We start from the raw sequence: 230,686 nt of genomic DNA, 5'->3' as shown, positions 1-230,686 counted from the left end.
CCAATGCCGCCGATGCACTGGCAATCCTGGCGAACGACGAATTCGCGGTCGACCTCGTGTTCTCCGACGTCATCATGCCCGGCATCAACGGCCTGGAGCTCGCCGGCATCATCCGCGACCGCTATCCCGGCCTGCCGGTGGTGCTGACATCCGGCTACAGCCACGTGCTCGCGGAGAACGCCCATCACGGCTTCGAGCTGATCAAGAAGCCCTATTCGGTGGAGTCGCTGTCGCGCATCCTGCGCAAGGCGATGGCCGAGAAGGCGCCGCTGCCGCGCTGAGTAGGTAGTGCGCGCTTCGCGCGCCCCGGCGCCGGCATCTTCGGCGCGATCATGCCGGTGATCGTCGCGGACCTGATGCGCGGCACCGGCCGCTTCAACATTACTCAGGGCGCCGTGATTACAGCGCAGAGCATTGGCGCGGCGCTGTCGACCGCGCTAGCAGGCCCGGTCGTCGTCCATGGCGGCTACATCGCCGCATTCCTGGCCCTCGGCGCGGCCGCCGCGCTCGCCGTGATCGTATGCTGGCGGCTGCTTCCCGAGACCGGTGGAACGGAGGCCGCGCATCCGGATGCGGCGTCCTCGCCCGCTATCCCCGCCGAATGATTTGCTCTATCGATCCCTGATCATGTCCCTGCAAGATACCTGGCTCGCTTACGCCATCATCATTCCCGCCACCGCCGGCGTCATCATCCGCCCGTTTCGGCTGCCCGAGGCCGTGTGGGCCGTCGCCGGCGCGATCCTGTTGGTCGCGCTCGGCCTGCTGCCTGTCGCTGATGCGCTCACCGGCATCCGCAAGGGCGTCGACGTCTATCTGTTCCTGATCGGCATGATGCTGATTGCCGAGCTGGCCCGCCGCGAGGGCTTGTTCGACTATCTCGCGGCGTATGCCGTGGAGCATGCGCGCGGCTCGCCGCAACTCCTGTTCCTGTTGGTCTATGCGGTCGGCACTCTGGTCACCGTGGTGCTCTCCAACGATGCCACCGCGATCGTGCTGACGCCGGCCGTCTATGCTGCCACGCGCGCCGCCGGCGCTTCGCCGCTGCCCTATCTCTACGTCTGCGCCTTCATCGCCAATGCCGCGAGCTTCGTGCTGCCGATCTCCAATCCGGCCAATCTGGTCGTGTTCGGTGAACGCATGCCGCATCTCACCGAATGGCTGCGCCAGTTCACTTTGCCCTCGATGGCCGCGATCGCCCTGACCTATGTCGCGCTGTGGCTGACCCAGCGCCGCGCGCTTCGTGAGGAAACGCTGCGGACCGATGTCGACAAGCCGCATCTGAGCCGCGAGGGCCGGCTCGCCGCGGTCGGAATCATGGCGATTGCCGCCGTGCTGCTGACCGCCTCGGCGCTCGACGTGCAACTGGGCTTGCCGACCTTCGTCTGTGGCGTGGTCACGGCGGCCGCGATCCTGCTGATCAGCCGGCAGTCGCCATGGCCCACGATCAAAGGCGTGTCCTGGGGCGTGCTGCCGCTGGCCGGCGGCCTGTTCGTGATGGTCGAAGGCCTGAACCGGGCCGGCGCGATCGGCCAGCTCAGCGCCTGGCTGCACCAGGGCGTTACCGGCTCACCGGCTGGCGCCGCCTGGGCCGCGGGCCTGATCACGGCGATCGCCGACAACATCGCCAACAATCTTCCCGTCGGACTGGTCGCCGGCTCGGTGGCGGCCAGCGATCACCTGTCGCATGAGGTCATCCGTGCAATTCTGATCGGCGTCGATCTCGGCCCCAACATCTCGGTGACCGGCTCGCTCGCCACCATCCTGTGGCTGACCGCCCTGCGGCGCGAAAAAATCGAGGTGTCCGCCTGGCAGTTTCTCAAGATCGGACTCGTAGCAACGCCGCCAGCGCTGATCGCGGCGCTGGCCGCAGCGATCTGACATCGATGTGATGGCGGTGGGCACGGTGACGAAGGCGGGAGCCCGCCCTACCTCTCCAGGGCACCGTTGAAGAAGTCGACGAGCCCGAATGGTGCGCTGTCGCCGAGGCAGAGCTTGAGGATTTGATGCGCGCCTGCGGCCGCCGACGAGCTGCGCGGGAATAGCGCTGCTTCGTAGATGGCGAGTGCCGCTTCGATGTCGCCGGGGTGGGCAGCGATCGCCTTGCCGAGCTCGGCGCCGTCGAACATCGCCAGGTTCGCGCCCTCGCCGGCCGGCGGCGCCAGGTGCGCGGCATCACCGAGAAGCGTCACCCCAGGCACACGGTCCCACCGATGGTCGTTCGGAAGCGTGTGGATCATGCGCGGGACCGGCGGGGTTTCGCCGTCGGTGATCAGCGCGGTGAGCGCAGGCGCCCATCCGTCGAACTCGGCCGCAATTCGCGCCGTCGCGGCGGCAGCGTCCATGAAGTCGATGCCGGCGATCCACTCGGCGGAGCGGTTCAGCGCGACGTAGGCGTGAAGAACCTGTCCTGCCTCACGGTGCGCGCAGATCCCCTGTCCCGGAGCGAGCGCGAACAATGCGCCGCCGCCGACTGCTTCGGCCGCCGCGGTGTGCCGCTCGTCGGCGTCATGCAGGTAGGTCTCAACGAACGTCGTGCCGACATATTCTGGCTTGGCGGCCGACAGCAGGGGCCGGACCTTCGACCAGGCGCCGTCGGCGCCGACCAGCAGGCTCGTGACCACGCTCGCCCCGTCCGCGAATCTCAGCTCGTGCCTGTGGTCGCCGAGGCGCACGACGCCGGTCAGCTTCTTGCCCCACTGGATCGTCTCAGCTGGCAGGGACTCGAGAAGAATCCGCCGCAGATCACCCCGCAGCACCTCGGGGCGTCGGCCGTCATCGGGCTGCGCGAGCAGCACCGTGCCATGCCGGTCAAGCACGCGCGACGCCGCGCCGCCCTCATGGATGATCTCACGGAACGCATCGATGAGGCCGGCGTCTGCGAGGGCACGTTGCCCGTCGTGCTCGTGAATATCGAGCTGGCCGCCTTGCGCCCGGGTCTCGGCAGATGGCTCCGCCTCATAGATCGTAGCCGGGATACCGTGGACATGGAGGACGCGTGCGAGCGTAAGGCCGCCGAGGCCCGCGCCGACGATCGTGACGGGTGTCGTCATCATCTGCCTTTCAAATTGACTGGAACGTCGTTCCATGAAAGTTGATTGGAACAACGTTCCAATCATGTCAAGATGATGGTCATGGCGAGCAGAACACAACGGACGGAACGGCGCGCGGATGCGCTCTCGAAGGAGAGAATCGTCGAGGCCGCGATCAAGATCCTCGACACCGAGGGCGAAAGCGCTCTGACCTTCCGCGCGCTCGCAGCTCGCCTGGCGACCGGCAGCGGGGCGATTTATTGGCACGTCGCCAACAAGAGCGATCTGCTCGCAGCGGCCACCGATGACGTCATTGCCCGTGTCATGACCGGCGTCGTGGGCGATGCAGAGCCGCGACAGGCGATCCGTGCCGTTGCCCTCGGGGTGTTCGACGCCATCGACGCCCACCCCTGGGTGGGTGCCCAGCTTTTCCGTGAACCGTGGCGGTCCGCGATGCTGCAGATCGTCGAAAGCGTCGGCGGACGGCTCCAGACGCTCGGTGTCCCCGAAAGCGCCCTGTTCGATTCCGCGTCCGCGCTCTTGAACTACATCCTTGGCGTGGCCGGGCAGAATGCCGCGAACGCCCGCCTCCTCCCGCGCGAGACGGACCGCGCGGCGTTCCTCCGATCGGTCGCCGCACGGTGGACACAGCTCGATCCCGCGGAGTATCCGTTCGTGCATCGGGTGGCGACGGAGCTGCGCGAGCACGACGACCGCGAGCAATTTCTTGCCGGCATCGACCTCATCCTGGCCGGGATCGGGACCATCCGATAGGCAGCGGCTGACTTGCAGCCCACCTGCCTCCTCCGAACGCAAGGAGATGCGCAACCGGCGGGAGAATATCGAGGTCGGCGCCTTGGCAGGCTCCAACCAGGCTCCGAAGGTGCGACTCGTGACGCCGCCGCCAGCGCTGGTGGCACGCTGGCGGCGTTGTGATCACGATCGGCCGATGGTCATGCCGCGGCTTCGTAGTTGACCGCAGTCTCAGCGATCTTGGTCAGCGTCTCGTCGGTCTTCCGCTCTTCGTTCAGCGTCTGGTCGAGCAGCTTGGCGGCCTTCGGCAGGTTGAGCTTGAGCGCCCAGGCCTTCAGGGTACCGTAGCGTGACATCTCATAGTGCTCCACCGCTTGGGCAGCGGCCAACAGACCGGCGTCGAGCGCCTGCGTCCCCTTGTACTCGTCCATGATCTCCTTGCCCTCGTCGATGATGCCCTCGATCGCATCGCACTTCTTGCCACGGGCGGGCTTGCCGATCAGCTCGAAGATCTGCTCGAGCCGCTCGATCTGGCCTTCGGTCTCCTCCTGGTGCTTCTCGAACGCCGCCGCCAGCTTCTCCGACTGCGCCGCCTTGGCCATTTTCGGCAGCGTCTTCAGGATCTGCTTCTCGGCGTAGTAGATGTCCTTGAGGGTATCGAGGAAGAGCTCGTTGAGGTCTTTGTCGGCAGGCATGGTGTGCTCCTGTTGATTGTGAGCCGACAACCAGAAAGCCATACCCTAGTTCCTGCCACCGACGAGCCCGCCGCAAGAAAATCCTGCCCGGAGCGCTGTCGGCGGCCTCCGAGCCTCTTGTAACAAAACTGTCACCCGGCAAAACTACAGCTCTTCCCTGCGGCGAGACGCCGCGATTCCGCCGATTGCCTTCAGGAGTTTTCAATGCGCCGCCCGCTCGTGCTGCTGTGCGCCGGACTGACCTTGCTGTCGTCCGGAGCCGCATTTGCGCAGAACGCCACCCCCCATAACCTCATCCTGTTCATTCCCGACGGCCTGCGTGCGCTCAAGGTGACGCCGGAGACCGCCCCGGCCATGGCCGCCGTCCGCGACAAGGGCGTCAACTTCAAGAATTCGCACTCGCTGTTTCCGACCTTCACGATGGCCAACGGCTCGGCCATGGCGACCGGCCACTATCTCGGCGACACCGGCACGTTCTCGAACACGATCTTCACGGGCTATACCTCGGCGCCGGCCGGCGGCACCGTCGTGCCCTTCATCGAGAACGACGCCGTGCTCGGCGATATCGACGAGCATTTCAACGGCGACTACCTCAACGAGGACACCATCCTGAAGCTCGCCCGCAAGGCCGGCTATTCGACCGCCGCGATCGGCAAAGTCGGCCCGACCTACCTGTTCGACCACACCGGCTGCCCTTGCAAGCCCGGCGCGACCTCCTCGATCGTGATCGACGATTCCACGGGCAACAAGAACGGCGTGCCTGTCACCGACGAGGTCAAGGACGCCATGACCAAGGCCGGCCTGCCGCTGGCGACGCCGTCGCGCGGCGACAACGGAAAGGCGGGCGACGCCAAGACGCCGGGCACGACCTCGGCCAACGTCGCGCAGCAGGCCTACATGGTCGACGTCGCCACCAAGGCGGTGCTGCCGATGTTCAAGGCCCGCAACAAGCCGTTCGTTCTGGTGTTCTGGTCGCGCGACCCGGACGGCAGCCAGCACAATCACGGCGACAGCCTCAACACCATCACGCCGGGCATCAATGGCCCGACGTCGATGGCCGGCATCAGGAATGCAGACGACAATCTGGCGGCGTTGCGCAAGGCGCTCGACGATCTCGGGCTTGCCGCCTCGACCAACATCATGGTCCAGGCCGACCACGGCTTCTCGACCATCTCCAAGGAGAGCAAGACCAGCCCATCGGCCAAGGTCAGCTACGACGACACGCCGAAGGACTTCCTGCCGATGGGCTTCCTGGCGATCGACCTCGCCAAGGCGCTCGACCTGCCGCTGTTCGATCCGAACGACAAGAACGCGGCGGTGCCCGACGGCAAGCACCCGAAGGCCGGCAACGGCGTGCTCGGCAAGGATCCAACCAAGCCCGATCTCGTCGTCGCCACCAATGGCGGCTCCGACCTGATCTATCTGCCCAACAACGACAGGAAGCTCGCCCGCCGCACCGTCAAGGCGCTGCTGGCGCAGGACTACGTCTCCGGCATCTTCGTCGACGACAAGCTTGGCGAGATTCCCGGCACGCTGCCGCTGTCGCGGATCAACCTGCAGGGCAAGGCGGTGACGCCGCATCCGGCGATCGTGGTCAACTTCCGCTCCTATGTCGCGCCGGGCTGCGATCAGCCGAGCAACTGCCAGGTCGAGGTCGCCGACACCGTGCTGCGCCAGGGCCAGGGCATGCACGGCTCGTTCGGCCGCGGCGACACCTACAGCTTCATGGCGGCCATCGGACCCGACTTCAAGGCGGGCTTCGTCGATCCCCTGCCCGTCAGCAATGCCGATGTCGGCATCACCGCGGCGAAGCTGCTCGACCTCAAGGTCGCTCCGAAGGGCAGACTGATCGGCCGCATCATGACCGAGGCGATGCCGAACGGCACCACGCCGAAGGCGACGTCGGACGTCACCAAGTCGGACCCGGCCGCCGGCGGCCTGCGCACCGTGCTGAAGCTGCAGCGCGTCGGCACCCAGCGCTATTTCGACGCCGCCGGCTTCCCCGGCCGCACCGTGGGACTCGACGACGAGGCGCCGAAGAAGACGGCGGCGGCAAAGTAGTCAGTCCGCCGCCTCTACGCGATCAGCAGAGTGCTCCACGAAAGTGGGGCATTTCTGTTTCGACTAGACGTGGTGCCGTAGCCCGGGTGAGCGCAGCGATACCCGGGGAGACCGTTCCCGCATGTCGCTTCGCCGATTGATTCACCGGCCGGGCGGCGCCATCAAGAGCCGTCATGCGATCGCCGCCGGTCAAAAAGAAAAGAGCGCGATGAGATCATCGCGCTCGTCGAGCTCGCGCCGTTGGATGAACGCGACGCGCTTACATGCCGATGTCGATCATCGACGGCAGTTGCGCCAGCGGCAGCACGGTGACGCCGACCAGCGTGGCGACCATCGCCATCAGCGCGCGGTTGCCCTGGCGCTTGCCGCGCATCTGCTTGGCGACCCATTCCAGCGCATCGGTGCGGAGGCCCCGCGCATTGACCGGAGCCCAGCTCTCGATCGCCGTCTCCGGCGACAGCGCCACGCTGCGCGGCGGCACCGGCAGGCCGGAGGCGGCGGCGGCATGATGCGCCACCGCCTTGGCGAGCAGATCCTCGAACCGGCCATCGTCCTTGCGCTCGGTCGCGGCAGCATCGATCGCGAACAGCGCTTCGGCCTCGGCGCGACTAACGGGCACGTCGTTGATCGCGGCAGCGCTCAGAATGCGCGCGCACCAGGCGGCGTCATCGGCATCGAGCACGCGGGAGAAATGCACGCGTCCCGCGGTGGTCGGACCCTCGCCGGTGATCACGCCGTCGCGCACGATGCCGAGCGCGAAAGCAGCGGTCTCACAGGAGGACGGTTCGAGACCATCGATGCCGATGGTTTTTGGTGCAGAGGTAGCCATGTTCTCTTCTCAGTTGCTGTGTTGACCCACCTTGTCGGCCCGCGTCTGAACGAGTGGTTAACGGTTCGAAACGGTGCTGTGGGTTTTTGTATCGGTTGCCGATTTGCCGCAGTGACCTCGATCACGGTTCAAAGCCAAGGGGCGTCAGGGGGCGGCGTGTTGCGACCAACAGATGGCGAAATCTGGGCAACCGGTCGTCTCATGGATGTTTCGCCGCAGCCCGGAAACTCAAAAGAAGTTGTTGGCCGCGTGAGCTTTGGAGCAATTATCTTCTCTTTTCCGTCAGCCAGTTCCCTTCCGCGGCGGCATTTCCTATAGTGTTTAGAAGATTTATTCCCGCCACCTGTACTGAAAGGGACTACCATGGCTCTCCAGATCGGCTCCACTGCCCCGGACTTCGAGGCAGACACCACCGAAGGCAAGATCAAATTCCACGACTGGATCGGCGACAGCTGGGCCCTCTTGTTCTCGCATCCGAAGGATTTCACCCCGGTGTGCACCACCGAGCTCGGCGCGCTGGCGCGGCTGAAGCCGGAGTTCGACAAGCGCGGTGTCAAGCTGATGGGCCTGTCGGTCGACCCGGTGGACAACCACGCCAAATGGTCGGAGGACATCCGCGAGACGCAGGGCGCGGCGCCGAACTATCCGATGATCGGCGACACCGACTACAACGTCTCCAAGCTCTACGACATGCTGCCGGCGGCGATCTCCGGTGATCCGTCCAAGCGCACCGCGGCCGACAATCAGACCGTCCGCAACGTCTTCATCATCGGGCCCGACAAGAAGATCAAGCTGATCCTGGTCTACCCGATGACCACCGGGCGCAACTTCCAGGAAATACTGCGCGTCATCGACTCGCTGCAGCTCACGTCAAAGCACCGCGTCGCCACCCCCGCCGACTGGAAGCAGGGTGAGGACGTCATCATCGCCGGCTCGGTGTCCGACGACGAGGCCAAGACGATCTATCCGAACGGCTGGAAGGCGCCCAAGCCCTATCTGCGCGTGGTGCCGCAGCCGAAGTGACGGCGGCAAACGACGTTTAACGACGTCATCCCGGGACGCCTCGCAGAGGCGGACCCGGGATCTCGATAGACTGGGCTCGAACTCTGAGCGCTTCGGGCCGACGCCACTTCAGCCCCGCGGCGTGACCCAGTCCGCGATCAGCAGGCCGAGCGTCGCCGACACCGCAGTCACGAACACGCCCCAGCTGATGTCGACCGCCACCACCGCCCAGGTCCACTGCTTGAGCATCGCCAGCGACGTCAGCTCGAAGGTCGCGTAGCAGAACAGCCCGAACAGCGCGCCGTAGAGCAAGGTCGAGCGCCATGTCGCGTCGGCCGTCCCGCTGACGAAGATCAGCACGCCCACGACATAGAGCAGATAGAACAGCACCGCCGGCACGGGATGGATCTCGCCCAGCATCTCGCCGACCTGCGACTGGAAGAAGCCCCTGGCGACGATGCTCAGGAACGGGATGTCGAAGCCGAGCAGCACGGCCAGCGTCGCGAAATACAGAACGGCGTACCGGCTCATGCGCGGCTCCTCCCTGGTGGCTCAGCTGCCGATAACGCGGAGCGACGGCAGCCCCCGCCTGGGCCGGGCCAATCAGCCGCGGCGTTTGGCCTTGGCCTTCTTTCCACCCGGCGCCTTCGACCGCGAGGGTCTGTCTGAATACGTCTGTCCGCCGTGGCTGGACTTGTCGCGATGCTGCTTTTTGTTCGCGAACGCCGGCTGTTGGCCGGGTTTCGCCGGCCCCTCGCGATGCGGCTTGGCGCGCGGCTTGGCGTCCCTGCCCCCACGCGGCTCATCGCGCTGCAGCGGATGGTAGGCCGTCTCGTCCGCCTCGCGCCGCGGCGGCCGCTTTTCGGCGCGCGGCCTGTCCGGCGACGCCGGCCCCGAGGGCGCGCCCGCCAGCGGCTCGATCCGGATATTGTCCTCCTTGTCGGGACGACGGATGTTCGCAGTGAAAGCGTCGGCGACGCGCGCGGCGATCTCGAACTCGGTCGTCGTGTCCTGGATCTTGATGGCGCCGATGTCGTGCTTGTCGATGCCGCCGCGGCGGCAGATCATCGGCAGCAGCCAGCGCGCTTCCGCATTCTTCCTGCGTCCGATCGCCGCCCGGAACCAGACGCTCGGCTCGCCCATGCCGTGGCGCGCCGACGGCTTTCCTGTCTTCGTTCGGGGCGCCGATGGCCGCTCCTCGCCGCGCGCCGGCCTGGCGGTGTCGCGACCGCGATCCTCGCGCGCACGGCCACGATCCTGGCCCGGATCGAGAATGTCCTCGGGCGACGGCAGCCGCGCGCGATAGAGCCGCGCCAATGCGGCGGCGATGTCCTCGGCCGACCGCTCCGCCAGCAGCGCCTGCGCGAGCGCCAGATCCTCCGCCGTCGTCTCCTCGGTGAACACCTGGTCGTGGAGCATGCGCTCCTGATCGAGCTTGCGGATCTCGTCCGCCTGCGGCGCCGCGCCCCACGCGGCCTCGATGCCGGCGAGGTTCAGCAGCGTTTCCGCCCGCCGTCGGCGGGCCGGCGGCACCAGCAGCACGCTGACGCCCTTGCGGCCGGCGCGGCCGGTGCGACCCGAGCGATGCTGCATCACCTCGGGATCATTCGGCAGCTCGGCGTGGACGACGAGGTCGAGCTTCGCGAGATCGATGCCGCGTGCTGCGACGTCGGTTGCCACGCACACCCGCGCGCGCCCGTCGCGCAGCGACTGCAGCGCCGTGGTCCGCTCGTTCTGGGTCAGCTCACCCGACAGCGCGACGACGGAAAAGCCGCGCTCCAGCAGCGCCGCCTGCAGATGGCGCACCTTCTCGCGGGTGTTGCAGAACACGATCGCGCTCGGCGACTCGTAGAAGCGCAGCACGTTGACGACCGCGTGCTCGACATCGTCGGCGGCGATGCGGATGGCGCGGTACTCGATGTCGGCATGCCCGCCTTCGTCGCCCTCGACCTCGATCCGGAAGGCGTCGTCCTGATACTGTTTGGCCAGCGCGACGATGCCGCGCGGGAAAGTCGCCGAGAACAGCAGCGTCCGGCGCGTTTCCGGCGTGGTCTCGAGGATGAACTCGAGGTCCTCGCGAAAGCCGAGATTGAGCATCTCGTCGGCCTCGTCGAGCACCACGGCCTTCAGTTCCGAGATATCGAGACGCCCGCGCCGCAGATGATCGCACAGCCGCCCGGGCGTGCCGACGACGATATGGGCCCCGGCCTCCAGCTCGCGCTGCTCGCGGCGCGGATCCATGCCGCCGACGCAGGAGACGACGCGCGCGCCCGCGTGCTGATAAAGCCATGCGAGCTCGCGCTGGACCTGCAAGGCAAGCTCGCGCGTCGGCGCCACGATCAGCGCCAGCGGCGCGGTGGCCCGCTCGAACCGCTCGGCCTCGCCCAGCAGGTTGTTCGCGAGCGCCAGCCCATAGGCCACGGTCTTGCCCGAGCCGGTCTGCGCCGAAACCAGGAGGTCACGGTCGACGGCGTCATGCGCAAGCACGGCGAGCTGTACGGGCGTCGGAGTCTCATAATTGCGCTCGGCCAGAGCGCGGGCGAGCGGCGGATTCGTCGTGGGAAAGGACAAGTGACCGGAAACCTCGTTTCGATCCGGCTGCTTTACGCCATGCCGCGCCGGAACACGAGGGCCGTGAACGGTCAAATCCTGTCCTGCTCAGTGCGCCCAGCCGGGCCGGGCGATACCGATGGTCGACGGCCGCGCGGCCCGGAAGATGCGAGACGCATGGCCACCGCTGCGCCAGATCTCGGCTACTCGTCGCTCCACGGCCAATGCCAGTGACGCCAGCCCCAGTTGCGCGGACCGCTGGCGTCCATGGCCGCCTTCTGCTTGTCATCGAGCGAGTCGTAGAGCGCCTGAAACGCCGGCCGGACGATCTTGATCGCCTGCTGCATCGTGTCGAGGCGCTGCTCCGCCAATGCGAGGCGGTCGGTCGCCTTGACCGGCGGCGTCGCCGGGCAGTCCTTCGTGATCAGCTCCGCCGCCTTGGCCGATGCCGCTTTGAGATCATCGAGCCGCGCCCGCTGCGCGTCGTTCGGCTTGATGGCGGCCTCGATCTGCGACATCCGCCATTCGGCAAATCCGGCCATGCGGGGATTGCAGAGGAAGCCGAAGCCCCGGCCGCCCATCATCCCGGGCCCCATCATCATGCCCGGGCCCCACCCTGGCCCGCCCGCGCCCGGCTGGGCAAAGCCCGGTGCGGCGGTGACGGTGACGATTGCGGCCGCGAAGACCAGCGCGCGTGGATCTAATCGCATAGCAGAACTCCTTGACGTCGTACCAATGAGTTTGCGCAAACTAAGCGAGCGGCGAGATCGCATGCTTGAGCGAGATCAACGAGCCACGGACGAGCCATGGCGAATAGAGGAGATGACAACGATCCGCAGCTATCGCTGGATATGGACGTCGGCGGTCGCATCGGGCTGCGGGACGCTGGCGCATATCGGCCTGATGGAGCTCAAGAGCCGGCTTCACCTATTGCCGCAGTTCGATCCCGCCTCGGCGCTTCTCGACACGCTCTCGCCCCTGTTCGCCCGAGCGATGCACGATGGGGCGCCGCTATGGTTGCTGTCGCAGCTCAACGGAGCCTTCCTGATCGGCCTGCTGTTCGGCCGCTTCTTCCACCGCCTGCCCGGCGGCAGCGGCGTCGCCAAAGGCTTCCTGCTCGGGGTCGCCGGCTGGGTGTTGCTCGGAATCGGTTTGTTTCCCGCCATCGGCCTTGGACCGTTCGCAACGTCGCTCGGGCTGGGCGCCGGCCCGGCGCTGTTTTCGCTGGCGATGGTCGAGGCGTACAGCGTCGTGCTGGGCGCCGTGTATGCGGCCCTGCAGAGACCGGATCCGAAGGCCGAGCTTCGCCGAGTCGGAGAAAGCGATCACGTCTGAGCGCCGCCGTCTCATCTACTTCGAAAAGACCGAAATTTTTCACTTTCGTTTTCTCGTAAACCATGTATGATCCGCGTCGTCCTGCCCCATGCAGAGGGACGTACGCGTCGGCACGAACGTCGGGTGCGGGATGCGGTGGCCGCAGTCATGCCGGACGCGCCTTCGGCGCAGACGACCGGCATGATTGCGGACGCGAAGTCGCAGCGTCCTGACACCCCGATGCTGGTGTTACGTTCGCGACGGCGCTCGAGGCGCCGCGCGGATCATGGTGGCCAACACGCTCGGCGCACCAGGGAGACTGCGTATAAGCGTGAAGACATCGCGCAGGGAATGCCGGTTGATCGGCTTTGCCTGTGGTACCTGCCGCCTGCATTTTTTTTCGCAGGCGGGCCATGGGTGAGGCCTTCACCCGGCATTCCCTGCACCCTCTCGTTTTGCAGAGGGTAAACAGGCCGCAGAACTCGGGCTGCTCATGCCGCGGGAATGCGAACGCACGTCTTCGAGATGCTCCCCACGCGCTCCGATCTCCGCTGTCGTCCCGGACAAGCCACGGCGCGCGTCAGCGCGACGCGGCGCCGATCCGGGACCCATACTCCGCGGCGGATATGATGTGGAGGGTGTCAAACGATCGGCCTGCCCCAAACCGCTCCCTGGGGTTATGGGTGCCGGCTTTCGCCGGGACGACAGCGGAGCATGTGAGCAGCACTGAACGCGGCGTCGTATTCAATGCTGCTAGCAAACAACCGCCCCACGATCAGCAAGGTTGCGCGCCCATCGCACCGCGACCTCAAATCCGCACCGCACCAAACGCAGAGCAGCAAGCTGCATCTCCGCTGGCGCAATGGCATAGGAATTGCTGAACTCGCACATCAATTCGTCGCTTGCGGAGACCATCGAATGCTTGAAGGAGCCGAAGTCCGGCTGGCCGTCGATATCGGAGGCACGTTCACCGATATCGTTCTCGACATCGGCTGTAAGCGCCGAACACGCAAGCTGCTGACGACGCCGACGCAGCCGGAGCAGGCCGTGCTGGACGGCACCCGCCTCATTCTCGCCGATGCGCGTGCGCGAATCTCCGACATCGACGTCTTCATTCACGGCACCACGCTCGCGACCAACGCCATCATCGAACGCCGCGGCGCCAAGACGGCGCTGATCGCCACTGAAGGCTTCCGCGATGTTCTGGATATTGGAACTGAGAGCCGCTACGACCAGTACGACCTCTCGATCGACAAGCCCAAGCCGCTGGTGCCGCGCAGCCTTCGGTTCACGGTGCCGGAGCGCGTCGATGCTCATGGAGATGTCAGGCTGCCGCTCGATGAAGCGGCAGTGCGCGCATTGGCGCCGCAGTTGCGCGCGCTCGATGTCACCAGCGTCGCCATCGCCTTCCTGCACGCCTACGCCAATCCCGCGCACGAGCGCCGTGCCGGCGAGATCCTGGCCGAGGAGATGCCGGGCGTCTCGATCACGCTGTCTTCTGCCGTCTGTCCCGAAATCCGGGAATACGAGCGGACGTCGACCGCGGTCGCCAACGCCTATGTGCAGCCGCTGATGGACAGCTATCTCGCCCGCATGGAGCAGGCGCTGCAAGTCGAGCAGTTCCGCGGCGCGATCTATCTCGTCACGTCGGGCGGCGGCGTCACCTCGATCGCGACCGCGCGGCGCTTCCCGGTGCGCCTCGTGGAATCCGGTCCTGCGGGCGGCGCGATCTTCGCCGGCCAGATCGCAGCTACGCTCGGCGAGCGCAAGGTGCTGTCGTTCGACATGGGCGGCACCACTGCCAAGATCTGCCTGATCGAGAATTTCGAGCCGGAGAGCTCGCGCGTGTTCGAGGTCGATCGCGCCGCGCGCTTCCTCAAAGGCTCCGGCCTGCCGGTGCGCATTCCCGTCATCGAGATGGTCGAGATCGGCGCCGGCGGCGGCTCGATCGCGCGCATCGATGCGATGAAGCGGGTCACCGTGGGCCCCGAGAGCGCCTCCTCCGAGCCGGGACCTGCCTGCTACGGCCGCGGCGGCCAGCGTCCGGCCGTGACCGATTCCGACGTCGCGCTCGGCATGATCGATCCCGACGCATTCGCCGGCGGCACCATCAGGCTCGATCCCGAGCTGTCGAAACAGGCCCTGCTCCGCGACGTCGGCGCGCCGCTCGGCCTCAACGCGGAGACCGCCGCCTACGCCGTGCACGAGGTGGTGTGCGAGAACATGGCGAGCGCGGCCCGCGTCCACGCCGTCGAGCGTGGCGCGGTGATCGGCCATCACACGCTGATCGCGTTCGGCGGTGCTGCGCCGCTACATGCCGCCCGCGTCGCCGAGAAGATCGGCGTCACCAGGGTGATCGTGCCATCCAACGCCGGCGTCGGCTCGGCGGTCGGCTTCCTCGCCGCTCCCATCGCCTATGAGCTGGTGCGCAGCCGCCATGCCCGGCTCGACGGCTTCGATACGGCCCTCGTCTCCGGCCTGCTGCAGGAGATGGCGGACGAGGCCCGCGCGCTGGTCGAGCACGGCGCATCCGGAGCGCCATTGCGCGAACGCCGCGTCGCCTTCATGCGCTATGTCGGCCAGGGTCACGAGATCACGGTCGAGCTACCGAACCGTCCGCTGACCGTGGACGATCTCACCACGCTGCGCGCGACCTTCGAGGCCGGCTACGCCGCATTGTTCGAGCGCGCCATCCCGGGCGCCGCGATCGAGGTGCTGAGCTGGTCGATGCTGGTCACGACCGAGCCGCGCAATCCCACGGCGGTTGCCGAGGTGACGCGCAAGCCCGCAGGGCCAGCCGCCGGCCATCGCAAATTCTTCGACGGCCGCGCCGGGCACTTCGTCGAGATCCCGCTGTATCGCCGCGAGCAGATGGCGCCGGGCGCCGTCATCGCCGGCCCCGCCGTGATCGCCGAGGACGAGACCTCGACCTTCATCTCCAACAGCTTCGATGCGCACATCGACGGTGCCGGCAGCATCGTCATGGAACGGAAGGCGGCCTGAGATGAGCCAGTCACAAGCGACGAGCCTGATCGACCTGCAGATCATGTGGCACCGGCTGATCGCCGTGGTCGAGGAGCAGGCCCAGGTTCTGCTGCGCACCGCCTTCAGCCCGATCGTGCGCGAATGCGGCGACCTCTCCGCCGGCGTGTTCGACCTGAAGGGACGCATGCTGGCGCAGGCCGTCACCGGCACGCCGGGCCACGTCAACTCGATGGCGGAATCGGTGAAGCACTTCATCGCGCACTTCCCGATCCACACGATGAAGCCGGGCGATGCCTACATCACCAACGATCCCTGGATGGGCACCGGCCATCTCAACGATTTCGTCGTCACCACCCCCTGCTTCAAGGACGGCCAGCCGGTCGCTCTGTTCTCCTGCACCAGCCACCTGATGGACATCGGCGGCATCGGCTTCGGCCCTGACGGCACCGACGTGTTCATGGAAGGGCTGTACATCCCGATGCTGAAGCTGATCGACCAGGGCGTCGTCAACGAGACGCTGATGGCGATGATCCGCGCCAACACCCGGCTGCCGGTCGACACCGAGGGCGACACCTATTCGCTCGCCGCCTGCAACGATGTCGGCTGCCAGCGCCTGGTCGAGATGATGCGGGAGTTCGGCATCGCCTCGCTCGATGAGCTCGGCGACTACGTCTGCGACCGCTCGCGCGAGGCGGTGCTGGCCGAGATCGCCAAGCTGCCGAAGGGCACCTGGCGCAACGAGATGGTGGTCGACGGCTATGATGCGCCGGTCACGCTCAAGGCGGCGCTGACGATCTCGGACGACGGCATCCACGTCGACTTCGACGGCACCTCGCCCGCCTCGAAATTCGGCATCAACGTGCCGCTGTCCTACACCACGGCCTACACCGTGTTCGGGCTCGGCTGCGTGGTGGCCTCTGATATTCCCAACAATGCCGGTTCGCTGTCGCCGCTCACGGTCTCGGCGCCGTCGGGCGCGATCCTGAATGCGCCGAAGCCGGCGCCGGTCGCCTCACGCCATGTCATCGGCCAGATGCTGCCCGACGTCGTGTTCGGCTGCCTCAGGCAGATCATCCCGGAGCGCGTGCCGGCCGAGGGCACCTCCTGCCTGTGGAATCTCAACGTGCGCGGCCAGACCCGCTCCGGCGCCGGCGGCAATTACGGGTTCTCGATGGCGGTGACCTCGAACGGCGGCACCGGTGCCCGCTTCGACAAGGACGGGCTGTCGGCGACCGCCTATCCCTCCGGCGTGCGCGGCACGCCGGTCGAGATCGCCGAGACGCAGACGCCGCTGATCTTCTGGCGCAAGGAGCTGCGCCCGGATTCCGGCGGCGCCGGCCGCACCCGCGGCGGCCTCGGCCAGATCATCGAGGTGGGCAGCGGCGTCGACGCGCCGTTCGACATCCTCGCCGCCTTCGACCGCATCGACCACCCGCCGCGCGGCCGCGACGGCGGCCACAACGGCCAGGCCGGCTATGTCGGGCTCAAGTCGGGAAAGAAGCTGCGCGGCAAGGGTTTCCAGACCGTGCCGCCGGACGACCGGCTGGTGGTGCTGACACCCGGCGGTGCCGGCATCGGCGATCCCAGGGAGCGGGCCGCAGAGCTGGTGCGGAGCGATGTCGAGAGCGGGCTGATATCGGCGGACAATGCAGCAAAGCTCTACGGACAGGCGCGGTGAGATCTCATGCCCGCCGGAACATTTATGGCCTCATGGTTCGAGACGCGTCGCAAGGGCGACGCTCCTCACCATGAGGGTTTAGTACCGCGATCGATGCTGCACATTGACCATGAGATAAGTCCTCATGGAGAGGATCAGCATCTTGCCGCGCAACGTACCCTCATCCTGAGGAGCCCGCCGCAGGCGGGCATCTCGAAGGATGGCCGCGAGCATAGTGCTCGCCCAACCTTTTTCGATCTCGTGCAATAGCTCAGCAACGAACCCGGAGACACTCATGATCACGCGACGGACGTTCACGGCAGGTGCAGCGACCCTGCTCGCAGCCAGCCACGTCTCAACGCGGGCACGCGCCGCAACGACGACCTGGGACATGTCGACGGTCTGGCCCGACGGCAACTTCCACACCCAGAATGCGATGGCCTTTGCCGAGGAGGTGAAAAAGCAGACCGGCGGTGCGGTCAACATCACCGTGAAGGCCGGCGGTCAGCTTGGCTTCAAAGGACCAGAGCATCTGCGCGCCGTGCGCGACGGCCTGGTGCCGCTGGCGGACGTGCTCAACATCCAGCAGGTCGGCGACGAGCCGTTCATGGGCGTCGAGAGCATCCCGTTCCTCGCCGGCTCGATGGACGAGCTCAAGGTGCTGCACAAATATGTGCGGCCCGAATATGAGAAGATCGCCGCGCGCAACAACCAGAAGATCCTCTACATCGTGCCGTGGCCGACGCAGTACCTGCACCTCAAGGCCAAGGTTGCCGACGTCGCCGGGCTGAAGAACATCAAGGTCCGCGTGCCCGACAAGAACGCGGTCGACATGCTCAACGCCATCGGCATGGCCGCCGTGATGATTCCCTGGGGCGAGACCATCCCGGCGCTGGCCTCTGGCGCGGTGGCGGGCGTGTCGACCTCGGCAGTCTCGGGCGTCGACGGCAAGTTCTGGGAGTTCCTCAAGTTCATCTATCCGACCAACCATGTGTGGTCGTCGCAGATGCTGAACGTGAACCTGGATTCCTGGAAGGCGCTGACGCCGGAGCAGCAGAAGACGGTTGCCGACATCGCTGCGAAGATGGAGCCCGCCTTCTGGACCAACTCCCTCAAGGCCGACGCCGACAGCCTGAGCCGGCTCAAGGAGGGCGGCATGGAGGTGGTGCCGGTGTCGGACGCGATGATGACGGAGATCCGCACCAAGACGGCGCCGCTGATGGATGCGTTCCTGAAGCGCGTGCCGGCCGCGGAAACGCCGGTGAAGGCCTATCTTGCCGAGATGAAGCGTGGCTGAGGCCCTCGTGGAGCCGTCGCCGGGCGATCAGGCGAGCCTCAATGCAGCGGCGCCTGCGCCGCTGCGAATCCTGCTCGACGTCATCGACCGGCTCGGCCGGCTCGATGGCTGGATCGGCGGCGGCTGCCTGCTGACCTTGACCGGCCTGATGCTGGCGGAGGTGACGACGCGGGCGCTGTCGAACGTGCTGCCGTTCTTTCCGCCGACGATCTCGATCGCCTGGGAGTACTCGTCCTATTTGATGGCGGCCTCGTTCACCTTCGGCGCCGCCATGACGTTGCGGGTCGGCGGCCACATCCGCGTGGTGCTGCTGTTGAAGAACGCGCCGGCGCCGCTGCAGCGCGCGATGGAGGTGCTGGCGGCTGTGGCCGGCTTCGCCTTCATGGCGTTCCTGACCTCGGCCATGACCAAATTCGCGTGGAGCTCGTTTGTCCGCGGGCAGGTCTCGACCTCGAGCGACACGCCGCTGTGGTTTCCGCAAGCCGTCGTCACCTTCGGCATGCTGCTCCTGACCCTGCAATTCCTCGCGCGTGCAATCCAGGCCGCGCTGGGGCTGCCCGTGGAGGATCACCGGATGAAGGCCTCGCCGGTCGAATGAAAACGTCCTCCCTCCGTCATGCCCGGGCTTGTCCCGGGCATCCACGTCCCTCCCCGCCCGCCCCACTCACCGCGGACTCCGTCGCCTCATGACCATCGAAGTCATCGCCCTGTTCGCCATCCTGTTCGCGCTGCTGGCCGGCGGCCTGTGGATCGGGCTGACGCTTGCCTTCACCGCAACCCTGCTGCTGGCGATGTTCCGGTCGATCCCGCTGGACAAGCTGCTTCCGCAATATGCCTGGAACATCCTGACCACCCAGGAGCTGCTGGCGCTGCCGCTGTTCATCCTGATGGGCGAATTGCTGTTCCGCACTCGGCTGTCGCGCTCGCTGTTCCAGGGCCTGGCGCCGTGGGCCGGCCTGCTGCCGGGCCGCCTGCTCCACGTCAACGTCATCGGCTGCACCATCTTCGCCGCGATCTCCGGCTCGTCGGCGGCGACGACGCAGGTGATCGGCCGGATGTCGCTCAACGAGCTGCTGCGCCGCGGCTATTCGCGCGACATCGCGATCGGCTCGCTGGCCGGCGCCGGCACGCTCGGCTTCCTGATCCCGCCGTCGAACATCATGATCATCTATGGCGTGCTCGGCGACGTCTCGATCCTCAAGCTGTTCACCGCCGGCGTGCTGCCGGGGCTGCTGCTGGCCGGCACCTTCATGGGCTGGGTGATGCTGCACACCACGCTGAAGCCTTCGATGGTGCCGAAGGCGGAGGCGCTGCTGTCGCAGGTCCCCTGGGCCGAGCGCTTCGCGGCGCTGAAGGACCTGGCGCCGGCCCTGTTCCTGATCGCTTGCGTGCTCGGCTCGATGTATGGCGGCCTCGCCACGCCGTCGGAGGCCGCCGCCGTCGGCGTGCTTGGCGCGGCGCTGGTCGCCTATTTTCAGGGGTCGATGTCGCAGCAGGTGGTGCGCGACGTGATGATCGGCTCGGTCATCACCTGCTCGATGATCGCGCTGATCGTGCTCGGCGCGTCGATCCTGGGCAATGCCGCGGCCTTCCTCGGCATCCCGCAAGCCGTGGCCGCCTTCGTGAAGGGGCTCGGCCTGTCACCGTTCATGCTGATCGCCGTGCTGATCGTGTTCTACCTGATCCTCGGCTGCTTTCTCGACGGCTTCTCGATGATCGTGATGACGCTCCCGATCGTGCTGCCGATCGTGAAGGGCGCCGGCTTCGACGAGGTCTGGTTCGGGATCTTCCTGGTGCTTGCCGTCGAGATGGCCCAGATCACGCCGCCGGTCGGCTTCAACCTGTTCGTGATTCAGGGACTGACGGAGGACGGTCTCGGCTACATCGCCCGCGTGACCGCCCCCTACCTCGTCATCATGATTGCCTTCGTGTTGCTGCTCACGCTGTTTCCGGGCATCGTGACCATCCTGCCACGATGGCTCTACGGGTGAGCAGCCGTGTCAGGCCGCGCGCATGCCGTCGAGGAACTTCTGCACCTCGGCCTTCAGCCGCAGGCTCTCGCTGGACAGCGCCTGGGCGGACGCGAACATCCGGTTGGAGCTTTCGCCGGTCTCGCCTGCCCCACGCGCCGCGCTGCGGATGTTCTCGACGACCTCTGCGGTGCCGGTCGCGGCCGAGCGGACGCTCTGGGTGATGTTCTGCGTGGCGGCGCGCTGCTGTTCGACGGCGGCCGAGATCGAGGCGGCGATCCCGTTGATGCGCTCGATGGTCGAGCCGATCGCCTTGATGGCGTCGACCGATTCCTGGGTCACGGTCTGCATGTTGGCGATCTGGCTGGAGATCTCCTCCGTCGCCTTGGCGGTCTGCCCGGCCAGGGTCTTGACCTCCTGAGCGACCACCGCGAAGCCGCGGCCGGCATCGCCGGCCCGGGCCGCCTCGATGGTGGCGTTGAGCGCCAGCAGGTTGGTCTGCTCGGCAATCGAGGTGATCAGCTTGACCACGTCACCGATGCGATTGCCGGCGTCGGAGAGCTCCTTGATGCGCTGGTCGGTCGCGGTCGCCTGGTTGACCGCCTCGGCGGCGATGGCGTTGGACTCCTGCACGCGACGGATGATCTCGGCGATCGAGCCGGACAGCTCGTCCGAGGCAGCAGCCGCAGTGCGGACGTGCTCGGAGGCGGTTTCCGAAGCGCCGGCCGAGTGGCCGGACAGGTCGGCGGTGGTCCGCGCGGTCTGGGTGAGCTGGCGCGCCTCGCGCTCGAACTCGCCCGACGAGGTCAGGACGTTCTCGATGATGCCGCCGATGCTGGCCTGGAACGAATCGACGAAACGCTGCAGCTCGGCCTTGCGCTGCTCGACGGCCGCGGCGGCCGCAGCCGTCTGCTCCTCGCGCATCCGGCGCCGCTCGCTCGCGGCACTGCGGAACACGACCAGGCTGCGGGCGATCTCACCGATCTCGTCGCTGCGGTCATCGGACTTGATCGCAACGTCCTCGCGGCCCTCGGCGATGGCGGTGAGCGCGTCGGTCACCGCGGCGAGAGGCTTGGTGACGCGGCGTACCGCCAGCATGGTCAAGCCGAGCACCAGCAGCGCGGCGATCGCAGCGGCGACGACCATGGTCCGCATCGCCTGCGACAGCATGGCGTCGAGCTCGGCCATGGGCACGCCGACATAAAGAATGCCGATCACCTTTCCAGTCGGATTGGTGACGGGAAAATAAGCGGTCATGAACGACTTGCCGAACAGCGTCGCGGGGCCCTTGTAAGCCTCGCCGCGGCGCAGCAGCGCCTGCGCCGGATGATCCGCGGCAAGCTGGGTGCCCACGGCGCGGTCGCCATTCTCCTTCTTCACGTTGGTCGAGCGGCGGACGAACTGGCCGCTGTCATCGACCACGAACAGCGTGGCGCTGCCGCCGACATAGGACACCGCGCGATCGACGATCGCGTGATCCTTGATCTCGGGAATCGCCGTAATCTCGATGCGCGTAACGACGCCGTTCTGCACGCTGACTTTCGCGTCCTTGAACGTTTCGGTGAACGTCAGCGCAAAGGTGCGAAGATTGCCTTCGATGTCGCGCTTGGCGCGGTCGGCGAAGTCAGAGGACAGCGACCAGTACGCTGCGCCGACGACCAGGGCGGTATTCAGGGCGATCACGACAACGGCACCGATCAGCGCCTTGGTGCCGAGCTTCAATTTGACGGACACGTCATAAACCTTCCAGGGGAACTGCAACTGAATCTCAAAGTGCCCGTAGTTCGTTTCAAAGCAGTTATTTTCCGGAACGTAGAATACCGGAACTCTCTATAAAAACGGAAGTAAAGACACCCTGATCATGTCCTCCTCCCCCATCATCGTGTGGTTTCGCGAGAGCCTGCGGCTCTCTGACCACCCCGCGTTGTATGAAGCAGCCAGGTCGGGCACTCGGATCGTTTGTAGTTACGTCCACGATCAGGAAAGCCCTGGGTTGCGTCCGCTCGGCGGCGCGACGCGCTGGTGGCTCGCGCAATCGTTGCGTGCACTCCAGGCCGAACTACATGCGCTCGGCGCCGGGCTCGTGATCCGCCGTGGAGCCGCGGCCGAGGTGCTCTGCGAACTGGCGCGTGAGACCAAGGCCGGCGCGGTGTACTGGAACGATGTCGCGCAGGCCGCCCCCCGCGCCGTGGCTGCCGATGTCGAAGCAGCACTCGCCGAGATCGGCGTCTCTTCACGCGTGTTTCCCGATGACCTTCTGGTCGATCCGGCCGAGTTGCGCGGCAAGGATGGACGCGGGCCGCGCGTGTTCACGCCGTTCTGGAAGCGCGTGCTCGCTCTGGGTGATCCGCCGAAGCCGCTGCCGCGGCCGGCCCGGCTGTCGCACGCCCCCGGCGGCGCGAGCTTGCCGATCGACGAGCTCGCGCTCGAGCCGCTCAAGCCCGACTGGGCCGGCGGCCTGCGCGCGTCATGGCATGCCGGCGAGCGCGCGGCACAGGCGCGCCTCGCCAGCTTTCTCGAAACGGCCGTTCAGACCTATGCCGCCGATCGCGACCGGCCCGACATCGAGGCGACCTCCCGGCTGTCGCCGCATCTGCGCTTCGGCGAGATCAGCCCGCGCCAGGTCTGGCATGCGGCGCGATTTGCCGCCGCCGAGCGTCCGGCTTCCGCCGCCGGCATCGACAAGTTCCTGAGCGAGCTCGGCTGGCGCGAGTTCAGCCGCCACCTGCTCTACAACAATCCCGACCTCGCAACCCGCAACCTGCAGCCGTCATTCGACGCCTTTCCCTGGGCTCAGGATGATGCAGCGCTGCAGGCCTGGCAGCGCGGGCGAACCGGATATCCGATCGTCGACGCCGGCATGCGCGAGCTCTGGCATACCGGGAGCATGCACAACCGCGTCCGTATGGTGGTCGCCTCGCTGCTCGTGAAGCACCTTCTGATCGACTGGCGGCTCGGCGAACAGTGGTTCTGGGACACGCTGGTCGACGCCGACCCGGGCAGCAATCCGGCAAGTTGGCAATGGGTTGCAGGATCGGGCGCCGACGCCGCGCCGTACTTCCGCGTCTTCAATCCCGTGCTGCAGGGCGAGAAGTTCGATTCTCACGGGACCTATGTCCGCCGCTGGGTGCCGGAGCTGGCGCGCCTGCCGGCCGCGCTGGTCCACCAGCCCTGGGCGGCAAAGCCGCTCGAGCTCGCGGAGGCCGGGGTTGCACTCGGCCGCACCTACCCGGCGCCGTTCGTGGATCACAAGCCCGGGCGGGAGCGCGCGCTGGCAGCCTACGCGAGCTTGCGCACAAGTGATTAGTTGGGGTGCGCTTTGACAGCACGGAGAATCCAGCTATCGTCGCAGGGTTTCCAACAAATCGGGGGACCCGATATGGACGACACTCCACTCTCTGATCCGACCGTGACCGAGACCAGCATGCCCGCCGAGGCGCCGAAGGATCCGGTGATCACGACGGCACCTAAGGCCCGGCGAGCGGCCAAGAAGACCGCGAAGAAGACCTCCAAGAAGGCTGCACCCAAGCGGGCCGCCGCCAAGGCCAAGAAGGTCGCGACCAAGAAGTCTGCCAAGAAGACTGTGAAGAAGACCGTGAAGAAGGCGGCCAAGAAAGCTGCGAAGAAGACGGCCAAGAAGGCCACCAAGAAAGCGGCCAAGAAGACGAAGAAGGCCAAGCGCTGATTCTGCTCGGCCCGGCCTGAAGGCAGGCGATCGGCTTGCCCCGGCCGACTCGGCGAAACAATCCAGTGCCCGGTCGTGGGGACAATCTGGCGCTGGATTGTTTCGTGTGGTGTGGTCCGGATGCCGGCCCGGAACCACGATCCGGTGTCCAGGGCATAACGCAGCAAACATGCTGCAACCCGGCGCGACGATCGGAGCCGTCGGAGAGGCCAGCGTCTCGAGGAGGAACGTCGTCCTCACCAGACGTCAGGACAGGGGTCGACGATCTTCCAGAGCTCGATGCCGTTCTTGATCCGCTTCATCTCGGTGGTGAGCCCGCCGTTGCGCCGGATCCAGTCCTTCACCGAATCGGGGTAATAGGACATCAGCTCGGACGTCCCCTCCACGCTGGTGACCTTGATGCCAAACGTGAACGCCTTGTCGTAATAGGCCTGGTGGAAGCCGAGGCTGGCCCTGGGCGTGACGCAGATCCTGTTGAGCGGCACCAAGCCGAAGACGAGCGTACAGGCCGAATTGCAGATGCCGTCGATGATGACGCGCTGATGCGTTTCCCGGATGTGCTTGTACTTGGCCTTGTACTCTTCGATGTAGCCACCATGATCGCGCGTAATGTGCAAATCCGCACGCGCCGGGCTAGCGGCGACCAGCAGGAGCACGACGCTTGGGATCAGGCGATTCATGGATCGGACGGCAAACCCGGTCTTTTCTGGCGCTGTCGCGACAACGCCTCGAGCCCAATGCACGACGGCACTGCCGGACCTTGTCATGGCTCCTTAAGCATGCGGAAAAGGCCAAAATTTTGACGAACTATCGCCTTTTGCGCACCCTTTCCGCCACTTCCGCGTTAGGCTACCGGCCAGACGGCCGGCCTTGACGTCGTTTTCCGGAGAAGAGAAAAGTCATGAGCAAGCTCGCATCCCTCGCCGCCGCCTTGATCGTGTCAACTGCCGCCCTGGTGCCCGCCACGTCCGAGGCACGCAGCCATCATCGGCATCATCGCCACCACTACGGGCTGCCCTACGCCATCAGCTTCCTGCACAATTATGGCCCCGGCCCGCTGCCCGGCACCTTTGCGTTCTATGACGGTCCTTCCACCAACCACTGCTACCAGAGCTCGGCCGCCTATATCGGCCAGGACCGACGCCGGCATCCCTGCTTCTGATGCGATCCGGGGACGCCGAGCCAGCTTCGGCGAACGACCATTCATGCGCGGCGGAGGCTGGCCTTGCCCATCCAAGTCTGGTATCCCGGTGACGCGGGAGATTTGGCCCGCACCGCGCGCTCGTAGCTCAGCTGGATAGAGCATCGGATTTCGATTCCGAGGGTCGGGAGTTCGAATCTCTCCGAGCGCGCCAGGGCTGTCTTCGCAGACCATTGCCCCTTATCGCCGACAATCATCAGAAATCCGAATAAGCGCTGATAAGTCAACACATTAACGCTTCGTTCATCATCGCCCGCCATCGCCGTTCATTGCTGACCATCATTCGCCCTACCGCCCCCTCAGCTGTCCCTCGATTTGAGTTGAGACCCTGAGTTTGATGCGGCGACTGCTCGGCGGCGACACCTGCTCTACGTGGCCAATGAGGGTTATGTTCTCCTGATGCGCAGCCTGCTGGCGGCGCGAACGGGCGGTTACCGAGGGTTCGACCGTCCGGAGGACAGAGCCGAGGTCACCCGGGCTCTTCGTGGCCTTATCGAGCGTATCGTGCTGCGCCCAGCGCCAAGCGTGGCCCAATCGACGCCACGCTTCATGAGGACTAGCGTACCGTGCTGAGCCCGACAACGGCACAAAACGGCGAAAAGGAAGCGTGAACCGAAACTCCCGGACCCCTTTGGCATTAGTGGTCGCGGCGGGCGAGCAACCATCTCAATCGAACCGTCTGCTGAGTGGCTCGGTTATCCAGCTAGCCGCGAATGAGTTCACGCCGCCTAGAGTCCGCGACCTGTGCTCGCGTGGATACAAGTGAGCATTCAGGTGTCTCGACATCGCAGCCAGCTACCGATCGAGCTTCTGCGCAAAATGCACTGCCTGCAAACAACTATCGGCCTTCACGTCTGCGACCCGCTTGATCGTTGTCTCGAGATAGATTGGCGGATTGGCCGAACGAACCCAATCAGTCGCGCCCTCCACGTCGCCAACCTTCTCGAAACCGAGTCGCTGGTAGAGTTGCGCCACGAGTCTGTTCTTCTTGCTCGGCACGTAACGCCCGCGGATCACCTCGCAGCCACGCGCGAGGGCGACGCGCGCGATCTCGTTGGCAATGAACTCTTCCATCGCCCGGCCCAGCACGCGGCAGCTCATGACCCATGTATCAATGACGAGCGCAAGGCCGTCTTGTCGCATCAGCACCACCGAGATCAGGCCATTGTCACCGAAACGATCGCGCAGGGTGAAATGACGGCAGATCCAGTTGCCGTCGGCCTGAAACGCCCTCACCTCGGCTTCGCTGTAGCGCGTGCCGGTCAGATGGAACTGGTTGCTCTTGTTGATCAATTGCGTCGAGCGTGCGAGATACATTCCGTCAGCGCAGCCGACTTCGGCCTCCATCAGCAGGCTCTTCTGGAATTGGGCCTGGTCGGTAAACGATCCCTGAAGTTCGCGACGTTGCGCGTTGGCGCGATAATAGTCGGTGCGCACCGCGTCTTCTTGCGAATAGGCGACCGTCTCGAAATAGCGTTGCCGATGCACGAGCCCGACATATTCCGCGGGATCGTCCGACAATTCGGGGACGGTGACCATCGGCAGATACTGGCGCACCAGGTCACGCTCCACCGGATTATCGTCCACGAACACCATCGAATCGAGGCCTATATTCAAGTTCTCGGCGATCGTGCGGATATTGTCAGCCTTGTTGCTCCAGTTGGCCATGAACTCCGCGACGTCGTCGAGCCTAAGGCGCATATCCGGATGTTGCTCGAACGGCTCCCTTGCATTGGCGACATCGTTCTTGCTACAGACGGCGAGGATGACACCGCGCTGCTTGAGGCTCTTGAAGTAGTTCTGAATTTGGCTGAACGCCTCGCCGGTCGCGCCGTTGCCAAGTTTGATCCCCGCCAGCCCGTCGTCCCCAATCACCCCGCCCCACAACGTGTTATCGAGGTCTAGCACGACGCATTTCTTGGCTTGGCCCTTGATCGCCGCGACCAACCGCGCAAAGGTAAAGCCGACCAGACCCATCGCATCGAACGTCATCGGCTGCTTGGAATGATGCCAGTGCCGATATTCGAACCAACGCGCTTGGCCGTAAAGTGCTGACAGGTGATCATAATCGAAAATGACGACGCCACCCGAGGCGCGGTCGGCGAGCCGGCTGTTGAACTTGCGAATGACCGAGCGCCGGCTCCAGCCGACGGATCCCTCGAAATTGCCGAAAATGTCGATCGCGGGCGTGTCCGCGTTGTTCTGGATGACGAGGGCCGAACAATTCTTACGCACCTCTGCCCAAAGGCCTTCCGCCATGTCTACCTCCGCGGCGACCGCGTCCTCGACGAGGTCGACGGCGCTGCCCGGTGGCATGTCGATCCGCAAATCGCGACCGGTCGTGAAGATCCACACAATCTCCGGCTGAAACGCGTACAGCTCGCCATCTTTGTCAAGAATGGTCGGAACGATGGTATCGAACGGGGCGATGTAGAACTGCGCGGCAAAGCCTTCGCTCGCCAGCCACAAGCGGACCATCTCCGAGACATGATCGACCGTGGCGCTCGACAGAATCGCGATCCTGATCGGCTTCAGGCCGAGCGCATCGCGATCCATCGTGTCGAACACCTTGAGATATTTGCGCAAGGTGACAAAGCTGTCATTTGGATCAATAGCGCTTCGCAAGGTCGCAAAGGCCTCGTGGATATCCCCCCGCCGCGCCTGCGCACAGAAGCTGGCGAAACGGTCGTTCGATCGCGTGCTGTTCATTTCAGATCCGCTCATCGCAAACGTCTGGTCACATGTCCCAGTTCGCCGCCATGTCGCGGTAGCGCTTCCGCGGCAAGCCCGAAACTTGGCAATTCATTGGACCAGTAAGCCGGTTGATCCCAACGCCAAATCTGGCGCCGCTCCCTTAGATCCGGCGCTCCCGCAACGGATCCGCGACCAAGGCCGCTGCACCGTCCGATCCGGTCCTCACGGCCCGAAGACGCTGCTGACGAGTTCGGGGCGGTTGATCACCTGTACCCGTCCCGGCGACCGGTTCTCATGAAGTCGCTTCAGCGAGGCGATGACGTCGTCGTTGTCGCCAAAGTCGCCTGCCAATTGCCTCTTCATGATGGTGTTGATGCCTTCCTGCAATTGCCTGATCTCGCGGAAGTCGTAGCCCTGATCGTACAGATAGGCCATGTACCAGAGGCTGGTGTCGGGATCGACGAAGCAGGCGTTCTTGATCGATTGGAACATTTCGAGCTTGATGCGACCGGCGTCCTCAGAAGACATCGTGTTGTGCTTCCAATTCGCGCCCATACCAGTCAGCCCGAATTCCTCCCGCCTATTGTGAATATCGGTGTGCTCCATGTAATAGAATTCCTTCAGCGAGTAGAACTGGACGCCGCAATTCTCGATGAAGTCCATGTTGTCACGAATGGTCTCATCGGTCTCGCCGGGGAAGCCAAGTACGAAGGCGGATAGCGAGTTGATGTCGTATTTGTTCAACAGCTCGATCCCACGCCGGAAATCGGCGCGCCGCGCCTTCTTGTTCATGTTTTCGAGCACGGTGTCATTGGCGGATTCGACGCCGAGATAGACCCCCTTGCATCCCGAGTCCTTCATCGCGCGTACGATCTCTTCGTCGACATACTGCACACGCAGGAAGGAAAACCACTCGAAATCATACTCCTGGAATATCTTGAGCAGCGCTTTGAAACGGTGCGGCGGCACGTTGAAGGTGTCGTCGATGAAGATGATCCGGTCTATGCCGCCGATGCGCTTCACCGCGTCGAGATGCATTCTGACCTTGTCGCCCGCCAGTGTCTTCCAGCCGCCGGCCGTCGTCGGATAGGAGCAGAAGGCGCAGGAGAACGGACATCCCGACGCCGTCCTGATCTGGACGGTGCGGTTCAGGAACGGCGCGTCCAGCTGGTCCCACAAGGCCGGGCAGTCATCGAGAAGTGGCGTGTTCCATTGCACCGGACCGGCAGAAAAGCTGCCGCGTTCTAAGGTGCAGAGGTTCTTGACCTCGTCAAATCCCCCGCCCTTGCCTCGGGCCAGGAGCAGATCCCGCAGGTCGAACTCCGAATTGAAGGCATGCAGCATGTGCTTGATGCCGTATTTGCGCATCGGCTCCGCCAGATCGGCCGGCGAGCCATTGATGATATAGGAATTCGCGAATGCGCCGCCGACGATGATCTCCATGTCGGGATCGAGCTTTTTGAGCCGTTTGCAGATGCGCCCGATCTCCTTGAAGGTCAGAAAGAAGGTCGATGAGATACCGACGGGGATCTTGCCACCGCTGCTCCGATAGGCCTCCTCGAACAGATCCCAGTCACTATCGATGTTGTTGATGATCTTGGTACGAATCCCGAACGACAGCAGGTAATTCGCAACATGCAGTCCGCTTGCGGATGGGAGGTTCCAGATATTCAGCGACTGCCGGCGGCCGGGATAATCGGACTCAAAATAGTTCGGGCGTCCCGAGATCGCGTTGATGAAATCAAGATGGCCAACGAACTTGCCCTCGTGCCGAACCATTCGTGGGTAGACCAGCGACCGGAACAGATCCAACCGATCGATTGGCAGCGCCGAATACGCGTCGTACTCAACGACGTTCGATTGGCAGATCAATATAAAATCCCAATCCGTCATGATCGGCTCCTGGTAAATCCAACTTGGACCTTGCCCTTGGCAACGCTCATCTGAGTACGCTGGCGAATGACATCAACATTGGCAACGAAGACCTCGGCTGCGCTCGACCATTGCGTAACCGTTGCCTGAATACGGATCGTGTCACCGATATAGAGCGGCTCGATCCATCGAAGATTGATCGATTGCAGGATGCAGTCGAGACCCGGCAGCTGAAGCCCGAACAGCCGTGAGATGAAACCGGCGATCAGCATGCCGTGGACGACACGCGCTTCGAAACCACGCTCCCTGGCCACACCATCGTCCATGTGGATCGGGGACACGTCGCCGGTAAGCGCGGCAAACTGGTCGACATGATGGCGTTCGACGAGCTGTTCGATCTCCGCCGTCAAGCCGACGAAGATATCCTCCGGTCTCAGGCACAGAACCGCGCTCGCGCCGCCGGCAAATTGAGCCATCCCCCGTCCTGTCCATCAGCATTATCAAAGTGCTCGACACTGCTTAGAATGAGGCCGAACACACCCCTAACGTTTGTAAATTACCCGCTTCCGACCAACCGGTCGAGAAGAAACGAACGCCACCTACTCGCAGGGGTCGCATACTGTGGCGCCATCGACACCCGGACAGCCGCCGATGACCGCCCCGCCCCCAATCGCGTTCAGCCAATGCACTCAAAAAGACATAGCCGCCCTACCGCAATTCGAAACGCGAACCGTTCGATCCCGCCCTCTTCCGGTGATAGACGGACCTGCACAGGCAACTAACGTGCCATCTTCTTCTCGAGCAACGCCACCATCGCCGCGACATTCTCGAGATTGCCGATTTCCGAAGCGTTGAGGCGTTGACCGAACTCTTCCTCGACCGCCAGCACCAGCGAGATGTGAGTCACTGAATCCCACTCATCGAGGTCGTCGGCCGTCATCTCGGGGAAGATCTTGATGGTCTCATCGCCGAAGGTCTCGATGAAAACCTTGTTCAAGCGCTCGTAGATTTCAGCCGTCATTTCTGCACTCCGTCCTAAAGGCAATTACTTCACGAAGGTCGATCTGTAGAGATGATAGTGATTGACATAGTCGCTCGCGCGCTTGAGGTCACCCCGCAGACCGGCGATATCCAGCCGCGGCAGCGCGGCATTGAAACCGGCGTTGCCGCTCGCCTCGATCAGGGCGGCAACCATTCCAGCCTCCGATGGATGAGACGTGTCGACGAAGTTTTCGGGATCCTTCGACATGGCAGCACGGCTCAGATCGACGTGGATGATTCCCATCTCGGCGAATCTTCTTTTCATTGTCTCGCTCTCGAAATCGCGCCAAGTGCCCGCGTAGGGTCGATATTCTTCGTTGTGATCCAGGAAATCGACTGTCGGCGCAAAGATTGGAAACTGGATTCCGACCAGCAGGACCCCCTTGGCCTTGGCATCCGCGGCCATTCCCGCCAATTGAGCGAGTTGCTCCTCGTCGGCTTTGGGAGCGCCAGGAATGGCATTAACCAAACCGTTTCTGAAATCAAGCATGACCTGCTTGGCGGTGTCATATTGCGCTAGCTGATAGATCAACGATCCATCCCAACGAAAGCCGGCGCCGGTTCGTGCAGCCGTGACTCCGACCATGGTCAGATCCTCCCGCGGATGCTTCGGATAGCGGCCCGCAAGACACTCCCATACAGCCTCTAAACCGCGACCGCTGGAATCGATCGTCTGACCGATCAAGGAGCCGATGCCTCCGATACGTTCCTCGACACCGTAGCGGAACGTCCCTGCCCGCTTCCCCTCTATCCTCTGGTAGGAATTTGAGAGCTGGAAGTAATCCATCGAGAAGATGACCACGCGGGGATGCGCGACCTCGGTGATCCTGTTGAGGAAGTCGCGCAGCTGCGATACCGTCCAGGCTGTCAGACAGGCGTTGTAGAACTTGTAAGGAATGAACATCGCCGACCGCAGCTGGCTGCAGCGCGAATTTCCGATCGCGATGATTTCAGGCTGCTCGTCGGCAATCCGCTGCAGCTTGAAGGCCGCCCAGTTGCGCGCGTCGGTCGGAAAAAAAACCGCGGGCATGTTGTCCTGTTGCAGGCGAGCAGCGACCGCGGGTGGACGCCCCTCGAGTGTAGCCCACCCCAGATACGCCATCAGCGCGATCTGGATTAGCGCGCACCCCACCACCCAAGCCACGAAACGACGGCCCCGGACCACCGCCGTCCGCTCTTCCAAGTTCGGCGAAACGGACAATTGCATGACTGATCCTGCTGAGCTCATCTGTCGAACAGACATGGCCAATGTTCACTCGGGTCAGAAATGGAAATAGAGCAGCGCGGCGCGATCATTGCTCAGATACGCCAGGGCCGACCAGACAAGCAGGCAGGACACCGAAACCGCCCAGACCGGGGAGAGGGACAACTTGAGCGCCTCGGCCGAAGGAGCGATCTTGGGGTAGCCGCCGCCTTCGAGGACTGGATTGAAACGGGACAGGATTTGGTTGCTGTTCGGCAGCCCCCAGACGATCAAGAAGAGCAGGAGCAGAATGGCTAAGTCGGCGACCGTGAGTGGCATCGTGCCACCTGTGGAGAGAACAGGGTCCGCCAGTTGGGTGGGCCACGCGCCGGTCAGCAGCGTGCCGCCGGTCCACTCGGAGCGTCCCAGCAGCGTACCCAGCATTGCGAACGCCCTACCGGGATTGCTGGCGCGGAAGATTGCCCACCCGGCTGCAACGGAGAAGAAGGTCAGTCCCAGCGCCACCGTAGGCCACCAACTAGTAGCAAGGGCCGCCTTGCGATAGTGCCCGCCGAAGCTTCGCCATGCATGATTCACAACCAATAAGCTGGCATGATACAAGCCAAACATGGCGAACGTCAGATGGTTGCCATGCCAAATTCCCATCAGGAACATCACCAGCGTGGTGGGGTAGGCAATGCGCCAGACGAACTGCTTGGCGGCGCTTGCCTTGGCGCCGATCCGGCGCGCCATGTCCAGGGTGACGGTATTGTAGACGTAGATCGTCAGGAAGCGCGTCAAGGAAACATGCCAGCGCTGCCAGAAATCCACCATGCTGCGCGCCTTGAAAGGCGAGTGGAAGTTGGCTGGCAATTCCACTCCGAGCAACCGCGCGACCCCAATGGCCGCGTCACTGTAGCCCGAAAAGTCGAAATAGACCTGAAATCCATAGGCAATCATGCCGACCCAGGCGCTGGAGGTCGGGATCGGTTGTTTAGCGAGCCACGGGATCATAACCTTATCCGCCACGAGCGCCACCGCCGGCGAGATCACGAGGTTCTTGAACATTCCGATTCCGATCAGCGCCAAGCCGACGGACCAGTCAACGCTGGTCGTGCGGCCAAGCCGATCCTGGCTCGTCAACGCGTCATAGCGGACCAGTGGACCGCACAGAATGCTGGGAAAGAACAAAGCGTAGCTCAGCAAATCCAGCGGAGACTGCGCGATCTTGCCGCCACCGTGAGCGTCCACGAGATATGACACCAGGCGAAAGACGATGAAGGAAAGCCCGATCGGAAAGCCGAGCCCAAGCTCGACAGAATAGGTCGCGCCCAACCCGGCGACGAGCGTGCCGAGATATTTGTAGGCAGCAAGCAGACCAAGATTGAGCGTCAGCCCAAAGACCAAGATTGTCGTCTTACGATGATTTGGCGACAGAACGAACGCTCGCCCCAGTCCCCAATTGATAGCGACGAGACCGAGACAGACTGGCAACCCTTGCGGGTCCAGCTCGTAATAGACAACCGTCGATCCGAGCGCAACGATCGCGCGGCGTGTCTCGAGGCTCCTTGTTAGCCTGAGTGCAATCGCAATCGCCGCGAGAGCTGCAAGAAAAAGGACAAAATAGTCCGAATTGTGCATCGTGCGTTCATTCCCCCCGAGGCGCACTTTACAGTGGCTTATCCTCTAGCCGCCTTGAACGTCGGACACAACTATTCGATGAGGGGCCTTGGGAGGACATAATTCGCTTCTGGGGGCCATAGTCGTGGTCGCTGCCGTTTAGCTTTGCGTTGGATTTATATCGTCGCACGAGTTGCCGGCGCCTCCACTCGTTGCGTGAGTAGGCACATGTCCACAGTTGGGCCTTTTGATCGCCAACGCTTCGCAAGAGAACGGGCGGCCCGATTGAGTTGGCCAATCTACCCCGTCCTGCATACGGCTACCTGACCGCCGTCGATCTCGGGGCCTCGATCGTTATTCAATTCCGCGGATAGAGCTGTAGCTCGATCGTACGGCCGACCTGCTCGATCCGGACACCTGATGCATCGATGGTTTTCACCGTCCAGCCCTGGAACGTGCCTTTTTCATCAACCCAGGAGCCGACTCCGCCACCGGCCTTGCTCAGCAGGTAAGCCTTACTTGCCCGACCCGTTATCATAATACCGCCAACAATGAATCCGGGGTCCGCGGTCACGGCCTGCTGGGGAGGGACAGGAAGAGGCGGTGCGGGGGGAAGCGGAACGAACGGCTCGCGCGACTTGGAGAAGATCGGATGAGCGACGATCTCTGTGTAGGCATCCGTGCGCGGTCGTTCCACATGGCTCGCCATCGAGCGCGGTAGCTCAGCGTTCCACGCAGCACGCTGGGAGCCCACCGTTTCTTCTCCCAATCCCAGTATCACCAATTTCGCTCCGAGCACCAGATTGATCGTGCCCAGGACCGCTAGCACTCCGACCGGCCAAGTTACGCGCCATCTCGCCGGTAGCCTCATTGGATTGCACCATAGACATCGAGCTGCGCCTGAAGCATCGGCTCTTCGGCCGCGCCCTGTCGCAGGGCGGGTCCGCTCTTCAGCGTCGCGCTGAATATGAACAAGTAGGGCTTCGCGCTCTCGACGGCATGGACCACGTGCATCACCGATGGCAACGGCCCCGAAAGATCGACCCGCACCCCACAATACCTGATCCGATCCACCGTCCGGCTGGGCAACGATTGGATGGCGCGGGACTGGGCCCCCGAACTACCCAAGATCGTCTTCAATTTCGTCTGCAGATCGGCCGAGATCACGTTGTCACTGGCGCCGGTCAGAAACTCGCCACTCTGAAACTGCAACTCCGTTTCGGCCGAGAGCGCCTCGACAGCCGATGCCTGCGCCGCGATCGCCCTCAGCCTTCCCAGCAACAGCCGTTGATCCTCCATGCGGGTCTCGCGCTCGGCGAACATCTTATCGATCGGCACGACGATCACCCAAATCGCAAGGCCCAGCGTGGCAAAATTTCCGAGGACGAACAGGCTGCGACGTGCGAGCTGAGCATCGAGCTTAAAAGAGACCTTCATTGTGCCGCCTCCTTGAGTGCGTCAGGCAGCCGAATCTTGACCTGAAGCGAAAAGCGCTCCCGGCCTTCGATTGGATCCATTGCGACCGGTGATGTCAGCGTGGCGTCGATGAAGAATTTCGACCTGTCGAGAATGCTGACGAGGCTAGGCGCTGCAGCGGAGAACCCCGTCAATGCGACCGTCGCGCTGCGGGAGCCGCCCCCCTCGATAAGCCGCAACTCGGTCAGCCAGGAGTGTTTTGGCAGAAGCCGTGTGGTTTCGTCCCAGACGTCGATCAGTCCTGGCGACTCGCTCCGCTGCAGGCGAAGCCGCACCAGCGCTGTTTGCCGCTCCCGCAATTGATCGACCACCGAACGGACGCGCTCTGCGTTCCGGCGCGCGATCGCGATATCGGCCTCTAACCGATCCAGCGCAGTCTGTTGCCGGGCATAGGTCATGCCCGCGAGGCCCGCCCCGAGGAGAATGGTCGTGCAACAGAGCGCCGCGATTGCGATCCGGTACGAATTGCGGACTTCAGCCTTGCGGGCCAGCCGGATCGAAGGTGCCCCTTCATCGTCGCCGAAGACGGCGAACGCGATCTGCTCGACCGGAAGCCCGAGCTCATCGGTGGCCTGCTGCACACGCCCTCGTCGGGTGACCCATTGCCGAACGGCAACGCGGCCGTCTGGAGATGCGCCCGCTACATGGTCAGAATAGATGTCCTGCATCTTGAAGGGCGTCCGGCGCAGCAGATCCTGCGGCACGATGGTATCGATCGAATCGCGGGCTTCAGACGGGAGCACGATGTCGCGGCGAAAGACGTCCTGTTCAGGCAATCGCAAGCCGAGATCGACGTCGCGCCGGTCAAGGCCGTAACGCTTCATGATGGCCTCGATCACAGCCATCACCCCTGCTTCATCCGAAGTCTCCGAGACGTCGATCCCAGATCCTGGATCGATCAGCCGAGCCGTGACACCCGAAGCGCAGCCGTTGACCACGATCCTCGGTCTGCCGCCGGAGGTCAGCGGGGCCGCCATCCGTTGCGGCAGCAGATTGACGAATTCCCCGCACCACCAGCTGACAGCCAACAGCGCCAGCTCGCGCAGACGAGCCGCACGGACCGTCGTTAGCAGCTTTCCCATGTCCCTGCCCTCCAGCATTGCCGCACTCGCTGCCCTCATCCCATACGAGTCGCGCGCAGGACCTCGTCGATCGTAGTTTCGCCGCGCCAGACCTTTCGAACGCCCATCTCGTACATGCTCTGCATCCCCCGCTCGCGGGCCGCGCGTTCGATTGCCGTATCCGCGGCTTTCGCCAGGATCAGACTTTGACATTCGTCATCGACAACCAGCATCTCTGCGATCGTCGAACGGCCGGAGAATCCGACTTGGCCGCAATCCGCACAGCCCTGCGGCTGGCGGACATCTGGCTCACCAAGCGCACGAACCTGCGTAACGGACCGTTCGAAGCTCTCGGCCCAATAGCTCACTTGCGGATGACCACAAGAACAACGCCGGCAGAGCTTGCGCACGAGACGCTGCGCGATCACGCCCTTCAGCGTCGACGCCAGCAGATAGTTCTCGACGCCGATATCGATAAGGCGCGTGATCGCGGATGCGGCGTTGTTGGTATGCAGCGTCGAAAGGACGAGATGCCCCGTCAGGGACGCCTGAATGGCGATGCGTGCCGTTTCGAGATCGCGGATCTCACCGATCATGATGATGTCCGGATCCTGCCTGAGCATCGACCGCAGCGCATGAGGAAACGTCAGCCCGATCTCCGATTGGACCTGCACCTGGTTGATACCAGACATCTGGTACTCGATCGGATCTTCCACCGAGAAGATCTTGCGCTCGGTGTTGTTCAGCGCTTTCAGCGCAGTATACAAAGTCGTCGTCTTGCCGCTGCCGGTCGGCCCCGTGACCAGGATGATGCCGTTGGGTTGTTGCAGGAGCGCATGGAGCGTGGCGATATGCTCGTCTGAGAATCCGAGCTCGGCAAAGTCCAGGCTCACGCGATTGCGGTCGAGCACGCGCAGCACGACGCTTTCGCCGAAAGCGGTCGGAATCGTGGAGACTCGGAAATCGATGTCGATGCCGCGAACCGCGATCTTGATGCGTCCGTCCTGAGGTAGCCGGCGCTCGGCAATGTCGAGCTTCGACATGATTTTCACGCGCGAGGTGATCGCCGGGCGTAGATCCGCTGCGAGCACCTGGACCGAGCGCAACACGCCGTCGATCCGATAGCGGACGAGCACCTGATCGACGTTGGGCTCGATGTGGATGTCCGATGCGCGCGCCTCGACGGCGTTGGCAATGATCTGGTTCACCAAACGGATGATCGGCGCCTCGCTCGCCAGGTCACGCAGCCGCTGAACGTCTGCTTCGTTGGCCTCGACGCCGACGACGACATGCGTAGCGTCGTGGCTCGAACGGATCGGATAGAGCGCGCCGCAGACCTGGTCGAAATCAGCAGCCGTAAACAGGCGCATTTCGACAGAGAGTCCTGTCAGGAATGCGAGCGCCCTGACAGGGTCGTGGTTGAACGGATCCGTCACGCCAAGTATTAGCCGACCGACTGTGCTCTGGAGCGGTAGCACCCGATTGTGGCGCACGAACTCCGCTTCGACCAGCTCGGGTAAGACAGGCTCGATCGGAACTTCGTCTGGACGTACCAGACCGAGAGCCAGGAACTTCGCTAGCGCTGCGACCAGGTCCATCTCCGACACGAGACCGAGCTTGGTCAGCACCGTGTCGAGCCGGTCGCCGGTCGTCTGCGCCGCCCGACCCGCACGATCGAGGCTCATGCGGTCAACGACGTTTTCCGCTAGCAGAAACGCGCCGAACCGTTGCAGTAGCTCGGCCCTGTCGATTTCATGCACGGAGTGCAGGGGCGCAGCGCGCGGCGCGCGAGCACTTTCAGCAGAAGCACCGCTCTGGAGCGTCACGATCATCCTACATCCGTCATTTCGTTTTCCAGCTCAGCACCCAATACGGCTGCCACGGGTTCTCCGTCAGGCGAACCGCGACATCGGCCGAGACCGTGCGCGAGCCGTAAGAGAACTCGGTCCTTATCGCGAAGGCGCGACCGCGCAATACGATCGCGGGATCATCTGCGAACAGCACGGATCTGGCTTCGGCGGTCTCGCGCGCAGCCACAGTCGCCTCGGCGCTCTCTCCGCTCATGTTGGGCAAAGCGCGCAGCACCTCGCGGGGCGCAAGCTGCGGATCGACAAATTTCCGCCCCGAATAGACCGTGAGCGCAGGCGCAATCCGCGCAAAGATCGCGGGCGTCATATCCATGACCAACAGCAGCTCATCGACACTCTGGAACGGACCGTTGCGGGGATGATAAGCGGCGTTGCGCGAGGCATAGTCCCGGTCCTTGGCGCCGTTCAGGTGCTTCAGCGCGGTCGTCGTCCGCCAATCGACGATCTTGTCGGTCAGGCTACTCGCGACCTGTGCGTCCAGCCCTACGGATTGCAGCAGGTTGTTCAGCATGGCCTCGTCGGTCTGGTTGAGGTCGATCCTCCCCAGTTCGTCCTGAACCCTGATGCCGATCAGCGTCCCGTTGAAATCGAGCTTGTAAAGCCTGCCGTCGGCGCGCCAGCGGCGCTCTGCCTTTGGATCGAGCAGCCCGTCGATCGCCGCGTTGACGCCGGCTTCGACGAGCGCATTCAGACCGGCCTGCTCGATGCCGTTATGAGCCAGACTGTACGGCACGCTGCTCGACCATGATAGCGACAGCGACACCACCGTCAGCAGCATGAGTCCCCAGAGAACGGATATGACCGGCATGGCGCTATCCTCCCCGCTACCGCCCGCGACAGCGCATCGTGAGCGCGTCATAGACGCAACTCACATCTGCCTGCACGCGCGGCGCGATCACGAGCTCAGGCCAGGTTTGTCCGTCGCCAGGACGCATGAGGACCCGAAGACGGATAAGAGCCGGGATGTCGGTCTGCTCCTGCCAGCTGGTGCGCCAGCCCGCGTTGTCGGCCCCTGTCCCTCGTCCGGCATAGCTGAACTCCACCCGATCGATATTGGAGACCAGCAGCGTCCGCTCGGAGTCCTGCTTCAACGCCAGTTCGGGGCGTGATTGCAGGACGAGATCGACCCGGTCCAGCTTGCGGTCGGCGAAGAGCTTGAACCGGCTGTGGCCCGCGCCGCCGGCCACAGCCGGCGCGTCGCCGAGAAATTCGAGGCTCTCAGCCTGGCCGTCGAAATCGATCCGGCGCTGTGCGGCATCTTCTCCGAGCATCATCGGATAGAGATTCCCGATCAGCCGCCGCATAACATCCTGGGCCGCAAGCTCGCGCTGGAACGCTTCCGCGCGAGCGCTGCCGCTGAGCCAAGCCTGCAGGCCGAACTTGACGTTGTCGAACAGCAGAACGGCGAGCAGGCTGAACAGCGCGAGCGCGACCAGGACTTCGACCAGGGTGAAGCCTGCGTCACGATCATCCAGTCCTGCGGCTTCCGACGACGTCATCAGCATGGCTCACGGGGACTTGGTGGCTCTGGGTCCGAGACGCAGCGTCGAGAGCGCGAAAGAGCGCGGGTCCTGCCCTTCCAGCCAGCCGACCTGGACGGAGACCTGATACAGTTCGACTGTGCGCACGTCTCCGCCCTGCACCGGACGATAGGGCTGCATCGTGAGGCGCCACTGATAGCCATTCGCCTCCGTGCCGGCGCGCGCCTCGGTGCGCAGCGGAATCACGGGGCCGACCTGTGCCAACACGGATTGCGCCAGCGACACAGCCCCTGCCAGACGTTCGGCCATTCCCGTTCGCAAAAGCCCAGTCGAGAATAGGCTCATCACCAGGGTCAGGCCGAGCGACAGCATGGCGAGCGCAACGATGACCTCCACCAGGGTGAAGCCGGCCTCGCCGTCGTCAACCGCTGATGTCATCGCTGTCCCGATGGACGTCATGGCTGCCAGCTCGTCACATTGGCATTGGTGGAGGTCTCGTCCTCGCGGCCGTCGGGCCCGAGCGAGACGATGTCGTAGGCACCGTGCTGCCCTGGGAATTTGTAGACATAGGGCCGCCCCCACGGATCGTTCGGAACCAAGGTGCCACTGAGATAGGGCCCGTTCCAGGTGGCCGCGGTGGCTGGCTTCTGCACGAGCGCGCCGAGCCCTTCGGCCGAGGTCGGATAGCGGCCATTGTCGAGATGATAGAGATCGAGCGCCGACGACAGGCTGCGGATCTGGATCCGCGCCGTCTTGAGCTTGGAGTCGGAGAGATAGCTCAGCACCCGCGGCCCCACCAAACCCATGATGAGGCCAATGATCGTGATGACGACCAGCATTTCGACCAGGGTGAACCCCGCCTCGCTCTCAGCGCCCCTGCGCGAGCGGGCCTGGCGGAGACCGCGCCACGCCACAACACGCCGCCTCATGACGTCACTCATTGCCTGACATTTCAGCATCAGTGCCTCCCTTCCCCTCAACATGCTGCCGCCGTGCGCACCGTCCCCGTCAGCCACCCGACGCAGAGCCGCACCTCGCGTCCGCCAAGCTCCAGGCTGAGATCGCCGCCGGTCGACGAGCCGTCCGGAAAGAAGCGGAAGCCGCCCACCGCCGGCTCCGATTGCGTGGCGGCCGCATAGGTCAGCTTCGCCTGGATCTGCGGCGCAAACGAGCGCGGCGGGACCACCTCGGAGCCAAACGTGCGGCGGTCGACATCCACGCTGAGTGTCATCACCCGGTTCTGCACGATCGCAGCAGAGCGCGTCGCGCGTAGCGCTGACGCGAGTTCGCCGGTCGCGGCGTCGAGGCTCACAGCGCCGGCGCCGCGCGACAGCAGCGGCACCGCGGCGGCCGCAGCCAGCGCGAGGATGACCAGCACGGCCAGCACCTCGACCAGCGTGAAGCCCGCGCTCGTTCCGTCCTGCCACTCGGTCGTCAGCGCACTCATCGGCCGGCCAGATCGTTGATGCTGAGGACGGCCGTCATGACGGGCATGATCAGCGCGCCGATGATGAGCGCGATGCCGACCGTCATCGCCGGCGTCAGCGCCGCCATGAAGCGATCGACATTCGTCTGGAGCTGCTTCTCTAGCATCTGCGCGACGCGCAGCAGCATGCGGTCGAGCTTGCCCGCCTCCTCGCCGACCGCGATCATCTGCAGCGCGACCGCAGGCAGCGCGACCTCGGTGCGCAGCGCGCGGTGCAGCGCCGTGCCCTGCTGGACCTTCTCGATCGCCTGGTCCATGCCCGCGCGGAGATGGCGGTTGCCGACGACGTCGCTCGCCGATTTCGTGGCGGATATTAGCGGCACGCCGGCCATCAGCATCGTGCCGAGCGTGCGGGCGAATCGCGCGGTGTCCTGCTGCAGCAGAAAGCCGCCGAGCAGCGGCAGCCGCAGCACGAGCCGGTCAAGGCGCCGGCGGCGGCCGGCATCGGCCATGGTGAATGCAACGACGGCGCCGAGGAGCGCAACGGCCGCAAGGCTGCCGACCACGATCTCGAGCCAGTGCTCGTTGAGCGCCAGCATCAGCTGGATGGTCAGCGGCACCGGCTTTCCGCTCTGGGTGAAGATCGGCGCCATCGACGGGATCACGCCGCCGACGATGATTGCCAGCGTGACGAGGCTCAGCACGATCAGCATCGACGGATAGATCAGCGCCGACTGGATGCGCGCGCGGATCTCCGCCCGCCGCTCCAAGAGCTCGGCGAGCTCAGTCATCACCTGCGCCAGCCGGCCGCCGCTCTCGCCAGCGCGCACGACAGCGACATAGTCGGCGGGAAACACAAGCGGCTGCGCCTGCATCGCCTCCGACAATGGGCGGCCATTGAGGACGTCGGCAAGCAGCGCCTCGACCAGGGTGCGCAGCCGCACGGCCGAGGCCTGCGTCTGCACGATGCGCAAGGCATCGTCCATCGGGATGTCGGCGGCGCAGAGCGTGGAGAATTCGCGGGTGAACGCCAGCAGGTCGCGATGGCCCGCGCCGTTGCCGAACGTGATCTCTCGGTTCCACCATGCCGTGCCGGCGCTGTCGGCGGCCTGCATCTGAAACGGCGACAGCCCCTGCGCCCACAGCGCAGCATCCGCGGCCGCAGCCGAGGCAGCCTCGATCGTCCCCTCCGCGAAGGAGCCGTCGGTGCCGTAGGCGCGGTAGCGGAAGCGCGGCATCAGTCGAGGATCCTGCGTCCGGTGTCCTCGACGCGCCGCCGCGCCGGCGGACGGCGATGCGGGCCCTCGATCGCCATGAAGTGGCGGTACTCCTCGGTCACGCTGCGCGCCTCGTCGAGGCTGCGCATCACATGCGGCCGGATCAGGATGATCAGCTCGGTCTTGCCGATGACGTTGTCGCGGCTGCCGGCGAAATTGCCGATGAACGGGATGTCGCCGATGATCGGCAGCTGGCTGCGGCCGGTGGTGCGGCCCTCCTGGATCAGCCCACCCAGCACCAGCGCGTCGTTGTCGTTCACGACCACCGATGTCCTGATCTTGCGCTGCCGGATGGTCGGCGAATCGATGTTCGACGACGTTGTCGGCGCCACGCTCGACACCTCCTGCTCGATGTCGAGCAGCACGCGGCCACTTTCATTGATGCGCGGGATGATCGACAGGATCACGCCGGTGTCCTTGTAGCTCACGGAATTGACAATTGGCGCGCCGGGCGTCAACGTGCCGGTCGCCGACTGCGTCGTAATCGGCACCTGGTCGCCGATCTGCAGCACCGCCGGCCTGTTGTCCATCACGGTCAACGACGGCGAGGACACGATGTTGACGTTGGTGATCTGGTTCAGCGTGTCGATCGTGGCGGCGATGTTGGCCGCGGTCAGCGCGTAGGAAAATCCGGGAAACACCGAGCTGACGGCGCCGGAGGCCGCTTCCGTCAGGGTGAATTTCGAGCTGTGCTTCCGCATGTACCATTGCACGCCGAAGCGCAGCTCGTCGTTGAGCGTGACCTCGGCGATCGTGGCCTCGATCAGCACCTGGTTCGGCATCTGGTCGAGCCGCTCGATCACCTGCAGCACGCGCTTGTAATCGGCATTCGCTGCCTCGATCAGGATCGCGTTCTTGGCCTCGTCGGCGACGATGCGCAACCGCGGCCCATCGGCATCGCTGTCACGGCCCGACGGCGCGGCCGCTGCCGCCGCCGGCGTGACGCTGGGCGCGGACGTGGCCGGCGCCGAGGTCCGCAATCCACCCATCCCGCCGCTGGACGAGCCGAGGCCGCCGGTGAAGCCCGCTGACGATGATCCGGAGAAGCCGCCGCTGGACGCTGCCGGCTGCGACTGCACCGTCGCCTCCTGATAGTTCGGCGCCACCGTGCGCCGCGCGGACGCCGTCTGCGTATCGGTCGGGAACATCGACTGCAGCACGTCGACCAGCTCCTGCGCGCGCCGGTTCTGCACCGCGTAGGTGAAGAGCTGCTTCTCGCTGCCTTGCGCCTGCGCGTCGAGCTTGCGGATCCAGGTCTCGGCGCGGCGCAGATACTGGACCTGCGGCGAGATCACCAGGATCGAGCGCAGCCGCTTGTTGGGCACGAACTGCACCATGCCGGCCATCGGCCCGTCGCGATCGGAGGCGAACACGCTCTTGAGCTCGGTCGCGATGGCGTCCGGCGCCGAGGTCTTGACCGGGATCAACGCGAACGACATGCCCTTCATGGTGTCGACGTCGAACAGCGCAATCGCATCCATCATCGCCGCGATCTCCTGGCGATTGCCCGACAGCGTAATCAGGTTGCGCGCATCGTCGACCCGCACGACGCCGCCCCGCGGCGCGATCGGCTCGACGACCCGCCGGATCTCGGACGCGGAGACATATTTCAGCTGCACCACCTGCAGCCCGCTGCCGACCATCTCGCTCGTATCCGGCACCTCGTCGGTGCGATACGCTGATGAAACCGCTGTCTGGTCGGCGGCCACGATGCGATAGATGCCGCGATTGTTGACAACAGCCGCATTGTTGGCGCGCAGCGCCGCCTGGAACAGATCGATCACCGCCGCCCGCGCCACCGGCTTCGGCGTCTGAATCGTGATCCGCCCCTCGATGCCCGGATCAACCGTGTATTTGACGCCGAGAATGTCGCCCAGCACCGTCTTCGCCGCCTGCGGCGCCGGCACGTTGACGAGGTTGATGGTCACGCCGTCGGCGACATCATCGGAGCCCCGAGACACCGCCCCCGTCGGCGACTCGCCGACGAAGCGCCCGGTGCCCTCGACCATGCTCACCGGCCCACCTTTGTTGTCATCGAGCAGCGGCGAGCCGGACAGCTTGCCCGCACGCGTACTCCCCGCCGGCGTCCGCATGGCGGCCTGCGCCTGACTGGCCGCTCCGGCATCCGCAGCGCTTGTGTTCCAGGCGAACGACGACGTGCCCTCCTCCACCGTCTGGCACGCCGACAGCGCCAGCGCGACGGGAAGCGCAATCAACTGAATTCTGCGAACTCCGCCGCGCAACGCCATCACCCCGACTTCGAGCAGCTCAGCCGCTCAACGACTAACAACTTCAGTCTAAGGGGTTTCGGTCGCGAGGGATAACAAATGCTGTATGTACGGCCGAGTCATGCACACTCTTTGCTGCAACACTTTGCAACGACGCCAGACCGACACAACCATCAATTGCACGGAATGAGCATCGGCTCGCCCCTCGGTTCCGCCCATCACTTTCCTGCCACAAGGGGCGTCCGAACGATCGTCACCCCTTGTGAGACGCTTTAGCCAACTAACTAATTATGTGCACTGTCACCGCAATCCCGATGCAGCAGTTTGGTGCGCCGTCACCGCAGTTCCCATTGATGCGGGCAGCTTAGATCGCCGCCGGATCGCGGAGTTCTTCACCGGGGGCATTCTCAAAAGATTCAGACGCAAAGCAATCAGTCCAGCACTGTCACCGCAATTCTGATAAAACTTGCCCTCAGGCGGCCGGGACAAATTATTGCTTATCCACGCTCGGGGTATTTGGCGCGCTAGATCCCTTTTCGTTTTTCACATCTAAACATCCATAGACCGCAATTTGCGCCTCCTTCGAGATGGACGCTTTGTGAAAGCAATCAGAAAGGTCCGGATCTGGCTTCAATTCCATCCAGCCCCACTTGTATATATCGGAAAGCCTTTGCATGGCAGGTAGCCAACCGCCTCTTGCTGACGCCCGCAACCATCGAAGGCTAAGCACCCGCTGCTCATCGATTGACGCCACCGAAACGAGCCCTGAGGTCAAAAGGATAGAAAGATCAAACGCCGACTTCGCGTCACCCTTCTCGGCAAGCTTCAGCAGCATAATATACACATCGTCGTACCTCTTAGCCCGCGCCGCGGACTCAATAGTCGTTAGGTCTATTTCTTTGCCCGACTCTGCGCAAAGCGCGATAGTCGAGGATAGCAATAACAGAGCGATCCCCGATACAGCTCGACATACCATGGTTCTTCTCTCTTCTCATCGACCGAACGGAAGTACCTTCTGATAATCTTGGAGCGTAGGAGGAGGACTATTTTGCGCGGAGGCCGGAACAGCGTTGAACCCTCGAAGCGAAAAGTAGTCTCTGACGATTTCCGCTTGCTGCTCAATCCCATAAGACCGAAACGCCACGCTCGTATCTAAAGTATACTTATAGGATGGGCTCGAAAAGAGCCATGGACCCGCCAGATCGATACCCTGATAGTACTGCCAAACGTGTGTCATTTCGTGAATAAAAAACCCTTGGAGAAATGCGGTCGAAGCAGAGAAGTCATCGCGATACCATCCCATTTCGGATGGAATATACATGTTTCCGTTCGGCGTCATCGTGACATCATCAGACTGAAAGGGGATCCACTTTCCAAGATGAATTCTGACGTTACCGTAGTCTATCTCATCTCCAAAAATTGATTTCGCAAGATCGATTTCTCCGGGTGTCAGCCCACGGCTTTCTCCGGCCTTTATCGCCGCATTGAAAAGATATCCAAATGCCCCGGTAACAGCTCCGTTCGCGAATTTGCCGCCACCAGCTACCGAAGCAAGTCCGCCGGCAACCGCTGAGACAATCGTCCCCCCTATACGATCACCGATGTTTTCCTGTGGATGCTGAAATACCGAGCTTGTCAACGGCGACAAAGCCGACCCGACTGCACCTGACAAAGCGCCCGACTTACAATCGCCTCCAGATGCTGCCGAAGACGCACAGCCAACCAGAGCATGTCCGGCGACATTTGCGAAGTACTTGTCCGTTCCGAAATTGGGCTGGTGCCCTGTCAGATCACCCACGCCATAGAAGGCCGCAGCGGTGACGCCAGCTATAAGCCCTGCTTTTAGCACCTGCCCCAGATTGCCCCCTGACAGCCCGGTCGCGATCATAGCGCCGCCGGCGGCGGAGGCGACGGCGAGCGACATGCCGGCGAAGCCGAGCCCAGGAAGAGCCCAATTGAGCAGAATTGTCGCGCCTATCTGCAGGATCGACCTGGCGAGGGCGTTGGTCTGGAAGAAGTGCGTGACCGATTTCCAGGCGCCGCTCACCGCCTTGCCGATCGCGTTCCAGAAGCAGCCGAGGAAGCAGTGGCCGGACGGATCCGTGAAGGTCAGCGGGTCGTTGCCGACATAGGAGTAGCGGTTCCAGCCCTGGGTGCTGAACGGGCTCTCCGTCATGCTGTCAGGACTGGTGAAGCGCGCGAGCAGCGGATCGTAGACGCGGCCGTTCATGTGGACGAGGCCGGCAACCGACAGCTCTTCGTGGTCGGTGAAGCCCCGGGTGGTCTGGCTGGTGATGCTGCCGGTGGTGTCGTCGGTGCCGTCGACGTTGCGGCGCTTCCCCCAGGCGTCGTAGCTGAGACGCTCGACCAGCAGGCCGTTCTGGTCCGAGATCGCCGAGATCGAGCCGAGATGATCGGTGTGGAAGTAGCGCGTGGTGACCGTCGTACTGCCGCCCGACGTCTGCGCCACCCGCATGCCGACCCTGGCGTTGCCGACCAGCAGAAAATCGGTCCATTTCTGCGTCACGGTACCGGGGTTCTGCACCTCGGCCGCAACCCCGAACGCGGCGATATAGAGCGTCGTGCCCTCCGGGGTCACCTGCTTGAAGCGTTGGTGGTCGGTGTCGTCGACGAAGGAGATCGTCCGCGCGCCCTGCGTGATGCTCGCCGGCTTGTTGTAGGAGGTGTAGACGATGCTGCGGCCGAGGCCGGAGGTCTGGTTGCCGTTGGCGTCATAGGTGAACGTAGCGCTGATCGTGCCGGAGACGCCGGTCACGGCATGCGGTAGCGGCTGACCGGCCGCAGGATAGGTGTAGGTGCCGACATCCGACTTCGACAGGATGTTGCCGATCGGGCTATACGAGAACGTCTTGACCAGCGGCGTCGTGTCGACATTGGTGGTCGAACTCGTCAGCCGGCTAAGCGCGTCATAGGCGAAGGTCTCGCTGACACTTGTGTTGGCGTCGCTGCGCGAAGTCAGATTGCCGAGGCGGTCATAGCCGAAACTCTGGTTTTGCACGGCATTGTTGACGCCGGTGGCGATGCTGGTCAGGCGGCCCGTGAGCGGGTCGAAGCCTCTGATGGTGCTGAGGCCGTTGCCGGCGGTCTGCTGGGTGATGTGCCCCTCGGCATCCATCGCATAGGCCGCCCAGTACGACTGGCTGGAGGCGTCGTCCTGAAGCTGGTTGGCGAAGCCGAGATTGTTGTAGCCGTAGCGGGCGGTGAAGCCGGAGGGATAGCTGACCTTGGTCAGCCGGCTGTTGGCGTCGTAGACCGCGCCCATCGTATAGGTCGCGCCATCGACCGTGGTCGCGACCTGCAACGGGCGGCCGAGGCTGTCATAGCTGACGCTGCGGGCAAAGCCGTTACCGGAGCCTGAGGTGATGCCGGTCGAGGCCAGCTTACCGATGCCGTTGGCGGCGGTGTCGTAGACCCACACCGAGGTCATGTCCGGCTCGATCCGCTGCACCATGCGGCCCAGAATGTCGTAGCTCAGGCTGACGACCTGCCCCTTGGCGTCGGTCTGCGTCGTCAGCTGCCCTAGCGTGTTGTAGCTGTAGCTCCAGACGCCGAGATCCGGATCGGAGCTCGCGATCTTGCGGCCGCGCAGGTCGTAGGTCGCAGTGACGACGTTGCCGACGGGATCGGTGGTCTGCACCATGTTGCCGACCGCGTCATAGGCGGCGGTCAGCGTCTTGCCCATCGCGTCGGTCACCGACACGACCTGGCTCTGGCTGTTCTTGGTCGTCGTCCGCGTCTGGCCCAGCGGGTTAGTCTCGACCGTGGTCAGGCCGTGATAGGCCATCTGCGACACGCTGCCGTCCGGCTGCGTGGTCGTTACTGCACGTCCCAACGTATCGTAAGTGAAGGTCGTGTAGCGCGGCGTGCCGCCGTTCAGGAAGTATGGCCGGCTGGTCTGCGTCACCCGCCCGAGCGCGTCATAGGTTTTCGTCGCCTGGATGACGCTGCCATCAAAGCCCTGGGTCTGGCGCCCGATCTCGCGCTCGAGCGAATCATAGAACAGCGTCGCCGGAGGCGCGATTACCGTGGTGCCGTCGGCGGCATATGATGTCTCCTGGACCAGGTAGCTCGCGCCCGAGAGGCAGGTGGCTGCGCCGCCGTTGACGCCGCTGCAGAACTGATACAGCCAGCGCGTGATCGTGCCATCGGGCCGCACCTCCTGGATCTTTCGGCCGAACGAATCGTAGCTCCAGGTCGTGGTCAGCCCGTTCGGTCCGGTGTGGCTAGTCGGCTGGCCGAAGCGTGCGTCATATTGAAAGCTCTCGCTCTGCCCCAGCGCGTTGCTGTTGGAGGTCGCGAACTCTCCCCGCGCGTCATAGGTGCTTGAGCTTGAGCGGCTGACGATGTCGGCGCCACTCACGGTCACTGACTGCTTATGCCCGAACGCATCATAGACATAGTCGGTCTGCAGCCGCAGCGCCGGCGTATCCGGCTCCACCACCTCTTGGGTGAGAAGGCCTGAAGCGGCGTCGTAAGCGAACGACGAGGTTCGCGTGATGCTGCTCGCTCCCCATGCCGGACCAGCCAGCGCCAGGGCAACCACCGCCGCGACCTGCGGCAACACAGTTCTGATCGAGATCGTCATGGCGCCAAGCCCCCAAGTCGCCGAATGAAGCTGCTGAGACTGACCGGTCAGCCCCTGACCGGCGCAACGCAGGACACAGTTTCCCCGGTGGCGTGGGCCAACCCACGCCACGAACCTTCGTGATGCCGTGCCGCTATGGCGCGACGCTCGTGACGGAAGCTCTCGTGAGACGGCCGAGATACCAGAGCGACGGGTCGTTGCTGTAGGTGTTGACCGTCGTCTTGCTGTAGCCGTCAGGTGTGGACACGGTGACCCGCGTCGCATTGCCGTAGGCGTCATACTGGTTCGCGGTGGTCACCGTCGGCAGCACCGAACCGTCGAGGTCCGACCCGCTCGCAACGTTCTGGGCCAGCGACACCCGATACGGCGCGCTCGCCGGACTGATCGTCGTCGTGCCGGCTGCGTTGGTGAACTGGTAGGTATTGGTCGACTGCCCCAACGTCTGGCTGCCCAGCGTCCGCACCGTCGACGCGACCATGCCGATATAGGGAAAGTCCTGCCGGAAGGTCGTGACGTCCGAGATCCCGGTCTGCAGATCATTCACCGTCATCTGGCGGAAACCCAACATCCCGCGCCCGGTGATGTCTGCCTTGGCTCCCGCATACGCATACGTCGAGCTGTACGTCCCGCCCACCCCGTTCGACACGTCGACACGCGAGACGACAAATGAGGCAGACTGCAGATCAACGTAAGGATAGGTGGCGGTGGTGTCCTTGGTGTAGACCGCACTGCTCGTGATCGGCTTGTACGTCACCGCCGTCGTCACGCCCAGACCGGTCGTGAAACCGACGATATAGTCGCCCGCTCCTCCGTTGGCCATGACCGAATACACATGCGTCGCGTCAAGCAGAGTAAATCCTGCTTTGCCATCGCCCTTGAAGTCACCGCCAAACAACCAGTAGCTGGCAGTCACCGGCGCGCCGAAGTTCCAACTGTTCGGCATCGGAAGCAAATGGTAGCTGAACGTGGCATCGCCGTTGCTCAGGAATTGATAGATGAACGAGCTGTTGCCGCCAATGAACGCAAAGTCCGATTTTCCATCCGCATTGAAATCACCGGACAGAGGACTGAACAATGCAGCCGGTTGCGTTCCGAAATTCCATCCCACCGAGCTTGGGATTGGAATGGTGATATAGTTGAAAGTCCCATCACCTTTGCTCTGAAATTGATAGAGATAGGTGCCCTGCAGCATCACCCAGTCGGTCTTGCCATCACCATTGAAGTCGCCACTGATGGGCACGAAAGAGTTGTCAGGCGGACTGCCGAAGTTCCAGCCGTTCGAGATCTGCACGGCGCTGTACGCGAACGTGCCATCTCCATTGCCGAAAAACTCGTACAGATAGGCGCCCCCCATCATGATGAAATCGGCTTTCCCATCTCCGTTGAAGTCACCTGAGATCGGCGTATAGTTATCTGAGGGACGATTGCCGAAATTGGTGGGGCCGATGTTTATCGTGTTGCCGCTGAACGTGCCGTCCCCATTGCTGAGGAACTCGTACATGAACTGGCCACTCATCAGCAGAAAATCTGACCTACCGTCGGAATTGAAATCGCCGGCAATCGTTGTGTAGGTCGCCTGCGGAGGAGCACCGAAGTTCCAACCGTTAGGACACGGTGTCGCCACACCCCGGAACGTTCCGTCCCCATTGCTCAGAAAAGTGTACAGAACGCCTCCGCTCAGCATCGCGAATTCGGACTTGCCGTCGCCGTTGAAATCACCAGAAATCAGGGCGTAGCTGGAGAAAGGATCGTTACCGAAATTCCAGCTGTTCGGCGCACTCGAATTGACGAACGTGTAAGTCCCGTCGCCCTTGCTAAGGAAGGCGAAGAGATTCGGCCCATACAGCATCAGGAAGTCAGTCCTTCCGTCGCCATCGAAATCACTATAGATCGGCGTAAACCCGATTGCGCCCTGCAAGACATGGCCTCGGCCGACACCGCTGGTGGTCGAGGATGGCGAGCCGAAATTCGCGCCGTTCGGGACCGCCATCACCGCCGCCGAAAAAGAGTCTCCCCCTCCGCTGGCCCACTGGAACGTCGACGCCGGAAGGCACGATCCGTCACCCCCACAGGCGGCAATGGATGTCACCTCGGAGACGCCGCTCGTCGGACTCTGCTGATATGTGAGCCGGTAGTCGGCGACCAACGTCGCCCCGGCGAAAGTCTTGATATTTGTTAGCCGATCGGAGGTCTGGACCAGCGAACCAGCATGATAGTGCTGAATGACGTCTGATCGCTGGGCATACACAAACGCCACAGAGTTATAGGGCGCCACACCGGCGGAAGCATTGCCGGTATAGACAATCCAACTTGGGACTGATTGCCCCGTCGATGCGTTGGTTACATACGTAACGGAGAAGTAGTTGCCCTTGGTGTCACTGACCTTGTTCACCCCCCAAGCGCGAGCTGTGGCCCTCCCGACCACCTGGACCTGAGAGTCGGCCGTATGACCAAACTCCATGATCTGGCCCGCCTTGGTGCGCACCTCAAACCACGCCGGCCCATTGCCAGCCGCCCCGTGAGAGATAACCTTCGAATAAACGTCGATCTCGGTACGATATTCGGCGCCGTCGCCGCCGTATGAGCCGCTCACTAGAATAAGCCGCTGACCGTCGAGGCAGAACCGATCATTGCCATCGAAATTTACAGTTCCGATGACACCGTCCTGCACCATTGTCCGTGGACAACGACCAACGGAAGGCAGTCCACCGAGAGACCAACCGACACCCATGATGCCGTTGGCCCCGGAGCTACTATAATCGAGCGAGAGCGAGGGCACGACGCCAGCCGTTCCAGGAGGAATGGCAATCGGAATCGAATAGGCTGCCGCGCCACCCTGGTTGACCGAGAAGCTCCCAGGCAGCGACATCCCACCTGCACTACTTAAAGTTGTATTCAACGCACAAAAAATAACGGCAAGACCGACACTTGCAGCCCCTCTTATGCCGCCCCGTGCGAAGCCCCCTCGACAGGCCCGAGTCGAAATAGCCAACATCCCTGCCCCCGCAGCATGTGTAAAGCACTGGACACAGCAAAAGGTATTTGCGTCCGACGATCAATATGCTTCAAAACTTATCCACAACAGGAGAGCGATTAGTTATCAAAGCGCACTCTGAAATTGATTCTTCCATCACGCCTTCCGCTCAATGGAAGAATGACAGCGCGCCCCGACTCCTGTTCCGGTCAGATACTTTTGTGAGGAGCAAGGATCGAAAGCGTACCGCATCAACCGCACTCTTCATGCGGAGGGAAAGCGCGCGCCAATAAGCCGGTAGCGCGCTGCTTCATTTGTCGATGAGCCAGGAGTCCCCCCTCGATCAACGGCAGATCAACTACCTGATGCTGCAGGACGCCGAACCCGCGGGAAGTCCGCCCGGCGGGGTCAGGCCGTTCATAACGAGCACCGCGTAGCTGTCGCAAAGGCTGCCGCGGCCGCCTCCCGGGACATTGAGGAATCCACCCGTGAAGTTTGCGTACCCGCCATGAAGCTCCATGAACTGCAAGGAGGGCGAGACGCCATTCATGTCGATAAATGTGCCCACTGAAAACTTGCTAGAGGAATTGGTAAAGACAAGCTCGCCGATCTGCCCACCGAGAGTTATTCCCGGATTGCTCGCGCCGACAGCTCCGTACTGTGCGATGTTGTATGCGCCGAGGGCATCAGCCATAAAGACGTATCTGAACGCGCCAACACGCACACTGTTGATATCGAGTACACTGAACTGAGCGGCATAAAAAGCGGTATCCGCCCCTGGATTGATGGTGTCCACGGTGAGGCACTGCAATACGCCAATGCCGAGGTCACGAGACTGAATCAACGTTCCACCAGGTGCCCCTGTGTAGCGCAAGACTACGTTCATTTCTGTGGCAGGCACGTTGGAGCAATCGCCCTGCAGAATGTACAACCAGCTTCCAACCGGCGAACCGAAGAAGTTCTGCGTGCTATCGATTGAGTAGTAACCATTACACAACTGTATCGTCGGTTGATTACCTGCCAGGTCAATATTAGCTGCGATGTATCGGATCGCTCCATACGGCGTCGCAAATTCGGTCCCACTACCGCACCCCCCCTGTCCGGCGCGTCCCGTATCGGAGCCGTTCGTGGCGACGTACCACGTATATGAAGTCACCGAGGTACGGGCATCTGCGCTAGCCGGCAGGAACCAAAGAGCAAGAAGACAAGCAAGAAGACGCATCTGAACTCCACCCATGATAGAGATTACCGCTCGGGAGAGCGCCACCGGCCGCAGATGAAATGCAAAAGAAGCACAACTTCACCAAGCAATTACTTAAAGTAGAAAATGAGCCTCAAAGAGAGCGCCTGGGTCGATCCTCCCAGCTCTCTTTGTTGGTCCGCGCGCGACATTGCCCCGACCAGCCTGAGTCGAAGTACGGACCATTCCTGCCCCCGCAGTCTCTGTACATTCCGAAGCATAAACAGACGTCATTCGTATCTGGCGATCAACGAACATTGCAATTTATTCACAACATAAAGATGACAAAGCGGATAACACAACCCTTGATTACGTACTCCAAATTTGACTCCACATTTGCGAGCAGAGACCGTCCACATATTGCACTAATGAATGGAAGCGCCGCGTTTGCACTGGGGCCGATTTTGATCCGCACGAACCTTAACCGGCTTCGTGCGCTATGCGGACGAGTGCAACATCAATGTGCGCTGTCGGAAAAGGGCGAGTTCGACTTGGCGGTCTAGGCGCGGACGAAAAGTCGAGCTTGAGGAGTCTCCGTGCTCACCGCCGGCCGGCCCCGCGTGAACTTGCCCAAGAAAGATCCCGCCGAACATATCGCCTCGATATGCTCGCCACGAGGCCAGTCTGTTCGATCAAGGCGATCGAAGACCTGCCGACGAATGGCGGCCGGTGCCGCACTGTCATTTGTCGCGATCCTATCGATCGGCAACGGAGAAAGGTAGGATCAAAACCCGTCGCTGGCGAACGGCTATTCCACAGCGATTGTTACGGCGGGTCCACCGAGCGCCACGACAAACTATGACAGCGGCCGAACGGCCTGGTTCGGTCTGCACGTGATCGCGATCTCATGGATCGGCGTAGTGCTTTAGATTGATGACGGGCTGTCTCGTAAAGCTGATCGTACGCCCTTGGCCTGCGCTTGCCTCGGGCGGGCCTCCGTCTTTTAGGAGGGGGCCTTTGCATACCACCCCTCCCCTTTGGCAGCTAACTCCTCCAGGAACGATCTGTTCTCGAACGGTCCAGCGGCCTCTCCCAGCCGGTCGCCCAAAGGCTGTCGTCGCGCTCGCAAATGGGTGAGCCAGTGCCGGGAAAAGCCAATTGCAGCCAATTGCGCCGGTTAGAATTTGCACTAGATGGCCGTTCTGCCGCGCAAAGCATGAGATCAGCAAGACTCATCGAACTCGCCGCAGCAGAGGTAGCCCAGCTCAGGTGCGAGCTCGGCGGCTCGACCAGCGCTGACATCGTCGCGTAAGCGATTTGAACCCGGAAATAGTTGCGAGAGCAGACACCGTCCGGTTTCACCCTCGATTTGTCCCTCGGACCTCAGAAATGAGAGAAATTGGCGATATATAAGTATCTTAGCTTTACAATTCGAATCTCTCCGAGCGCGCCAGTCATCACCCGACCCAGCACTCGCCCCTTGAGCCCGTACCACCCGACGCTGCGGGCGGCATGTCCAGATGATCTCCGGCGGCGGCCGCAGTTTCGATGCCGGTACCGCCTTCAGGCGCTCGCGATGTCGTGAGTGAGCCGGCCGACCTGGATCAACGGCTGCGTCGCATCGCCGACGCCACCGAAGACCTTCAGCTCGATCTCGACGCGGGCATGGCCCGACGTCGTTGGCTTGGTCGTCGCCCGCCACGTATCGATCATCTGCGCGAACGGGGCCACGAAGGGCGGCTTCACGCCCGGATCGACCGCTGACGGGGTCGGCGTCAGCAGGTTGATCGGCAGCCGTACGCGCGGGATCGCCGGCTGGCCGGCTACGACCTCGTAGCTGTACATGCCCTGCATCGCGACCTCGTCGCTGGTGCTGCCATTGCCGTCAGCATAGAGTCCCGCGAAGAACTTGGTCAGGCGCGCGTCGAGGTCGCCGGAGGCGCCCGACATCGCGTCGAGCGAGAACGCCGTGTAGTTCAGCTGCGGGACCACCGTGGACGCGAAACGCACCTCGGGCGTCTGGAACAGGAATGCCGGATTGGTGCTGGTGGTCTTGAGATCGGCCAGCGGGAACAGCGCGAGATTGCGCTGCACGAACACCGACGCCCAGGCGCTCTGGTACAGCAGCACATCGAGCGGAGCGATCGACACCGTCCGCGCCGGCAGCCCGCGCGCCTCCGCTTCGCGGAGATAGACCGTCTTGCCGTCGACCTGACGCGTATAGACGTAGGCTATCTCTACACCCGGGGGGAGTTCCGCCGGAGGCACGGCTTGGGGCGTATAGAGCTCGGGCGCGATGATTGCGATCACGGGCGCCGGAAGCGTGGTGGTGCCGTTCGAGATCGTATTGGCCGCCGCATTCCAGCTCGCCGCCACGCCATCGATGGTGATGTTGACGAGATTGGTGCGCGCGTGCCCGTCGCTGGTGCTGTCGAGCGTCGACATAAACTTCACGATCACATGCGCCGGTGCGACCGCCAGCCTTGCAGCCCCGACCGTCTCCCGCGCATAGGCATCCGCGATCTGCCTGGTCTCAAGGGCAAAGGCAGCGGTCGCCTTGCGCGCAGCGGCCAGCGTCGCCGGATCGGGTTCGGCGCCGTCGATGCCGACCAGATACTGGTTGAGGTCGCGCAGGATCGCCGGATAGTTGGTGACGAATTGCGCGAGCGCGGTGAACAGGTCGGGCTCGCCGCTCAACCTGGCCGAGCCGCGCAGCGTCGGCTCGGTCGGCCGGTTGAACTCCATCGTGCAGGACACCGCGTCGGCTGCCGCCTGCTGATAGAGATAGTCGAACGAATAACCCCAGGCGTTCAGCTTCGATGGATCGGTCGTGCCCTCGCCGGTGAGCTGCCGTGCCTGCTGCGCGGAGACCGTCGGCGGCGTCGGCAGATCGCGGTTGACCACGGGAATGTTGGTGACCTGCGTCCCCAGCGGATAGCTGAACGGCCCGTTGACGAAGGCGAGCCATCGCGAATCGACATAGCCGTCGATTCCGGGGACGGTACGCCGCTCGAATTCGAGATGAGTGAGCGAGAGCGTGAGCTCGAGCGGCACATAGGCCTGGTCGACGACGTTCTTGGTGGCGAACACGAAGGCCAGCCGCGGATCGTACCAGGTCTTGCTGGCGGGATCGTAGACCTCGCCGAGCGGAATGCGCGTCGGCGTCAGTGTGAAATTCTGATTGTCCGCGGCGCCCTTGATGCTGCCGCCCGGCTGACCATAGAAGTTCGGCGGACCGGCCGGGTTGCTGTCGCCTCCGCCGGTCACCTCGGTCAATCCGAACACGACGGCCGCACCGGCGCGATAGGCTGCGCCGAGCTGGTTGAGCAGCTGCTGGCGCAGCTTCTCGCTGGCGGCGAATCCGGTTGAAGGATCGCCCGCGCTGGTCGACAGCACCGGCAGCGTCTTCAGGCCGATCGTATCGGCCAGGGATTCCTTGGCCGACAGCACGCTTCCCAGCGAACCGTCCTTGAGCGGATCGGTCACGCCGTCAATCCGGTCGAGGATGAAGGCGTGCGGCGCGTAGTCGGCCGACAGGAACTGATCGATTGCATCCAGCGCGCTCTGGAACCACTGGTTCAGGTCGACGCCGTCGAGATGCAGCGTGTCGGTGTCGCCGCTGTCATAGCGCGTGATCGTCGCATCGCCGCTGGCCAGCGCCTTGGCGATCGGCTTCGGCGCGAAATAGCTCGGTGACGTGCCGAGCTTGAAATGGATGCCCTGCCCTGCCGCCTTGCCGAAGCGCACCGCCCAGAGCTGCTGAGCGCCGTCGGCCGCATCCTCGCCGTCGCGGGACAGCCCCTGCCCGACCTTGAGATACCAGTCGGCAGTGGCGAACACGGCCTCGACCGCTTTGCTGAACACCGTATAGGACACATTGCCGTCGCCATCGGCACGCGGCAGGATCGCCGCGGCCACGCCGCTGCCGCCCTGCAACGCCGCCACCGCCGGATCGACCAGCAGCGGATTGCGGCTGAACGCGAGTGTTACATCCAGCTCGAGGATGTTGCCGGCGGCGATCGCATTGACGTCGACCGGAAGCGACAGGGTCACAGCCGGGGCGGCGGGCACCTGGCCGCGCGTCACGAGCTTCAGATACAGCACGCAGGCGCGCACATAGCCGCGAATGATGTCCGCCTGCGGGTCGCTGAGGTCCACATCGGGCTTGGCCATCAGCGAATTCGATAGCCGCATCGCCACCGCGTTGCCGGAGACGCCCGGCACATGCACGGCGACATCGGCCGAATAGTCCTGATGCAGCTGATAATAGATCCGGGTGTAGAGCGAGAGATCGTCGGCGGCCCGCGCCGCGCCGTCCGGCCCGGCATAGGCGGCGGCGTTGAGGGACAGAACGAGCTTGAACGCGGCACCGGCCGTGCCGTCATAACTGTAGCTGGCGTTGGTATTGATCCAGGACCCCAGCCCGATCAGCTCGTCGCGATACAGCATCGGCACCGCCGCACCGTTGAGCGCGCCGCGGTACCCTTGCGGCGGTGCCTCGAACGGCGTCACCGTGGTGTTGCCGAAGATGTCGCGCCATTGCAGCGCGACCTGCGCCGTGGTGCCGACGCCGAGATAGGGGTTGGCTGCCTTCGGCGGCAGATCCGGATCAGACGGGTCCGGCGCGGCGTTGACCAGCGCGAACTGCGCGCCGATGCCGATCGATTGGCGATAGTCGAAATCGGCGAGGGCAACCTGCGCCAGCCGGTTGCCGCGCGTCCGCGCCGAGCGCGCATGGCTCTCGAACGCGCCGGACTGATCGTCGTCATGGTCCTGAGGACCGAACGGCATGCCTAGCGGAGTAGCCTTGTAGAAGACGTTGCCCGCGAGCCCCGCGGCCAGCGAGGTGTAGAGCTGATACATTGTCTTCTTGGCAAAGTCCGGCGCCGTTGGATCATCCGGCGGCAGGCCGAGATTGTCGCGCGTCAAGGAGAAACCGATGTTCTGCGGCGGCAGCTGGTCGCGAAGCGAGAACAGCTGCGGGTCGAGATCGAGCACGGCATTGACGGGGAACAGTCCGGGCGCTGCGCTGGCGCCACGGGCGATCAGGTCGACATCCAACCCGTAATAGGCGGCCATGCTGGCAAAGCTCATCCCGGGCGCGGCGGAGGAACTGACCTGATAGGTCAGCGGCGGGATGTAGAAGACGGCCGCGAGCGCAACAGCGACTTGCGGATTGAACGCGGCGATGTCCTGGCCGCTGATGGAGTGGATGGCACCGGCAGAGAACAGCCTGGCGAGCTTGTCGAGGGTGGCCTGCGCGTCGATGGACCCGCCGGCACCGCGGACCAGATCCGCGTCGGTCAGTTGGCGTACCGCGCCCACGATCGGCACCAGCGCGCCCGCGGCGAGCGGCTTGGTCGCGTTGACCTCGGCGATCCGCCCGGGCCCAGGGCCGTAGATCGCCGCGAGCGCATCGAGCGTTGCCCCCGCCGCAACCGGCGCCGTCTGGCCGGTCGAGGCGAGCGACACCGTCTGTACCAGATCGCTCTGCGGATCGACGGCGTCGGTCGTCACGAAGGCGTTGACGAAATCGGGAAGCGTGGTGCCGAACGACTCGCTGCCCTGCGTAGCGAACGTCACGACCACCGTCACTATGCCCGAGCCGGAGGAATCGAAGACGGCGGCCGGCAAGCCCTCGCCGCTTTCGACGTTCTCGTAATAGAGATAGTAGCCGCCGCTGCGGACCGTGCTGAGCTCCCACATCAGGCGGATGAACTGCGCCGGGGAGTTGGCAATGCCGCGCGGCGGAGCGTCCTCGGTAGCCAGCGTCAGCCGGAGCGCCGCCGCCGGATTGGTCTCGGTCGAGAGGTTGGTCTGGGTGATGAAGGCGAGGAAGTTGGCGTCCGCAGGCGTCACCAGCATCGGCGCGCCGGGTCCGGACTGGTTGTAGAGCAGGAAGACGGCGGAGGCGAGGCCTTCGCCCAGGGCGTCCATGGCGGTCAGGATGCGCTGCAGTCGCACCGCATCCTCCGAGCTGGGGCCAACCAACTCATAGACGAACGGCAGCGACGGCGCGGACGCCGGACCGCTCGGCAGATCGCCTGCGCCCACGCCCTGCGCGGCCAGCGCCGCCGCGTCGGGCAGACGCTTGATCTGAACGTCGAGCCGCGTGCACCAGGCCCAACGTGCGATGTCGGCATAGTCGGTGCGTCCCGTTGCAGGATTGCTGCGGCCGGTCTGCGGCTGGAATTTCGGCAGCAGCGCGAAGGTCGAACGAAGATCCGGCATGACGGCGCGGATCGACTGCTCCCGCGTGGCGACCAGATTGGTCTGCGCCGGCGGCAGGCTCCACAGCGTCGGCTGCACCTGCGCGCCGGCATCGGCCGCCGCGGCCACGCCGCTGCGGTTCGTCAGGGCCAACAGGCTCGCGACGGAGCCGCTCGACCAGCGCGCGTAGCCGCTGGCGGTAAACGGCCGCGGCTGGCGCTCGGCGAGCGGCAGCGCCGCGAATGTCGGGCTCGGGACGAAATTGCCCGGCCCCCTGGCCCAGCTGACGACCACATCGAGCGCCGCATAGGCCTGGCTCAGATCAACCTCCATGCTGAGGTCGGTGCCGTCGTTCAGCAAGATGAAATCGAGCGGGACGCCGTGGCTCTGAGTCTCGCGTGCGAAGCCGACCTTGTAGCTCGTGGCAGAACTGGGTGTCGGAAACTGCTGGCCGGTGAGCTGATAGACTCCATAGGCCGACTGCGTCCTCGGATAGAGGAACGCATTGGACAGCGTCAATCCGTCCTGGACCGGCAGCCGCAACCCATAGACCAGGAAGCGCGAGACCATGCCGGCGGTCTGCCCGACCTGACCCGTGGCCGCGATGGCCGACCACAGCGCGCCAACCGACAGAGCCTGAAGATTGGCGACCGTGAGCAGGCCGCGCTCCGCCTGCACGGAGAACAGGCCGGCGACGCCGCGATTGGCGTCCGCAACCGCAACGGCGGTGGTCTGGAAGAGGCTCGCCACCGTCGCCAGCGTATCGGATGACGGGCCGGATGTCCCTGCGGTCTTGTAGGCGATCGGCCAGATCGCGAGCGGCAAGGTCGGCTGCAGCAGACCGGCGACGCCGTAGAGCACGCTCTGTGCAGCGAGCGCGTCGATCGAGATCGCGCCGAGTTGCAGCGCGACGTCGTCGAAACTGTCGCCCTGCCGCGTCACATAGATCTGCTCCTGACCCTGGCTGTTGATGAGCAGCAGGACGACGCCGCCCTGCAGCATGTGGCGGGACCGGTTGGCCACGATCAGGCGGTCTGGCGTCGTGGTCCAGCGCGGAGGCGACGCCGCATCGGAATAGCGGCCAGCGATGCCTTGCAGCGTGTCCCCGCTCTGCACCACATATTCGAGGCCGTCGACATGCAGCGACAGCCCGGCCCCCAAGGCATGATCGACGTTGGGCTGCACGATATCGGCAATCGTCAAGGCATTGCCGGCGATCCCGTTCAGCTCATCCAGGATACCACCGACGTTGCTCGTCGGGGTCAGCGGATAGGCATAGCTCTGCAGCGCGTCAGCCGCGGCCTGGAGCAGTTGGCGCGCGATCAGGGTGAAGGTGTCGACGAACACCAGGGCCGCCATCGACTCCGCCGAGCTCGTATCGGTCTCCGCGGCAAGCCGGCGCGTTTCCTTGTTCTGGGCCTCGATGTTCGCGGCGACCTGCGCGAATATCTTGCTGACCGCGGTCGCGTAGCCGGGCGTGGCCGTGGTGTAGGTCTCGAACGCGATCGGCGAGGTCTGGCCACCGGACATGCCGGGGACCTGCAGCTTCAATCCGTCGAACACCGGAAACAGCACCGAACCGGCATCGAGCTTGGTCTTCAGCCCCGACGATTGCGCCGTCGCCGGATTGAAGATGTCGAGCGTGAATCCGTCGGCCAGGAACCGCAGCAGGCCCTTGATCGACAGGAACGGATCGGCCGTGTCGGCGAGACGCGCGACATAGGCCTCGAGCTGGGTGAGCGTCACCGACATGGCCAGCGTCTCGCCGAGCTCGGCCGCATCCCCGCTCTCGTTCCCCAGTGCGTCGATGATCCAGGGGAAGTAGACCTCGGCCAGCACGTCGAAGGACGTCTTGGTGGCGGACGGCGCGCTCGCCGCGGCATCCGGCGCGTCCATTGCGAGCAGGAGCACAAATGCCCCCTGGTTCGAGGCTGCGTCGGTGGCTGCCTCCGGAGCAAGCACGGTGTACTGCGCGCCCGCCATCAGCGACAGCTTCGGCTTGTTGCCATCTGCGGCGGCAAGGCCCATCCGGCGAGCGGTAGCGGGCCCGAGCCGCTTCGGTCGCGGCTTCAAGCTGCGCGCCAGCCGCATGGCCGCGTCCGGTCCGCGTGCGTGGGCCCGCTGCATCAGCAAGGCATCCGCGCGCGCCCCCTGGACCTCCCACGGTGCCGTGCTGGTCTGTCCGATCACGAAGGTCGCGGAGACTTGAGCCGAGAACGACAGGCTGATCGAAATCGAGAACAGGCCGAGGTTGATCTTGACCTTGAGGCTGATCGTCACGCTCGCGCTGGCGATCACTGGAATCTCGCGATAGCTCTCATAGGTGAGCTGGATCGACAGCACGATCTTGACGTTGACCGAGGCCGAAATGATCGCGAAATCGACGCTGCCGTACAGCAGGCCGATGATGCCGACCGTTCCCGACAGCTTGAAATAATAGTCGCTCTGCAGCGCACCGCTGCTGGCGCGCGATGCCAGCGTGCGCGCGGGATTGTAGGGATGCCACGGCGCCACGACGCCTTCGACGATGCCGAACACCGTGAGCGCGAAGCCCGCCTTCAGAGGCCCCTTCTCGAAATTGTAGCCCAGGCCAAGCTGCAGTCCGATGCCGAACTCGATGACGGGATCGAAAGTGCCGAGGTTGGTCTTCGGGATCTTGGTCGATGTCGCATTAGAGAGTTTTCCGATGTAGAAGCCGCCCGCGCCCAGCACCGGCACGCCGTACACGATCACCGAGATCGAGAAGGAGCGGCGGAAATCGAGATTGTACGGGAAGCCGATGTCGATGAAGAAATCGCCGTTGGTGTAGACCTTGATCCCGAGCTGCGGCAGCGTGATCGACACCGCGCCGAAATTGAGGTTGCGGATGATGTCCGGGAAGGTGAAGTCGATCTGGTAGACGCCGATGTCGTCGGTGATCTTCTTGTAGAGGATGTCGACGACGAGATTGGCGAGCCCGCCCATCTTCTCGCCGGCGAGCGCCAGCCGCAGGCCATAGAGATTGGGGTCGTTGAACACCAGCATGGCATCGATCGACCAGGCGCCGGCCACTTTCATCAGGCCGAGATGCCCGGCAATGAGCCAGTTGTTGGACTGGTCGTAATAGGGCAGTCCGGGCGTCCCGCCGTCGTCCGCATTGGGATCGACCGGATTCATCTTGCCCGTCGTGCTGGGGACGGACTGCAGTGCGCAGATCACTTCCTTGGTACTGTTGAAGCTGGAATGGCCGGTGATGCCGATGCGCTGTCCGAGCACCAGCAGGAACAGCTTGAACCATTCCTCGCCCCGGCCGGGCACCGACGGCAGGTTCTGCACGTCCTGCCCCTTGGCGGGATCGAGCAGATTCTTGAATGCCGGATCATCGGCGACGAGCGGGCTCGAGCCCTCGATGGCGAGGGTCACCTTGCCGTCGGTGCCGCGGCGGAAGGTCAGCGCCGTGATGCTGATGAAGCCGAGATTGATCGGGCTCGACAGCTCGTAGCTGGCCGAAAGGCGTTGCGAGAAGCTCTCGCCGCTCTTGAGCGAGACGTTGACACGGAGCGCATCGAGCGAAATCTGGTTGAGCAGGTTCCATGGCGAATCCAGCGTGAAGTAGGGATTGCCGAGCGTACGCACCAGCGCCTGCACCAGCGACCCGATGCTCCAGCCCTTGAGGCTGAAGGTGACCAGCTCCTTGCCGCTCTCCCAATCCGCGCGGAATCCTTCCCACTCGACGAACAGGATGTTGTTGGAGCCCGCCTCCGTCGTCTTGAACTCATAGCCCATCGTGAGCTTGAGGTTGATCGCCGAATAGACCCAGGTTCCCTGCGCGAAGCCGGAGAACTGTTGCTGGGCCGGCTTCTGGCCGTCATAGCTGACGCCGAGCCGCGCCGGATCGATGCCGACGGTCTGATCGCCGAAGGTGAACGTCCAGCTGAAACCGACGGTGATGTCGTAGCTCGTCTTCAGCTCGCCCTGCTCGGCCGGAATGGTCGCGGTGATCGCAAATTCGGAGATGATGAGATCTCCGGGCAGGAAGCTGGGGAATCCATAGGCGCTGCCGGGCGAAAAGAACTGGTTGATCAGTTCCGAGACCTCGAGCGGCTCCTCCAGCGAGGCGGCGAGGTCCCACCGCTTCGGCGTTTCGAACCCGTCATAGGTCACGCTGACCTTGGTGTGCAACGGCCCGACATCGAGGAAGCCTCCGACGCTCGACTTCCATTGCGTCTGCGAGGTGGTCTGCAGCGCGACCACTCGCGAGGTCCGGAGCATCGGCAGCGGCGCCGCGCGCAACAGCGTCGTCGCATTGCCCCCGTCTGGCGTCTGCGTCGGAGTCTGCGCCGCGATTGAGACCGTTCCCTCCCGCACGGCAAGGATCGGCTGGTTGTTGATCTTGAGCAGATTGAGCGTCAGGCTGAAGCCAGCATCGAACTGAAAGCTCTGCGCGCTGTAATCGACCGCGACCGCGATGTCGCCAAGTTCGAAATCGCCGACATTCTCGACGTCGAGCACGACGGCACCGCCGGACAGTGCCGTCAGGAAGTCGCTCAGCTTCGCGGTCCCGACGAAGGACGCGAAGAACTGCTTCGCGGACGTGAACTGGACGGTGAACACGCCGTCGCCCTCGCCGTCCGGCCCCTTGAAGACGCTCGGCGCCAGTACGAACTCGGTCGTGAAGTCGTAGGTCTGCTGCCGCTTCGTGCCGTCGAACGGATAGGCCATCGACCATTGCAGCGCGAAGCTCGTGATTTTGAAGTCCAGCACGCCGGTCGGCGGCAGGATCTGCCAGCTCGTATCCTTCGAGCTGCCGATCTCGATCGAGACCGCCGTGATCGTCGGCGAGCGACCGAGCGTGCCGGCGATCGAGAAGCCGTTGAGACCGACGAAGGCAAGGAACTGCTGCAGCACGTCCGGGGTCGCGGCGAGATAGCCGCCATTGCCGCCCATCACCTCGATCACCGTGGCCGGCGTCAGCGGCGCGCCGCCTTCGACGACCGCGAGCGCCACCGAATAGCTGGTGTCCGCGCCGGGCGTGATCTCGACGTCGAGCTGATAGGAGCCGGTGCTGCCGACGTCGAACTGCGAGGAGATCGCGAGCGTCGGCGCCTGATCGCCGGCATCCGGATCGGCGGGATCGGCCAGCACCAGCACGCCATCGACCTCGTCCGCGCCATCGGGCGCGGGAATGGTCAGAGCCAGGCTCGGATCCTTGACCGTGAACTGCGACGCGAGCTTGAACGTGCCGTCCTGGATCGCGGCCCGCAACTGCCCCGGCGGGAACAGCACGGTCTCGCCGTTGAAGATGCCCATGTTGAGCGCGCCGCTCAGCAGCAGATCGCCGGCCGGCGCGGTGAGGCCAGGAAACAGCAGCAGGAACGGCTTGGCGACATCCGGCAGAGCGACCTTGGCAACGAAATTCTGCACCGCGCCGCCGCTCACGGCACGCCCTGCGGAGTCACCATACGGGTAGGTGCCGGTCGCCGTCGAGAACACGAAGCTGACGTTCTTCAGCGTGCCGAACTGATTGAACGGGAAGCCCCCCATGAAGGCGAAGCTGCTGGTCCAGGTCCAGCTCGACGGCGTCGCCTCGGCCTGCACGATCAGTTGGTCGCCGTCCACGGTGAACACGAGCGTGGCCTTCGCGGCCAGCGGGGTCGCGGCGCCGATGAAGGGGATCGTCGCCGACTGCACCGTGAACGCCGTCCCCTCGACCGGGCCGACGTCGGATTTTGCCACCGTCACCTTGAAGTCGGCCGCGGCCTTGAGGAAAAAGGCCTGGCTCAGCCAAGTGTCGTAGTCGGCGGGAACCTTCACGGCGGGATCGGCGAGGCCTGCCGTCAGGAAGGCGGCATCGAGCGCGAAGGCGGTGTCGCCGGCGGCGGCTTCGACAGCGGCACGGAGATTGTCGATAGCGCTCATCAGCCGGCGCTCCCTCAGATGTCGGCAGAGATGCCGAAGTGATCGCTGGTGTTGCGAACGCGCCCGTAATTGCTCCAGCCGGTCAGATTTCCGGCACCGCCGATCCCCGGATAGTTCGCCGCCGTCGGTGCGCCCGGCCACCCCATCGGCGGCGCGGTGAACTGGTTGGCCAAAGCGATCGCACCGGGGGGAGGATTGTCCGGCGGCGCCATGACCCCGTTCATCGGCGTGCCGGTCACCGTGTTCATGATCGTGGTCTGATAGTTGTGCATGCCGTTGTGCGGCCAGACTAGGATGTTGTCGATCGAGTAGAACGGCGCAACGACGAAGTTGGAGCCGACATAGCCGTAGCCGGGATAAAAGCTCTGCCCCGGGCCGCCGCCGTTGGACCAGAGGAATTTGGAGGCCGCCGTCTTGTCCTTGCCGCGGATATGGGTGGAGAAATAGCCCTTATACTGGTCGAGATTGACAGGAACTCCCACCGCCGTCGGACTGACGAGCAGCGTGTAGGCGCCGGGCCCCCCGGTGAGCGGATTATAGAGGCCCGAGGCCGTGCCGTTGACGGCGAACAGATTGACGTTGAAATCGCCGCCGATCACCCGCGTCTCGTTCACACCCAGGGCGCCGACGATATCGTTGATCGTCGACAGCGTGGTGATGTAGTTCGCCGCCGCGGGATTGTTCGGCGGGGAATGGATGCCGAAGATGGTGAGGTCTCGCTGCACGACGCCGAGATTATCGGTCTCGGTGAACGTTGCCATGAACGGCTCGCGCAATCCGCCAAAGGCAACGGGCGCACCGAGCGTGGTCGTGAAGGCGATGCGCGCGGCGACGACGTCCTCATTGAGGCCGCCATTGTGCTGGGCGCCCGCAGGAATCTGGCGCACGCCGCCAAGCCCCGGCGGCACCAGCATTCCGTTGACGTTCACGGCACCGATAGGCACCACCATGCCATTGTACGGCGCGGCGGCGCCGCCGCCCGGCGGCACCGACAGGCCGCCATGACCGCCGGTCCAGATGTTGGGCCCGGTGAAATAGCGACGGAGGTTGCCTGCAGTGTCGGTGCGGCGATAGAGAATGCCGACCGTTTCGGCGCGCCCGCCGGTCCCGGTGTAGAGCGGCGGCACGGCGTTCCAGCCGCCTGCCACCATCGTGGCGGGGTTGTTGAGCCCGAACTGCACCATGGCGAGTGCATTGATGCCGCCGGTCTGGCTCGCCAGCGCGTTGGGCGCATTGTCGCCGGAGCTCACCTCGATGATGACGATGATGTCCGGCTGCGTGGCCGTCAGCACGGCATTGATCACCGCGCGGCGCTGGATCGCGCTCTGCATGTCGTTGAGGCCGCCATGGCCGCGCTGCCGCTTGATCGACGCGGAAAAGATCTTGTTGACCGAGAAGCTCTCGATATTCCAGAACAGGATCCGCGTCATGATGACGGCTCCTGCAGCTCGGGCTTGCGTGGGGCGAATGCGAGCGACTGCTCGCAACCCGGATTGTCGTCGGCGACATAGGCCGCATACCAGCCGAGGCTGCCGGTGTTGTCGGGATCGCCGAACAGAAAGAACTGGATGTTGGCGGACGGCGGCAGCTTGGCGATGCCGAAAATCTTGATGGCGATATCGTCGATCCGCAGGCAGTAGAACCACTTCGGACCGTCATCAGACAGCTTGCGTCCCGATGCGGTCGGGACCGGCTGGCGCAGGATCGAGATCGCACCGACCGCAACCTTGATGACGCCCTGGATGCTGAACAGGCTGGCGCCGGGCGCCGCGCCCGGCAGGCTCATGCCGATGAAGACCGCATGCTGCGCATCCGAGCCGGTGGTGATCGGTGACCATGCCGCGAGCAGCTGCGACTGGAAGCCGACGCCCGAGGCGAGCGCCCCCGGACCGCCCAGCGTGATGTCATAGACGACGCCGAACCAGGGCCCCTCGAGTTCGGTCAGGTTGAGCTGCGACGTCACCGGCAGGAAGCCGAGATCGGACGGCTTCTGATCGCCGGTCGCGTTGACGAAGCTCTTCAGCTGCAGCGCGAAGCCGCGGAACAGGCTGGTGTCGCGCATCGTCGAGCCGTTGAGATTCCAGGCCAGGTTGCCGGTCGCGACCTCGAACCGCTTGGCGCCAGGCGTCGCCTGCGGATAGGTCATTCCGACGGCGAGACCGGAGAAGGCGAGGCCGACGCCGAGCGCCGCCTCTGGCGTGTCCGGCGGACTGCCGAACGACAGCAGGTCGAGCGTCTCTCCGATGGTGCTCTGAAGCGGCGTGAAATCGAGCCGCCCCCAGACGAGGAAGTTGCTCGCCACCGTGGCGCCCTGGTCCTGGGTGCCGATCGTGTTGAACTGCACACGGTCGAAGGCGACGGCCGGTAGCACGTTCGATGGGCTGGTCAGCACGTTGGTCGTGTTCTGCTCGAAGACATAGGCGCCGCGGCCGCCCTGATCGACATAGCTGCCCTTCAGCACGATTCCCGTGAATGGCTGCGGCTTGCCGCGTGAGTACAGCCGCGACACCGGCGCGCCGAACAGCGCCGCGACCGAGAGCTGGACGTGGCTGTCGAACCGCGTCAGCCTGGCGTTCTCGAACAACGACTGCAGCTGCAGCACGGTGAAGTCGAACTCGCCGCTCATCTGCACCGCCACGGGCACGTCGGGCGCAACGCCGCTCGAGACGTTCACCGCATAGCGCGGATCTTCGTAGTCGATCAGGCCGAACAGGCTCGAGCTGCCCGAGGGCATCGTGATCCGGCCGCTCCGGCCGTCGACCGTGACGCGACTGACGGTGAAGCCGAAATGATGGGCATTGAAGCGCGTGAAGTCGATGCCGGCGGCAAGACCCGCAATCTCCGGCGGCATGTCGCGCTGGCCGAGATCGGCGGCGAGCACGATGACGCCGGTCCAGTTCGGATCCTGGGCAATGCGCGCGAAATTCTCATAGAATGGGCCGGACGCTCCCTTCGAGCGTGCGATGGCGTCCGCAATGTAGTCCTGCAGCCATTGCGAGAGGCCGGTGTAGGACAGCGCGGCGGTGACCGTCGGTGTGCCGGGCAACAGCGAGAACTGCTCCGCGGACGTCCAACGATTGGCATTCGTGACCCGCTCCAGCAACGAGCCGGAGCAGAACTTCATGATCATCACGTTGCGGTAGGCGGTCGCCGACGCGCCGGCGCCGACCGCCGCGGTCATGGTCCAGCCCGCAATGTTGACGGTGTTGGCGAACTGGGCGCCGGTGCCGAACGGCTCCGGATTGACGGCGACCAGAAAGAGCTGGTTGGTCTGCAAGGCGTCCTGCATCGCCTGGGTTGGAGCAGATAGCGCGAATGGCAGGGTATTGCCGTCGCGGTCGAGCGATTGCGCCATGCTGACCTTCAGATAGGCCCCCGTCGCCGGATCGCGCTCGATGATGAAGCCCTGAGGCGTCGTCCCATCGGTGCTGGGGCCATCCGCCAGCGTGCCGTGCAACGCATGAGCCCGCGCCGCCTGCACCCGCGCCGACCACGTCTTGCTGCCATAGCCCGAGATCAGCGACTTGCGGGTTGCGGCCACGATCTGGCTCTCGAACTGGACGAGCGTCGCGCCGTCGAGGCCGCTGCTCGCAGCAGCGCCATAAGGCGCCAGCGGGAACGTCTTGTCGCTGCCCTGGGCGAGCGGCATGAACGGCGGCGCGGATTGGAGTATCTCCGCATTCGCGGCGCCGGCCGCGGCCGCACCGTAGATCGCGCTGCCTTCGGGCTCGGCCAGATAGTCGACGGTCCCGCTGCCGGCGACGATGGTCACCCAGGAGGTCTGGTGGTCGTCGGTCAGGCGCGGCGCAACGGCGCCGCTCGCGGGACGGTTGAGATCCGCCGTCTCGAACGGGAACACCGGCGCGTAGCCTGGTTTCGAGGGGATCGCGTTGAGGCGATCGTTTTGTGTTGCAGGCAGGCTGACGTCGTACGCCTTGAAGCTGAGCGCTTCCGATCCGAACAGTCCGCCCATCAGCTTCGCGACCTGGCCGGCCGCGCTGCCGTCTGCACTGAGCGCATAGTGGCCGGCCAGGCTCAGATAGGCAGTGCCGGTGTCGGTCTTGGCCGATCTCGCGACACTGGTGGCAAAGGCGAAGCCCCCGGCGCCGAGCGCCGGCGCCGTATCTCCGCTGCCAGCCCCGAGCGGTGTCAGTTGCACGACACGCCCGCCGGTCGTGCGGAATTCGCTGGTCAGCGCAAGCGCCCCCTTGATGGCAAAACCGGAACGCAGATAGCCCTGTTCGAGCTGCTCTCGGCTGATCACGCGGTTGGCCGGATCGCCGAGGTCGAAAGCGCCCGCGATCGAAAGCTGCGATGGCAACGCCGCCACCGTCATGGCTGCATACTGCGCAGCTTGCAGCGACGCCGTCGCATTGTTGTTGATGACGTAGCGGACGCCCTGCCCCAAGCCCTGGCTGACGAACGCCTGTTTCGAATCGAGCAGCCCATCAAAGGTCACGCAGCCGGTGTTGGCGCCGCCGAAGGGCACGTAGGCGTAGATGCGATTATTGGAGGCCGGCGCAAGCCGAATGCCGAGCGGGTTGTCGCCCTTGCCCGCGAAGCCGATGAACGGAGGTGAGCTCAGTGCCGAGCCCGACAGGCGCAGCGCCCCACCGTCAATATCGATCCGGCTCTGATCGAGGATGTAGAATTTGGCGTTGCTGGCGAACCAGAGGTTCATGTTGCCCGAGACCTGGTAGACCGGCGGCAGATTGATGAAGGAGACGCCATAGCGCTCGAAGTCGCCAAACACGACCGGATTGGCCGAGGCAAGCCAGACGACGGCGCGATTGCGCGTCGCCTTGCTGATATAGGTCCGTGCACGCTCGGCGAACCCGCCGGGATCCCGATCGAGATCGGCGGGCCGCTGTGTCGCGAACAGATAGCTGCCACCGTACTTCTTCAGCGAGTCATCGTAGTTGATGAACGGTGGCAGCGACGAGCCCGCGCCGAGAAGGTAGCCGGCCCAGCCAACCGAGCCGGCAACCCTGGTCTCGTAGATCGCGGAGGAGTCGACCTGCTCGAACTGCGCTGACGCGGACGCGTCCATGCTCGTATCACCCGATCGGGAAGATGCCGAGCAAGGTGCCCGCCAGTGAATAGAGGGCGCGATCGTCGATGATGTCGCCCTTGATGATGGTCACCGTATATTGCGTCGAGCCCAGCGCCGCATATTGCACCGTGATGCCCGCCTTCCACGTCGTCGCCCCGATCGTGATATCAGCACCGAGGACCGCAGTGATCTGCGACTGCGAGACGATCGGCGTCCAGACCGGGATTCGGCCCTGATACTGGAACGAGACGTAGGTCGTGTTGTTGGTGTCGCCGCTCGGCGTCGTCACCACGTTGCTGTTCGGACTGGTCGGGGTGTTCACCGTCGGCAGCGCCGTGAAGGCCGCGCGCGGATACTCTTCGGTCCGCGTCGCCGCGGGCGCCGCTGACTTGACGGACGAACTGATCGGGAAGATGCCGAGCGTCACGCCCTGGAGCGAGTAGAGCCCACGATCGTCCACGATCTCGCCCGAGATGATGGTCACGGTGTACTGGGTCGATCCCAGCGCCGCATACTGGACCGTGATGCCCTTGCGCCAAGTCGTTGCGCCGATCGTGATGTCGGCCCCCAAGACGACTTGAGGTTGAGCCTGCGAAACCACCGGCGTCCAGACCGGAATGCGGCCCTGATACTCGAAGACGAGCTGCGTCGTGTTGTTGGGATCGCCCGTCGGCGTCGCGACGACATCGGTGTTGGGACTCGTGGGGGTCTTGACGACGGCGGGAGCGGTGAAACGAATACCTTCACGATCAGACATGACTATCTCCTTTTGTAAAACACAGGTCGAAACCTGCAGCACGCAGCTGCTGAGCGCAGCTGAGGCGAGTCGAAAATCAATAAACTACCAATGATCGAAATCTATCAGAGGTTGCATCGTGTAACAGAGTTCGCAGGGGCGGTCAATCGGGCCAGATCACAGTCCTGCCCCCCACGCCCGATAACATTCTGGTGTTTACATTTCACGCGAAGCCGGGCCGGCCCTCAGCGGCTGCCTTGTCTCCGAAGCATTTGCATCGCACGCTTCATCGCTGCGGACCGGGTGAACGAGCCGAGCACGATTCCGGTAAAGCTGCTCTCCTTTCCGGAATCGACGATCGCTCCTGTCATCGTGACCGTGTAGTAGGGACCCATGGGGTTCATGGTCACGGTCAGCCCCTTGCACAGGACAATGCCGGCAACAGCGACATCCTCGGCCAGCGTGACCTTCACCTCGCCAATCGACACGAGCGTCCTCCAGCACGGGATCGTACCGTTGACGAAAAAGGTCACCCAGGTGCTGTCGTTGGTGTCGAACGTTGCGGCCACCTGCGCATTGCAATTCGTCGTCAGCTGGGTGTCGACGGTTTGATCGGTGAGCTGAGATGGCGCAGCGGGCAAGGCGGCTTCCGTCCTCGTTCAAACGCTCAGCGTCATGCAAGATGACCAGCCGGAGGTGACAAATAACTAGCCGCCGTCGGTTTGCGAGTCCATTTGCAATCCGGCCCCTGCAGCAATCCGGCCGGGGCTCCGCATCCCACGCAGGTGCGACCAAGGCCCTGGCCGTAACCTCCCGCTGGCCAAGATTCCCGGCGGGGTTTCGCAACAGGCACGATCCGCTGCAAAAGCTGCTCTTCCCGGATTTCTTCAAACCTACCAGCCTGTTGCCCGCCCCTCCCGCCGATCGCATGCCGCACCGGGAAACGCCTCGCCCCTTGGATGGGACGCCGCCGATGCCAAGGCTGATTTCCCTTTATTTTTCAGCTCGTTGTTGTCGACAGCAATGTGAGACGCCGCCGCGTCGGACGCCGCAAACGGCAGACGCCGGACCGATCGGGCGCAGAGTCATCTCCGGCCTGAACGCCAGATCGTCGCTCGAGCGGGCGGCAATCCCGTCTCCGGCCGGCGTGCGTCGGGTTGCCTCCGGACCCTGCTGTTTCTACAACAGCCGGAGCGCCTCCCAAGTATCAGGACCATCCCTCAAAGTGAACGAGCAACGCTTCATCGGCTCGCTGACCGGCTTACGCTTCGTCGCGGCCGCAACGGTCGCCATCGGCCACGGCGCCCCGTCGTTGGCGCAAGGCCTGCTGCCGGAGCTCATCGCTCAGGTCAGCAGCATCGGAATGACGATGTTCTTCGTGCTGAGCGGATTCGTCCTGTGGCTCAACTATGCCGCGCGCTTCCAGTCGCAACCGTTCGGAAACGCTCTTCGCGAATTTGCCATCGCGCGATTCGCCCGGCTCTACCCGATGTACGCCGTGATTGTGCTCGCGGTCGTCGCATACGTCGTGATCGCGCGAGACCTCTCCGCGCCCTCGCTCGGCTTCATCCTCACGATGACGCAAGCCTGGTTTCCCGTGCAGAACGGCACCATGCTGGTCGCGGTCGTGCCGTCGCTGCAGCACCTCTGGTCCATCAGCGTCGAGCTGTTCTTCTACCTGCTGTTTCCGTTCGTCTGCCTGCTGTTTGCAGGCGTCGCCAGGCTGCCCACGATCATCTGGATCGCGCTTGCGAACATCGTGACTTTCGCGCTGACGATCGCCGCCGCTTTCACCTTTGGCGATGCGTTGTTGCGGGCCGCCGCGCCAAGCCTCACGCAAAACGGGATGCAGTGGCTCACCTACTACTCTCCCTATCTTCACATCGCTCAGTTCCTGGCCGGCTGCCTTGCCGCCATGATCTACAAGAACCGCGCCGATGCCAGCATCGGTGACGGGGAGCGACGCTGCGTGAGGCTCCTGTTCTGGCTTGCGCTGGTGAGCCTCATCTGTGCGCCTGTCCTGCTGTTTCTGCAGCCTCGTCTGCCCGGCTGGTCGTTCGTGATCGAACTTGCCGTACGTCTCATCGAGATCTCGGGATTTTCGATCGTCTTCGTCGCCGCCAGTCGGTACGGCCATGCCGCTTGGCTGTCGTCCAGAGCCCTGATCATTGGTGGCGAATGCAGCTATTCGATCTATCTGCTGCATCCCTTTCTCATTCGGCTTGCGATGATCGGAAAGTCAGATGCTCCCGGCGCTCTCGAGCTCGCACTGCGGCTCGGTCTGTTCGTTGCGATTGCGACGGCGGTGGCCTGGGTCACCTACATGCTCATCGAGGCGCCCTCGCGAACATGGTTACGGAGAGCCTTCCGCACCAGCGCACCGCGCGACGTGATCCATGCGACGCCGGTCTGAGCGCCGTGTCACCGGCCCGTCCGTGCTTCGCGGTGCGCCTCTACCAGCGGCTTATCCGGAGCCTTGTCGTGCCTTGAATCAGGAGCCAGACGAAGCTGCCGCCGCTAACGACAGGGCGCGACGTCCAAGGTGAACAATCGCTGATCCCTCGCGGCAGCCGGCAGCCCGATGCACCCTCCCGCGGCGATGATCAGCCATCGCATATTCACCTACTGACACAGGCCCTCGCCTGTCTGCTCCATTTGAACGCGGTTCCGCATGGCGGCCTTGGCCGAGCGCCCGCAGGGCATTCGTTCCACACCGGCGCTCCCACCTCCCAGCCATTCACGACGCAGCCGCCATTGGGCGCGACGTGGCACCCTGGGCCGCAGGACTCGTTGGCGACCGACCGGCCGCCTCCTGCCGCAAGGCCAGTCAGCAGCACAACCCAAAACATCAGCCTCATCGCTTCTCCATTGGCTCCGAGGCGACGAGCCCCTGCGACCGCGCCCCAGCGGAAACCATGAACGTATCAAACCGTTCCCCCGTTGATTGCAGCCTGCTCGCGCTGAGATCTCGTCGGAGATGGTCGCCGCCAGCCTGTGACGAAACACCGCGCCGCCACCACACTCTAGCCCTACTACGCGCACGACCGCGCCATATCCGTGCACGGAAATGGGAAACCATCGTAGCGAGAAGGTTTTCACCATGTTGGGCGATGATTGCGCAGCCTGGGCGAGCGATAAGCGGAAAAATCACCTCTCCACGCCAATTTGATCGTGGTGAGCCAGCAAGGCGTTGGGGCGCGCGCGCTTAGAAACGTGACGAGCCGAACAACATCAGGAGCCGGCGGCACGAACTGCCGGCCAGCCTTGGATCGTCCGGATGCGCGCCGGACGAGCCCGTGGCGAATGCAGGGAGCGATAGATCGACATGATGGCACGAAAGCTTTCAGTCCGCGAAGTCATTGCCAGATCCTATCCCAGCTGGGACTATGCCATGGCCGACCGGTTGATCGCATGGCTCGATCATTGTGGGTACGAGATCGTGGAGAAGAAGCCGGAGCGCACCGCGGCTCCCGTGACCGACGACGCGCAGCCACACGTGATCAGCGTTTGATGAATTCTGCCCCGTTTCGCCGAGGCGCGGTGAATGATCAGCGCTCCTCAAGCGGCAGCGCTCGGGCGCCGCAGGAACCGCGCATCGCGTTCTGGGGTTCAAGATGACAAGACCAGACGCTCGACGTCTCATCGAGCACCATGAGATCAGGGAAGGATCACCAATGTCTCGCAAGCTCACGCCACGCCAGGTCATCGCACGCTCCTACCCGACCTGGGATTACGCCATGGCCGATCGCCTGATCGCCTGGCTGGATGATTGCGGCTACGAGATCGTCGAAAAAGGAGCCGCGCACCTTGACACAAGTCTGGTGCCTGCTGCGCCGGAATCGACACCGTCGCATGAAAGCACACATTGATCCCGTCGCGGTCGAAACCGCGAACGGGGCCTCCGGGCGCTCATTGGTATGAGAAAGCCGGCCTCAGGCGAGCAGCTGCTTCTCGATTTCGTAGACCGGAAGCTTGACCAGATCCTTGTGGACCTCGCCATGCAGCACCTTTCGTACCGCGTCGGAATAGTCGGCGCGGATGATCCCGAGCGCGCGCGGCGACGCCACCATCGTGACGGCTTTGGTTTCGCCCGACAGGACAGCCTGATGCAGGCGATCAGCAAGCTGCTTGAGAAAGGCGCGCTCAGCCTGATCATGCCAATCCGTCTGATCCACCGAACTCCGAGCATTGCCAAATGACTGCTGCACCGAGCCGGGCGCATCAGTGCCCTGAGCGCTCGTGCGGTCGTTCTCCTGCTCACGGACCTCTTTGGTGTGCAGGTTCGGAAACATGCTGTCACCGACGTTCTCGAGGATCAGTGCCTTGCGGCCGTCGCACACGACGATCCAATCACCGGTTCCGACCTTCAGCTTGTCCATGAGATTACTCCATCATCCGAATTGCAACGAAGAACGTGCTGGGAATCCATCGGGAGACGCCGCCCAGCTATATGCCTTCTTCGAAGTCTTCCAAGGAAAGGCCGAACTCCGAGAGAGCCTCCTCCAGATAGTCGCCAAGCATCGGAGTTTCGATCAGGTACGTCGCGGTGCGATTGTTGTGCGCCTGAGCGGCCTGCGCACGAAGCTCATCCCAATTGTCCAGCGAGCCGTCACCCCGGCCCAGCCACATCAGCGTGACCAGATCGATCTGTTCGTCGACATTGAGGCCCCTGATGAAGCTGACGAGCTCCGACCTGTCCGTGTTCAAACCTCGCCCACCGGTACCGGGCGCCGCGTCGTCATCCGCCAAATCTGCCAGCAATTCGGGTTCGGCCGCTTCCATTTCATGCTTGTGGATCTTGGTCACGACGAAGGCGACCTTCTCCGGCGAGATCGAGAGGGTGGGCGTGGTAGTCGTCATTCAGCGTCTCCTGGGTCCCCGGGCAAACGCTCCCAGGTCCCATGCAAGGGACGCTAGGCGTTCCGGAAGGAGCGCACTTTGCGCAAGATCAAGGCAGCGCGGCGGCGTGAAAAACGGCGCAGCAGCCCACGTCAGTTCGACCGCCCCCGGCGCGCGATTGCACCGGGACTGCTTGGATCGACCAGGGACTGCGGGCAATCGATACTACCAGGTCCAAGCGAAAGGGCCGACATGCGGCTGCTGCGCGACCAGGATCATCGGTCTGCCCAGATGAGCTCTTGCGACCTTTCGCTTCTTCGCCTTGCTCGTGTCGGCAATCCGCGTCGCACGAGGCTTCTCGGCGGCCTTCACGGCCGCAACCTGCGGGTTGGCTTCGACGGCGCTCATCTGCGCGAAGGCGTCGCGGAGACCGTTCTTGGCCACTTCTCCCGCAGGTTCTGCCGGAGGCTGCTCCGCCTTCGCGAGCTTCACCGGAGTTGGCGTGGCGATCGAGGTGTCCATCACGATCCGCTCCGGCCACTTTCGCGTCGACTGAATGCGCACCGGGGGAAGATCCGACGCAGACGACAGGCTTGCAGGCAATGGCACGCTGGGAAGCACGGCATCCGCCAGGACGAGCAGCGCCAGCAGAGTTCCACCGACGAAAAGAAAGTAACGGAGAATGGGCATAATTTACCGCTCCGTCGGCACCTGCGCCGACATCCACCTAACGGAGGATCATGACAGTATGTTCCCGCGTCGAACGCTCGGGTTCAAAGACCGTGGGAGACTAGCGCGACATAATTAGATTTTGGTCGCTGCAACCAGCGCGCATTTGGCCGCGCTGACGTTAACGTTGACGAATCCGACGTGGACCGCCGCGAAGGTCTTGCGGCTGCGCGACCCGACTTGGCCGGGCACGATCCGTCGGCGGTCGGTGACGTGACTGCCGTCGCGCCGGCTGAAGGCGCAGCTGATTTCGACGTCCTTGACTGCGAAACTGTTGGCATTCCGTAGCGTGAAGGTCACCAGCGCCTTCGATCCAAGCCCGCCGCGCCGCCAGGACTGGGAACTGATCCGCAGGCCGGACAGAGCGGCCGGGTCGAGCGCAGCGGATGACACAGGCAGCATCGTCGGCGACAGACTGGCATGCGCGTCCATGACGTTCCGGCCGGAGCCGACGACCGGGGACGAATCGGGGTGCGCATTGGACCCCAGACTGGGCACCACGGACGAGAGCCCATGCGATGGCTCCGTCCCGTCTTCATCTCCTTCATACCGGCCGCTCGGGGAGGCCGATGTGACTTGCGCAAGGCGGAGGTCGGCCATCTCCTCCTCTTCGACCGACATGATCAGCCACCCGACTGCGCCGAACATGATCAGCGCGAGGATCGCCAACCCCGACACGGCGGCTCCCAAAGGGATGGACGCTCCGCCGCTTCGGCGCATGGCCAGCGACGCCGCGGCATCGGGCTTGCGTCCCAGCAAACGAGAGAGACCCGCGCTCATGTCTGCACCATCGGCTGCCCGGCGGGGGCATCTGGAAGCTTCAATCGGCAAACATCGATAGGGTTGCATGCAAAGCCGACAATTGGAGGGCAGGCCCGGATACCGGTCGGGCAGCCGGGCTGGCGCGGCCGGCGACGGGCCGGTAAACATCCGCTCCGCTGCCGACGCCTCAAGGAACGCCGCCGCGCCGCAAGCGGTTCACTCTTTCGAAAGATCTCGACGATGTTGAATGTCACGTGGGACCATATCCATCTGCGCAGCCCTGACCCGGAAGCCACCGCCAACTGGCTTCACGACATTCTCGGCGGCGAGATCGTCCGCAATCCCGGCCGCATCGACGTCAAGCTCGGCGGCGCCAGCGTGTTCATCGCCAAGGTCGAGCCGGGCGACGGAGTGAACGAGCCGCCGGTGCCCCCGCACCAGGGCCTCGATCATTTCGGCCTCACCGTGAAGGACATTGACGCCGCGGCCGCCGAGCTCAAGGCCAAGGGCGTCACCTTCACGACCGAGCCGACCACGATCCGCCCCGGTGTTCGCATCTGCTTCATCCGCGGGCCCCAGGGCATTTCCATCGAGCTCCTGGAGCGCGACAAGAAATACGTCTGAGCGCCGCCCCGCTCGGCTACGTCATGCTGCCCGGCATGAAGCAGCGGATCGAGAGGCCCTGATAGCCGCGCATCGGCCACACCATGGTGCGCCCGACGCGGTTGGGCTCGGTGATGACCGCCTCGTCGGGAACGTCGAGCCATTCCCCCTCGATGCGGACGCGGTAGTGACCGCCCCTGCTCTCCCAGTCGACATCGCTGACGGCGCTGCCGTCGGCATCCGAGCAGCACGGGCCCTTGCCGCTACGCAGGCCGTCGAACCATGCCTTGATCTCCGGCGACGAGTTCGCATACTGGCCGCGATCGCGCGCCAGTGACGGTGGCGCGCAGAGTGCGATCAGCAGCGCCGCACCGCCGACCTGGATGGGCGGCTTCCATGGAGCGACCGCCGGTCGCCTCGAACCCGTGTTGCTGATGTCGGCACGATCAGCTCGATGCGGCTCATGGCCGCGGGACACGATCCATTTGCTCATTTCCATCTGGTCCATCTGGCTCCTGCACCACCCCAGGGTGCACGGATAATGATGCATCAACTGGGCCAGATTTCGATTCGATCTCGGCTTCGTGAGAGTCAATCCGGAGTTTCACGCAGCGGCGCGGCATCCCCGCGCATTGCGGATCTCCCTACTCGGCCGCCTGCTCGAGAGGCGCGACCCGCGGCAGAATGATCTGGACGCGCGTGCCGGCGCCCGGCTCGGAGTCGAGATCAAGCCGGCCGCCGAGCCGGTTGGTCACGATGCTGTAGACGATGTGCAGGCCGAGGCCGGTGCCGCCCTGGTCGCGGCGCGTCGTGAAAAAAGGATCGAAGGCGCGGCGGCGAACGTCGAGCGACATGCCGCAGCCATTGTCGGAAAAGATGATCTCGACATTGTCGCGCCCGGACTCCCGCGCCCTGATTTCGATCACACCGCTCCTGCCGTCCGGAAACGCGTGCGCGACCGCATTGAGGAAGAGATTGGTCAGAACCTGCCCATAAGGCCCGGGGTAGCTGTTCATCACCAGATCGGGCTGGCAATCCACATTCACCGTCAGGTTCTGTCTGCGCACGCCCGGGCGCAGACTCATCACCACCTGCTCGGTGAGATCGGCGAGATCGAAGGTGCGCTTGTCGGAGTAGTTGCGGTCCGCTGCGACCTGCTTGAACGACTGGATCAGCTCGGCCGCGCGATTGAGATTTGCGACGAGCTGCCCAGCAGCACTGCGGCTCATCTCGATGAACTCGTTGAGGCTCGACCGCCGCAGTTCGCCCCGCGTGACCGCCTCGCTGAAGCGCTCGGTCTTGCGCTCGAGCGCGGAAGCGACCGTGAGGCTGATGCCGACGGGGTTGTTGACCTCATGGGCAACGCCGGCGACCATGCGCCCGAGCGCCGCGAGCTTCTCGGCTTCGATCAGCGAGGCCTGGGTCTCGCGCAGGTTCCGGAGCGCCGTCTCGGCGGCCTCCTTGGCCTTGCGCATCTCCAATTCGCTCTTCTTGCGCTCTCCAATGTCGAGCGCCACGGTGACGATCTTGTCGACCTCGCCGTCAGCATCGAGAAGCGGCAGCTTGTTGACCAGCCATTGCCGCATGACGTTGCATGAATCGAGGTATTCCTCCTCGTAGAACCCGAGGCCGGCCTTCGTCGCCAGCACGCGCTTGTCGTTCGAGTCCGTCTTGTTCGCACCGTAGCGCGACATCAGCTCGCCGGTGGTGCGGCCGAGCGCATCCTCGGGCTCGACGTTGAAGATGCCGGCCATGTAGCGGTTCATCAGGACATAGCGTAGCTCGCTATCCTTGACGTTGATCACCGCCGGCACGGTGTCGATGACCTGCTGCAGCAATCGCCGGCCTTCCGCGATCGCGTCCTCGGCGCGCTTCTGATCCGTGATGTCGCGGACCACGCCTTCGTAGCGAATTACCTCGCCGTTCTCATCCCGCACCACCGTGGCGCTGTCCGAAAGCCAGCGGATCTCACCGGTGCGCCGGCGCACCTGGTATTCGAACTCGCGCACCATGCCGTCGCGCCGCATCAGCCGCTGATAGCGTTCGCGCGCCAGGGGATGGACATAGATCGTATCCGCGATGTCGTTGACGCTCTGGATCAGCTCGCTCGCGGATTCGTAGCCCATGATGCGCGCGAGCGCCGGATTGGCATTGAGCACGAGACCACTCGGTGTGGTGACATAGATGCCGTCGATCGAAGCTTCGAACAGCTTGCGATAGCTCTCCTCGGCCAGCCGCTGCTCGGCCAGCGCGCGGACTGCCGCCTCGCGCGCCGCGTCGGCATCCTGCAAAGTCTGCCGAAAGACTTCTGCCGCCCGCGCGATGTCGCCGATCTCGTTCTGAACGTCGGTCTGCGGGATCGACGCCGCTTTTTCGCCCGCCGCCAGCGCCCGGATCGAGCGTGCGATCGAGGCCAGCGGCTTCACCGTGCGGCGCACCACGAACGAGGCAGCAAAGATGCCGATCAGAACGCCCGCCGTGCCGAAGATGATGCTCTGCCATTTCGTCTCCGCCAGCGTGCGGGCGAAGTCGCGCGACAGCACCTTGCCCTGGCTGGCACTCAAGGCGCGCAGCAGCTCCGTGACCCGGCCGATCAGCCGCCCCTCGATGCCCAGCACCTCCTTGTCGAGGCGTGCGATCTCGTCCTCGGTGCCGGCAATGGCGATGATCGCCTCGGCGTAGCGGTCCGCTGCCGCGCGCAGGGCGCTGTCCTCGATCGGCATTGCGCGCATGCTGCGGGCGGCCTGCTCGGCGCCAGCCGGGTCGCGCGCCAGCAACGCCGCGCCGACCTGGTTCTGCACTTGGAACAAGGCCCGCGCCGTGCCGCGATCAGTCAGGCCGGCGATGGCGTCCTCGAAGCTCTCGCGCGCCGCCGGCAAACCCGACAGCAGCTCGGCACGCCGGGCGATCAGCGCGCTGATCCGGTCGATGCCCTCGCGGTAATTGGCGAGCCGCTGGGACACACCATCGATGGTCGCCTGCTGCTCCGGTGCCAGCTGCAGGCGCGTCTTCTTCAGGAGCGCGCTGAGCTCGGTCGCCGCCTCCATGGCACGGTCGGAGCGCGAGCCGGGATCGGTGACGAAATCGCGCGCCGCGAGCCGCAGCTCGTTCATGCGCTGGTCGATCTCCTCGGCGAGATCGCCGACGCCCTGCAGCCGCTGCAACTCGGCAAAGGTCGAATCGATGTGGCGAATGGCGATCACGCTCGCCATGCTGGTCGCGGTGATCACGGCAAGCAGCAGCAAAAAGCTGCCAAAGATCATCCGCCCGATCGTCATCGATCGGAGGCTGCTGCAGGCCGTGTCGAGGTCCGGTAATCTACTCATGGGATCCGATGGTCGGAACCGCACTATATACGAGCCGCCGGGCGGCCAAATGAACATATAGAGAACAATTCTCGTCCGCGCATCATCCGCCGGACGAAAAATAGCCTGTGCGGTTAACCGGCCGCACCGAACTCGAACACCTCCCCATCATAGCCCGCCTCGCGCGGAATGCGCAGCTGGCGACCGCCCTCGGCGGTCTTGGTCATGACCGGCATCACGGTGACGACGTCCATGTTCCGCGCCGCCGCCAGGGCATCGGCCACCGCGGGCTGCTTGCCGAGCCGGATCAGGTTGCGCGTGGTCGGGAACGGCAGCTTGAAGCGGCCATCCTCGCCGCCGGCCAGCGCCTCGCGCGGCGACACCCAGACGGAGTCGGTCGATTCCCGGCCGTCATGGGCGCCGAGCTGGTCCGGCGGCGCCGCCGCCAGAAAGAACCAGGTGTCGAAGCGCTTGGGCATGCCTTCGGGCGTGATCCAATGGGCGTAGGGAACGAGCGCATCGAGCGCGAGCACGAGGCCGTGAGCTTCGAGGACCTGGAAAAAGCTGATCTTGCCCTCGCACAGCGCCAGACGATGCGCAGCCTCGATCTCTCGGGCGGCAGCGGCATCGATCAGCGCGTCCGATCGGCGCAGCCGCGCCAGCAGGATGCCGCTCTCCTCGAACGTTTCGCGCACCCCGGCGATGCGGAAGCCGAGCGCCTCGGCCTCCAGGCCGTCGTCGCCGGCATAGAGCTCCGGCCTGCCGGCGATCTCCTGATCGCCTCTGTCGACGCTGCCGCCAGGAAACACCAGGGCGCCCGAGTTGAACTCGATCTGATGGTGACGCACCATCATGAACACCTCGATTTCGCGTGCGGCTGCGCTGTCGCGCAGCAGCAGCACGGTCGAGGCGGGACGGACGGCGGCGGCGTCAGCCATAGTCACTCCGCGGCGGTGGCACGAGGTTGCAGGTTGGCGCGGGCATCATAGCGCGCCACGCGCGACAAGAGATAGTCGACCTCGGCCTTGGCCGCGGCGCTGATGCCGGACGCCGGCTTGCGCTGGGCGCTGGAGGCAATGGCGCCGCGCTTCTGCAGCACGTATTTGCGCACGGCAAGCCCCGCCCCCGGCTGCTGCTCGTAGCGCACGAGCGGCAGATGCGCGTCGAACAGGTCGTGCGCGGCGTCGCGTTTTCCGGCCTGCGACAGCTTGACGACATCGACCAGCATTTCCGGGAAGGCATAGCCGGTCATGGCGCCGTCGGCGCCGCGCTCCATCTCGAAGTCCAGGAACAGACCGCCATTGCCGCACAGGATCGACAGCGGCCGCAGCGAGCCGTCCTTCTGGAACGCGCGCAGCGTCGAGATCTTCTCCAGGCCCGGCCAGTCCTCATGCTTGAGCATCACGCAGGAGGGGCTTTCCATGACGATCTTGCGGATCACAGCCGGCGTGAACTGGACGCTCAGCGTCAGCGGGTAATCCTGCAGCACCCACGGAATGTCCTCGCCGATGGCCTCCTGGGCCTGCTTGAAATAGCCGGTGATCTGATCATCGGTGCGCAGGCTCGGCGGCGGCGCGATCATCACGCCGGCAGCGCCCGCGTCCATCGAGGCGCGCGCCAGCGCGCGCATGGTGGCAAAACCCGGCGCGGAGACACCGACGATGATCTGCAGGTTCTTGGCTCGCTTGGCAAAGCGCACTGCAACCTGCTCGGATTCAGCCGCATCCAGCTTCGGCGCCTCGCCCATGATGCCCAGCACCGTGATGCCGTCACAGCCGGCCTCGGCATAGAAATCGACCAGACGGTCGATCGAGGCCTCGTCGATGCGACCGTCATCATGGAACGGCGTCGGCGCGATCGCGAAGGTGCCTTTGGCGGCGGCGGTGAGCTTCATCTCGTCTGGTCTCCAATCTCTCTGGCGTCATTCCGGACGCGCCAAGCGCAGGCCCGAAATGACGTCCTGAATACATCAAAACCGCCGTGCGGACTTGGCTATATCGGCCTCCGAAAAGAATATCTCCTCTGCGTGCGCGGCGATGTCCTGGGCGTTCCAAGCCGAGGACGGTGGCTTCCAACCCTCCATCTCCATCATCCGCATCTCACGGACGCCGCGCGCGGCGGACACGCCGAGCACCTTGCCGGTCTGGTCGCCGGACAGACTGCTGACCATGTAGAGCACGGCCGGCGCAATGCCCTCGGGTGTCAACGCCGCGTCCGGGTTCTCCTTGTAGCGCGGCAGGTCCGCGGTCATGCGTGTCAGCGCGCCCGGCGCGAGCGTCCACACCCGGATGTTGTACTTGCGGCCCTCGATCGCCAGCACGTTGGACAGGCCCCAGATACCGCCCTTGGCGGCGCCGTAATTGGACTGGCCGAAATTGCCGATCAGGCCCGAGGTCGAGGAGGTGTTGACGATGACGCCGCCGCCGTTGTCGCGCATCCAGCGGAACACCGGCAAGCTGCAGCAGAAGGTGCCCTTGAGGTGCACCTGGATCACCTTGTCCCAGTCGGCCTCGCTCGACTTGGCGAAGGTCTGGTCGCGCAGGATGCCGGCATTGTTGATGAGGATGTCGGCGCGGCCGAAATGGCGGATGGCGTCGTCGAACACCGACTGCCCACCGGCCATGGTCGAGATGTCGGCGCCGTTGGCGACCGCGCGCCCGCCCTCAGCCTCGATCGCCGCGACCACCTGCTCGGCCATCGACAGGTCGGAGCCGGAGCCGTCACGCGGGCCGCCGCGATCGTTCACGACGACCGCCGCGCCCTCGCGCGCGAACAGTCTTGCGTAGGCCTCGCCGAGACCGCCACCTGCGCCGGTGATCAGCGCCACCTTGCCGTCGAGCAGTCCCATATGTGCCTCCTCCGCTGTCTTCTTTGCTTTCGTTCGTCATGGCCGGGCTTGACCCAGCCATCCATCTTCGGAAGCGGATGGATGCCCGGGTCAAGCCCGGCATGACGACAACGAACTGGTGTGCCTCACATGGCAAGTATCAACCCAGCACCGTCTTGCCGTTCTTGATCACGGTGACGTTGCGCGCCTTGACCCGCGCCTCGAACGAGATCACGTCGCCGTCCTTCCAGAGATCGACCGTCACGGTCTCGCCGGGAAACACCGGCGAGGAGAACCGCGCGGCGTGCTGGCGGAACGCTGACGCATCGTAGTCGGCATAGGTCTGCAGCACGGCGCGGCAGGTGAGACCGTAGGTGCACATGCCGTGCAGGATCGGGCGCGGGAAACCGGCGCGGCGCGCGAATTCGGGGTCCGAATGCAGCGGATTGCGGTCGCCGCACAGGCGGTAGATCAGCGCCTGGTCCGGCCGCGTGGAAATGTCGACGCTGCGATCGGGCGCGCGCGACGGCACCGGATGCGGCTCGGGGATGCCCCCGGACGGGCCGCCGAAGCCGCCGTCGCCCCGGGCGAAACGGGAGGCGACCAGGGTCGCCAACGGCGCGCCGCTCTCGTCGCGCAGGATCGTCTGATGGCGAATGACGGCGCCCTTGTCCTTGCCCTTGTCGGACACCGCGAGCACGGAGGAGTCTGCCGTGATCTTCGCGGCCGTCGCCAGCGGCTGGTGAAAGGTGATGTCGCGCTCGCCGTCGACAACCAGCACCCGGTTGAGCTTCATGTCGCCAGGGCCCGAACCCCACGCGGCGACGGAGGCAAAGGTCGGCACAACCTTCAGCGGCCGCGGCTCGGCGGTGGCCTCGTTGACGAAGGCGAGCCCCCTCTCGTCCATCGGATCGGCGCCCATGCCGATGCCATAGGCGTACAGCATCACCTCGCGATCGCCGTAGGCATATGGCTGCCCGATCGCCTTCATCGCCATCAGCTCATCGTAGTTGATCGGCATGTTGTTGGTGTCCTCCCCGAAACGCGTTCCTTGTAGGGTGGGCAAAGCGAAGCGTGCCCACCGCCTCTTCGTCTGGCAACGGTGGGCACGGCGCTCCGCGCCTTTGCCCACCCTACGCGCTTGTCGTTGCGCGGCGCCCATTGCTGCGCCCTCTCCCCCAAGCGAAGCGGAGCTTCGCAAGGGCGGGAGAGGGCTCCACCGACGTCAGCCTCACACTCACTCGGTCGTCATTGCGAGGAACGCAGCGACGAAGCAATCCAGAGTCTTGGAAATAGCCCTGGATTGCTTCGCTCCGCTCGCAATGACGTCCACCGGCATTGTTGCTCCTCAACTACACCGGCGTGAAGAACGGCAGCGGGGCGCCGTCGGTGGGCTTGAACACCACCTTCACCTTCTGACCAATCTTCAACGCGTCGAAATCGCAGTCGACGAAATTGGTCTGCAGCGATGGGCCTTCCTTCAACGTGACGTAGCCGATCGCGTAAGGGCCGGTCGGCGACTTGCGCATGATCGAGAACGTGTAGATCTCGCCTTCGCCTGCGCTCTGCTCCCACACCGTCTGGTCCGAGAAGCAGAACGGGCAGATCGAGCGCGGAAAATAATGCGCCTCGCCGCAGGCGGTGCAGCGCTTGATCATGAACTTGCCCTCGGCGGCGGCATCCCAGAACGCCTTGGTCTCGGGATTGGTGACGGGGGCCGGCAGCTTCTTCTGATCAGACATCACACGCGCTCCAGAATGCAGGTCGAGGCGGCGTGGCGCACGCCGAGCAGGCCGCCGGTGCCATGGGCGATGGCGAGATCGCAGTTTGGCACCTGCACCTTGGGATGGGCTTCGCCGCGCAGCTGGCGCACGGCCTCGATCACCTTGGTCATGCCGCCGCGGTTGACGGGATGGTTGCTGCAGAGGCCGCCGCCATCGGTGTTGAACGGCAGCTTGCCGACGCCGGAGATGAGATTGCCGTCGGCGACGAACTTGCCGCCCTCGCCCTTCTTGCAGAAGCCGAGATCCTCGAGCTGCATCAGCACGGTGATGGTGAAGCTGTCATAGATCGAGGCGTACTTGATGTCCTTTGGCGTTACGCCCGCTTCCTCGAAGGCGCGCGGGCCGGACCACACGCCGGCGGAATAAGTGAGATCGAGGTCCTTGCCGCCACGCGGCCCCTTCATCGCCTCGCCATGGCCGATCAGGCGCACCAGCGGCTTCTTCAGGCTCCTGGCAATCTCCGGCGTGGTCACGATCAGCGCGCCGCCCCCGTCGGTGACCACGCAGCAATCCATGCGATGCAAGGGATCGGAGATCATCGGCGAGTTGATGACGTCCTCGACGGTGACGACCTCCTTCAGCATCGCGTGCGGATTGTACTGCGCGTGATGCGAGGCCGCGACCTTGATCCAGGCGAGCTGCTCACTCGTGGTGCCGTAGTCGTGCATGTGGCGCATGGCGCACATGCCATAGGCGTTGTGCGTGGTGGCGCCATAGGCCATCTCGAAATCGGCCTCTGCGCCGGCGGCGCGCGGCGGCATCGGGCCGGTGCGCGGCTTGCCGGCCAAGGTGATCAGCGCGATGGAGCATTTGCCGGCGGCGATGGCCTCGGCGGCGTGGCCGACATGAATCAGATAGGAGCAGCCGCCGGTCTCGGTGGAATCGATGTGCCGCACCTTCAGGCCGAGATAGTCGACCATCGGCCAGGCGCCGCCGGGCGCATCGCCGGCGCAGAAATAGCCGTCGACATCCCGCACGCTGAGCCCGGCATCCTCGAGCGCACCCTTGGCGACCTCGGCATGCAGCTGCGCCGTGGATTTGTCCGGTGCATGCCGGGTCGGATGCTCGTAGATCCCGGCAATGTAGGCCTTGCCCTTGATGGTCAATTCCGTCTCCGCTGCTCGTCGTTTCGTCCCGAATGGTTGGAGATTTTCTGGACCGTTGCATGAGGGTTGGCAAGCGTGGAAAATATTCCGCGAGGTGGAGATGAGCCGTGGTCTTGCCCTTCACTCCGCTGTCGTCCCGGGCTTGACCCGGGACCCATACCCACCGGCCAATGTTGTTAAGCGCGATGGTCGACCAGCGTGCGCGACAACTTCTCCCTGTGGATATGGGTCCCGGGTCAAGCCCGGGACGACAGCGGTGATGACGCGCGATCGTGCCCATATCGAACTACGCACGACATCGCATTCCCGCGGCAGACACTGCCCGGGTGATGCTGGTCTCGTTCACCCTCATCACGTCGGAGGGCGCAGGGAAGGCCAGGCGTCGGCTGACGCCTGCGGCCCGCCTGCGAAAAAAATGCAGGCGGCAGGTACCACAGGTGCAGCCGAGAACGCCCGGCCTTCCCTGCGCGACGGTCTTAACGCTTATACGCAGTCTGCCTGGTGCGCCGGGCTTGTTGGCCACCATTCGCGACAATGCTTGCGCATTGCGCGGGACACCAGCATCGGGGTGTCAGCACGCTGCGACTTCACGTCCGCGCCATGCCGTTCGTCGGCGCGTCCGAAGACACGCTGCGGCACAAGCGCGGCCATCGCTCCCCGCCTCGCGTGTCGTGACGATCGCGCGCAACGCCCCTCCGAGTGAGGCGGGATGCGCGCATCAAAACACGATTTCTGAATTTCGTAAAGCAGATTCTGCCCGACGGGCCGTTTGCGCAAGGCACATCTGGGGGGGTCCTGCCTCGAGCCGGCGGGTGCAGAAGCCGGACCGATTGCGCTGGTCGAGCTCGGCCGGACCGCTCGGAGGTCGACCTACACCCCGACCATGCGCGCCAGGGCGGCACAACGGAACGAACCGCGTGACCGGCCGTTGCCCCTGCGCTGCATCATTTCTCGGATCCTCCGGGTGTCGTGCACGCCTTTCCATGAGGGCAGATGATGACCGCAGCCCGGACCACAGCGCGCGCGCTCGCGGCGTCGACGCCCAGCCGCCTGACCAACTCGACACCCTCCCTCCGGCCGCTGGCGCGTCGCAGCCGGTCGCTGGCGAAGACTCATCCATTTCTTCTGGCGGCAGCGGCGGCCACGGCCGTTCTGGCCGTCACAGCACTGATCAATCGCCGCCTCGCCAAGTCTGCCGAGCGGGCCAATCCTCCTGCCGGCCAGTTCATGGACGTCGACGGCGTCCGGCTGCACTATGTCGAGCGCGGCACCGGCGTGCCGCTGGTGCTGCTGCACGGCAACGGCAGCATGATCCAGGACTTCGCCTCCAGCGGCCTGATCGATCTGGCGGCGCAGAACTACCGTGTCATTGCGTTTGACCGGCCGGGCTTCGGCCACAGCGACCGGCCGCGCAACGTCGTGTGGACGCCGATGGCGCAGGCCGGGCTGATCAAGAGCGCGCTCGATCGCCTGGGCGTATCGGAGGCCTTCGTCCTGGGTCATTCCTGGGGCGCATCCGTTGCCGTCGCGCTCGCCCTCGAACATCCGGCCATGGTCAAGGGCATGGTGCTCGCCTCCGGCTATTACTATCCGACCTTCCGGTCCGACGTGGTGGCCGGATCGGCTCCGGCCATTCCCTTGCTGGGCGATATCCTGCGCTACACCATCTCCCCTCTGATCAGCCGGATGATGTGGCCGCTGCTGATGGCCAAGCTGTTCGGCCCACGATCGGTTCCGGCGAAGTTTGCCGGCTTCCCCAAGGAAATGGCGGTTCGCCCGTCGCAGATCCGCGCCTCCGCCGCGGAGGCCGCGCTGATGATTCCCGATGCTTTCCGCTTCAGGAGAGCGTACGGTGAGCTGAAGATGCCGGTCGTGATCGTTGCCGGCGATCAGGATCGCCTGATCGACATCGACGCGCAGTCCAGACGGCTTCATCACGACGTCCGCCAGAGCACCTTCCGCCGCGTGCGCGGCGCTGGGCACATGGTGCATCAGACGGCGACCGACGCCGTCATGTCCTCGATCGACGAAGTCGCCGCGGCTGCCTGAACGGCGGAACGCAGACATGGCTGCCGATGCGGGACACGCGAGGTCAAACCGGGCGGAGCAGCGATGAGGGGATACGATGCCTGCCGATACGATGCCTGCCGAGGAAGCCCGCATGCCGATCTGGCAGGAAAAGCATCTGCGCGCCGCAACCAAGGCGGCCGGCGTCGCCTTGTGGTCATGGAACGTCGACACCGACGCCATCACGATGGACGAGCGCGCCTATGAGCTGTGGGAGGTTTCCAAGACCCACACCAGGATCACATTCGAGGTGCTGTCCCGGAACATTCACCCGGCCGACCTGGAACGGGTGAGATCGGCGTTTTCAGCGACGCGGGCGATCGTCGGCCCGTATGAGATCGATTTTCGCATTCTCGCTGACGGCGAGATCCGCTGGATTTCCGCCCGCGGCCAAGGCGACGACGCCGACATCGCCGATCGGCTGATGTTCGGCATCTTTCTCGACGTGACCCAGCGCAAGCAGGCCGAAGAAGCCAACGAGCTGCTGGCGGGCGAGATGAGCCATCGGGTCAAGAACCTGCTGACGATCGCGACCGCGCTGACGCAGATGACGTCGCGCACGGCGGCGACAAAGGAGGACATGGCCCACGAGCTGGCCAGCCGGCTGATCGCGCTCGGACGTGCCCAGGACCTGATACGTCCACGGCCGGGCGGGACGAACCAAGCAGCCCTGCTCGGCGATCTCGTCTCGGTGCTGCTTGCCCCCTATGACGAGAAAGGCGCCAGCGTCCGCATCCGTGTGTCGGTGCCCAAGATGAATGTCGGAGAACGCTCGAGCACGACATTGGCGCTGGTGATCCACGAGCTCGCGACCAACTCGGCGAAATACGGCTCGCTGTCGGTTTCGAGCGGCACGCTGGACGTGTCATGCAGCGCGCATGACGACGAGGTCGCGATCACGTGGACCGAGCGCGGCGGGCCGCCGAAGTCGGCCGACACCAGCGAAGGCTTCGGCAGCAAGCTGATCCATCGCAGCGTGAACGCCCAGCTCGGCGGCACCATCGCCTTCGACTGGTCCGACGAAGGCCTGGTCGTAACGCTGCGCATGAGCCGGGAGCGGATGACGAATTGAGTGTTCGCCCTCGGGACAGACGTCGTAGGGTGGGCAGAGCGCAGCGTGCCCACCTGACTTGCTAAGGGCGATCCTGTGCAGACAAAATAGCCGCCAGCATCGCAGCAAGTGTTTCTCTGCTTGTGCCCACCCTGGTCTCGAGCTCGAACAGCTCGATTCCATTGCACACTTCGTTCAAGCAGTTTCCCAATGCGATCAGCTCATTGGGCGCTGCAGTGAGCGCAAATCGACCATCTGCCATACGCTCAATCGTCATCACGGCCGCTCCCTGCGGAGGGAGATGGTGGGCACGCTGCGCTTTGCCCACCCTACGAACTTGGCTCGTAGCGCCCTACTCCGCCGCCATCTGTCGCGGGGCTGGCGGCGGATTGGCGAGGTCGGCGGCGAGCTGGGCGTAGCGCGCTTTCGCGTCGTTCACCGCCTTCTCCTTCACGGGACCATAGCCGCGGATGCGATCGGGCAGCGACAGCAGCTCGACGGCAATCTCGACATTGGCGGGCGACAGCAGATTCAGCGCGGTGGCGACGTCCTTCTCGTAACCGGCGATCAGGTCGCGCTCCATCTTGCGCTCGGCGGCATAGCCGAAGACGTCCAGCGGCGTGCCGCGCAGGCCCTTCAGCCTCGCCAGCAGGCGGAACATCTTCATCATGCCCGGCCCAAAGCTGCGCTTCTTCGGCCTCCCTTGCGGATCGAGGCCGGAATTGAGGATGGGCGGCGCCAGGTTGAACGAGACCTTGTAGTCGCCCTCGAACGCGTCATGGAGCTGCTTTTCGAAGCTGCCGTCGGAGAACAACCGCGCCACCTCGTACTCGTCCTTGTAGGCGAGCAGCTTGGCATAATTGATCGCCACTGCGCGCGGCAGCGCCTCGCCGTACCCGCCCTTGTCGGCGGCCTCTCGCACCTGATCGACCAGCTTGCGGTAGCGCTTGGCGAGCCGCGCATTCTGATAGCCGGTGAGCAAGGCCATGCGATGGGCGATGATCTCGTCGAGCGTCATCGCCTCCAGCGACTTCGGCGGCACCGCCTCGTCCTTGCCGGTCATCATGTCGGCGAGCCGCTCCGGGTTGACCACCGCGAGGCGGCCGAGCCGGAACGCCTCGGTGTTCATCTTGATCGCGACGCCGTTGATCGCGATCGCCTTCTCGATCGCCTCCGCCGACAGCGGCAGAAGGCCCTTCTGATAGGCATACCCCATCATCATCATGTTGGTGGCGATGCTGTCGCCGAGCAGCGCCTCGGCCGGCTTGGTGAAATCGAGGAAGCTCGAGTCCTTGTGCAGCGCCGTTTCCAGCAGGCTCGTCACCTTGCGGTTCTGGAAATTGAAGTCGCGGTTGAGGACGAAATCGGCGGTCGGGATCAGATGGCTGTTGATGACGCCATGGGTGCGCGCGCTATCGCACAGCGTGATCGTCTCCTTGGCGCCCGCCACCACCTCGTCGGCGGCGATGACGAGATCGGCCGTGCCGGTGACGATACGCGAGCAGGTCACATCGGCGGTGTTCTCCGACAGGCGCACATGGCTGAGCACCGCGCCGCCCTTCTGCGCGAGGCCGGACATGTCGAGGATCATCGAGGCCTTGCCCTCGATATGGGCGGCCATGCCGAGCAGCGCGCCGATCGTCAGCACGCCGGTGCCGCCGACGCCGCCGACCGCGACGTTGTAGGGCCGCTCCAGCGACGGCTTGGTCAGGGGCTCCGGCATCACGCCGATGTCGCCGAGTTCGGCTGGGGCGCGGCTGCGCGGCTTGCCGCCGTCGATCGTGACGAAGGACGGGCAGAAGCCCTTCACGCAGGAATAGTCCTTGTTGCAGGAGGACTGGTTGATGGCGCGCTTGCGCCCGAGCTCAGTCTCCAGCGGCTCGACCGAGATGCAGTTCGACTGTACCGAGCAGTCGCCGCAGCCCTCGCAGACGGCCGGATTGATGAAGACGCGGCGCTGCGGATCCTCCATCGTGCCGCGCTTGCGGCGGCGGCGCTTCTCGGCGGCGCAGGTCTGCACGAACACGATCGCCGAGGCGCCCTTGGTCTCGCGGAGCGTCTTCATGACGTTCTCGAGCTCGTCGCGATGCGCCAGCTTGACGCCGGGCGCGATGCTGTCGGCCGGATAGGCGTCGGGATTTTCCGAGACCAGATAGATCTCGCGGATGCCCTCGGCATGGAGCTGGAAGGTGATCTGCTGCGGCGACAAATCGCCGTCATGGCGCTGGCCGCCGGTCATCGCAACCGCGTCGTTGTAGAGGATCTTGTAGGTGATATTGGCCTTGGAGGCGATCGACTGGCGGATCGCGAGGCTGCCGGAGTGGAAATAGGTACCGTCGCCGAGATTGGCGAAGATGTGCTTCTCGTCGGTGAACGGTGCGATGCCGACCCAAGGCACGCCCTCGCCGCCCATATGGGTGAAGGTCTCGGTGTTGCGGTTCATCCACAGCGACATGAAGTGGCAGCCGATGCCGGCGAGCGCACGGCTGCCCTCGGGCACCTTGGTCGAGGTGTTGTGCGGGCAGCCCGAGCAGAAATACGGCGTGCGCGCCACCGGCGAGATCAGCTGCATCTGCGAGGCGTCGCGGCCGTTGAACCAGTCGGCCTTGGCGCGCAGCATCGCCTTGATCTCGGGATTGAGGTCGAGGCGGAGAAGACGCTCCGTCAATGAGCTCGCGAGCGAGGCGACGGAAAGCTCGGTGGCAAACGGCAGGAAGCGCTTGTCGTGCTCGTCCATCTTGCCGACGATGCGCGGGCGGACGTCGTCGCGCCAGTTGAACAGCTCCTGCTTGACCTGGTTCTCGACGATCTCGCGGCGCTCCTCGATGATGAAGATCTCCTCGAGGCCGACCGCGAACTGCCGCACGCCTTCCGGCTCCAGCGGCCAGGGCATGCCGATCTTGTAGAGCCGCAAGCCGATCTTGGCCGCGACCTCCTCGGTGATGCCGAGCTCGCGCAGCGCCTGACGGATGTCCTCATAGCTCTTGCCGGACGCCATGATGCCGTAGCGGGCATTCGGTGAGTCCATCGTGATGCGGTTGACCTTGTTGGCGCGGGCAAAGGCGATCGCGGCAAAGCCCTTGTAGTCCTGCAGCCGGCGGTCCTGGTCGAAGCGATCGTCGGGCCAGCGCAGATTGAGACCACCCGGCGGCATCTCGAAATCGGAGGGAATGACGAACGGCGTCATCTCGTCGTTGAGGTTGATCTCGGCGGTGGTCTCCACCGTCTCGGTGATCACCTTCATGCCGACCCAGCAGCCGGAATAGCGCGACATCGCAATGCCGAGCAGGCCCATCTCGATCATCTCGTGGATCGAGGACGGGTAGAGATAGGGCATCAGCGCCGAGATGAAGGCATGGTCGGACTGATGCGGCACGGTGGAGGATTTGGCGCCGTGGTCGTCGCCGGCCAGACACAGCACGCCGCCGTTCTTGGCGGAGCCGGCCGCATTGCCGTGGCGAAACACGTCGCCGCAGCGGTCGACGCCGGGGCCCTTGCCGTACCAGATGCCGACGACGCCGTCATACCTGCCGCCGGGCGACAGTGCGAGCTGCTGCGAACCCCAGATCGCGGTCGCCGCGAGGTCCTCGTTCACGCCGGGCTGGAACTTGATGTTGTACTGCTCGAGATGCTTGCGGGCGGAGAACAGCTGCTGGTCGTAGCCGCCGAGCGGCGAGCCGCGATAGCCGGAGATGAAGCCGGCGGTGTTGAGGCCGGCGGCGCGGTCGCGCCGGATCTGGGCCATCGGCAGCCGCACCAGCGCCTGGATGCCGGTCAGGAAGATGTGGCCGGAGCTTGCGGTGTATTTCTGGTCGAGATTGATCTCGCTCTCGTTGAGTCCCATTCCGCCCTCTTGCCGTGCTTTACCGGGGTGCGCGGCTGCCGCCGGCCGGCGGAAGCGCGCGTTCTGCCAATCATTTATGTCTGCTTTTGAAGAATGCGCATCACAAATCTCGTTTGCGCAGGGCAGCCAACCGAAATCGCAATTTCGTGGCGGGAGCCGGCCGCGGCTTTTGCGGTTTGTGTCGAAAACCCCCGCCGCCGCGAAATGGGATGATGCGTGCCATGGCTTTGGCGGCTCGGCGGACGGTTACTGAAGCGTTGTGGCCGGCGCGATTCCGGCACCAAACGAATTGTGCGATGCGACAAGACCGCCGCCGTTCATCCCCGATCGTCGCCCGCAAATACGAAGCGCGGCATGTTCCATTTGTAGCGGATCGCGAGCAGCCGGAACGACAGTCCGAGCGCGAAGGTCAGCGCCGTCCACCATCCGCTGGCGATGCCGAGCGACAAGCCGGTCGCATAGACCAGGCCCGTGACGAGGGACACGCTGGCGTAGAGCTCGGCGCGAAACAGCAATGGCACGTCATTGCACAGGATGTCGCGCAGCACGCCGCCGGCGCAGCCCGTGATCATCCCGGCGACGATGACGATGCCGATCGGCACGTTCATCTGCCAGGCGATGTCGCAGCCCGTCATCGTGAACACGACGAGGCCGACCGCATCGAGAACGAGGAACGCCATGGTCAGCCTGTGAACCAGGCGCGCCATCGCGATCGTCACGAACGGCGCCAGCACGGTCAGCAGCAGCAAGGACGGCCGCTCGACCCAGGCAAGCGGATAGTGGCCGAGCAGCACGTCGCGCAAGGTGCCGCCGCCGAGCGCGGTGATCGCCCCCAACAAGCAGACGCCCATCCAGTCCATGCTGCGGCGTCCCGCCGCCAGCGCGGCCGTCATCGCCTGCGCCGCCAGCGCCACCCAGGTCAACAGATGCAGCACGCTGTCACCGGGCGGCAGGTTCCACATGAGGTGAACTCCAGAAGTTCCAATAGAACGAGAATCGCAATGCTCGCGAGGAACCTTAGCGCGCCGTGCAACGATACAAATTGGGATTCGCGCAGGTTTCGCGGAACGGCCCGGAGCCGCCCTGGTTGTCAGGTGACAATCACCAGGAGGATGAGATGGCCAACGAACGGCTTCCCAACGAACGTTATCCCGACGGCATGAACCGTCCCGACATGTCCACACGTCCCGACATCACTGGGGCTGGAATGACGGGAACAGATTATGAGCGCACGCCGCCAGTGGACAACCGGCTGCAGCCCAATCTCGAGCCGACGAACGCCTCCAGCTCGACGGGCCGCATCGCGGCCTATGCCCTGGGCATCGCGATCCTGCTCGGCGCGGTGTTCTACGGCCTGAACAACATGTCGATGCGCAACGACCAGGCGAGCACCACACCGGCTTCGCAATCGGCCTCGACCACCAAAGATAACACCTCGACCGGCATGACGACCGGCGCCGCGGGAGATCGCACCACACCGCCGCCGGCGGCCCCGAGCGACAAGCCCAACGCCGTCAAGTAGTCTCGCGGACGGCAATCAGCGGTCTCACTCCTGGGCGGCGGGTGAGCAATCATCCGCCGCCGCTTTTTTGGCGAGTCCTCCAACAAATTACGCGAAGTGTGCGAGGGCCGCCGTGGAACCATAGCAGCGCGAACCGATTGGCTCATTGACACTCTCACCCAGGAGATACGTAATGAAAGCTCTCTCCATAGCTATCGCAGCCGCGGCAAGCACGCTGGCCGTGACCGCCGCTTCGGCGGCACCGATCTCTCCCGCAGCCTCGGCGGTCCCGCAACGCGACATCCAGAACGTCCGGATGGTCTGTAACGAGGAAGGCCGCTGTTGGCGCGAGCGCAGTGAACGCCGCGTCATCATTCAAGGCGAAGATCGCGATTCCTACGCGTACGCTCCGCGCGAGCGCTACATCGAGCGGCGCGGCTATGAAGACCGCGGCGGCATCGGCTTCCGCGCTCCGGGCGTGAGCGTCGGCATCGGGACGGATCGCTACTAAGCGATTTCCGCGAACTCAGACTGAAAAGCCGCGGCAGAGTCCGCGGCTTTTCTACAGGCGGATGAGATCGGGATCTGCGGGAGGCCGGGCGCGCAGCCTGATCTCAACCGAAGATCCTGTTCAGCTCGCCGCCGGGATAGCCGTTGGCCAGTTCGGTGAAGGTGCCCTGCTCGGCCATCTCCTTGGCCGCCCGGATGAAGCCGGCCCAGGCCATCCGCGCCAGCGAACCGCCGACGCTGATGCGGCGCACGCCGAGCTCAGTGGCTTGCCCCAACGACAGGCCGGAAGCGCCGATCAGAAGGTTGACCGGCTTGGGAGCCACGGCTTTCACGACCGCAGTGATCTCCTCGATCGTCTTTATCCCGGGCGCGTAGAGACAATCCGCGCCCGCTTCGGCATAGGCTGTGAGGCGGTCGGTCACGAGCTTGAGGTCGGGCTTGCCCCAGAGAAACGCCTCGCAGCGGCCGGTCAACAGCACGTCGGCGCCGGTCGCATCGATGGCCTGCCGGGCCGCGCGGATACGCGCGATGGCGAGCGCGCGCTCATAGAGCGGATCATCCTTGTCGCCCGTGGAATCCTCGATCGACAGGCCGGCGACGCCGGTCGCGACCGCGCGCGTGACGTTGGCCGCCACACCCTCCGGCGCATCGGCGAAGCCGCCCTCGAAATCGGCATTCACGGGAATGTCGACGGCGGCGCTGAGCGATTTCAAATGGGCGAGCACCTCATCCAGTTCGACCTTGGTGTCCGCCTTGCCAATCGACCACGCGAACCCGGCGCTGGTGGAGGCGATCGCGTTGAAGCCGAGATGCTGCAGCATCTTCGCCGTGCCGATGTCGAACGGGTTCGGCAGCACGAAGCAGCCGGCCTCGTGCAACTTGCGAAAGACCGCGCGCTTGTCCGCCGTGTTGGTCACCGTCATGTCATCCTCCCATGCATCGTCGCGTTGTGTGGCAGCATAGAGCCGCGATCATTGCGCCGCCACGACATTGCGCAAGAATGTTCGCTCTTCGCCCAGAATGAGCTTGTGCTCCTCGGCCAGCGCGAAGTTCGCCCGGCCCTCGGCATCGCCGCGCAAGGTCGCGCGATAGCGCTCGTAAGCCGCGAGACTGTCGAATGAAATCAGGCCGTAGGCGATGTCGTTGGTGCCTTCGTGAGGCATGAAATAGCCGATCAGGTCGCCGCCGCAGCGGGGAATAATCAACAGCCAGCGCTTCGCGTAGGCCTCGAACACGTCGCGCTTGAACGGATCGATGCGATAGCGGATGAAGACGGTGATGGTCATGACAACCTCCGGTGAGTTCTGTATCATCGACACTATCCGCTTGCCGGGCGAGAATGCTTCGTCTAGCATCGAAGTATGAAATCAGGTCCGGACATTGCGATGGTGGCGGCGCTGGTCGGCGATCCCGCCCGCGCCAACATGCTGACTGCGCTGCTCTCGGGCCGTGCGCTGACCGCGACCGAGCTCGCCCAGGAGGCCGGCGTGACGCCGCAGACGGCGAGCTCGCATCTTGCCAAGCTCGAAGGCGGCGGCCTGATCGAGCCGGAGAAGCAGGGTCGTCACCGCTACTACCGGCTCGCCGATCCCGACGTCGCCGACGTGCTGGAGAAGCTGGCCGGCCTCGCCGCGCGCGCCGGCCACATGCGGGTGCGCACCGGACCAAAGGAGCCGGAGCTGCGGCGCGCGCGCATCTGCTACGACCACCTCGCCGGCGATCTCGGCGTGCAGATGCTCGACAGCATGACGCGGCAGAAGCTGGTGCGCCGGCGCAAGCAGGAGATCGTGCTGACCGAGGACGGCGAACACTTCCTGGCGCAGCATCTGCGGATCTCGCCGGAAATGCTGGCGCATCCCCGCCGGCCCGTCTGCAAGGCCTGTCTCGATTGGAGCGCGCGGCGGCATCATCTCGCGGGCACGCTTGGCGCAGCGTTGATGAAGCGCTTCACCGAGCTGAAATGGGCGGCGCGCGATGCCACCCCAGGCAGCCGCGTGGTGAATTTCAGCCGCGCCGGCGAAAAGCATTTCGCGGCGCTGTTCGGTCCGGCCGAAGACTGACGATCACGCGCTCTTTATCGCAGCGCCTTCCTGCCTTGCGGCCAAAACCAACGCGGGGCACGGAACGACCATCTCATTCCCGTCTTTGCTGGAATCTCCATGTCCCGTTTCGCCGGGCGCGACAATCGCCGCGAAAGCGAGCACCGCATCGCAGAGGACAACGCCGCGCGAGCCCTACGGCATCAATCTCGAAGGCTTCCCTACCCCGTACCCGGTCAGCCTGCTGCCTCTGTTCAATGACGGCGAGCAGAACGCGCCGGAGGCCCCACTCGCGACGGAAGCAGCGCTTGTCATGAGGCAGCTGTGCCGACATCACCAGTGGTGACGACGGTGCCAACGGCGGCGCCAGTGCCGATGATGGTGATGCCAGCCCCAATGACGGCGCCGCCAACCCCAATGCCGCCGGCGCCAGCCCCAATGATGGCCGTGACCATGGTGTCCGTGATGATGACCGTGATGCCCCCAGCGAACCTGCTCCGGCGCGAGCCGATCGGCCTCATCCTGCGAACCGACCGCGCGCTCGACGTGCTGATCCCTTGCTGAAGGCGCCGCTTCGTTCAGCGGCAACGGCGAGAGCGGCGCAGCGACCGCATCGGTGGTGCGGAGCACGGCGCCGGCCGCCGCCGCGCAGCCGAGCCCGAATGCCAGCTTGAGGAAATTCCGTCGTTCCATCGCACGCCTCCATGATCCACGAGCCAGAGCATGAAGTGAGTATTCGGCCGATCACCTGAACGTGAGCTGAACTGGCGCATGCCCGCGACACCACCATGGCTCTGCCACCTTCGCCGATCTTGGTGCGCGCCGCCGGCCGATCACTCCTCGACCGCCTGCGCCAGCACGAAGCTCTCACGCGTCCGCGTCACGTACGACGAAGATGGCTGACGGCGTCGAGTTGCCTCCGGTCCGTGTTGGTGTCGTCACGGAGCACGATCAAAAACGCGACCTTGCCGTCGTCTCGATCATCGCCGCGCGATGACGGGAGACTATCAAAATCAACGAGGCCCGGAGTGCCTAGGAGTCCGGGCCTCGTCACCTCGCGACCTCGCGCGAGCGAAGCCGGTCGGTATTCAATAAAATCTAGCGCCTGTTCACACGGATCGCATTGAGCTGGCTCAAAACGTCAGTAGCAGCGCGTGATCGTGACGGAGTGATCGCCGCCGCGGCGGCCCGGTACCGTCACGGTCTGCATCGGACAGCTCGACACATAGGGGCGATCGGACGGCACGACATTCGGCGGATAGCGGTGAACCCAGTCCCACGGGACGTCATACGTATAAGTGTAGCGCACGTCGGCCGATGTGTGCTCGGGGATCTGCTGCGGCACGGGCTCGCCAGGGCCGCCATAGGCGAAAGCGCCGGCGGCCGGCAGATAGGAACGATAGCCGCGGTGGTGACGGACGAAGGGCCGCGCGCCAAGCGCCGGCGGGACGACCTGGCTCGGCCCCGCCTGACCGGCGGCAACGGGCGCAGCCACCGCGGCGCCGGACTGGGCCGACGCGGCCTCGGAGGAGAACATCAGCGCGGCGGCTGCCGCGCAGACGACCAGAACTCTGGAATTCCGATATGCCGATGTTCCGACAGCCATGATACGTGACCCTACTCTTCTGACCCACCAGCGATCGATAAATGCTAGGCCAGCGGCCCAGTTCCCGCAAACCCATCGTTAAAGGTTAGTTAAGCCGTAAGCTTAACGCCAGTGGGCGGAAACGGCGCAGATTGCCGCGCCGCTCCGGCGGCAGCGCGCTGCGGTCGCCGGACTTCGTCAAATACGAAGGCGACACGCCGGTGCACTGCCCTCCCACTTCGTCACTCCCCCTCAGAGCGGCAGATTGTCGTGCTTCTTCGCCGGCATCTCCATCTTCTTGTCGCGGAGCATCGCCAGCGCACGGGCGATGCGGCGGCGGGTGGAGTGCGGCATGATGACGTCGTCGATGTAGCCGCGCTCGGCGGCGATGAACGGCGACAGGAAGCGGTCCTCGTATTCCTTGGTGCGCGCGGCGATCTTCTCCGGGTCCGCCATGTCGGCGCGGAAGATGATCTCGACCGCGCCCTTGGCGCCCATGACCGCGATCTGCGCCGTCGGCCAGGCGTAGTTCATATCGGCGCCGATCTCCTTGGAGGCCATGACGTCGAAGGCGCCGCCATAGGCCTTGCGGGTGATGATCGTGACCAGCGGCACCGTGCACTGCGAATACGCGAACAACAGCTTGGCGCCGTGTTTGATCAGGCCGCCATATTCCTGCGCGGTGCCCGGCAGGAAGCCCGGCACGTCGACGAAGGTGACGATCGGGATGTTGAAGGCGTCGCAGAAGCGGACGAAGCGCGCCGCCTTGCGCGAGGCATCGCTGTCGAGCACGCCCGCCAGCACCATCGGCTGGTTGGCGACGAAGCCGACGGTGCGCCCCGCAATGCGACCGAAGCCGGTGACGATGTTCTTGGCGAAGCCTTCCGCGATCTCGAAGAAGTCTCCCTCGTCGACGACCTTCAGGATCAGCTCCTTCATGTCGTAGGGCTTGTTCGGATTGTCCGGGATCAGCGTGTCGAGCGACATGTCGACGCGCTCGATGTCGTCGAAGCTCGGCCATTCCGGCACGCCGTCGGTGTTGTTCGAGGGCAGGAAGTCAATCAGCCGGCGCATCTGCAGCAAGGTCTCGACGTCGTTGTCGAACGCGCCGTCGGCGATCGAGGAGCGCGTCGCGTGCACCGAGGCGCCGCCGAGCTCTTCCGCGGTCACGACCTCGTTGGTGACGGTCTTCACGACATCTGGGCCGGTCACGAACATGTAGCTCGTGTTCTTCACCATGAAGATGAAGTCGGTCATGGCCGGCGAATAGACGTCGCCGCCGGCGCACGGGCCCATGATGACGGAGATCTGCGGGATCACGCCGGAGGCCAGCACGTTGCGGCGGAACACATAGGAATAGCCCGCGAGCGCCGCGACGCCCTCCTGGATGCGGGCGCCGCCGGCGTCATAGAGGCCGATGATGGGCGCGCGCGCCTTCATCGCCATGTCCTGCAGCTTGGTGATCTTCAGCGCGTGGGTCTCGGACAGCGAGCCGCCGAACACGGTGAAGTCCTTGGCGAACACGAAGGTCTTGCGGCCGTTGACAGTGCCCCAGCCGGTGACGACGCCGTCGCCCGGGACCTTGGTCTTCTCCATCCCGAACTCGGTCGAGCGGTGCTCGACGAACATGTCGAACTCCTCGAAGCTGCCCTTGTCGAGCAGCAGCTCGATCCGCTCGCGGGCCGTCAGCTTGCCGCGGGCATGCTGCGCCTCGATGCGCTTCTCGCCGCCGCCGAGCCGCGCGCCGGCGCGCCGCGTCTCCAAGGTGTCCAGGATGTCCTTCATGCGCGTCCCGCCCATTCCCGATCTCGTGAGTGTTGGCGGCCTTCTAACACGGCTATTTCGGAGGCGAAAAGCGGCTTTCGGACGGGCCGCCCCTCCTCCCACAGTTCGGAATTGGAAGCAGAATCATGGATATGGCCGCTCGACCAAGCCTTGCCGATCCGGCTGACGACGCAGCCCGGGGCGCCGTGCGGGGCGGCGTCCGCCTGCTGTTGCGGCTCGAAGGGCTGGTGCTGGTGGCCGCGGCAATCGCCTTCTACGCCCATCGAGGGGACTCGTGGTGGCTGTTTGCGGCCCTCTTCCTGGGGCCCGACCTCAGCTTTGCCGGCTATCTCGGCGGCTCCCGGATCGGAGCGGCCGTGTACAACGCCGCGCATGCCACGCTGCTGCCGACCGCCCTGCTCGCGGTCGGACTGGCGCTCGGCGTGCCGCTGGCGACCCAGCTCGCCACCATCTGGCTCGCCCATATCGGCGTCGACCGGCTGGTCGGCTACGGCCTGAAATACACCGACGGCTTCGGCTTCACCCATCTTGGCCGGATCGGGCCTGCCGCGCCGCGAGGCTGAACGCCGGATGCAGGGACCTGCCGCGACGGGTAGGATGCCGGCATGATCCGATTCCGAGACATGGCCGGCCTGGACCGGCGCAGCCTGCTGCGCGGCGCACTGCAGGCCGGGCTGGTGACGTTCGGCGCGCCGCTGGCGCGCACGGCGCTCGCCCAGGCTCCGCCGCTGAAATCCAACCCGTTCACGCTCGGCGTCGCCTCCGGCGATCCCAGCCCCGACGGCTTCGTGATCTGGACCCGGCTCGCGCCCGAGCCGCTGCAGCCGCGTGGCGGCATGATCGCGCTGCCGCGCGAGGTGAGCTGGGAGGTCGCGACCGATCCGGCGATGACGACCATCGTGCAATCCGGCATTGCGATCGCCCGCATCGAGCTGGCGCACTCCGTCCATGTCGAGATCGAGGGCCTCGCTCCGGCCCGCGACTATTTCTATCGCTTCCGCCTGCCGGAGGCGGAGAGCCCGATCGGGCGTGCGAGGACCTTTCCCGCCGCCGGCGCCGACGTCGCGCAGATGCGGTTCGCTTCCGCCGGCTGCCAGGAATGGGACCGCGGCTTCTACACGGCGTGGCGTGCGATCGCGCAGGACCATCTCGACTTCGTCTTCCACTATGGCGACTACATCTACGAGAATGCGTACGCCGCCGAGTCCAAGGGCGTGGCGCTGCCGCGCACCATGCCGAAGCATTTCGCCACCTGCTACACGCTGCCGGAGTACCGGCAGCGCTATGCGCTCTACAAGACCGATCCCGACCTGCAGGCCGCGCACGCCGCCTGCCCGTTCCTGCCGAGCTTCGACGATCACGAGGTGATGGACAATTGGGCCGGCGATCGCGACAAGCGCGACACGCCGCCGGAGGCGTTCCTGTTCCGGCGTGCCGCCGCCTTCCAGGCCTGGTACGAGCACATGCCGGTGCGCCGCGCGCAATTGCCGCGCGGACCCGACATCCTCGCTTTTCGCCGCCTCGCCTTTGGCAGGCTCGCCGACATCGCCGTGCTCGACACCAGGCAATACCGCTCGAAGCAGCCCTGCGGCGACGGCATCAAGGCCTGCCCCGAGGCCGACGAGCCGAGCCGCACCATGATGGGCGCGCAGCAGGAGCGGTGGTTCGCCGAGGGTCTGCGCGGCAGCCGCGCAACCTGGCAGGTGCTGGCACAGCAGGTGATGTTCGCCCCGCTCGACTGGCGCTCGTTTCCGTGGCTGCCGTCGTCGGACGTGCCGCTGTGCAGCCTCGACAAATGGGACGGCGCCAGCGCCGCGCGCGACCGCGTCATGCAGATGCTGCGCGAGGCCGGCATCACCAACACCGTCGTGCTGACCGGCGACCTGCACAAGGGCGTCGCGCTCGAGCTGAAGCAGGATTGGCGCGATCCGGCCTCGCCCTGCGTCGGCGTCGAATTCCTGGCGACCTCGATCTCGTCGGACGGCGACGGCTTTGCGCGCTACGACAACGAGCCGACATTGTTCGCCAACAATCCGCATCTGAAGTTCTTCAGCAACCAGCGCGGCTATATCAGGCATGTCGTGACGCCGGCCCGCTGGCAGGCCGACTACCGCGTCGTCGACCGCATCAGCGTCGCTGACGGCACCGTGTCGACCGCGAAATCCTTCGTCACCCTGGCCGGCAAGCCGGGGCTGGCCGACGCCTGAGGCGACGCGCGCGCGGCAAGGCCGCCGCCGCGTCGTGTGGCGATCTGCTCGCTGACAGCAGCCGGTCGTCCTGCCGCGTAGGGTCGAGGTCATGACTGGGGCGCACCGTGCTTGGCGTGATCGCACCCGGAGAGATTTCGCTTGAAGTCGCCGCTTCGAGGCATGACGTCGCGATCCCCGCGGCGGAGTGCGCCCGGGCTTTGCTTGAGTTCGTCCCCTTCCGTGGAAGAAGAGGCGCAAGGAAGGCCGGGAGCCTGCCGCCCCCATGGCCCCCGTGCAGAGAAAATGCACGGGGCAGGAACCACAGGTTCGGCTGGGACTTCCCGGCCCTCCCTGCGCGATGGTTTGAACGGGTTATACGTGATCTCCCCGGGGACCGGCTTGATTGCCCCCGTCGCCAGCGGATCATCCCCACCGACTTGGCCTCAGCACCGGGAGGCCAGGACCACACGATTTCGCCGTCGCATCGCTCCGTTCGTCGGCCCGATCGTGAGACCAGGCTGCAGACCGACACGCCCACCGCATCCCCGGCCCGACGTTCGTGACGATCGCGAAACGTCCCTCTTGGCGGGCCGGGATGCGCGGAAATGTGGAGGTGATTTGCCCGACGGTGCAAGTGATCAGTCCGCGACAAACTGGCACGACGGGCAGTTCGGGCATGGATGATATGCGAGGATTGCCCGTCGGGCAGAGGCCTCCTCTCTGTCCATCGCTTTCTGGACAACTATGACGACGCCTCTCCACGCCATAATCGAATTCGCCAGCAAAGCTGAGCCTGCTGGCCAGCTCGGGCACCTTAAGCTATGGTTGCGTGTGAGGCAGGCGGCTCCTCACATCCTGCCGAAGGGCATCTATGGCTGGCGCCTGGACCGATGAGCAGAACGACGCCATTGTCGCCGATTATTTCGCGATGCTCGCGGATGATGTCGCGGGGAGACCGTACAACAAAGCCGAACGTAACCGTGCCGTGCAGGCATCGACCGGCCGAACACACGGTTCGATCGAGTACAAGAATCGAAATATCAGTGCCGTACTCAAGGGGCTCGGCGAAGAATGGATCGCTGGCTACAGGCCCGCCTTCAATTTTCAGTCCTCACTCGAAGTTGCCGTAGCTCGCTGGCTGGACCGCAACCCGGAATGGCTCGCACGAACGACGCGGGCAGCAGCGATCTCATTAGGATCAGGCTATGGGGAGCCTCCGCCACTGTGGATCGGACCGCCTCCAACACACAGCAACGCGCCTCCCCCTGAAGAGCTCGAACAGATGGTGGTGATTGCCAGAAAATATGATGTGGGGGCACGGGACGCGCGCAATCGCGCGCTCGGCCGCGCCGGTGAAGAACGCGTTCTGGCCCATGAGCGCTCAACTCTGCTGGCCGCAGGCCGGACCGATCTCGCGCGCCAAATTCGATGGGTTTCCGACGTCGATGGCGACGGCGCGGGCTATGACATCAGGAGCTTCGAACCCGACGGTCGAGAACGGCTCATCGAGGTTAAGACGACGAACGGCTGGGAACGCACGCCATTTCACATCACTCGAAATGAGCTCGCGATTGCCGAAGCGTATCGCGACGACTGGCTCCTGGTGCGACTATGGAATTTCGCCCGAGATCCGCGAGCCTTCGAGTTGCGACCTCCCCTCGAAGCGCATGTCTCGTTGATGGCGACGAGCTATCAGGCTAGCTTTCTGTAGCGATCAAATCCCGCAGCGCACCACACGCTGCGTTGTCCACCAGTCTCGCTCTTCGCAGGTCGTGACGCCGTTTGACAGCTCCGTGATCCCTCGTTCTACTTGGTTGCCAAGCCGCAACAAGCGGCGAGCCAGGAGGACGGTCATGGAGCGACATAATAGTGCCGCGCCGTCGGCGCTTGATGCGCCCGCTCGTTTCAGACTTACCGACGCATTGCCTCGAGCCGCTCGACGATCGCTGCGGCTGACGGCAGCGACCGTCGTCACGATCCTGCTGACCGCGGCCGGTCTCAGCCTCTGCAGCCGCGCCCATGCCCAAGGCATCTCCAAGGACACGCCTGCCCGGATCGAGATGTATCCGATCCCCTCGCTCACGCTGTCCGACCGGCAGTTCCTGTCCGGCGACGACAATGGCAAGCCGGTCACGGTCGTGGGCGAGCTGCGCGTCGCGCAAGGCAGCGGCCGGCTGCCGGTCGTGGTGCTGATGCATGGATCGGGCGGCGTCGGCGGCAACATCGCGGCCTGGAGCCGCACCTTCAATGCGATGGGGATCTCGACCTTCGCGATCGACGGCTTCACCGGACGCGGCATCACCGCCACCAGCACCAACCAGGCGCAGCTCGGCCGGCTCAATTTGATCATGGACATCTATCGCTCGCTCGACGTGCTGGCGAAGCATCCGCGCGTCGATCCCGAGCGCATCGTGCTGATGGGATTTTCGCGCGGCGGTCAGGCGGCGCTGTATGCGAGCCTGGAGCGTTTCCACAAGCGCTGGAACAATTCCGGGCTGCAATTTGCCGCCTACATCCCGTTCTATCCGGACTGCTCGACGACCTATGTCGGTGAGACCGATGTGGTGGCGCGGCCGATCCGGATCTTTCACGGCGGACCGGACGACTACAATCCGGTGCGGACCTGCAAGGCCTATGTCGAGCGGCTGAAGGCAGCGGGCCGCGACGTTGCGCTGACCGAATATCCAGACTCGCCACACGGCTTCGACCTCGGCCTGCTCGGCGCCAACATGCTCGCCGTCGCGCCGAAGGCGCAGACCGTGCGCAACTGCCGCATCAAGGAGAGCGACGGCGGGATGCTGATCAATGCCGAGACGCAGCAGCCCTTCACCTATCAGGACGCCTGCGTCGAGCTCGATCCGCATGTCGGCGGCAATCCCGCCACCGCGGAGGCCGCGCGCCAGGCGGTAACGGACTTCCTGCGCACGCTGTTCAAACTGTCGTGAGCAAAAATAGAACGATTTGGATCAATTCTTGAGGTGACAGATCGAACGCATCGGGTGTTCCTGCGTTGTCGCTCACTTTTCGACGATGAAACGGAGCCCGATGATGCGCGCCTCTCGCCTTGCGATCCCCACTTTGCTGACTGCCCTTGTTCTGGCTGGCGCCGCCCATGCCGCGCCGGCCTCGCCGTTCCGGGGGCTGGAAGGCTCCTGGAGCGGCGGCGGCGTACTCAGCATGTCCGACGGCAACCAGGAGCGGCTGCGCTGCCGCGCGGCCTACGACGTCGGCGGCGCCGGCGAGCAGCTCCGTCTCAATATCCGTTGCGCCAGCGACAGCTACAACATCGATCTCTCCAGCGACGTCGCCTATCGCGGCGGCGAGATCTCGGGGCAATGGAGCGAGGCGAGCCACAATGCGTCCGGCACCATCGAGGGCCGCGCCGTCGGCAACCGCATCGAGGCCCAGGCGCGCGGGCAGACGTTTTCGGCCGGGCTGTCGCTGACGACGCAGGGACGCCGGCAGACGGTGTCGATCCGGCCGGCGGGCACGGAGATCACCGGCGTCAATTTGGAGCTGTCGCGGCGGTGACGAGAATGTAGGGTGGGCAAAGGCGCGCAGGAGCGACGCTTGCGTCGCTCCGAGCACCGTGCCCACCGCGCCGGGCAAGACGGTGGGCACGGCGCGCGACGGCGTCATCTACGACTAAGAATGTGCCTCGCGCCTTTGCCCACCCTACTGTCAATCACCTACAGCGCGCCGATGTCCTTCAGGCAGGCCTGCGCCAGCGTCATGCGGTCCGCAACATGGCGCTCCTCGGGGCAATCCATGTTGAGCGCGAACACGGTGGGCTGGTCACCCTTGTCGACCCAGCCAACCATCCAGCCGAGCGCGCCCTGCTCCTTCCCCAGCAGCCCCGACTTGAAATGGATCACGGCCTCGCCGACCTTGGTGGTCGGGATGATGTCGCGGGTCAGATCCTGGCTGCGCTTCGACACCGGCAGCGCGCCGCGCCTGAGGCGATCGATGAAATCGACCTGCTCGACGGGATCGATGCGAAGCGCGCCTGTCAGCCAGAACTGGTCGATGCCGCCGCCGATATCGTGATTGCCGTAGTCGAGCTCCTCGAGATATTTCTGCATGCGCTCAGGACCGATCCGGCGCGCGATCTCCTGATAGACCGGGACGGCGGAGACCGCGATCGCGCTGCGCAAGGTGTGATCCTTGTTCCAGGCCTCGATCGATCTCGTGACGCCATCCCATTTGAACACGTCCTTGTCGGGATCCTCGACGACGCCGGTCTCCAGCGCGATCAGCGAATTGGCGACCTTGAAGGTCGAGGCCGGCAGCTTCGCCTCGCCGGAGCGATCGGTGTCGCTGGCGATGATGAGATAGTCCTCGACCTTGTAGGCCAGGAACGTGCCCTTGGTGCCCTCGTCGGTGAAGCGCTTGACGAGATCGCCACGGACCTCGTTGCGCGGCGGGGCGACATGCGCGAGCGAGCGCGCGGGCAACAGGCTGGCGCCGGCCATCAGGGCAAGCGCATGGCGGCGGCTCATCATGGACATCGCAAGTCTCCGTCGTCGTTCGCCCTCCCTACCACACGGCGGTGACGACCGACGCATGACGGAGATCACAAATGCGGCGCTAGCGCATCGGACGCGACAGATTGAGCACGAACACCAGCACCTCGGCGACGGCCTTGTAGAGCTCCTCCGGGATCTCGTCGCCGAGCTCGACATTGGAGAGCGCGCCGGCGAGCACCTCGTTCTCCTCGATCGGGATGTCGTGCGCCTTGGCGACCTCGATGATCTTGGCGCCGATCGTGCCCTTGCCCTTGGCGACGACGCGCGGGGCGCCCAGGCCCTTGTCATAGTGCAAGGCGACGGCGAGCTGGGTCTTGTTGGCGGCCTTCACCTCGATGCTCATAGCGCGCGATCCAGGAAATGGCCGGCCTTGGGCGGCATCACGGCCGGCGGCGCGCCGTCCTGCACCACGAGATCGCCCGGCGACAGCTCCGCGCGGCTGAGGGCTTGGCTGAGTTCGGAGAGACCGGCGCGCAACCGCGCGGCGGTGACCGGACGCTCGGCCCACATCCGCACGGAGGTGCGCTCGGCGCTGAAGCTGATCATGGCATGCACCGGGCCGGCCGGCTCGACGTCGAGCGAGAAGCGCGCCCGCCAGACGCGCTTGGCCGCGTCCGGCGACTGCGTGCCGCCGTCACGCGAGATCTCGAACTGTGCCATCGCGGTCCCTTGCGGGGTGGCGAAGGGAATCTCGAAATTCCAGCGCGGCAGCGCCGGATCGGTGCGCGCGGTCGAGGCGTCCGGGCGATCCGGCAGCGAGGCGACCTGCAGCAAGGTCTGGCGCGACAGCGCCTGGTCGGTCTCGTCGAGCAGGCGGTGCGCGATCGCCGGCAGCGGCGTGTCCGGGCCGAGCGTCGCCGTCGCCACGGCCTGCGGCATCGGCGCAGCCCCGCGGAACGGCGGCGGCGGCGTGTTGGTGCGCACGACCATTTCGGCGCGGCCATTGGCGTTGCGTCCGGGAACGAGGCCGGCGGCACGCGGAATCTGCTGCTGCGCTTCCTGCAGCACGGCCAGCACCGTGCCGGGCGTGAGCGACTGCGCCTTGGCGCCCGTCAGGGTCTCGATCAGCGCCGAGCCGGTGAAGCCGGCAGACACGGTGTCGGGCCGCCCCATTGCCGTTGCCCAGGGCTGGGGCGGCAGCTCGATCTCGATGTCGGGCACCAGCGAGGGTGCAGCGCTCTGTTGTTGCGCGGCGGCGGCGCGGCCGGCCTCGGACAGCACCGAGGCATAGGAGCCTCCCGGCGACGCCGACGTCGAGGCCGCCATGCCGGGATCGACAGTCTGCAGCACCGTCGCCAGCGTCTGGCGCAGCACGATCAGCGCCGCCTTCAGGTCGGGCGTGCCGGCGCCGGCGGTGCCATTGGCGAGCGAGGATTCCAGAAACAGGCCGGAATGCCGCACCGCGCTCTGCACATCCTCCGCGGTCAGCGCCGGCGATAGCTGGGTCTGCTGCGCCAGCACCTGGGCCACGGCCGCGCGCAACGCCGGCGGAAGATTGGGTGCGTCGACGACGGCCTGGAGATCGGCGAACAATTGGCCCTGGCTGCCCTGGCGGGTCGCCGCCTCCTCGCTGGCGATCGACAATGCGAGCCGCTCCAGCCCGGTCAGCGGATCCGGCGTCGGGGGCAAGGTTGGCGCCAGCCGGCCGGTGACGTCGACGACGGTGGCCGCCGGCGTCGGGGTGCCACTGGTTCCAGTGGCAGCGCTGCCGCCCTGGCCGACGATGGCGAGCTGCAGCCCCTGCGCGGTCTGCGACACTGCGACCTGCACGGTCTGGCCGGCCTGCAGCGGCAGCTCGCTGGCGAGCTCCATCGACAGGTTTCCGATCGCGACCTGGACCAGGTTCTCGGCGAGCACCTGCTGCACCCTGGCGCTGAGCAGCGCACCGGCCTGTAGCGTGGTCGCGGCCTGCGGCGCGGTTCCGGCCGGCGAGCTGCCGACGCCGCGGACGGCGCTCACGGAAGGCGACGGGGTGACACTCTGGACCATGCGCGTACTCGGGTTACGCGCAGAGCCTAGCGGGTGCCCCTAAACCCGGCGTTAACCGGCCTCAGAGCACGGCGTCGACCGCCCGGAGGATGCGGACGGCGGCCTCGTAGTCGATCTGCTTGGCGGCGCGGCGGCTCATCGCCTCCTCGTCGGCCCCCCATTGCGCGACGTTCCAGTCCTCGTCGACATGGGCTGCCGCCCAGACCTGGCCGGGGTCGCGCACCCCATGCACCAGCGCCAGCGCCAGCAGCGCCGAGCCGGTCAGTGTGGTGACGACATGCGCCGCCGCCACCGTCCACGGGCCGGTCGGCAGCGCGCCCCGCGCCGCCTGCACCGCGGCGCCCGGCTGGGTCACATGCATGATGCCCTCGGACAGGATGAAATGCGCGCCCAGACGGTCGCGCGCCCAGTCCAGCACCGGGTCCCAGTGCTCGGCCTCGCGCGCGACCAGCCCCTCGGGATGGCCGGCGCGGTAGAACAACAGGTCGGACTGGAGATATTTGGCGATGTCCTCGCGCACGTCGTCGGTGCGATCGACCACTGACTGCACGACGCTGTTGGCGAACCGCGTCAGCGGCATCGTGGCGGGATCGATGCTGTCGCCCTGGGCCTGCCACTCGGCGGCCACGGCCTCCGCCAGCTCCCCGGCGGGAACGATGACAACGCGCCCCGACGGCGTGCGGATCGGCCGACCGTCAAGGGTCACGTTGAAGCCGCCCTCGGCGGCGGCGGTCCCGGCCTCCTTGTAGAAGCGCTTGCGCAGCGGCGTCCGCATCGCCTGGCGCGCCGATTCCTGCGGATCGAGCGGCGACCGGCCGACGACGTCGTCAAACAGTTCACGCATCAGAATTCCAGCCCTCTCACGGGATGATCACACGGGATCCGTCGTTTTCGCGCTAGATAAGCCCTGTCCGTCCGAAATGCGAGCTGCCGATGCGCGCCCTGCTCTCCGCTCTCGTCCTGCTCGGCGGTGCCGCCCCGGCCGCGGCCGGCTTCCGCACCCCGGAATCGCTGCTCCGCAATGTCTATGCCCATTACGGCCAAGGCGTGCCGGAACTCTCCGCCGGGCTGCCGCGGACGGCCGAGGTCGCCCGGCAGTTCTTCGATCCGAGCCTCGCCAAGGCCTGGACCGCCCCGCGGCGCGAGCCCTACGACTTCCTGGTGCAGAGCCCGCGCTGGAAGCTCGGCCCGGTCGCGATCTCGATCCTGCGCCGGCAGTTCGACAAGACCTATGTCGCCGCCAGCTTCGACAATCAAGGCCGCCGCATCACCCTGAACTTCATCGTCGTCAAGGGACCGGACGGCTGGGTCATCCTGGACGTCGAGACGCCGCACGATTCACTGCGGCTGTTCCTGGAGCAGTTCCGGAACTGAGCGGCTGCGTAGATGCCGCTCACTCCTCCGGCGCGTTCTCGATCGGGTCAAAGCGGTCGTGCTCGAGCCCGAGCAGATTCCACGACTGCAGCATGTGCGGCGGCAGCGGCGCGGTGGCGTCGATGACGCCGCCGCGCGGATGCGGGATGACGATGCGGCGCGCCAGCAGATGCAGCCGGTTCTGCAGGCCGCCGGGCAGCGCCCAGTTCTCGATGTTGAAATATTTGGGATCGCCGACGATGGGGTGGCCGATATGGGCCATGTGCGCGCGCAACTGATGGGTGCGCCCCGTGACCGGCTTCAAGGACACCCAGGCGAGCTTGTTGGCCGAGGCCTCGACCACGGCGTAGTAGGTCACCGCGTGGCTGGCGCCCTCGTCGCCATGCGCGGCGACGCGCATGATGGTATCCTCCTCGCTCTCCTCCTTGGCGAGATAGGTCGAGATGCGGCCCTGCTTCGGCTTTGGCACGCCGGCCACCAGCGCCCAATAGACCTTGCGGGCCGAGCGATGGCGGAACGCGCCGGTCAGATGGGTCGCCGCAAAGCGGGTCTTGGCGATCAGCAGACAGCCCGAGGTCTCGCGGTCGATGCGGTGCACGAGCCGCGGCTTCTGGCCCTTGGCGTCGCGCATCACCTCCAACATCTGGTCGATGTGGCGGGTCATGCCGGAGCCGCCCTGCACCGCAAGCCCCGCGGGCTTGTTGAGGACGAGCACGTCGTCATCCTCATACAAGGTCATCGCCTTCAGGCTTTCGAGCGTCTTGCGCTCGCCCTCGGTGAGGCCGGCGCGCTCCCTGGGCGCATCGAGCTTGAGCGGCGGAATGCGCACGCTCTGGCCCTCCTCCAGGCGATCCTTGGAGTCGGCGCGCTTGCCGTCGACGCGCAGCTCGCCTTTGCGGACGATGCGCTGGATGTGGGAGAACGACAGGCCGGGGAAGCGCGCTTCGAGGAAGCGGTCGACGCGCATGTTGTTCTCGTCGGCGGTGACGACAACGGTCTGCACCTTGGTCGGCAGCACTGGCGTCTCGGGCTCGGGCTTCTTCGGCGGCGGTGCGGCGACCGGCTTGCGCTCGGCCCGCTCGGCGCCAAAGCGCACGGGCTTGCCGGCACTGGCGCGCTTGGCCGGCGGCCGCTCGCGCGACTCGAACGCGTCGCGACGATCCTCGCGCTCGGCGCGCGGGGCGCGGACGCGATCGCCCTTGCCCCGACCAAACTCGCTACGCGGTGCCGCCTCGCGCTCGCCGGCAACACGCTCGCGCCGCGGCCGCTCGCCATCCGGACGCTTGGATGGCTCGCGCTTGGCTGGCGCGCCTGCGCTGCGCGCAGCCTCGGCCTTCGGCCGCTCACCCTTGCGGCGGTCGGCGGGACGGTCGGATTTGCTCTGGGTTCGCTTGATGCGGCGGCTCATGGCAGGTTGCGTATCTCAAAAGCCACTGCCAGTCACGGCGAAATCGGGATAAATCGGCCCGACGAGGCCTTGCCCCGCGAAATCGGACGTGATCGGAGCGAATTGAATGACGCTGACGAAAGTGGCCCTGACCATCGTAGCGACCGCGCTGACGCTGGGTGCCGCGCAAGCTCAACAAAGCCCGATGCCCGACGACATTGCCTGGAAGCTGATCGAGATCGGCCGGGCCATCGACCCGCCGAAGACCGCCGCGATCTACGCGCCGCTGCAGGCCAGGGAACCCTACATCGGCGTCAAGGTTCAGCGCGATGTGAGATACGGCACGGCCGAGCGCAATCTGCTCGACGTCTTCACGCCGGACAGCGCCGCCGCGCCCCGCCCGATCCTGATCTTCGTGCATGGCGGCGCCTTCATCGGCGGCAACAAGCGCACCACGCCGGACGGCCCGTTCTACGACAACATCATGCTATGGGCCACCAAGCACGGCTTCGTCGGCATCAACATCACCTACCGCCTGGCGCCGAAATTCCCCTGGCCCGCCGGCGTCGAGGACGTCGCCAGCGCGGTGCAATGGGTGGCCGCCCACGCCGCCGAGAACGGCGGCGATCCCGCGCGCATCTATCTGATGGGCCATTCGGCCGGCGCGGTGCACGTCGCGACCTATGTGGCGCATCCCGAATTCCACAAGGTCGCCGGTGGCGGCCTTGCGGGCGCGATCATGGCCTCGGGCGTCTACGACCTCACCGCGACGCCGCTCGGCGACCAGGAGATGGCCTATTTCGGCACCGATCCCTCGCGCTTCAAGGAGCGCTCGTCGCTATCAGGCCTGCAGGCCTCGAGCCTGCCGCTGATGATCGCCTCCGTCGAGCTCGACCCGCCGCGCTTCGTCGAGCAGTTCGACCTCCTGAAGCAGGCCGCCTGCAAGCGGCCTGCGGGCTGTGCGCGCGCGGTGATGCTGCCGCAGCATAGTCACATGTCGGAGGTCTACTCCATCAACACCGAGGACGACCGGCTGACGCGGGAGATCGTGGAGTTCGTGCAGAGCGGGAAGTAAGCTAACGTTCTGCTGTCACCGCAACGACGGCAGCTCTCTCAACCTAGGACGCGCCGGGTCGTCGGGCGCGTCCTCCGGCCCTAGCGCTGCGCGTGCAATTGGAGAGACTGCATTTCCGCTGCAGCGCTTGCGTCTATTTTCCGATCACCGATATGCTGACATTCTTTGGAATGTTGATTGGGTCGTTGGACTGGTTGGCAAAGTCCATGTGCCACCAGGTATTATCTATGAAGACGCTGATTACAGGAAGCGCCCCCGACTGTTTAACGGTGATGTTGTTACCGTTGCTCTGGAAGCTTGTTCCGATGCCGGCATTCACAGTATCGATGGTGCCGCCAGAAGACTTGGCAAGATCGAAGACCTCGGTCTCCTTGTCTCCAATGAATTTGATCTGCGAATGCCAGTTTAAGCGGACCGGTCGTGCCGCACTGGGCACAACGCTCAACGAAACTGCGTAGGTGCCAGCCCTCAACCTGTCGCAAGTCCATGAGAACGAATTGCCTCTAGTCACGGGTCCGGGGTCATCGGTCTGCGTAATAACACACCGGTTGGCGAATTTTTGCTCCGGAGGAATCGGAGGCGGCAAAGGCGTCAGAATCAGCGAATCGGAAAAACCGGCGTTTGCATCGTCGTTGAGCGCCAGCATGGAGGACTTGGCCGGTCTGTCGATGACGATAATTTTTTCACCGGCACTCACCGTTCCCGGCAGGGAGGCGTCCTTCGCCGCGGCACCCATCCATTTCACAGGAAGCGGGTTGGGACTTCCGCCAACCACGCCGTAAACTACACGGAACGACAGGTCGGAATCGGTTGCCTTATCGGGAACAATGTACAAGCCTCGACTCTTCTGCCTGATACATTCCTTGTAAGCATCCGCCGCCTCGGCCCCGAGGCCTGTCCAAGAGATGTTGTGGAATTGCTCCTGCGAAAAACTCTCCGTCGTGCTTGTCTTGTAGCGGTCGATACTCTCACGGAACTGGTCGTAATTTGCGCCCACCGGCACTCCGTATATGACAGCAGATGCACCGGCCGATTCCTTGATCTTGTTATAAGCCTCCTTGTCTACGAACGTCGCCATTCGCCAATCGGACTTGGAAGCATCGATTTTGTTGTAGGTAGAGACGATCAGTGCTGCGTTGCACTCCGACAAGGACGCAGCCGCTGCACTTCCAGCACCGAAAATCACAAGGCTTACAGTGGATGCGACCGCTCCCAGCTTGAATATCATGGCTCGCTCCTGCGGGTATGAATTGTAAAAAAAGCTTTCCTAATGAGAGGAAGCTGCCCTTAAAGAATCGCTTTGTCCAGCTCCGAAAATGAGTTGCGACCGGACAGGGTCTCACAACAACTAGGGCTGCTGTCGAACTGCAGTCCCGCCTTCACAACACTCACCGACAACGCACTTGTTGGGCCAACGAGAAAGATGAGCTGGACGCGCGACGCAAAAATCGGTCTCGGGATTTCAAAAGTAGTCGCCAGAGTCGATGAAGGTGTCAAGCGAAGTCCGAGATCGATCCCGACTGCTAAACCGAAGGCCGCATCGCGACCGCTGCACCCAACGGCAGGCTTGCTGCACTGCGCAAGATGGCGGAAGCTAGAAGAAGGGCCGCGGTACCAGTCTGATTTCTTGCTGGACGGTAAAATCAACGTAGTCCGGCGGAGCAACGATCAACGCCTCTGGAACGAGGCACTATTCAACCGCCCCGCTCCTTCCTCAGCTTCGCCCAATAATCCAGCCGCTTCCTGATCTCGCGCTCGAAGCCGCGTTCGGGCGGGTCGTAGAACTGCTGGCGGCCGAGGCTTTCCGGGAAATAGTCCTGCCCGGAGAACGCATCGGGGGCGTCGTGGTCGTACTGGTAGCCGGCGCCGTAGCCTTCGCCCTGCATCAGCTTGGTCGGCGCGTTGAGGATGTGCTTCGGCGGCAGCAGCGAGCCGCCCTCCTTCGCCACCCGCTTGGCGGCGCCGAAGGCCTTGTAGGCGGCGTTGGATTTCGGCGCGGTCGCGACATAGATCACGGCCTGCGCGATCGCGAGCTCGCCCTCGGGCGAGCCCAGGAAATCATAGGCGTCCTTGGCGGCGTTGGCGATGACCAGCGCCTGGGGATCGGCGAGGCCGATGTCCTCCACCGCCATGCGCACGATGCGGCGCGCCAGGAACAGCGGGTCCTCGCCGGCGTCGAGCATGCGTGCGAAATAGTACAGCGCCGCATCCGGATCGGAGCCGCGCACCGCCTTATGCAGCGCCGAGATCAGGTTGTAGTGGCCGTCGGCCGACTTGTCGTAGATCGGCGCCCGGCGCTGCAGGATCTCCTGCAGTTGCACCGCGTTGAAGATCTCGTCCTTGCGCGCCGAGCGCCAGACTTCCTCGGCGAGCGTCAGCGCCGCGCGACCGTCGCCGTCGGCCATGCGGATCAGCACGGCGCGCGCCTCGTCGTCGAGCGGCAGCTTGCGGCCCTCGACCGCTTCGGCGTTGCTGTAGAGCCGCTCGATTGCGGCGGCGTCGAGCGAGTGGAACACCAGCACGCGCGAACGCGACAACAGAGCGGCGTTGAGCTCGAAGGACGGGTTCTCCGTGGTGGCGCCGACCAGCACGACGGTGCCGTCCTCCATTACCGGCAGGAAGGAATCCTGCTGGGCGCGATTGAACCTGTGCACCTCGTCGACGAAGAGAAGCGTTCCTTGCCCGGTCTCGCGGCGGGCGCGCGCGGCGTCGAACACCTTCTTCAGGTCGGCGACGCCGGAGAACACCGCGGAGATCTGCTCGAAATGCAGCTCGGTGGCATCGGCCAACAGCCGCGCCACCGTGGTCTTGCCGGTGCCGGGCGGGCCCCAGAAGATCAGCGAGCCCAGCGTCCGCGTCTCCAGCATGCGCGTCAGCGCGCCGTCGGGGCCGAGGATGTGATCCTGTCCGACGACGTCGGAGAGCTTGTGGGGGCGCAGCCGCTCCGGCAGCGGCCGCGGCGCATCGTGCTCCATCCCCGCCGCGGCGAAGAGGCTCGGGCCTCTGCTTGGGCCTCCCTGCTGGGGACGTTTCGGACTCATCCGCCGAGCGTGACGTTGATCTGCTGGCCGCCGCGCAGCACGGTGATGCGCCAGATGCGGGCGGACTCCCGCGACGCCTTGTCGAGATCGGCGGTCTTGGCGATCTTCTGGTTGTTCACGGCCATGATGACGTCGCCCTTCTGGAAGCCGACATTGGCGGCCGTTGTGCCGTCGCCCGGCTCGAGAATGACGACGCCCTCGGTGTCGGCATCGAGGTGCAGCTCGTCGGCCACCGCCGGCGAGATGTTGGCGACCTTCGCGCCCTGGAACGGCGAGCGGCCGTTGATGACCATCTCGTTGCGCCCGGTGTCCGGTGCGGTCTCCAGCGCGACCGCGACCTTCACCGGCTTGCCGCCGCGCTGCACCTCGATCTGCGCGGAGCCGCCGAGCGGCCGCGTGGCGAAGCGGTAGTCGAAGGCGTTGGGATCATCGACGGTCTGGCCATCGATCGACACGATCAGGTCCGACGACTTGATGCCCGCCTTCGCCGCCGGGCTGTTCGGGACCACCGAGGCGACCAGCGCGCCGGTCGGCGAGCGCAGGCCCAGGCTCTCGGCGATCTCGGGCGTCACCGCCTGCAGCCGCGCGCCGAGCCAGGGGCGCTTCACTGCCTTGCCGCCGCTCTTGGCCGAGGCCACGACGACGCGCACCATGTTCGCAGGAATGGCAAAGCCGATGCCCTGCGAGCCGCCGGATTTGGAGTAGATCGCGGTGTTGATGCCGACCAGACGGCCGTTGATATCGACCAACGCACCGCCGGAATTGCCGGGATTGATCGCGGCATCGGTCTGGATGAAGAACTGATAGTCGGTGATGCCGACCTGCGTGCGCGCCAGCGCCGAGACGATGCCGTGCGTCACGGTCTGGCCGACGCCGAACGGATTGCCGATCGCCAGCACGATATCGCCGACCAGCAGATCGTCGGAATTGGCGAGGTCGAGCGTGACGAACGACTCGCGCGTTCCCTTCAGCTTGAGCACAGCAAGGTCGGTGCGGCTGTCCTTCAGCACGATCTCGGCCTCGAATTCGCGCTTGTCGGACAGCGACACCTTCACCTCGTCGGCGCCCTCGATGACGTGCACGTTGGTGACGACGAGACCCGACTGATCGATCATCACGCCCGAGCCGAGCGAGCGCTGCATCTGCTCCTGCGGTCCGCCCTGCAGGCCGAAGAAGCGGCGGAAGATGGGATCGTCGAGGAAGGGATTGCGGTTCTGCACCACCTTGGCGGCGTAAACGTTGACGACTGCCGGCTGCACCCGCTGCACGATCGGCGCATAGGACAGCCGGAGCTCGGCCTGGGACTGCGGCACGCGCCGGTCCTGGGCCGCGAGCGGAGAGGCGGCCAGCAGGGACAGCAGCAGGACCACGGAAGTGCGAATCAACGTCATGCAAAGAATCCCGGACAATGAGGACTTCGATATAGGCGGAACGGCGGGTGCGGCCAAGCTCAGGCGGTCTGATGCGGCGCTTTGATGGTCTCCGCAACGGGTGCGCAGGACAGCCGTTCCTGGTGCCGCTCGCCCCAGCTTCTGAGAACCTCGATCACCGGCCGCAGGCTCTCGCCGACCTCGGACAGGCTGTATTCGACGCGCGGCGGCACCTCGGCATAGACCTTGCGGACGACCAGCCCGTCGTCCTCGAGCGCCCGCAGCTGCTTGGTCAACATGCGCTGAGTGATGCCGGGCATCAGCCGGCGCAGCTCGCCGAAGCGCTGGCTGCCACCCTGCAGGTGGTAGAGGATCACGCCCTTCCACTTGCCGTCGATCAGGTCGAGCGTGGCTTCGACCGCGCAGCCGGGACGGCGGGTGAAATTCTTCCGTTTCATCGCGTTTTGGCCCAATAGTATCCAAATGGGGACTAGTTCCCCATTTTTACAGTACTTGCTGAAGTGATGCCAGCAGGACAAACAGATCCTATTGCCAAGCCAACCAGGAGGCTGTTCATGAAGGCCGTCGGATACCAGCAGTCGCTGCCCATCACCGAGGACCGCGCGCTGTTCGATTTCGAGACCGCCAAACCCGAGCCGAAGGGACGCGACATCCGCGTCGCCGTGAAAGCGGTCTCGGTCAATCCGGTCGACACCAAGGTGCGCAAGCGCGCCGCACCGCCCGCCGGCGAAACCAAGATCCTGGGCTATGACGCCGCCGGCGTGGTCGAGGCTATCGGCCCGGACGTGAGCCTGTTCAAGCCCGGTGACGAGGTGTTCTACGCCGGCTCGATCCTGCGCCAGGGCACCAATGCCGAATTCCATCTGGTCGACGAGCGCATCGTCGGCCGCAAGCCGAAGAGCCTGTCGTTCGCCGAAGCCGCCGCCCTGCCCCTGACCTCGATCACGGCCTGGGAGCTCTTGTTCGACCGGCTCGGCGCAATCCCCGGCAAGAGCCTCGACGACCGCACTTTGCTGATCACGGGCGCCGCCGGCGGCGTCGGCTCGATCCTGATCCAGCTCGCGCGCCGGCTCACCGGGCTGACCGTGCTCGCCACGGCGACGCGACCGGAGTCGCGCGACTGGTGCCTGAAGCTCGGCGCCCATGCCGTGATCGATCATGGCAAGCCGATGAAAGAGCAGATCGACGCGCTGAAGCTGCCGCCGGTCGCGCTCATCGCGAGCCTCACCCACAGCGACCAGCACTACAAGGCAATCGCCGACTTCATGACGCCGCAGGGCAAGTTCGGCCTGATCGACGATCCCGCCGAGTTCTCGCTCGCCGCCTTCAAGGGCAAGGCGATCTCGATCCACTGGGAATCGATGTTCACGCGCTCCTCGTTCACGACCCCGGACATGATCGCCCAGCACAATCTGCTCAACGACGTGTCCGACCTGATCGACAAGGGCGTGATCCGCACCACCCTTGGCGACAATTACGGCACCATCAACGCGGCCAACCTCAAGCGCGCGCACGCGTTGATCGAGAGCAACACCTCCCGCGGCAAGATCGTGCTGGAGGGATGGAGCTAACTAGCAGGCAACAATGGGCAAAGGCGCACAGGCGGTCTCCTCGCGCGAGATCGCGGGGGCGCCGTGCCCACCATTCCACCGATCGAAAGCATGAGATGGCCAGCAGCCGACGCGCGGTCCGATCAGCGGCCATGAGCGATTGAGACTGGCCGACGGTCCCGTTTCCCCTTAACGAAAGCCGATAGGAACCTCCTCGCGACTGGAACGAACGTCCGTGAGCAGCCTGAAGTCCGCGACCAACCCGCCCGCCGATCACGGCGGGCGCTCCGGATCTCCGCTCGAGGTTCTGCGGATCTTCCTCACGCTCGGCCTGACCTGCTTCGGCGGTCCGATCGCCCATATCGGCTATTTCCGCGACGAGTTCGTCGTCAGGCGGAAGTGGATCGACGAGCATGCCTATGCCGATCTGGTCGGGCTGTGCCAGTTCCTGCCCGGCCCCGCCAGCAGCCAGGTCGGCTTCTCCATCGGGCTGATGCGCGCCGGCTATCTCGGCGCGCTCGCCGCCTGGACCGGCTTCACCCTGCCGTCGGCCGCCATGCTCGTCCTGTTCGCCTATGGTGCGGGCCGATTGAGCGGACCGGTCGGCAGCGGCCTGCTGCACGGGCTGAAGCTGACCGCGGTCGCCATCGTCGCGCAGGCGGTCTGGGGCATGGCGCGCTCGCTCTGTCCCGACCGTGCGCGCGCCTCGATCGCGGTCGCCGCAACGCTCATCATCCTATTCAGCACCGCCTCGCTCGCCCAGATCGGAGCGATCGTTCTCGGCGGACTCGCCGGTCTGTGGCTCTGCCGCGGCGAGGCGGCGCCGTCCGGACACGTCGCGATCCCGGTGTCGCGGACCGTGGGGCTGGTTGCGCTCGCCATGTTCGTCGTCCTGTTGGCGGGACTTCCGCTGCTGCGCGGCGTGACGGGATCGACCGGCATCGCCTTGTTCGATGCCTTCTATCGCTCGGGCGCGCTCGTGTTCGGCGGTGGGCACGTCGTGCTTCCGCTGCTGCGCGAGGCCTTCGTCGGACCTGGCTGGCTGAGCGACGACGCCTTTCTCGCCGGCTACGGCGCCGCGCAGGCCGTACCGGGCCCGCTCTTCACCTTCGCCGCCTATCTCGGCACGTGGTGGCTCCCGAGCCGCACGGGATCATCGGGGCTGCGCTTGGTCTCCTGGGCATCTTCCTGCCTGGCATGCTTGTCCTGCTCGCCGCGCTGCCGTTCTGGGACTCGTTCCGCAAACGCGCCGGCGCCCAGGCCATGATGCGGGGGGTCAACGCTGCGGTGGTCGGTGTGCTGGGAGCGGCCCTGTACGACCCGGTCTGGACAACCACCATCCACAACGCCGCGGATTTTGGCATCGCCCTGATCGGCTTCGTCCTGCTGGTCGCATGGCGCGCGCCGCCGCTCGTCGTGGTCGCGTTCAGCGCCGCTGCCGGCGTCACGGTCGCGCTGGTGTGAGCGGCGCCGCCGTCGCATCACATGGTGGCAAAGCGCCGTGCGCGGCGGCGCCTTGCCACCAGCGAACCGCCGTGCGCGGCTAATTGTGCTTCTTCCAGAATATGCGCGCGCCCTGCACGGATTGCGCGACGTTGATGCGGGCACGCTCGAACGGCGTCACCACGCCGTCCACCTTGGTCTTGTTTTCCAGCTTCTGGACGTGGATCTGACCGCGGACGAGCTGTTGCGCCTCCAGATAGGTCAGCCGTCCGCTCGCGATGCCGTTGTAGATGCGATGTGACTGGTTGTGCTGACGCGCATCAATCAGCGGCGTGCCGCAAGGCTTGCGCCCGATGTCAGCACGAGCAGCAACGCAGAGGCCATGATGGACTTCATTTCACTCTCCTGTGGTTGTCGTCCACTGGCGTGAAGACCTCATTGTTCGCACTTCTCCAGCGAACGGCCGCCAGGATGCGCGCGATCAGCGGTGTCGGCCGTGCCCGCGCCCACACTGCAGCCCCTGTCGGCAGGTGAAGACGAACGCCGTCGCATCGACGGTCCGGCAGAGCCGCATTTCACGCCGCGAGGCGCCTCCGAAAAAAAAACGCGGGTTGCGTGAGCTACCGGTCTTGCAAATCTCACCTTTGGGTGCATGTTCGCCGCGCACTACTTTTGAATGAATCATTTTCAGCAATCATTTGCGACGCATGGCGGCGAGACCTTCGGCCCATCCCAGCGCGCACATCAATGGAGACCGGCCATGAAGACGATTCAGTGGCTCATGCTCACTTTCGCGACGACCATCACCGCAAGCGGCCTTGCCGGCGCCTTCAGCCCGGCCAGCGCCGCCCCTCCACCGCCGGCGAAGAACTGCCCGGCCTTCGGCTGGTCGGAGGGACTGGGTAATTATCTCAAGCCGGACGCCGCCTTCCCCACCTCCGACACCAAGACCATCCCGACGCCGGACTGCAATTTCCATCAATGGTCGTGGGAGGCGTTCGTCTGGGCGACGGCGCTGGTGAAGGATTCGGGCTCCGGCGCCGCCGTCCCGCGGTTCATGACCTTGGCGACGCCCGACGAGTTGCTCGGCAACGCCGAGAATGCCGGCGCACCACGGCCGCGCCCGCTGACGCTGGCGGCCCGTGCCCAGGTCTTCCACGGCACGGCCGGCTTCACCGAAGGCGCCGGCGCCATCGTCGAAGCCGACGGCAACATGCTGGTCGCGCAGAACGGCTATCCCGTCTACGCCTCGGTTCACATGAACCAGAGCTATTTCAGCACGGCGCGCAAGAACCTGATCGCGACCGGTGGCTACCAGAGCCAGCCGGCGGATTCCTCCTTCGCCGTTGGCGATGCGGTGTTCAAGGCGACGTGGCTGCGGCTCGACCCCGGGCAGGCACCGCCTGCGGGCGCCTATACGACCCAGGCGCAGGTGCCGGTGCTGGAGAACAACATCACCCCCGGCCTGATCACGATCCGCCCGGTGCCCGGCAAATTCGTCACCGTGACCGTGGCGCTGATCGGCCTGCACGTGGTCGGCTACACCGAGAACCACCCCGAATTCCTGTGGGGCACGTTCGAGCTGAAGAACAACTCGCCGCAGACGCCGGACAACACCTTTGCGCCATCGGCGAGCCGCTCGGATCCGAAGAGCTACACGCTCTACAAGGGCCGCACGCCGTTCTCACAGGTCAACATCCCGGCTCTGCCCGGCGCCAACCGGCCGCAACTGCGGCTCGATCCGGCGACCCAGAAGCTCACACCGGTGAGCAACGTCGTGCTCGAGAACCAGACCGGCGGCGAGAACCAGCCCAATGGCGTCGGCAACATCTTCGCGATCACGGCGCAAGCCCAGGGCTTTCTCTCCGGCCTGAAAGGCCCGCAATCGACGTTCGCGAACTACGCCCTCGACGGCACGGTCTGGATGCTCCCCAACTCGTATAATCTGAACAGCAACCAGACCAGCGCGGTCGGCTCGGTCAATCTCGCCAACGCCACCGCCGAGACCTTCGTGCAGAACGCCGACAACACGCCGATCAAGAACGTGCTGAATTGCTTCCTGTGCCACAACCCGACGTCCTATTCGTTCCAGACGCCGCCGCCGGCCAAGCTGCCGAACCGGCTGATCGCGCTGAGCCACGTGCTGTCGATCGGCTCACCCTACGAGGTGCCGAACTCGATCTCCGGCCGGCTCCTGATGCGGCCAGATCCGTTCAGGAAGTAGAGCGACGAACCTTGCGCGGCGGCGCCGGCAACGGGGCCGCCGACGGTCATTTCGAACTGATGGCAGATCCCAGGATCTGCCATCAAGCGATTGAACCGACGCCGGTTATCGGCGCGCTCCGAACACTGTGGATGAGCGCGAGGTCAGGACGGCGCGGCAAACCGCTTCGGTCCTTGCGCTGCCTCAGCCTTTGTCTCAGCTCTGGCGACGAAGCCCTTGGCGAGGGCGTGGTAGAGCCCCTCCTCGCAGATGAGACGCGAGGTCGATACCCTTGCCGAGCGCGAGCGGCGTCGTGCCGAAATAGGCGTAGTTGCCCATCAAGGCCAGCGAGGTCAGGCCCGCGGCGATCACGGTGGCGATGACGAGACTCGAGGTCCGCGTCTCGCAGGCGCGGCTCATCTCCTCGATGCCGAACACGATGCCGGCGAGCGGCATGTTGAAGGCGGCCGCGACCCCAGCGGCGGCGCGCCAGCCAGGATCAGGCCGGGCTGGCGGCGCGGCGACAGCCGGCCCAGCGCGAACATGATGGAGGCGCCGACCTGCACCGTCGGACCCTCGCGGCCGACCGAGCCGCCACAGAGCAGTCCGAGCAAGGTCAAAAGCACCTTGCCGATGGCGATGCGGATCGACACCAGCGGGCTGCGCGCTTGTATCCGTCAGGTGCCGTGCGGCGATCGCCTGCGGAATGCCTCTGCCTTGCGCATTGGGGAAGTAGCGCTGGGTCAGATAGACCGACAGCGCGAAGCCGGCGGGCGTCACCACCAGGGACGCGTAGCGCGATTTCGACAGCAGCCAGTTGAAGGCGAGCTGGGCCAAGTCGGCGAGCTCCGCCAGCGCCACCGCCGCGGCGCCTACCACCAGGCCGCCGGCCACGAACAGCACCCGCCGCTGCCACCGCGCCGAGGTCAGCTTGAGCCAACGCTTGCGGCGGGGGGTGATGGTCAGCATGAGCGCAACGGAGTCCGTTCTCTACGCAGGTGCAGCACCCTCGACGAAAATCAGCCGACGGTCCAGCGCCTTCCAGCGCTCGCCCAGAGCTTCGGCGTATTCGGCCGACGCATACCATTCGCGCAGCCGCGCCATCGACGGAAACTCCACGATGATGAGGGTCTTGGCGGGCGGGCCGCCTTCGACCGTCTCGGCGGCCCCGCCCCGGACCAGATAGCGCCCGCCGTATTGCGCGATCGAGCCCGCCGCGCGGGTGCGATAGCGCTCCATCGCCGCGCACCTCGACCTCGGAGATGACGTAAGCCGCCATGGCGGCCTCAGGCGATGGTGTCGAGGATACCGCCTTCGGCGCGCAGCGCGGCGCCGTTGGTGGCGGAGGCCTGCGGCGAGGCGGCGTAGACGACCATGTTGGCGATCTCATCGACGCCGGCGAAGCGCTGCAGCAGCGAGGCCGGCCGGTGCTGCTTGACGAAAGACGAGGCCGCCTCCTCCTCCGACTGCCCGTTCTGGCGGGCGAGATCCTTGACGAAGGTCTCGACGCCTTCCGACATCGTCGGTCCCGGCAGCACCGCATTGACGGTCACGCCGGTGCCGCGGGTCAGTTTGGCGAGGCCGCGGGAGACCGCGAGCTGCGCGGTTTTGGTCATGCCGTAATGGATCATCTCGGTCGGGATGTTCACCGCCGACTCCGAGGAGATGAAGATGATGCGCCCCCAGTTGCGCTTCAGCATGCCCTGCATGTAGGCGCGCGCCAAGCGCACGCCGGACATGACGTTGACCTCGAAGAAGCGGCTCCAGTCCTCGTCGGGAATGTCGAAGAAGTCCTTTGGCTCGAAGATGCCGGCATTGTTGACGAGGATATCGACCTCGGGAAGCGCCGTGACGATGGCGTTGCAGCCTTGGATCTGAGCGACATCGCCGGCGACGCCGCGCAGCTTGGCTGCTGGGACCAGCTGCTTGAGCTTGGCGACCGCCTCATCGACACGGGCTCGGCTGCGACCATTGATGACGACCTCCGCGCCGGACGCGGCAAGCCCCTTGGCGATGGCAAAGCCGATGCCGGCGGTCGAACCGGTGACGAGGGCGGTCTTTCCCGAGAGGTCGATGTGCATGAGCAGCTCTCCGTTGTGCCGAAGGAACGGATGTGGGGCGTCCTCGCGCCAACGCAACGCGCTACATGCAACGCTGATCCCTTCTGATCGATCGTAGCCCGGATGAGCGAAGCGATATCCGGGGCCACACGAGCTGTGCAGGCGAACCCGGATGTCGCTTTGCTCAGCCGGGCTACGGATCCTCAAAATAAAAACGGCGCCCGAAGGCGCCGTTTTGAAACTCGGATCGGAACGACGCTTACGCGGCTTCCGAGGTCTCCTGCACCGGACCGGAGTCCAGGCCCTTGGCATCGACGTCGCGGTCGACGAACTCGATCACGGCCATCGCGGCGTTGTCGCCGTAGCGGAAGCCGGCCTTGATGATGCGGGTGTAGCCGCCGTTGCGGTCCTTGTAGCGCGGCGCCAGGACGTCGAACAGCTTCTTGACCTGGTCGACATCGCGCATCTCCGCGATCGCCTGGCGGCGCAGCGCCAAGCCGCCCTTCTTGCCGAGCGTGACGAGCTTCTCGACGATCGGCCTGAGCTCCTTGGCCTTCGGCAGCGTGGTGACGATCTGCTCGTGCTTGATCAGCGCGGCGCACATGTTGGCGAACATCGCCTTGCGATGCTCGGCGGTGCGGTTGAGCTTCCGATGAACCTTGCCGTGACGCATTGTCTTAGTCCTTCATTTCAATCTGCCGCGACGGTTCGTCGGACATGTTGCTCAGGTGGGCTGCCTGCGTTCGCCCAGAAGTGCGAGTAGCGAATGGCGAGTAGCGAATAGTTCTTCCTATTCGCCACTTCCTACTCGCTATTCGCCACTCCCTATTCGCTCAGTAATGATCTTCGAAGCGCTTGGCCAGCTCGTCGATGTTCTCCGGCGGCCAGCCCGGCACTTCCATGCCGAGATGCAGACCCATCTGGGCCAGCACTTCCTTGATCTCGTTCAGCGACTTGCGGCCGAAGTTCGGGGTGCGCAGCATCTCTGCTTCCGACTTCTGCACGAGGTCGCCGATGTAGACGATGTTGTCGTTCTTCAGGCAGTTCGCCGAACGCACCGACAGCTCGAGCTCGTCCACCTTCTTGAGGAAGGCCGGGTTGAAGGCGAGGTCCGGGATGATCTCCTGGGCGACTTCCTTGCGCGGCTCTTCGAAGTTGACGAAGACGTTGAGCTGGTCCTGCAGGATGCGGGCGGCATAGGCCACCGCATCCTCCGGCGTGATCGCGCCGTTGGTCTCGATCGTCATGGTCAGCTTGTCGTAGTCGAGGATCTGGCCCTCGCGGGTGTTCTCGACCTTGTAGGAGACTTTGCGGACCGGAGAGAACAGGCTGTCGACCGGGATCAGGCCGATCGGCGCGTCCTCGGGGCGGTTGCGATCGGCGGCGACATAGCCCTTGCCGGTCGCGACCGTGAACTCCATGCGGATCTCGGCACCCTCGTCCAGGGTGCAGAGCTGCAGGTCGGGGTTCAGAACGACGATGTCGCCGACGGTCTGGATGTCACCGGCGGTGACCGCGCCCGGGCCCTGCTTCTTCACGACCATCCGCTTCGGGCCTTCGCCCTGCATCTTGATCGAGATGTCCTTGATGTTCAGCACGATGTCGGTCACGTCCTCGCGGACACCGGCGATCGAGGAGAACTCGTGCAGCACGCCGTCGATGTGCACCGACTGCACAGCGGCGCCCTGCAGCGACGACAGCAGGATGCGGCGCAGCGCATTGCCGAGCGTCTGGCCGAAACCGCGCTCCAGCGGCTCGGCAACCACGGTGGCGAAACGGGTCGCGTCGGAGCCCGGCGTGACCTGGAGCTTGTTCGGCCGAATCAATTCTTGCCAATTCTTCTGGATCGTCACTGTTTCACCCATGGGCCAGTCATGGGATCTGACTGACTGGCGTTGGAGAACCGCGCTTCAGATCGCGGCAGTCGAAATGTCTCAAAAGCACGACGAGGCGGACATGCTGTCCGCCTCTTTCAGATTAGACGCGCCGACGCTTGCGCGGACGGCAACCATTGTGCGGGATCGTCGTCACGTCGCGGATCGAGGTGACGGTGAAGCCCGCAGCCTGCAGCGCGCGCAGCGCCGATTCGCGGCCAGAGCCAGGGCCGGCAACCTCGACCTCGAGGGTGCGCATGCCATGTTCCTGGGCCTTCTTGGACACGTCCTCCGCCGCGACCTGCGCGGCATACGGGGTCGACTTGCGCGATCCCTTGAAACCCATCGTACCGGCGGACGACCAGGCAATGGTGTTGCCCTGCGCGTCGGTGATGGTGATGGTGGTGTTGTTGAACGATGAATTCACATGAGCGACGCCGGAGGCGATGTTCTTGCGCTCGCGACGGCGGACACGTGTGGCTTCCTTGGCCATATAAGTACCCTTCTTGAGATCTCAACGCCGCCGTAATGCCAGCGGCTACACCAGAAACGCGAATGGTGAATAGCGAGTAGCGAATAGGGATTTCCCCTACTCGCCATCCGCTATTCGCAACTCGCGAAATTACTTCTTCTTGCCGGCGATCGCCTTGGCCGGCCCCTTGCGCGTGCGCGCATTGGTGTGGGTGCGCTGACCACGCACCGGCAGGCCGCGGCGATGACGCAGGCCGCGATAGCAGCCAAGGTCCATCAGCCGCTTGATGTTGATGCCGGTCTCGCGACGGAGGTCGCCCTCGACGACGTAGTCACGGTCGATGATCTCGCGGATCTGCAGGACTTCCTGGTCGCTCAGTTGGTTGACGCGGCGATCTTCCGCGATCTTCACCTTCTCCACGATCTCACCCGCGATCTTCGGGCCGATGCCATGGATGTACTGGAGCGCGATCAGGACGCGCTTGTTGGTCGGGATGTTGACACCGGCAATACGGGCCACGGACTTCTCTCCTGTCACCGATCCCAGGACGGACCGGCCTTCATTCTCGCTATCTCGGGCAGGTGTCCGCAAACGCGAACAAGACGCCCACCCCTCGATTCGTGGGGCCCGGCATCTCTGGGAAAACCATCCGACTTTGATGCGGGCTTATTAATGGATTCACACGGCGGTCGTCAACCGCCCCTACAAGATTCGATCACCTCGCCGCACGCTTTTTTGCAGCCTTTGCAGAGGTTTTGCGGGTTCCCCTGGTGGCCTTGGCGGCGGGCCTGGCAGCCTTCTTCGAAGCCTTGGAGGCCTTCTTCGGCGTCGTCTTGACTGCCTTTCTTGCGGTCTTGGCGGACTTCTTGACTGCCTTTTTCGCCGGTGCGGCTGCCTTAGGAGCCTTTTTGGCAGCCTTCTTGGCCGATTTTGCCGGCCCCGTCTTGCCCGGTGCCTTGGCGCTGCGCTTGGCCGGGCTCGCCTTCTTGGCCGCCCGGTTACCGCCGGTCTTGCCAACGGCGGCCAGGATCCGACCGATCTCCTCGGTCACCTGCTCGATCGGCATCATGCCGTCGACGGTCGCCAGCATCCGATGGTCGGAATAATAGTGGATCAGGGGTGCGGTCTGGTCGCGGTAGCTGGCCAGGCGCTTGGTGAGGACCTCCGGCGTGTCATCGGCCCGAACAGCTTCGCCGCGCGCGCGGGTCTCGGCGGCCCGGCGCTCGACGCGCTCAAGCAGCACACCTTCATTGACGCGGAGTTCGATCACCGCGTCGAGCTTCATCTGCTTCTGCTTCAACAGCGCATCCAGCGCCTCGGCCTGCGGCACCGTGCGCGGGAAGCCATCGAGGATGAAACCATTGGCCGCGTCGGGCTGCTCGATCCGGTCCGCGATGATGCCGACCACGACCTCGTCCGGGACCAGACCGCCCGCCGCCATGATGTCCTTGGCCTTCAGCCCGATCGGCGTCTGCGCCGCCACCGCGGCGCGCAGCATGTCACCGGTCGACAGCTGGACGATGCCATACTGCTGCACGAGGCGCTGCGCCTGCGTTCCCTTGCCCGAGCCGGGCGGTCCCAGAAGAATGAGTCTCATCGAATTTCGCCCCCCGGCACACGGTGAGCGACCCTCCCGCACACCTTGTTCTTGGCTTTGTGGTTCCCGGGCCGCGATCCGCCGCTATCCGCGGCGGCGCCCCCGCAGCTTCGACTTCCTGATCAGCCCCTCATATTGATGGGCGAGCAGATAACCCTGAACCTGCGCCACGGTATCCATCGTAACGCTGACCACGATCAGAAGCGAAGTGCCACCAAAGTAGAACGGGACGGAAGCGTAGGAAATCAGAATTTCCGGGATCAGACACACGATCGCCAGATAGATGGCGCCGAGCACGGTGATCCGCGACAGCACGTAATCGATATATTCCGCGGTGCGCTCGCCCGGCCTGATGCCGGGGATGAATCCGCCGTGCTTCTTGAGGTTGTCCGCGGTCTCGGTCGGGTTGAACACGATCGCGGTGTAGAAGAAGGCAAAGAACAGGATCAGCGCCAGATACAGCACCAGGAACAGCGGCCGGCCATGACCGAGCTGCGTCGTGATCCACTGGAACCACTCGGGTCCCTTGCCGGCGTTGAAATTGGCGACCGTGGTCGGCAGCAGCAGCAGCGACGAGGCGAAGATCGGCGGGATCACGCCCGAGGTGTTCAGCTTGAGCGGCAGATGCGAGGACTGGCCCTCGAACATCTTGTTGCCGACCTGGCGCTTCGGATACTGGATCAGGAGCCGGCGCTGGGCGCGCTCCACGAACACGATGAAGGCGATCACGGCAACTGCCATCACGATGACAATCAGGATCAGGCCGGTCGACAGCGCGCCCTGACGTCCGAGCTCGAGCATGTTGGCGAGCGCCGAGGGCAGCTCGGCCACGATGCCGGACAGGATGATCAGCGAGATGCCGTTGCCGATGCCGCGCGAGGTGATCTGCTCGCCCAGCCACATCAGGAACATGGTGCCGCCGGTCAGCGTGATCGCAGTGGAGAGGCGGAAGAACAGGCCGGGATCGGCAACGACGTTGCCCGCGCCTTCGAGGCCGACGGCGATGCCGTACGACTGCACCGCGGCGAGAATCACCGTCAGATAGCGGGTGTACTGATTCAGCATCTTGCGGCCAGCCTCACCCTCTTTCTTGAGGGCTTCGAGCTGGGGCGAGACGGTGGTGAGCAACTGAATGATGATCGATGCCGAGATGTACGGCATGATGTTCAGCGCAAAGATCGCCATGCGGTGAATGCCGCCGCCGGCGAACATGTTGAACATGCCGAGAATGCCGCCGGCCTGGGTCCGGAACACCGAGTCCCAGATGTTCGGATCGATGCCTGGCAGCGGAATGTAGGTGCCGAGGCGGTAGACCAGCAGCGCACCGAGGGTGAACCAGATGCGCTTCTTCAGCTCATCGGCCTTCGCGAGCGCGCCGAAATTGAGGTTTGCCGCCAGTTGTTCCGCTGCTGAGGCCATGTCTAGCTTTCTCCCGCCGCCCTTCTTCACCGCATTGGGCCCCGCGAGGGCTCGCAGGGCCGGGCAGACGCCGGATATTATCTGGTGCGCGGGCGCGTTCTGTCCATTGCCCTGCCCTATCCGGCATGCGCCGGAGGCAGGGCAATGACGCAGATGTTACGCAGCCTCGCCTTCGTCCTTGGCTGGCGCCAGGAGCTTGACGGTGCCGCCGGCCTTCTCGACCGCCGCGATCGCCGACTTCGAGGCGCCATGCACCTCGATGTTGATCTTCGCAGTGAGCTCGCCACGGCCGAGCAGACGCACGCCGTCCTTCGGCCGCCGCAGCGCGCCCGACTTCACCAGCGCCTCGGCGTTGATCACGCTGCCGGCGTCGAGCTTCTTGGCGTCGATCGCCTGCTGGATCCGGTCGAGATTGATCTCGACGAAATCGAGCGCGAAGATGTTGTTGAAGCCGCGCTTCGGCAGACGGCGATGCATCGGCATCTGACCGCCTTCGAAGCCCTTGATGCGCACGCCGGAGCGCGCGGTCTGGCCCTTGCCGCCACGGCCCGAGGTCTTGCCCTTGCCGGAGCCGATGCCGCGGCCGACGCGCATGCGCTTCTTACGCGCGCCGGCGTTGTCGGCGATATCGCTGAGCTTCATCGCCCTTCTCCTTACTTCTCGTCGACGATGCGGACGAGATGATGAACCTTGGTGATCATGCCGCGGACCGCCGGCGTATCCGGCAGCTCGGTCACGCGGCCGATCTTGTTGAGCTTCAACCCGATCAGCGTCTCGCGCTGCGAGTGATGCCGGCGGATCGGGCTGCCGATCTGCTCGATCTTGATCGTCTTGGCGCTAGCCATGGTCTTCACTCCGAGTTGCGCCATCCGCAGGACGACGCGCGTTCGTTAGTCGGCTGCTGCCTCGGCATCGCCACCGACGCGGCGGGCCTGCAGAGTCGACACCTTGATGTTGCGGCGCGCGGCAACTGAGCGCGGGCTATCCTGGTGCTTCAGCGCGTTGAAGGTCGCACGCACCATGTTGTACGGGTTCGACGAGCCGATCGACTTCGCCACCACGTCCTGGATGCCGAGCGTCTCGAACACGGCGCGCATCGGTCCGCCGGCGATGATGCCGGTACCGGCCGGAGCCGCACGCAGATAGACGCGACCCGCACCGTGACGACCGAAGATGTCGTGGTGCAGGGTGCGGCCCTCGCGCAGCGCGACGCGGGTCAGGTTGCGCTTGGCGGAGTCGGTCGCCTTGCGGATCGCCTCCGGAACCTCACGTGCCTTGCCGTGGCCGAACCCGACCCGGCCCTTCTGATCGCCGATCACGACGAGCGCCGCAAAGCCGAAGCGCTTACCGCCCTTCACGACCTTCGCGACTCGGTTGATGTGGACGAGCTTGTCGACGAACTCGCTGTCGCGCTCCTCGCGCTCCTTGCGATCGCGACCGCCTCGTTCCCGTTCACCTGCCATGGTGCTATCCAATCTTCTGAGGGGCTCTGACGCCCATATCCATTGATGTTAGAAGCTCAGCCCGCTCTCGCGCGCCGCGTCGGCCAGCGCCTTGACGCGCCCGTGATAGAGATAGCCGCCGCGATCGAACACGACTTCCTTGATCCCCGCCTTCACCGCGCGCTCGGCGAGCAGCTTGCCCACCGCCTTCGCCGCGTCGATGTCGGCACCGGTGTTGCCGGCCGAGCGCATCTCCTTCTCCATCGACGACGCAGAGGCGAGCGTCTCGCCCTTCTGGTCGTCGATGACCTGAGCGTAGATGTGCTTCGACGAGCGGAACACCGACAGACGCGGACGGCCGCCGGCGGAGCGGCGCAGCGACAGCCTCACACGCTGCTTGCGCCGGGCATTCGTAACCTTGGCTCTCGACATGTCCGGCTCCGTTACTTCTTCTTGCCTTCCTTGCGGAAGATGAATTCACCCGCGTACTTCACGCCCTTGCCCTTGTAGGGCTCCGGCGGCCGGTAGGCGCGGATTTCGGCGGCCACCTGGCCGACGCGCTGCGGGTCGATGCCCGTGACCGTGATCTCGGTGGGCTTCGGCACCGCGATCGTGATGCCTTCCGGGATCTGGTAGACGACGTCGTGGCTGTAGCCGAGCGCGAGCTGCAGGTTCTTGCCCTGCATCGCGGCGCGGTAGCCGACGCCGGTGATCTCGAGCTTCTTCTCGAAGCCCTTGGTGACGCCTTCGACCAGATTCGCGATCTGGGCGCGAGCGGTGCCGTACAGCGAACGGGCGCGCTTGGTCTCGGCGCGCGGGGCAACCTTGACCTGGCCGTTCTCGAACTTCACGTCCACGTCGTCATGGACGATGAACTGAAGCTGGCCCTTCGGCCCCTTCATCTTGACGGTCTGTCCATCGACGGAGGCCGTCACACCGGACGGCACCGCCACAGGCTTCTTGCCAATACGTGACATGGCTCAATCCTTCTTAGAACACCGTGAAGAGAACTTCACCGCCGACATTCGCGTCACGCGCGCTATGGTCGGCCATGATTCCCTTCGGTGTCGACAAAACAGAAATTCCGAGCCCGTTGTTCACGCGCGGCAGGTTCTTCACCGAGGTGTAGACGCGGCGGCCGGGCTTGGAGACGCGCTCGATCTCGCGGATCACGGGCTCGCCGTCGAAATATTTCAGCTCGATCTCGATCTCGCTGCGGCCCGACGGATGCTCCAGCGTGGCATAGCCACGGATGTAGCCTTCGGACTTCAGCACCTCGAGCACGCTGGCGCGCATCTTGGAGCCGGGAGTCGAGACCTTCGACTTCGAGCGCATCTGCGCGTTGCGGATGCGGGTGATCAGATCGCTGATGGGATCGTGCGTTGACATGGTGCGACCCTCCTTACCAGCTCGACTTCACGAGGCCCGGGACCAGGCCCTTGGACCCGAGCTCGCGCAGCGCGATGCGGCTCAGCTTGTTCTTGCGATAGTTCGACCGCGGACGGCCGGTCAGCTCGCACCGGTTGCGGATGCGGGTCGCCGACGAATTGCGCGGCATCTCGGCCAGCTTCAGGGTCGCGGCAAAGCGCTCCTCCATCGGCTTGGACTTGTCGGCGATGATCGCCTTCAACCGGGCGCGCTTCGGGGCGGCGTTCTTCGTCATCCGCTTGCGCCGGTTGTTCTTCTCGATTGAACTCTTCTTTGCCATGCTTGGCTCCTGGGTATCCGCGTTTGAGAAGCTGTTCAGCGTCTCACTGCCGGAACGGGAAATTGAATGCGGTCAGAAGGGCACGGGCCTCATCATCGGTCGTCGCGGTGGTGCACACCGTGATGTCCATGCCCCAGCTCTCCCCGGCCTTGTCGAAGTCGATCTCGGGGAAAATGATGTGCTCCTTGATGCCGAGCGAGTAGTTGCCGCGGCCGTCGAAGCTCTTCGGGTTCAGGCCGCGGAAGTCGCGGACGCGCGGCAGCGCGACGTTGATCAGGCGGTCGATGAACTCGTACATCTTGGTCTTGCGCAGCGTGACCTTGCAGCCGATCGGCTGGTTCTCACGCAGCTTGAAGGTCGCAATGGCGACGCGCGAATAGGTCACGACCGCCTTCTGGCCGGCGATCAGCGACAGGTCGGCCGCCGCCGTCTCCGCCTTCTTGCGGTCGTTGACCGCCTCGCCGATGCCCATGTTGAGCACGACCTTGTCGAGCCGCGGCACCTGCATGACGTTGGCGTAGCCGAACTTCTCGGTCAGCTGGCTCTTGATCTGGCGATCATATTCCGTGCGGAGGCGCGGGGTGTAAGCAGTCTCAGCCATCGATCTCAACTCCCGAGCTCTTGGCAACGCGGACCTTCTTGCCGTCCGCCTGAATCTTGAATCCAACGCGCGTCGGCTTGCCGTCCTTACCGACATACGCGACGTTCGACAGGTTGATCGGCGCCTCCTTGGAGATGATGCCGCCTTCCTGGTTCTGGGTCTGCTTCTGGTGACGCTTCACCAGGTTGATACCGCGCACCAGCGCGGTGCCCTCGTCGGGACGCACCTCGAACACCTCGCCGGTGCGACCCTTGTCGCGGCCGGTCAGGACGATCACCTTGTCGCCCTTGCGGATCTTGGCAGCCATCACAGCACCTCCGGCGCGAGCGAAATGATCTTCATGTGGTTCTTGGCGCGCAGCTCGCGCGGCACCGGCCCGAAGATGCGGGTGCCGACCGGCTCCGACTGGTTGTTGATCAGAACGGCCGCGTTGCGGTCGAAGCGGATCACCGAGCCGTCGGCGCGGCGGATGTCCTTGCGGACGCGCACCACGACGGCCTTCATGACGTCGCCCTTCTTCACCTTGCCACGCGGAATGGCTTCCTTGATCGACACCACGATGATGTCGCCGACGGTGGCATAGCGGCGCTTCGAGCCGCCCAGCACCTTGATACACATGACACGGCGTGCGCCGGAATTATCGGCCACGTCGAGGTTGGTCTGCATCTGAATCATTGATGCACCTCGTCCTCTTCATCTGCTGCGCAGGAAAGCTGCGCCTTGTTTGATCCCGAAAGCGAAATGGGCCCTCTTCGACGAGGGCCGCTTCGCGCCTCAGGCGGTTTTCTTGTGCTCGCCCCGGACCACGGTCCAGCGCTTCAGCTTCGAGATCGGCTTGCTCTCCTCGATCCACACCATGTCGCCCGGCTTGAACTCGTTGTTCTCGTCGTGGGCGTGGTAGTTCTTCGAGCGGCGGATGGTCTTCTTGTAGATCGGGTGGGTGAAGCGCCGGTCGACGCGCACGACCACCGTCTTGGCCTGCTTGTCGCTGACGACAACGCCCTGGAGGGTCCGTTTCGGCATGTCGAGCCTCTTACTTCGTCTTGGCGCGCTGCTGCGCGGCGATGGTCTTGATACGGGCGATGTCGCGACGCGCCTCGCGCAGCCGAGCGGTGTTCTCGAGCTGGCCGGTGGCACGCTGGAAGCGCAGGTTGAAACGCTCCTTCTTCAGGTTGACGATCGCATCGTCCATCTGATCGGGGCTCATCGCGCGAATGTCGGCAATCTTCATCTCGGCCATGACCATTACTCCGCAATGCGTTCGACGAAGCGCGTCTTGATCGGCAGCTTGGCGGCCGCCAGCAGCAGCGCCTCGCGCGCGATCTGGGTGCTCACGCCGTCGATCTCGAACATCACCCGGCCCGGCTTGACGCGGGCCACCCACAATTCCGGCGAGCCCTTGCCGGAGCCCATGCGGACCTCGGCCGGCTTCTTCGACACCGGAAGATCCGGGAACACCCGGATCCAGACGCGGCCGGCGCGCTTCATGTGACGGGTCAAGGCACGACGGGCGGCCTCGATCTGGCGCGCGGTGACGCGGTCCGGCTCCATCGCCTTCAGCCCGAACTGGCCGAAGGCCAGCGTCGCGCCCGAGGACGCAACGCCGTGGATACGGCCCTTATGCGCCTTTCGGAACTTGGTCTTCTTTGGTTGCATCATGGCTTTGAGCCCTCAAACCTGTCTTGTCGCGGCTGATCGATCAGGCCGCGTCGCGGCGCGACCGCGGCTGCGAGCTCTCGCCGCCGCCTTCGTTCATCCGCTTGTCCTGTGCCATCGGATCGTGCTCGAGGATCTCGCCCTTGAAGATCCAGACCTTCACGCCGCAGGTGCCGAAAGTGGTGAACGCGGTGGCCACACCGTAGTCGATGTCGGCGCGCAGCGTGTGCAGCGGCACCCGGCCCTCGCGGTACCATTCCATGCGGGCGATTTCCGCACCGCCCAGACGACCCGAGCAGTTGATGCGGATGCCCTCGGCGCCGAGACGCATCGCCGACTGCACGGCGCGCTTCATGGCGCGGCGGAACGCCACGCGGCGCTCGAGCTGCTGCGCGATCGACTCGGCGACCAGGGTCGCATCGAGCTCGGGCTTGCGGATCTCGACGATGTTGATGACGACGTCCGACGAGGTGATGTCGGCGACACGCTTGCGCAGCTTGTCGATGTCGGCGCCCTTCTTGCCGATCACGACGCCCGGACGTGCCGAGTGGATCGTGACGCGGCACTTCTTGTGCGGACGCTCGATCACGATGCGGGCGACGGCCGCCTGCTTGAGCTCCTTGTGCAGGATCTCGCGGATCTTGACGTCTTCATGCAGCAGCTTGCCGTACTCGGCCTTGCCAGCGAACCAGCGCGAATCCCAGGTCCGGTTGATGCCGAGACGCAGACCGATCGGATTGATCTTTTGACCCATCGTATTCTCCCAGCGCCTGCTTTAAGCGCTCGCCTCGACCTGACGGACAATGATCGTCAGCTGCGAAAACGGTTTGAAAACTCGGCCCGAACGGCCACGGCCGCGCGGCGAGAAACGCTTCATCACGATTCCCTTGCCGACGAAAGCCTGCGAAACGACGAGATCGTCGACCTCGAGCTCGTGATTGTTCTCGGCATTGGCGATCGCCGATTCCAGGCACTTCTTGACGTCGACCGCAATCCGCTTGCGCGAGAACTGCAGGTCGGCGAGGGCTGCCGACGCCTTGCGGCCGCGGATCATCTGCGCCACCAGGTTCAGCTTCTGCGGGCTCACCCGAAGCATCCGGGCCACAGCCTTGGCCTCGTTTTCGGGGAGGCTCCGTTCGCGCTTTGGTTTGCTCATCGCTTAATCCTCAAGCCTTCTTGGCTTTCTTATCGCCCGAATGGCCGTGGAAGGTGCGGGTCGGCGAGAACTCGCCGAACTTGTGGCCGACCATCTCTTCGTTGATCGCCACCGGCACGTGCTTCTGGCCGTTGTAGACGCCGAACGTCAGGCCGACAAACTGCGGCAGGATGGTCGAGCGGCGGCTCCAGATCTTGATGACGTCGTGACGGCCGGACGCGCGCGCCGCATCTGCCTTCTTGAGCAGCGACGCCTCGACGAACGGGCCTTTCCAGACTGAACGAACCATGTCCGTCGTTCCTTACTTCTTCCGCTTGTGGCGGCTCAAGAGAATGAATTTGTCGGTCGACTTGTTGGTGCGGGTCTTCTTGCCCTTGGTAGGCTTGCCCCACGGAGTGACCGGGTGACGACCGCCCGAGGTACGGCCTTCGCCGCCGCCGTGCGGATGGTCGATCGGGTTCATCGCGACACCGCGGTTGTGCGGGCGACGACCCATCCAACGCTTGCGGCCGGCCTTGCCGATCGAGGTGTTCATGTGGTCCGGGTTCGACACCGCACCGATGGTGCCGCGGCAACGGCCGTGCACCAGGCGTTGCTCGCCCGAGTTCAGGCGGACGATCACGTAGTCCTGGTCGCGGCCGACGATCTGAGCATACGTGCCGGCCGAACGCGCGAGCTGGCCGCCCTTCCCGATCTTGACCTCGATGTTGTGCACGATCGTGCCGACCGGCATGTTGCCGAGCGGCATGACGTTGCCCGGCTTCACGTCGACATAGTTGCCGGCGACGATGGTGTCGCCGACCGCCAGGCGCTGCGGCGCCAGGATGTAGGCGAGCTCGCCGTCCTGATACTTGACCAGGGCGATGAAGGCGGTGCGGTTCGGATCATACTCCAGCCGCTCGACGGTGGCCGGAACGTCGACCTTGTCGCGCTTGAAGTCGACCGTACGATACGACTGCTTGTGGCCGCCACCGAGGAAGCGAACCGTGATGCGGCCGGTGTTGTTGCGACCGCCGCTCGACTGCTTGCCTTCGGTCAGCGCCTTGACCGGCTTGCCCTTGTAGAGGGCCGAACGATCGACCATCACCAGCTGGCGCTGGCCCGGCGTCGTGGGATTGAATGTCTTCAGTGCCATGGCAGCTCAGCCTTACAGTCCGGTGGTCACGTCGATACGGTGACCCTCTTCGAGGGTCACGATCGCGCGCTTGCTGTCCGATTGCGAACCGAAATTGCCGCGGAACACCTTGGTCTTGCCCTTGCGGACGAGCGTGTTGACGCTCCTGACCTTGACGTCGAACAGCTTCTCGATCGCCTCTTTGATCTGAGGCTTGGTCGCCTTGGCGGCCACCTTGAACAGAACCTTGTTGTGCTCGGAGGCGAACGTCGCCTTCTCGGTCACGACCGGCGCGATGATGATGTCGTAGTGGCGCGGATCAATGGTCTTCATTTGAAGCGCGCCTCCAGCGCATCGATCGCCGCCTTGGTCAGCACGAGCTTCTGACGGCGCAGGATGTCGTAGACGTTGATGCCCTGGATCGGCAGCACGTCCAGGTTCGGGATGTTGCGGGCCGCAGCGGCGAAGCCGTTGTGCAGCTCGGCGCCGTCGATGATCAGCGCGTTGGTCAGGCCGAGACCGGAGAAGTGACCGATCAGCGCCTTGGTCTTCGCCGCCTCGAGGGTGGCGTTCTCCAGCACGACAAGATCACCGTCCTTGGCCTTGGCCGACAGCGCATGCTTCAGCGCCAGCGCACGGACCTTCTTCGGCAGGTCGGTCGCATGCGAGCGCACGACCGGACCGAAGGCGCGGCCGCCGCCACGGAACTGCGGCACGCGGGCCGAGCCGTGACGAGCACCGCCGGTGCCCTTCTGCTTGTACATCTTCTTGCCGGTGCGCCAGATCTCGGCGCGGCCCTTGGCCTTGTGGGTGCCGGCCTGGCGCTTGTTCAGCTGCCACTGAACGCAGCGCTGAATGATGTCGACGCGCGGCTCCAGACCGAAGATGGCGTCGGAGAGCTGGACGGAGCCGGCTTCCTTGCCCTCGAGGGTGGTGACTTTCAGTTCCATTTATGCGCCCTCCTGCACGGCCGGCGCTTCGGCAGCCTGCTCACCCGCGACCTTGAACTTGCCGGGCTTCGGCGCTTCCTTCGGCAGCGGCTTCTTCACGGCGTCGCGCACCGAGATCCAGCCACCCTTGGAGCCGGGCACCGCGCCTTCCACCAGGATCAGGCCACGCTCGACATCCGTCTGCACCACACGCAGGTTCAGCGTGGTGATGCGATCGACACCCATGTGACCGGGCATCTTCTTGTTCTTCCAGGTCTTGCCGGGGTCCTGACGGCCACCGGTCGAACCGATCGAACGGTGCGAGATCGAGACACCGTGCGTGGCGCGCAGACCGCCGAAGTTCCAGCGCTTCATACCGCCGGCGAAGCCCTTACCGACCGAGGTGCCGGTGACGTCGACGAACTGGCCGACGACGAAGTGATCGGCCTGGATCTCGGCGCCGACCGGAATCAGCGAGTCCTCGCTGACACGGAATTCGGCGAGCTTGCGCTTCGGCTCGACCTTGGCGACCGCGAACTGACCGCGCTCGGCCTTCGGCATGTAGACCGTCTTGCGGCTGCCGCTGCCGAGCTGCAGAGCGACGTAGCCGTTCTTCTCGGTGGTGCGGTGACCAACCACCTGGCAATTGCCGAGCTTCAGCACGGTCACGGGGATATGTTCGCCGGTCTCCGTGAAGACCCGCGTCATCCCGACCTTTTGTGCGATCACTCCGGAGCGCATCGGCGTGCATCCTGTTCTTCTCTATGTCCGCGTGAGGTGCGAACGTGAATCCAAAAACTTAGAGCTTGATCTCGACGTCGACACCGGCGGCCAGATCGAGCTTCATCAAAGCGTCGACGGTCTGCGGGGTCGGATCGACGATGTCGAGCAGGCGCTTGTGGGTGCGCATCTCGAACTGCTCGCGGCTCTTCTTGTCGACGTGCGGCGAACGGTTCACGGTGAACTTCTCGATGCGGGTCGGCAGCGGAATGGGTCCGCGAACCTGCGCGCCGGTCCGTTTCGCCGTGTTGACGATCTCGCGCGTCGACGTATCGAGGATACGATGGTCAAACGCCTTGAGACGGATGCGGATATTTTGGCCGTTCATTGCCGTATCTTTCTGTGAGTAGTGAGTGGCGAGTAGCGAACGGCGAATGGATAATCTCCATTCGCCACCCGCCATTCCCTATTCGCTGTTGTTACTCGATGATCGAGGCGACGACGCCGGCGCCGACGGTACGGCCGCCCTCGCGGATGGCGAAGCGCAGCTTCTCCTCCATCGCGATCGGCACGATCAGGTGCACTTCCATCGCGATGTTGTCGCCCGGCATCACCATCTCGGTGCCTTCCGGCAGATGGACGACGCCGGTCACGTCGGTCGTGCGGAAGTAGAACTGCGGACGATAGTTGGTGAAGAACGGCGTGTGACGGCCGCCCTCTTCCTTGGTGAGGATGTAGGCCTCAGCCTTGAACTTGGTGTGCGGCTTGACCGAGCCCGGCTTGCACAGCACCTGGCCGCGCTCGACGTCCTCGCGCTTGGTGCCGCGGAGCAGCGCGCCGATGTTGTCGCCGGCCTGGCCCTGATCGAGCAGCTTGCGGAACATTTCGACGCCGGTGACGGTGGTCTTCTGGGTCGGGCGGATGCCGACGATCTCGATTTCCTCACCGACCTTGATGATGCCGCGCTCGACACGGCCGGTCACCACGGTGCCGCGGCCCGAGATCGAGAACACGTCTTCGACCGGCATCAAGAAGGGCTGGTCGATCGGACGCTCCGGCTGCGGAATGTACTCGTCGACATTGCGCATCAGCTCGAGGATGGCGTCGTGGCCGAGCTTCTTGTCCGAATCTTCGAGAGCGGCGAGCGCCGAGCCCTTGATGATCGGGATCTTGTCGCCCGGGAATTCGTACTTCGACAGCAGCTCGCGGACCTCGAGCTCGACGAGCTCCAGCAGCTCCGGATCGTCGACCATGTCGCACTTGTTGAGGAACACGACCAGCGCCGGCACGCCCACCTGGCGAGCGAGCAGGATGTGCTCACGGGTCTGCGGCATCGGGCCGTCAGCGGCCGACACGACCAGGATCGCGCCGTCCATCTGCGCGGCGCCGGTGATCATGTTCTTCACGTAGTCGGCGTGGCCGGGGCAATCGACGTGCGCGTAGTGACGGTTCTTGGTCTCGTACTCGACGTGCGCGGTCGAGATGGTGATGCCGCGCGCCTTCTCTTCCGGGGCCTTGTCGATCTGGTCGTAGGCAGTGAACGTCGCACCGCCCGTCTCGGCCAGGATCTTGGTGATTGCAGCCGTCAGCGAGGTCTTGCCGTGGTCGACGTGACCGATGGTGCCGATGTTGCAGTGGGGCTTGTTACGTTCAAACTTAGCTTTGGCCATTTGACTCTCCGTTCAGTCGCTCACTTGAGCTCGCGACAATCAGGCAAACTTCTTCTGGACTTCAGCCGACACGTTGGCCGGCGCTTCCGCGTAGTGCGAGAACTGCATCGTGAAGGTCGCGCGGCCCTGGCTCATGGAGCGCAGGTTGTTCACGTAACCGAACATGTTCATGAGCGGCACCATCGCGTTGATGACGTTGGCGTTGCCGCGCATGTCCTGGCCCTGAATCTGGCCACGACGCGAGTTCAGGTCGCCGATGACCGAGCCGGTGTAGTCTTCCGGGGTCACCACCTCGACCTTCATGATCGGCTCGAGCAGAACCGACTTGCCCTTCTGCAGCGCCTCGCGGAAAGCCGCACGAGAGGCGATTTCGAAGGCCAGCGCCGACGAGTCGACATCGTGATACTTGCCGTCGACCAGCGCCACCTTGACGTCGACCACCGGGAAGCCGGCGACAACGCCCGCGCCCAGCACGCTCTCGATGCCCTTCTCGACGCCCGGGATGTATTCCTTCGGAACCGCACCGCCGACGATCTTGGACTCGAACACATAGCCGCCGCCCGGCTCGTTCGGCTCGACCACGAGGCTCACGGCCGCGAACTGGCCGGTACCGCCGGTCTGCTTCTTGTGGGTGTAGTCCACGTTGGCCGGCTTGGTGATACGCTCACGGAACGCCACCTGCGGCGCGCCGATGTTCGCATCGACCTTGTAGGTGCGCTTGAGGATGTCGACCTTGATGTCGAGATGGAGCTCGCCCATCCCCTTCAGGATGGTCTGGCCCGACTCGTGATCGGTCGACACGCGGAAGGACGGATCCTCCGCGGCCAGCTTCGCCAGCGCGACGCCCAGCTTCTCCTGGTCGGCCTTCGACTTCGGCTCGATCGCGATCTCGATGACCGGCTCCGGGAACTCCATCTTTTCCAGGATCACCTGGTTGGACGGATCGCACAGCGTGTCACCGGTGCGGGCTTCCTTGAGGCCTGCAAGAGCGACGATGTCGCCGGCATAGGCTTCCTTGATGTCCTCGCGGTTGTTCGCATGCATCAGCAGCATGCGGCCGATGCGTTCCTTCTTCTCGCGGGTCGAGTTCACGACGCCGGTGCCCGAGGTCAGGACGCCCGAATAGATGCGGCAGAAAGTGATGGTGCCGACGAACGGGTCGTCCATGATCTTGAACGCCAGCAGCGCCAGCGGCTCCTTGTCGTCCGCCTTGCGCACGACCTCGTTGCCCTTGTCGTCGGTGCCCTTGATCGCGGGCACGTCGAGCGGCGACGGCAGATAGTCGACGACGGCGTCGAGCAAGGGCTGCACGCCCTTGTTCTTGAAGGCCGAGCCGCACAGCACCGGATAGAAGGCGCCGGTCAGCACCGCCTTGCGGATCAGGCGTTTCAGGGTCGCCTCGTCCGGCTCGTTGCCGTCCAGGAACGCAGCCAGGGCGTCGTCGTCGAGCTCGACGGCGGCTTCCACCAGCTTCTCGCGATATTCCTTGGCCTGATCGGCGAGATCAGCCGGAATCTCGGCGTAGTCGAACTTCGCGCCAAGCGCCTCGTCGTTCCAGACGATCGCCTTCATCGTCACGAGATCGATGCAGCCCTTGAAGTTGTTCTCCGCGCCGATCGGCAGCTGAATAGCCACCGGCTTCGCGCCCAGGCGATCGACGATGTCGGACAGGCACTTGAAGAAGTCGGCGCCGGTCTTGTCCATCTTGTTCGCGAAGACGATGCGCGGCACCTTGTACTTGTCGCCCTGACGCCAGACGGTCTCGGTCTGCGGCTCGACGCCCTGGTTGGAGTCGAGCACGCAGACGGCGCCGTCGAGCACGCGCAAGCTGCGCTCGACCTCGATGGTGAAGTCGACGTGACCGGGGGTGTCGATGATGTTCAGGCGCTTGCCGTTCCAGAACGCGGTGGTCGCAGCGGAGGTGATCGTGATGCCACGCTCCTGCTCCTGCTCCATCCAGTCCATCGTCGCGGCACCTTCGTGCACTTCGCCGATCTTGTGGCTCTTGCCGGTGTAATAGAGGATGCGCTCGGTCGTGGTCGTCTTACCGGCGTCGATATGCGCCATGATGCCGAAGTTGCGATAGTCTTCGATGGCGTGTTGGCGGGGCATGGGTGTGTTCCCTGATTTCCGTCGGTTTCGCCGTTACCAGCGATAGTGCGAGAAGGCGCGGTTGGCTTCAGCCATCCGGTGCACGTCTTCACGCTTCTTCACGGCGTTGCCCCGGTTATTGGAGGCATCGAGCAGCTCCGCCGAAAGCCGCTCGGTCATCGTCTTCTCGTTGCGGTCGCGCGCGGCCGAGATCAGCCAGCGGATGCCCAGCGCCTGCCGGCGGGTCGAACGAACCTCGACCGGCACCTGGTAGGTCGCGCCGCCGACGCGGCGGGAGCGGACCTCGATGGTCGGCATGACGTTTTCGAGGGCCTGCTCGAACACCGTCAGCGGGCTCTGCTTGGTCTTGGCCTCGATGATGCCGAACGCGCCGTAGACGATACCTTCGGCGACCGACTTCTTGCCGGCGTACATCACCGAGTTCATGAACTTGGTGACAATGATGTTCCCGAACTTCGGATCCGGAAGCACTTCACGCTTTTCGGCTGAATGGCGACGCGACATGTGATCTTGTTCCCGCTTCTCTCGAACGTCTTACTTCGGACGCTTCGCGCCATACTTCGAACGGCGCTGCTTACGGTTCTTGACGCCCTGGGTATCCAGCACGCCGCGGAGGATGTGGTAGCGCACGCCCGGCAAGTCCTTGACGCGGCCGCCGCGGATCATGACCACCGAGTGCTCCTGCAGGTTATGGCCTTCACCCGGGATGTAGCCGATCACCTCGAAGCCGTTGGTCAGGCGCACCTTGGCGACCTTACGAAGCGCCGAGTTCGGCTTCTTCGGGGTCGTGGTGTAGACGCGCGTGCAAACGCCACGCTTCTGCGGCGACTGCTGCAGCGCCGGCACCTTCTTGCGCGACTTCTGCACTTCGCGCGGATTTGCGATCAGCTGGTTGATCGTCGGCATCTTGGCCTTCACCCTTCTCAACGTTCGCACGGAGACCGCGACCGGCTTCCGCAAATTCTGTTCGAGGTTCCCCGCCTCACCGGGCCGTTCGCGCGATCAAAACCCACGCAAAACGAAATCGCGCCAACCGTTCATCGCTGAACGGAAAGCGCTTGACGCCACAGAGGACCGCGATCACCACCAGTCAGCTTGCGCTGGCGGGCGGCCTACCGAGGTCATGCATCCGAAATTGGTCTCAGGAGAACGAGCTCGAGAGATCTAATATCGTTTTGGCATTGCCTAGCTATGATCGACAGCGTTTGAGCGGCATTCGTCGAGGGTGGTGCCCGTCCCACCCTGTTCTGGGTGGTCTGGGTGATCCGTACCGACGCTGGCGAAGCTCACCGCCTGTCGTTGAGTGCCGGCCTTTTATAAGCGGTAAATATCCAAGTCAAGCAAAACGACGCCGCAGGACGCTCAAAGAAGCGCTTCTGGCCGCTGCAGTTTCCGCTCCGACGGTGCCCCCGCGTCCTAAGGTATCTGTAGACCGCAGAGCCCTGCCCGCGCCTGCGCAGTCACCTCTCCAACCCCGGACATATCCAGAGACATTGAAGATAAGGCTTTTTTCGGCTTTGGCCGACAAGGATGGCGCCAAGACGAGGCGCCCGGTGACAGAATATACTGATATTGCGATCATTGGCGGCGGCCTGGCCGGCGCGATCACGGCCGCCATGCTCGGGCGTGCGGGCATCCCGGCGATTCTGGTCGATCCCCATGCGATCTACCCGGCCGACTTTCGAATCGAGAAGATCTCCGGTGCCGGGCAGATCGACCGGTTCCGTCGCACCGGGATCGCCGACAAGGCGTTAACCCAAGCCACCCTGGCCTCGGAGAACTGGATCGCCCGATTCGGCTACGTGCTCGAACGGGCGCCAGTCCAGCAATATGGCATCCCGTACGATACGCTGGTGACGGCCGTGCGTGACGAGATCCGTGGCCCTGTGACGCGAATCGTCGCCAAGGCCGTGGCGATCACGCCAGGCGAGGATCGCCAGTCGGTCGTGCTGTCCAACGGGCAGACGATCTCGGCCCGCCTCGTCGTGCTCGCCAACGGGCTGAACGTTGGGCTGCGGCACATGCTGGGAATCACCCGCAAGATCACCAGCCCCGCGCATTCCGTCTCGATCGGCTTCGACCTGACGCCGGTCGGCCGCGCCGCCTTCCCGTTCCCGGCCATGACCTACTTCCAGGAGCGGGCCAGTGCGCGGGTGCCCTACATCACCCTGTTCCCGATCGGCGAGCGCATGCGGGCGAACCTGTTCGCCTATCGCGAGGTGGATGATCCCTGGCTGCGGGCGATCCGGCGCGCCCCGGTCGAAACGCTGACGACCGCCCTGCCCGGCCTGCGGCGGATCACTGGCGAGTACGCCGTGAGCGGCGAGGTGAAGGTCCGGCCGGCCGATCTGATCACCAACAGCGGATATCGCATGCCCGGCGTGGTGCTCGTCGGCGACGCCTTCTGCACCACCTGCCCCGTCACCGGCACCGGCTCCGACAAGGTGTTCACCGATGTCGAGCGCCTCTGCAACGTCCACATTCCGCGCTGGCTGGCGACTGACGGCATGGGCGAGGCCAAGATCGCGGCCTTCTATGCGGACCCTGTCAAGATGGCCTGCGATGCGTGGTCGCTCGAGAAGGCCTGGAATTTCAGATCCGTCTCGATCGGGACCAGCCCCTATTGGCAGGCGCAGCGCTGGGCACGCTTTGCTGTCTCGCTCGGCCGCGGCACGCGGCAGCGGCTGACGAAGACCATTGCGCCGCTCAACGCTTATTCGTCGTCATCGTCGTCATCATCATCATCATCGTCTTCATCGCTGTCGTCGTCGGCCTGATCGGCCCGACTCGGCTGGTGGCCCTGGTCGTCCCACAGCTTGCGATAGACACCGTTCTTGGCCAAGAGCTCGGCGTGGCTGCCGCGCTCGATCGCCCGGCCGCCGGAGATGACGATGATCTCGTCCATCTCGACCACCGAGGTCAGGCGGTGGGTCGACCAGATCATGGTGCGGCCCTTGGCGACCTTGAGCAGGGTGCGGTTGATTGCGGCTTCCGTGGTCTGGTCGAGCGCCGAGGTCGCCTCGTCGAGCAGCAGCACGGAGGGATTGCGGATGATGGCGCGGGCGATTGCGATGCGCTGGCGCTGGCCGCCGGACAGCGTGTCGCCGCGCTCGCCGACGAGCGTGTCGTATTTCTGCGGCAGGCTCATGATGTAGCGGTGGATCTCGGCCTTCCTGGCCGCCTCCTCCACCTCGGCGTCGGTGGCGCCCTCCTTGCCGAGCCGGATGTTCTCCCGCAGCGACATGTTGAACAGCATGTTCTCCTGGAACACCACGGCCATGCTGCCGCGCAGCGAATCGCGCGTGACCCTGCGGATGTCGACGCCGTCGATGGTGACGCGGCCTTCGTTGGGCACGTAGAGTCGCAGGATCAGGTTGAGCAGCGTGCTCTTGCCCGAGCCCGACGGACCGACGATCGCGATCCGCTTGCCGACGTCGAGCTTGAGGCTCAGATTGTCGAGCACCGGCGTCTCGCTGCCCTCGTACTGGAAGGTCACGCGCTCGAAGGTGATGTCGTGGCTGATGCGGGGCAGATCCGGCGCGCCCGGCCGGTCGGCGCCGCGGGTCGGCTCGTCCAACAGCTCCTGCATGTGCCGGATCGCGGCCGCCGAGGAAATCGACACCGGCACGAAATGCATGACATGGGCGATGTTGTAGGACACCTCCCAGAATGCGCTCTCGAAGGTGACGAAGGTGCCGATCGTGATCTGGCCCTTGGTGGCGAGATAGGCTCCGAGAGCGAGCACGACGAGGTGCAGCAGCAGCACGGAGATCGTGACGGTGCGCTCGACCATGGTCGACAGGAACATCGCATCGGCCATCTTGCGCCGCGCCGCGTCGTTGCGGAAGCTGAACCAGCCGAATACCTTGCGGTGCAGGCTGAAGGCCTTGATGACGGCTTGCGCCGCGATGTTCTCCTGGATCACGCCGAGCAGCGACGCCTCGTTCAGCTTCTGCTCGTAATTGGCCTGAACCGCCTTCGGCGTCAGGATGCGCGGGCCGATCAGGGTGATCGGAAACACCAGCAGCGCGATCGCAGCGAGCTGCCAGTTGAGAAACAGCATCAGAATGATGCCCGCAATCAGCTCGAGGAACGGCAGCACAGCGCTGTTGGCGAAACTCTTCACGACGTTCTCGAACGCCGACATGTCGACCGAGAAGCGCGACAGGATCTCGCCGCGCTTGGTGCGCTGGAAATAGGCGGCCGGCAGGTTCTGCACGTGATCGAACAGACGGGTGCGGACATCCGAGATGACGCAAGCCGCCAGACGCGCATCCCAGCGCTCGTAGAGCACGGCAACGATCGAGGTGAAGATGCCCGCAACGGCCAGCACGCCGAGGATGCGATAGAGCGCCTCGAAATCCTCCTCGCCGAGCGCATCGTCGATCAGGAACTTGAGGCTGAGCGGCATGATGACGTTGAACAGCGTCTCGATCAGGACGCCGATCGACACGAAAGCCAGCATCTTCTTGTATCTGGCGAGCAGCGGCGAGACGAAGCCGTAGATGGTCGCAAGCGCACCGGCGGCCTCGCGGGCCGTGTAGACGACGAGATCCTCGTCGTCGTCATCATCGTCGTCGAGATCGTCGCCCTCGTCCTCGCCGTCCTCATCGTCGTCCTCGTCGGAGGGAGGCGGCGCAGGCTTGCTTGCCTGTGGTGGCTTGGTGGCCTGCGGCGGCTTGGATGCCTGCGGCGGTTTGGCGGCCTGCGACGGCTCGGAGGGCTGCGGCGCTTCAGATGTGTGCTGCGCTTCGGCTGCCAGTGGCGCGTTGGCGGCGAGCGGTGTTTCCGGCGCTTGGGGTGCCTGCGGCGCTTGGGGCGCGGCGGTTCCAGAAAGCCGCTTCGCGATCTCGGCTGCGGCGCCCGCGGCAGCCGCAATTCGCTCGCCGGCAATCCGATCGTCCGCGGCCTGACCGGGCGGCGCCGAGGTCGAATTGGATTTCGAACCTCGTTTCGAGCCTGATTTGGAAGCCGGTCTCGACTCTGACTCTGGTTTCTTGGGCGCCATGCAACCAACCGAAGCAGCGCGGCCGACGAGAGCGCCAGCCTTGCGCGTCAGGCCTTTAACATCTGCACAGCGCCGCGGCCAGCGTCCTCAATCTTCGTCCTCGACCTTGTCGAAGAACGAATACCGCAGGCTGTCGGCGTCGGCGTACCACTGACCGGGCCCCTTGTTGGCCGCGAGCGTCGCAGCCCACACCTCGTCGGTGCAATCGCGGCGGTGCATGGCCAGATCAAACCCGTTGCCGAAGAACAGCTCCGACCACTCCCACCAGGTGCCGAGCTTCTTGACCCCACGCAGCAGGTCGTAGCGGTCGACCAGCGCCGGGGCCATGTCCGAGGTGATCGAGCCGAACACGAGGCCGGTCTTGACGACACGGTTGAGCTCGCGGATCGCGCGCGCAACCTGCTTGTCACCGAGGTGGCAGAGGCTGGTCTCGAACACGAAATCGAACTCACCGGTCTTGAACGGCATGTCGGTGATCGAGCCGAGCTTGTTGTACTTCTTCAGCGCCTTCGGCGTCTTGCCGTGGATGTAGCGGTTGTTCTCTATGCCCCAGGCATCGATGCCGCGCTCGCGGAGCGCTCCCACCAGCTCGCCGCTCGCGGAGCCGGCGACCAGGAGCTTGTAGCCCTTGCCCTTGCCGGCCCGGTTCCAGACGATCTTGATCAGGCTGGTCAGATAGTCCGGATCGGTGAACTGCGACCACGCTTCGCTGTAAGGCCCCTGCCCGCGATAATTGTCGAAATAGTCGCGGTCGATCTTGTCCGACAGCGGCATCTCGGCCTGCGAGCGGGCGCGGCGCAGCCGCATCATCTCGGTCAGGATGATGTCGGTGGCCGCATCTGAGGAATCGAGCAGCCCGTTCAAGGTCGAGTCGAACAGGTAGTCTCCGACCACGACGATACCGGGGTGCTCCTTCGGCTCAGGCCGGTGATTGGTCATGACGTCGCGCACCGGCAGACCGCCGGGCAGCGCGTTGACCGACGACAGCCAGCGATGGATCTTGCCTTCCATGAAGTGCGCGCGCGCATCGCCTAGCGCCGCCGGGAGCGACTTCAGGGCGGCATCGATCAGCTCCTGGTCCGACAGATTGGCGAAGGCGAGCGCATCCGAGCCCGCGATCAGCCAGTTCAGCACGCCGTGCTTGCCGACGTCGTGGCGCGAGCCCTCGTTGTAGATGCAGCAGCCGCCGAACGCCTCCGACATAAACCAGGAGCCCGGAATCTTCTCGCCCCAGAACGGCTCGTCGAACAGGATCGAGACGCGCAGATAATGCGCGGGACGATCGAAATAGGCGATGTGCTTGACCATGGACTGGCGCAGCTTCTCGCCGTCCCAGCCGACCGTCGACAGCCAGGAATGCGGCAGACACACCAACACGAGATCGAACTCGCGCGTCTCCGGCCCCTTGCCGTTCATCATGTTGAGCCGGTAGCGGCCCTGCTCGGTCTTGCCGATGCGGAGCACGCGATGATTGAGTTTGATGTCAGCATCAACCTCCGAGCGAAGGCACTCGATCAGCTGCTCATTGCCGTTCTGGATCGAGTACAGGCCGATATAGTCGTCGATATCCATCACGAAGTTCTTGAGCGCATTGAGGCCGTTGGTGTTGTGGGCCTCGGTCGCGAGGTCGGAGCGCGACATCACCTTGAAGAAGCGCTTGGCCGTGGGATCCTCGACCTCCTCGTCGAGCAGCTCTTCGCAGGTCTTGTAGGCCCAGGGGTGCTCGTTATCGTGGGCGCCGACGCCTTCGTAATATTCGACCGGCGACATTACCTCCGTACAACGCTTGCGGAACGCCTCGACGGCAGCGGCCGTCTTCGGGCCGTACTTGCGGCGCAGCCCGGGCACGTCGTCGAGCAGCTCGCCGTCGAGCTGGACCTGCAGCGCATCCATCGGAATCGTCTGCAGACCGAAATGCTGGATCAGCTCGCGCAGCGGATCAGGGCCGGTCATCGAGTAGTCGTAGATTTCTGCGACACCAGCCTCATACATCGCCGGTGCGGTATCGAACTTGCGCGTCACGATCTTGCCGCCGAGCCGGTCGGATGCCTCGAAGATCGTCACCTTGCAGAGATCGCCGAGTTTGCGCCTCAGGTACCAGGCGCTCATCAGTCCACCCGGACCGCCACCAACAATCGCAAGGTCAAGCATCTAAGTTCCGCCATCTCCGGCTGTCAGCGACGTTGCCGGTCGTCCATATCAGGGGTCCTGCCACCCTCGGGGCTCGATCGGCCATAGCGTACCCGGCCCGCAAAAGATTTGCGCCGGAGCAAATCGGCGCATCGCCACGGGAGTCGACGGAAATCAGCTCAGCGGATCTGATGCTTCCAAGAGCACCTCTGTCCCTGAAGGGAAGATGAACAACGGGGCAGCAGCGCGGCAACAGGAGAAGAAAATGTCAAAAAAAGGCCGGCAACCGCCGGCCTTTTCTACGCGTGATGAACGCACGGCAGACCCCAACACCGTCAGGGTCTGCCGCAATCGTCCGTTTACTCTGCCGGCGGCAGAGCGAGCGGCTGAGGCTCGGGCTGCGCCGGCACGATCGCCGCCTGCTTCTCGCGCTCGTCGAGAATCAGCTTGTCGCGCTTCAAGGCGACTTCGCGGATGCGGGCCATCGAGGCGCCGGTGCCAGCCGGGATCAGACGGCCGACGATGACGTTCTCCTTGAGACCCTCGAGCGGATCGATCTTGCCGTTGACCGCCGCCTCGGTGAGGACGCGGGTGGTCTCCTGGAACGAGGCCGCCGAGAAGAACGACCGGGTCTGCAGGCTCGCCTTGGTGATGCCGAGCAGAACCGGAGTGCCTGTGGCCGGCTTCTTCGCCTCCTCCACGGCCTTCGCGTTGAGCAGGTCGAACTCGATCTTGTCGACCTGTTCGCCCGAGATCATGTCGGTGTCGCCCTGGTCGGCGATCTCCACCTTCTGCAGCATCTGACGGACAATCACCTCGATGTGCTTGTCGTTGATGAGCACGCCCTGCAGCCGGTAGACCTCCTGGATCTCGTTGACCAGATAGGCCGCGAGCTCCTCGATGCCCTTGATCGCCAGGATGTCGTGCGGCGCCGGGTTGCCTTCGACGATGAAGTCACCCTTCTCGACGATGTCGCCATCCTGCAGATGGATGTGCTTGCCCTTCGGGATCAGGTACTCGCGCGGCTCCTCGGTCTTGTCGACCGGCTCGATCGAGATGCGACGCTTGTTCTTGTAGTCGCGACCGAACCGGATGGTGCCGGCGATCTCAGCGATGATCGCGGCATCCTTCGGCTTGCGCGCTTCGAACAGCTCCGCCACCCGCGGCAGACCGCCGGTGATGTCGCGCGTCTTGGCGCTTTCGGTCGAGATACGCGCCAGGATGTCGCCTGGCTTCACCGTCGCACCGACGTCGACAGAAAGAATCGCGTCGACCGACAGCATGTAGCGAGCATCGCCGCCGCGGGCGAGCTTGAGCACCTTGCCGTCCTTGCCCTTGATCACGATCGCCGGACGCAGATCCGCGCCACCGCGCGTTCCACGCCAGTCGATGACCACGCGCTTGGCAATACCGGTGGATTCGTCGAGCGTTTCCGAGATCGACAGACCTTCGGTCAGATCCTCGAACCCGATCGTGCCCTCCGCTTCCGTGAGGATCGGGCGGGTATAGGGATCCCACTCGGCGATGCGCTGGCCGCGCTTGATCATGTCGCCGTCGTCGACGTGCATGCGCGAGCCGTACTGGATACGGTGCGTCGCACGCTCGGTGCCGTCGGGGTCGACGATCGTCACGACCATGTTGCGGACCATCGCGATCAGGTGACCCTCGCTGTTGCGAGCGATCGACTTGTTCCTGATGACCACCTTGCCTTCGAAGTTCGATTCCACGAAGGACTGCTCGTTCAGCTGCGCCGCGCCGCCGATGTGGAAGGTGCGCATCGTCAGCTGGGTGCCGGGCTCACCGATCGACTGCGCGGCGATGACGCCGACAGCCTCGCCATGATTGACCGGCGTGCCGCGCGCCAGATCGCGGCCGTAGCACATCTTGCAGATGCCGTTGACGAGCTCGCAGGTCAGCGCCGAGCGGATCTTCACCTCCTGGACGCCGGCCTGCTGGATGGCGTCGATGTGGCTCTCCTCCATCAGCGTGCCGGCCTTGACCAGCACGGCGTTGGTCGCGGGATCACGCACGTCATCGCAGGGCACGCGGCCCAGGATGCGCGAGCCGAGCGAAGCCACGACCGTGCCGGCATCGACGATGGCGCGCATCTTGATGCCGAGATGGGTGCCGCAATCGTCCTGCGTGATGATGCAGTCCTGCGCGACGTCGACCAGACGACGGGTCAGGTAGCCCGAGTTCGCGGTCTTCAACGCGGTGTCCGCGAGGCCCTTGCGGGCGCCGTGGGTCGAGTTGAAGTACTCGAGAACCGACAGACCTTCCTTGAAGTTCGAGATGATCGGCGTCTCGATGATCTCACCCGACGGCTTGGCCATGAGGCCGCGCATGCCGGCGAGCTGACGCATCTGGGCCGGCGAACCGCGGGCACCGGAATGCGACATCATGTAGATCGAGTTGATGTCGGCATCCGCCCCCGTCGCCGTCTTCTTGGTGACGGAGATTTCCTTCATCATCTCCTTGGCGATCTCTTCGCTGGCCTTCGACCAGGCGTCGACGACCTTGTTGTACTTCTCGCCATGGGTGATCAGACCGTCATTGTACTGCTGCTCGAAATCCTTCGCCAGCGTACGGGTGGTGTCGACGATCTTCCACTTGCCCGCCGGCACGACCATGTCGTCCTTGCCGAACGAGATGCCCGCCTTGAAGGCGTTGTAGAAGCCGAGCGCCATGATGCGATCGCAGAAGATCACCGTCTCCTTCTGGCCGCAGTGACGATAGACCTGATCGATCACGCCCGAGATTTCGCGCTTGGTCATCAGCTTGTTGATGACCTCGAACGTGACGCGCGGATGCTTCGGCAAGAGATTGCCGAGCATGACGCGGCCCGCGGTGGTTTCGATCCAGCGCTTGGCGACCTTGCCGGTCTCATCCATGCCCTCCCAGCGATACTTGATCTTGCTGTGGAGATGGATGGCCTTGGCGTGCAGCGCATGCTCGAGCTCGGCCATGTTGCCGAACGCCATGCCCTGGCCGGGCATGCCTTCGCGCATGATCGAGACGTAGTAGAGACCGAGCACGATGTCCTGCGACGGCACGATGATCGGCTGACCATTGGCCGGATGCAGGATGTTGTTGGTCGACATCATCAGGACGCGCGCTTCCAGCTGCGCTTCGAGCGACAGCGGAACGTGGACGGCCATCTGGTCGCCGTCGAAGTCGGCGTTGAACGCGGAGCACACCAGCGGATGCAGCTGGATCGCCTTGCCCTCGATCAGCACCGGCTCGAACGCCTGGATGCCGAGGCGATGCAGCGTCGGCGCGCGGTTCAACAGCACCGGATGCTCGCGGATGACCTCGTCCAGGATGTCCCAGACCTCGGGGCGCTCCTTCTCGACCAGCTTCTTGGCCTGCTTGACCGTCGTCGACAGGCCCTTGGCATCGAGCCGCGAATAGATGAACGGCTTGAACAGCTCGAGCGCCATCTTCTTCGGCAGGCCGCACTGATGCAGGCGCAGCTCCGGACCGACCACGATGACCGAGCGACCGGAATAGTCGACGCGCTTGCCGAGCAGGTTCTGACGGAAGCGGCCCTGCTTGCCCTTGAGCATGTCGGCGAGCGACTTCAACGGACGCTTGTTGGCGCCGGTGATGACGCGGCCACGGCGGCCGTTGTCGAACAGCGCATCCACCGCTTCCTGAAGCATGCGCTTCTCGTTGCGGATGATGATGTCCGGCGCGCGCAGCTCCATCAGCCGCTTCAAACGGTTGTTGCGATTGATGACGCGGCGGTAGAGGTCGTTGAGGTCGGAGGTCGCGAAGCGGCCACCGTCGAGCGGGACCAGCGGCCGCAGGTCCGGCGGGATCACCGGCACCACGGTCATGATCATCCATTCCGGCTTGTTGCCGGAGTGGCGGAAGGCCTCGACGATCTTCAGACGCTTCGCGAGCTTCTTGTGCTTGATGTCGGAGTCGGTCTCCTGCATCTCCGCACGCAGCGTCTGCTCGAGCTTCTCGAGCTCGAGGCCGCGCAGCAGCTCACGGATGGCCTCGGCGCCGATCATGGCGGTGAAGCTGTCCTGGCCGTATTCGTCCTGCGCCTTGAGGTACTCGTCCTCGGACAAGAGCTGACGGTCCTTGAGCGCGGTCAGACCCGGCTCGAGAACGACGTAGTATTCGAAGTACAGGATCCGCTCGAGATCCTTCAGCGTCATGTCGAGCAGCAGGCCGATGCGCGACGGCAGCGACTTCAGGAACCAGATGTGCGCGACGGGAGCGGCGAGCTCGATATGGCCCATGCGCTCGCGCCGGACGCGCGACAAGGTCACCTCGACCGAGCACTTCTCGCAGATGATGCCCTTGTACTTCATCCGCTTGTACTTGCCGCACAAGCACTCGTAGTCCTTGATCGGCCCGAAGATGCGGGCGCAGAACAGGCCGTCGCGCTCGGGCTTGAAGGTGCGGTAGTTGATCGTTTCCGGCTTCTTGATCTCGCCGTAGGACCAGGACAGAATCTTCTCCGGAGACGCAATCGAGATCCGGATCTGGTCGAAGACCTGAGCCGGCGTCGTCGGATTGAAGAGATTCATAATTTCTTGGTTCATCGTATTCTCCTCGCGGGCCGATCGGGGGTCGGCCGCAAATTCGAAAATCTCTCAACGGGCGCCTTGTCCTGACCCGCGGGGGAAGGCGCCGGCACCCGGCCGTCCGAGACGGCCGGGCCTGACCTCTTGAACTACTCGGCGGCTTCCGACGTCGGCGCCGGTCCGAGCTTGGAGTTGTGCAGGTCGACGTTGAGGCCGAGCGAGCGCATTTCCTTGACCAACACGTTGAACGATTCCGGAATACCGGCCTCGAACGTGTCGTCGCCGCGCACGATCGCCTCGTAGACCTTGGTGCGGCCGGCGACGTCGTCCGACTTCACCGTCAGCATCTCCTGCAGCGTGTAGGCCGCGCCGTAGGCTTCGAGCGCCCACACCTCCATTTCGCCGAAACGCTGGCCGCCGAACTGGGCCTTGCCGCCCAGCGGCTGCTGGGTGACCAGCGAGTACGGGCCGATCGAACGCGCATGGATCTTGTCGTCGACCAGATGGTGCAGCTTCAGCATATAGATGTAGCCGACCGTCACCTTGCGATCGAACGCATCGCCGGTGCGGCCGTCATAGACCGTCGACTGACCGGAGGCGTCGAGGCCGGCGAGCTTCAACATCTCCTCGATGTCGGCCTCCTTGGCGCCGTCGAACACCGGCGTGGCGATCGGCACGCCACGGCTCAGATTGTGACCAAGCTCGATCAACTCGTTGTCGTTGAGCGACTTGATGGTCTCGTCATCGCCGTAGATCCGCTTCAAGGTCTCCTTCAGCGGCTTCACGTCCTGCTTCGACAGGTAGGCATCGACCGTCTGGGCGATGCGCTTGCCGAGGCCGGCGCAGGCCCAGCCAAGATGCGTCTCGAGGATCTGTCCGACGTTCATGCGCGAGGGCACGCCCAGCGGGTTCAGCACGATGTCCGCATGCGTGCCGTCCTCGAGGAACGGCATGTCCTCGATCGGCACGATCTTGGAGACGACGCCCTTGTTGCCGTGACGGCCGGCCATCTTGTCGCCCGGCTGGATCTTGCGCTTCACCGCAACGAAGACCTTGACCATCTTCATCACGCCTGGCGGCAGCTCGTCGCCACGCTGCAGCTTCTCGACCTTGTCGAGGAAGCGCTGTTCCAGCCCCTTCTTCGACTCGTCGTACTGCTTCCGCATGGCCTCGATCTCGGCCATCAGCTTGTCGTTCGGCGACGCGAACAGCCACCACTGCGACTTCGGATACTCGTCGAGCACCGCGCGCGTGATCTTGGTGTCCTTCTTGAAGCCCTTCGGACCGGAGATGCCCTGACGGCCATCCAGCATGTCGGCGAGACGGCTGTAGACGTTGCGGTCCAGGATCGCCTGCTCGTCGTCGCGGTCCTTGGCCAGACGCTCGATCTCTTCCCGCTCGATCGCCAGCGCACGCTCGTCCTTGTCGACGCCGTGCCGGTTGAAGACGCGGACTTCGACGATCGTGCCCTGCACGCCCGGCGGCACCCGCAGCGAGGTGTCGCGCACGTCCGAGGCCTTCTCGCCGAAGATGGCGCGCAGCAGCTTCTCTTCCGGCGTCATCGGGCTCTCGCCCTTCGGCGTGATCTTGCCGACCAGGATGTCGCCGGCGCGCACCTCCGCGCCGATATAGACGATGCCGGCTTCGTCGAGGTTCTTCAGCGCCTCTTCCGACACGTTCGGAATGTCGCGCGTGATTTCCTCCGGACCCAGCTTGGTGTCGCGGGCCATCACCTCGAATTCCTCGATGTGGATCGAGGTGAAGACGTCCTCCTTCACGATCCGCTCGGAGAGCAGGATGGAGTCCTCGAAGTTGTAGCCGTTCCACGGCATGAACGCGACCAGCACGTTGCGGCCGAGCGCGAGCTCACCGAGATCGGTCGACGGACCGTCAGCGATGATGTCGCCCTTCTTGACGATGTCGCCGACCTTCACCAGCGGACGCTGGTTGATGCAGGTCGACTGGTTCGAGCGCTGATACTTCATCAGCCGGTAGATATCGACGCCCGACTTGGTCGGATCGAGATCCTCCGTGGCGCGGATGACGACGCGGGTGGCGTCGATCTGGTCGATCACGCCGGAGCGGCGCGCCGCGATCGCGGCGCCCGAGTCACGGGCCACCACACCTTCCATGCCGGTACCGACGAACGGCGCCTCGGCGCGAACCAGCGGCACGGCCTGGCGCTGCATGTTCGAGCCCATCAGCGCGCGGTTGGCGTCGTCGTTCTCGAGGAACGGGATCAGCGCCGCGGCCACCGAAACGAGCTGCTTCGGCGACACGTCCATGTAGTCGACCTTGTCGGGCGTCATCGGCACGACTTCGCCGGCATGACGGCAGACCACGAGGTCCTCGGTGAAGCGGCCCTTGGCATCGAGCGGCACGTTGGCCTGCGCGACGCGGTAGCGCCCCTCCTCCATGGCCGACAGATACACCACCTCGTCGGTGACCCGGCCATCCTTGACCTTGCGGTACGGCGTCTCGACGAAGCCATACTTGTTGACGCGGGCGAAGGTCGCCAGCGAGTTGATCAGGCCGATGTTCGGACCTTCCGGCGTCTCGATCGGGCAGATGCGGCCGTAATGCGTCGGATGCACGTCGCGCACCTCGAAGCCGGCGCGCTCGCGGGTCAGACCGCCCGGTCCAAGCGCCGACAGGCGGCGCTTGTGGGTGATCTCCGACAGCGGGTTGGTCTGGTCCATGAACTGCGACAGCTGCGACGAGCCGAAGAATTCGCGCACGGCAGCGGCGGCGGGCTTCGCGTTGATCAGGTCCTGCGGCATCACGGTGTCGATGTCGACGCTCGACATGCGCTCCTTGATGGCACGCTCCATGCGCAGCAGGCCGATGCGGTACTGATTCTCCATCAGCTCGCCGACCGAGCGGACGCGGCGGTTGCCGAGATGGTCGATGTCGTCGATCTCGCCCTTGCCGTCACGCAGGTCGACCAGGGTCTTGATGACCGACAGGATGTCTTCCTTACGCAGCGTGCGCTGGGTGTCGGGCGCATCGAGCTCGAGGCGCATGTTCATCTTGACGCGACCGACCGCGGAGAGGTCGTAGCGCTCGGCATCGAAGAACAGCGACTGGAACATCGCCTGCGCCGAATCGAGCGTCGGCGGCTCGCCCGGACGCATCACGCGGTAGATGTCGAACAGCGCATCCTCACGCGTCATGTTCTTGTCGGCCGACAGCGTGTTGCGGATGTAGGGGCCGACATTGACGTGGTCGATGTCGAGCAGCGGCAGGTCCTTGTAGCCCTGCTCGTTCAGCACCTTGAACAGCTTGTCGGTGATCTCCTCGCCGGCCTCGGCGTAGATCTCACCCGTCTTCGGATTGACGAGATCCTCGGCGATGTAGTTGCCGAGCAGCTCCTCGTCCGACATGCGCAGCGCCTTCAGCCCCTTCTCCTGGAGCTGGCGGGCGGCGCGCACGGTGAGCTTCTTGCCGGCCTCGAGCACGACCTTGCCGGTGTCGGCGTCGATCAGGTCGTTCACGGTCGAATAGCCGCGGAACCGGTTGGCGTCGAACGGAACGCGCCAGCCTTCCTTGATGCGCTTGTAGATCAGCTTCTTGTAGAAGGTCGACAGGATCTGCTCGCCGTCGAGGCCGAGCGCGAACATCAGCGACGTCACCGGCAGCTTGCGGCGACGGTCGATGCGCGCGAACACGATGTCCTTGGCGTCGAACTCGATATCGAGCCAGGAGCCGCGATACGGAATGACGCGGGCAGCGAACAGCAGCTTGCCCGACGAATGGGTCTTGCCCTTGTCGTGGTCGAAGAACACGCCCGGCGAACGGTGCATCTGCGAGACGATGACGCGCTCGGTGCCGTTCACGATGAAGGTGCCGTTCATGGTCATGAGCGGAATGTCGCCCATGTACACGTCCTGCTCCTTGATGTCCTTCACCGACTTCGCACCGGTCTCCTCGTCGATATCGAACACGATGAGGCGCAAGGTCACCTTGAGCGGCGCAGCGAAGGTCATGCCGCGCTGGCGGCACTCGTCGACGTCGTATTTCGGCGGCTCGAACTCGTAGCGGACGAATTCCAGCATCGAGGTGCCCGAAAAGTCGGAGATCGGGAACACCGAGCGGAACACCGCCTGCAGGCCCTCATCCGCTCGCCCACCCGTGGGCTCGTCCACCATCAGGAATTGGTCGTAGGACGCCTTCTGAACCTCGATGAGGTTCGGCATCTCCGCGACTTCCTTGATGTGTCCAAAGAACTTGCGAACGCGTTTGCGACCGGTGAATGTCTGCTGCGCCATCGTGGCCTCTCATTTCGTCGCCCGGAGGGGCGAACCTTCCGAAACAGCGGCTGCCACCGCCCCTTCGGGTTGAATTTCGATCCATTTCGAGGATCTGAGGCCCAAAGCCGGAACGGAAACGTCCCAGCTCTGTTCTTCAGACCAGCAAAACGCAAAACGACGCGCGAGGCGCGAGGGCGCACCCGCTCGTCACAACCATCTCGTCACGGACTGCAAAAGCCCGAAATTGCCTATCTCCCAACGGTCTAAAGGCGGAGACGCTACTCCACCGATAACCGGCTTTTCGTGCTGCCGACCCAATATGGGCCGACGATAGCCGAGATTCGAGGGGGAAGCCCCTAAATCTCCACACTTTTCCGTGTTCGGCCCGCAACGGGCGATCCTGTTGCACGCCTTTTGCAGTATCCCGGCCCGACCCGACACCTCTGCAAAAATCTTTTGTCCCGATGATGACCGGGCGATATTACCGCCCGGTCATCATAATCTCTCGAAACCTTCGGACCTGCCTTAGGCCGCCGGAAGGCTCCGCTTGCAATCTTGCGATTACTTGAGGTCGATCTTGGCGCCAGCCTTCTCGAGCTGAGCCTTGATCTTCTCGGCCTCTTCCTTGTTGACGCCTTCCTTGACCGGCTTCGGGGCACCCTCGACCAGGTCCTTGGCTTCCTTCAGGCCCAGGCCGGTGATGGCGCGAACTTCCTTGATGACCTCGATCTTCTTGTCGCCGGCCGAAGCCAGGACAACCGTGAACTCGGTCTTCTCTTCCGCCGGAGCGGCAGCGGCAGCGGCCGGGCCAGCAACCGCGACGGCGGCAGCGGCGGACACGCCCCACTTCTCTTCCAGGAGCTTGGCGAGCTCGGCGGCCTCGAGAACGGTGAGCGAGGACAGGTCGTCGACGATTTTCTGCAAGTCAGCCATTGATCTACTTCCTTAAGATGGTTCGGTTCGAAACCAGGTTTTGAGTGTTTGCGAAGGGCGTCAGGCCGCTTCGCCCTTTGAGGCATGAGCCTGAATGACGCGCGCGACCTTGGCCGCGGGTGCGTTGGCGAGCTGGGCGAGCTTGGTCGCCGGAGCCTGGATCAGGCCGACGAGCTTGCCGCGCAGTTCGTCCAGCGACGGCAGCGAGGCGAGAGCCTTGACGCTGTCGACATTCAGGACGGTTTTACCCATGGAGCCACCGAGGATGACGAACTTTTCGTTCGCCTTGGCGAATTCCATGGCAACCTTGGGCGCCGCGACAGGATCGTTCGAAGTTGCGATCACGGTCGGCCCCTTCAACAGGGGACCGATGCCGACGACGTCCGTGCCTTCAAGAGCAATTTTGGCGAGACGGTTCTTCGAGACCTTCACCGACGCGCCCGCCTGCTTCATCTGCATGCGCAGCTTCTGCATCTGGGCTACGGTGAGGCCGGAATAGTGAGCGACGACCGCGACGCCCGTGGTCTTGAAGACCTCGTGCAGTTCCTCGACCGCCTCTTTCTTTGCCGCTCGTTCCACAGCAAGCTCTCTCCGGTTGGCGGCCTTCGCCCGAAAGCGGGACCGCCGGGTTGCACCCGCCGCCCCACCAAACCTGACCTCCGGACGGAAGAACCCGAGGACACGCAAGGCAAAACGGCGATGAATAGCCTGCCCTTCCGCAAGGCTTTATCGGCCCACGGAGTGTCGAGGTTCGAACCAAACCTGCATGCCACCACGACCAGCGCAGAGGACATGCCGAAATCCGGTCTTCACCCGTCTATGCAGGCCGTATGATTAAGCCATTGAGGAAATTGGACTTCCGCGCCGGCGCCTGCAGTCTCGGACAGGATTCGGAGGGATCGGCGGACCGACCTCCCCTGTGGCATTTCGAGAGCAGAAAGATCCTTCTTTCCTTCCGAGAAATCCAAACGGATATCCTCAAAAGGAATGCTGGCTCCTCTAGACTTTCGGAATGCGCACACGGGCGCGCCAGCAAAAGCCGACCCGCCCGGAAGCCGGTTCTTTAACGGGTGAATGGCGACTTGCCAAGACCCCAAGAGCAAAAATCGCACCAGTTACGTCGGCCAGTCCCGTAGCCCGCATGAGCGTCAGCCAGCGCCCAACGGGCGCAGGCGGAAGCGAGATGCGGGACTCTCGCCAGACCGTCGCGCGGAGAAACCGGCCCCGGAGATCGCTTCCGCCTTCGCCCGAGTGGCTCCGGCGGCGCTCTTCCGGGCTACCCGTCTACCCCTTCGGGCAGGACGCTCCGGCCTCGGCCCAGGCCTTGATCAGCTCGCCGAACTGCTTCTGAGTCCCCGGCGCCGGCGTCCGCCCTGCTCCCGGATTCCAGCCCCAGCCGACCAGTTCGTCCTCAGCCATATGATGAATCAGCTGGGCCATGGTCTTGCCGCCGTTGAGCTTCGGGTCCTTGATCTGGGTGCAGATCTGGCCGAGCGATCGGCCCTGCCAGGCCATCTCGATCGGCGCCAGCTGCCACTTCGGATTGCCGGGCACGCGCGCCGGGTCGAAATTGGCTTCGTGGTGACAGGTCGTGCAGGCGAGCCCGCCGGGCGCGCCCATGCCGGCCTCGCCGCGGACCACCAGCGGCTGGTGCGGAATCATCTTGTCGGTCTGGGTCGGACGATCGCCGGCCGGATGGCAGTTCATGCAGCGCGGCGACTGCAGCACCTTGCCGGCCTCCTCGAACAGCGCCACCGCGCGCTCCTCCCTGTTCTTGATCTTCGCGAAGTCCGCTGCCGGCTTCAGGCCATTGGCCACGCGGGTCGCCTCGGGCGCGGCATAGGCGCGCTGAAGCTCCGGATAGGCCGCGACGGCAACCGCAGCCAGGCAGCCGGCGAGCAACGCCATCGCCCCCGTTCTAACCAGTCTCATGCAGTGTCTCCCGGCCGGATCGGCAATTGCGTGGGGCGCGGCAGGCCGAGCTTCGCCATGGCGTTGGCGACGGCCGGTCCGAGCGGCGGGACGCCGGGCTCGCCTACCCCCGATGGCTTCTCTGTCGACGGCACGATCGCGACCTCGATCTCGGGCATCTCGTGGATGCGCAGCGAGCGGTAGGTATCGAAATTGCCCGACACCGGACGTCCCTCGTCGAGCGGCTGCTGCGCATAGAGGATGTGGCCCAGCGCAAAGCCGATGCCGCCCTCCATCTGGGCGCGGATGATGTCGGGATTGACCGCGACGCCGCAGTCGACAGCGCACCAGACCTTGTGCACGACCGGTCCGTCGGCGCCCATCGACAGCTCGACGACCTGGGCGACGTAGGTGTTGAAGCTCTCGACCACGGCAACGCCGCGGGCGCGGCCCGCCTCGAGCTTGGCGCCCTTCCAGTCCGCGAGCTCGGCGACCGCCTTGAGCACACCGGCGTGACGCGGCTTGTCGGCCATCATCGCCAGTCGCCCCTCCACCGGATCCTGGCCGACGGCTTCGAGCAGCTGATCGACGAACGCCTCGACAGCGTAGCCGGTATGGGTGTGGCCGACCGAGCGCCACCACAGCACGGGCACGCCGACATCGACCTGGTGCAGGTCGCAGCGGAAGTTCGGCACCTGGTACGGGATCTCGTTCGAGCCCTCATAGGCGGTCGCATCGAGACCATTCTTCATGGTCATCGCCTCGAACGGCGAGCCCTTCATGATCGACTGGCCGACGATCGTATCCGACCACGCCACGATCTTGCCGTCGCGAACGACGCCGCGCATGCGATGCAGGCTGAACGGCCGGTAGTAGCCGCCGCGCATGTCGTCCTCGCGGGTCCACACCAGCTTGACCGGACGTCCCGGCCCGATCGCCTTGGCGACCTGCGCCAGCTCCATGGCGACATGGGTCGACTGCTGCGCGCGCCGGCCGAAGCTGCCGCCGGCGAGAATCGTCTTGAGATCGACCTTGGCGATGTCGAGCCCCAGCACCTGCGCGATCACGGCGTGATCAGGCGTCGGAAACTGGCTGCCGTAGCGCGCCGACGCCGTGTCGCCCTTCCAATGGATGAACGCATTGATCGGCTCCATCGGCGCATGGGCCAGATAGGGGAAGACGAACTCGGTCTCGATCAGCTTGCCGCCTTTGGCGATCTCGGCATCGACATCGCCCTCCTGCTTGACCAGCGCGCCCTGCTTCTTCGCACGTGCGCGAAACTCCTCCAGCAATTGCGCCGTGCCGCGCGTCTCCGCCTTGCTGTCGTCCCAGGTGATCTTGAGCAGGTCGCGTGCCGTCTTGGCCGGCCAAAAGCCCTCCGCATAGACGGCGACGCCATTCGGCACCTCCTTGACGTCGACGACGCCAGGCACGGCCTTCGCTGCTGATGCGTCGAAGGAGGCCACCTTGCCGCCGAACCGCGGCGAGCGCGCCACCAGCACGGTCAAGGTCCCCGGATCCTTGATGTCGAGCGTGTACTCGGCCGAGCCGTTCGACTTCGCCACGCTGTCGAGCCGGGTCACGGCGCCTTCCTTGCCGATCAGCTTGAAGGCGGAGGGATCCTTGAGCTGCGGGTTCGCCGGCACCGGCTGTTGCATCGCCTTCGCGGCCAGCGCGCCGAAACCGCTCTGCTTGCCGGAGGGATGTCTAACGATGCCTTTATCGACCGTGATCTCCTCGGCCGGCACCTTCCATTCGTCGGCAGCCGCAGCCACCAGCATCGCGCGCGCGGCGGCGCCGACCTTGCGCATCTGCTCGTAGGAATTGGCGATCGCGCTCGAGCCGCCAGTGCCCTGCACCCCGAACAAGAGATTCTTGTAGAGCACCGGATTCGAGGGCGCATGATCGGCGCGCATCTGCGACCAATCGGCATCGAGCTCCTCGGCCACCAGGGTGGCCATGCCGGTGAACGGGCCCTGTCCGAACTCGATGTGCTTGCAGAGAACGGTGACGGTGTCGTCCTGGCCGATCACCAGAAACGTGTTCGGCGCGATGTTGACGGATTTTGCCGCAGCAGCGTCCTGCGCGTAGGCGACGCCGTTGCGCGCGACATAGGTGGCGAGCACGAACCCAGCGCCGGCTTTCAACAGCGAGCGGCGCGACAAGGTCGCAGCGGCTTCAGATTTCACATGAAGGTTCATGATCAGCCCTCCAGAGTCTTGGCGGCCGAATGAATTGCGGCGCGGATGCGGACATAGCTGGCGCAGCGGCAGATGTTGCCGTTCATTGCGAGATCGATGTCCTGGTCGCTGGGCTTCGGGGTCAGGCTGAGCAGCGCGGCGGCGCTCATCACCTGGCCTGACTGGCAGTAGCCACATTGTGGCACATCATGCGCGGCCCATGCCTTCTGGACGGCAACCGCCTCTTTGCTGGAGAGTCCCTCGATCGTCGTCACCTCGCTCTTCCCGACTGCCGACACCGGCAACGAGCACGAGCGCACGGTCTGGCCGTCGAGATAGACTGTACAGGCCCCGCATTGCGCTACGCCGCAGCCATATTTGGTGCCGGTCAGCCCAACATTGTCGCGAATGGCCCAGAGCAACGGAGTGCCGGGGTCGACATCAACCTGATGCTCCCGCCCATTGATCTTCAAAGTGAACGCCGCCATGGCCCCTCGCTCTATCTGTCGTCCTAACAGCAAGAGTTAGAAGCATTCGAGAATGGTTCGCAATTCACAGAGATGTGCAGTGCGTCAAAATATTTCTGCGCGGGGCGGAACGTTTTGGACGTAGCAGCCCGCATCAGCGTCAGCCACAGCCCGCAAAGGCGAAAGCGACATGGGGGATGGTCCGTCCCGGGTCGTTCCGCTCGCCCGGGCTACGAGCTACTTGACTTGATAAGGCATCATCTCGCCGCCGAAGAACGCTGTGAGATTCGCCACCACGCAGGCCTGCATCGCGACGTGCGACTCCCTGGTGTTGCCGCCGATATGCGGCGTCACCACCACGTTGGGCAGGGAGGTCAGCTCATCCGGCGCATGCGGCTCCGTCTCGAACACGTCGAGACCGGCACCGGCAACGGTACCCTCCTTGAGCGCCGCCACCAGCGCCCGCTCGTCGATGACCGAGCCGCGCGAGATGTTGACGATGTGGCCGTCGGTGCCGAGCTTCTTGAGGAGGTCGGCGTTGACGACGTGGGTGGTCTCGGCGCTGGCGCGGACGGCGATCATCAGCACGGTGCACCATTCGGCGAGCGCATCGAGGCTCGGGAAATATTGATACGGCAGATCGTCATAGCGGGTGCGGTTGAAATAGCCGACCTCAGTCTCGAAGGCGGCTACGCGGCTCGCGATCTTGCGGCCGATCTCGCCCATGCCGTAGACGCCGACCTTGCAGCCGGCGAGACCGGGCGGCGGCTTCATCAGCGGCGATGGTTTTGCGGACGCCCAGCCCCCGTCGCGGACATAGGCGTCTGCCACCGTCAGCCGCCGCGTGGTCGCCAGCATCAACATCACAGCGACGTCTGCGACCGCCGCGGCATTGGCGCCCGGGCTGTGGCCGACGGCGATGTTACGGGCCGCGGCCGCCTTCAGGTCGACGCCGTCGTAACCGGTGCCATAGCAGACGATGGCCCCGAGCGCCGGGAGCCTGTCCATGTCGGCAGCCCCCAGCGGCGTGCCGCCGGCCGTGATCAGCGCCCGGATCCGCGCGACCTCGTCCGCCGGAAACACCTCGTGCGCCGGCTTGCCGCCGCTGTCGAGCAGATCGAACCGATCGGCAAAGCGCTGGGTCAAGGATTTCGGCAGGCGGGAATAGATCAGGACCTTGTCGGGCATGTCGGCCGGTACTCCAAAATGCGAAGGGCGGGATCGATGAACGATCCCGCCCTCCCCAATCTAACCTATGCATGGCCGCTCAGGCGAGCACGGTGCCCGGCTCGACCTTGACGCCCGGGCCCATCGTCGAGGAGACGGCGACGCGCTGGACGTAGGTGCCCTTGGCGCCCGCCGGCTTGGCCTTCACGACCGCATCCGCCAGCGCCTTGATGTTCTCGACCAGCTTGTCCTCGGCGAACGAGGCCTTGCCGACGCCGGCCTGGATGATGCCGGCCTTCTCGACGCGGAACTCGACCGAGCCGCCCTTGGCGCCCTTGACGGCACCGGCGACGTCCATGGTCACGGTGCCGATCTTCGGGTTCGGCATCATGCCGCGCGGACCGAGCACCTTACCGAGACGGCCGACCAGCGGCATCATGTCGGGGGTGGCGATACAGCGGTCGAAGTCGATGTTGCCGTTCTGCACCTTCTCGACCAGGTCCTCCGCGCCGACGACGTCGGCACCGGCGGCCTTGGCTTCGTCGGCCTTGGCGCCGCGGGCGAACACGCCGACGCGGAGCGTACGGCCGGTGCCGTTCGGCAGCATGACGACGCCGCGGACCATCTGGTCGGCATGGCGCGGATCGACGCCGAGGTTGATCGAGACCTCGATGGTCTCGTCGAACTTCGAGACGGCCCGCTCCTTGATCATCTTGATCGCGTCAGCAAGCGGGTAGAGCTTGGTGCGATCGATGCCCTCGCGGGCCTTCTTCAAACGCTTTCCGAGTGCCATGGCGCCTTACCCCGCAACTTCCAGACCCATCGAGCGGGCGGAGCCCTCGACCATCTTCATGGCCGACTCGATCGAGTCGCAATTCAGGTCCTTCATCTTCTTCTCGGCGATATCGCGCACCTGCGCCTTGGTCACCGAGCCGGCCTTGTCACGACCCGGGGCCTTGGAGCCGGACTGGATCTTGGCGGCCTGCTTGAGGAAGTAGGACATCGGCGGGGTCTTCATCTCGAAGGTGAAGGACCGGTCCGCATAAATGGTGATGACCACCGGGATCGGGGTATTCTTCTCTTCCTTCTGGGTCTGCGCGTTGAACGCCTTGCAGAACTCCATGATGTTGAGACCGCGCTGACCCAGCGCGGGGCCGATCGGCGGCGACGGGTTGGCCGCACCGGCCGGAACCTGAAGCTTCAGGTAACCGGTTACTTTCTTTGCCATTATGACTCTCCAATGCGTTCGCGATTCTGCCTGATGCGAACGCAACGCCTTCGGGCGACAAAACCCTCAGGCGAGGTTTGGGACCGTGGTCCGGCGCGCTTGATCCGGCTGGCAAAGCCGGTCACGCCTCCCACGAACGAAATCGCCCCCCGGTTGGGGAGCGAAGGGCGCCCGATACACGAGATCGGACGAAAAGGAAAGCCCGGGACGCCGAGAGACCCGGCAGCCCGGCCCTTAACCGACGATCTTCTCGACCTGGTTGAATTCCAGTTCGACCGGGGTGGCGCGGCCGAAGATCGACACCGCGACCTTGACCCGCGAGCGCGCCTCGTCGATTTCCTCGACCACGCCAGAGAACGAGGCGAACGGGCCGTCGGCGACGCGGACGTTCTCGCCGATCTCGAACGACACCGAGGATTTCGGCCGCTCCACGCCTTCCTGCATCTGGTTCAGGATGCGCATCGCCTCGCCTTCGGAGATCGGCATCGGCTTGTTCTCGGCGCCGAGGAAGCCGGTCACCTTGGGCGTGTTCTTGATCAGGTGGAACGCCTCGTCGGTCAGCTTCATCTTCACCAGCACGTAGCCGGGGAAGAACTTGCGCTCAGCGTCGATCTTGCGGCCGCGGCGCACCTCGGTGACCTTCTCGATCGGCACCAGCACCTGCTCGAACAGGTCCTCGAGATTGCGCTGCTTGGCCTGCTCGCGGATCGACTCCGCGACCTTCTTCTCGAAGTTCGAATAGGCGTGGACGATGTACCAGCGCTTGTCGGAGCTTTGCGTTGCGGTTGCCATCAGTGAATGCCCAGCACGAGGGTGATGAGATAACGGATGATCTGATCGGCGGCGAAGAAGAACACCGAGGCCAGCGCCACCATCACGAACACCATGATCGTGGTGATGGTGACCTCGCGACGGCTCGGCCACGAGACCTTGGCGGTCTCCGAGCGCACTTCCTGCAGGAATTTGAACGGGCTGGTAGCCATCGTCAGGGGTCCGCGTCCGTCATCGGACGATTGAAGAGTTGACTGGGAAAACCGAACAGCCGTCCTTGGCCCACCCTCTTGTCGGAGAGATGAGCCGAATCCACGGGCTCGCTTGTTCGGGGAGTGAAAAGCCGCGCCGGATATCCGCTTTTATCGCGGGCCGGCTGCAGGTTGTCGAGATATCTACTGTCGGGCCGGCCAAAGGTCAAGATATGGGCATGCCGGGCGTCGGCGGCCATACCCGCGTCAGGCCCCCGCCTGGTCCGCCACAACGCGGTTTTTCGCGCAACGGCAGGCCATTTCCGCACCACGGCAGGTTGAGCAGTTGCCGCGACGAAATGCCCGTAGTGGAGCAGCTCCTGCTCTTGCCGGGCCTGCGCCACCCGCTCATTCTCGTCCGCACAAGAACAATCCGGAGGAAACCCATGACCTTTGCCCCGCGCAAGGGACGGACGCGCCTTGCCGCCGTCAGCCTTGCTGCTCTCGGTCTTGCCGCTCTCGCCCTCACCGCCGTCCCTGCCTGTGCCCAGGCCCAAGCCCCGCTCAAGATCGGCGTGCTCAGCGACTTCTCGTCGGTCTATTCGGACATCGGTGGCCAGGGCAATCTCGAGGCCACCAAGCTCGCGGTCGAGGAGTTCGGCGGCAGCATGTTCGGCAAGCCGATCGAGGTGATCAGCGCCGATCCGCAGAACAAGGCCGACATCGCCGCCGCGATCGTGCGCAAATGGTACGAGAACGAGGCCGTCGACATGGTCATCGACATGCCGACCTCGGCCACCGCGCTCGCCGGCATGGAGATGTCGAAGCAGTTCGAGAAGCTGATGATCGTGACGGATGCCGCGAGCTCCGACATCACCGGCAAGTCCTGCTCGCCCTACACCGTACACTGGACCTATGACACCTACGGCAACGCGCACACGGTCGGCAGCGCCATCGTCAAGAACGGCGGCAACACCTGGTTCTTCATCACCGCCGACTATCTGTTCGGCCATTCGATCGAGCGCGACACCGGCGACGTCGTGCGCGCCGCCGGCGGCACGGTGGTCGGCAGCGCCCGCCATCCCCTCAACAACCAGGATTTCTCGTCCTTCCTGCTTCAGGCGCAGGCCTCCAAGGCCAAGATCATCGGCATGGCCAATGGCGGTGGCGACACCATCAACACCATCAAGCAGGCCGCCGAGTTCGGCATCGTCGCCGGCGGCCAGAACCTCGCCGGCATCGTGATGTTCATCTCCGACATCCACAGCCTCGGCCTGAAGCTCGCCCAGGGCCTGATCATCACCGAGGCGTATTACTGGGATCTCAACGACCGCACCCGGGCGTTCGGCAAGAAGTTCTTCGAGCGCATGAAGCGGATGCCGACCATGAACCAGGCGGCGACCTACAGCGCGACCCTGCACTATCTCAACGCGGTCAAGGCAGCAGGCAATCGCGACACCAAGCCGGTGCTCGCCAAGATGCGCGAGACCCCGGTGCGCGACGCCTTCACCGACAACGGCGTCGTCCGCGAGGACGGCCGCATGGTGCACTCGATGTTCCTGTTCGAGGTGAAGAAGCCCGAGGAGTCGAAGGGCCCGTGGGACTATTACAAGGTGCTGGCCGAGGTGCCCGGCGACCAGGTGTTCAGGCCGATGAAGGACGGCAACTGTCCTTATGTGAAGCAATACTGTCCTTATGTGAAGCAATAAGGGGTTGCTGAAATGCATTCGGGGCTCGCGCGTTGCGGGCCCCGGCCTAACCTGTCTCGTCGATTTTTGGCTTAAGTGCTTGATCTCGCTGGCAGGAGTGGAGAGGCTCGAACTCCCAACCCCCGGTTTTGGAGACCGGTGCTCTACCAATTGAGCTACACTCCTAGCGAGCCGGGACAGTGTCGCCGGTTCGCGCGCTTTGAAGCATAGACCTCCCCCCGAATGCAAGGGTGCAATGGGGCAAATCGACTGGTCAGACCACAACTTCCGCGCCAGACTTGATGCAAACCGACAACAGGACTTCAGGGAGAGCCCATGACCCCGCCGACTGCCGCATCCAGCGCGCACCTTTCCGCGCTCCGCTCGCTGACGCCACCGCTGCCGGATGACCGCCCCGAGGCGCTGGGCCTGTCCCAGGCGCGGCTGCAGCGAGCTTCGGATGCGTTCAAGCGCGAGGCCGACAAGGGAACCATCCCCGGCGCCACCCTGCTGGTCGGCCGCCGCGGCCGGATCGGCTGGTTCGACGCCATCGGCCGGCAAGCGCCCGACGCCGACACGCCGATGCGGCCGGATTCGATCTTCCGCATCTTCTCGATGACCAAGCCGATCGTCTCGCTCGGGATCATGATGCTGGTCGAGGACGGCGAGCTGCTGCTGTCCGACCCGGTCGCCAAGTTCATCCCGGAATTCGGCGAGCAGAAAGTGGGCGTCGAGACCGGCGGCAAGCTGGAGCTGGTGCCGATCGCCCAGCCGATGACGGTCCAGGACCTGCTGCGCCACACCTCGGGCCTGGCGTATGAGCACACCGGCACCGGGCCGGTGCACCAGCTCTACCAGCAATCGCGGGTGCGCAGCCGCAAGATCACCAACGCCGAGCACGCGACGATCGTCGCCGGCCTGCCGCTGATCTGCCAGCCCGGCGCCGAGTTCAACTACAGCCGCTCGACCGACATCCTCGGACGCATCATCGAGGTCGTCTCGGGCCAGACGCTCGGCCCCTTCCTCTCCGAGCGCATCCTCGAGCCGCTCGGCATGAAGGAGACCGGCTTCTCCACCGCCGAGGCGAATGCTGGCCGGCTGGCCGAGCCGTTCGCCAAGGACCCGTGGACCGGCGAGACGGTCAACCTGTTCAAGATGACCGAGCAGCCGCTGATGGAATCCGGCGGCGGCGGGCTGGTGGCGACCACGATGGACTACGCCCGCTTCTGCGCGATGCTGCTCAGCAAGGGCAGCCTCGACGGCACCCGGCTGGTCGGCCGCAAGACGCTCGAGCTGATGGCCTCCGACCATCTCGGGCCCCACGTCAAGACCCAGGGCACGCTGCTGTCGCCCGGTCACGGCTTCGGCCTCGGCTTCGCCGTGCGCCGCGAGGCCGGCATCGCGCCATTCCCCGGCTCGCCCGGCACCTTCTTCTGGAGCGGCATCGCCGGCACGTTCTTCTGGATCGATCCGAAGGAGGATCTGTTCTGCGTGTTCATGGCCCAGGCTCCCGGACAGCGCGACTATCTGCGCACGCTGGTGCGCGACGTGGTGTACGCGGCGGTGGAGTGAGGGCGGCGCCCAGCAAATGCTGTCGCCCCGGCGAACGTCCGGACCCATACCGCGTGATCTGTCGAAGGTCATCACTGCCAGTTGCCTGCCTCATGGCGGCCGGTGGTTATGGATCCCGGCGTTCGCCGGGACGACAGTTGAGAGTGTGGCGGCGTCATCGCGCACCACACCCACACCCGTATGCCCCCCTCAACTGATCGTCGCGCCGCCGTCGATCACCATCGTTTGCCCCGTCATGAAGTTACCGGCCGCCGAGCCCAGGAACACCGCAGCACCCGCGATCTCGTCGGGGATGCCGATGCGGAGCAGCGGCGAGCGGGCGGTCGAGGCCTTCAGGTTCTCCGGATTGTCCCACAGCGCTTTGGCGAAATCGGTCTTGATCAGGCCGGGCGCGATGCAGTTCACGCGCACATTGTGCGGGCCGTATTCGCAGGCGAGGTTGCGCGCGAGCTGCATGTCGGCGGCCTTGGAGATCGCGTAGGCACCGAGGAAGGTCGAGCCCTTCAGGCCGCCGATCGAGGAGACGATGATGATCGAGCCGTCCTTGCGCGCGATCATCTGCGGCACGACCATGCTGATCAGCCAGTTGTTGGCGACGATGTTGTTGTCGAGGATCTTGCGGAACTGATCGTCGGAGATGCCGGCGAGCGGCCCGTAATACGGGTTCGACGCGGCGTTGCAGACCAGCACGTCGATCCTGCCGTAGATGCGGTTGGCCTCGTCGACGAGGTTCTGCAGGTTCTCCTTGCTGGAGATGTTGGCGGCGACCGCGGCCGCGGTACCCGCTCCAAATCGCTCATTGAGCTCCTTGGCGACAGCATCGCAGACATCCGCCTTGCGCGAAGAGATCACCACCTTGGCGCCGTGCTCGGCCATGCGTTCGGCAATGGCGAGCCCGATGCCGCGGGTCGATCCGGTGATGACGGCGACCTTGCCGGTCATGTCGAACAGGGTCATTGGGAGTCCTCCTTGGCTTGTTGGAATGTCGTCGGCTCCGACGGCTCATTGTAAGTCCCGTAGCCCGGATGAGCGCAGCGACATCCGGGGTCTCACGTGCTGTCCCGGTGAACCCGCATGTCGCTTCGCTCATCCGGGCTACGGGATGCCTCACGCCAGCTTGCTCGTCGTCAGCTCCGGCCCGGCCGGCTGATGCATCGCCTTGTGCCTTGCATCCGCGATCCACGGCTGCTGATTGACCATTGGCAGGCGCCATGTGCTGGTCTCGCCGGCCACGATGTGGTCGAGCCGGGTCACCGAGCAATTGTCGATGTCGAAGGCCAGCCCCTTCTCGACCAGGCCGCCGAGCGCCAGGCCAACAGCCGCCTTGATGGTGCCGCCATGGCCGACGGCGATGACGTCGCGGCCGGCTTCCGAAACCGTGATGCGCGCAATCGCCGCTGTCACGCGGGTGTACAGATCCATGTAGCTCTCGCCGCCCGGCGCCGGCTCATCGATGTCGGCGAACCAGTGGCTGCCCGCCGGCCGGCTCGCCAGGAACGCGGCGCGGTTCATGCCCTGCCATTGCCCGAGATGCTGCTCGGCAAAAGCGGTCTCCCTGATCATCGCTGCGGGACGCGGGAATCCGGCGGCCCAGATCGCCTCCGCAGTCTGATGCGTGCGCATCAGACTGCTCGCATACCACACCGCGCTGCGCGGCAGGATTTTCGCGACCGCCTCGAACACCTCGCGATCGGAGGTATCGCAGGCGATGTCGGACTGGCCGTAGATGTTGCCGCCGTCGCTGCGCACTGGCGCGTGACGCACCCACCACCAGCGCGTGGTGACGACAGAAGGTTTCGTTCCATCAGCCGACATCGCTCAGACCCTTCCCTCCGCTCGTCTCCCGCTGTACGTGAAGGCCTAGATCGTCTCAAGCCGCTTGGCGATCTCAGCACGTTTGAAACGGCGTTTGAATTCCGTTGCGCGGCACGCAACTGATTACAATTGAAGCAGGAGGAAACATGGGCCGCCTCGAAGGCAAATCCGTCATCATCACCGGCGCCGGCAGCGGCATCGGCCGCGCCGCATCGCTGATGTTCACCAGGGAAGGCGCGCGGCTGATCGCAGTCGATCGCAGCGAAGGCGTCAAGGAGACCGTCGAACTCGTCAAGCAGCAGGGCGGCATCGCGGAGGCCGTGATGGCTGACGCCGGTTCGGAAGCCGACGTGAGCGGCTTCATCGATCGCGCCGTTGCGACCTATGGCAAGCTCGACGTCATCTGGGCCAATGCCGGCATCTCCGGCGGCTTGATCCCGATCGCCGAGCAGACCGTCGAGCACTGGCAGGAGATCCTGCGCATCAACCTGATCGGCCCGTTCCTCGCGGTCAAACACGCGATGCCGCACATGGTGCGGCAGCAGCGCGGCGCCATCGTCTGCACGGCTTCCGTTGCGGGCCTGAAGTCGGGCGCCTCGGGCCATCCCTATGCCGCAAGCAAGGCCGGCGTCATCAGCCTGGTGCAGACCACCGCCTATTCGCTGTCCGGCACCGGCGTGCGCATCAATGCGGTCTGTCCCGGCCTGATCGAGACCGGCATGACCAAGCCGATCTTCGACGGCGCCAAGGAGCGCGGCACCGAAGGCAAGATCGGCCAGCTCAATCCGCTGAAGCGCGCCGGCCAGCCGCACGAGATCGCCGCCATGGGCCTGTTCCTTGCCAGCGACGAGGCGTCGTATGTCAACGGCCAGGCGTTTCCGGTCGACGGCGGCCTCACGGCGTCGATGCCGTATGCGGGGAAACCGATTTAGCCGGGTTGCCGCGCCAAACACCGGTGTCCTCCCGGAGAACGCCGGGACCCATATCCCCTGGCCGGAATGAAGCCCGCAACTGACAGCGACGTCCCTCGCCAGATCACGCGGTATGGGTCCCGGCGTCCGCCGGGACGACAGCTGTTGTTGCCGCGCTACTGCGGCCCGTTCAGCACAGCTGCGCGCAACACACTCCGCTGTCGTTCCCGCGAACGCGGGAACCCATGCCGCGGAATCGCGCGAGCAACGTGGCTGCCGGCTGTCCGTCAGGCGACGTTCCTTTCCGCAGCCGTCATTGCGAGCGCAGCGACGGAGTTCAATCATGATGACCGCGTGCAATCATGCAAAATTCTTCCCGCGACGCCTTCGCGCCCGAGTGATCCCGAATTTCACCGCCCTCTCGCATCGAGGGCGCAGGGAAGGCCAGGCGTCGGCTGACGCCTGCGGCCCGCCTGCGAGAAAAAATGCAGGCGGCAGGTACCACAGGTGCAGCCGGATAACGCCCGGCCTTCCCTGCGCGATGGTCTTCACGCTTATACGCAGTCTGCCTGGTGCGCCGGGCTTGTTGGCCACCATTGCCCGCGCGGCGCGCAAGCGCCGTCGCGAACGTAGCACCAGCATCGGGGTGCCAGCACGCTGCGACTTCACGTCCGCGAACTGCCGTTCGTCCGCGTAGCAAACTACGCTGCGGCATCTCCGCGGCCACCGCCTCCCCGCCTCGCGTGTCGTGACGATCGCGCGCAACGCCCCTCTCGTTGAGGCGGGATGGCGGCAATCAAATCACAAATTCCGAAAAAGCGAAAGTGAAAAATTTAAGCATGGGCCGACGACGGCGCTCATCGCGCTGAAGAACCACACAAACTTTCTTTGTAGGCGCAGCCCTTTCACATCGTCGGATCGCACTCATCATCGCTCCGCCCTGACGTCGCGCATCCGAGTTGCCCGGCGGGCACCGCCGGCGCCTACCTGGGATCATCGATCCGGCGGCAACAGGCTTCGCCGGACAGCCGGCGAGTAGTCGACCGACGTCAGCAGGCGGTCCTCAATCTGGCCGACCATCAGACCATGCTCGGCATGGGTGATGCGCTTGATCTCGGACCATTCCGCATCCGCCATGAAGGCTGCCCACCCCGCTATCTTGGTGGCCTCGTCCGGCCATTCCAGAACGTAGACGAACTCGGTCCGCTCGCCGAACCGGCTCTCCCACATCGCGACGATCTGGAAGCCATGGCGCATGCGCATGATGCGGGCGGCGTGATCGCGAAAACGGGCATGAAACGCCGCCTTGTTGTGCTCGAAGATTTCGTAGATGCGAAGCTGATGGATCATGACGGCTCTCCTTCACGTGGATATGGGCGTTGCACGCCAAGCAGCAAGGCGCGTCACATCATGGTCGCGCGGCGGTCGGCGCCATCGTCGCGGGTACGAAGGCGTAGCCCGGATGAGCGCAAGCGACACCCGGGGTCTCGCGTGCAGCTCGTGTGTCCCCGCATGTCGCTCGCGCTCATGGGGGCTACGGAAAGCGCAACGTCGCCGTGAGCGGCGTTCGGGTTCAAGCGAGGATGTCGCCGCTAGCCGCGTTTTTTCCGGTCGCATCTTCGAACCGGCTGCTCCGAGGCGCCGTCGAACCTCGCAAGCGGACCATTTCGGCTTCGCAAAACCGAAGGATGGATCAGATGTCGAGGATGTCGAAACTGCGGCTGCTCACCACGATCGGGGCCATTGCGGCCGGCGCGGGGGCGACCGGCGCCCATGCACGTCAGCTCAATTTGCCGCCTTGCGAGCTGAGCTCTTGGGGCTCCTGCGGAACCTATGAGCTGCTGCCGCAGCCCTCGCGGCACCGCACCTCCGACACCTCGCCGACCTACATGAAGCAGACCGACCCGCGCTACAGCAGCGCCATGACCGCGGCCGGAGGCGGCGGCGGGGGCGGTGGTGGCGGCGGCGGCCGCTGAGCCCGAAGCTGGTGGGTGGTCGCTGTGTAGCCTGGATGAGCGGTTCGTCCGCCGAAGCCCAACGGGCGAAGGCGGAAGCGACATCCGGAGTCTTCACCGGCAGGAGTGCTGGCCCGCATGTCGCTGCGCTCATGCGGGCTGCCGAACCGCCCGCGCCTTACGCCGCGCCCGCCTTCCGCGCGTAGGCCCAGGCCTGCTTGGTCATCGGCACCATGCGCTTGACCGACTCGATCGCCTTGTCGTTGGCAGCGGTGCCGTCGCGGATGCGGCCGATGATCCCCTGCAAAATGCCGGCGAGCCGGAACAGGTTGTAGGCGAAGTACCAGTTGAGGTCCGGCAGCTTCACGCCGGTGACGCCGCAATAGATCGCGGCCGCCTCCTCCATGGTCGGGATGTTCTTGGCCTTCAGGTCGACGCCGTCGAGGCCCGGCATGATCCACTGCATCAGCAGATAGGTGAAGTCCGCCATGGGATCCCCGAGCGTCGACAGCTCCCAGTCGAGCACCGCGATGACGCGCGGCTCGGTCGCGTGGAAGATCATGTTGTCGAGCCGGTAGTCGCCATGCACGATCGAGACGCGCTGCTGCGCCGGCAAGGTGCGCGGCAGCCATTCGATCAGCTTCTCCATTTCCGGCAGATGCTCGGTCTCGGACGCACGATACTGCTTGGTCCAGCGGTCGACCTGACGGGCAAAATAGTTGCCGGGCTTGCCAAAATCGGCGAGGCCGATTGCGGCGGGATCGTAGGTGTGCAACTTCGCCAGCGTCTCGATCTTGCTCGTGAAGATCGCGCGGCGCTGCGGCGCGTCGACATGCGGCAGGGTCGGATCCCAGAACACCCGGCCTTCCTCCATCGACATGATGTAGAAGGCAGCGCCAATGACGCTGTCGTCGTTGCACAGCGCGTAGGCCTTGGCGACGGGAAAGCCCTGCTTGCCGAGCGCGGCGATGACGCGGAATTCGCGATCGACCGCATGCGCTGACGGCAGGAGCTTGCCGAACGGCTTGCGCCTGAGCACGTAGGAGCGCGCCGGCGTGTTGAGCCGATAGGTCGGATTGGACTGGCCGCCCTTGAACTGCTCGACGGTGAGCGGGCCGGCATAGCCCTCGACATGCTCGGCCATCCACGCCGCGAGCTTGGCTTCGTCGAAGCGGTGCCGCTCCTCGACCGGCTTGGTGCCGGAGAATTCTTCGTCCTTCTTGACGCCGTCGGCCACGACGAACTCCCTTGGGTCATATTGAACGTAGGGTGGGCAAAGCGAAGCGTGCCCACCGCTTTTCTCGGAGACTGGAATGGTGGGCACGCGCCTGCCCGCGCGCTTTCGCGCCCGGGCCGACGCTTTGCCCACCCTACAAGGTCTGCGTCAATGCCGCGGCTCGTTGGCGTACTTCTTCATCTCGAGCCGGGCGATGGCGCGGTTGTGCACCTCGTCCGGGCCGTCGGCAAGACGGAGCGTGCGGATGTTGGCGTAGTCCTTGGCGAGACCCGCATCATCTGACACGCCGGCGCCGCCGAACGCCTGGATGGCGTCGTCGATGATCTTCAGCGCCATGTTGGGGGCAGCGACCTTGATCATCGCGATCTCGCCCTGCGCGGTCTTGTTGCCGACCTTGTCCATCATGTCGGCGGCCTTGAGGCACAGCAGGCGCGTCATCTCGATGTTGGTGCGGGCCTCGCCGATGCGCTGCTCCCACACCGAATGCTCGATGATCTTCTTGCCGAAGGCCTGGCGCGTCATCAGCCGGCGCACCATCTTCTCCAGCGACTCCTCGGCCTTGCCGATGGTGCGCATGCAGTGATGGATGCGGCCCGGACCGAGCCTCCCTTGCGCAATCTCGAAGCCGCGGCCCTCGCCGAGCAGGATGTTCTCTTTGGGCACCCGGACGTTCTCGAGCAGCACCTGGGCGTGGCCATGCGGCGCGTCGTCGAAGCCGAACACCGGCAGCATCTTCTCGACCTTGATGCCGGGTGTGTCGAGCGGCACCAGGATCTGCGACTGCTGCTGATGCTTGGCGGCCGACGGATCGGTCTTGCCCATCAGGATCGCGATCTTGCAGCGGGGATCGCCGACGCCCGACGACCACCATTTGCGGCCGTTGATGACGTAATGATCGCCGTCACGCGTAATGCGGGTTTCGATGTTGGTGGCATCGGACGAGGCCACCGCGGGCTCCGTCATCAGGAAGGCCGAGCGGATCTCGCCGTCCATCAGCGGGCGCAGCCATTTGCGCTTCTGCTCCTTGGAGCCGTAGCGGATGAACACCTCCATGTTGCCGGTGTCCGGCGCCGAGCAGTTGAACACCTCCGAGGCCCAGGAGATGCGGCCCATCTCCTCGGACAGCAGCGCATATTCGAGATTGGTCAGGCCGGCGCCACGGAACTCGTCATCCTCGTGCTCCGACGGCGGCATGAACATGTTCCAGAGGCCTTCGGCTTTCGCCTTGGCCTTGAGGTCCTCCAGGATCGGGATCACCTTCCAGCGATCGCCCTCGGCGTCCTGCTGCTTGTAGATCGGCACCGCCGGGCGGACATGCTTGGTCATGAAGCTGCGCACGCGCTCCAGCCATTCCTGCTGCTTCGCCGACATCGTGAAGTCCATGGGACTCTCCTCAGGGTTTCCTCGAGATTGTTTTGACCGCAGTGTCGGCCCGCCGGATGCATCCGTGCAAGTGTGATCTCGCGCGACACGACCGCGCGAACCGTCGCTGCAGTGCCAAAATGTCGTCTCGCGGAAGCACCGCGATTGACATTCCAGCCGTCTCAAACAATAGTTTCATACAATTGTTTGAAACGCAACTCCCCACCCTGCTTCGTCGTTCGGGAGGACCAGCATGGCGACCGACCAGACCCGGACTGCGATCCTGATCGCCGCCGAGCGGCTCTATGCCGAGCGCGGCTTCTCCGACGTGACCTTGCGCGACATCGTGGCGGAGGCGAACGTCAACCTCGCCGCGGTGAACTATCATTTCGGCTCCAAGGACGAGCTGATCGCCGAACTGTTCGTGACCCGCTCGATCGCGCTCAACCGCGAGCGGCTGCGCGAATTGCGCGCAGCGGAGGATGCCGGCGGCGGCCGCGCCGACATCAGCGACATCCTGCGCGCGCTGGTCGGCCCGATCCTGCGCGGCTGCCTGGGGCCGGAGAACCAGCGTTCGGCGGTGGCGCAATTCATGATCCGCGCCTCGATCGAATCGGTGCCGCCAATCCGCCGCATCAAGAACAAGGAAATCGACCATCTGCGGAAGTTCGCCGCGGCGATGAAGCGCGCTTTGCCCGACAGCTCCGAGGTCGACCTGTTCTGGGGCCTGCATTTTGCGCTGGCGATGGCGCATCACACCATCCGCGAGAGCGAGCGGCTGACCAAGCTCTCCGACGGCCGATGCGACCTCGACGATGTCGAGGATGTGATCGCGCGGGTGGTGCGCGGCGCCGTGCTCGGCTTGACGACGCGCGTACCGGCGGCAAAGTCACAGGCCAAGGTCGCAGCGCGCGAGGCGCGCTAGACCTCGTGCTCCGCTGGATGAGAAGGAAGCTCGCCTGATGACGCAGCGCCTGCGATTGATCATGGCCGTCGCCGCCACGGCGCTCGCGATGGTGACCGCCAGCGAGCCGGTGCTGGCCCGCGGCGCCGCCGCCAGCATCATGAACTCGCCGGGCTATCAGCGCCGCCTGCAGGAATCACGGCAGCAGCTGGGCGCGCCGCCGCGGGCCCCGTTGTTCGAAGCGCCGCACTCCTATTCCCCGTGGAAGGCGAAGCGGCACCGGCATCACCGCCACGCCCACTGATCGTACGCTACACCACGTCCTCTGCTTCAAACTGCAGCCCGGATGAGCGCAGCGACATCCGGGGTCTTCACCGGCGGTAGTGGCGATCCCGCATGTCGCTTTCGTTCATGCGGGCTACGCGGCTACACCACGCCCTGCTGCTTCAACGCCGCGATCTTCGTCTCGTCGTAGCCGAGTTGCGATAGAACGTCCCGGGTGTGCTCACCGAGCAGCGGCGGCGCGCGGTACTCCGTGATCGGCGTGCCCGAGAAGGTGAGCGCATTGCGGATCAGCGACAGCTGCGGCTCGAACGGGTGCTCGACCTTCACCTCCATGCCGCGCGAGCGCACATGCGGATCGGCGAAGACGTGGGCGAAATCGTTGACGGGTCCGCAAGGCACGCCCGCTTTTTCGAGCTCTTCCAGCCAGTGCGCCACCGAGTTCTTCAGGAACAGGCCGGCAAAGATCGCCATGATCTCCTTGCCGTTGACGACGCGGTCGTTGTTCTTGACGAATTTCGGATCGGTGGCGAGCTCCGGCGCCCCTAACACGGCGCAGGTGCGCGCGAATTGCGCATCGTTGCCGACCACCAGCATCAATTCGCCGTCGGTGCAGCGGAACACGCCGGCCGGCATGCCGCCATTGCCCCAGGTGCCGCGGCGCGGCGGCGACTTGCCGTTGACCAGGAAGATCTGGGCGTAGTGCGACAGCGAGGCGATCACGGTGTCGAACAGGCAGACGTCGATGTGCTGGCCGCCGCCGCCATTGACGTCGCGGTGATACAGCGCCGCGAGAATGCCGATCGAGGTATTCATGCCGGTCATGTAATCGACGATCGACGGCCCGACCTTCATCGGCCCCGCCCCCGGCTCGCCGTCCATGTGGCCGGTGACGCTCATCAGCCCGCCCATGGCCTGGAAGATCGCGTCGTAGCCGGCGCGCGGGGCATACGGCCCGGTCTGGCCGAAGCCGGTGACCGAACAATAGATCACGTCCGGGTTGACCGCGCGGATCGCCTCATAGTCGAGGCCGTAGCGCTTGAGATCGCCGACCTTGTAGTTCTCCATGAAGACGTCGCAATCCTTGGCGAGCGCGCGGATGATCTCCTGCCCCTCCGGGCTCGCGATGTTGACGGTCACCGACTTCTTGTTGCGGTTGGCGCAGATGTAAAACGAGTTGTTATTGTTGGCCTTGCCCTCGGGGTCCTTGAGGTAGGGCGGGCCGAAGGCGCGCGCGTCGTCTCCCGTGCCGGGCCGCTCGATCTTGATCACCTCGGCGCCGAGATCGGCCAGCATCTGCGCGGACAGAGGTCCGGCCAGCACGCGCGTCAGATCGAGAATCTTGATGCCAGAAAGCGGCAGGGCCGACATGGAGTTCCTCCGGGAGACTTATTCCTTGTGGCGGATTTGCTCTGCGAGGCACCGCCTGTCACCCGCGGATACACCATTTCGTGCCCCGGAGCACTGCGCTGGCGGCATGCGGCCTTGCCCGGCACAGGATGTCACCCGGATTCGCGAGGCTCACCGAACCGGTAGCACCCATTGGGGAATGCGCCCGCAATCACCGGGGCACGCGCCGACTTTCTTGCTTCGTTTTGTGTGCGACGGGAGTCCAGACACATCCGGACACAGGGAACAAGGAGCCGTTAAGCGTTACAACCACAGCTGGAGACAGGTTTGATGTCTTACCCGGAGCACACCATGACTTCGATCTCTGCCTCCTCGATGAGCGGCTTTTCGCCGCTCGACCTGCTCAAACAGGAGCTCACCAAGGAAGTCTCGGCCGGCAAGGTCAGCTCGACCGACCAGACCGCCTTGTCGTCGGCGCTCGACGACATCGACTCCGCATTGAAGAGCGGCGGCAACAGCTCGTCCTCGTCGTCGACCTCCAGCACGCCGCCCTCGCCCAAGGAGATGCAGTCGAAGATCGACGATCTCATCCAGAGCGAGGTCGACAGCGGCAAGCTCACCTCCGACCAGGCGACCGAATTGAAGAACGTATTCGCCAATGCGTTCTCCGGCGGCGGCGCCGGCGGTCCGCCGCCCGCACCGAGCGACGATGCCAGCAGCGACACCACGTCGAGCACCTCGTCGTCGTCCTCATCGAGCTCATCGTCTCAAGTCGAGGAGCTGTTGAAGAAGCTGCTCGACGCGCTGCAGAGCTCGAACAGCAGCAAGACCTCGTCCTACAGCGCCAGCGGCACCAGCTCGTCGAGCTCGTCCAGCAAGTCGCTGGTGGTCGACTTCTCGGCATGATCCGGCGGTCTCACCATTGTGCCCGCGGTCTATCGCAGCGCTCATGCGGGCTACGTGGAGAAACCGGCGGCGTCACTCCGGCGCATTGAACGTCCGCGCGAAATACACCGGCGCAGCCGTCTTTTTCAGGCGGTAGAGCTGCGCCGGCCGGTTCGGCCCCTTGCGCATCTTGGCGATCGGTTCGATGAGGTCGGCCGACAGCATGCGGGTCCGGAAGGCGCTCTTTTCCAGCGCACGATCCAGCACGACCTCGTAGGTCCGCTGCAGTTCGGGCAAGGTGAATTCCTCGGGCATCAGATAGGCCGGCAGCGAGGTGTACTCGACCTTGTTGCGCAGTCGCTGCACCGCAGCGCGCAGGATCTCCGCATGATCGAAAGCGAGCTTCGGCTTCACGCCGGTCCCGTCAAGCGGAAACCATTGCGCGTCCGCGGCGAGCGCCGTCTCCGCCGCTGACGTCGGGACCAGCGCAAAATACGCGTGGGTCGCCGACCAGCCGCGGGGATCGCGGTTCGCGCTGCCCCAGCTGCCGAGTTGCTCCAGATACGGGCTGACGACGCCGGTCTTCTCGACGAGCTTGCGCCGGGCGCAGGCTTCGAGATCGCGATCCGTGTCGACATCGACGAAGCCGCCCGGCAGCGCGAAAGCGTCCGGGAACGGCTCACCCTCGCCGTGACCGCGGCGCACCAGCAGCACGTGCAGCGCCTCCAGGCGGATCGTGAAGATGACGACGTCGACCGTCGTCAACGGGCGCGGGAAATTAAGCCCGGCCCCGCCTCGCCCGATCTCGCCCGCGCCGCCGCCTGGTTCTTGCCGTCCCGCCATGCCGCCCCCTGACCGCCTTGCCGAATTTTGCCCCTTGACACTAGCACGCTTAGTTGTACTGTCCAACTTACTTAGTTGGCGTAACACACTTACGCCATCAGACGTCAGGAGGCCGCCATGTTCGGCATTCGCTTCATCAAGGCCCAACCCACCACCTACCTCCTCAAATACCGCGCCGGCGCCGTGGTCGAGGAAGGCGCCGGGCTCTCCACCTTCTATTACGGGCCCGCGACCTCGCTGGTCGCGATCCCCATCGGCAGCCGCGACGCCGCCTTCATCTTCCAGCAGATCGCCCGCGACTTTCAGACGCTGACGATCCAGGGCCAGGTCACCTACCGCATCGGTGAGCCGAGGAAGGCAGCGGCGATGCTGAACTTCACCCTCAAGCGCGACGGCAAGACGTACGAGTCGGACGACCCGGAGGAGCTGCCGCAGCGCGTGCTCGGCGCGGTCGAGGTGCTGGCACAGCAGGCGGTCAAGGACATGACCCTGAAGGAGGCACTGCGCGCCTCCGACCGCATTGCCGAGGCGATTACGACCGGACTGAGGCAACGCGCCGACATCGATGCGCTGGGCCTGGAGATCCTCGGCGTCGCCGTGCGCGCGGTGAAGCCGACGCCGGAGACCGCCAAGGCGCTCGAGGCCGAGGCGCGCGAGGCGATTCTGAAGACCGCCGATGAAGCGATCTTCGCGCGGCGCAACTTTGCCGTGGAGCGCGAGCGGGCGATCCGCGAGAGCGAACTCGACACCGAGATTGCCGTCGAGCAGAAGAAGCGCTCGATCCGCGAGACGCAGATGGATGCGGAGGCCAGCGTCGCCGCGAAGAAGAACGAGCTGCGCGAGGCCGGCATGGTCGCCGACATCGGGCTGGAGGCCAAGCGCAAGGACTTCGTCGCGCTGAATGCGTCGAACACCCGCACTTTGGCCGATGCCGAAGCCTATCGCGTCGGCGCGCTGATGAAGATCTTCGAGGGCGTCGACACCCGCGTGATCCAGGCGCTGGCCGCCACCGGCATGCAGCCGGGCCAGTTGATCGCGCAGGCGTTCTCGGGGCTCGCCGAGAAGGCCGAGAAGATCGGGCAGTTGAATGTCTCGCCGGAGCTGCTGAACAGCCTGATGCAGAAGCCCGCGGAGGCCGCCCGTGTCCGGCAATGACCGCAAGGTGGTGCTGGTCACGCGAAGGACGCGGCTCGAGGAGCTGATCGCAAGGTTCCTCACCGCGGACCAGGCCCGCTTCTATGTCGAGCATCTCGGTGCCGACTTCTCCGACTATGAGCGCGAGCACGCGGCCTACCAGGCCGCGCGCTTGACCAGCGTCCAGACGCTGGAACGCTGGGGCCGCTACCAGATCGTCGACCGCAGCTTCCTGCCGAACTTCCTGTTCGGCCCGGCCGACATCGTCGCGGCGCTCGGCCCGGACGGCCTCGTCGCCAACACGATGAAATATCTCGACGGCCAGCCGTTGCTCGGCCTGAACCCGGACGCGGCCCGGCATGACGGCGTGCTGCTGCCGTTCGCGCCGGAGAACCTCGCGAGCCTGCTGCCCGAGGTCGCCGCCGACAAGCGCGCCGCCAAGGCGGTGACCATGGCACGCGCAAGCCTCGCCGACGGCCAGGTGCTGCATGCCGTCAACGACCTCTTCATCGGCGCGCGCACCCATGTCTCGGCCCGTTACGAGATCGCGACGCGCGACGGCCATGAGCGGCAGTCCTCCAGCGGCCTGATCGTGGCAACGGGGCTCGGCTCGACCGCCTGGTTCAAGAGCATCGTCACCGCCGCGCTCGCCATCGCCGGCAGCTTCGGTGGCCGCACGACGGGCGGCGACTACACTCCCCTGCCCTGGGACGCCCGCGCGCTTCGTTTCGCCGTGCGCGAGCCGTTCCCGAGCAAGACCTCGCAGACCTCCCTGGTCTGCGGAGGCCTCAGGGGCGCAGAGACCCTGCGCCTGCGCTCGCTGATGCCGGAGAACGGCGTCATCTTCTCCGACGGCATCGAGGCCGACCATCTCGACTTCAACGCCGGGACCGAGGCGGTAATCGGGATTGCCGAGCGACAGGGGCGGTTGATCGTGTAGTTCGGTCCCGCAGGTCGCGTCGTTGGCAGCGTAACGTGCTCTTGCCGCGTCATTGCGAGCGCAGCGACGCAATCCAGACTTGTCTCTGTGGAAAGATTCTGGATTGCTTTGCTTCGCTCGCAATGACGGAGGAAAGACCAAGCGTCCATCTTCCACATGTCGTCGCTGCGGGCGCGCGGCCGTAGGGTGAGCAAAGCGGCCGCCGAAGGCGGCAGCGTGCCCATCGTGGATCGGCGCGCTCGACGGCGAAGATGGTGCGCACGGCGCAATCCCGATCTGGGTCGTGGACAGAGCACGGCTGCGGCTTTGCCCACCCTACGGCCGTTACGCCCGCGCAAACACCAGCACGCCGTTCGCCGGGATCGTCACCATCGCCGAGCACGGCTGGCTGTGCAGCGCCGGGCCGCCTGCGATCACAGCGCCATTGTTGCCGACCACGCCCGGATTGACCCAATTGTCGTAGACGTCGCTGTTGAACACCTCTTTCCACTGCCCGGCCGCCGGAAAGCCGATGGCGTAGTCGCGCCATGGCGTCTCGCTCAGGCTCACGATCACGACGACGTCGTCGCCCTGGCCATCCCAGCGGTGAAAGGCGAGCACGCGGTTGCCGTCATGGACGTGGACGATGGCGCAGCCTTCGGCGGTCAGCGCCGGATGGGTGCGGCGGATCGCGATCAGTTCGCTGGTAAAGCGCATCGCATCGGCGGTGATCTTGTCCTCGCCGTCAAGCAGCGCCCAACTGATCGTTGTGTCGGGGTTCGGCGTGTCGCTCCATGGTCTGTCCTCGAACAGTTCCTGGCCCATGAACAGCATCGGGATGCCCGGCGCGGTCAGCAACAGGCCCGTGGCGACGCGGCTGCGGCTGCGCGCATACCAGCAGCGGCTGTCGACGGGATCGGCGAGGCGCGGGATGCGCGGCTCGCGGCCGGCATAGACGATGTCGTGGTTCTCGATCGAGTTCACCGCGCGCCAGCGCTTGTCGAGGCTGAGATCGGCGATCGCCGCGGCGATCGGCTGCATCGCAACGGCAGCGCCGGCGCCTCCGGCCGCGCTGGCGATGGCGCCGCGCACAGCAAGGCGCAGGCCGTCGCTCCAGGTCGCGTCGAAGCCGGCGCCACCTTGTGCGATGTCCCTCACCACCCACGGGTTCACCGGCCAATATTCGGCGATCTGGAACGCGTCGGGCTTCTCGGCGCGCAGCGCCTCGGTGAGCTGCTGGCAGGTCGCCCAGCCGCCGAAGCGGTCCATCACGCTGACCTCGTCGAAGCGCAGGCCGTCGGCGTGGTACTCGCGGTACAGCATCACGGCATTGTCGACGAGGTACTGCCGCACGTCGGCGTTCCAATAGGCGAACACCTGGCCGCCGGCCCAGCCCTGGTCGGTGAAGTACAGGCTGCGGTTGGGATCGCCATAGGCCTGACGGTCGAAGAACCAGATGCTGTTCTCGTCAAAACCGCCGCCGGCGTGGTTGTAGACGACGTCGAACAGCACCGCGATGCCATGGACATGACAGACGTCGATCAAGGCGCGCAGTTGGTCGTCGCAATGACGCACGGTGTCGACGCCGGCGTAAGGCGCCGCGCCAGCCGCGACCAGGATCTCATTGGTGCGGGCGACATAGGCGGCGAGATGCGCCTCCTCGGCCTCGCCATAGTCGGTTTCCGGGCTGAACAGGTCGGTGCCGTTATAGCCCATGCTGAACATGGTCGGGAATTCCTGCACCGGCAGCAGCTCGATGGCGTTGATGCCGAGCTTCGCCAGGTGCGGCACGCGCTCGATCACGTCGAAGAAGCAGCCGTCGGGATTGCCCGCCTTCATGTCGAAGGTGCCGACGTGGAGCTGGTAGATCACGAGCTCGCTATAAGGCGGCGGTGTGAACGCGGTGTCGTGCCAGGGAAACGCGTTGGGATTACGCAGCACCGAATGCGATTGCGGGAACGGCGGATCGACGGTCAAGAGCCGCGCATGCGGATCGCGCTTGTAGCCCGAGGTGCCCTCGCCTTCGACGAAGTACATGTAGGCGTCGCCGTCCTTCAGGCCGGGGATGAAGATCGCCCAATGGCCGTTGCCGATCGGCGCCAGGCGGCAGCTCGCGTCCTGCGTCCAGTCGTTGAACGGGCCGGAGACGTAGACCGCCTTGGCATGCGGCGCGAACACGCGGAAGGTAGCGCCGCCGGTCACCAGGGTGCCGCCCATGGGAGCCTGGAGAAGATGCATCTGCCGCAGCGAAATCCTCAATCCTTCGGGGAATGGCGGCAGCGTAACAGGTTCGAGCAGCATATCCATGATGGTCGGCTCTCCCCGGCGCTCAGAACAGCCGCGCGCCATTCGGCACGGGCTTGTCCGGCTGGAACAGCACGACGTTGCCGGCCTCGTCCGGGAAGCCGAGCGTCAGCACCTCGGACATGAACTTGCCGATCTGGCGCGGCGGGAAATTGACGACGCCGGCGACCTGGCGGCCGATCAGGGTGGCTGGATCGTAGAGCGTGGCGATCTGGGCGCTGGAGCGCCTGGTGCCGATGCCGGGCCCGAAATCGATCGTCAGCTTCAGCGACGGTTTGCGCGCCTCCGGATAGGGCTCGGCCGCGACGATGGTGCCGACGCGGATGTCGACGACCAAGAACTGGTCGAAGCTGATCCCTGCTGCCGCCGGCGCTGTGGGATCATGGGCAAGATGCATGGCGGCCTCATCGAACGCATGACCGCGCAGGAAGGCTTGCGGTGCCGACGCGGTCTGGGTCGGAATCTTTAATCGCCATAAGGGCTCCTGACAATGCACCCGCCCGGCGACGGCACGGCATATGGACGATTGGCTGTATTGGTGTGGCAGGCCGGTCGCAGGGTGCGAAGCCTTCAATCGCAGGCTGGGCAAGCGGGGGTGCCGCTGCCCCGCATCGCCGAGCGGGAGGCGCGTGAATCGCCATGGAATGTCGCTATCCGGCGAATCGTCGCGTGCACGCCTTGACCCGCCCTGCAGCATGTCCGCCGCCGAGCGCAATGATTATGACACGTCGCCCGTAATGTCGCAGTTCGGTCGCTTTGCCTCCAGACACAGCACGGAGGCCCAGCCTGGCTGCGACTACTGGACATCATCAGCAAGCTTCGCCGGGCACAACCTGCCCACCGCGCGTTGCCGGCCCCGGCGCTCTTGGGAATGGTCCTGGCCGGCGCTTCTGTCAGGCGAGCTAGGCGGCGCGCCGCCCGCGCGACAGAGTTTCGGATGGAAGCTCACCGAACATGTCGCGATAGTCTCTTGCGAAGTGTCCGAGATTTCCGAAGCCGCAATTGAAGGCGACTGCAGAGACGGAGGTGCGCTGATCTGCCCCCGAGAGCATCTGCTTTGCCCGTCGCAATCGCACCGTTTTCGCAAACGCCATCGGCGAGTATCCGCGGCTCTTCTTGAAAGCAGTATAGAGCGCGCGGATGCTGACGCCTGTCTGTGATGCCAGCGCCTCGATCGTGATGGCGCGGTCCCAAGAGGCCTCGATATACTCTTCGGCCAGCCGGACGATCCGCGGTACGACGTCCTTTTCGGCTCTCTCCAACAGCTCGCTGAAATTGTGGCGGTGAGCCGACAGGAAGGAAACGATGAGAGCCTGCTCCAGTTCGACGAGCACCGTGCGTGGCAGCTCTGTAGCCGCAGCATCCAACTGATGAGCGAGGAACATCGCCAGATCGCGCAAGACCAGAGCGTTCGGCTGCACCGCAGCCGCTATGGGATCAAACTTGAGGACACCGGCTGGCTTTGCACCGAGCAGCGTCGTCAATGTCTGCTCCAACGCCCTCGCGCCTATTCGAAGAATGAGCTGCTCATAACCTGGCTCGAACACAATCCTGTTGGGTTCGCCAGGCGCAACTATGCAGGACTGCCGCTCGGTTATCGCGATCGCCGTGCGATTCAGAATGGTCAAAGCGCTGCCTTTGAGGCCAATTTGCAGGCGCGCGAAGTCGCTCTCCGGGAACTTGACGACCGCCCTCGCCCCGCCATATGCACAAAAGCCCAGGCCGATATTCGTAAGCTGAAGGTAGTTGCCCACCCCCAGGAAGCCATCTGCCTTGGTGACTGCGAAGCCAGTTGCCCCGTAGACCGTACGCAACGCGTGCTCCATCGCCTCCGGATCGTCTGTACGAATGACGGGAGCGCGGCTCAGGAGGCTTACGGATCGGTCCAAGTTCATCGAAGGATGGTATCTCAGGTTTGACCGGACTCAAACCTGGGAAAAACCCGGTCAGCGGCGAGGTGCCGCAGCTCCCTTCATCGCCGATATAGCTTGAGGTTCCAGTTTCTGAGCGACCTTTGCTGCTGCCCCAGCGCTCTTGGGAATGGTCCTGGCCGACGCTTCTATCAGGCGAGCTAGGCGGCGCGCCGCCCGCGCGACAGAGTTTCGGATGGAAGCTCACCGAACATGTCGCGATAGTCTCTTGCGAAGTGTCCGAGATTTCCGAAGCCGCAATTGAAGGCGACTGCAGAGACGGAGGTGCGCTGATCTGGCCCCGAGAGCATCTGTTTTGCCTGTCGCAATCGCACCGTTTTTGCAAACGCCGTCGGCGAGTATCCGCGGCTCTTCTTAAACGCAGCAGAGAGCGCGCGGATGCTGACGCCTGTCTGCGATGCCAGCTCCTCGATCGTGATGGCGCGCCCCCAAGAGGCCTCGATATACTCTTCGGTCAGCCGAACGATCTGCGGCGCAACGTCCTTTTCGGCTCTCTCCAACAGCTCGCTGAAATTGTGGCGGTGAGCCGACAGGAAGGAAACGATGAGCGCCTGCTCCAGTTCGACGAGCACCGTGCGTGGCAGCTCTGCCGCCGTCGCATCCAACTGATGAGCGAGAAACATCGCCAGATCGCGCAAGACCAGAGCGTTCGGCTGCACCGCAGCCGCTATGGGATCAAACTTGAGGACACCGGCTGGCTTTGCACCGAGCAGCGTCGTCAATGTCTGCTCCAACGCCCTCGCGCTTATTCGAAGAATGAGCTGCTCATAACCTGGCTCGAACACAATCTTGTTGGGCTCGCCCGGCGCAACTATGCAGGACTGCCGCTCGGTTACCGCGATCGCCGTGCCATTCAGAATGGTCACAGCGCTGCCTTTGAGGCCGATTTGCAGGCGCGCGAAGTCGCTCTCCGGGAACTCGACGACTGACCTTGCGCCGCCATATGCACAAAAGCCGAGGCCGATGCTCGCAAGCTGAAGGTAGTTGCCCACCCCCTGGAAGCCATCTGCGTTGGAGACTGCGAATCCAGTTGCCCCGTACACCGTACGCAACGCGTGCTCCATCGCCTCCGGATCGTCTGTACGAATGACGGGAGCGCGGCTCAGCAGGCTCACGGATCGGTCGAGGTTCATCGGAGGATCGGTCCCCACTCTTATATGGCTTTTGCCAAAATATTGGAGCGTACGTCTTCCGGGCTGATCCAAGTCAACCTCCGAACACTTTCGTCAGGCGGCAGGCGCCGCAGTTCCATCAGGTTCCCGTTTCTCACATGTTAATTCGAAAGGGTAATTGGCTAGTGATGCAGCTAATTCTGAGCAAAGTTTGCAGAGACTGGACTTGAGAATGACTTCAAAATCGCTGCGCGACGCGCTTCAATCTCGTTGAGATGAACAGGCCGCAGGTCTTCTCTGCGGCCGCAAGAGAGGAGACGAACGTGGCGGCACGGGACCAGTATTTCAGCCCGACGACGTGGAACTCATGAGGTCCGTGCTGGACGAGGCGGTGATCATCCTGCCCACTGACACACCGCCAGTGTCTCACGTTTCCTATGGGACACAGTCCTCATGATTGGCTCTCAAGCTTGAGCGGGCGTCGTTCGCGTGCTGCTCGACGGCTTTGAGGGAATGGGGATCAGGTGATCAAGACAAGCGCCCCCAACCGTCGACGCTGGGCGCTTGAGATACTCGATATTGCGAAGCAGGTCACCGAAGCGATGAACTTATGACCTTGTCACAACGCGAGCCTGGCAACGTCCACACGCCTGTCGATATGAGGCGATATGAAGTGAGTCCTTATCATGCTTATCAAGACGGTCACGTTGCATTCTATTACTTATCTTGTAGGGATTACCAGTTCAGTGGCAGTGCACCAAGTCATCCCCTCGCCGGGCACAGCGATCATCTTCCAGTCTGGCACGACTGCAATACGTTATCAGCAGGTCGCCAATCGCTCGATCAAAAGCGATAAGTTGCCAATCAGGCACGCAAATCGTCAACTCAACGTGCCAGGTTCCAAATTCGGAACCGACTGCAAACCGCCAATTGATGTCCCTGGGCGCTGCTTTGCAGACGCCGAAGGGATCCGCAAGGTCGCGTTGTCCGCTCCCGGCCCCCTTCGTGGCATACCGATTGCTTTGAACCAAATCGGTCCTGATGCGACGGGTCTGGTGTAGTCGTGGTGCAGAAAAAAATGACCGATATTCGAAGCGGCGACCTGTCCAATCAGGCTGTATTGAAATCGCTAAGTAGACTCCGCGCAGCAAAGCTGCGCCTCGATCGGCCGAAGTCGCTCCAATCGACAGAGGCCACCCTGTTGTCGCAGATCGCGCTTTGCGACGTTCTATTGGACGAAATTCAGTCGATCGCTTGCAGCCTAAAGCGGCCGAGGCCGTACCCCGGTGAGCCGACGGCTGGTCGGAACCGGGCACGGCTGTGGTACCGTTCCTCAAACATGGGGTGCAGCGCCGGCACGCGACGCAGCGATGCCGCCTTCCACCGCTGGAGACGGGGCCGCGTGCCGTCGATTGACGAGGCCGGTGCGGCCGATGGGTCCCAGGGTCCCCCACGCGCATCGCGGCCGCTCGCCGCAGAGTCTCGCAGCCTCCCAAAACTCCGCTGTCTTCCCGGCGTACGCAGGGACCCATAACCACGGGGGATTGGTGACATGAGATGGCCCGACGTCCGCAGCCCAACGGCCTTTACGGAGGATAGGTCCCGGGTCGGCGCCCCGCCGCCGCTTCGCGCCGTCGTGGCTTGCTCGGGACGACAACGGAGGTTGGCGGGAGAGCGGAGACGCGGATCAGTCGTCACGTAGCCCGGATGAGCGCAGCGACATCCGGGTTCAACGACACCGCACGTGAGACCCCGCATGTCGCTGGCGCCGACGCGCGTCCCGCGCGCCGGCTATCGCTCATGCGGGCTACGCGCCGCACCCAGACAGATCCGCGCGAGAAACGCACCATCTCTCCTCCGTCATGGCGAGCGCAATGAAGCAATCCAGACTGCCGCCGCGGAACGATTCTGGATTGCTTCGCTGCGCTTGCAACGACGATCGGCCCGACGGTCTCGTGCGTCAAGCTGTCATTCGCACCGGGCCGTGGGCACGTCGCTGCGCGGCTTTCGCCGCGTAGCGCCTACACGACTACAACTACACATTCTCCAGATGGCACGCCACCCACTGGTCCTCGCCCTTCAGACGCAGCTCGGGCGCCTCCACTCGGCAGCGGTCGAATGCGAGCGGGCAGCGGGTGTTGAAGCGGCAGCCCTTGGGCGGGTTGACGGGGCTGGGAACATCGCCCTTGAGAATGATCGGGGTGCGCTCGGCGCCGGGCTCGGGAATTGGGACGGCTGAGAGAAGCGCCCTGGTGTAGGGATGGCCGGGGGACGCGAAGATCTGGCGGCGTGGGGCGAGCTCGACGATGCGGCCGAGATACATCACTGCGACGCGGTGCGTCATGTGCTCGACGATGGCGAGGTCGTGGCTGATGAAGAGGAGCGCGAGGCCGAACTCGCGCTGCAAATCCTGCAGCAGGTTGACGATCTGCGCCTTGACGGAGACGTCGAGCGCCGACACCGCCTCGTCACAAACGATCAGGTCGGGCTTGGCGGCGAGCGCGCGTGCAATGCCGATGCGCTGGCGCTGGCCGCCGGAGAATTCGTGCGGGCGGCGGTTCACGGCGTCGCGCGGCAGCCGGACGATCTCCATCAGCTCGGCAATGCGCGCATCGCGCTCGGCCGCAGTCTTGGCGAGGCCGAAATTGTTGATCGGCTCGGCGAGGATGTCGCGGATGCGCATCCGCGGATTGAGGCTGGAGAACGGATCCTGGAACACGACCTGCACGCGGCGGCGCATCTCGCGCAGGCGGTGCGGGCCGAGATCGTCGATGCGCAGGCCGTCGAGCACGATCTGTCCGGCCGTGATGTCGAACAGCCGCAGGATGGCGCGGCCGACGGTCGACTTGCCGCAGCCGGATTCGCCGACCAGCGACAGGGTCTCGCCGCGCGCGATCTCGAACGACACGCCGTCGACGGCGTGCACCCGGCTCTTGGCTCGGCCGAACAGGCCGCTGCGGATCGGAAAATGCTTCTTGAGGTCGTTGACCTGCAGCAAGGGAGCGCTCATGCGGCGGCCTGCTCCTTGGCGGCGAAGTGACAGGCAGCGATGTGGTGCGGCGCCTTCTGCTCCAGCCCCGGCGCATATTGCCGGCACACATCGGTGGCGAGCGCGCAGCGGCCGGCGAACACGCAGCCCTCGATGCGCTGCTTGAGGTCCGGCACCTGGCCGGGAATCTCCGCGAGCCGCTTGATCTCGCCCGACAGCGAAGAGCCGAGCTTCGGCAGCGCGCCGAGCAGGCCCTGCGTGTAGGGATGGCGGGGGCTTCGGAACAGTTCCCTCACCGGCGCTTCTTCGACCTTGCGGCCCGCATACATCACCATCACCCGCTCGGCGACCTCGGCAACGACGCCGAGATCATGGGTGATCAGGATGATCGCAGCGCCGACGCGCTGCTTCAGTTCCAGCATCAGCTTGAGGATCTGCGCCTGGATGGTCACGTCGAGCGCGGTGGTCGGCTCGTCGGCGATCAGGAGCTTTGGATTGCAGGCGAGCGCCATCGCGATCATCACGCGCTGGCGCATGCCGCCGGAGAGCTGATGCGGATATTCGCGCACGCGCCGTGCCGGCTCGGGGATGCCGACCAGGGTCAGCATCTCCACCGCGCGCGCCTCCGCCTGCGCCTGGTCGAGCCCCTGATGCAGCCGCAAGGTCTCGCCGATCTGGCGGCCAACCGTCAGCACCGGGTTGAGGCTGGTCATCGGCTCCTGGAAGATCATCGAGATGTCGTTGCCGCGAAGCGCGCGCATCTCGCGGTCGGAGAGCGTCAGGATCTCCCTGCCCTCGAGGCGGATGGAGCCGGCGATCTTGCCGGGCGGCTCCGGGATCAGGCGCATCATCGACATCGACGTGACCGACTTGCCGCAGCCGGATTCACCGACGATGGCGAGCGTCTCGCCGGGATTGACGTGGAACGACACGCCGTCGACGGCGCGGTTGATGCCGGTGGGGGTGCGGAAATGAACCTGCAGATTCTCGACCTCGAGCAATGGCATCATTTGAGCTCCCGGCGGTCTCTGACTGCGCTGCTCATGGGTTCTTCGCCATGCGCGGGTCGAGCGCGTCGCGCAGGCCGTCGCCGACTAGGTTCACCGCGAGCACGGTGACCGACAGGAACGCCGCCGGGAAGAACACGATGTAGGGCTTGACCTGCCACAGCGCGCGGCCCTCGGCCATGATGTTGCCCCAGGACGGAATGGTCGGCGGCGTGCCGGCGCCGATGAAGGAGAGGATCGCCTCGGTGATCATGGCGCTGGCGCAGATGTAGGTCGCCTGCACCAGCATCGGCGCGGTCGTGTTCGGCAGGATGTGGCGCAGGATAACCATCGGCGTTCGCGTGCCCGAGGCGACGGCGCCATCGACATAGGGTTGCTCTCGCAAGCTCAAGACGACACCGCGCACGAGCCGCGCGACGCGCGGGATCTCGGCAATGGTGATGGCGAGGATGACGTTGCCGACACTGCCGCGCGTCAGCGCCATCAGCGCCACCGCCAGCAAGATCGGCGGGATCGACATCAGCCCGTCCATGCAGCGCATCAGCACGCCGTCGGCCCAGCGCACGAAGCCGGCGACGAGGCCGATGGTCAGCCCGATCAAGGAGGCGCCAAGCGCCACCGCGAGGCCAACCGTGAGCGAGACACGGGTGCCATAGAGCACGCGGGAATAGATGTCGCGGCCGAGCGCATCGGTGCCGAACCAGAAATCCGCCGACGGCAGCCGCGTTCGCTTGGCCGGCGCGATCGCGGTGGGATCGACGGTGAAGAGGAATGGCGCGAACACGCCGATGATGACGAGCAGCAGCAGCAGCGCGCCGCCGATCGCCACTGTCGGATGGTTGCGCAGGAAGCCGATGGCGCCGCGCCGGATCTTCGGCGCAACCATCAGGTCGGGCAGAACAGGCGCGAGGACGAGGCCCGGCGGCGGCGAAATGGATGTCGTGGCGGTCAATAGCGGATCCTCGGGTCGACCAGGGTGTAGGTGATGTCGATCAGGAGATTGACGAGCACGTAGACGAAGCTAAACAGCAGCACGATGCCCTGGATCACCGGATAGTCACGGCGCAGGATGGCATCGATGGTGAGCCGCCCGAGACCGGGAATGGCGAACACGCTCTCGGTGACGACGGCGCCGCCGATCAGAAGCGCGATGCCGATGCCGACCACGGTGACGATCGGCACCGCGGCATTCTTCAGCGCATGAATGAACAGGATGCCGCCCTGCCCCAGCCCCTTGGCGCGGGCGGTGCGGATATAGTCCTGCTGCAGCACCTCGAGCATGGCGGCGCGGGTGATGCGCGCGATCAACGCGATGTAGACGCAGCCGAGCGCGACCGCGGGCAGGATCAGGTTCTGCAGCCACGGCCAGACACCTTGGGCCAGCGGCGTGTAGCCCTGCACCGGAAGCCAGTCGAACTTCAGCGCGAACACATAGGCCAGGATGTAGCCGACGACGAACACCGGCACCGAGAAGCCGAACACGGCAAAGGCCATGATGATGCGGTCGATCCAGGTCCCTGCCTTCCACGCCGCGATGACGCCGAGCGGCACCGCGACGATGATGGTGAGGACCAAAGTCACCATCATCAGCGACAAGGTCGGCTCGATCCGCTGGGCGATCAGGGCCGACACCGGCAGGTTGGTGAAGATCGAGGTGCCCAGATCGAAGTGCAGCAGACGCCACACCCAACTGCCGAACTGGACCAGGAATGGCTGGTCCAGTCCGAGATTGGCGCGGATGCGCTCGACGTCGGCCGGACTCGCCTGGTCGCCTGCGATGACAACGGCCGGATCGCCCGGCGCGATGTACAGCAGGCTGAAGACGAACAGCGCGACGATCGCCATCACCGGCAGCGTCGACAGGACTCGTCGGAGCGCATAAGCGAGCATGAGACGTCTTTCGCTTTACGCCGTCTTCGACACGCCCCAGAACAGCGGGATCGGCCCCTTGGTCACGCCGGAGACGTTCTTGCGCCACGCGGTGTAGCCGAGGAAGAAGCCGGTCGGCGCGAACACGACGTCGTCGAGCGCGGCCTTGTTGATGCGCGCGGCAACCGCCTTCTCCTCGTCGAGCGACTTGGCGGCGAACCAGTTGGTGATCTCCTTTTCCACGGGCTCGCTGGTCGGCCAGCCGAACCAGGCCTTGTCGCCATTGGCGCGCAGCGCGGTGTAGGCGGCCGGGTTAATGCAGTCGGCGCCTGCGTGCCAGGTGTGGAACATGTGCCAGCCGCCTTGCGAAGGCGGCGTCTTCTGCGCGCGGCGGGCGCCGACGGTGCCCCAATCGGTGGCGACGAAGTCGACGGTCATGCCGAGCTTCTTCAGGAGATCGGCGGTAACGTCGCCGAACGCCTTGGTGATCGGCTGGTCCTGCGCGACGACGCAGGTGATCGGCTCACCCTTATAGCCGGCCTCCTCGAGCAGCTTCTTGGCCGCCGCGAAATCGCGTTTGCCTTTGAGGATGTCGCCGCCCGCCTCGGTATAGAGCGGCGTGCCCGGCGTGAAGAAGCCGGGCAGCGGCTTCCACAGCGCGTTGTCGTCGCCGACCAGCGCGCGCATATAATCTTCCTGGCTCATCGCCATCAGGATCGCCTGGCGCGCCTTCACGTTGTTGAACGGCGCATGCAGGTGGTTCATGCGGAACGAGCCGACATTGCCCAGGGGATCGCCGATGTCGACGCCGATGTTCTTGTTGCCCTTCAGCACCGGCACGAGATCGGTGATCGGGTTCTCCCACCAGTCGACCTCGCCGTTCTGCAACGCGGCGGCCGCGGTCGCGGGATCCGGCATGATCACCCATTCGACGCGATCGACCAGCACCTGCTTGCCGCCGGCGAGCCACACCGGCTTCTCCTGGCGCGGCACGTAGTCGGTGAACTTCTCGAACACGGCCTTGGCGCCCGGCACCCACTCGCCCTTGACGAACTTGAACGGGCCAGAACCGACATATTCCGACATCTGCTTGAACGGGTCGGTCTGCGCAATGCGCTCGGGCATGATGAAGGCGCAGGGCGCATTGCCCTTGCCGAGCGCGAACAGCATCTTCGGATAGGGCTGCTTCAACACCCATTTGAAGGTCTTGTCGTCGACGGCCGTGAGCTCGTTCTGCAGCGCCTTCAGCATCAGCCCCATCGGATCGCGCGCCGACCAGCGCGTGAGGCTGGCGACGACGTCCTTGGCGAGCACCGGCTCGCCGTCGTGGAATTTCAGGCCGGGACGCAGCTTGAAGGTCCAGGTCAGGCCGTCGTCGGACACCTGCTCGGATTCCACCATCTGGCGCTGCGGCACGAACTGGTCGTCGATGCCGTACAGCGTATCCCACACCATCGCGGCCGCGTTGCGCACGACATATTGCGTGCCCCAGATCGGATCGAAATTGGCGAGATTGGCCTGCGGCACGAAACGCAGCGTCCGTGCGGACGCGCCTTGCGCGATCGCCGGCGCCGCGAACCCCGTCAGCGCCAGGCCACTCGCGCCCGCCAATCCCTTCAATACCGTTCTGCGATCCATGTTCTCTCCTGATGCAACTTGCCTGAGTTCAATTGCCGAAATTGTAAGCAAGGCCCATGCCATGCGCGCGAAGGCGATTCATTTGAACGCAAATGAGGCATGAGGCGCAAGGGCGCAGGTGCCGTAGGATGGGCAAAGGCGATGCGATAATCCCTCCACGTCCGAGGTCACCGTGGCGCCGTGCCCACCATCGCGCCGCACACTCCGCCGCAAGACGGTGCACACGGCGCCATTGCGGTCTCACATTTGGAAACAGCACGGCTGCGCCTTTGCCCACCCTACGCAGTGTGCCAGCTGGCCGCATCACGGCTTGCGCACCGGCGAGCCATCCGCCATCAGCCGCTCGCCCTTGCGTTCGACGATCATGCCATAGGCTTGCGGCTGGCGGTGGACGTCGAAATTGAAGATCGTCTGCTTATAGGATCTGCACAAATCGAGGTCACAGCGCGCCAGCGCGATCTCGTCGCCCTTGGTGGCGCAGGCCGCCACGATCTCGCCCGAGGGTGCGATGATGCAGCTGCCGGCGATGTGGTCGATGCCCTCCTCGATGCCGCCCTTGGCGACGCCGATCACCCAGGTGCCGTTCTGATAGGCACCGGACTGCATCACCAGGCGGTTGTGGAACAGCGAAAGGTCGTCATGCTCCGGTGCGGGCGGATTGTGCACCGGCGTGTTGTAGCCGATCAGCACCATCTCGACGCCCTGCAGCCCCATCACGCGATAGGTCTCGGGCCAGCGGCGGTCGTTGCAGATCGCCATGCCGATGACGCCGCCAAAGGCGCTGGCGACGCCGAAACTTTTGCCCGGCTCGAAATACCGCTTTTCCAGATGTTGGAACTTGCGCCACGGCTCGTGCTCGGCATGTCCCGGCAGATGCACCTTGCGGTATTTCGAGACGATCGCGCCGGTCTTGTCGACGAGAATGGCCGTGTTGTAGCGGTGCACGATGTCGTCTTCGACCGTCAGTTCGGCGTAACCCAGGCAGAAGCCGATGCGCAGCTCCTTCGCGAGCGCGAACAAGGCCTGCGTCTCCGGCCCCGGCATCTCGCGCTCGAAATAGAGGTCGATCTCGGCCTGATCGGCCATGTACCAGCGCGGGAAGAACGTCGTCAGCGCCAGCTCGGGATAGACGATCAGGTCGCAGCCATTGGCGTGCGCCTGCCGCATCAACGCCATCAGTCGCGCAACCACCGCGGTGCGTGTTTCATTCTTGGCAATCGGGCCGAGCTGACCAATGGCAACGTTGACGAAGCGCGGCATGTTTCCGTTCCTTATTTCGGAACTAAGTGATCGTTCCGTGGCGCGCAGCTCTTGCACCGATCATGCCACGCCCGCTCAATCGCGCAAGCCCGGCGCGTAGCCGAACGCCACGGCCGGCTCGGCCGCGGTCTCGACCCACACGCTCTTCACCTGCGTGTATTCGTAGAGCGCCTCGACGCCGGAGGAGCGGCCATGGCCGCTGTTGTTGTAGCCGCCGAACGGCGAGGCGACGTTGATGGTCTTGTAGGCGTTGATCCAGAACGTCCCGGCCTTGACCTGTGCTGCGACGCGATGCGCGCGCGCGACATCCCTGGTCCACACCGCGCCCGCGAGGCCGAACTCGCTGTCATTGGCGATCGCGATCACCTCCGCCTCGGTGTCGAAGCGGATCGCGGCGACGACCGGACCGAACACCTCCTTGCGCGCGATGCCCATGGCGTTGGTGACGTTCTTGAGCACGGTCGGCTTGACGAAATATCCGCCGTCCTGCGCCACGCCATTTGCGCCAGCGACGATCTCGGCCCCCTCCGCCGCGCCTTCGCGGATCAACGACAGCACGTGATCATATTGCTTGGCGTTGTTGATCGGACCGATCTCGGTGTCCGCCGACAGCGGATCGCCGCATCTGATCTTCGCCGCGCCTTTCGCGACCAGATCGACGAAGCGGTCATAGACCGCGCCCTGCACCAGCAGCCTGGAGCCGGCGACGCAGCTCTGTCCGGCGCCGCCGAAGATCGCGGCCTGCGCGCCGACGGCGGCGCGTTCGAGATCGGCATCGGCGAACACGATGTTGGCGGACTTGCCGCCGAGCTCGAGCACCGACGGCAACAGCCTGCGCGCCGCAGCCTCGCCGATCAGCCGCCCGGTCGGTACCGAACCGACGAACACGACCTTCCTGACCGCAGGCTGGCCCAGCGCGGCCTGCCCCGTGGTGTGGCCGAAACCCGCGAGCACGTTGACGACGCCCTTCGGCAGGCCCGCGCGTTCGGCGATGCTTGCCAGCGCCAGCGACGTCAGCGGCGTCAGCTCCGACGGCTTGAGCAGCACGGCGTTGCCCATGCTGATGGCGGGCGCGATCTGCCAGCCCGCGGTGAAGATTGGCGCGTTCCACGGCGTGATCTGCAGCACCACGCCCATCGGCTCGCGACGCGTGTAGTTGAGATGGCTCGAAGGCACCGGGATGACGTCGCCGTGGAATTTGTCGGCCCAGCCGGCATAGTACTCGAACATCTCCGCGACCTTGGCGACCTCGCCCCTGGTGTCGCGGATCGGCTTGCCGGCGGACAGTGATTCCAAATGCGCCAGCGGCTCGGCCGCGGCGAGGATCGCCCGTACCACCGCCTGCATCACGCGGCCGCGGCCCGCGGCGGTCAGATTCGCCCACTCCGCCTGCCCCGCCACAGCAGCTGCCGCCGCCTTGGCCGCCACATCGGCGCCGGCATCGGCATAGGTGAACAGCAATCTGCCGGTGGCGGGATCATTCACCGAGACCGTCGCGCCATCGCCGACGATGAGGTCACCGCCGACATGGGAGCCAACGGCCTCCAAGTCAGGCCAGAACGGTAGCGTCGCGGCGCGCAGGCGGGGATCGATGAAATGGGTCATGGCGGCAGGCTCACGGCTTCGCCATCGAACCGAGCTGCAGCTCGACGATGCGGTTGAAATCATCAGTGTCGGCAATGCTGGCGGCGCTGTCCGCCCAGATGCGCGCGGTGTCGGCGGCCATCGGCAGCGACAGTCCGAGCTCACCGATGAGCTGCGCCGCGAGCCTGACGTCCTTGCGCATCAGCTGCATGGTGAAGCCGGAATCGAAGGCGCCGTTGAGAATCCAATTGGGCACGTTGACGAGCGTGACGCCGGAGCGGCCCGAGCCGGCATTCAGACCTTCCAGCAGCCGCTCGGCATCGACGCCCGCCGCATCGGCGATGCGCAGCGCCTCCGCGGCGGTGAGCAGGTGCGCGGCGCAGAGGAGATTGTTGACGATCTTGGCGACGTTGCCGGCGCCGACGCCGCCGACATGGACGCGCTTGGCGCTCATGCGATCCAGCACCGGCATCACACGCGCCAGATCCGCGTCGTCGGCGCCGATCACCATGGTCATCGTGCCGCTCGCCGCGCCCTTCGGTCCGCCGCTGACGGGCGCATCGACGAAGCCCATGCCGCGCGCCTTGAGAAGGGCTGCGAGCCGGCGCGAGGTCTCGGGATGCGAGGTCGAGGTGTCGACGATGACGACGCCGGGCCTGGCCTGCGCGAGGATGCCGCCGGCGCCCTCCACGACATCGGCGACGATGCCGGCGGTCGGCAGCGACAGGATGACGATGTCGGCGGCGGCGATCACGCCGCCAATGCCGTCGGCAATCGCGATGCCCTCGGCCGCCAGCGCCGTTCGCGTCGCGGCGAGCGCGTCATAGCCGGTGACGGCAAAGCCGGCGCCCTTCAGCGTCAGCGCCATGCCGCGCCCCATCTTGCCAAGTCCGATGATGCCGATCGCCGTCACGTGGCCTCCTGCCAGGATTTGCCTCGGCAGCGTAGCCGCACCAATCCGGAGCAGACATCAGCGCCCTCCGCCGCTAGTGTTGCCCTGAGGTCAACAGTTTCCGAAGCCATGTCCGCCCTGCTCGATCACCACCGCCTGCACTATCTGCACGAGGCGATCCGCCTCGGCTCGGTACGCGCCGCCGCGGAAGCGCTCGACGTCAACGCGTCGGTGATCAGCCGGCAGATCGCACTGCTGGAGAAGGAGCTCGGCCTGACCCTGCTCGAGCGGCTCAGCCGCGGCATCCGCGCCACCGAGGCCGGCGCGCTGCTGGTCGAGCGCTTCCGACAATGGCAGGCCGACCAGGCCGACACCGTCGCGAAGTTGCGCGAACTGCAGGGCCTCAAGCGCGGCCATGTCGACATCGTGCTCGGTGAGGGTTTCGTCAGCGACCTGATGTCCGGCCCGCTCGGCCGGTTCTGGCAGCGCCATCCCGACCTCACCATGGCGTTCGATCTCGCCGGCACCAACGAGGTCGTCAATGCCGTTGCCGAGGATCGCCATCACATCGGGCTGGTGTTCAATCCGGGCGCCGATCCCCGCATCCGGATCGCCACCGCGAGCCGGCAGCCGCTGTGCGCGATCATGCCTCCGGATCATGCGCTGGCGCGGCTCGGCCGTCCCTTGCGCCTGCGCGAGCTCGCCGACCACCCGCTCGGACTGATGCATCCGAGCTACGGCACGCGCCAGATCGTGGCGATGGCGGAAGCCGCTGAACGTATCGCTCTGTCGCCGAAGCTGACCACCAGCTCGATCAACGTGCTCCGCCACTTCGTCAAGAGCGGCCTCGGCCTGACGCTCTTGCCCGCCTTCTCGATCGCCGCCGATCTTGCCGACGGCTCACTCGCTGCCGTGCCGGTCGACAACCGCCTGCTGGCCTCGAGCGAAGCCTGCGTCATCACCCGGCGCGGCCGCGAGCTGCCGCATGCCGCCGGTCACCTGCTGCGCTTCCTGAGTGGCCAGATGCGGGCGTTCCGGGTCGGCGGAGCCGCCGGCAAGACCAGGACGCGCGGCGCCGGACGTTGATCCGCGCAGATCACCGCGGATCGTTTTCCGTTGCGCTCGCGCGTGGGTTGCGATTGGATGTTGCAACCTCGGGAATCGACCTCATGCGCAACGTTCTCGCGATCGCGTTCGGCCTGTGGGCGGCGACAGCGGCCCAGGCCGAGACCTGCCAGTTCATCGGCAACCAGATCCTGTGCGACGACGGGAGGTCGGGGCAGCGGATCGGCAACAACACCTATTGGAACGACGGCTCCTCGTCACAGCAGATCGGGCGCTTCACCTACAACAACGACGGCAGCAGCTCGCAGCAGATCGGCAACCACACCTACTACAGCGACGGCACGTCGGCGCATACGATCGGAAACACGACCTATTTCAGCGACGGCAGGACGTGCCGACGGATGGGCAACCGCGTCTCTTGCGACTAGGCGATTCGGCCAATGTGACCGACGCTGCAACGGCTTCTCGGAGCTGGAAATATTTGAAATAAAGGGAATTGAACCCTTGCATCGGGGCACGTCGGCTCCTGTCGACGGTCGTTCAACTGGCGTTTCACGAAGGTAGCCATCATGGAGTTCCGCTTTTCTTCAACGATCGAAGACGAGGCCTCACACGTCCGCTTCCAACTTGGAAATCTCGAATTCTTTCGAACCGAGAAATATGATGTGACCTGGCCAGATGCACTCAAAGCGGAGATCGAGCAAGGTATAGCTCAGTTTTCAGATGAGAGACTGCGCGACGCGATCGTGCGTCACGACTTGCCGGGCGCCAGTTTGGAGCGCGTCGTGCAGTCATGGCGGCGGGTGGAGGATCGATTTGCTTCCGATTTCGTTGCCAAGCTTGCGCGACCGTTGCCAAAGGTCGTGCGCGTCCATGTCACCAAGTTTGGCCCGGGCGGGTCGCACAATGGCGCATCGATGGCGCCGCGGTTGGTCTTAAGCTATCCAGAGATGAAGGGATTCGATTTCAACAGCGTTCTCGTTCATGAGTTCATCGAAGTGTTGCTTTCGACAAGGTACCGCCGCGAAGAAGACAGACTGGGAAAGAGAACCGCTCATGCCATCAAGGAAGCTGTCGTCGACAAGTTCTGCTCCTGCGACAACCTGATACCCGTCGTTGGGAGCTACAGAAAACAAGCGAGCTATTCCCAACTGCCTCCGGATTGGGAAGGTTGGCTACCAGCTAAAGGGCTGACGTGGAGTTCGTAGCGACCAGGCCAAATCTAGTGCGGCGTCATGCTGGCTGGCGTTGACGCAGTGGTGGTGACGGCTAACAAGCAAGAGGTCACAGTTCGGGCCGCCAAACAGTCGACCACCCGACGAATTCACTTCACGACCAAACCTTGACCGAAAATCCGGCGCGATGAATTCTTGCGGCGAGCCGGGTTTCGTTTGTTACCAAAACATCAGACTCGTCCGCAGCCGTTGCAGCTATCAGCGCGTCTTCCGCGTGCTTCGTATTTCCTGCCGTGTGCGCCACGATTGAGGCGTTGACTGCATTGCGGCCCCAACTGCATTCATCCCACTCTGAAACGTCCCAAATTGCGCCGGTTGTCGATACCTTCCCAGCCAGTCCGTATATCTCCAACGAAGCAGCGCACTTCGGCTCTGGAGCCAGCGACAGCTCATCGCGCTGAACGTGGGTGCTAACGAGCGTCAATTGACCGTCCGCGATGCGCTCCGATCACAACCTGATCGGCCGCAACCAGATCATGCACATTACTGTCCAGCATGATTCTCATGGGTCGGTGTTCTATTTGAAAATGAATCGTCAGGTAAAATGGTTGCCACCATACTTGCCACCAAAGAGAACCTACCTTTGGCTAAGTGGCTGAAAATACTGGAGCGGGTGAAGGGAATCGAACCCTCGTATTCAGCTTGGAAGGCTGCTGCTCTACCATTGAGCTACACCCGCATCAGGGCGTTCCCTAACATGGTCCGCGGCGGGTCTCAACCTCTTCGGGGCGGGGTTTCGAAGCGGATGGGTCCCGGATCGGGCCTGATGGAACGGCCCGAAGCGATGGCAGCGCACGACACCGAGACCGCGGCGCGGCACGCCGGCGGCGGCCCGGTTCCGTAATCTGCCCCCTACCCTCGCCGGCCGGACCGTCCTATATTGGCGTGACCATCAACAACGAAAGGAGGTGATCCAGTGTCTTTCACCAAGCGCTGTCACCTCGCTGGGATCGCCCGCTGAGCGGCTCTTCATGAGCGACGTTTGAGGGCGTGATTCGTCAGCGGATTGCGCCATCGCGGCTTGGCAACGGGGCGGTCTCGGCCCTGGACCAGCGAGTTCAAGAACGGAAGCGCGGCGGGTCTCACGGCTCGCCGCGTTTTTTATGGCACCTCCGCCCGTTCCCCGGCGGACGGTGCCGGGGGCGCCGGCTCACTGCGGACGAACCGCCGCGCCAGGAAGCCGCCGAAGCCGAGCATCCAGAAATACTGCACGTACTCCGGTGCAAGCGCTGCGATCACGATGCCCGGCACGAACACGATGACGGGAAAGATCGCGCCGGCGATCTCGGCATGGCGGCCGCTTGGAAGCGCGAGCCACCACAGCGCGGCGTTCAGCGACGCAATGATCGTCAGATGCAGGCCATAGAGGACGGCCACCGCGCTGCTCAGCCTGTAGCCGCCGTAGAGCCCGTTGGTCACCGGCAGCAGCACGATCGACAACAGGAAGAACAGATTCAGGATGACCACGGGCCGGCCCGCGAACGGCTGCCGGGCCAACCGCCGGTGGTGGCTGATCCAGAACACGCCGGCGATGATGAAGCTGAGGACCAGCCCGGCGAGACGGCCGGAATAGGTATGCGCCAGGTCGATCCAGCCGGGCATATGCGCGAAATTGGGCTTCGGCAGGTCGTAGGCGAGAAGCGTCATCGCCACACCGAAGATGGTGTTGGACAGCGATTCCAGCCGGCGCATCTCGAACAGGTGGGACTGAGGCTCTGTCATGTCGAATCGGAAGCGACCGCGGCGGGGAACGGAGATGAAGACTCACGTTCTATAGCAGCTCCGGCGCCGCACCGCCCGACCTCGCTGCCGCCCTTGGGCGGCAGGCTGTCACGTCACTCGCCGCCCTCCAGACCAAACCGGCGATCGAGCGGCAGCCCTCACCGGCACGCATAGATATGGCCATCGAAGCCGCGATAGCTGCGCGTCGCCGGGTTGTAGCTGCGGAACTGGACGCAGGCCGGCACACCCGCTGTGCGCAGCCGGGGCTTGTCCTCCGGATGCAGCCGGGCCGCGGTCGGGGTTGCGGCCGCAGGCCTCGCCATCACGATCATCGGCCGGCTGGCGACCATGCGCGATGTCCTGCCGCCATCCTTGACCGCTGCATCCCTGACGGCGACCACAACGGCCTGCGCCTGGGCCGCCTTGCCGGAGGACGGCTTGCCCGATGAGGCCCTGGCTGGGGATGGCGTCGTCGCGGGCGGATTGGCCGCGGCCGTCTTGGCGGAGGACGGCTTGGCAGAGGACGGCTTGGTCGCTGCTGCCGCCGCCGTCGACGGCGATTTCACGGACGGCTTGGTCAGGGACGGCTTGCCGGCGACTGGCTCTGCTGCGGCGGCCTTCGGAGCCGCATCCTGCTTGTCCGCAACTGCGGCCTGCTTCGGCTCAGCCGAGGCGGCGGATGTCGTCGCAGCCGCCTCCGCAGCCGCGGCAGGCTTGACCTCGGGACCGGCCGAAATGTCGGCGCTGGCAGCTTGGCTCGGAACGGACGGTCCGGGATTGACCGACGCGGTCTTGTCGTCTGCAGGGATCTTGTCCTCGGCAACGGGCGCCTCGGCCGGCTTCTTGATCAGTTTCTTGCATTCCAGCGGGAACACCAGCTCGCCCGACGCCGTCAACCCGATCGGCTCGCATCCGCCGAACGGCCCGCTGTCCTTGCCCTGATCCTTGGCCACCTCGCCTGCGGATGGTGAGGAGCCGCCCGGCTCGGCGCTTCGCGCAAGCGAACCGCCAACTACAATCTGAAATAGAACAACGCCGCACAACAATCCGGCCCGGCCGGCCTTCCGCCCCAATATACGCATGACACGCTCGCTCGACGCATGAACTCCGACAAGGCCATCACGCCATTGAGGCAAGTCTGTGAAGGCACGCCGCGGATTCCCGCTGCGATGTCAATTCGATGGCATTGTGTCCTGTTTGCACGATCAACCGTGCCGCAGGAATCCCTCAATGCGGTTGCAATCGGAGCCTAACAGGGTCGGCCGCGTGCGGCGACCGTTGGGCATTGACGGCCGCCGCCAGATGCGAGCGTCCGGACAGACCCATTGAGCGTAACCGACTATCGTCCCGACATCGACTGCCTGCGCGGCTTCGCAGTGATCTCGGTGATCGCGTTCCACTACGACATCTCGCCGTTTCGCAGCGGCTATGTCGGCGTCGACATCTTCTTCGTCATCTCGGGCTTCCTCATCACGCGGATCATTCATGCGGAGGTGCGGACCGGAATGTTCTCGTTCGCGGCGTTCTACCGGCGCCGTGCCAGGCGCATCCTGCCCGCCGCCCTCGCGATGCTGTGCGTCACCCTGCTCGGCGCCAGCGTGATCCTGTTGCCGCGAGATGCAGTGTCCGTGGCGCACCAAGCGCTGGCCGTCCTCGTCTTCTGCTCCAACATCCTGCTGTGGTCGCAGCAGGGCTATTTCGACGCCGCCGCCATCACCAAGCCGCTGCTGCACACCTGGTCGCTCGGGGTCGAGGAGCAGTACTATCTGCTGTTCCCCACGCTGGCGCTCGCCGCCTTCGCGCTGCGGCGGTCGCTGATGCTTGCGAGCTTCGCCGCGGTCTGCGCGACCTCGTTCCTGCTCTGTGTGATCCAGACCCGGCTGCAACCCGCCGCCGCGTTCTTTTTGTTGCCGGCCCGGGTCTGGGAGCTCGCGCTAGGCGCGCTGCTGGCCGTGGAAGCCCTGCCGGCGCCGCAAAGCCAACGGCTCAGGATTGCGGTGGCAGCACTGGGCTGGATCGCACTCGCCGCCGCCGTCAACCTGTTCTCGCCGCACACGCCCTATCCCGGCACGGCCGCGCTGCTGCCGTGCCTCGGCGCCGCCGCCGTGATCTGGGCCAATCCGACCCCGAGCAAGGCCGTGCTGACCGCGGTCAAACCGATGATCGCGATCGGGCTGTGGTCCTACTCGCTCTATCTCTGGCACTGGCCCGTCGTCTCGCTGGCGACGGCCGTCTGGGGTCCGCCGAGCTCGATCGCGGACAAGATGGCGCTGCTCGGAGCCTGCACCGTGCTGGCGCTGACGAGCTTCTATCTGATCGAGCAGCCGGCGAGGCGCGCGCAGTCGCCGATCGCGGCGCGCGCGCTGGTCGCGAGCGCATCGGTCGTGCTGCTGGCGTCACTCTCGATCATCGGACTTGCCGGCTTTCCCGCCCGCTTCTCGCCGCGGGAGCGGGCGATAGCGGAATTCATCAGCTACGATCATAAGTCCGTCTATGAGAGCGGCACCTGCTTCCTCGATCCGGGCCAGACGTTCGAGGCGCTGCAGCCGTCATGCCTTGCCAAAGGCCCGCGCCCGCGCATCCTGGTGTGGGGCGACAGTCACGCCGCTCACCTCATCCATGGCCTGACGCGAGCCATGCCCCAGGCCTCGCTACTGCGCGCCAGCCTTGCGCAATGCGTCCCTCACGCCGAAGCGGGCCAGTCCGCCGCCTGCACGAATTTCAACCGCCGGCTGCCTCGGCTGGTGCGCGAGCTCACGCCCGACATCGTCGTGCTCTCGGGCAATTGGACGCGCACCGCGACGACGCCGGCCGCACAGGCGAGCCTGCTCGCCACGATCAAGGCGATTGCGGACACCGGCAGCAAGGTGGTGGTGGTCGGGCCGGGCCCGCAATTCGATCGTCCGCTGCCGCATCTGCTGATCGCGGCGAAGCGGTTCGGCGTCGGTACCGACGGGCACATGCTGGATCTGCTCGGCGAGGTCGACGACTTCATGCGCACGCTGCTGACGGACGTGGCGCAGACCGAATACGTTTCGCTGCTCGCGCTGCTGTGTCCGGCAGGAGATTGCGTGCTCCAGACCACCGACGGCGCGCCGCTCGCCTGGGACGATGGTCACCTCACGGCGCAGGGCTCGGAGCTCGCAGGCGCACGGATCGTCGCGGCGTCGCCGGCATTGGCCGCGGCCGCAAGCGCCGCAACCGATAGCGAATAGCGCCACCTAATCGTCCGACAGGAACCTCGCGAACACCGGCGCGGCGCGCTCGCCCATGCGCTGGGCCCCTGCCACGGTGAAATGGCCGGCATCCTGGAACAGCCACACGCCCCCCTCCACGACCGGGCAATCCTGGTCGCAATAGACCTCCGAGGGCCTGAGCAGCGTCACCTTGGCCAACGGCCTGATCGCCTCCGACAGGACGGCATCGATGATGCGGTTGGTCGCCACCGCCTCGCCCTTCGGCACGGCATCGCACGGCTTGGCGGGCGCATGCCAGCGCGGCCCCGGCAGCATGCGTAGCTGATCGAAGGCGCAATTCACCGGACGGACCTGGCCGCCGACGACGAGGAAATGCCGGCCCGGCCGGTCGAGCAGACGGATCGTCTCGGCAAGATGAGCGGCGACCGCGGCGTTGCGGGCCTGCGCTGCCGGCCCATCGCCGAGATCGAGATAATGCTGCCACGCCTGCCCGATCACCACGAAATCGGCCTGCGACTGCCGGATCCGCGGCAGCTCGCTGTCGCGCAACTCTGCGCACACCTGGGCCCGAGGTCCCTCCGCGGTGAGCCCCGCGAGCGTGGGACATCCGCTCATGGTGGAGACGTGCCCGATCATGCCGCGCGCCTTCAGCGTCGCATCGAGCGCGGCGACATATTGCTGGACATAGGAATCGCCGAGCAGCTCGACGCCGCGCGTGCCGTCGAGATCGCCGAACGCGCAGAGACGGCCGAGGGTGCGGCCGCATTTGTTGAGGCCGAAGCCCTGCAGCTGGAACAGCGCGAGCTGGTCGTCCGGCAGCCGCGACACGACGCCGTTGGCGCGGAACGTCACATGGGTGAGCGCGGCACCGACGATGAGCACGGTCGCAAAGCTCGCCACCTGCGCGCCCCTCGGCCACGGCAGCCGCCGCAGCGGCCGCTCGACGATGACGAACATCAGCGTGGTCAGCACCGCCATCAGCGCGAGCTGCGCCGCCAGTCCCGCCGCGGTCTGCGCCGCATCGCCAAAGATGAAACGGACGAAGAAGATCACCGGCCAGTGCACGAGATACAGCGAATAGGAGGCGGCGCCGACGACGCGCACCGGGCGGACCATCACCAGCGATGTCGGCGCGTTGGCCGCAATGATGACGGCTGTGGCGATGCAGGGCAGCAGCGCGGTGACTCCCGCAAGGGACTGATAGCGGCCGATCACGAGGAGGCTGCCGGCCAGGACGACGTCGCCACAGGCGGCGGCGAGCAGGCGTGCGCGCGGCGACGCTGCCAGGCGGGCCTCGAGCGGAATGGCGAGCGCGCCGAGCGCGAATTCGAACACCCGGAACGGCGTCAGGAAGAACACGGCCTCTGGATCGCGCGGCAACCAGAGTGCGGCCGCGGCAAAGGACAACAACCCGATCGCCGCAATGGCACGGAACACATGCCGACGCGTACCGGCCCACATCAGGAGCAGCGGCGCCAGCGCGTAGAATTGGACCTCCGCCGACAGCGACCACAAATGCAGCAGCGGCAACTGATCCGCGCTCGGCGCGAAATAGGCGCTGGCCTCGCGCCAATATTGGATGTTGGCGATCGAGAGCAGCCCGTGGGTCGCCTCCTTGGCGAGCTGGCGCAGGGCTTCCGGCGACAGAAACAGCCAGCCGACCGCGAACGTCGCCGCTGTCGTCGTGACCAGCGCCGGCAGGATGCGCCGCGCCCGCCGCAGATAGAAGTCCGACAGCGAGAAGCGCTGCGCAGCGACGTCGCGCAGGATCTGCCCGGTGATGAGATAGCCGGAGATGACGAAGAAGATGTCGACGCCGGCATAGCCGGCCTCGAAACCCGTGATCTTCAGATGAAAGAGAATGACGATGACGACAGCGATCGCCCGAAGGGCATCGATGTCAGCCCGATGACTGCGTTCCAATGTCGTCCACTCCGCGCATTCCTCGAGGCGGACGAGTTGCGCAGACACGAATGGCAACAGCGGGAAACAGTCATGACGTCATCGGACCCATCCGATGACACCGCGCCGGCGATGCCGTGGCGGACGTGAAGGAAGTTTGCTGAAGTCGGCCGCAAGTTCGGCAATCCGTTGAACGATCAGCTCGAATACGGCAATCTGGCGGCGCTGAGGGACCATGCGGGGCTGAGGACGGTGATGAACCTGTTGCGAGGAGAAGGGCGGGCAGCGTTCGCGGGAATAGCCGTCGCGGCGCTGCTGGCGGCGGCCACCGCAGCCTCGGCGCCAGCCCAGACGCCTGCTCCCGCGCCCGGTCCCGCTCAGACCACGGTCGAGCGCAACGCCAAGGGCGTCGCTGGCAAGCCGATCCAGGTCGGGATCTATCTCAACGTCCAGCCCGACTGCTCGTCCGGTCCCCTTCCCTCCATCCGCCTGCTGACGCCGCCGGGCAACGGCACCGTCACGATCAAGCGCGGCAAGGTCAGCGCGACCAACTACAAGCAGTGCCTCGCCCTGGAAGTGCCGGGCTTCATCGCCTTCTATCAGTCGAAGGCCGACTTCGCCGGCACCGACACGGTGACGCTCGAGGTCAAGTTCCCGCAGGGCCGCACCGAAGTGCAGCGGATCATGATCAACGTCGGCGTCGGGCCGGCGGGGCAGAAGATCTGAGCCGCAGCGCATCGGCGACGCCGCCTCCATGAGAAAAGGGCCACCTCATGGGCGGCCCTTTGCTTCTGCTTGTTCCAAGCCGGCCGGATCAGACGTGGACCTGCGTCTGGGCGTGGCTGTTGTCGATGATCATCTTGATCACGTCGTCGCCGGCCGTGAGGTTGCCGCCGGTGTCCTTGATCGTCGCGACGTTGGTCCAGCCGGAGCCGGCGTTGATCTGCAGCGTCAGGTCGCCGTTGTTCAGCACGCCACTGCCGTTGGCCGAGGCCAGGCTGGTGTGCCCGCCGCTGTCGACGAAGCGCACCGCGTCGGCATGGTTGCCGGACACGCTGGCCAAGAGGCCCGAGATGTCGATGACGTCGCCGGAGGTCCCGGTCTGGAAATCCAGGATGGTGTCGAGCCCGCCGCCGGCGAGATCGCCGGCGTTCCACTTGAACGTGTCGGACCCGCCGTTGCCCGTGAGCTGGTCGGAGCCGGCGCCGCCGATGAGAACGTCAGCGCTGCCCGACCCATTGATCGTATCATTGTAGTTCGAACCGATCACTCCTTCCATATTCTTGTAGCTGTCCGTGCCGAGACCAGGAATGGACACATTCGTTGCGGTCGAGCTCTGAGTCAGCGTCAACGTAAAACCGGCCGTGGCATCCGAGAAGTCGAGCAGGTCGATCCCTGTCCCGCCATCGATGGTGTCGTTGCCGCCGCCGCCGCGGATGATGTCGTCGCCGTCGCCGCCATTGATCGTGTTGGCAGCACTGCTGCCGATAAGGATGTCGTCGCCCGAGCCGCCGGTCACGCGCTCGATATTGGCGATCGAGCTGAAGCCGGTGGCCGTGCCGGCGCCGAGATTGACCGTCACGTCCTCGCTGGTGATGTAGGTCAGCGTATCGCTGCTGCTGCCGAGATCGGCGGTCACGGCCTCGATATTGCTGAGCTTGGTCCCGTTGACGTCGGTGATCACGCCGCCGGCAACCGTGACATAGATCAGATCCTGCGACGACGTCCCCTCGATGACGAACGTGTCGGTGCCGATGCCGCCGTCGACGGTGTCGACGCCGTCGTTGACGCCCCAATAGAAGGTGTCGTTGCCGGAGCCGCCGATGGTGACGTCGTTGCCGCTGCCGCCCCGGATGGAGTCATTGCCGGCGCCGCCGTTGATGTAGTCGTTGCCGGCGCCGCCGAGCAGCGTGTCGTTGCCGCCGAGGCCGTAGATGCCGTCATCGTCGGCGCCGCCGTTGAAGTTGTTGCCGCCGCTCGACCCGATCATCACGTCGTAGCCGTTGTTGGCATTGGCCTCGAGCGTGTTGTCGACCGTGGCGGTGATCGCGTCGCCGTCGTTGGCACTGTAGCCGGACAGCCACGGTGCCGAGCCGACCACCCACGACTTGTCCGACAGCGAGTTGATGGTGAGATTGAGCGCACCATTGTCGAGCGCGTTGAAGGCGAGATAGGTCGACACAGACGACACCGAATCGGTCGCCGTCACCTTGTAGACGTACAGGCCCGCGTCGTTGTTGCTCGGATCTCCGGTGAACTGATTGCCGGTCCGGTGGATCCAGCTGTCGTCGCCGGTCGAGCTGTAGACGAGGCTGTAGGTGTAGGTGACCGTCCCCGTTCCGCCTGCGAACAGCGTTGCCGCATTCAGGCTGATCACGTTCGGCGAGTCGGTGTTCTGCGACAGCGCATAGCGTCCGTCGGCGCTCGTGGTGTCCACGACGGCCAGCGGCGCCGGCTCGTTCGTGCCGTTGATGGTCACGTCGATGACCTGGCTGGCCGTGCCGTCGACCGACTTCACGGTCAGCGTGTCGTGCTTGACGTCGCCATTGTTGAGCGCCTGGACGTTGGCGGCCGAATTGTTCAGCGTATAGCCCCAGGCCCCGGTCACCGCGTTGAAGGTGAAGGTGCCATACGTCCCCGCCAGTGAAGCGGGCGTCTGGAACTGGGCTTCCCCGCTATCGACGTCGGTAACCGTCAGGGTCCCGCCGGCCGTCAGCGTGCCGTCCTCCTTGACCGTCCCGCTTGCCGTGCCCGCGATCGACGCCGCATCGTTGACGCCGTTCACCGTGACGGTGACGGTCTGCGTCGTCGTCCCGCCGTGACCGTCGTCGATCTTCACCGTGTAGGTCTGATCGATATGGTCGCTGGCGCGCAGCGACTGGATGTCGGCGTCGTTGACGGTGAACGTCCAGTTCACCTTGTGGCCGGTATTGTCGACCGTGGCGTTGAACGAGCCGTAGTAGTTGCTGCCGGCCGGTGTCGTGTAGGTCACGGTCTGGGCATCGCCGTCTACGTCGGTGAAGGCGATCGCGCCGGACGCCCGCTCCACGCCCGGTGTCACGACCGTGCTGGGTTGCACCGAGATGTCGTCGATGACGGCACCACCTGCGCTCGCGAACTTGATCGTCGTCGACGTCGAGGTCGCGGTGAACTGGTAGGTCTGCTCCGTCCAGCCAAAGTTCCAGGCGCTCGTCGTCAGAAGGGGTGTTCCATCAACGGATGATGTCACGGCCGTACCGTAGGTCATCACGTAGAAGTCGACGGTATAGGTCACGCCGACGACGGTGCTGATGGTCTGGCTCATCGAGCTCGATGCGCCGTAGAAGTCGGCCGAGCCGCCATCGGTGCGGCCGCCCACGACGGTGACGGCATGGGCGCCCCCGACCGTCCACGCATCCAGCGTGTAGAAGTTGCCGTTGTAGTAGCCGAACGAGCCGTTCTGGATCAGGTTGCCGCTCGGCGCCGCATAGGAGGCGTCCTCGGTGACGCTTGCCGCGGTCGTTCCGGCTCCGAAGGTCGGCGCGTGGTTCGGCGCCGTGACCGAGCCGGTCTGGCCGCTGGTCACGTTCTCGGCAAAGCCCTGGCCGTCGGTATAGGTAACGTTGGCCGAGATCTTGTGGCCGACGTCGTTGGACCCCAGCGTATAGGTCGAGCCGGTTGCGCCGTTGATGACGGCGCCGTCCCGCAGCCAGTGATAGACGACGTTCGACGCGGCGCCATCCGGATCGCTGCCGAGATTGGCGGTCAGCGTCTGGCCCTGCGTCGCCGTGCCCGACACCGTCACGCTCGCAGCGCCGTCATTGACCGGCGTGATGGTCAGCGTGAAGGCGTCCGAGACGGCATATTCGCCGTCGCTGGCGTAGACCGTGACGTTGACCGTGCCTACGAAATTGGCCGGCGGGGTGCCGCTGAAGGTGCCGGTCGTGGCGTCGAAGTGCAACCACGCCGGCAGGTTGCTGCCGTCGCTGAGGTTCGCCGACAGCGTCAGCAGGTTCGCGGTGCCATCGAAGCGGCCATCGACATCGGCAAACGTGTTCGACGGGATGGTGAAGCTGAACGGCTGATCTTCCGCCGAGCTGCGGTCGGTCAGCGCGTTCTGCAGGACCGGCGCATCATTGTTGCCGAGGATCTGGATCGTCACCGTCTTGGCGGTGCCGTCCTCCGTGTAGACCGTGAAGCTGTCGGTCAGCGTGGTCTCACCTTCCTTCAGCGCCTGGATTCTCGGGTCGTTGTTATAGATGCCGTAGGTCCACCTGCCATCGCTGCCGATGTCGTACCAGCCGTAGCCGTTGGCCGTGTTCGAGGACGTCGCCTGCCACACATCGTTGTGCCCGTCGACGTCGGTCGCATTGAGGTCGCCACGCGCGATGCCGTAGAGCGGGCTGCTCTGGCTGTTGGCGATGCCGCCCTCCTCGGCGATGGTGCCGGTGGCGTCGCCGCTGATCACGGCCGCGTCGTTGACGCCGGTGACCGTGATCTTGAGCGTCGCCGTGTTCGACACCGCGCCCGACGGATCCTTGTCGGTATAGGTGAAGGTGTCCACCGCGGGCACGCCCGCCGCCAGCGCATCGGCCTTGTCGGCGACATAGGTGTAGGAGCCGTCCGAATTCAGCGTCAGATGGCCGTAGGCGCCCTCGATCGAGGTGCCGACGCCCGCCCCCTGCGTCACGCTGCCGGTGCCGGCCACGACGCCGGACACGACGAGCGAGCTGACGGGGTTGTCGACGTCGGTGTCGGCCACCGAGCCGCCGGTCGAGCCGCGGATGACGCCATTCGCAACTGAGATGTTGAGCGTGTCATCCTCGAGCACCGCATGGGTGTCGGAGTTCGCCACCGGCGGGTGGTTGGCGGGGATGACCTCGACGCTGACCGTCTGGGTGGCACTCAGATTGCCGCCGCCAACATTGCCGTTGTCGTTGATGGTGATCGTGACCGACCCCGGCTGGTCGCTGTTCGGCGTGAACACCGCCGATGCCAGATAGGTATTCAGATCGTTGATCTTGAACCCGCTCATCGCGAGCGTCTGCTCGGCGTTGAAGACGCCGAGCGACGGAATGGACAGCGTGCCGCCGGAGATGTCGAACCTCACGGACTCGACGACATTGCCGTCCGCGTCGGAGAAGGTGATCGCGTTCGCGCCAGTGAAAGCGAACGACGCGCCTTCATCGGCGGTCACGTGCGTCGGGGCATGGATCTCCGGTGCATCGTTGACCGGCACCACGTTGACCGTCAGCGTGCCGATGTCCGTCTGTCCGGCCGCATCACGCACCGTGTAATCCACGGTATCCGCGCCATAGAAGTCGGCCTTAGGCTTGTAGACATAGGTGCCGTCGGCATTGAAGTGAATCGTGCCGCCCTTGGCCGTCGCGAAGTCGCCCGCCACCACGCTCAACGTGTCGCCGGTGTCCGGGTCGCGGTCGTTGTGCAGAACGCCCTGCGTCGGATCGGACACGGTCAACGTCGTGTCCTCGTTCACACTGGCCGTGTCATCCACGGCCGTGGGAGCATCCTCGATCGGGTTGATGTTGATCGTGATCGTCTGCGTCGCGCTCAGATTGCCACCGCCGACATTGCCGTTGTCGTTGATGGTGATCGTGACCGATCCCGTCGCATCGTTATCGGCTGATGGCGTGAACACCGCCGACGCCAGACAGGCGTTCAGATCGCTGATCTTGAACCCGCTCATCGCGAGCGTCTGGCTGGCGTTGTAGACGCCGAGAGACGGGATCGCGAACGTGCCGCCGGAGATGTCGAACCTCACGGACTCGACGACATCGCCGTCCGCATCGGAGAAGGAGAACGCGTTCGCGCCGGTGAAGGCGAATGGCGTATCCTCGTTCGTCGTCACCTGCGTCGGCGCATGGATCTGCGGCGCGTCGTTGACCGGGGTCACCGTGACATCGATCGTCTGCAGTGCGGTGTTGACGACGTCGGTGTGGACGTTGCCGTCCGACAACGTAGCCTGATCGGTGACCTCCGCGACCACCGACAACGAGAACGTGCCGTTGTAGTTCGCGGGCGGCGTGATCTGCAGCGGGTGGCTGTCGAACGCGGCGATCGCGGCGGCGCTATCGATCACCCACTTGCCGGCGTCAGCGCCGGTTCCGGCATGGCCGACCGAGAAGGTCGCACCGGCCGGATAGCCCGAGATCAGCAGCCGCAGGCTTTCGGAACCGTCGGTGTCGGTGACGGCGGCACCGATGAGCTTCAGGTTGATCGTGGTGTCCTCGGCACCCGAGGCCGGGCCGAGATCCATGAAGCCCAGCGTCAGCGCGTCCGCCTTCGGTGCGACGTCGACCGTGACATGCGCGGTCGCGGTCCCGCCATCGCCGTCGCTGACCGTGTAATCGAAGCCGGCGACGCCCGAGAAGTTCTTGTCCGGCGTGAACACCGGGTTGCCGTTGGAGAGCGAAACGGTGCCGTGCGTCGCGTTCGACACGCCGGTGACGGTCAAGGTGTTGTTGTCGACGTCGGTGTCGTTGTTGAGCAGGCTGAGCAGCGCGTTGACGGTGAGCGGGCTATCCTCACTCGCCTGGACCGCGTCGTCATGAGCCACCGGCGGCGTGTTGAAGACGCCCGTGAGCGAACGGGTGCCGTCGGTGAAGGCAAAGCTCTCGTAATTCGTGAACGTATCGGTCAGGCCGTTGTGGGTGACCTGCACGCCGATCAGCGTCACGCCGTCCGTCGCGAACACCTTGGTGTAGGTCGCCTCGGCGAACTTGAAGCCGAACTTCACCGTGTCGCTGTCAGAGCCGCCGTCGGACACAACGCTGGTGTTGCCGGCAAACCGAACGAGATCCAGCGTGTCGTTGCCGGAGCCGCCGTTGAAGACGATGGTCGACGGCGCGATCGCCGTGCCGCTGATATCGGTGATCGTCACCGAGTCGCTGGCGGTGCCGCCGGCGATGGTGATGCGCTCGATCTCGTCGGCGCGGATCGTCGCGCCGTTCGGACCGTCATAGCGCACCAGAATGTCGGTGGCGTTGCTAGCGGACGGATCGTTCAGCGTCGGATTGATCTCGGTACCGGTCGAGGTCTTACCGATGGTGAAGTTGCGCGCATTTCCATCGCCCGTGATCGCGAGCACGTCGTAGTTCGGAAAGGTCGTGCCAGACTCCGAGCCGCCGTCGATGACGTCGCTGCCGTCGCCCACCGTGTAGAGGAAGGTGTCGTTGCCAGCGCCGCCGAACAGCCGGTCGCCACCTCCTCCGCCGATGATGATGTCGTTGCCGGCGCCGCCAAACAGGGCATCGCCGCCCACGCCGTTGCCGCCGACCAGAATGTCGTCGCCATTTGAGCCGTGGGCCTCGGTCACGCCGCCGAGCTTGTCGATGCCGACCACCTTGTCGGTCACCGCGGCGCGGTCGGTCACGCTGTGAGCCCCGACCGTCTCGCCGACGACCGTCGCCGCGCTGTCGCCGAGATTGACGAACACCGGCGAATTCGGCGCGTCATAACGCGTCGTGGTCACGGTGCCGGCGGCATCGACCCGGACGGTGAAATTGTTGGTGAAGACGTCGTGATCGCGGTCCTCGACCGCGAAGGCGAAATTGAGGTCGAGATACTGGTCGGCGGCGCTCGAGGTCCCGATCGGCGCGGGATGATCGAGCGGCTGCAGCAAGGTGAAGTTGTAGGAGCCGGTGCCGGTCTCCGACAGCGTCACCGTGAACACGGCCGCATCAGCCGCGTTGCCCGTCACCAGACCATTCTGGCCGATGTAGCTGCCACCGCTCATGCGATAGGCGGTCAGCGTCGTGTGATCCGCCGACATCACATAGGTCAGGCCGAAGCCGAGCGATGTCAGTCCGGAGAGCTGGTGGTCGGCTGCATCGTAGACGCGCACCGGCGACGCGCCGAAGAACGTCACCGACGGCCCGGGGCTGTCGCCATCGGCCCCATAGGTGATGCGCAGATCGACCGCGCCGGTCGAGACGCTGCCGGCTGCCTCCGAGATCGCGACGGTGTCGACGTCCTGCGACTGCGGGCTGTCATCGTTGACGGTGATGATGATCTGATCGTGCAGCGCAACGGAATCGCCGTCGGAATCGGTGGCGGTCACCGCCGTCGACAGGTCGAGCGTCAGCGTGTTGTCATGGCCGGTGCCGACGTGGTCCAGCGCGCCCTTCAGACGGAACGAATACTGGCCGGTGTTGGCATCGACCTGGAATTCGAAGATCGTGACGCTGCCAGCCTTGGCGATCAGCGTGTTGTCGACCCCCATGCTGTAGGTCAGCGCCACGCCGCCCGACATCAGCGACAGCAGCTCGGGCGCGAGGTTGGTCTTCTCGACCGTATAGGTGCCGGGCTTGTCGGCGCCAAACGACACCAGCGAGCTCAGATTGCCGGTGAAGTAGGAATCGTTGCCGTTGCCGTCGCCGTTGAGGTCGCCGCCATGGTTGCCGGTCGCGGTCACCACCGTTCCGTTCGGCAGCTCGCTCTCGTAGACCGCCGCTCTCAACACCGTCGCCGTCGCGACGGGGCTGTCGTCGTCGATCGTCACGGCGAATGACGAGATGGTGCTGTCGCCATCCGCATCGGTGGCGGTGAAGCCGAAGGTCAGCTTGACGTCGTTCTCGTTCTGGCCGGCCGGATGATCGACGTGCTTCAGCAGCGTGAAGCTGTAGCTGCCTGCACCGGAATCATCGAGCGAGACCTTGAACACCTGGCTGGCCACCGACGGCGGGTTGCCGTTGCTCGGATTGCTGCCGGTGTAGCCATAGACCGTATTGCCGACGACCCAGAGCTTGACCTGGACGCCCTCGACCGTCAGCGAGCCCGCGTCCGAAGTGGCGTTCTGGCCGTTGGTGATGCCGCTGAACGCGACCGCGCGGTTCACGCCGCCGCTGTTGTTGTCGTCGGCGCCCCAGGAGATCGCCAGCGAGCCGTTGGCCGTGACATTGGCACCGGCGACGTCGCCGATGGCCGCTCCGGTGTTGCCGCCGGAAAGCCCATCCTCGTCGACGGTCCCGGCATCAGACGTGCCGATCGCGGGCCGGCCGTTGTCGTCATTGATGGTGACGGTGAAGTTGCCGCCGGAGGCGATATCGCCATCGGCATCGGTCGCGGTGAAGCCGAGCTTCAGCGACAGTGCATTGGTCTGGCCCGAGCCGACGTGATCGACATTGTCCAGGAGCTCGAAGGTGTAGCTGCCAGAGCCATCGTCGGACAGCGTGATGTGGAACACCTTGCGGTCATTCGTCGTGAGCTGGCCGCCATTGTCGTTGGCGACGCCCCAGATCTCGGTGTCCGACACGCGGATGAACTGCACCGCCGTGCCGTTCGACGTCAGCGTCGGGCTGCCTGCGCCGGCGGTCTTGACCACGTCGCCGGTATGGATCGCGCTATCGAATGCGACGCTGCGATTGGCCGCGCCCGAATTGCTGTCGTCGGCACCCCAATTGATGTTGAGCGCGACATCGGCCGCGGTCTGGGTCTGAAACACCTCCGCGCCAGCAGAGCCGGTGGTGTTCTCGGTCAGCGTCGCGGCGGTCGGCGAACCGAGCACCGGCACGTCGTCCTTGACCGAGACGGTGAAGCTGTTGCTGGACGTGTCGCCGTCGCCATCGGTCGCCGTGAAGCTGAACGACAGCTTGACGATGTTCTCGCCGCTGCCGGCGGGATGGTCCAGAGTGCCGAGCAGCTTGAAGTTGTAGGAGCCGTCGTTCTGGTCGCTCAGCGACACTTCGAACACGCGGGCGCCGTGGGCGAGATCGCCGCCGGTGTAGCCGACGAGCACGCCGTTCTCGAAGGTGTACTTCACCGTCTGGCCATCCGACGTCAGCGTCAGATTGCGGCCCGAACTGTCCTCGGCGTCGACATTCGCGCCCGCGCTCGTGTAGCGGAAGCTGACCGAGCGGTCGCCGAGCCCGCCGCCCGAGGTCTTGTTGCTGTCGTCGGAGCCCCAGCTGATGTTGAGGTCGCCGCTGACCGCGGTCGGCTCCTTGGAGGCATCGGTGCCGCCCGGCAGATCGTCCTCATCGACGGTCTTGGCGTCGCCGGCCGCAGCGACCGGCGTGGTGTCGAGCACCGTGACCTTGAAGCTGCTGGTGACGCTGTCGCCGTCGGAATCCGTGGCCTTGAAGCCGAACGTCAGCGGCAGGCTGTCGTCGTTCTGGCCGGACGCCGGGTGGTCGATGTTGTCGTACAGCGTGAACTTGTAGCTGCCATCGCCGCTGTCGGACAACTGGATGGTGAAGACGGTGCGGTGATCCGCGGTGATCGCCGTCAGCAAGGTGCCGTCGCCGGAGATGGTGTAGCTGATCGCCGAGCCGTCGGAGGTCAGGCCCGTGGCGCCGGCGACAGTGGTGAAGGCCACCGCGCGGTTGTGCCCGACACCCGTATTGTTGTCGTCGGCCCCCCAGGAAATGTCGAGGCTGCCGGTCTGGACCGTCGAGTTCGACGCGTCTGGATGGCTGGTGTCGTAGCCGTCGGTCGGCAGGCTGGCCTCGCTGACGGTCTCGTCCTCGGCGCAGCCGACGGTCGGCACGTCGTCCGTCACCGCCACCGTGAAGCTGCTCGTGGCGCTGTCGCCGTCGGAATCGGTGGCCTTGAAGCCGAAGCTCAGCGCCAGGCTGTCGATGCCCGACTTGCCATGGTCGAGGTTGTCGAGCAGCGTGAACTTGTAGCTGCCGTCGCCGTCATCGCTCAGCGTGACGGTGAAAACGGTGCGATGATCGGTGGTGACCGCGCTCAGCGTGGTGCCGTCGGACGAGACCACATAGCTGATCGCATAGCCGTTCGACGTCAGCCCGTCCGGTGCGGTCGTGTTGAAGAACGCCACCGAGCGGTTGTTGGTCGCGCCGGAATCATTGTCGTCGGCGCCCCAGGAAATCGCGAGGCGGCCGGTCTGCACGGTGGAGTACGGCGAATCCGGGAACAGGACGTCGTAGAGATCGGTCGGAAGGTTGGCTTCGCTGACGGTCTCGCTCTCGGCGTGCCCGATCGTCGGGACGTCGTCGATCACGGTGACGGTGAACGTGCTGCTGCTCGAATCGCCGTCGGAATCGGTCGCGGTGTAGTCGAACGTCAGCTTGACGACGTTGCTGCCCTGCCCGGCCGGATGATCGAGATTGCCGAGCAGCTTGAAGGTGTAGGTGCCGGTACCGTCGTCATCGAGCGAGACTTCGAACACGCGCTGCCCGAAATTGAGGCTGTTGCCGGTGTAGCCGACCAGCACGCCATGATCGAAGGCGTATTTCACCTGCTGACCGTCCGAGGTCAGGCCGCTGAGGCCGACATCGCTACCGTTGGTCACATGGACGTCGTCGGCGGCGTTGGACGTGTTGGCGAAGCGGACCGAGCGATCGGCGGCGCCGCTGTCGTTGTTGTCGGCACCCCATTTGATGTTGAGCGCGCCGGTCACCTGGGGATCGCGGCTGCCGCCATCGTGGCCGCCGAAATCGTGACCGCCGAAATCGGGGCCGTCGAAATCGGGGCCGCAATCGCCACCGCCAGCGTTGAGATCAGCTTCGCTGATGCTCTTGGCCGCCCCGGTATGCGCCTCCGGGCTGTCGTCGTTGACGCTGACCTTGAACGTGCCGCTGACCTGATCGCCGTCGGAATCGGTGGCGACGTATTTCAACGTCAGCGCGATGCTGTCCTCGGTGTTGGGCACCGGGTGGTCGAGATTGTCGAGCAGCGTGAAGCTGTAGGACCCGGAATCGAGGTCGGACAGCTTCACAGTGAACACGGCGGCATTGGCCTTGTTGCTGGTCCAGTTGCCGTTGCCGTCGATGTAGTGCTGTCCGTCGAAGCGGTAGGCCGTGATCAACGTGCCGCCTTCGCTGACGCCGTAGGTCAACGCGACGCCGTTCGAGGTCAGGTGCTGCGCGGCGAGCGTCGTGGTGGCGTCGGATGCGAAGGTGACGGCGCGGTCGCCGTTCACCGATGACGCACCGGTGATCCCGACATTGCCGAGATTGTTGGCGCTGTCGCTGCCCCAGGAGATGCCGAGATCGCCCGTTGCGACCGTGTTCTGGCCGGGGACGTCGCCAGGCCCGCCCGCGAGCCCGATCGGGAGCCCGTCCTCATCGACCACGCCGGTCGCAATCTCCCGGTTTAGCACCGGCGCGTCGTCGTTGATCTTGACCTTGAAGGTGTCGGAGACCGCATCGCCATCCGAATCCGTGGCGACGAAGCCGAGGGTGAGCGTGACGTCGTCCTCGGTGTTGTGGGCCGGATGATCGATGTTGTCGATCAGCGTGAAGCTGTAGGACCCCTGCCCCTGGTCGGACAGCGACACCGTGAACACCGCAGCCGTGGCCGGATCACCGGTGGCATGGCCCTCGCCGTCGACGTAGGTGTGATGCGCTTCATCGTAGCGGTAGGCGGTCAGCATCGTGCCGCCGGCGGACACGGTGTAGGTCAGCGCGACGCCGTTCGACGTCAGATGCTGGGCGGTAAGCGTCGAGACCACGTCGACGGCGAAGGTGACGGCGCGGTCGCCATTGACCGAGGCACCGTTGATGCCGCCGTCGACATGGCTGTTGGCGCTGTCGGCGCCCCAACGGATGCCGAGGAAGTCGGTCACCGTCAGATTGGCGCCCGCAGCGTCGTTGCCATCCGCGTAGGAATTGCCGGGATTGCCGAGACCATCCTCGTCGACCACGGAGTAGCTGACGCGCTCGCCAAACACCGGGGCATCGTCGTTGACCTCGACATTGAAGCTGCCGTGGATTGCGTCGCCGTCGGAATCGGTGGCGACAAAGCCGAAATACAGCCCTTGATTATCCTCGCTGCCGTGGACCGAGTGGTCGAGATTGCCGGTGAGGTTGAAGGTGTAGGAGCCGTTGTCCTGATCCGACAGCGAAACGGTGAACACCGTGGCGCTGGCGAGGTCCTCCGTCGGCTTACCGTTCGCGTCGACATAGGTCTCGTGGGCGGCGTCGTAGCGATAGGCCGTCAGCAGCGTGCCGTTCTCGGAGACGTGATAGCTCAACGCAATCCCGTTCGACGTCAGCCCCAGCTCCTCGAGCGAGGGAACCGTGTCCGCGGCGAAAGTGACGGCGCGATCGCCCTTGACCGACGCGCCATCAATGCCGCCGTCGACATGGCTGTTGGCGCTATCGGCGCCCCACAGGATGGCGAGCGTCTTGGTCACCGTCAGATCGGCGCCGGCGACGTCGCTGCCTTCCACGTAGCTGTCGCCGGCATTGCCGAGGCCGTCCTCGTCGACCACACCGGCGCTCGGCGCATCGCCGAACACCGGCGCGTCGTCGTTGACTTTCAGGGTGAAGCTGTCGGTCACCGCGTCACCGTCGGAATCCGTGGCGACGAAGCCGATGTTGAGCGTGATGTCGTCCTCGGTGCCGTGCACCGGGTGATCGAGATTGCCCTTCAGCTCGAACGTGTATGAGCCGCGGTCCTGATCGGACAGCGACACCGTGAACACCGTCGCGCCGGCCGAGTCCGTCGGCTTGCCGTCGGCGCCGACATAGGTCTCATGCTCGGCGTCGTAGCGATAGGCCGTGAGCAGCGTTCCGTTGTCGGACACGACGTAGGTGAGACCGAAGCCGTTCGAGGTGAGATTCTGGGCGTCGAGCGTCGCGACCACGTCGGCCGCGAAGGTCACGGCGCGGTCGCCGTTGACCGGCGTGCCATCGATGCCGCCATCGACATGGCTGTTGGCGCTGTCGGCGCCCCAGCGAATGCCGAGCGTATCGGTGACCTTCAGGTCTTCGCCATAGGCGTCGCCGTCATCCTTGTAGCTGTTGCCGGCGTTGCCGAGGCCGTCCTCGTCGACCACCGAATAGCTCGGCTTCTCGCCGAAGCTCGGGGCGTCGTCATTGACCTTCACCGTGAAGGTGTCGGTGATCGCATCGCCATCGGAATCGGTGGCGACGAAACCGATGTTGAGGGTGACGTCATCCTCGGTGCCGTGCACCGGGTGATCCAGGTTACTCGACAGCGCGAAAGTATAGGAGCCACGGCCCTGGTCGGACAGCGACACCGTGAACACCACGGCGCCCGACAGCCCCTCGCCTTCCAGCGGCTTGCCGTTGGCATCGACATAGGTCTCGTGCGCGGCATCATAGCGATAGGCGGTCAGCACGGTGCCGTTCCCCGACACTTCGTAGCGCAGGGCAAAGCCGTCGGAGGTCAGATCCTGCGCCTCGAGCGAGGCCACCACGTTTGCGGCGAAGGTGACGGCGCGGTCGCCATTGACCGGCGTTGCGTTGATGCCGCCGTCGACATTGTTGTTGGCGTCGTCGGAGCCCCAGCGGATTCCAAGCGTATCGGTGACCGTCAGGTCTTCGCCATAGGCGTCGCTGCCATCGGCGTAGCTGTTGCCAGCATTGCCGAGACCGTCTTCGTCGACCACCGAATAGCTCGGCTTCTCGCCGAAGCTCGGGCCGTCATCGGCGACATTGACGGTGAAGGCGCTGTTGACGGGGTCGCCGTCGGCGTCGGTCGCGACCACCTTGAAGGTCAGCGGCAGCGACGCGTCGTTGGCGCCGTTGTGGTCGATATTGTCGGACAGGGTGAAGGTGGCGCTGCCGGAGCCGGTGTCAGACAGCGACACGGTGAAGATGGTGCGCGCGCCCTCACCCTCACCTGCGGTCGCGATGATCTCGGTGCCGTTGGCCGACAGCGTGTAGGAGATGGCCTCGCCGTTCGAGGTCAGGCCCAGCGCCTGCAAGGTCGCGATCTCGGACGCGTCGAACACCAGCGAGCGGTCGCCGTCGACCACGGTCCCGTTGGAGCCGCCATCGACCTTGCTGTTGCCGTTGTCGGCGCCCCAGCCGATGTGGAGATCCACGCTCGCGGTGGTCGGCTCGAAGCCGTCGCCGCCCACGACCTTGGCGACGAGCTCGCTCTCGCCGCCGCCTTCGCTGCCGCCGCCGGTGTGCTCGGCGACATTGATCGCCTCGACGGTGCCGGCGACCGGCGAATCGTCGTTGACGCCGATCACGATCGTCACCGGCGCGGTGTCGCCGCTGCCGTCGATGGCGATGACGTTGATGGTGAGGTTCAGCGTGTCTTCGGTGCCGAAGACCGGATGATCGAGCGGCTGCAGCAGCGTGACCGTATAGGTCCCCGCGATCGTCGCGTTGGCGTCGAGCGTGACGGTGAAGACCTGGTTGGCGACGATCGAGGGATCACTGCCGATATAGCCGATCAGCTCCGGCTGGCCGTTGACGGTGGTGATCGCAAAATGCACCTCCTGGCCGCCGGACGTCAGCCCGGCAAGACCAGGCTGTGACGCCGCAAACGCAAAGGCGCGGCCGATCACGTCGGTGCCGAAGTCGACGTTCAGCGAACCGGTAAAGCTCGTCGCCACGCCGCCGATGTCGCCGCTGCCGCCGGGCCGGCCTTCGGACAGGCCGTCCTCATTGAGCACCACGCTGTCGGCGACGCCGGCAATCGGCGTCGGATTCGGCGTGACCGGATTGTCGCCGAATTTGGTGGTGGTGTCCTCGGCTCCCAGCAGCCCAAGCGGCGTGCCGCCGATCAGCGCATCGATCTTGAACGTCCCGAAGTTCGCTCCGGCAGGCACGCCCGGCGCACCGGGCGTTCCCGCGGCGGGCAGCACCGACTGGTCGGTGGTGATGGGAAACAGCTCGGCGAACTGATCGCCATTGATGATTCGGTCGGGGCCGACCTCGAAGCTGACGTCCTTCAGCGGGGCGCCGTTGGTATCGAAAACCGGGTCGATGGACACCGTCGACTGATTGTCGAACAGGATGATGAGGCGGTTGCCGATCTTGACGAAGGTCAGCCGCTCGCTGGCGATGTCGCTGAAATCGATCTGGCTCTGACCGTCGAGGTGAACCGTAATGGCTTGGTTGCCCGGCGGTTTGCCGATCTTGAGGTGCTTTGCAGAGGCGCTGGATGGCTGCGAGGACGTGCCGGTCAACTGGGCCAGCAGGACAGGAGCATTCATGCGCCAAAACCTCCAAATATGGGGCGCTTTGGTGGCGCTCCCATTTCTATCGTTAAACTATTATTAAACGAGAATACGGGTCAATATTACCGGTTCTTGTTAATCAGACTTTAGGGACTTTGGGTAAATGCAGTCAAGTGCAGCGGCATTTATGAAGGTAAATTAGTCCGCGCCTATGCTTCCGCGCTACGCATGGCGCAGCCGGAAAGACAAGATTAAATCGGGTTTTGGCCTGGAGAATTACTACTGATCCGCAGTTGTTCCGCGCGCAATACTTGCGGAACACCACGCACGCTGTCGTGAATATGAGCTGAGCGCCATGAAATGGCCGAAATGGAACTCCGCCTCTCGCGAATTATTTGCGAAAGGCGGAGCCTATTCTTGAAAGAGGTTGTGCAGCGGCAGAATGCCTCAGATGCGGCTGACCACGCAGGCGACCGGTTCATATTTGCGCAAATACAACAGCGCCTGGTCACCGATGCCATCGAGCCACACGCCGCGGCCCGCGTAGCGATAGCCGTCGCCCATCGGAACGAGACGGACCGGAATCGCGTGGCGAGGATGGAGGTAGAGCTGCGCGGTGACGATCTCGCCCGGCGCGAGCACGGGACGAGAGCGCAGCACGTAACTGCCGCCATTCTCGCAGGCGATCGCAAACGCCGCGCCCGGCAGCACCACGGCGTCGGCCCGCGCGATGCCGATCATCCCACCGATCGCCGACAGGACCACTGCCCCGCAAACCATGACTTGCTTGATATTCACCGCGGCCCCCTGCTCGCCAGCTTCCCGGCGTGCATTAAGACCGCAAACGGCGCCGGCTACAAGTCGTTCGGCTGCGACATTCAGAGCAGCAACGGCCGGCCCGGATCACGGCCGCCGCCGATGTCGGCTTCGGCCGCCGGCGTGACGTCGCTCTCGCTTTCGTGGTGCGGCCGCTCGGCATAGGGCGCCGCGAACAGGCTGACGCCGCGGTGATCGATTGCAAACAGCGGCATGAAGGACTGCAGATCTCGTCCCTCCATCAGAGCGGCCCGCCGATTGTCGAGCACGAACCACTTGCCCTCGAGCCGGACTGCGACGACGGCGTGATCCTGCCTTACGGCGAGGTCCCGGACCAGCAGCAGCTTGAGATCGGATTCCGGCGTTCCCGCCGCCAGCAACAACGCGTATTTCGCGATCGCGTAGTCCTCGCAGTCACCGAGGCCGCTGCGCAAGGTCTGCAGTGGCGAACTCCAGACGTCCGGCAGGCCGTGTTGCTGATCGTCGCTGACGTAGCGCACCGCCTGGTTGACGCCGCGATTGATGATTTCCGCGCGTGCACGACCTTCGCTGGCGGCAGCCGCCGACCGCATCAGCGCGACGAAGAAGCGCTCCGACGCCGAGCAACGCGCGTCATCGCCGTTGCAGCGGTCGGTCGACATCCGCTCGCTCGCCATCGCAGCCTGGATGCCGCGCCATTTCACCCACAGCACGCCTTCGGGTGCGCGGAACGTCATCAGGCCGAACGGCTCGTCGCTGGGATTAGCGACCGCCGGCCCCTGCGGGGCGTCGCTGACTGATCCGGCGCGCCCGGCCGGGTCGGTCGATGCCACTTCCACAGGCCCGGAGGCCGCGCGACGCAGGCCGTCGTGCTTGGCGAGCACGGCATTGATGGTGAAGAAACGGACGGGCGGCGGCACCGGCAGCGCGCTATCCGCAGTGCCCTGCGGAGATCTACGATTTGAAGTCTCGGCAAACGCAGCGCCGGCACAACCGGCCACGACCGACAACACAAGCGCAAGCCCCAGCGCGCGCGGGAGAGCCCGCGGCCGATCGATCCGCAACATCAGTGACGCCCCGTATGCTCCGGGGCATCGGCCGACGTCATCGCGTCGATCCCTGTCCCGGTTGTTATCGGATCAGGGATAGGGCCGGCGCGGCTTCGGGCCGGTTAAACCGCGGTGATGTTCGCGGCCAAGCTGCGAACGCGACTAATCGCGGCCGACCAAATCGCGTCGCATTTGAACGATTCAGAATTTGGTAACGCAGGCCGGCTCGCTCAGCCGCGGATCAGCGCAGCGACTTCTGGGATCTCACATACTTTTCGCGGAGAACCGGGTATCGCTGCACTCACACGAGCTGGCCGCGCCTGCGCTCAGCGCTCCCGCAGCGCCTCGTCGCGCAGCATGCGGGCAGGCTTGACCAGATAGTCCAGCACCGATTTCTTGCCCGTCAGGATCTCGACGGTCGCGACCATGCCCGGGATGATCGGAAGCGGCTGCTGGGCGGTCCCGAGATGGTTCTTCTCGGTGCGCACCATCACCCGATAGAAGGTCTCGCCACGCTCGTTCTTGTCGCCCTTCTCGTCGGTGATGGTATCGGCGCTGATGCGCTCGACGCGCCCGTGCAAGGAGCCGTACACCGAGGAATCATAGGCGCTGAGCTTGACCACCGCCTCGTGGTTGGGACGGATGAAGGCGATGTCCTGCGGACGGATGCGGCCTTCGACCAGCAGCGTGTCATCGAGCGGCGTGATCTCCATCAGGCTGGCGCCTGGCGCGACCACGGCGCCGATGGTGGTGACGTTGAGCCTGTTGACGATGCCGCGCACGGGCGAGCGCAGCTCGGTGCGCCGCACCCGGTCCTGGGCCGATTTGATGTTCTCGTCGAGCACGGCGAGATCGCCGCGCGACTTGGCGAGATCGTCCTCGGCCTGGGCGCGAAACGCCGTGACGATGTTGAGCCGGCGAGCGCGCGCCTCCTGCACTGCCGCCTCGGTCTTCACGATGCTCGCCTGCACCACCGCGAGCTGCCCCCGCATGTCGGTGGCCTGGCGGTCGGCGCGGAGCATCTCGATCTCCGGCACCACCTTCTGGTCGAACAGCTTGCGGGTCAGCCCCAATTCGCGATTGAGCAGTGCCAACGTCTCCGAGAAGCGCTTCTCGGTGGCCCTGAGCTCGTCGATCTCCTTGCTCTTCTGCTGCTCCTGCTGCTGCACGACGTCGATGTCCTGCGCGAGCTTGCGCGCATGGGCGTCGAACACGGCGCGCTCGGTCTGCACCGCGCGCGGGGCGTCCGCGACGAGCTCCTCGGGAAACTCGACCGGGCTGCGGCCCTCGGTTTCCGCCGCCAGCCGGATCACCCGCGCCGCCATCGCGCCGCGGCGCTCGCGGATCTCGCCGAACTGCGACGCAAAATTGGTGTCCTCGATCCGCGCCAGGGGCTGATCCTTTTCGACGATCGCGCCTTCCTGCACCAGGAGATCGGCGATGATGCCGCCTTCCAGCGATTGAACCACCTGGGTCTGGCGCGACGGCACAACCTTGCCATTGCCGCGCTTGACCTCATCGAGCACGGCGAAATGCGCCCAGATCAGGAAGGTGAAGAACAGGCCGAGCGAGGCCAGCAGCAGCATCCGCGCCGTCTTCGGCGTGCGCAGTTCGACGGCAGCCCTGATGTCGTTGGAGAACGCGAAATCGCTGAGCGCCATGTCACCGCGTCCCCTGGACCGGCTTCACCGCGTGGCTCGCGGCCGG

At 64.8% G+C, this 230,686-nt stretch carries 187 protein-coding genes, 3 tRNA genes and 5 pseudogenes (2 of these 195 cut by a window edge); 53 read left to right on the top strand and 142 right to left on the bottom strand.

Translation table 11 applies throughout. The annotated features are described in order from the left end of the window. From QX126_RS11225 to QX126_RS11215, 3 genes and pseudogenes are all read left to right on the top strand, one after another. Nucleotides 1-281, top strand: partial view of a PAS domain-containing protein gene (locus tag QX126_RS11225; protein ID WP_315780946.1) — the 3' portion only. Its footprint begins 2,185 nt before the window's first position; the window shows 281 of its 2,466 coding nt (coding positions 2,186-2,466); the start codon falls outside the window, past its left edge; it ends in the stop codon at nt 279-281. Between the two features lie 27 nt (nt 282-308). Beyond that, nucleotides 309-605, top strand: a pseudogene (locus QX126_RS11220) (MFS transporter); the annotation flags it as partial. Nucleotides 606-627: 22 nt separating this feature from the next. Then, nucleotides 628-1,878, top strand: coding sequence for an arsenic transporter (locus tag QX126_RS11215; protein ID WP_315780944.1), 1,251 nt, complete (start codon nt 628-630; stop codon nt 1,876-1,878). Nucleotides 1,879-1,925: 47 nt separating this feature from the next. Here the strand turns inward: QX126_RS11215 and QX126_RS11210 are convergent, their stop codons facing one another. Further along, nucleotides 1,926-3,050, bottom strand: coding sequence for an NAD(P)/FAD-dependent oxidoreductase (locus tag QX126_RS11210; protein WP_315737738.1), 1,125 nt, complete (start codon nt 3,048-3,050; stop codon nt 1,926-1,928). A 45-nt stretch (nt 3,051-3,095) separates the two neighbouring features. On the opposite strand from QX126_RS11210, the gene QX126_RS11205 reads away from it, so the two are divergent. After that, nucleotides 3,096-3,803 carry a TetR/AcrR family transcriptional regulator gene (locus tag QX126_RS11205; protein ID WP_315780942.1) on the top strand — a complete coding sequence of 236 codons (708 nt, stop codon included), beginning with the start codon at nt 3,096-3,098 and terminating at the stop codon, nt 3,801-3,803. A 179-nt stretch (nt 3,804-3,982) separates the two neighbouring features. Here the strand turns inward: QX126_RS11205 and QX126_RS11200 are convergent, their stop codons facing one another. Beyond that, nucleotides 3,983-4,477 (bottom strand): ferritin-like domain-containing protein, encoded by a 495-nt coding sequence (locus tag QX126_RS11200; protein ID WP_315776574.1) that lies wholly within the window; start codon nt 4,475-4,477, stop codon nt 3,983-3,985. A 204-nt stretch (nt 4,478-4,681) separates the two neighbouring features. Between QX126_RS11200 and QX126_RS11195 the strand changes: the two genes are divergently transcribed. Then, on the top strand, nt 4,682-6,538 hold the full coding sequence (locus QX126_RS11195; RefSeq protein ID WP_315780941.1) for an alkaline phosphatase family protein: 1,857 nt from the start codon (nt 4,682-4,684) through the stop codon (nt 6,536-6,538). Between the two features lie 259 nt (nt 6,539-6,797). Here QX126_RS11195 and QX126_RS11190 read toward each other — a convergent pair whose 3' ends face one another. Beyond that, nucleotides 6,798-7,367, bottom strand: coding sequence for a hypothetical protein (locus tag QX126_RS11190; RefSeq protein WP_315737674.1), 570 nt, complete (start codon nt 7,365-7,367; stop codon nt 6,798-6,800). Nucleotides 7,368-7,730: 363 nt separating this feature from the next. On the opposite strand from QX126_RS11190, the gene QX126_RS11185 reads away from it, so the two are divergent. Continuing rightward, on the top strand, nt 7,731-8,390 hold the full coding sequence (locus QX126_RS11185; RefSeq protein WP_315737673.1) for a peroxiredoxin: 660 nt from the start codon (nt 7,731-7,733) through the stop codon (nt 8,388-8,390). A gap of 108 nt (nt 8,391-8,498) precedes the next feature. Here QX126_RS11185 and QX126_RS11180 read toward each other — a convergent pair whose 3' ends face one another. The 3 genes from QX126_RS11180 to QX126_RS11170 form a co-directional block, all read right to left on the bottom strand. Continuing rightward, nucleotides 8,499-8,900: a DUF2177 family protein gene (locus QX126_RS11180; protein WP_315780940.1), complete on the bottom strand. Its 402-nt coding sequence runs from the start codon at nt 8,898-8,900 to the stop codon at nt 8,499-8,501. A gap of 72 nt (nt 8,901-8,972) precedes the next feature. Then, nucleotides 8,973-10,940, bottom strand: a complete 1,968-nt coding sequence (locus QX126_RS11175; RefSeq protein WP_315780938.1) for a DEAD/DEAH box helicase — start codon at nt 10,938-10,940, stop codon at nt 8,973-8,975. Nucleotides 10,941-11,122: 182 nt separating this feature from the next. Next, the gene (locus QX126_RS11170) at nt 11,123-11,629 is read right to left on the bottom strand and encodes a Spy/CpxP family protein refolding chaperone (protein WP_315737670.1); all 507 of its coding nucleotides are present in this window, start codon (nt 11,627-11,629) and stop codon (nt 11,123-11,125) included. Between the two features lie 112 nt (nt 11,630-11,741). On the opposite strand from QX126_RS11170, the gene QX126_RS11165 reads away from it, so the two are divergent. The 6 genes from QX126_RS11165 (at nt 11,742) to QX126_RS11140 (ending at nt 20,163) form a co-directional block, all read left to right on the top strand. Then, nucleotides 11,742-12,254 carry a DUF6789 family protein gene (locus QX126_RS11165; RefSeq protein WP_315780936.1) on the top strand — a complete coding sequence of 171 codons (513 nt, stop codon included), beginning with the start codon at nt 11,742-11,744 and terminating at the stop codon, nt 12,252-12,254. Between the two features lie 897 nt (nt 12,255-13,151). Next, nucleotides 13,152-15,236, top strand: a complete 2,085-nt coding sequence (locus QX126_RS11160; RefSeq protein ID WP_315780935.1) for a hydantoinase/oxoprolinase family protein — start codon at nt 13,152-13,154, stop codon at nt 15,234-15,236. A 1-nt stretch (nt 15,237) separates the two neighbouring features. Then, nucleotides 15,238-16,896, top strand: a complete 1,659-nt coding sequence (locus QX126_RS11155; RefSeq protein WP_315780933.1) for a hydantoinase B/oxoprolinase family protein — start codon at nt 15,238-15,240, stop codon at nt 16,894-16,896. 274 nt (nt 16,897-17,170) lie between these two features. Then, complete coding sequence (locus QX126_RS11150; protein ID WP_315780931.1) at nt 17,171-18,172, top strand: TRAP transporter substrate-binding protein; 1,002 nt, start codon at nt 17,171-17,173, stop codon at nt 18,170-18,172. After that, nucleotides 18,165-18,770, top strand: a complete 606-nt coding sequence (locus tag QX126_RS11145; RefSeq protein ID WP_315780929.1) for a TRAP transporter small permease — start codon at nt 18,165-18,167, stop codon at nt 18,768-18,770. The genes QX126_RS11150 and QX126_RS11145 overlap by 8 nt, the downstream gene beginning before the upstream one ends. 88 nt (nt 18,771-18,858) lie before the next feature. Then, nucleotides 18,859-20,163: a TRAP transporter large permease subunit gene (locus QX126_RS11140; protein ID WP_315780927.1), complete on the top strand. Its 1,305-nt coding sequence runs from the start codon at nt 18,859-18,861 to the stop codon at nt 20,161-20,163. 9 nt (nt 20,164-20,172) lie between these two features. Here the strand turns inward: QX126_RS11140 and QX126_RS11135 are convergent, their stop codons facing one another. Next, entirely contained in the window at nt 20,173-21,876 is a 1,704-nt protein-coding gene (locus QX126_RS11135) for a Cache 3/Cache 2 fusion domain-containing protein (RefSeq protein ID WP_315780925.1), read from the bottom strand. Nucleotides 21,877-22,003: 127 nt separating this feature from the next. Here QX126_RS11135 and QX126_RS11130 point away from each other — a divergent pair, with 127 nt between their 5' ends. Both QX126_RS11130 and QX126_RS11125 read left to right on the top strand, forming a co-directional pair. Then, nucleotides 22,004-23,449: a deoxyribodipyrimidine photo-lyase gene (locus tag QX126_RS11130; protein ID WP_315780923.1), complete on the top strand. Its 1,446-nt coding sequence runs from the start codon at nt 22,004-22,006 to the stop codon at nt 23,447-23,449. Nucleotides 23,450-23,521: 72 nt separating this feature from the next. Then, nucleotides 23,522-23,827, top strand: coding sequence for a histone (locus tag QX126_RS11125; RefSeq protein ID WP_315776586.1), 306 nt, complete (start codon nt 23,522-23,524; stop codon nt 23,825-23,827). A gap of 236 nt (nt 23,828-24,063) precedes the next feature. Here QX126_RS11125 and QX126_RS11120 read toward each other — a convergent pair whose 3' ends face one another. Beyond that, nucleotides 24,064-24,507 (bottom strand): hypothetical protein, encoded by a 444-nt coding sequence (locus tag QX126_RS11120; RefSeq protein ID WP_315776587.1) that lies wholly within the window; start codon nt 24,505-24,507, stop codon nt 24,064-24,066. A gap of 221 nt (nt 24,508-24,728) precedes the next feature. Between QX126_RS11120 and QX126_RS11115 the strand changes: the two genes are divergently transcribed. Then, the gene (locus QX126_RS11115; protein WP_315737659.1) at nt 24,729-24,989 is read left to right on the top strand and encodes a hypothetical protein; all 261 of its coding nucleotides are present in this window, start codon (nt 24,729-24,731) and stop codon (nt 24,987-24,989) included. Nucleotides 24,990-25,105: 116 nt separating this feature from the next. Next, nucleotides 25,106-25,182: transfer RNA gene (locus QX126_RS11110), tRNA-Arg, on the top strand. Nucleotides 25,183-25,823: 641 nt separating this feature from the next. Here the strand turns inward: QX126_RS11110 and QX126_RS11105 are convergent. The 26 genes from QX126_RS11105 to QX126_RS10980 all read right to left on the bottom strand — a co-directional run bounded on the left by QX126_RS11105 (nt 25,824) and on the right by QX126_RS10980 (nt 71,553). After that, complete coding sequence (locus QX126_RS11105; RefSeq protein ID WP_315780922.1) at nt 25,824-27,737, bottom strand: HAD-IIIC family phosphatase; 1,914 nt, start codon at nt 27,735-27,737, stop codon at nt 25,824-25,826. Nucleotides 27,738-27,944: 207 nt separating this feature from the next. Next, the gene (locus QX126_RS11100) at nt 27,945-29,615 is read right to left on the bottom strand and encodes a radical SAM protein (protein WP_315780920.1); all 1,671 of its coding nucleotides are present in this window, start codon (nt 29,613-29,615) and stop codon (nt 27,945-27,947) included. Next, nucleotides 29,612-30,070, bottom strand: a complete 459-nt coding sequence (locus QX126_RS11095) for a MaoC/PaaZ C-terminal domain-containing protein (protein WP_315780918.1) — start codon at nt 30,068-30,070, stop codon at nt 29,612-29,614. The genes QX126_RS11100 and QX126_RS11095 overlap by 4 nt, the downstream gene beginning before the upstream one ends. Before the next feature lie 302 nt (nt 30,071-30,372). Further along, nucleotides 30,373-30,615, bottom strand: coding sequence for an acyl carrier protein (locus QX126_RS11090; protein ID WP_315780917.1), 243 nt, complete (start codon nt 30,613-30,615; stop codon nt 30,373-30,375). A 24-nt stretch (nt 30,616-30,639) separates the two neighbouring features. Then, nucleotides 30,640-31,842: a hypothetical protein gene (locus QX126_RS11085; RefSeq protein WP_315780914.1), complete on the bottom strand. Its 1,203-nt coding sequence runs from the start codon at nt 31,840-31,842 to the stop codon at nt 30,640-30,642. Between the two features lie 54 nt (nt 31,843-31,896). Then, nucleotides 31,897-33,459 (bottom strand): MBOAT family O-acyltransferase, encoded by a 1,563-nt coding sequence (locus QX126_RS11080; protein WP_315780912.1) that lies wholly within the window; start codon nt 33,457-33,459, stop codon nt 31,897-31,899. A gap of 337 nt (nt 33,460-33,796) precedes the next feature. Continuing rightward, nucleotides 33,797-34,237, bottom strand: coding sequence for a hypothetical protein (locus tag QX126_RS11075; RefSeq protein ID WP_315780910.1), 441 nt, complete (start codon nt 34,235-34,237; stop codon nt 33,797-33,799). Between the two features lie 68 nt (nt 34,238-34,305). Beyond that, on the bottom strand, nt 34,306-34,875 hold the full coding sequence (gspM, locus tag QX126_RS11070) for a type II secretion system protein GspM (RefSeq protein WP_315780908.1): 570 nt from the start codon (nt 34,873-34,875) through the stop codon (nt 34,306-34,308). Further along, complete coding sequence (locus QX126_RS11065) at nt 34,872-35,996, bottom strand: PilN domain-containing protein (protein WP_315780907.1); 1,125 nt, start codon at nt 35,994-35,996, stop codon at nt 34,872-34,874. The genes gspM and QX126_RS11065 overlap by 4 nt, the downstream gene beginning before the upstream one ends. Before the next feature lie 35 nt (nt 35,997-36,031). After that, nucleotides 36,032-37,807: a GspE/PulE family protein gene (locus QX126_RS11060; RefSeq protein ID WP_315780905.1), complete on the bottom strand. Its 1,776-nt coding sequence runs from the start codon at nt 37,805-37,807 to the stop codon at nt 36,032-36,034. Nucleotides 37,808-37,817: 10 nt separating this feature from the next. Next, entirely contained in the window at nt 37,818-38,621 is an 804-nt protein-coding gene (locus QX126_RS11055; protein WP_315780903.1) for a type II secretion system protein GspK, read from the bottom strand. Nucleotides 38,622-38,667: 46 nt separating this feature from the next. Beyond that, nucleotides 38,668-39,342, bottom strand: a complete 675-nt coding sequence (locus QX126_RS11050) for a prepilin-type N-terminal cleavage/methylation domain-containing protein (protein WP_315780902.1) — start codon at nt 39,340-39,342, stop codon at nt 38,668-38,670. A 9-nt stretch (nt 39,343-39,351) separates the two neighbouring features. Beyond that, nucleotides 39,352-39,783, bottom strand: a complete 432-nt coding sequence (locus tag QX126_RS11045) for a type II secretion system protein (RefSeq protein ID WP_315780900.1) — start codon at nt 39,781-39,783, stop codon at nt 39,352-39,354. Next, nucleotides 39,780-40,253 carry a type II secretion system major pseudopilin GspG gene (gene gspG, locus QX126_RS11040; protein WP_315780898.1) on the bottom strand — a complete coding sequence of 158 codons (474 nt, stop codon included), beginning with the start codon at nt 40,251-40,253 and terminating at the stop codon, nt 39,780-39,782. The genes QX126_RS11045 and gspG overlap by 4 nt, the downstream gene beginning before the upstream one ends. A 47-nt stretch (nt 40,254-40,300) precedes the next feature. After that, nucleotides 40,301-40,771 (bottom strand): GspH/FimT family pseudopilin, encoded by a 471-nt coding sequence (locus tag QX126_RS11035; RefSeq protein WP_315780897.1) that lies wholly within the window; start codon nt 40,769-40,771, stop codon nt 40,301-40,303. Beyond that, complete coding sequence (locus tag QX126_RS11030) at nt 40,768-41,988, bottom strand: type II secretion system F family protein (protein WP_315780893.1); 1,221 nt, start codon at nt 41,986-41,988, stop codon at nt 40,768-40,770. Before QX126_RS11030 ends, QX126_RS11035 begins: the two co-directional genes overlap by 4 nt. Further along, complete coding sequence (gene gspD, locus QX126_RS11025; RefSeq protein WP_409999095.1) at nt 41,988-44,240, bottom strand: type II secretion system secretin GspD; 2,253 nt, start codon at nt 44,238-44,240, stop codon at nt 41,988-41,990. The genes QX126_RS11030 and gspD overlap by 1 nt, the downstream gene beginning before the upstream one ends. 505 nt (nt 44,241-44,745) lie before the next feature. Beyond that, nucleotides 44,746-45,090, bottom strand: a complete 345-nt coding sequence (locus QX126_RS11020) for a hypothetical protein (protein ID WP_315780889.1) — start codon at nt 45,088-45,090, stop codon at nt 44,746-44,748. Nucleotides 45,091-45,246: 156 nt separating this feature from the next. Then, nucleotides 45,247-48,861, bottom strand: coding sequence for an RHS repeat-associated core domain-containing protein (locus QX126_RS11015; protein WP_409999094.1), 3,615 nt, complete (start codon nt 48,859-48,861; stop codon nt 45,247-45,249). Between the two features lie 133 nt (nt 48,862-48,994). Next, entirely contained in the window at nt 48,995-51,730 is a 2,736-nt protein-coding gene (locus QX126_RS11010; RefSeq protein WP_315780886.1) for an FG-GAP-like repeat-containing protein, read from the bottom strand. A 463-nt stretch (nt 51,731-52,193) separates the two neighbouring features. Next, nucleotides 52,194-53,057 (bottom strand): hypothetical protein, encoded by an 864-nt coding sequence (locus QX126_RS11005; protein ID WP_315780885.1) that lies wholly within the window; start codon nt 53,055-53,057, stop codon nt 52,194-52,196. 1,521 nt (nt 53,058-54,578) lie between these two features. Next, nucleotides 54,579-65,123, bottom strand: a complete 10,545-nt coding sequence (locus QX126_RS11000) for a LysM domain-containing protein (protein WP_315780883.1) — start codon at nt 65,121-65,123, stop codon at nt 54,579-54,581. A gap of 14 nt (nt 65,124-65,137) precedes the next feature. Then, nucleotides 65,138-66,553: a hypothetical protein gene (locus QX126_RS10995; protein WP_315780881.1), complete on the bottom strand. Its 1,416-nt coding sequence runs from the start codon at nt 66,551-66,553 to the stop codon at nt 65,138-65,140. Beyond that, nucleotides 66,550-70,173, bottom strand: coding sequence for a hypothetical protein (locus QX126_RS10990; RefSeq protein ID WP_315780879.1), 3,624 nt, complete (start codon nt 70,171-70,173; stop codon nt 66,550-66,552). The genes QX126_RS10995 and QX126_RS10990 overlap by 4 nt, the downstream gene beginning before the upstream one ends. A 7-nt stretch (nt 70,174-70,180) precedes the next feature. Beyond that, nucleotides 70,181-70,933 carry a hypothetical protein gene (locus tag QX126_RS10985; protein WP_315737655.1) on the bottom strand — a complete coding sequence of 251 codons (753 nt, stop codon included), beginning with the start codon at nt 70,931-70,933 and terminating at the stop codon, nt 70,181-70,183. A gap of 224 nt (nt 70,934-71,157) precedes the next feature. After that, nucleotides 71,158-71,553 carry a hypothetical protein gene (locus QX126_RS10980; RefSeq protein ID WP_315737654.1) on the bottom strand — a complete coding sequence of 132 codons (396 nt, stop codon included), beginning with the start codon at nt 71,551-71,553 and terminating at the stop codon, nt 71,158-71,160. 314 nt (nt 71,554-71,867) lie between these two features. Between QX126_RS10980 and QX126_RS10975 the strand changes: the two genes are divergently transcribed. Beyond that, complete coding sequence (locus tag QX126_RS10975; protein ID WP_315780877.1) at nt 71,868-73,325, top strand: acyltransferase; 1,458 nt, start codon at nt 71,868-71,870, stop codon at nt 73,323-73,325. A 205-nt stretch (nt 73,326-73,530) separates the two neighbouring features. Here the strand turns inward: QX126_RS10975 and QX126_RS33555 are convergent, their stop codons facing one another. Further along, entirely contained in the window at nt 73,531-73,770 is a 240-nt protein-coding gene (locus QX126_RS33555; protein WP_409997750.1) for a hypothetical protein, read from the bottom strand. A 470-nt stretch (nt 73,771-74,240) separates the two neighbouring features. Here QX126_RS33555 and QX126_RS10970 point away from each other — a divergent pair, with 470 nt between their 5' ends. Both QX126_RS10970 and QX126_RS10965 read left to right on the top strand, forming a co-directional pair. Then, nucleotides 74,241-74,423 (top strand): hypothetical protein, encoded by a 183-nt coding sequence (locus tag QX126_RS10970; RefSeq protein WP_315771202.1) that lies wholly within the window; start codon nt 74,241-74,243, stop codon nt 74,421-74,423. Nucleotides 74,424-74,586: 163 nt separating this feature from the next. After that, nucleotides 74,587-74,781, top strand: a complete 195-nt coding sequence (locus tag QX126_RS10965) for a hypothetical protein (protein WP_315737652.1) — start codon at nt 74,587-74,589, stop codon at nt 74,779-74,781. A 63-nt stretch (nt 74,782-74,844) separates the two neighbouring features. Here QX126_RS10965 and QX126_RS10960 read toward each other — a convergent pair whose 3' ends face one another. The 4 genes from QX126_RS10960 to QX126_RS10945 all read right to left on the bottom strand — a co-directional run bounded on the left by QX126_RS10960 (nt 74,845) and on the right by QX126_RS10945 (nt 77,260). Continuing rightward, nucleotides 74,845-75,291 carry a host attachment protein gene (locus QX126_RS10960; RefSeq protein ID WP_315737651.1) on the bottom strand — a complete coding sequence of 149 codons (447 nt, stop codon included), beginning with the start codon at nt 75,289-75,291 and terminating at the stop codon, nt 74,845-74,847. A 67-nt stretch (nt 75,292-75,358) separates the two neighbouring features. Further along, nucleotides 75,359-75,772 carry a DUF3775 domain-containing protein gene (locus QX126_RS10955; RefSeq protein ID WP_315737650.1) on the bottom strand — a complete coding sequence of 138 codons (414 nt, stop codon included), beginning with the start codon at nt 75,770-75,772 and terminating at the stop codon, nt 75,359-75,361. A 204-nt stretch (nt 75,773-75,976) separates the two neighbouring features. Beyond that, complete coding sequence (locus QX126_RS10950; protein WP_315737649.1) at nt 75,977-76,441, bottom strand: hypothetical protein; 465 nt, start codon at nt 76,439-76,441, stop codon at nt 75,977-75,979. A 114-nt stretch (nt 76,442-76,555) separates the two neighbouring features. Beyond that, nucleotides 76,556-77,260 (bottom strand): hypothetical protein, encoded by a 705-nt coding sequence (locus QX126_RS10945; protein WP_315776592.1) that lies wholly within the window; start codon nt 77,258-77,260, stop codon nt 76,556-76,558. A gap of 222 nt (nt 77,261-77,482) precedes the next feature. On the opposite strand from QX126_RS10945, the gene QX126_RS10940 reads away from it, so the two are divergent. After that, nucleotides 77,483-77,866 carry a VOC family protein gene (locus QX126_RS10940; protein ID WP_315737647.1) on the top strand — a complete coding sequence of 128 codons (384 nt, stop codon included), beginning with the start codon at nt 77,483-77,485 and terminating at the stop codon, nt 77,864-77,866. Between the two features lie 16 nt (nt 77,867-77,882). Here the strand turns inward: QX126_RS10940 and QX126_RS10935 are convergent, their stop codons facing one another. The 8 genes from QX126_RS10935 to QX126_RS10900 all read right to left on the bottom strand — a co-directional run bounded on the left by QX126_RS10935 (nt 77,883) and on the right by QX126_RS10900 (nt 86,867). Then, nucleotides 77,883-78,344 (bottom strand): hypothetical protein, encoded by a 462-nt coding sequence (locus QX126_RS10935; RefSeq protein WP_409997751.1) that lies wholly within the window; start codon nt 78,342-78,344, stop codon nt 77,883-77,885. Between the two features lie 145 nt (nt 78,345-78,489). Further along, the gene (locus QX126_RS10930; protein ID WP_315780876.1) at nt 78,490-81,171 is read right to left on the bottom strand and encodes a PAS domain-containing protein; all 2,682 of its coding nucleotides are present in this window, start codon (nt 81,169-81,171) and stop codon (nt 78,490-78,492) included. A gap of 113 nt (nt 81,172-81,284) precedes the next feature. After that, nucleotides 81,285-82,088 carry an NUDIX hydrolase gene (locus QX126_RS10925; protein WP_315776594.1) on the bottom strand — a complete coding sequence of 268 codons (804 nt, stop codon included), beginning with the start codon at nt 82,086-82,088 and terminating at the stop codon, nt 81,285-81,287. 2 nt (nt 82,089-82,090) lie between these two features. Beyond that, nucleotides 82,091-83,044, bottom strand: a complete 954-nt coding sequence (locus QX126_RS10920; protein ID WP_315780874.1) for a dihydrodipicolinate synthase family protein — start codon at nt 83,042-83,044, stop codon at nt 82,091-82,093. A 75-nt stretch (nt 83,045-83,119) separates the two neighbouring features. Further along, a complete protein-coding gene (locus QX126_RS10915; RefSeq protein WP_315780872.1) occupies nt 83,120-83,998 on the bottom strand; it encodes an SDR family oxidoreductase in 879 nt (292 codons plus the stop codon). Between the two features lie 139 nt (nt 83,999-84,137). Beyond that, nucleotides 84,138-84,998, bottom strand: a complete 861-nt coding sequence (locus tag QX126_RS10910; RefSeq protein ID WP_315780870.1) for a MaoC family dehydratase — start codon at nt 84,996-84,998, stop codon at nt 84,138-84,140. A 331-nt stretch (nt 84,999-85,329) separates the two neighbouring features. After that, complete coding sequence (locus tag QX126_RS10905; protein WP_315780868.1) at nt 85,330-85,719, bottom strand: Zn-ribbon domain-containing OB-fold protein; 390 nt, start codon at nt 85,717-85,719, stop codon at nt 85,330-85,332. Further along, the gene (locus QX126_RS10900) at nt 85,719-86,867 is read right to left on the bottom strand and encodes a thiolase domain-containing protein (protein ID WP_315737640.1); all 1,149 of its coding nucleotides are present in this window, start codon (nt 86,865-86,867) and stop codon (nt 85,719-85,721) included. The genes QX126_RS10905 and QX126_RS10900 overlap by 1 nt, the downstream gene beginning before the upstream one ends. A gap of 996 nt (nt 86,868-87,863) precedes the next feature. Between QX126_RS10900 and QX126_RS10895 the strand changes: the two genes are divergently transcribed. Continuing rightward, entirely contained in the window at nt 87,864-88,916 is a 1,053-nt protein-coding gene (locus tag QX126_RS10895; protein ID WP_315780866.1) for an alpha/beta hydrolase, read from the top strand. 112 nt (nt 88,917-89,028) lie between these two features. Then, a complete protein-coding gene (locus QX126_RS10890; protein ID WP_315780981.1) occupies nt 89,029-90,006 on the top strand; it encodes a sensor histidine kinase in 978 nt (325 codons plus the stop codon). 61 nt (nt 90,007-90,067) lie between these two features. Here the strand turns inward: QX126_RS10890 and QX126_RS10885 are convergent, their stop codons facing one another. From QX126_RS10885 to QX126_RS10875, 3 genes are all read right to left on the bottom strand, one after another. Next, a complete protein-coding gene (locus QX126_RS10885; protein WP_315780865.1) occupies nt 90,068-90,262 on the bottom strand; it encodes a hypothetical protein in 195 nt (64 codons plus the stop codon). Nucleotides 90,263-90,337: 75 nt separating this feature from the next. After that, nucleotides 90,338-93,829, bottom strand: coding sequence for an indolepyruvate ferredoxin oxidoreductase family protein (locus QX126_RS10880; RefSeq protein ID WP_315780863.1), 3,492 nt, complete (start codon nt 93,827-93,829; stop codon nt 90,338-90,340). Nucleotides 93,830-94,146: 317 nt separating this feature from the next. Then, the gene (locus QX126_RS10875) at nt 94,147-94,791 is read right to left on the bottom strand and encodes a trimeric intracellular cation channel family protein (protein WP_315737635.1); all 645 of its coding nucleotides are present in this window, start codon (nt 94,789-94,791) and stop codon (nt 94,147-94,149) included. A gap of 155 nt (nt 94,792-94,946) precedes the next feature. On the opposite strand from QX126_RS10875, the gene QX126_RS10870 reads away from it, so the two are divergent. Both QX126_RS10870 and QX126_RS10865 read left to right on the top strand, forming a co-directional pair. After that, nucleotides 94,947-95,351: a hypothetical protein gene (locus QX126_RS10870; RefSeq protein WP_315780861.1), complete on the top strand. Its 405-nt coding sequence runs from the start codon at nt 94,947-94,949 to the stop codon at nt 95,349-95,351. Between the two features lie 172 nt (nt 95,352-95,523). After that, nucleotides 95,524-95,841: a hypothetical protein gene (locus QX126_RS10865; protein WP_315714522.1), complete on the top strand. Its 318-nt coding sequence runs from the start codon at nt 95,524-95,526 to the stop codon at nt 95,839-95,841. Between the two features lie 103 nt (nt 95,842-95,944). Here QX126_RS10865 and QX126_RS10860 read toward each other — a convergent pair whose 3' ends face one another. Next, on the bottom strand, nt 95,945-96,763 hold the full coding sequence (locus QX126_RS10860) for an isocitrate lyase/phosphoenolpyruvate mutase family protein (RefSeq protein WP_315780859.1): 819 nt from the start codon (nt 96,761-96,763) through the stop codon (nt 95,945-95,947). A gap of 48 nt (nt 96,764-96,811) precedes the next feature. After that, entirely contained in the window at nt 96,812-97,126 is a 315-nt protein-coding gene (locus QX126_RS10855; protein ID WP_315780857.1) for an NIPSNAP family protein, read from the bottom strand. Nucleotides 97,127-97,201: 75 nt separating this feature from the next. On the opposite strand from QX126_RS10855, the gene QX126_RS10850 reads away from it, so the two are divergent. Together QX126_RS10850 and QX126_RS10845 are read left to right on the top strand one after the other, a co-directional pair. Continuing rightward, a complete protein-coding gene (locus tag QX126_RS10850) occupies nt 97,202-97,900 on the top strand; it encodes a winged helix-turn-helix domain-containing protein (RefSeq protein WP_315737631.1) in 699 nt (232 codons plus the stop codon). A 124-nt stretch (nt 97,901-98,024) separates the two neighbouring features. Next, nucleotides 98,025-98,150, top strand: a pseudogene (locus tag QX126_RS10845) (alpha/beta hydrolase); the annotation flags it as partial. 62 nt (nt 98,151-98,212) lie between these two features. Here the strand turns inward: QX126_RS10845 and QX126_RS10840 are convergent. From QX126_RS10840 to QX126_RS10830, 3 genes are all read right to left on the bottom strand, one after another. Next, the gene (locus QX126_RS10840) at nt 98,213-98,572 is read right to left on the bottom strand and encodes a twin-arginine translocation signal domain-containing protein (protein WP_315780855.1); all 360 of its coding nucleotides are present in this window, start codon (nt 98,570-98,572) and stop codon (nt 98,213-98,215) included. A 448-nt stretch (nt 98,573-99,020) separates the two neighbouring features. Further along, nucleotides 99,021-99,485: a hypothetical protein gene (locus tag QX126_RS10835; RefSeq protein ID WP_315780852.1), complete on the bottom strand. Its 465-nt coding sequence runs from the start codon at nt 99,483-99,485 to the stop codon at nt 99,021-99,023. A 231-nt stretch (nt 99,486-99,716) separates the two neighbouring features. Then, on the bottom strand, nt 99,717-101,249 hold the full coding sequence (locus QX126_RS10830) for an acyl-CoA carboxylase subunit beta (protein ID WP_315776609.1): 1,533 nt from the start codon (nt 101,247-101,249) through the stop codon (nt 99,717-99,719). Nucleotides 101,250-101,374: 125 nt separating this feature from the next. Here QX126_RS10830 and QX126_RS10825 point away from each other — a divergent pair, with 125 nt between their 5' ends. The 5 genes from QX126_RS10825 (at nt 101,375) to QX126_RS10805 (ending at nt 106,969) form a co-directional block, all read left to right on the top strand. Then, nucleotides 101,375-101,812: a DUF4260 domain-containing protein gene (locus tag QX126_RS10825; protein WP_315780850.1), complete on the top strand. Its 438-nt coding sequence runs from the start codon at nt 101,375-101,377 to the stop codon at nt 101,810-101,812. A gap of 42 nt (nt 101,813-101,854) precedes the next feature. Beyond that, a complete protein-coding gene (locus QX126_RS10820; RefSeq protein ID WP_315780848.1) occupies nt 101,855-103,456 on the top strand; it encodes an alkaline phosphatase D family protein in 1,602 nt (533 codons plus the stop codon). 853 nt (nt 103,457-104,309) lie between these two features. Beyond that, a complete protein-coding gene (locus QX126_RS10815) occupies nt 104,310-105,149 on the top strand; it encodes a DUF3883 domain-containing protein (protein WP_315771166.1) in 840 nt (279 codons plus the stop codon). Nucleotides 105,150-105,360: 211 nt separating this feature from the next. After that, entirely contained in the window at nt 105,361-106,383 is a 1,023-nt protein-coding gene (locus QX126_RS10810; protein ID WP_409997752.1) for a dienelactone hydrolase family protein, read from the top strand. 100 nt (nt 106,384-106,483) lie between these two features. Further along, on the top strand, nt 106,484-106,969 hold the full coding sequence (locus QX126_RS10805; RefSeq protein ID WP_315780844.1) for a hypothetical protein: 486 nt from the start codon (nt 106,484-106,486) through the stop codon (nt 106,967-106,969). Between the two features lie 158 nt (nt 106,970-107,127). On the opposite strand, the gene blaOXA is transcribed toward QX126_RS10805, so the two are convergent. The 4 genes from blaOXA to QX126_RS10785 all read right to left on the bottom strand — a co-directional run bounded on the left by blaOXA (nt 107,128) and on the right by QX126_RS10785 (nt 110,797). After that, nucleotides 107,128-107,946 (bottom strand): OXA-1091 family oxacillin-hydrolyzing class D beta-lactamase, encoded by an 819-nt coding sequence (blaOXA, locus tag QX126_RS10800; protein WP_315737622.1) that lies wholly within the window; start codon nt 107,944-107,946, stop codon nt 107,128-107,130. Nucleotides 107,947-108,025: 79 nt separating this feature from the next. After that, complete coding sequence (locus QX126_RS10795; protein WP_315780842.1) at nt 108,026-108,307, bottom strand: EscU/YscU/HrcU family type III secretion system export apparatus switch protein; 282 nt, start codon at nt 108,305-108,307, stop codon at nt 108,026-108,028. Continuing rightward, complete coding sequence (locus tag QX126_RS10790; RefSeq protein ID WP_315780840.1) at nt 108,304-109,953, bottom strand: flagellar hook-length control protein FliK; 1,650 nt, start codon at nt 109,951-109,953, stop codon at nt 108,304-108,306. The genes QX126_RS10795 and QX126_RS10790 overlap by 4 nt, the downstream gene beginning before the upstream one ends. A 61-nt stretch (nt 109,954-110,014) precedes the next feature. Beyond that, nucleotides 110,015-110,797 (bottom strand): ATP12 family chaperone protein, encoded by a 783-nt coding sequence (locus QX126_RS10785; RefSeq protein ID WP_315780838.1) that lies wholly within the window; start codon nt 110,795-110,797, stop codon nt 110,015-110,017. Between the two features lie 89 nt (nt 110,798-110,886). On the opposite strand from QX126_RS10785, the gene QX126_RS10780 reads away from it, so the two are divergent. After that, on the top strand, nt 110,887-111,327 hold the full coding sequence (locus tag QX126_RS10780; RefSeq protein WP_315780836.1) for a hypothetical protein: 441 nt from the start codon (nt 110,887-110,889) through the stop codon (nt 111,325-111,327). 19 nt (nt 111,328-111,346) lie between these two features. Here QX126_RS10780 and QX126_RS10775 read toward each other — a convergent pair whose 3' ends face one another. Beyond that, nucleotides 111,347-112,735: an RluA family pseudouridine synthase gene (locus QX126_RS10775; RefSeq protein ID WP_315780834.1), complete on the bottom strand. Its 1,389-nt coding sequence runs from the start codon at nt 112,733-112,735 to the stop codon at nt 111,347-111,349. 106 nt (nt 112,736-112,841) lie between these two features. On the opposite strand from QX126_RS10775, the gene QX126_RS10770 reads away from it, so the two are divergent. Continuing rightward, complete coding sequence (locus QX126_RS10770; RefSeq protein ID WP_315737617.1) at nt 112,842-113,789, top strand: alpha/beta hydrolase; 948 nt, start codon at nt 112,842-112,844, stop codon at nt 113,787-113,789. Between the two features lie 133 nt (nt 113,790-113,922). Here the strand turns inward: QX126_RS10770 and QX126_RS10765 are convergent, their stop codons facing one another. From QX126_RS10765 to QX126_RS10750, 4 genes are all read right to left on the bottom strand, one after another. Further along, nucleotides 113,923-115,017, bottom strand: coding sequence for a hypothetical protein (locus QX126_RS10765; RefSeq protein ID WP_315737616.1), 1,095 nt, complete (start codon nt 115,015-115,017; stop codon nt 113,923-113,925). Between the two features lie 466 nt (nt 115,018-115,483). Then, nucleotides 115,484-116,830 carry a replication-associated recombination protein A gene (locus tag QX126_RS10760; protein ID WP_315780832.1) on the bottom strand — a complete coding sequence of 449 codons (1,347 nt, stop codon included), beginning with the start codon at nt 116,828-116,830 and terminating at the stop codon, nt 115,484-115,486. After that, on the bottom strand, nt 116,827-118,221 hold the full coding sequence (locus QX126_RS10755; RefSeq protein ID WP_315780830.1) for a DegQ family serine endoprotease: 1,395 nt from the start codon (nt 118,219-118,221) through the stop codon (nt 116,827-116,829). The genes QX126_RS10760 and QX126_RS10755 overlap by 4 nt, the downstream gene beginning before the upstream one ends. Before the next feature lie 59 nt (nt 118,222-118,280). After that, nucleotides 118,281-118,658, bottom strand: coding sequence for a helix-turn-helix domain-containing protein (locus QX126_RS10750; protein ID WP_315737613.1), 378 nt, complete (start codon nt 118,656-118,658; stop codon nt 118,281-118,283). A 117-nt stretch (nt 118,659-118,775) separates the two neighbouring features. Here QX126_RS10750 and QX126_RS10745 point away from each other — a divergent pair, with 117 nt between their 5' ends. The 4 genes and pseudogenes from QX126_RS10745 to QX126_RS10730 all read left to right on the top strand — a co-directional run bounded on the left by QX126_RS10745 (nt 118,776) and on the right by QX126_RS10730 (nt 123,438). Then, nucleotides 118,776-119,792: a zinc-binding alcohol dehydrogenase family protein gene (locus tag QX126_RS10745; protein WP_315780828.1), complete on the top strand. Its 1,017-nt coding sequence runs from the start codon at nt 118,776-118,778 to the stop codon at nt 119,790-119,792. Nucleotides 119,793-120,015: 223 nt separating this feature from the next. Next, nucleotides 120,016-121,235 (top strand): annotated as a pseudogene (chrA, locus tag QX126_RS10740) (chromate efflux transporter). Nucleotides 121,236-121,272: 37 nt separating this feature from the next. After that, on the top strand, nt 121,273-121,515 hold the full coding sequence (locus QX126_RS10735; RefSeq protein ID WP_315780827.1) for a hypothetical protein: 243 nt from the start codon (nt 121,273-121,275) through the stop codon (nt 121,513-121,515). A gap of 459 nt (nt 121,516-121,974) precedes the next feature. Beyond that, complete coding sequence (locus QX126_RS10730) at nt 121,975-123,438, top strand: hypothetical protein (RefSeq protein ID WP_315737609.1); 1,464 nt, start codon at nt 121,975-121,977, stop codon at nt 123,436-123,438. 261 nt (nt 123,439-123,699) lie between these two features. Here the strand turns inward: QX126_RS10730 and QX126_RS10725 are convergent. From QX126_RS10725 to rpsL, 34 genes and pseudogenes are all read right to left on the bottom strand, one after another. Next, nucleotides 123,700-124,386 (bottom strand): annotated as a pseudogene (locus tag QX126_RS10725) (chloride channel protein); the annotation flags it as partial. 21 nt (nt 124,387-124,407) lie between these two features. Next, nucleotides 124,408-124,696, bottom strand: a pseudogene (locus QX126_RS10720) (DUF1330 domain-containing protein). A gap of 7 nt (nt 124,697-124,703) precedes the next feature. Continuing rightward, nucleotides 124,704-125,498 (bottom strand): SDR family NAD(P)-dependent oxidoreductase, encoded by a 795-nt coding sequence (locus QX126_RS10715; protein WP_315780825.1) that lies wholly within the window; start codon nt 125,496-125,498, stop codon nt 124,704-124,706. 238 nt (nt 125,499-125,736) lie between these two features. Continuing rightward, complete coding sequence (rplQ, locus tag QX126_RS10710; RefSeq protein WP_315754213.1) at nt 125,737-126,150, bottom strand: 50S ribosomal protein L17; 414 nt, start codon at nt 126,148-126,150, stop codon at nt 125,737-125,739. Nucleotides 126,151-126,310: 160 nt separating this feature from the next. Further along, a complete protein-coding gene (locus tag QX126_RS10705; RefSeq protein ID WP_315737606.1) occupies nt 126,311-127,342 on the bottom strand; it encodes a DNA-directed RNA polymerase subunit alpha in 1,032 nt (343 codons plus the stop codon). Nucleotides 127,343-127,454: 112 nt separating this feature from the next. Further along, nucleotides 127,455-127,844, bottom strand: a complete 390-nt coding sequence (rpsK, locus tag QX126_RS10700) for a 30S ribosomal protein S11 (RefSeq protein WP_012045029.1) — start codon at nt 127,842-127,844, stop codon at nt 127,455-127,457. 129 nt (nt 127,845-127,973) lie between these two features. Next, entirely contained in the window at nt 127,974-128,342 is a 369-nt protein-coding gene (gene rpsM / locus QX126_RS10695; RefSeq protein WP_006611860.1) for a 30S ribosomal protein S13, read from the bottom strand. A 196-nt stretch (nt 128,343-128,538) separates the two neighbouring features. Further along, the gene (locus QX126_RS10690) at nt 128,539-129,420 is read right to left on the bottom strand and encodes an adenylate kinase (RefSeq protein ID WP_315780823.1); all 882 of its coding nucleotides are present in this window, start codon (nt 129,418-129,420) and stop codon (nt 128,539-128,541) included. A gap of 84 nt (nt 129,421-129,504) precedes the next feature. Beyond that, complete coding sequence (gene secY, locus QX126_RS10685; protein WP_315714557.1) at nt 129,505-130,839, bottom strand: preprotein translocase subunit SecY; 1,335 nt, start codon at nt 130,837-130,839, stop codon at nt 129,505-129,507. A gap of 156 nt (nt 130,840-130,995) precedes the next feature. Continuing rightward, nucleotides 130,996-131,481 (bottom strand): 50S ribosomal protein L15, encoded by a 486-nt coding sequence (gene rplO, locus QX126_RS10680; RefSeq protein WP_315737604.1) that lies wholly within the window; start codon nt 131,479-131,481, stop codon nt 130,996-130,998. Between the two features lie 11 nt (nt 131,482-131,492). Further along, nucleotides 131,493-131,684: a 50S ribosomal protein L30 gene (gene rpmD / locus QX126_RS10675; protein ID WP_006611856.1), complete on the bottom strand. Its 192-nt coding sequence runs from the start codon at nt 131,682-131,684 to the stop codon at nt 131,493-131,495. Nucleotides 131,685-131,729: 45 nt separating this feature from the next. Beyond that, entirely contained in the window at nt 131,730-132,302 is a 573-nt protein-coding gene (gene rpsE, locus QX126_RS10670; protein WP_006611855.1) for a 30S ribosomal protein S5, read from the bottom strand. A 48-nt stretch (nt 132,303-132,350) separates the two neighbouring features. Continuing rightward, entirely contained in the window at nt 132,351-132,713 is a 363-nt protein-coding gene (rplR, locus tag QX126_RS10665; RefSeq protein WP_006611854.1) for a 50S ribosomal protein L18, read from the bottom strand. Between the two features lie 11 nt (nt 132,714-132,724). Then, nucleotides 132,725-133,258, bottom strand: coding sequence for a 50S ribosomal protein L6 (gene rplF / locus QX126_RS10660; protein WP_172108074.1), 534 nt, complete (start codon nt 133,256-133,258; stop codon nt 132,725-132,727). A gap of 13 nt (nt 133,259-133,271) precedes the next feature. Continuing rightward, nucleotides 133,272-133,670, bottom strand: coding sequence for a 30S ribosomal protein S8 (gene rpsH, locus QX126_RS10655; RefSeq protein WP_315714559.1), 399 nt, complete (start codon nt 133,668-133,670; stop codon nt 133,272-133,274). Between the two features lie 13 nt (nt 133,671-133,683). After that, complete coding sequence (gene rpsN / locus QX126_RS10650) at nt 133,684-133,989, bottom strand: 30S ribosomal protein S14 (protein ID WP_315737603.1); 306 nt, start codon at nt 133,987-133,989, stop codon at nt 133,684-133,686. A 43-nt stretch (nt 133,990-134,032) separates the two neighbouring features. Further along, a complete protein-coding gene (gene rplE / locus QX126_RS10645) occupies nt 134,033-134,590 on the bottom strand; it encodes a 50S ribosomal protein L5 (protein WP_315737602.1) in 558 nt (185 codons plus the stop codon). Further along, a complete protein-coding gene (gene rplX, locus QX126_RS10640; protein WP_315737601.1) occupies nt 134,583-134,897 on the bottom strand; it encodes a 50S ribosomal protein L24 in 315 nt (104 codons plus the stop codon). Before rplX ends, rplE begins: the two co-directional genes overlap by 8 nt. Continuing rightward, nucleotides 134,897-135,265, bottom strand: a complete 369-nt coding sequence (gene rplN / locus QX126_RS10635; RefSeq protein ID WP_006611848.1) for a 50S ribosomal protein L14 — start codon at nt 135,263-135,265, stop codon at nt 134,897-134,899. The genes rplX and rplN overlap by 1 nt, the downstream gene beginning before the upstream one ends. Nucleotides 135,266-135,364: 99 nt before the next feature. Continuing rightward, nucleotides 135,365-135,613 carry a 30S ribosomal protein S17 gene (gene rpsQ / locus QX126_RS10630; RefSeq protein WP_008963469.1) on the bottom strand — a complete coding sequence of 83 codons (249 nt, stop codon included), beginning with the start codon at nt 135,611-135,613 and terminating at the stop codon, nt 135,365-135,367. Between the two features lie 10 nt (nt 135,614-135,623). Then, the gene (gene rpmC, locus QX126_RS10625; RefSeq protein ID WP_006611846.1) at nt 135,624-135,830 is read right to left on the bottom strand and encodes a 50S ribosomal protein L29; all 207 of its coding nucleotides are present in this window, start codon (nt 135,828-135,830) and stop codon (nt 135,624-135,626) included. A 5-nt stretch (nt 135,831-135,835) separates the two neighbouring features. Further along, nucleotides 135,836-136,249, bottom strand: coding sequence for a 50S ribosomal protein L16 (gene rplP, locus QX126_RS10620; protein ID WP_315737600.1), 414 nt, complete (start codon nt 136,247-136,249; stop codon nt 135,836-135,838). Between the two features lie 40 nt (nt 136,250-136,289). Further along, nucleotides 136,290-137,000 (bottom strand): 30S ribosomal protein S3, encoded by a 711-nt coding sequence (gene rpsC / locus QX126_RS10615; protein WP_012045041.1) that lies wholly within the window; start codon nt 136,998-137,000, stop codon nt 136,290-136,292. Between the two features lie 21 nt (nt 137,001-137,021). Further along, a complete protein-coding gene (gene rplV, locus QX126_RS10610) occupies nt 137,022-137,402 on the bottom strand; it encodes a 50S ribosomal protein L22 (RefSeq protein WP_315714562.1) in 381 nt (126 codons plus the stop codon). 10 nt (nt 137,403-137,412) lie between these two features. Beyond that, a complete protein-coding gene (gene rpsS, locus QX126_RS10605; RefSeq protein ID WP_006611842.1) occupies nt 137,413-137,691 on the bottom strand; it encodes a 30S ribosomal protein S19 in 279 nt (92 codons plus the stop codon). Nucleotides 137,692-137,703: 12 nt separating this feature from the next. Then, nucleotides 137,704-138,537: a 50S ribosomal protein L2 gene (rplB, locus tag QX126_RS10600; RefSeq protein WP_006611841.1), complete on the bottom strand. Its 834-nt coding sequence runs from the start codon at nt 138,535-138,537 to the stop codon at nt 137,704-137,706. Between the two features lie 12 nt (nt 138,538-138,549). Next, complete coding sequence (locus tag QX126_RS10595) at nt 138,550-138,849, bottom strand: 50S ribosomal protein L23 (RefSeq protein ID WP_315737599.1); 300 nt, start codon at nt 138,847-138,849, stop codon at nt 138,550-138,552. Then, nucleotides 138,846-139,466 carry a 50S ribosomal protein L4 gene (gene rplD, locus QX126_RS10590; RefSeq protein WP_315737598.1) on the bottom strand — a complete coding sequence of 207 codons (621 nt, stop codon included), beginning with the start codon at nt 139,464-139,466 and terminating at the stop codon, nt 138,846-138,848. Before rplD ends, QX126_RS10595 begins: the two co-directional genes overlap by 4 nt. Continuing rightward, nucleotides 139,467-140,186: a 50S ribosomal protein L3 gene (gene rplC, locus QX126_RS10585; protein ID WP_006611838.1), complete on the bottom strand. Its 720-nt coding sequence runs from the start codon at nt 140,184-140,186 to the stop codon at nt 139,467-139,469. It abuts the gene before it with no gap. Nucleotides 140,187-140,244: 58 nt separating this feature from the next. Next, nucleotides 140,245-140,553 carry a 30S ribosomal protein S10 gene (gene rpsJ / locus QX126_RS10580; protein WP_002712302.1) on the bottom strand — a complete coding sequence of 103 codons (309 nt, stop codon included), beginning with the start codon at nt 140,551-140,553 and terminating at the stop codon, nt 140,245-140,247. A gap of 91 nt (nt 140,554-140,644) precedes the next feature. Further along, entirely contained in the window at nt 140,645-141,835 is a 1,191-nt protein-coding gene (gene tuf / locus QX126_RS10575; RefSeq protein ID WP_006611837.1) for an elongation factor Tu, read from the bottom strand. Between the two features lie 39 nt (nt 141,836-141,874). Then, a complete protein-coding gene (gene fusA, locus QX126_RS10570) occupies nt 141,875-143,947 on the bottom strand; it encodes an elongation factor G (protein ID WP_315737597.1) in 2,073 nt (690 codons plus the stop codon). A gap of 33 nt (nt 143,948-143,980) precedes the next feature. Continuing rightward, nucleotides 143,981-144,451, bottom strand: a complete 471-nt coding sequence (rpsG, locus tag QX126_RS10565) for a 30S ribosomal protein S7 (RefSeq protein WP_006611835.1) — start codon at nt 144,449-144,451, stop codon at nt 143,981-143,983. A gap of 30 nt (nt 144,452-144,481) precedes the next feature. Further along, nucleotides 144,482-144,853, bottom strand: a complete 372-nt coding sequence (rpsL, locus tag QX126_RS10560) for a 30S ribosomal protein S12 (RefSeq protein ID WP_006611834.1) — start codon at nt 144,851-144,853, stop codon at nt 144,482-144,484. A 647-nt stretch (nt 144,854-145,500) separates the two neighbouring features. Between rpsL and QX126_RS10555 the strand changes: the two genes are divergently transcribed. Beyond that, nucleotides 145,501-146,724 carry an NAD(P)/FAD-dependent oxidoreductase gene (locus tag QX126_RS10555; RefSeq protein ID WP_315780821.1) on the top strand — a complete coding sequence of 408 codons (1,224 nt, stop codon included), beginning with the start codon at nt 145,501-145,503 and terminating at the stop codon, nt 146,722-146,724. Here QX126_RS10555 and QX126_RS10550 read toward each other — a convergent pair. From QX126_RS10550 to secE, 14 genes are all read right to left on the bottom strand, one after another. Beyond that, a complete protein-coding gene (locus QX126_RS10550; protein WP_315780819.1) occupies nt 146,661-148,955 on the bottom strand; it encodes an ABC transporter ATP-binding protein in 2,295 nt (764 codons plus the stop codon). The two genes, QX126_RS10555 and QX126_RS10550, sit on opposite strands and share 64 nt — an antisense overlap. Before the next feature lie 87 nt (nt 148,956-149,042). Next, on the bottom strand, nt 149,043-151,106 hold the full coding sequence (locus tag QX126_RS10545) for an FAD-dependent oxidoreductase (RefSeq protein ID WP_315776628.1): 2,064 nt from the start codon (nt 151,104-151,106) through the stop codon (nt 149,043-149,045). Nucleotides 151,107-151,444: 338 nt separating this feature from the next. Next, nucleotides 151,445-155,644, bottom strand: coding sequence for a DNA-directed RNA polymerase subunit beta' (gene rpoC, locus QX126_RS10540; RefSeq protein WP_315737593.1), 4,200 nt, complete (start codon nt 155,642-155,644; stop codon nt 151,445-151,447). Between the two features lie 131 nt (nt 155,645-155,775). Next, a complete protein-coding gene (gene rpoB, locus QX126_RS10535) occupies nt 155,776-159,894 on the bottom strand; it encodes a DNA-directed RNA polymerase subunit beta (RefSeq protein WP_315737592.1) in 4,119 nt (1,372 codons plus the stop codon). Between the two features lie 543 nt (nt 159,895-160,437). After that, nucleotides 160,438-160,809: a 50S ribosomal protein L7/L12 gene (rplL, locus tag QX126_RS10530; RefSeq protein ID WP_315737591.1), complete on the bottom strand. Its 372-nt coding sequence runs from the start codon at nt 160,807-160,809 to the stop codon at nt 160,438-160,440. A 60-nt stretch (nt 160,810-160,869) separates the two neighbouring features. After that, nucleotides 160,870-161,388 carry a 50S ribosomal protein L10 gene (gene rplJ, locus QX126_RS10525; RefSeq protein ID WP_315737590.1) on the bottom strand — a complete coding sequence of 173 codons (519 nt, stop codon included), beginning with the start codon at nt 161,386-161,388 and terminating at the stop codon, nt 160,870-160,872. A 705-nt stretch (nt 161,389-162,093) separates the two neighbouring features. Next, nucleotides 162,094-162,741, bottom strand: coding sequence for an Isoquinoline 1-oxidoreductase subunit (locus QX126_RS10520; RefSeq protein ID WP_315780817.1), 648 nt, complete (start codon nt 162,739-162,741; stop codon nt 162,094-162,096). Next, a complete protein-coding gene (locus tag QX126_RS10515; RefSeq protein WP_315780815.1) occupies nt 162,738-164,921 on the bottom strand; it encodes a xanthine dehydrogenase family protein molybdopterin-binding subunit in 2,184 nt (727 codons plus the stop codon). Before QX126_RS10515 ends, QX126_RS10520 begins: the two co-directional genes overlap by 4 nt. Before the next feature lie 2 nt (nt 164,922-164,923). Further along, nucleotides 164,924-165,388 carry a (2Fe-2S)-binding protein gene (locus tag QX126_RS10510; protein WP_315780813.1) on the bottom strand — a complete coding sequence of 155 codons (465 nt, stop codon included), beginning with the start codon at nt 165,386-165,388 and terminating at the stop codon, nt 164,924-164,926. A 216-nt stretch (nt 165,389-165,604) separates the two neighbouring features. Beyond that, the gene (locus QX126_RS10505; RefSeq protein ID WP_315780811.1) at nt 165,605-166,555 is read right to left on the bottom strand and encodes a 2-hydroxyacid dehydrogenase; all 951 of its coding nucleotides are present in this window, start codon (nt 166,553-166,555) and stop codon (nt 165,605-165,607) included. Between the two features lie 79 nt (nt 166,556-166,634). Then, nucleotides 166,635-167,327: a 50S ribosomal protein L1 gene (rplA, locus tag QX126_RS10500; RefSeq protein WP_315737585.1), complete on the bottom strand. Its 693-nt coding sequence runs from the start codon at nt 167,325-167,327 to the stop codon at nt 166,635-166,637. A gap of 6 nt (nt 167,328-167,333) precedes the next feature. Then, entirely contained in the window at nt 167,334-167,762 is a 429-nt protein-coding gene (gene rplK, locus QX126_RS10495) for a 50S ribosomal protein L11 (protein WP_315737584.1), read from the bottom strand. 234 nt (nt 167,763-167,996) lie between these two features. Beyond that, nucleotides 167,997-168,554 (bottom strand): transcription termination/antitermination protein NusG, encoded by a 558-nt coding sequence (gene nusG / locus QX126_RS10490; protein ID WP_284423110.1) that lies wholly within the window; start codon nt 168,552-168,554, stop codon nt 167,997-167,999. Beyond that, nucleotides 168,554-168,745, bottom strand: a complete 192-nt coding sequence (gene secE, locus QX126_RS10485) for a preprotein translocase subunit SecE (RefSeq protein ID WP_006611822.1) — start codon at nt 168,743-168,745, stop codon at nt 168,554-168,556. The genes nusG and secE overlap by 1 nt, the downstream gene beginning before the upstream one ends. 425 nt (nt 168,746-169,170) lie before the next feature. Here secE and QX126_RS10480 point away from each other — a divergent pair, with 425 nt between their 5' ends. After that, the gene (locus QX126_RS10480) at nt 169,171-170,433 is read left to right on the top strand and encodes an ABC transporter substrate-binding protein (RefSeq protein WP_315780810.1); all 1,263 of its coding nucleotides are present in this window, start codon (nt 169,171-169,173) and stop codon (nt 170,431-170,433) included. Nucleotides 170,434-170,522: 89 nt separating this feature from the next. Here the strand turns inward: QX126_RS10480 and QX126_RS10475 are convergent. After that, nucleotides 170,523-170,598: transfer RNA gene (locus tag QX126_RS10475), tRNA-Trp, on the bottom strand. 150 nt (nt 170,599-170,748) lie between these two features. On the opposite strand from QX126_RS10475, the gene QX126_RS10470 reads away from it, so the two are divergent. Continuing rightward, nucleotides 170,749-171,984: a serine hydrolase domain-containing protein gene (locus QX126_RS10470; RefSeq protein ID WP_315780809.1), complete on the top strand. Its 1,236-nt coding sequence runs from the start codon at nt 170,749-170,751 to the stop codon at nt 171,982-171,984. Between the two features lie 189 nt (nt 171,985-172,173). Here the strand turns inward: QX126_RS10470 and QX126_RS10465 are convergent, their stop codons facing one another. Next, nucleotides 172,174-172,941, bottom strand: a complete 768-nt coding sequence (locus tag QX126_RS10465) for an SDR family oxidoreductase (RefSeq protein ID WP_315780808.1) — start codon at nt 172,939-172,941, stop codon at nt 172,174-172,176. A 150-nt stretch (nt 172,942-173,091) separates the two neighbouring features. Further along, complete coding sequence (locus QX126_RS10460) at nt 173,092-173,799, bottom strand: histidine phosphatase family protein (RefSeq protein WP_315737580.1); 708 nt, start codon at nt 173,797-173,799, stop codon at nt 173,092-173,094. Nucleotides 173,800-173,945: 146 nt separating this feature from the next. Here QX126_RS10460 and QX126_RS10455 point away from each other — a divergent pair, with 146 nt between their 5' ends. Continuing rightward, on the top strand, nt 173,946-174,731 hold the full coding sequence (locus QX126_RS10455; RefSeq protein ID WP_315780806.1) for an SDR family oxidoreductase: 786 nt from the start codon (nt 173,946-173,948) through the stop codon (nt 174,729-174,731). 972 nt (nt 174,732-175,703) lie between these two features. Here QX126_RS10455 and QX126_RS10450 read toward each other — a convergent pair. Next, the gene (locus QX126_RS10450; RefSeq protein WP_315780804.1) at nt 175,704-176,060 is read right to left on the bottom strand and encodes an NIPSNAP family protein; all 357 of its coding nucleotides are present in this window, start codon (nt 176,058-176,060) and stop codon (nt 175,704-175,706) included. Nucleotides 176,061-176,407: 347 nt separating this feature from the next. Between QX126_RS10450 and QX126_RS10445 the strand changes: the two genes are divergently transcribed. Beyond that, nucleotides 176,408-176,686 carry a hypothetical protein gene (locus QX126_RS10445; RefSeq protein WP_315780803.1) on the top strand — a complete coding sequence of 93 codons (279 nt, stop codon included), beginning with the start codon at nt 176,408-176,410 and terminating at the stop codon, nt 176,684-176,686. A 157-nt stretch (nt 176,687-176,843) separates the two neighbouring features. Here the strand turns inward: QX126_RS10445 and QX126_RS10440 are convergent, their stop codons facing one another. Next, nucleotides 176,844-177,902, bottom strand: coding sequence for a phosphotransferase family protein (locus QX126_RS10440; RefSeq protein WP_315780801.1), 1,059 nt, complete (start codon nt 177,900-177,902; stop codon nt 176,844-176,846). A 147-nt stretch (nt 177,903-178,049) separates the two neighbouring features. After that, nucleotides 178,050-179,285 carry an acyl-CoA dehydrogenase family protein gene (locus QX126_RS10435; protein ID WP_315737573.1) on the bottom strand — a complete coding sequence of 412 codons (1,236 nt, stop codon included), beginning with the start codon at nt 179,283-179,285 and terminating at the stop codon, nt 178,050-178,052. A gap of 232 nt (nt 179,286-179,517) precedes the next feature. Between QX126_RS10435 and QX126_RS10430 the strand changes: the two genes are divergently transcribed. Both QX126_RS10430 and QX126_RS10425 read left to right on the top strand, forming a co-directional pair. Then, nucleotides 179,518-180,189 carry a TetR/AcrR family transcriptional regulator gene (locus QX126_RS10430; protein WP_315737572.1) on the top strand — a complete coding sequence of 224 codons (672 nt, stop codon included), beginning with the start codon at nt 179,518-179,520 and terminating at the stop codon, nt 180,187-180,189. Nucleotides 180,190-180,226: 37 nt separating this feature from the next. Further along, nucleotides 180,227-180,472, top strand: a complete 246-nt coding sequence (locus QX126_RS10425; protein ID WP_315737571.1) for a hypothetical protein — start codon at nt 180,227-180,229, stop codon at nt 180,470-180,472. Between the two features lie 122 nt (nt 180,473-180,594). On the opposite strand, the gene QX126_RS10420 is transcribed toward QX126_RS10425, so the two are convergent. Beyond that, entirely contained in the window at nt 180,595-181,821 is a 1,227-nt protein-coding gene (locus tag QX126_RS10420) for a CaiB/BaiF CoA-transferase family protein (protein ID WP_315780799.1), read from the bottom strand. A 330-nt stretch (nt 181,822-182,151) separates the two neighbouring features. Here QX126_RS10420 and QX126_RS10415 point away from each other — a divergent pair, with 330 nt between their 5' ends. Next, entirely contained in the window at nt 182,152-182,706 is a 555-nt protein-coding gene (locus tag QX126_RS10415; RefSeq protein WP_315780798.1) for a hypothetical protein, read from the top strand. A gap of 72 nt (nt 182,707-182,778) precedes the next feature. Here QX126_RS10415 and QX126_RS10410 read toward each other — a convergent pair whose 3' ends face one another. Beyond that, a complete protein-coding gene (locus QX126_RS10410; RefSeq protein ID WP_315780796.1) occupies nt 182,779-183,528 on the bottom strand; it encodes an NUDIX hydrolase in 750 nt (249 codons plus the stop codon). Between the two features lie 117 nt (nt 183,529-183,645). Here QX126_RS10410 and QX126_RS10405 point away from each other — a divergent pair, with 117 nt between their 5' ends. Together QX126_RS10405 and QX126_RS10400 are read left to right on the top strand one after the other, a co-directional pair. After that, a complete protein-coding gene (locus tag QX126_RS10405) occupies nt 183,646-184,683 on the top strand; it encodes an SPFH domain-containing protein (protein ID WP_315780794.1) in 1,038 nt (345 codons plus the stop codon). Further along, nucleotides 184,670-185,602: a sugar kinase gene (locus QX126_RS10400; RefSeq protein WP_315780792.1), complete on the top strand. Its 933-nt coding sequence runs from the start codon at nt 184,670-184,672 to the stop codon at nt 185,600-185,602. Before QX126_RS10405 ends, QX126_RS10400 begins: the two co-directional genes overlap by 14 nt. 324 nt (nt 185,603-185,926) lie before the next feature. Here the strand turns inward: QX126_RS10400 and QX126_RS10395 are convergent, their stop codons facing one another. The 4 genes from QX126_RS10395 to QX126_RS10380 all read right to left on the bottom strand — a co-directional run bounded on the left by QX126_RS10395 (nt 185,927) and on the right by QX126_RS10380 (nt 190,949). Next, nucleotides 185,927-187,888 (bottom strand): alpha amylase C-terminal domain-containing protein, encoded by a 1,962-nt coding sequence (locus QX126_RS10395; protein WP_315780791.1) that lies wholly within the window; start codon nt 187,886-187,888, stop codon nt 185,927-185,929. A gap of 22 nt (nt 187,889-187,910) precedes the next feature. After that, nucleotides 187,911-188,282, bottom strand: a complete 372-nt coding sequence (locus tag QX126_RS10390) for a tRNA-binding protein (RefSeq protein ID WP_315737564.1) — start codon at nt 188,280-188,282, stop codon at nt 187,911-187,913. Nucleotides 188,283-188,787: 505 nt separating this feature from the next. Then, on the bottom strand, nt 188,788-189,699 hold the full coding sequence (locus tag QX126_RS10385; RefSeq protein ID WP_315780789.1) for an AraC family transcriptional regulator: 912 nt from the start codon (nt 189,697-189,699) through the stop codon (nt 188,788-188,790). 257 nt (nt 189,700-189,956) lie between these two features. Continuing rightward, the gene (locus QX126_RS10380) at nt 189,957-190,949 is read right to left on the bottom strand and encodes an AraC family transcriptional regulator (protein ID WP_315780788.1); all 993 of its coding nucleotides are present in this window, start codon (nt 190,947-190,949) and stop codon (nt 189,957-189,959) included. 665 nt (nt 190,950-191,614) lie between these two features. Between QX126_RS10380 and QX126_RS10375 the strand changes: the two genes are divergently transcribed. Further along, the gene (locus tag QX126_RS10375) at nt 191,615-191,989 is read left to right on the top strand and encodes a hypothetical protein (protein ID WP_315780786.1); all 375 of its coding nucleotides are present in this window, start codon (nt 191,615-191,617) and stop codon (nt 191,987-191,989) included. A 974-nt stretch (nt 191,990-192,963) separates the two neighbouring features. Here the strand turns inward: QX126_RS10375 and QX126_RS10370 are convergent. The 8 genes from QX126_RS10370 to QX126_RS10335 form a co-directional block, all read right to left on the bottom strand. Then, nucleotides 192,964-193,938 carry an oligopeptide/dipeptide ABC transporter ATP-binding protein gene (locus QX126_RS10370; protein WP_315737560.1) on the bottom strand — a complete coding sequence of 325 codons (975 nt, stop codon included), beginning with the start codon at nt 193,936-193,938 and terminating at the stop codon, nt 192,964-192,966. Next, entirely contained in the window at nt 193,935-194,924 is a 990-nt protein-coding gene (locus QX126_RS10365) for an ABC transporter ATP-binding protein (RefSeq protein ID WP_315737732.1), read from the bottom strand. Before QX126_RS10365 ends, QX126_RS10370 begins: the two co-directional genes overlap by 4 nt. Nucleotides 194,925-194,958: 34 nt before the next feature. Then, nucleotides 194,959-195,876: an ABC transporter permease gene (locus QX126_RS10360; protein WP_315780784.1), complete on the bottom strand. Its 918-nt coding sequence runs from the start codon at nt 195,874-195,876 to the stop codon at nt 194,959-194,961. Then, nucleotides 195,873-196,814: an ABC transporter permease gene (locus QX126_RS10355; protein ID WP_315754136.1), complete on the bottom strand. Its 942-nt coding sequence runs from the start codon at nt 196,812-196,814 to the stop codon at nt 195,873-195,875. Before QX126_RS10355 ends, QX126_RS10360 begins: the two co-directional genes overlap by 4 nt. Nucleotides 196,815-196,829: 15 nt before the next feature. Then, a complete protein-coding gene (locus tag QX126_RS10350; RefSeq protein ID WP_315780782.1) occupies nt 196,830-198,431 on the bottom strand; it encodes an ABC transporter substrate-binding protein in 1,602 nt (533 codons plus the stop codon). 303 nt (nt 198,432-198,734) lie between these two features. Next, nucleotides 198,735-199,691 carry an N-carbamoyl-D-amino-acid hydrolase gene (locus QX126_RS10345; RefSeq protein ID WP_315780780.1) on the bottom strand — a complete coding sequence of 319 codons (957 nt, stop codon included), beginning with the start codon at nt 199,689-199,691 and terminating at the stop codon, nt 198,735-198,737. A 75-nt stretch (nt 199,692-199,766) separates the two neighbouring features. After that, nucleotides 199,767-201,296, bottom strand: a complete 1,530-nt coding sequence (locus tag QX126_RS10340; protein ID WP_315780777.1) for an aldehyde dehydrogenase family protein — start codon at nt 201,294-201,296, stop codon at nt 199,767-199,769. Between the two features lie 10 nt (nt 201,297-201,306). Then, complete coding sequence (locus tag QX126_RS10335) at nt 201,307-202,188, bottom strand: NAD(P)-dependent oxidoreductase (RefSeq protein WP_315776655.1); 882 nt, start codon at nt 202,186-202,188, stop codon at nt 201,307-201,309. A gap of 108 nt (nt 202,189-202,296) precedes the next feature. Here QX126_RS10335 and QX126_RS10330 point away from each other — a divergent pair, with 108 nt between their 5' ends. The 3 genes from QX126_RS10330 to QX126_RS10320 all read left to right on the top strand — a co-directional run bounded on the left by QX126_RS10330 (nt 202,297) and on the right by QX126_RS10320 (nt 204,440). Further along, a complete protein-coding gene (locus tag QX126_RS10330) occupies nt 202,297-203,253 on the top strand; it encodes a LysR family transcriptional regulator (protein WP_315737553.1) in 957 nt (318 codons plus the stop codon). 83 nt (nt 203,254-203,336) lie between these two features. Then, nucleotides 203,337-203,660: a hypothetical protein gene (locus QX126_RS10325; RefSeq protein WP_315776657.1), complete on the top strand. Its 324-nt coding sequence runs from the start codon at nt 203,337-203,339 to the stop codon at nt 203,658-203,660. 141 nt (nt 203,661-203,801) lie between these two features. Then, on the top strand, nt 203,802-204,440 hold the full coding sequence (locus tag QX126_RS10320; protein ID WP_315780776.1) for a hypothetical protein: 639 nt from the start codon (nt 203,802-203,804) through the stop codon (nt 204,438-204,440). A 121-nt stretch (nt 204,441-204,561) separates the two neighbouring features. Here the strand turns inward: QX126_RS10320 and QX126_RS10315 are convergent, their stop codons facing one another. The 4 genes from QX126_RS10315 to QX126_RS10300 form a co-directional block, all read right to left on the bottom strand. Next, entirely contained in the window at nt 204,562-204,891 is a 330-nt protein-coding gene (locus QX126_RS10315) for a hypothetical protein (protein ID WP_315780774.1), read from the bottom strand. Between the two features lie 181 nt (nt 204,892-205,072). After that, nucleotides 205,073-205,146: transfer RNA gene (locus QX126_RS10310), tRNA-Gly, on the bottom strand. A gap of 422 nt (nt 205,147-205,568) precedes the next feature. Then, nucleotides 205,569-206,189 carry a TMEM175 family protein gene (locus QX126_RS10305; RefSeq protein ID WP_315737549.1) on the bottom strand — a complete coding sequence of 207 codons (621 nt, stop codon included), beginning with the start codon at nt 206,187-206,189 and terminating at the stop codon, nt 205,569-205,571. Between the two features lie 158 nt (nt 206,190-206,347). Further along, nucleotides 206,348-207,142, bottom strand: a complete 795-nt coding sequence (locus QX126_RS10300) for a hypothetical protein (protein WP_315780773.1) — start codon at nt 207,140-207,142, stop codon at nt 206,348-206,350. 372 nt (nt 207,143-207,514) lie between these two features. On the opposite strand from QX126_RS10300, the gene QX126_RS10295 reads away from it, so the two are divergent. Next, the gene (locus tag QX126_RS10295; protein WP_315780772.1) at nt 207,515-209,404 is read left to right on the top strand and encodes an acyltransferase family protein; all 1,890 of its coding nucleotides are present in this window, start codon (nt 207,515-207,517) and stop codon (nt 209,402-209,404) included. A 6-nt stretch (nt 209,405-209,410) separates the two neighbouring features. Here QX126_RS10295 and QX126_RS10290 read toward each other — a convergent pair whose 3' ends face one another. After that, nucleotides 209,411-211,309 carry an acyltransferase family protein gene (locus QX126_RS10290; protein ID WP_315780771.1) on the bottom strand — a complete coding sequence of 633 codons (1,899 nt, stop codon included), beginning with the start codon at nt 211,307-211,309 and terminating at the stop codon, nt 209,411-209,413. Nucleotides 211,310-211,543: 234 nt separating this feature from the next. Here QX126_RS10290 and QX126_RS10285 point away from each other — a divergent pair, with 234 nt between their 5' ends. Beyond that, entirely contained in the window at nt 211,544-212,014 is a 471-nt protein-coding gene (locus QX126_RS10285; protein ID WP_315780979.1) for a hypothetical protein, read from the top strand. Nucleotides 212,015-212,102: 88 nt separating this feature from the next. Here QX126_RS10285 and QX126_RS10280 read toward each other — a convergent pair whose 3' ends face one another. From QX126_RS10280 to QX126_RS10260, 5 genes are all read right to left on the bottom strand, one after another. Continuing rightward, nucleotides 212,103-227,171: a VCBS domain-containing protein gene (locus QX126_RS10280; protein ID WP_315780769.1), complete on the bottom strand. Its 15,069-nt coding sequence runs from the start codon at nt 227,169-227,171 to the stop codon at nt 212,103-212,105. 411 nt (nt 227,172-227,582) lie between these two features. Further along, entirely contained in the window at nt 227,583-227,933 is a 351-nt protein-coding gene (locus QX126_RS10275) for a hypothetical protein (RefSeq protein ID WP_315737544.1), read from the bottom strand. Nucleotides 227,934-228,013: 80 nt separating this feature from the next. Beyond that, nucleotides 228,014-228,850 carry a transglutaminase-like cysteine peptidase gene (locus QX126_RS10270; protein ID WP_315780767.1) on the bottom strand — a complete coding sequence of 279 codons (837 nt, stop codon included), beginning with the start codon at nt 228,848-228,850 and terminating at the stop codon, nt 228,014-228,016. A gap of 455 nt (nt 228,851-229,305) precedes the next feature. After that, a complete protein-coding gene (locus QX126_RS10265; RefSeq protein ID WP_315737542.1) occupies nt 229,306-230,640 on the bottom strand; it encodes an HlyD family type I secretion periplasmic adaptor subunit in 1,335 nt (444 codons plus the stop codon). Between the two features lies 1 nt (nt 230,641). Next, nucleotides 230,642-230,686, bottom strand: partial view of a type I secretion system permease/ATPase gene (locus QX126_RS10260; RefSeq protein ID WP_315771199.1) — the end only. The gene runs 2,139 nt beyond the window's last position; only the last 45 of its 2,184 coding nucleotides appear in the window; its start codon lies off the right edge, out of view; the stop codon is at nt 230,642-230,644.

The sequence above is a fragment of the Bradyrhizobium sp. SZCCHNPS1003 genome (assembly GCF_032381555.1).
Taxonomy (GTDB): Bacteria; Pseudomonadota; Alphaproteobacteria; order Rhizobiales; family Xanthobacteraceae; genus Bradyrhizobium.
Note: the sequence above shows the minus strand (reverse complement) of the source record. Positions and strands in the feature narration are given on the sequence as shown.

What these genes read in the sequence shown, in the direction of transcription:
- QX126_RS11215 (WP_315780944.1), top strand. Translation starts at nt 628, where the DNA reads ATGTCCCTGCAAGATACCTGGCTCGCTTACGCCATCATCATTCCCGCC.
- QX126_RS11210 (WP_315737738.1), bottom strand. Translation starts at nt 3,050, where the DNA reads ATGACGACACCCGTCACGATCGTCGGCGCGGGCCTCGGCGGCCTTACG.
- QX126_RS11200 (WP_315776574.1), bottom strand. Translation starts at nt 4,477, where the DNA reads ATGCCTGCCGACAAAGACCTCAACGAGCTCTTCCTCGATACCCTCAAG.
- QX126_RS11195 (WP_315780941.1), top strand. Translation starts at nt 4,682, where the DNA reads ATGCGCCGCCCGCTCGTGCTGCTGTGCGCCGGACTGACCTTGCTGTCG.
- QX126_RS11190 (WP_315737674.1), bottom strand. Translation starts at nt 7,367, where the DNA reads ATGGCTACCTCTGCACCAAAAACCATCGGCATCGATGGTCTCGAACCG.
- QX126_RS11185 (WP_315737673.1), top strand. Translation starts at nt 7,731, where the DNA reads ATGGCTCTCCAGATCGGCTCCACTGCCCCGGACTTCGAGGCAGACACC.
- QX126_RS11180 (WP_315780940.1), bottom strand. Translation starts at nt 8,900, where the DNA reads ATGAGCCGGTACGCCGTTCTGTATTTCGCGACGCTGGCCGTGCTGCTC.
- QX126_RS11170 (WP_315737670.1), bottom strand. Translation starts at nt 11,629, where the DNA reads ATGCGATTAGATCCACGCGCGCTGGTCTTCGCGGCCGCAATCGTCACC.
- QX126_RS11165 (WP_315780936.1), top strand. Translation starts at nt 11,742, where the DNA reads ATGACAACGATCCGCAGCTATCGCTGGATATGGACGTCGGCGGTCGCA.
- QX126_RS11160 (WP_315780935.1), top strand. Translation starts at nt 13,152, where the DNA reads ATGCTTGAAGGAGCCGAAGTCCGGCTGGCCGTCGATATCGGAGGCACG.
- QX126_RS11155 (WP_315780933.1), top strand. Translation starts at nt 15,238, where the DNA reads ATGAGCCAGTCACAAGCGACGAGCCTGATCGACCTGCAGATCATGTGG.
- QX126_RS11150 (WP_315780931.1), top strand. Translation starts at nt 17,171, where the DNA reads ATGATCACGCGACGGACGTTCACGGCAGGTGCAGCGACCCTGCTCGCA.
- QX126_RS11140 (WP_315780927.1), top strand. Translation starts at nt 18,859, where the DNA reads ATGACCATCGAAGTCATCGCCCTGTTCGCCATCCTGTTCGCGCTGCTG.
- QX126_RS11130 (WP_315780923.1), top strand. Translation starts at nt 22,004, where the DNA reads ATGTCCTCCTCCCCCATCATCGTGTGGTTTCGCGAGAGCCTGCGGCTC.
- QX126_RS11125 (WP_315776586.1), top strand. Translation starts at nt 23,522, where the DNA reads ATGGACGACACTCCACTCTCTGATCCGACCGTGACCGAGACCAGCATG.
- QX126_RS11120 (WP_315776587.1), bottom strand. Translation starts at nt 24,507, where the DNA reads ATGAATCGCCTGATCCCAAGCGTCGTGCTCCTGCTGGTCGCCGCTAGC.
- QX126_RS11115 (WP_315737659.1), top strand. Translation starts at nt 24,729, where the DNA reads ATGAGCAAGCTCGCATCCCTCGCCGCCGCCTTGATCGTGTCAACTGCC.
- QX126_RS11105 (WP_315780922.1), bottom strand. Translation starts at nt 27,737, where the DNA reads ATGAACAGCACGCGATCGAACGACCGTTTCGCCAGCTTCTGTGCGCAG.
- QX126_RS11100 (WP_315780920.1), bottom strand. Translation starts at nt 29,615, where the DNA reads ATGACGGATTGGGATTTTATATTGATCTGCCAATCGAACGTCGTTGAG.
- QX126_RS11095 (WP_315780918.1), bottom strand. Translation starts at nt 30,070, where the DNA reads ATGGCTCAATTTGCCGGCGGCGCGAGCGCGGTTCTGTGCCTGAGACCG.
- QX126_RS11090 (WP_315780917.1), bottom strand. Translation starts at nt 30,615, where the DNA reads ATGACGGCTGAAATCTACGAGCGCTTGAACAAGGTTTTCATCGAGACC.
- QX126_RS11085 (WP_315780914.1), bottom strand. Translation starts at nt 31,842, where the DNA reads ATGCAATTGTCCGTTTCGCCGAACTTGGAAGAGCGGACGGCGGTGGTC.
- QX126_RS11080 (WP_315780912.1), bottom strand. Translation starts at nt 33,459, where the DNA reads ATGCACAATTCGGACTATTTTGTCCTTTTTCTTGCAGCTCTCGCGGCG.
- gspM (WP_315780908.1), bottom strand. Translation starts at nt 34,875, where the DNA reads ATGAAGGTCTCTTTTAAGCTCGATGCTCAGCTCGCACGTCGCAGCCTG.
- QX126_RS11065 (WP_315780907.1), bottom strand. Translation starts at nt 35,996, where the DNA reads ATGGGAAAGCTGCTAACGACGGTCCGTGCGGCTCGTCTGCGCGAGCTG.
- QX126_RS11060 (WP_315780905.1), bottom strand. Translation starts at nt 37,807, where the DNA reads ATGATCGTGACGCTCCAGAGCGGTGCTTCTGCTGAAAGTGCTCGCGCG.
- QX126_RS11055 (WP_315780903.1), bottom strand. Translation starts at nt 38,621, where the DNA reads ATGCTGCTGACGGTGGTGTCGCTGTCGCTATCATGGTCGAGCAGCGTG.
- QX126_RS11050 (WP_315780902.1), bottom strand. Translation starts at nt 39,342, where the DNA reads ATGACGTCGTCGGAAGCCGCAGGACTGGATGATCGTGACGCAGGCTTC.
- QX126_RS11045 (WP_315780900.1), bottom strand. Translation starts at nt 39,783, where the DNA reads ATGACGTCCATCGGGACAGCGATGACATCAGCGGTTGACGACGGCGAG.
- gspG (WP_315780898.1), bottom strand. Translation starts at nt 40,253, where the DNA reads ATGAGGCGGCGTGTTGTGGCGTGGCGCGGTCTCCGCCAGGCCCGCTCG.
- QX126_RS11035 (WP_315780897.1), bottom strand. Translation starts at nt 40,771, where the DNA reads ATGAGTGCGCTGACGACCGAGTGGCAGGACGGAACGAGCGCGGGCTTC.
- QX126_RS11030 (WP_315780893.1), bottom strand. Translation starts at nt 41,988, where the DNA reads ATGCCGCGCTTCCGCTACCGCGCCTACGGCACCGACGGCTCCTTCGCG.
- QX126_RS11020 (WP_315780889.1), bottom strand. Translation starts at nt 45,090, where the DNA reads ATGCTGCTGAAGCTTGCCGAGAAGGGTGACGCGAAGTCGGCGTTTGAT.
- QX126_RS11015 (WP_409999094.1), bottom strand. Translation starts at nt 48,861, where the DNA reads ATGACGATCTCGATCAGAACTGTGTTGCCGCAGGTCGCGGCGGTGGTT.
- QX126_RS11010 (WP_315780886.1), bottom strand. Translation starts at nt 51,730, where the DNA reads ATGTCGCTGCCTGGGAGCTTCTCGGTCAACCAGGGTGGCGCGGCAGCC.
- QX126_RS11005 (WP_315780885.1), bottom strand. Translation starts at nt 53,057, where the DNA reads ATGCGTCTTCTTGCTTGTCTTCTTGCTCTTTGGTTCCTGCCGGCTAGC.
- QX126_RS11000 (WP_315780883.1), bottom strand. Translation starts at nt 65,123, where the DNA reads ATGAGCGCTATCGACAATCTCCGTGCCGCTGTCGAAGCCGCCGCCGGC.
- QX126_RS10995 (WP_315780881.1), bottom strand. Translation starts at nt 66,553, where the DNA reads ATGACGCGGATCCTGTTCTGGAATATCGAGAGCTTCTCGGTCAACAAG.
- QX126_RS10990 (WP_315780879.1), bottom strand. Translation starts at nt 70,173, where the DNA reads ATGGACGCGTCCGCGTCAGCGCAGTTCGAGCAGGTCGACTCCTCCGCG.
- QX126_RS10985 (WP_315737655.1), bottom strand. Translation starts at nt 70,933, where the DNA reads ATGTCTGATCGTGAAGGTATTCGTTTCACCGCTCCCGCCGTCGTCAAG.
- QX126_RS33555 (WP_409997750.1), bottom strand. Translation starts at nt 73,770, where the DNA reads ATGAGGCTGATGTTTTGGGTTGTGCTGCTGACTGGCCTTGCGGCAGGA.
- QX126_RS10970 (WP_315771202.1), top strand. Translation starts at nt 74,241, where the DNA reads ATGGCACGAAAGCTTTCAGTCCGCGAAGTCATTGCCAGATCCTATCCC.
- QX126_RS10965 (WP_315737652.1), top strand. Translation starts at nt 74,587, where the DNA reads ATGTCTCGCAAGCTCACGCCACGCCAGGTCATCGCACGCTCCTACCCG.
- QX126_RS10960 (WP_315737651.1), bottom strand. Translation starts at nt 75,291, where the DNA reads ATGGACAAGCTGAAGGTCGGAACCGGTGATTGGATCGTCGTGTGCGAC.
- QX126_RS10955 (WP_315737650.1), bottom strand. Translation starts at nt 75,772, where the DNA reads ATGACGACTACCACGCCCACCCTCTCGATCTCGCCGGAGAAGGTCGCC.
- QX126_RS10950 (WP_315737649.1), bottom strand. Translation starts at nt 76,441, where the DNA reads ATGCCCATTCTCCGTTACTTTCTTTTCGTCGGTGGAACTCTGCTGGCG.
- QX126_RS10945 (WP_315776592.1), bottom strand. Translation starts at nt 77,260, where the DNA reads ATGAGCGCGGGTCTCTCTCGTTTGCTGGGACGCAAGCCCGATGCCGCG.
- QX126_RS10940 (WP_315737647.1), top strand. Translation starts at nt 77,483, where the DNA reads ATGTTGAATGTCACGTGGGACCATATCCATCTGCGCAGCCCTGACCCG.
- QX126_RS10935 (WP_409997751.1), bottom strand. Translation starts at nt 78,344, where the DNA reads ATGGAAATGAGCAAATGGATCGTGTCCCGCGGCCATGAGCCGCATCGA.
- QX126_RS10930 (WP_315780876.1), bottom strand. Translation starts at nt 81,171, where the DNA reads ATGAGTAGATTACCGGACCTCGACACGGCCTGCAGCAGCCTCCGATCG.
- QX126_RS10925 (WP_315776594.1), bottom strand. Translation starts at nt 82,088, where the DNA reads ATGGCTGACGCCGCCGCCGTCCGTCCCGCCTCGACCGTGCTGCTGCTG.
- QX126_RS10920 (WP_315780874.1), bottom strand. Translation starts at nt 83,044, where the DNA reads ATGAAGCTCACCGCCGCCGCCAAAGGCACCTTCGCGATCGCGCCGACG.
- QX126_RS10915 (WP_315780872.1), bottom strand. Translation starts at nt 83,998, where the DNA reads ATGGGACTGCTCGACGGCAAGGTGGCGCTGATCACCGGCGCAGGTGGC.
- QX126_RS10910 (WP_315780870.1), bottom strand. Translation starts at nt 84,998, where the DNA reads ATGCCGATCAACTACGATGAGCTGATGGCGATGAAGGCGATCGGGCAG.
- QX126_RS10905 (WP_315780868.1), bottom strand. Translation starts at nt 85,719, where the DNA reads ATGTCTGATCAGAAGAAGCTGCCGGCCCCCGTCACCAATCCCGAGACC.
- QX126_RS10895 (WP_315780866.1), top strand. Translation starts at nt 87,864, where the DNA reads ATGACCGCAGCCCGGACCACAGCGCGCGCGCTCGCGGCGTCGACGCCC.
- QX126_RS10890 (WP_315780981.1), top strand. Translation starts at nt 89,029, where the DNA reads ATGCCGATCTGGCAGGAAAAGCATCTGCGCGCCGCAACCAAGGCGGCC.
- QX126_RS10885 (WP_315780865.1), bottom strand. Translation starts at nt 90,262, where the DNA reads ATGACGATTGAGCGTATGGCAGATGGTCGATTTGCGCTCACTGCAGCG.
- QX126_RS10880 (WP_315780863.1), bottom strand. Translation starts at nt 93,829, where the DNA reads ATGGGACTCAACGAGAGCGAGATCAATCTCGACCAGAAATACACCGCA.
- QX126_RS10875 (WP_315737635.1), bottom strand. Translation starts at nt 94,791, where the DNA reads ATGTGGAACCTGCCGCCCGGTGACAGCGTGCTGCATCTGTTGACCTGG.
- QX126_RS10870 (WP_315780861.1), top strand. Translation starts at nt 94,947, where the DNA reads ATGGCCAACGAACGGCTTCCCAACGAACGTTATCCCGACGGCATGAAC.
- QX126_RS10865 (WP_315714522.1), top strand. Translation starts at nt 95,524, where the DNA reads ATGAAAGCTCTCTCCATAGCTATCGCAGCCGCGGCAAGCACGCTGGCC.
- QX126_RS10860 (WP_315780859.1), bottom strand. Translation starts at nt 96,763, where the DNA reads ATGACGGTGACCAACACGGCGGACAAGCGCGCGGTCTTTCGCAAGTTG.
- QX126_RS10855 (WP_315780857.1), bottom strand. Translation starts at nt 97,126, where the DNA reads ATGACCATCACCGTCTTCATCCGCTATCGCATCGATCCGTTCAAGCGC.
- QX126_RS10850 (WP_315737631.1), top strand. Translation starts at nt 97,202, where the DNA reads ATGAAATCAGGTCCGGACATTGCGATGGTGGCGGCGCTGGTCGGCGAT.
- QX126_RS10840 (WP_315780855.1), bottom strand. Translation starts at nt 98,572, where the DNA reads ATGGAACGACGGAATTTCCTCAAGCTGGCATTCGGGCTCGGCTGCGCG.
- QX126_RS10835 (WP_315780852.1), bottom strand. Translation starts at nt 99,485, where the DNA reads ATGGCTGTCGGAACATCGGCATATCGGAATTCCAGAGTTCTGGTCGTC.
- QX126_RS10830 (WP_315776609.1), bottom strand. Translation starts at nt 101,249, where the DNA reads ATGAAGGACATCCTGGACACCTTGGAGACGCGGCGCGCCGGCGCGCGG.
- QX126_RS10825 (WP_315780850.1), top strand. Translation starts at nt 101,375, where the DNA reads ATGGATATGGCCGCTCGACCAAGCCTTGCCGATCCGGCTGACGACGCA.
- QX126_RS10820 (WP_315780848.1), top strand. Translation starts at nt 101,855, where the DNA reads ATGATCCGATTCCGAGACATGGCCGGCCTGGACCGGCGCAGCCTGCTG.
- QX126_RS10815 (WP_315771166.1), top strand. Translation starts at nt 104,310, where the DNA reads ATGGCTGGCGCCTGGACCGATGAGCAGAACGACGCCATTGTCGCCGAT.
- QX126_RS10805 (WP_315780844.1), top strand. Translation starts at nt 106,484, where the DNA reads ATGATGCGCGCCTCTCGCCTTGCGATCCCCACTTTGCTGACTGCCCTT.
- blaOXA (WP_315737622.1), bottom strand. Translation starts at nt 107,946, where the DNA reads ATGTCCATGATGAGCCGCCGCCATGCGCTTGCCCTGATGGCCGGCGCC.
- QX126_RS10795 (WP_315780842.1), bottom strand. Translation starts at nt 108,307, where the DNA reads ATGAGCATCGAGGTGAAGGCCGCCAACAAGACCCAGCTCGCCGTCGCC.
- QX126_RS10790 (WP_315780840.1), bottom strand. Translation starts at nt 109,953, where the DNA reads ATGGTCCAGAGTGTCACCCCGTCGCCTTCCGTGAGCGCCGTCCGCGGC.
- QX126_RS10785 (WP_315780838.1), bottom strand. Translation starts at nt 110,797, where the DNA reads ATGCGTGAACTGTTTGACGACGTCGTCGGCCGGTCGCCGCTCGATCCG.
- QX126_RS10780 (WP_315780836.1), top strand. Translation starts at nt 110,887, where the DNA reads ATGCGCGCCCTGCTCTCCGCTCTCGTCCTGCTCGGCGGTGCCGCCCCG.
- QX126_RS10775 (WP_315780834.1), bottom strand. Translation starts at nt 112,735, where the DNA reads ATGAGCCGCCGCATCAAGCGAACCCAGAGCAAATCCGACCGTCCCGCC.
- QX126_RS10770 (WP_315737617.1), top strand. Translation starts at nt 112,842, where the DNA reads ATGACGCTGACGAAAGTGGCCCTGACCATCGTAGCGACCGCGCTGACG.
- QX126_RS10765 (WP_315737616.1), bottom strand. Translation starts at nt 115,017, where the DNA reads ATGATATTCAAGCTGGGAGCGGTCGCATCCACTGTAAGCCTTGTGATT.
- QX126_RS10760 (WP_315780832.1), bottom strand. Translation starts at nt 116,830, where the DNA reads ATGAGTCCGAAACGTCCCCAGCAGGGAGGCCCAAGCAGAGGCCCGAGC.
- QX126_RS10755 (WP_315780830.1), bottom strand. Translation starts at nt 118,221, where the DNA reads ATGACGTTGATTCGCACTTCCGTGGTCCTGCTGCTGTCCCTGCTGGCC.
- QX126_RS10750 (WP_315737613.1), bottom strand. Translation starts at nt 118,658, where the DNA reads ATGAAACGGAAGAATTTCACCCGCCGTCCCGGCTGCGCGGTCGAAGCC.
- QX126_RS10745 (WP_315780828.1), top strand. Translation starts at nt 118,776, where the DNA reads ATGAAGGCCGTCGGATACCAGCAGTCGCTGCCCATCACCGAGGACCGC.
- QX126_RS10730 (WP_315737609.1), top strand. Translation starts at nt 121,975, where the DNA reads ATGAAGACGATTCAGTGGCTCATGCTCACTTTCGCGACGACCATCACC.
- QX126_RS10715 (WP_315780825.1), bottom strand. Translation starts at nt 125,498, where the DNA reads ATGCACATCGACCTCTCGGGAAAGACCGCCCTCGTCACCGGTTCGACC.
- rplQ (WP_315754213.1), bottom strand. Translation starts at nt 126,150, where the DNA reads ATGCGTCACGGCAAGGTTCATCGGAAGCTCAACCGCACCGCCGAGCAT.
- QX126_RS10705 (WP_315737606.1), bottom strand. Translation starts at nt 127,342, where the DNA reads ATGGGTGAAACAGTGACGATCCAGAAGAATTGGCAAGAATTGATTCGG.
- rpsK (WP_012045029.1), bottom strand. Translation starts at nt 127,844, where the DNA reads ATGGCCAAGGAAGCCACACGTGTCCGCCGTCGCGAGCGCAAGAACATC.
- QX126_RS10690 (WP_315780823.1), bottom strand. Translation starts at nt 129,420, where the DNA reads ATGAGACTCATTCTTCTGGGACCGCCCGGCTCGGGCAAGGGAACGCAG.
- secY (WP_315714557.1), bottom strand. Translation starts at nt 130,839, where the DNA reads ATGGCCTCAGCAGCGGAACAACTGGCGGCAAACCTCAATTTCGGCGCG.
- rplO (WP_315737604.1), bottom strand. Translation starts at nt 131,481, where the DNA reads ATGAAGCTCAGCGATATCGCCGACAACGCCGGCGCGCGTAAGAAGCGC.
- rpmD (WP_006611856.1), bottom strand. Translation starts at nt 131,684, where the DNA reads ATGGCTAGCGCCAAGACGATCAAGATCGAGCAGATCGGCAGCCCGATC.
- rpsE (WP_006611855.1), bottom strand. Translation starts at nt 132,302, where the DNA reads ATGGCAGGTGAACGGGAACGAGGCGGTCGCGATCGCAAGGAGCGCGAG.
- rplR (WP_006611854.1), bottom strand. Translation starts at nt 132,713, where the DNA reads ATGTCGAGAGCCAAGGTTACGAATGCCCGGCGCAAGCAGCGTGTGAGG.
- rplF (WP_172108074.1), bottom strand. Translation starts at nt 133,258, where the DNA reads ATGTCACGTATTGGCAAGAAGCCTGTGGCGGTGCCGTCCGGTGTGACG.
- rpsH (WP_315714559.1), bottom strand. Translation starts at nt 133,670, where the DNA reads ATGTCAACGCACGATCCCATCAGCGATCTGATCACCCGCATCCGCAAC.
- rpsN (WP_315737603.1), bottom strand. Translation starts at nt 133,989, where the DNA reads ATGGCAAAGAAGAGTTCAATCGAGAAGAACAACCGGCGCAAGCGGATG.
- rplE (WP_315737602.1), bottom strand. Translation starts at nt 134,590, where the DNA reads ATGGCTGAGACTGCTTACACCCCGCGCCTCCGCACGGAATATGATCGC.
- rplX (WP_315737601.1), bottom strand. Translation starts at nt 134,897, where the DNA reads ATGGCTGCCAAGATCCGCAAGGGCGACAAGGTGATCGTCCTGACCGGC.
- rplN (WP_006611848.1), bottom strand. Translation starts at nt 135,265, where the DNA reads ATGATTCAGATGCAGACCAACCTCGACGTGGCCGATAATTCCGGCGCA.
- rpsQ (WP_008963469.1), bottom strand. Translation starts at nt 135,613, where the DNA reads ATGCCGAAACGGACCCTCCAGGGCGTTGTCGTCAGCGACAAGCAGGCC.
- rpmC (WP_006611846.1), bottom strand. Translation starts at nt 135,830, where the DNA reads ATGGCCGAGATGAAGATTGCCGACATTCGCGCGATGAGCCCCGATCAG.
- rplP (WP_315737600.1), bottom strand. Translation starts at nt 136,249, where the DNA reads ATGATGCAACCAAAGAAGACCAAGTTCCGAAAGGCGCATAAGGGCCGT.
- rpsC (WP_012045041.1), bottom strand. Translation starts at nt 137,000, where the DNA reads ATGGGTCAAAAGATCAATCCGATCGGTCTGCGTCTCGGCATCAACCGG.
- rplV (WP_315714562.1), bottom strand. Translation starts at nt 137,402, where the DNA reads ATGAGCAAACCAAAGCGCGAACGGAGCCTCCCCGAAAACGAGGCCAAG.
- rpsS (WP_006611842.1), bottom strand. Translation starts at nt 137,691, where the DNA reads ATGGTTCGTTCAGTCTGGAAAGGCCCGTTCGTCGAGGCGTCGCTGCTC.
- rplB (WP_006611841.1), bottom strand. Translation starts at nt 138,537, where the DNA reads ATGGCACTGAAGACATTCAATCCCACGACGCCGGGCCAGCGCCAGCTG.
- QX126_RS10595 (WP_315737599.1), bottom strand. Translation starts at nt 138,849, where the DNA reads ATGAAGACCATTGATCCGCGCCACTACGACATCATCATCGCGCCGGTC.
- rplD (WP_315737598.1), bottom strand. Translation starts at nt 139,466, where the DNA reads ATGGAACTGAAAGTCACCACCCTCGAGGGCAAGGAAGCCGGCTCCGTC.
- rplC (WP_006611838.1), bottom strand. Translation starts at nt 140,186, where the DNA reads ATGCGCTCCGGAGTGATCGCACAAAAGGTCGGGATGACGCGGGTCTTC.
- rpsJ (WP_002712302.1), bottom strand. Translation starts at nt 140,553, where the DNA reads ATGAACGGCCAAAATATCCGCATCCGTCTCAAGGCGTTTGACCATCGT.
- tuf (WP_006611837.1), bottom strand. Translation starts at nt 141,835, where the DNA reads ATGGCCAAAGCTAAGTTTGAACGTAACAAGCCCCACTGCAACATCGGC.
- fusA (WP_315737597.1), bottom strand. Translation starts at nt 143,947, where the DNA reads ATGCCCCGCCAACACGCCATCGAAGACTATCGCAACTTCGGCATCATG.
- rpsG (WP_006611835.1), bottom strand. Translation starts at nt 144,451, where the DNA reads ATGTCGCGTCGCCATTCAGCCGAAAAGCGTGAAGTGCTTCCGGATCCG.
- rpsL (WP_006611834.1), bottom strand. Translation starts at nt 144,853, where the DNA reads ATGCCGACGATCAACCAGCTGATCGCAAATCCGCGCGAAGTGCAGAAG.
- QX126_RS10550 (WP_315780819.1), bottom strand. Translation starts at nt 148,955, where the DNA reads ATGGCGCCCAAGAAACCAGAGTCAGAGTCGAGACCGGCTTCCAAATCA.
- QX126_RS10545 (WP_315776628.1), bottom strand. Translation starts at nt 151,106, where the DNA reads ATGCTTGACCTTGCGATTGTTGGTGGCGGTCCGGGTGGACTGATGAGC.
- rpoC (WP_315737593.1), bottom strand. Translation starts at nt 155,644, where the DNA reads ATGAACCAAGAAATTATGAATCTCTTCAATCCGACGACGCCGGCTCAG.
- rpoB (WP_315737592.1), bottom strand. Translation starts at nt 159,894, where the DNA reads ATGGCGCAGCAGACATTCACCGGTCGCAAACGCGTTCGCAAGTTCTTT.
- rplL (WP_315737591.1), bottom strand. Translation starts at nt 160,809, where the DNA reads ATGGCTGACTTGCAGAAAATCGTCGACGACCTGTCCTCGCTCACCGTT.
- QX126_RS10520 (WP_315780817.1), bottom strand. Translation starts at nt 162,741, where the DNA reads ATGAGACTGGTTAGAACGGGGGCGATGGCGTTGCTCGCCGGCTGCCTG.
- QX126_RS10515 (WP_315780815.1), bottom strand. Translation starts at nt 164,921, where the DNA reads ATGAACCTTCATGTGAAATCTGAAGCCGCTGCGACCTTGTCGCGCCGC.
- QX126_RS10510 (WP_315780813.1), bottom strand. Translation starts at nt 165,388, where the DNA reads ATGGCGGCGTTCACTTTGAAGATCAATGGGCGGGAGCATCAGGTTGAT.
- QX126_RS10505 (WP_315780811.1), bottom strand. Translation starts at nt 166,555, where the DNA reads ATGCCCGACAAGGTCCTGATCTATTCCCGCCTGCCGAAATCCTTGACC.
- rplA (WP_315737585.1), bottom strand. Translation starts at nt 167,327, where the DNA reads ATGGCACTCGGAAAGCGTTTGAAGAAGGCCCGCGAGGGCATCGATCGC.
- rplK (WP_315737584.1), bottom strand. Translation starts at nt 167,762, where the DNA reads ATGGCAAAGAAAGTAACCGGTTACCTGAAGCTTCAGGTTCCGGCCGGT.
- nusG (WP_284423110.1), bottom strand. Translation starts at nt 168,554, where the DNA reads ATGGCAACCGCAACGCAAAGCTCCGACAAGCGCTGGTACATCGTCCAC.
- secE (WP_006611822.1), bottom strand. Translation starts at nt 168,745, where the DNA reads ATGGCTACCAGCCCGTTCAAATTCCTGCAGGAAGTGCGCTCGGAGACC.
- QX126_RS10480 (WP_315780810.1), top strand. Translation starts at nt 169,171, where the DNA reads ATGACCTTTGCCCCGCGCAAGGGACGGACGCGCCTTGCCGCCGTCAGC.
- QX126_RS10470 (WP_315780809.1), top strand. Translation starts at nt 170,749, where the DNA reads ATGACCCCGCCGACTGCCGCATCCAGCGCGCACCTTTCCGCGCTCCGC.
- QX126_RS10465 (WP_315780808.1), bottom strand. Translation starts at nt 172,941, where the DNA reads ATGACCCTGTTCGACATGACCGGCAAGGTCGCCGTCATCACCGGATCG.
- QX126_RS10460 (WP_315737580.1), bottom strand. Translation starts at nt 173,799, where the DNA reads ATGTCGGCTGATGGAACGAAACCTTCTGTCGTCACCACGCGCTGGTGG.
- QX126_RS10455 (WP_315780806.1), top strand. Translation starts at nt 173,946, where the DNA reads ATGGGCCGCCTCGAAGGCAAATCCGTCATCATCACCGGCGCCGGCAGC.
- QX126_RS10450 (WP_315780804.1), bottom strand. Translation starts at nt 176,060, where the DNA reads ATGATCCATCAGCTTCGCATCTACGAAATCTTCGAGCACAACAAGGCG.
- QX126_RS10445 (WP_315780803.1), top strand. Translation starts at nt 176,408, where the DNA reads ATGTCGAGGATGTCGAAACTGCGGCTGCTCACCACGATCGGGGCCATT.
- QX126_RS10435 (WP_315737573.1), bottom strand. Translation starts at nt 179,285, where the DNA reads ATGGACTTCACGATGTCGGCGAAGCAGCAGGAATGGCTGGAGCGCGTG.
- QX126_RS10430 (WP_315737572.1), top strand. Translation starts at nt 179,518, where the DNA reads ATGGCGACCGACCAGACCCGGACTGCGATCCTGATCGCCGCCGAGCGG.
- QX126_RS10425 (WP_315737571.1), top strand. Translation starts at nt 180,227, where the DNA reads ATGACGCAGCGCCTGCGATTGATCATGGCCGTCGCCGCCACGGCGCTC.
- QX126_RS10420 (WP_315780799.1), bottom strand. Translation starts at nt 181,821, where the DNA reads ATGTCGGCCCTGCCGCTTTCTGGCATCAAGATTCTCGATCTGACGCGC.
- QX126_RS10415 (WP_315780798.1), top strand. Translation starts at nt 182,152, where the DNA reads ATGACTTCGATCTCTGCCTCCTCGATGAGCGGCTTTTCGCCGCTCGAC.
- QX126_RS10410 (WP_315780796.1), bottom strand. Translation starts at nt 183,528, where the DNA reads ATGGCGGGACGGCAAGAACCAGGCGGCGGCGCGGGCGAGATCGGGCGA.
- QX126_RS10405 (WP_315780794.1), top strand. Translation starts at nt 183,646, where the DNA reads ATGTTCGGCATTCGCTTCATCAAGGCCCAACCCACCACCTACCTCCTC.
- QX126_RS10395 (WP_315780791.1), bottom strand. Translation starts at nt 187,888, where the DNA reads ATGGATATGCTGCTCGAACCTGTTACGCTGCCGCCATTCCCCGAAGGA.
- QX126_RS10390 (WP_315737564.1), bottom strand. Translation starts at nt 188,282, where the DNA reads ATGCATCTTGCCCATGATCCCACAGCGCCGGCGGCAGCAGGGATCAGC.
- QX126_RS10380 (WP_315780788.1), bottom strand. Translation starts at nt 190,949, where the DNA reads ATGAACCTCGACCGATCCGTGAGCCTGCTGAGCCGCGCTCCCGTCATT.
- QX126_RS10375 (WP_315780786.1), top strand. Translation starts at nt 191,615, where the DNA reads ATGCTTATCAAGACGGTCACGTTGCATTCTATTACTTATCTTGTAGGG.
- QX126_RS10370 (WP_315737560.1), bottom strand. Translation starts at nt 193,938, where the DNA reads ATGAGCGCTCCCTTGCTGCAGGTCAACGACCTCAAGAAGCATTTTCCG.
- QX126_RS10365 (WP_315737732.1), bottom strand. Translation starts at nt 194,924, where the DNA reads ATGCCATTGCTCGAGGTCGAGAATCTGCAGGTTCATTTCCGCACCCCC.
- QX126_RS10355 (WP_315754136.1), bottom strand. Translation starts at nt 196,814, where the DNA reads ATGCTCGCTTATGCGCTCCGACGAGTCCTGTCGACGCTGCCGGTGATG.
- QX126_RS10350 (WP_315780782.1), bottom strand. Translation starts at nt 198,431, where the DNA reads ATGGATCGCAGAACGGTATTGAAGGGATTGGCGGGCGCGAGTGGCCTG.
- QX126_RS10345 (WP_315780780.1), bottom strand. Translation starts at nt 199,691, where the DNA reads ATGCCGCGCTTCGTCAACGTTGCCATTGGTCAGCTCGGCCCGATTGCC.
- QX126_RS10340 (WP_315780777.1), bottom strand. Translation starts at nt 201,296, where the DNA reads ATGACCCATTTCATCGATCCCCGCCTGCGCGCCGCGACGCTACCGTTC.
- QX126_RS10330 (WP_315737553.1), top strand. Translation starts at nt 202,297, where the DNA reads ATGTCCGCCCTGCTCGATCACCACCGCCTGCACTATCTGCACGAGGCG.
- QX126_RS10325 (WP_315776657.1), top strand. Translation starts at nt 203,337, where the DNA reads ATGCGCAACGTTCTCGCGATCGCGTTCGGCCTGTGGGCGGCGACAGCG.
- QX126_RS10320 (WP_315780776.1), top strand. Translation starts at nt 203,802, where the DNA reads ATGGAGTTCCGCTTTTCTTCAACGATCGAAGACGAGGCCTCACACGTC.
- QX126_RS10305 (WP_315737549.1), bottom strand. Translation starts at nt 206,189, where the DNA reads ATGACAGAGCCTCAGTCCCACCTGTTCGAGATGCGCCGGCTGGAATCG.
- QX126_RS10285 (WP_315780979.1), top strand. Translation starts at nt 211,544, where the DNA reads ATGAACCTGTTGCGAGGAGAAGGGCGGGCAGCGTTCGCGGGAATAGCC.
- QX126_RS10280 (WP_315780769.1), bottom strand. Translation starts at nt 227,171, where the DNA reads ATGAATGCTCCTGTCCTGCTGGCCCAGTTGACCGGCACGTCCTCGCAG.
- QX126_RS10265 (WP_315737542.1), bottom strand. Translation starts at nt 230,640, where the DNA reads ATGGCGCTCAGCGATTTCGCGTTCTCCAACGACATCAGGGCTGCCGTC.